This window comes from Marinobacter sp. PE14 (assembly GCF_053566155.1).
On sequence record NZ_JBQXNY010000003.1, the window covers coordinates 393,417 to 617,171 of the forward strand.

Consider the following 223,755-nt stretch of genomic DNA (forward strand, 5'->3'; position numbering starts at 1 on the left):
GTGCATGAGCTGCTGACGCTGCTGGATCTGGACCCGGCCACCCACGCCAACAAATATCCCCAGCAATTGTCCGGCGGGCAGGCTCAAAGGGTAGGGGTTGCCAGGGCGTTGGCCGCCAACCCCAATATTCTGCTGATGGATGAGCCCTTCGGTGCGCTGGATGCCATCACGCGGGAGAACCTGCAGCTGGAGATGCTGCGTATCCAGAGTCAGCTGCGGAAAACCACGGTGTTTGTGACCCACGATATCGACGAAGCCCTGAGGCTGGCGACCCGCATTGCCGTGATGGATCGGGGCAGAATCATCCAGCACGACACGCCAGAGAACATTCTCCGGCGGCCGGCTTCCGATTTTGTAGAGAATCTCGTGGGCAAGCAGGACCGGGGTCTGAAACTGATGAGCCTGCAGACCGTGCGGGATCTGATGGAGGCTTACCCTCAGCCCAGAGAGCCGGAACCCGGCGCCGATGGGCTCAAGGAAGACGACAGCCTGCGAGTGGCTCTTTCAATCATGCTCTGGCAGAACTGGAACCAGGTGCCGGTGTTCAATGCCGATGGCCAGGAAACCGGAACGATCACCCGTGAACGCATTATCCAGGAAGGTGCCTGATGCGGGTCTGGCTGCCGCCTGTACTGCTGACTGCGCTCCTGTGTGCCCTGAGCGCGGGCATGCCGGCTCTCGAACCGCTTTTCGAGTGGGTGCAGCCCGATAAACAGAATGTGATCTACGAGCGAGAGAGCTTTCTCTTTCTGCTCCAGAACCATCTGACGCTGGTGGTGATTTCCGCCCTGGTTGGAACCGTCGCTGCGGTTGCCGGGGGTATCTTCGCCACGCGTCCAGCTGGACGCGACTTTCTGCCGCTGGTTAGCCAGATTGCCTCCATCGGCCAGACCTTCCCGCCGGTGGCGGTTCTCGCCCTGGCGGTGCCGGTTCTCGGGTTTGGCGAGGCGCCGATTCTGGTGGCCCTGATTCTGTATGGCTTGCTGCCCATTCTGCGCAATACCCTGGCCGGTTTGGAGGGTGTCGATGCCACGGTGAGGCAGGCGGCGCTGGGCATGGGCATGTCGCCTTTTCAGGTGCTGTTGCAGGTGGAGCTGCCGTTGGCGGGCAGGGTGATCCTGGCCGGCATCCGGACCTCGGTGACCATCAATATTGCCACGGCCGCCATCGGCTCAACCATCGGCGCCCGAACCCTGGGTGATCCGGTCATCGCCGGCCTGGTCAACGGCAACACGGCCTATGTGTTGCAGGGGGCGATTCTGATTGGCATGCTCGCGCTGGCAGTGGACAGCCTGTTCGAGGCCGCTGAGCGGGTCTGGGACCGCCGGTTTCTGCCCCAGACTGCAGGCTGATCGCTGGCGCAGGCCATCCGCTGCTTTAAAAATCCTGCTTTGATGTCTAGTCTGACGAAGATGGACAGCGCACGGAGCACAGCGGAATGAAGTTTCCTTCGAGCACGTCATTTGCACTCCTCGGCGCAGCACTGATCGCGATCAGCTATGGTCTGGCGCGCTTTGCGTTCGGTCTGTTCGTTCCCCCGATAAGGGATGAGCTGGGGCTGGCGCCGGATGTGATCGGCGTGATCGGTGCGCTGCCGCTCATCAGTTTCGTATTTGCTACCCTCGTTGCGCCGCACTCGGCAGACCGTCTCGGCGCCCGCAATACCGCCATGGCCTCCGGCATTTTTGGTGTTGTTGGCCTGGCGTTGATCAGCCAGGCCGTAGGGGCCGTTTCCCTGGGTGTTGGTGTGGTTCTCTGTGGCATCTGCACGGGCCTCATGATGCCGGCGCTGACGGCAGCCATGCAGGCGTTGGTGAGACGCTCACTTCATGGCCGGGTAAGCTCGGTGATGAACGCGGGCACCAGTATCGGTGTCGTCGTTGCTGTGCCGACGATCCTCTTCCTCGCCGGGGCCTGGCGCTATGCCTACGCTTCCTTTGCCGTGTTGGCGGTAATTGGCGTGATTGCCACCTGGTTTTTCATTCCGTCTGTATCCCGCGTCGTGCCCGCCAACGCTGCGCCGGCGCAGCCAATCAGTGCGGATCAGTGGTGGCGGCTGCTCAGGCTCTCGCTGTTCGCGTTCATGATGGGCTTTGTGTCTGCCGCTTACTGGATTTTCGCACCCGATCTTGTGGTTAATCTGGGTTCCATGCCATCCGATGCCACGGCCTGGCTGTGGCTGGGAGTAGGTATTGCCGGCCTTGGCGGCGCAGTAGTGGCCGATCTGGCCGACCGGAACAACCCGCCGGTTACCCAGGCCCTGATGCTGATGACACTGGCCGCAAGCCTCGCGTTGCTGGCGGCCAGCCCCGACAACCTGATGATTTCGGCATTTTCAGCGCTGGTTTTTGGTCTGGCCTACATGAGTTTGACCGGGCTGTACCTGATGACCGGCATTCGTCTGTTGCCCGGCCGGCTGTCCATGGGGCCGGTGCTGCCCTTCATGGCGGTCTCCCTCGGCCAGGCGGCTGGCTCGCCGGTCGTGGGCTGGCTCGTCGGCGGCGTGGGTTACGCCGATGCTTTCGCCATGTTCTGTGCCATCGGGATTGTGGTGGCCATGCTGTCGCCGCTTTATCCGCGGTATCTGGAATACGAACCGGAGGAAGAGACCGAGGAAGATACCGGTCTGCAGGCCGCTTACGACTATCAGCTACAGGACGAAGAGGGCGAACCCTATTCGACCATCACGGGAAAGACCGAGAGCTACTGAATTGCCTTGCGGCAGTCTTTTTACTCTCCCGATTCTTCGGCAGGCGCTGCCCAGCTGGTGTAGCCAAGATCCATTACCCGGGCGACTTCCTCATCGGGTATGGCCGAGAGATCGCCCAGTTCCAGCGTGTCGTAGTGGAAGGCGTAAAGCCTGGAAGTGAATTCGGCCACGGGCAGTGAGGCTTCGCCACGAACTTCGCCATTGCCGTAGGTTGAGCAGGTAATGCCCTGGCCCCAGTTCTGGCCGCTGTCGTTGTTGGGGTTGAAAAAGTACACCCGCATCTCGTTCTTCGGGCTCAGAGCAACGCGCAGGATATTGATGGCGTGGCGGCCAACAAAGCGGGCGGCGCTGTCCGTTACGGCGATGCCCGCCGGCTGGGCATGAATGACCGGTATGTTGCCGTTGTAGAAGGGGTGATAGCTCGCGTAGAAATGCCGGATAAAGCCGTCGTAGTCCTTTACCTCGCCGGTGTTTACGTCGGCGACCACGCGGAAGCCGTGGCTCACCCACCAGCCGTAGAATTCCGGGTTGATCCAGCGATGGGCATCGTCGTCCCGGTTTTCACAGCGGCGCCACATCTCGCCGTAGATGCGATCCAAATGGGGGATGAGCACCAGCGATACCGGGTCTACATCCACCGGTGTGCCCTCCACCAGGCCGGGCTCCAGATCCCTGGAAGAAACCTCCTGGCCCTCGAACCGGCTGAGTACTTCGTTGTCCCTCGCGGCCCAGGTGAGCACCTGAAGCAGGTAGTCGGCCTCGTTCGACGCCCACATGGAAAGACCAATGGCAGACTGGCAGGTGGGGTTGTTGCCCTGGCCGACACCCAGGGGCTGGCCTAACAGATTGAGGACACCTGCGAGCAGGAACACCCGGGGCGGCCGGGCTTCGCCAAACGCCTCTCTGAGGGTTTGTTTGGTCTCCTCAGAAGGACGGAGCTTGATTTGCCGCCACAGTGCCTGGGCGACCGACGGTGTAAACAGCGATCCGCGCTCCAGCATCATGGTCAGGCCATAGACGGCCTGGCAGGTTTCCGGGTAGATGGCCTCGTCAATCAGTGCATGGACCAAGTCGGTGTAACAGTAGAGATCGTCCAGCCCGGTCATGGTCAGCCCCAGTGTGTTGGGGATGAGATCGTCCTGGCCGCTGGCGCGCAGGAACCGCAGCATCACCGCGTGGTAGGGAGAGGCTAGGCCGGTGTCGAACATGCTGCGGGCAAAGTAGGTGGCTTCGGAGGAGAGTGCCACGTCGTCCATGTCTTTCAGGCGCGCCTCATAGACCTCAAGGCCGGGGTCCTCTGCGCTGGCCGGTGTGGGGGCGTATAGGGCTTTCACCAGACGAGTGGCATCGGTGTTGCGCCGGGTTTTGATGTCGGGATCGTAGAGGCACTTGGCGATCTGCCCGATCATTTCGCGAATACTGTCGACCTGCACGGGCCCCTGGTCCAGCAATCGCCAGACTTCCGCTACCAGGCTGTCCAGAAGGCTCTCATAGCCCAGGTGGGAGATCAGGTACTGGTAGAGTTCCTGAACGATAATGCCGAGCTGCTTCGGGCGTTCCCGATCGGCTTCTGTAAGCTGGCCAGACAGCAGATCCAGGTTTAACGCCATCACCTGAGTGAGAAAGTGGCGTGCCTGCTCGGCTGAAATCCCCGGATGGAAATATTTGCCACGGGTGACGGCCAGCATACGCAGTTCGCTGATCGCCTCCACAATGGTGGTAACGGCACCCGCTTCCCTCAGCGAGTGTTTGGCGAGCGCCGGTTGCAGCAGGGCTGGTCGGGCCCAGTCGCTGGTGCCGAAAATGCCGGCGGATTCGAGCGACCTTACGCGCCGGTAGAGGGCGTCGAAGCCGCCCGGCAACGTCATCAGTATTCTGGTACGCTCCAGAAGGCTGAGACTGGAGGCTTTTGGGTCCGCTTTCCGGGCGCGGGCAAATTCTGCCAGCGCCATATCGAACTGCATCAATGCCGGCTTGAGCGCAGGATCTGCGTCTTGGCGCTCCATAGCGTTGACTCCCTTGAGGTGTTACCCGCCCTGGCGAAAGCGTTGAATAAAGGCTTCAGACTCCGCGATTGATTGTTCCATGTTGCGAATCAGGGAATCCACATCCTGACGGATGCTCACCAGTTCGTTTTCCAGCGAACCGATCGCCTGGGCATTCAGATTATGCTTAAGGTACAGCACCTGATCCTCAAATGCCTGCAACACCGGCTCCATCCTGTCCTCGGCATCGTGCATCCGGCTGATCAGTTGGCCGTACTGGACGCGGGTCTCTTTCAGCTGCTGTTCACTGTTGCGGCGCAGTGACGCGCTCTCATACAGGCTGAGTTCGTCTTCCCATTCATCGAACAGGTCCTCGGCGACTTCTTCTACCTTGTCGATCCGGTCCCGCACCTCTTCGGCACTCGACAGGCTGTCTTCGTAGGCATCGCTGATTTCAGCATATTGTTCCTTGAGCTCAGTATCTGGTGTGTCCACCACACTCTGGAAACGCTCAAGCGACGAACGGAAGGTTTCCTGGGCGTCGTTCTGGCTGTCCCGGGCATCTTCGACCCGATCCACCAGGATGTCCCGCTTTTCATACCCGAATTTTTCCATGGTTTTGTAGTACACCGTGGAGCACCCGCCGAGGAGCACCGTGCTTAGCAATAGCACCCAGAAACGTTGAAGGCTGGTTTTTGTTATCGAGTGGTCGGTTGCGGGGCTGGGCATCGGGGCGTCTCCGGTTGCATGCTAATCAGAGAAGTGAAGCATGGCGGTGGAGCGCTGACAAGCACGGATTCGGCCCTCTTTTGCTCGAGCGGAAAACGACAAACCCCGGCAAGAGCCGGGGTTTGTCAGTTCAACCAAAGCAGAGACCGTGGTTATTTCTTGAGTCCCATTTCCTCGATTGAAATTTCCCGCATCTTGAACTTCTGGATCTTCCCGGTGACGGTCATCGGGAATTCGTCCACGAACTTGTAGTTCTTCGGGATCTTGAAGTGGGCGATCTTGCCCTTGCAGAAGGCCTGCAGGTCTTCGGCAGTGACCGGCGCCGCTTCGGGGGCCAGTTTAACCCAGGCAATCAGTTCTTCGCCGTATTTGTCATCGGGGATACCGGTAACCTGCACTTCCTCAATAGCCGGATGGGTGTAGAGGAACTCTTCGATCTCTTTCGGGTAGATGTTCTCGCCGCCGCGGATGACCATATCCTTGATGCGGCCAACGATCTGAACGTAGCCGTCTTCGTCCATGGTGGCCAGGTCGCCTGTGTGCATCCAGCCGGCATTATCGATGGCTTCGCGGGTTTTCTCTTCGTTGTTCCAGTACTTCAGCATCACGCTGTAGCCGCGGGTGCACAGCTCGCCGATTTCGCCACGCGGGACCACGTTGCCGGTGCCTGGATCAACGATCTTGGTTTCCAGGTGCGGTTGGGTACGGCCCACGGTGGTGACCTGCTTTTCGAACGGGTCGAGAGAGCTGGTCTGGGTGGAAACCGGGCTGGTTTCGGTCATGCCGTAGGCAATCTGAACTTCTTTCATGTTCATTTTGCCGTTGACCTTCTTCATTACCTCCGCCGGGCAGATGGAGCCGGCCATGATGCCGGTGCGGAGGGTGGAGAGGTCGTAGGTTTCGAAATCCGGATCGGCCAGTTCGGCGATGAACATGGTCGGTACGCCGTACAGGGCGGTCGCTTTCTCCTGATGCACGGCCTGGAGCACGGATTTCGGCTCAAAGCCCTCATCCGGGTAGATCATCGTGGAGCCGTGGGTGATGCAGCCGAGGTTACCCATGACCATACCAAAGCAATGGTAAAGAGGGACCGGGATGACCAGGCGATCTTTCTCGGTGAAGAGCTGGCTCTCGGCCACAAAGTACCCGTTGTTGAGGATATTGTGGTGGGTAAGCGTAGCGCCTTTCGGGTTACCGGTGGTGCCGGAGGTGAACTGGATGTTGATGGGGTCGTCGAACTGCAGTTCACCCTGACGCTTTTCGAGGTCTGCTTCAGAGACATCGCTGGCAAAGCCGACGAACTCTTTCCAGGTCCACATGCCGTCGTGCTTGTCTTCGTGCACGTTGATCACGGCACGCAGCTCGGGCACGTGGTCGGCCTTCAGCTTGCCGGGTGCACTGCGCTTCAGTTCCGGGGCGAGCTCGTAGATCATCTCGCGGTAGTTGGAGGCCTTGAAGGAATCCGCGGTAACCAGAACCGTAATGCCAGCCAGGTTCAGTGCGTATTGCAGCTCATGCACTCCGTAAGCCGGGTTGATGTTCACCAGGATGGCGCCAACCTTTGCGGTGGCAAACTGGGTCACCGTCCACTCATAGCGGTTGGGTGACCAGATACCCACCCGGTCTCCGCGTTTCACGCCGATGGCCATGAAGGCCCGGGCCGCTTCATCCACCTTTTCAACAAATTCCTTGTAGGTCCAGCGAATGTCCTGGTGCAGGCACACCAGGGCTTCGGTGTCCGGGAACTTCTCTGCAGTGCGGTCGAGCATATCGCCGATGGTCATGCCCAATAGGGGCGCTTCGGCGGTTCCGCTGGTATAGCTTGGTAGAGTCTTGCTCATATCTCTGCCTCCATTGTTTTTGTATTCGAGGGCAAGCAGGGCAGGTTTCCTGCTAGCGACTCTGACTGTGATACTCGGGATTCGGTTGCATATCGCTGGCAATCGCCACGCGATTGGACATGTTGTAAAAACCAACGAGGTTGCTCAGGTCCCAGATGCCCCGGTCGCTGAGTCCGGCATCCCGCAGAGCCTGGGTGTCTTCTTCGGTGACAGTGGCCGGTGAGCGGGTGAGGTGGGATGCAAAATCCAGCATCGCCCGCTGGCGCTTGTCGAGTTTGGCGCTGCGGTAGTTCATCACCATGTGCTCACCCAGTTGGGGGTCGCCACTGAGTACCCGCACGGCGGCGCCGTGGGCTACCAGGCAGTAGAAGCATTTGTTCTCGGAGGAGACCACCACGGCCACCATTTCCCGCTCGAGTTTGCTCAGCTCGCTTTCGCCCATCATAAGTTCGTTGTACAGGCGGGTGAAGCCTTCCAGCTGTTTGAGGTTTTGGCTGTAGGCGGTGAGTACGTTCGGGATCATGCCCAGCTTTTCTTGGCAGATCTGGAAGTACTTCTGGGTGTCTTCCGGCATGTCGCTGATCTCGGGAATCGGCAGATCCAGCGCGACCACATTCTTGTTGCTCATAACTACTCCTGGTTTTAACAGTTACCGCCCATCGCCTGGCCGACTTTTGATCCGTTGTGGCGTTTCAGCTGGCTACATATCCAGTCGCCCGTGGCGACAAGCTTTTCAAGATCGACGCCGGTTTTTATCCCAAGGCCGTTAAGCAGGTATAGCACGTCCTCGGTTGCTACGTTGCCCGAGGCTCCCTTGGCATAGGGGCAACCGCCGAGTCCGGCAACTGAGGCATCAATGACGCTGACGCCTTCCTCCAATACCGCGTAAAGGTTGGCCAGTGCCTGGCCGTAGGTGTCGTGGAAGTGGGCAGCCAGCTTTTGCATGGGCACGTGGGCTGCGACGGCTTCGAGCATGCGTTTTGCTTTGATCGGGGTGCCGACGCCGATGGTATCGCCCAGTGAGATCTCGTGGCAGCCCATGTCGTACAGAGCCTTGGCTACGGTGGCCACTTGCTCCGGGGCAATGTCACCTTCGTAGGGGCAACCCATTACGGTGGAGACATAGCCGCGCACGGGGATGCCGTGTTTGCGGGCTTCCTCGACGACCGGCGCAAAGCGCTCGAGGCTCTCGGCGATGGTGCAGTTGATGTTCTTTTTGGTGAAGGATTCGGACGCGGCGCCGAAGACGGCCACTTCGCCGACCTTCGCAGCCAGTGCGCCCTCAAACCCTTTCAGATTCGGGGTGAGGGCGGAGTAGCAAACGCCAGCTTTGCGGTCGATGCCGGCCATAACTTCGGCGGCGTCACCCATCTGTGGCACCCATTTCGGGGACACAAAGCTGGCGGCCTCGATGTGGCTCAGGCCGCTGTCTGCCAGGCGGTCGATCAGTCCGGTCTTGATGGCGGTGGCGATCACCGGGCCGGGCTCATTCTGGAGTCCGTCCCGGGGGCTCATCTCAACCAGGCGAACCTGTTTGGGAAAGGCCATCAGCCTGCCTCCTCTTCGTTTACTTCAATGGCAATCAGCTCGGCACCTTCGGAAACCTGGTCGCCCTCGGCGAAGAAGATTTCGGTGACCACGCCGTCGGCCGGGGCCTTGATGGCGTGCTCCATCTTCATAGCTTCCATGATCACCAGGCTCTGGCCCGCGGTGACCTTGTCGCCAACCTTGGCCTGCACTGCGACGATGGCGCCGTTCATGGGCGCGGCCAGGCTGCCTTCGCCGGCCATTTCCTCGAAGCCGTAACTTTCCTTGTACACGGTGCAGTTGAAGGTGTCGCCCTCGTAAAACAGCACCAGCTGGTCGTTATGCAGGTTGCCGTGGATGCTGATGCGATGGCCGTTGATGACGGCCTGCAGGTAGTCGTCGTCGAGGCGTGCGGTAAGGTTGTAGACGCTGTCGCCAACGAAGACCTGATAGCGGTCGTCGCGCTCCAGCACCTTCAGGTCGTGAATCTCTTCACCCACCTGCAGTTGCAGTGGCTGGGCAAACTCCGAGTTCATACGCCAGCTGTTCTGGCGGCCAAACGGCGACCAGGGGTCGGTGCTGACCACTTCCCGGGATTTACGCTGCTCCAGTACAAATCCAGCGGCCAGTACCAGGGCTTTGTGGGTATCCAGCCTGGATTTCGGGAACAGCAGTTCCCGGTGATCCTCGATGAAGCCGGTAGTCAGGTCCGCTTCCCGGAACGGCTGGGCATCGGCCAGGGCGTGCAGGAACCGGATATTGGTCTTCACGCCGGCGATGCGGTAGTGCTCCAGGGCCTGGACCATGCGGTTGATGGCCTGGTCGCGGGTTTCGTCCCACACGATCAGTTTGGCGATCATCGGGTCGTAATGGATGCTGATGTCGTCGCCTTCGGTAACACCGGTGTCGACTCGCACATGGGCGCTTTCATCCGGGGTGCTCAGGTAGCGAAGGTTGCCGGTGGCCGGGAGGAAGTCCTGGTCCGGGTCTTCGGCGTAGATCCGCGCTTCCAGGGCGTGGCCGCGGGTTTTCACCTGGGATTGCTCCAGCGGCAGGGGCTCGCCCCAGGCCACTTTCAGCTGCCATTCCACCAGATCCTGGCCGGTGACCATCTCTGTGACCGGATGCTCTACCTGCAGCCGGGTGTTCATTTCCATGAAGAAGAAGGAACCGTCCACGTCGTACAGGAATTCGACGGTGCCGGCGCCCACGTAGTTGATGGCCTGGGCTGCTTTAACTGCCGCTTCGCCCATGGCTTTGCGGGTTTCTTCGCTCAGGCCCGGAGCCGGCGCTTCTTCCAGGACTTTCTGGTGGCGGCGCTGCACGGAGCAGTCCCGCTCGGCCAGGTACACGCCCTTGCCGTCTTTGTCGCAGAACACCTGGATTTCAACGTGCCTTGGCTGGGTCAGGTAGCGTTCGATGAGCATGTCCGGGTTGCCAAAGGCATTCTTTGATTCCCGTTTGGCAGCGGCCAGGGCGTCGTCAAAATCTTCCATACGCTCGACCACACGCATGCCCTTGCCACCACCGCCGGCAACGGCCTTGAGCAGAAGCGGGAAACCGCACTTTTCGGCCTCGGCGCGCAGCGTTTCTGCGGACTGGTCGTCGCCGTGGTAGCCGGGCACCAGGGGCACACCGGCTTCTTCCATGATGGCCTTGGCTGCGGACTTGGAGCCCATGGCAGCAATGGCCGAGGAGGGCGGACCAATAAAGACAATATTGTTGGCTTCACAGGCTTCGGCAAACCCGGTGTTTTCCGAGAGAAAACCGTAGCCCGGGTGAACGGCCTGAGCACCGCTCTTTTTGGCAATCTCGATGATCTTTTCAGCCCGCAGGTAGCTCTCGGAGCTGGGTGCAGGGCCGATGTGGAAGGCTTCGTCGGCCATGGCCACGTGCCGTGCATTGGCGTCGGCCTCTGAATAGACGGCGACGACGCGAATGCCCATGCGGTGGGCGGTTTGTATGATCCGGCAGGCGATTTCGCCCCGGTTGGCGATCAGTATCTTGCTGAACATTGTTATTCTTCCTCCGGAACCCAGTTGGCCTTGCGCTTGTTCAGGAAGGCGCTGAGCCCTTCCTGCCCCTCTTCACCCACCCGGATATCCGCGATGCGGTGAGCGGTGTCGTCAATCACGTCGTCGTTGATAGGCTTGTGGCTGACGGCGAATACCAGGTCCTTGGCGGCTTTCATGGCCTCGGGCCCGTTCATGGCCAGTTGCTGGAGCATGTCGTTGCAGCGGGCTTCCATCGCCTCGACATCGTCACAGACGATGTGTACAAGGCCGTATTCCTGAGCCTGCTTTGCGGTGAACACTTCGGCGGAGATGAAATACCGCCGGGCCTGGCGCTCGCCAATGGCACGCACCACGTAGGGGCTGATCACCGCCGGAATCAGGCCGAGCTTCACTTCGCTGAGGCAGAAGCTGGACTTCTCGGTGGCAATGACGATGTCGCAGCAGGCAGCAAGGCCCACTGCGCCGCCGAAAGCGGCGCCCTGTACCAGGCCGATCACGGGCTTGGACAGGTGGTTGAGTACGTTCATCAGCCGCGCCAGTTCCCGGGAATCATCCAGGTTTTCCTGGCGGCTGTTCTCGGCCATGCGGCGCATCCAGCCAAGGTCAGCCCCGGCGGAGAAGTGCTTGCCTTCGGAGCGCAGGATGACGACCTTCACGCTGTTGTCGGCATTCACCTCGGTGAGGGTGCTGATCAGCTGCTGGATGATCACGTCGTCAAAGGCGTTGCGTTTGTCAGGGCGGTTGAGAACCACCTCGGCAATGCCTTCGTCGCGACGTTTGAGCAGAACTGCGGATTCGTTGTCTGTCATGTCAGTCTCCCCGATCACATCCGGAACACGCCGAAGCGTGTTGGCTTGGCGGGTCGGTTAAGGGTGGCAGACAGGCTCAGGGCAACCACTTCGCGGGTCTGGGCCGGGTCGATGACGCCGTCGTCCCAGAGTCGGGCGCTGGCGTAGTAGGGATGGCCCTGATGTTCGTAGGTGTCGATGATCGGCTTCTTGAATTCAGCCTCTTCCTCGGCGCTCCATTCCTGGCCCTTGCGCTCCATACCTTCGCGGCGAACGGTGGCCATAACGCCGGCGGCCTGTTCGCCGCCCATCACCGAGATGCGGGCGTTCGGCCACATCCAGAGGAAATCCGGGCTGTAGGCACGGCCGCACATGCCGTAGTTGCCCGCGCCGAAGGAGCCACCGATCAGTACGGTGATCTTGGGCACGTTGGCACAGGCCACGGCCATAACCATCTTGGCGCCGTGCTTGGCGATGCCTTCGGATTCGTATTTCTGGCCAACCATGAACCCGGTGATGTTCTGCAGGAACAGCAGCGGGATGTTGCGCTGGCAGCATAATTCAACGAAGTGGGCGCCTTTCTGGGCGGCTTCGCTGAACAGGATGCCGTTGTTGGCGATGATGCCCACCGGGTAGCCGTGAATATGGGCAAATCCGGTCACCAGGGTCTGGCCGTAGTAGCGTTTGAATTCGTCGAACTCGGAACCGTCGACGGTGCGGGCGATGACGTCACGCACGTCAAACTGCTTGCGCAGGTCGGTGCCAACGATGCCGTAGATTTCCTCGGCGTCGTACAGCGGTGCCTTGGGCTTGCGGATTTCCACATCCGTTGGCTTGCGACGGTTCAGGTTGGAGACGCTGCGCCGGGCGATTTCGAGGGCGTGTGCGTCGTTCTCGGCGTAATGGTCGGCAACACCGGAGATTTTACAGTGCACGTCGGCGCCACCCAGGTCTTCGGCGGTGACGACTTCACCGGTGGCGGCTTTTACCAGCGGCGGGCCTGCCAGGAAGATGGTGCCCTGGTTGCGGACGATGATGGATTCGTCGGCCATGGCGGGCACATAGGCGCCACCGGCGGTGCACAGGCCCATGACGACGGCAATCTGTGGGATGTCGTCGGCAGACATGCGGGCCTGGTTGTAGAAGATGCGGCCGAAGTGGTCACGATCCGGGAAGACTTCGTCCTGGCGGGGCAGGTTGGCGCCGCCGGAGTCGACCAGGTAGATGCACGGCAGGCGGTTCTGCAGGGCGATTTCCTGGGCGCGCAGGTGTTTTTTCACCGTCAGGGGGTAGTAGCTGCCGCCTTTTACGGTGGCGTCGTTGGCGATGATCATGCATTCGGTGCCGGAGACGCGGCCCACGCCGGCGATCACGCCTGCAGCGGGGACTTCTTCATCGTAAACGTTGTAGGCGGCGAACTGGCCGATTTCCAGGAACGGGGAACCGTCGTCCAGGAGGCGGTTGATGCGCTCCCTGGGAAGCAGTTTGCCACGGGCGATGTGGCGCTCCTGGTAGGAGGGGCCGCCGCCTTGCTGGATGGTGGAAACTTTGTCTCGCAGGTCGGCTACGGCCTGGGCCATGGATTCCTGGTTGGCCTGGAACTCTTCGGACCTGGGGTTAATCTTGCTTTGAAGTATTGTCATTTTTTCGGGCCTCGAGGTTCGGGGCGGCGGGACTGGCAGGGAATCTTTCCGGGAACCGCTACGAGCACATCCATGTGCGCTTGACGTCGGCCATCCATGGCCGCCGACATTCCCGGAAAGACACCCTGCCAGTCCCTCGTTGTACTTTGGGTGCAAGCCGTCCCCGGCTTATCCGGCTGAGGACGGCTACTGGCTTGAAGCTGCGCGTTATTTGTTCAGGTACAGCTCACGACCGATCAGCATCCGACGGATCTCGGACGTTCCGGCACCGATCTCGTACAGCTTGGCGTCCCGCAGCAGCCGGCCTGTCGGGTATTCGTTGATGTAGCCGTTACCGCCGAGCAGCTGGATGGCGTCCAGGGCGATTTTGGTGGCCATTTCGGCGGAGTAGAGGATCGCGCCGGCGGCGTCTTTACGGGTGGTCTCCGCGCCACGGTCGGCAGACATGGCGACCATGTAGACGTAGGACTTGGCGGTGTTCATCCAGGTGTACATGTCGGCGACTTTGCCCTGTACCAGTTCGAATTCGCCGATGGCCTGGCCGAACTGTTTGCGCTCACGGATGTAGGGAACCGTCACGTCCATAGCTGCCTGCATGATGCCCAGGGGGCCGCCGGAAAGTACGAGGCGTTCGTAGTCGAGGCCGCTCATCAGGACTTTGGCGCCGTTGCCCACGCCGCCCAGGACGTTTTCCTTGGGTACTTTGCAGTCCTGGAACACCAGTTCGCAGGTGTTGGAGCCGCGCATCCCGAGTTTGTCGAGTTTCTGGTGGCGGCTGAAGCCCGGGGCGTCGCGCTCTACGATGAAGGCGGTCACGCCCTTGGAGCCGGCGGAGGTGTCGGTTTTGGCGTAGATGACGTAGGTGTTCGCATCCGGGCCGTTGGTGATCCACATTTTGTTGCCGTTGAGGAGGTAGTGGTCACCCGCGTCTTTGGCGCTGAGTTTCATGGAGATGACGTCGGAGCCGGCGTTGGGCTCGGACATGGCCAGGGCGCCAATGTGCTCGCCGCTGACGAGTTTCGGCAGGTATTTCTGTTTCTGCTCTTCGGTGCCGTTGCGGTGAATCTGGTTTACACACAGATTGGAGTGAGCACCGTAGGAGAGGCCAACGGAAGCGGAAGCACGACTGATTTCTTCCATGGCGATCACGTGCGCCAGGTAGCCCATGTCGGAGCCGCCGTATTCTTCGCTCACGGTGATACCCAGCAGGCCCATGTCGCCCATTTTCCGCCACAGGTCCATGGGGAACTCGTTGTTGCGGTCAATTTCCTCGGCGCGCGGTGCGATTTCGGAAGCAGCAAAGCCGTTGATTTGCTCGCGGAGCATATCGAGGGTTTCGCCGAGGCCGAAGTTGAGCTCTGAGTATTGTGATTTCATTGTTGGCTACCTTTGATTTCTGTCATTCATTAGTTTTCAGCGGTCTGCCTGGCTTCTTCGTTTGCCGGGGCCTGCTGTTTCTTTTTCTTCTGCAGCTCGGTCAGGGCTTCTCGGCACCGGGCTTCGGCTGTATCCATTTCCATTTCTGCCTGGGCAATGTCGTTTTTCTGCTGTTCGAGTTGCGCCCGTTTGTTGTCCAGAATGGTTAGCATCTTGAGCAGCTGTTTTTCGTTGCCGCTGAGGGTTTCGTCCCAAAGGTCGAACAGCTCTTTGGTTTCTGCCAGGGAAAAGCCCATACGCTTGCCCCGAAGAATAAGCTTCAGACGCACACGATCCTTTGAACTAAAGATCCGTGTCTGCCCGCGCCGAGTGGGCTTGAGCAGTTCCTGATCTTCGTAGAAACGGATGCTCCGGGTTGTCACGTCGAACTCTTTGGCGAGCTCGCTGATGCTGTATGTCTGTTTAATGTCCATTGGGATTTCCTTTTTAGACTTAGGTTAGATAAAGTTTACGTAAACGTAAAGTAGTTTTAGGGTCCGATTTTTAACAAACAGAATCCTGAAAAGGGGAGTGAACGATGGAATTCAAAAATGTGGCAGCCATTGTAACAGGCGGTGCTTCCGGGCTGGGCGAGGGTGCGGCCCGCGCACTGGCCGCTGCGGGCTGCAAGGTCGCTGTTCTTGATCTTCAGCAAGAGCAGGGTGAAAAGGTGGCCGCGGATATCGGCGGCATCTTCCTGAAATGCGATGTCAGTTCCCCGGACAGCGCCGAAGCGGCCATCAACGCCGCCCGTGAGGCCCATGGCCCCTGCGGTATTGCCGTGAACTGCGCCGGTATTGCCACGGCCTCGAAGATTCTGGGCCGTGAGGGTGTGATGCCCCTGGAGAACTTCATCAAGGTTATTCAGGTCAACCTGATTGGTACCTTTAACATCCTGCGCCTGGCGGCAGCGGATATGGCCCAGCGCGAACCCAACGCCGATGGTGAACGCGGTGTGATCATCAATACCGCTTCGGTGGCTGCCTACGAGGGCCAGATTGGCCAGGCGGCCTACAGTGCCTCCAAAGGCGGTGTGGTATCGCTGACCCTGCAGTCGGCCCGCGAGCTGGCTCGCGAAGGCATCCGTGTAAATACGATTGCACCGGGCCTGTTCATGACGCCCATGATGGCGGGTATGCCCGATGAAGTTCAGGAAAGCCTGGCGGCCACGCTGCCTTTCCCGAAGCGCCTCGGCAAGCCGGAAGAATTCGGCATGATGGTTGACCAGATGGTGCGCAACCCGATTCTTAACGGCGAAGTGGTTCGTCTGGACTGCGCGCTTCGCATGGCGCCCAAGTAAAGCACTCAGTTGCAGGAGACATACATGACCGTGTCTGTTGATAAAGAAGAACTGGCGATGTTCCGGGATTCCGTTATCAAGGTCCTGGAAAAAGAAGTGACGCCACACTACGAAGCCTGGGAAAAGTCTGGTCTTGTACCCCGGGAGCTCTGGAACACCCTGGGTAACGCCGGGATGCTGTGCGTGGATGTGCCCGAAGAGTGGGGCGGTATCGGTGCGCCCTTCCAGTTCTCCGTGGTAGTGGGTGAAGAACTCGCTCGCATGGGGTTCGGCGCGCTGTCCACCAACGTGATGGTGCACTCGGACATTGTGGCTCCCTATCTGAGCCACATGGGCAATGAAGAGCAGCGGCAGCAGTGGTTGCCAAAGCTGGTCTCCGGCGAAGCCGTCGGTGCCATCGCCATGACCGAACCCGGCGCCGGTAGTGACCTGCAGGCGATTCGCACCAGTGCGGTCAAGGATGGCGATGAGTACATCCTGAACGGTTCCAAGACCTTCATTACCAACGGTCAGCACGCGGACATGGTCATCGTTGCCGCGAAAACCGACCCAAAAGCCGGTGCCCGCGGCATTAGCCTGTTCCTGGTGGATACGTCATTGCCGGGCTATAGCAAAGGCCGCAATCTGGACAAGATCGGCCAGCATTCCGGGGATACCTCCGAGCTGTTCTTCTCCGACATGCGCATCCCGGCGTCCGCGCTTCTTGGCGAAGAGGGGCAGGGGTTTGTTTACCTGATGAAGGAACTGCCCCGGGAGCGACTGGTGATTGGCGCCCTTGGCGTGACCGCGGCCCGAGGTGCCCTGGACCTGACCATCGCCTACGCCCAGGAGCGGGAACTGTTCGGCCAGAAACTGGCCCAACTGCAGAACACCCGTTTCGAGATTGCGCGAATGGAAACCGACTACCGGGTGAACAAGGCGTTCGTGGACCAGTGCATCGACCAGTACGACCTCGGCGAACTGGATGCACCGACCGCATCCATGGCCAAGTACAGCGCCACCGAAATGCAGTGCCGTGTGGCCGATGGCTGCCTGCAGCTGTTTGGTGGGTACGGTTACACCACGGAATACCCGATTTCCCGGGCCTTTATCGACGCGCGGGTACAGCGCATTTATGGCGGCACCTCGGAAGTCATGAAAGAAATTATTGCCCGCTCTGTGCTGGGCAAAGCCTGATTAAGTGAGGAAAACCATGAGCAACAACGACGTAGTCATCGCAGGATCAGCCCGTACCCCGATGGGCGGCATGATGGGCGCCCTCAACTCCGTGCGCTCGCCGGACCTGGGCGCCATCTCCATCAAGGCCGCCATTGAACGCTCCGGCCTTCAGCCGGCGGATGTCCAGGAAGTGATCATGGGCTGTGTACTGCCCGCTGGCCTCGGCCAGGCTCCGGCCCGCCAGGCCTCGCGCGCCTCTGGAATTCCGGATAGCTCCGGCTGCACCACCATCAACAAGATGTGCGGCTCCGGCATGCAGGCCGTGATTATGGCCCACGACCAGATCAAGGCTGGCACCAACAACATCATGATCGCCGGCGGCATGGAAAACATGAGCCAGGCACCGTATCTCCTGCCCAAAGCCCGCGCCGGTATGCGCATGGGCCATGGCCAGGTAATGGACAGCATGTTCCTGGATGGCCTGGAAGACGCCTACGAAGGCGGCCTGATGGGCGTCTTCGCCCAGCGTACCGCTGACAAATACGACATCAGCCGCCAGGCCATGGACGAATTCGCCATCGGTTCCCTGCAGAAATCCCTGGCCGCCATCGAAAACGGCTGGTTCCGTGACGAGATTGTTCCGGTAACCGTATCTGGCCGTGGCGGCGACACTGAAGTCGACACCGACGAGCAGCCGGGCAATGCCAAACCGGAGAAAATCCCGCACCTGAAGCCGGCCTTCGCCAAAGACGGTTCCGTGACTGCGGCCAACTCCAGCTCCATCAGCGACGGCGCCTCCGCCCTTGTGCTGGCCTCCGCCGCCGAAGCCGACGCCCGTGGCCTGACACCCCAGGCCCGTATCGTGGCCCACGCCACCCACGCACGCCTGCCGGCCGAATTCACCCTGGCGCCCATTGGCTCCATCGAGAAGGTGCTCAAGAAAGCCGGCTGGACCGTGGACGACGTGGATCTCTTCGAGATCAACGAAGCCTTCGCCGTGGTTACCCTGGCGGCCATCAACGAGCTGAAATTGCCGGCTGACAAGGTCAACGTCCACGGCGGCGCCTGCGCCCTCGGTCACCCGATCGGCTCTTCCGGTTCGCGGATCATCGTTACCCTGATCAATGCCCTGAAGCAGCGTGGCCTGAAGCGTGGTGTGGCTTCGCTGTGCATTGGTGGTGGCGAGGGGACTGCCGTTGCCATCGAGTTGATTTGATCGGTTCTTGTTGTAGCCTGCCCGGCTAGGGGCGGGCTGCGGGGTGGCCGGTGAATTTTTCTTGGAAAAAGAACTCGCTTCGCTCAGACACCTTTTTCCGGCGAAAAATTCACCGGCCACCCCGCGCCGAGATACCTTGATGGGATCGCGAAGTTAATGATCTGCTGATGTGCCGTAGGTTGGATTAGCCGCAGGCTTAATCCGACCTACGAGCTTCAAAGTCTCTTTTTTCTTTTCAGAGAATCACATCCCTTAGCCCAAAGGACGGTGGTGGGGGTACCCTTTCTGGCGGAAAAAAATGTCTGAGCGAAGCGAGTTGTTTTTCCCAGAAGAAAAGGTACCCCCATCGCCGGCCACTCCCCCAAGGCTGAAGTCCTAAAACTCCCAGAGACCCCAAGTTGACATCAGTCATGCGGCCAACCCCATGATTTGCTAGCCTTCAATGCATTGAAATTCCCCGGCATTGGAGAAAGAATCCCCGTGCGAAAGCGCCACGAGTTTATTGAGGAATCCCGCAAACAATGGAGCTCCGAGCCTGCGTTTGTGGCTTCGATGGCCGCAGCGGCTGTGGGGCTTGGAAACCTATGGCGGTTTCCGTACATGGTGGGGGAGAACGGTGGTGGCGCTTTTGTGGTCGCCTATCTGCTGGCGCTGATTGTGGTGGTTCTACCCATCATGATTCTTGAAGTCTCTGCAGGGCGACTCTCGAAAGGCAGTACCGTTCATACCTACCGGCAGGTGAATCGCTTCGGGGTGGTGTACGGTTGGTTCGTGGTGCTGATTACCGTTGCCATTACCAGCTACTACCTCGTGATCACCGGCTGGACCCTTGGCTATGCGGTGGATGCGGCAACAAACAACCTTCAGGTTTTTGACGACTTTACCGCGGGTTACAACTCGCTTTGGTATTTCGTCGCAGTCACCGTGGTCGGTGCGTTCATCCTGGCCAAGGATGTAACAGCGATCGAGCTGTTGTCGAAGGTTCTGATGCCAGTTCTGATCGTTGTGATGGTCGGGCTGGTGATTCTGGCCAGCCGCACACCCGGCTGGGAGCAGACCAAGGATTTCTTTTTCCAGGTGGACTGGAGTCGTTTGACGGATGGCAAGCTCTGGGCGTTTGCCTTCGGCCAGGCGTTCTATTCTCTGGCGATTGGCCAGGGTTACCTGGTGACCTATGGCAGTTTCATTCCTCGACAAACTCACGTGCCCCGGGCCTGTCTGATTGTTGCAGGTACTGAAACCAGTGTGGCGCTGCTGGCGGGCTGGATGATCTTTCCGTTCGTGTTTAGCCTGGGTATGGAGCCGACGGAGGGCAGTCAGCTGGCGTTTGTGACCATGCCGCGGGTGTTTGAGGATATGGCTGGCGGCTATTGGGTCGGTACCCTGTTTTTCAGCCTTTTCTTCATGGCGGCGTTCAGTTCAAGCCTGGCCGGGCTGAAGGTGATGATTGCGGCGGTGGCGGAGGAGTTCCGGCTGAGCAATGGCAAGGCTGTGAGTCTTGTTACCCTGGTCATGCTGGTGCTGGGCACAGCCTCCGCACTGAGTTTCACGCCACTGGAATGGAACATTGCCGGGGAGCCGGTGCTGGATGTGATCGACCGGGTGGCCGGGGGTAATGTGATCATCTTCTCCGGGGTGTTGGGCGCCGCTTTGTTCTGCTGGTTTATTCCGCCCGAGAAAATCCGGACAGTGCTGGGTACCCAGAGCCGTTGGTGGGAGTGGCGGATCTACCTGATTGGCCGCTATCTGCCGCTGGTGATGCTGTTCTGGATTGTGGTGACCTACGCCCTGAGCCAGGTGGGCATCACTCCGGTCTGACCTGGAATTCTCTCGGTTCGATCTTCAGCTTTTTCAGGCGCGAGGTCAGGGTGGTCGGTTTGATGCCCAGCATGGCGGCCGCGCCGTCATCACCGAAGACCCGGCCACTGCTCATGGTCAGGGCCCGGGTGAGGTTCTGTTTCTCCAGCTCCCGCAGCTCCTGTTCTGTCATCAAGTCACCGCTGTAATGTCTTGCTGGGGCTACTTTTGCAGGGGTGGTTCGGGCTGCGGATTCCGGCCCCGGCAGGTCCAGATCCAGTCGGCCGTCTGACGTGATCACCTGTCGCTCGATCACGTTCTCCAACTCCCGCACGTTGCCGGGCCAGTGATAAGCTTTCAGGGTTTCGACGTCGCGCTCTTTCAATGCGAGCAGGGGCCGGTTGAACTTCTGGCAGGCCCGGTTCAGAAACTCCTGGGCGAGGATGGGAATATCCTCCAGACGCCGGCGCAAAGGCACGGATTCAATCGGGAAAACATTTAGTCGGAAGTAGAGGTCTTCCCGGAAGGTTTTCTCCTGAACTTCCGATTTCAAGTCGCGGTTGGTGGCGGCAATCACGCGAACATCCACCGCCCGGGTGTTGTTTTCGCCCACACGTTCGAATTGCTGATCCTGGAGTACCCGGAGCAGTTTGCCCTGAAGTTCCAGCGGGATTTCACCGACTTCGTCCAGGAAGAGCGTGCCGCCATGTGCGAGTTCGAATCGGCCCACACGGTCACTGACGGCACCGGTGAAAGCACCTTTGATATGGCCGAAGAACTCGCTTTCAAACAGGTCTTTGGGGATGGCTGCACAGTTCACCCGAATCAGGGGCCGGTCGCGCCGGCTGCTGGACTGATGGATGGCGCGGGCAATCAGCTCCTTGCCTGTCCCGGATTCACCGGTGATCAGTACGTTGGCATCCGTGGGCGCCACCATGCCGATACGCCGCACGATCGCTTTGATCGCCTCGCTCTGGCCGAAGATCTCGTGAAAATGATACTCGGCGCTGAGCTCCTCCTGCAGGTAGGCATTCTCCATTTCCAGCCGGTGTTTGAGGGTTTCCACCTCCTCCAGCGCTTCCTGCAATTCTTTCTGGGCTTCCTGGCGTGCCGAAATATCCCGGAACACGACAACGGCACCCACGGGATGTCCGTTATCCAGAATCGGTGTGCTGGTGTATTCCACGGGAAAGCCGCTGCCGTCCTTGCGCCAGAACCAGTCTTCGCCCACGCGCTTTACGCTGGCATCGCGGAAGGCGGCGTATATCGGGCAATCCTTGAGTGGATACAGGCTGCCATCTGCATGGGAGTGGTGGACCACGCGGTGCAGCACCCGCCCCATAAGCTCGTCAATTCGCCATCCCAGCATCCGCTCGGCGGCGGGGTTTGCGAAGGTGCCGCGCCCCTCGGCATCCACCCCGTAGATGCCTTCCCCGACAGCATGAAGAATCAGCTGGTTCTCCCGCTCCATGTCCTTGAACAGCTCTTCGACCCGCCGCCATTCAAGCAGGCCGCCCCGATGGTAGTGGTTGGCATCGTGGCGTTCCCGAAGGGTTCGCAGCTGGCGTCGGTCCCTCAATAACAGCAGCACGTTCTGGGTTTCCGCCTCGCCAACCCTGGATGAGGAGATCTCCAGTTCCACCGTGTGGCCGTCCCGGTGCTGGAGAAAGAAGTCGCGGCTCCAGCCGTGGCTGCGAAACAGGGTTTCCTCGGTGAAGGCAATCAGTTGGGGCCGCTGGTCTGTGAACAGATGGGTGCAGGGCGTGCCGACGAGGGATTGCCGGTCGGTGCCGATCATTCGGCCCATGGCACTGTTGGCGGACAGAATCAGATCCCTGCCTGCGTCTACCAACAGTGCAGCTTCTGGAAGGTGGTCGATCCAGTTTCCGGTAACGTCCGGGGTATTGATGGCTTCGGTAATCATGGCGATGTCCTGGGTCAGTCCGGGAAAACATAACAAACCCTGTGCCAACTACGAAAAATCGCAGTAAAGACTACGAGAATTCGTTAATTACGAAAGTTCGTAGTTGTTTTGTTTGCAGGCGTTTGAATTTTATTTAAATAAAAACAGGCAGTTAAAAAAATAACCGGACTTGGCACAAACCCTGCGATACCTATCTCAGAACGCGGAGCCGACCCGACCGTTTCCATCCTCGGGCCCGAGCCGCACCTTTGCTGCACCGTGAGAGTGCAGAAATAACCCGTTACTTAGGCCCCAAACCCAGGAGAGTGCGCCATGACCACGAAAAGCCTTGGAAATCCGTTTGACGGTGACAAGTCCCTGATTCATGCCAAGACCTGTGGCTGCCCCGAGTGCAAACCCGGCGACAGTACCCCGTCCATTTCCCTCGATCTCAAGCCCTCCGCCGGCCAGCAGGCAGTCGCTGACGAGCCTCTGGATTCCGAAGCGATGATGGATCGCGCCATCGAAGGCGCGGTGGTGCGCTCTGTGTTTGGTCACAACGAGCACGGCCGGCGGGCCTTCATGAAAATGATGGGCGCGGGCACCGCGGCTGCCGTTCTGGGCAGTGTGTTTCCGATGGAGAAGGCCAAGGCCGCAGTGAAGGAGTCGCTGGGCAAGCTTGAGAAGACCAAACTGAACGTTGGTTTCGTGCCGATTACCTGCGCCACGCCTATCATCATGGCCCATCCCATGGGTTTTTATGAGCGTTATGGCCTGGATGTCACTGTCACCAAGACCGCAGGTTGGGCGGTGGCCCGGGACAAGTCCCTGGCCGGCGAATACGACGCCTCACACATGCTCACCCCCATGCCTCTGGCCATGACCATGGGCGCGGGCTCCACACCGGAGCCGTTCATCATGCCGGCGGTTGAGAACATCAACGGCCAGGCCATCGTGCTGCACGTAGACCACAAGGACAAGCGCGACCCTAAACAGTGGAAAGGCTTCAAGTTTGGCGTGCCGTTCGAATACTCCATGCACAACTTCCTGTTGCGCTACTACCTGGCCGAGAACGGTATCGACCCGGACAAGGACGTGCAGATCCGTGTGGTTCCGCCACCCGAGATGGTTGCCAACCTGCGTGCCGGTAACCTCGATGGCTACCTGTCTCCGGACCCGTTCAACCAGCGTGCCGTGTGGGAGAAGGTCGGCTTCATCCACATGCTGACCAAAGACATCTGGGAAGGTCACCCTTGCTGCGCCTTTGCCTGCAGCAAGCAGTTTGCCACCCAGAACCCGAACACCTACGGCGCCCTGTTGCGCGCCATCATCGACGCGACGCAGTACTCGAACAATCCGGATAACCGTAAGGAAATCTCTGAGGCCATCGCGCCGAAGAACTATCTGAACCAGCCGGTACCGGTGATTCAGCAGGTGCTGACCGGCTACTACGCCGATGGCCTAGGCGAGGTGAAAGATGTACCGGACCGTATCGATTTCGACCCGTTCCCGTGGCACTCCATGGGCGTGTGGATCCTCACCCAGATGAAGCGCTGGGGTTATATCGAGGGTGATGTGGACTACAAGGGCATTGCCGAGCAGGTCTACCTGGCGAGCGAGACTGGCAAGATCATGGAAGAACTGGGTTATACCGCCCCGGACAAGACCTACAAGACTCACACCATCATGGGCAAGACGTTCGATTCTGACCGTGCTGAAGAGTACGCACGCAGCTTCGACATCGGGAGGGTGTAACCATGGCTTCCCTGAACGTCCGAGCAGCACTGCTGTCGGTGTCGTTCCTGATTCTGGCCCTGGGGCTCTGGGAAATGGCAACCCAGCCCCCGGAGGCCCAGACAGGACTGACCGAATACGAAATGCTGATGGGTGGTGTAGAGCAGGAATCCCGAGTGCCGCCACCCTCGGCGGTGATCAAGCTGGCCTGGGCGGAGTTGTCCGATCCGTTCTATGACGCCGGCGCCAACGACAAGGGTATCGGCATCCAGCTGGCCTATTCGGTGTACCGGGTATTGACCGGCTATCTGGCGGCCATGGCCATTGCGCTGCCCGTCGGGTTCCTGATCGGCATGTCGCCGCTGATGTACAAGGCCCTGAACCCGTACATCCAGTTGCTGCGGCCGATCTCGCCGCTGGCCTGGATGCCCCTGGCCCTGTTCATCATCCAGGACTCGGATGCCTCGGCGATCTTTGTGATCTTCATCTGCTCGATCTGGCCGATGTTGCTGAATACCGCCTTTGGCGTGGCCAACGTGAGGCAGGACTGGGTCAACGTGGCCCGCACCCACGAACTCGGGCCCCTGCGCACTGCTATTACCGTGATCCTGCCGGCCGCCGCACCCACGATTCTGACCGGTATGCGGATCTCGATCGGCATCGCCTGGCTGGTCATCGTGGCCGCGGAAATGCTCGTGGGCGGCACCGGCATTGGCTATTACGTGTGGAACGAATGGAACAACCTGGATCTGGCCAGTGTGATCTTCTCCATCCTGATGATTGGGGTGGTGGGCATGCTGCTCGACCTGGCTCTGGGCAAAGCCCAGAAACTGGTGGAATACAAAGAATGAGCGGTCCGGCACCGGTTTCCGGTGCCGGCCTCAACCCTCCGAATGGAGACCTGTTATGAGTAAATCATTCCTGGAAGTAGATGGCCTGTCCAAGGTGTATCCGGACGGCCAGGGCGGTGAACTGACCGTCTTCGAGGATATCCGCTTTGCCCTGGAGAAAGGTGAGTTTGTTTGCATCATCGGCCACTCCGGTTGCGGCAAATCCACCATCCTGAACGTTCTGGCAGGCCTGGATGAAGCCAGCGCCGGCAACGTGGTGATGAACGGCAAGGAAATTAAAGGGCCCGGTCTTGAGCGCGGCGTGGTATTTCAGAACTACAGCCTGCTGCCCTGGAAAACCACGCTGAACAACATCGTCTTCGCCGTACGCGCCCGCTGGCCGGAGTGGTCCAAGGAAAAGGTAAAAGAGCACAGCGAACGCTACCTGAAGATGGTAGGCCTGGACCACGCCCTGAACCGCAAGCCGTCCCAGCTATCTGGCGGCATGCGCCAGCGGGTAAGTATCGCCCGGGCCTTCGCCACCCAGCCGGAACTTCTGCTGCTGGATGAGCCGTTCGGTGCGCTGGATGCCCTGACGCGGGGCGTGATTCAGGACGAACTGGTGAAAATCTGGGAAGAAACCCGCCAGACCGTGTTCATGATCACCCACGATGTCGACGAAGCGATCCTGCTCTCCGACCGCATCTTCCTGATGTCCAACGGCCCCAATGCCCGCATCGCCGAAAGCGTGAAAGTGGACATTCCGCACCCGCGGGCCCGGGCCACCATTTTCCAGAACCCGGCCTACCACAAAACCCGGGACTACCTGGTGGACTTCCTGGTCAACCGCAGCGGCTCGGCCCTGCCGGAAAAAGACGGTACCCCGAAAATCGTGGAACCCGCCAAAGGCGTTGCCCAGTCAGCGTTGGCGTCTGACGAATCTGAAACCGAATCCGAAATTGCCGCCCGTGCGGTGAATGCCTGAAATCTAAAGCCAAGAGAGGAAACAGCCATGATGAACAAAGAACTGATGACCGCAAAAATCCTGGAAGCCAAAGTTTCCAAGGGCATAACCTGGGAAACCATCGCCGAAACCATCGGCATGTCCCCGGTGTTCACCACCTCAGCGGCCCTGGGTATGAACAGCCTGACCGAAGACAAGGCCTTCGCCCTGTGCGAAATCCTCGGTCTGGATAAGCCGGTGGCAGAGGCCCTGCAGGTATGCCCCAAAAAAGCCTGGGACGGTGCCGTTCCGCAGGATCCGCTGATCTACCGTTTGTACGAAGTGGTGGGTGTCTACGGCGATACCATGAAAGAACTGATCCATGAAAAATTCGGCGACGGCATCATGAGTGCCATCGATTTCACCATGGACATCGAGAAGGAAGAGAATCCGAAGGGCGACCGTGTCGTGGTTACCATGAACGGGAAGTTCCTGCCTTATAAAGCCTGGTAATCGCAGGTCCTGTAACCTCGGAGGTCCGGTCCTTGTAGCCTGTTGGTTGAGGGGCGGGCTTGCGGGGTGGCAGGTGGAGTTTTTCTTGGAAAAAGCAACTCGCTTCGCTCAGACATCTTTTTCCGGCGAAAAATCCACCTACCACCCCGCGCCGACGTACAACGCAGGTTCACCGGCTTAAAGACGTTGTGTTTTCTCTTTTCTCCAGAAATACCGTTTCTGCCCGTCGGTAGGGGGTGGGGGTATCTTTTCTGACAGGGAAAAGATGTCTGAGCGCAGCGAGTTGTTTTCCCCGAAGAAAAGATACCCCCACCCCCCGTACCTGCCCGCCAAACCTCAGGCTGCGGAGCGACGATACTCCCAAACCTCAGGCTAACGAAGACAACCTCGCAAGCTTAGGCCGAACGAGACCGGGCCACAGATCCAGCCGCGAGGGCAACCTCGGCAACGGTGTGAAGCTTCTCCAGTTGCGACTGCAACATGGCAATCGGCCGCGTGCCTTCGAGGGTGAGGGCGATGTTCAGATGATCGCCGGCGGTTTCGACCGCCATGGTGGCGATCCGGAACCCGCGAATGCGGACCACCTGGCACAGCCGCTCCAGGGCGGCGGCTTCGTGGGTCATGCGGCAGTTGATGGTATAGCTGGGTGTCGAAGGCTGGCTTTGCGGGTTCATGCAACTTGCTCCTTGCTGGTTTTGGCGGTGCGGGCGGTTTCGTCGATCATGTCTGTGTTGCTGGCGCCGGGTTTGACGATGGGCCAGACGTTTTCTTCACGGCTGATGGCAACGTGCAGCAGCATCGGGCCGTTGTAGGCCAGGATGGTTTCGATGCCGCGGCGGATCTGGTCGGTGCGTTCGATGTGGAGGGCCGGGATGTCGAAGGCCCGGGCCATGGCAACGAAGTCGGGGTTGTCGTCCAGGTTTATCTGGCTTTCCCGGTTGTTGTAGAACAGTTCCTGCTGCTGGCGGACCATGCCCAGGCACTGGTTGTCCATGACGATCAGTTTTACCGGGAGGTTGTAGCGGCGGATGGTGGCCAGTTCCTGGGCGTTCATCATGAACGAGCCATCACCGGTGACGTTGATGACGGTGCTGTTGCGATCCGCAAACTGGGCGCCGATGGCGGCGGGCAGGCCGAAGCCCATGGTTCCGAGGCCGCCACTGGTGAGGTGGTGGCGCGGGTGATCGAACTCATAGTGTTGCGCTACCCACATCTGGTGCTGGCCAACGTCGCAGGCGATCACGGTGTCGTCCGGGGCAATCCGTGAGAGCTGACGGATGAAGGCCGGGCCGGTGATCGGCGCCAGGGGCTCTTCGTTGTCAGCGGCGTGGAAGCCGCCGGTGGTGTACCGGGTGCGGCACTGTTTCTGCCAATCACTGATGGCCAGTGGGTCAGTCTGCAATGCATCCGCCAGTGATTTCAGGATGTTGTTCAGATCACCACGGATGGCCAGATCGGCGTCGCGCAGTTTATTGATTTCGGCGGCGTCGGCATCGATGTGGATCATCCTGGCGTTGGGGGCGAAGCCGTCCAGTTTGCCGGTGGCGCGATCGTCCAGGCGGGCGCCGATGACCAGCAGCAGGTCGCACTCGTCGACGGCCTTGTTGGCGGCTCGGGAGCCGTGCATACCCAGCATGCCGAGGTTGTAGGGGTTGTGTTTGCCCGGATTGCCGATGCCCTTCAACGTTACAACCGCAGGCAGGGCGGAGGATTCGGCAAAGGTCCTGAAACTGTGCTCGGCGTGGGCCAAACTGATACCACCACCACTGTAGAGCAGGGGCTTGCGGGCGGCGCGCAGCATTGCCAGGGCTTCCGTCAGGTCTGTCGAAGCTGGCTCACATGGGTGAGGCTTAGGGAAGGGCGCATCGGCCACTTCGGTCAGCAACAGGTCCTTGGGGATGTCAATCCAGACCGGTCCGGGGCGGCCGCTCTGGGCCAGTTCGATCGCCTCTTCCATGATGGTTGGCAGGCTGTCTGCATCATCAATCAGGTAGCTGTGTTTTACGATGCCCAGGGTCATGCCCAGTACGTCGGTTTCCTGGAAGGCGTCGGTGCCGATCAGGCCAGACGGCACCTGGCCGGTGATGACCAGCATGGGAATGGAGTCCCGGTGGGCATTGGCAACACCGGTGATCAGGTTAGTGGCGCCGGGGCCGGACGTGGCAATGCACACGCCCAGCTTGCCGCTGGCCCGGGCATAGCCGTCGGCCGACAGGGCGCAGCCCTGTTCGTGGCGGCACAGCACGTGCTCCACGCCCACATCGTCCACCAGCGCGTCGTATAGCGGCATAATGCAGCCGCCCGGATACCCGAAAACCGTGCTGATGTTGTGGCGGTGGAACGCTTCAAGAATGTGCTGTGCGCCGTTCATGGTCGTTTTTCCCTTTTCTTTTGCCGTAAAAAAAGAAACCCCCGGGACCTTTCGGTGCCGGGGGTTTCTGGTGTTTTGTCAGGTTTGTCGCTATCTCACCCGCTTGTCCACACAGAAGCCCCCGGACGGTACCACGACCACCAGGACGAGCTTCACAAGGACAATCACTGCGTTGAGATTCATAAAATCGACAGTCTGCTCTGAATTCGTAAAAAGATTCTGTGTAGAATCTACCCCACGTTTTTAGCCGGATGCAACCGTTAATTGCCGGTTTTTTATGTCACCCTTCGCTTCAGGAACAGTGAGCATTCAATGACGAAAGCAAAATGGGGTTCTCTTGGACTGTCACTTCTGATCGTGATCGCGCTGGTGGTCTGGATGGCGACTGGCGAGGTGAAGGTGGCCAGTGACGAGGCTCCGGAGCGCGAGGATAGCGTCGATGGTCAGCTCACAACGGTGCAGGTGGAAACCCTGACGGCACGGCTTCATGAGCCGGGTCTGATGCTGCAGGGCCAATTGGAACCCTGGAGTTCGGTGATGCTGAGTTCCCAGGTGCCCGGCCGGGTGGAATCCCTGGCTGTGAGTCTCGGTGAGCAGGTCCGGCAGGGACAGAAGCTGCTTACGATATCCGATGAAGGGCGGAGTGCTGCGGTTTTGCGCTGGCAGTCCCGGGTTCGGAAACTGGAAGCGGACCTGGTGGCTGCGCGTCGGCTCCGCGCCAATAACCTCGCCTCGGAATCCCAGATTCTGAGCCTGGAAAGTGAGCTTGCTGCCGCTGAAGCGGAGCTGACCGGTGTACGGCAGTCAGTCAGCCATCTCACCCCAGAGGCGCCTTTTGACGGCATCATCAACAGCAAATCGGTGGATACCGGCGATCTGGTGCAGGTGGGATCACCCCTGTTTCAGCTGGTGAGGGTGGATCGCCTTAAGGCCACCGCGCAGATTCCCCAGCAGTCGGTGGGTGATGTGGCAACCGGCCAGGCTGTTCGTGTGGATTTGCTGGATGGTAGCCGTCTTTCCGGCGTGGTGAACTTTGTCGCCAGCGCTGCATCGCCCGAAACCCGGAGTTTTGCCGTGGAAATCGCGGTGGAGAATCCGGATCGCAAACGAGTGGCTGGCGGCAGCGCCAGCCTGCGGGTGGCACTGCCCGAGGTTAAGGCCATGTTTATCTCACCTGCCTATTTGTCACTTGGTGACGACGGTCGTCCCGGAGTGAAGTACGTGAACGGCGAGAATCGGGTAGAGTTCGGCAGAGTGAAACTGCTGAGTGTGTCTACCGATGGTGCCTGGGTGACCGGCTTGCCGGATGAGATCCGCCTGATTACCCGGGGCGGTGGGTTCGTGAGCACCGGTGAGCAGGTCGTACCGGTCGACGCCGCTGAAGACAGGGGCTAGATCGCATGCGCGCACTGATCTTTGCCGCCATCGACCGCAGCCGGACTACCTTGCTGACGCTGCTGTTCCTGATTCTCGGTGGTATTGCCGCGTTTCAGACCATTCCCAAGGAAGCCAACCCCGACGTCACCATTCCGATGATCTATGTCTCCATGACCCTGGACGGCATCAGCCCGGAGGACGCCGAGCGCCTTTTGGTTCGTCCCATGGAGCAGGAGTTGCGTTCCCTGGAAGGCATCAAGGAAATGCGCGGTACGGCCTCGGAAGGGCATGCTTCGGTGATGCTGGAGTTCGATGCCGGGTTTGATCCGGACAAGGCGCTGCAGGATGTTCGCGAGAAAGTGGATACCGCTCGCACCAAGCTGCCCCAGGAGGCGGACGAACCCAGGGTGAACGAAATCAACGTGTCCCTGTTTCCGGTGCTGTCCGTCGGCTTGTCGGGGCCACTTTCGGAGCGGGAGCTGATCACCATCGCCCGCCGGTTCCAGGATGCCATCGAGTCCATTCCGGAAGTCCTTGAGGTGGAAATTGGCGGCGATCGGGAAGACCTTCTGGAAATCGTGGTCGACCCTCAGGTGCTGGAGAGCTACGGCATCGATTTTGACCAGCTGGCGTCCCTTGTAACCCGCAACAACCAGCTGGTTGCTGCAGGCTCCCTCGATACCGGCAACGGCCGCATGGCGCTGAAAGTGCCCGGGGTGATCGAGACCATCGAGGATGTGATGTCCATGCCGGTGAAGGTGGATGGCGACACGGTGGTCACGTTTGGCGACGTGGCTATGCTCCAGCGTACCTTCAAGGACCCCACCGGTTTTGCGCGCATTAATGGGGAACCAGCATTAGTGCTGGAAGTGTCCAAGCGCTCGGGTGCCAACATCATCGAGACCATAGCCCAGGTTCGTGAATTGATTGACCAGGCGAGGCCGCAGCTGCCGGATTCGCTGGAAATCCGCTACATAATGGATCAGTCCGAGGAAGTGCGCGATATCCTCAGTGATCTGCTGAACAATGTGCTTACCGCCATCGTGCTGGTTCTGATTGTGGTGATCGCCGCCATGGGACCGCGTTCTGCGGTGATGGTGGGGCTGACCATTCCGGGTGCCTTCCTCACCGGGATCCTGGTGATCTGGAGCATGGGGCTCACGCTCAACATCGTGGTGCTGTTCAGCCTGATTCTGGTAGCGGGCATGCTGGTGGATGGCGCCATCGTGGTCTCGGAGCTGGCGGACCGGAACCTGTCGGAAGGGCAGACGGTAAAGCACGCCTGGGCCGAGGCGGCCAGCCGTATGGCCTGGCCCATTATTGCCTCCACGGCAACCACGCTGGCGGTGTTCGTGCCGTTGCTGTTCTGGCCGGGTGTGGTGGGGGAATTCATGAAGTTCCTGCCGCTTACGGTGATCATCTGCCTGATTGCTTCCCTGGCCATGGCGCTGGTATTCCTGCCAGTACTGGGCAGCACCAGCGGGGGGCGCCGGGCGCGCCAGGGGCATTCTTCGGGCCGCCTGATGCAGGGCTACAGGCAGGTACTCGCGTTGCTACTTCGTTCACCGGGGCTGACGTTGATTGGTGTGCTCTGCGTGATCGCCGTGATCTACGCCGCGTACGCCCGCTTCAACCATGGGGTTGAGTTCTTCCCCAGTGTGGAGCCGGATTCCGCCCAGGTTCAGGTGAGGGCGAGGGGGGATCTGTCGGTGTGGGAGCGGGATGCCATTGTCCGCGAGGTAGAACAGCGGCTTCGTGGCATGCCCGAGGTGAAGGCGCTTTACGCCCGCTCGATGGTCCAGACCAGCTCGCAGCTGGCGCCGGATGTGATCGGCGTTCTGCAGTTCCAGTTCACTGACTGGTTCACGCGGCGTCCGGCCAGTGCGATTCTCGAGGATTTCAGGGAAATGACCTCCGATATTGCAGGCGTTGAGCTGGAATTCCGCAAACAGGAAGGTGGGCCTGCCGAAGGCAAGCCAATCGAGCTGCAGGTGAGCAGCCGGGAGGCGAACAGTCTCAATGGCTACGTGGACGAAATCAAAGATCGCATGCGTGAGCTCGGTGGCTTCGTGGACATCGAAGACGACCGGAGCCTGCCCGGTATCGAGTGGCGGTTGCAGGTTGACCGGGAAGCCGCCGCCCGCTTCGGTACCGATGTGCTGGGTATCGGCAGTGCCGTGCGTCTGGTGACCAACGGTTTGAGGCTGGCCACCTATCGCCCGGAAGATGTTCGGGATGAAGTGGACATCGTGGTGCGCGTGCCGAATAACTGGCGGGAACTGGATCATCTGCAGCGCCAGACCATTCATACCTCCCGGGGCCAGGTGCCGCTCTCTGAATTCGTCGATCTTCGCCCGGGTGACAAGACCAACAGTATTGTCCGGGTGGATGGCCAGCGCACGGTAACCATCAAGTCCGATCTGGCACAGGGCCGCCGGGTGGATGAGCTGCTGCGGGCCCTGCAGGCCAAAATGCCGGAGCCGCCAGAGGGAATTTCGGTGAAGTTTGCCGGCGAGAACGAGGATCAGCAGCAGGCATCCAACTTCCTTGCGACGGCCTTCCTGGTAGCCATCGGTCTCATGCTGTTGATACTGGTGACTCAGTTCAATTCGTTGTACCAGACCTTCCTGATTCTCTCGGCGATTGTGCTCTCCACCGCCGGGGTGCTGCTTGGCCTGCTGGTAAACGGGCAGTCGTTCGGCATTGTGATGGTGGGCATGGGTACGATTGCCCTGGCAGGCATCGTGGTAAACAACAACATCATTCTGATCGATACCTATAACCAGATGCGCAAGGACGGTATTGAGGCCTACGAGGCCGCGCTGGAAACCGGTTGTCTTCGTCTGAGACCGGTGCTGCTGACGGCCATCACCACGGTGCTGGGGTTGATGCCCATGGTTCTCGGTGTCAATGTTGACCTGCTGACGCCCTCCCTCGGGCTTGGTGCGCCATCAACCCAGTGGTGGACCCAGCTGTCCAGTGCCATCGCGGGAGGGTTGGCGTTTGCTACGGTGCTGACGCTGTTGCTCACACCCGCATTGCTGGTGCTGGGTAACCGGGCCGGTCAGGCTTTCGGGAGACTGACCGGCCGATTCCGAACCACCTAATGTTTGATCCGGCTCGCCAGTTCCTGCGCCCGGGCAGCCATGGCTTCCAGTTCGGGAACGGTGCGCAGGTTGTTTTCAGCAGCCTGGTGCATGGCTTCGGAGGTTTCTGCCACATCCGTGACATTGCGGTTGATGTCTTCACAGACACTGGTCTGTTCTTCGGCCGCTGTAGCAACCTGGGTTGTTGCGTCGTTGATGCTGCCCATGCGCCGGTTGATTTCGGCCAGGGTGGCGCGCACCTCTTCCACCGCTTCACTGCTCTCCTGAGCTACAACGCCTGAGGCCTGCATAAACTCGGTGGCGTCCCGCGAAGCCCCGCTGATGGCGCCGATGATCTGGTCGATTTCCACGGTGGCTTCCTGGGTCTTGGCTGCCAGATTCCGGACTTCATCGGCAACCACCGCGAATCCCCGGCCCGCGTCGCCCGCCCGGGCCGCCTCGATGGCGGCGTTCAGAGCCAGCAGGTTGGTCTGATCTGCAATTTCCCGGATAACCTGCATGACATCGCCGACTTTTTTGCCATCGCTGGCGAGCTGGTTAACGGTTTCGGCCGAGTTTCGGATCTGGTCGGTCAGCCGCCGCATGCTGTCTACCGCCTTGTTGATCTGCGAATCCGCTGTAGCCGTCTCGTCGGATGTCTGACTCACTTCAGTGGCTACCAAGGCAGCGTGACTGGCTACGTCTTCCGCAGTGGCGGACATTTCGTTCATGGCTGTGGCTATCTGCTCGATGCGCTGGTGGGCGAGGTCGGATTGGCTGACAACACTGTCGGCGTTCTGACGGATCAACTCGCCGGTTTCGTTGAGCTGTCTGGCGTTTTCACTCAACTGGGTGCCCGTATCGCTAAGGAAGCGGTGCAGACTTCGGGCGGCATCGGCGAGTTGTCCCAGCTCGTCGGCACGTTGCATCGTGACCGGATCGGACAGGTCCCCGTCCCCAAGACGGGAGATCTGTAGCGTAAGTTTCTGGGCAGGACGAACCACACCTGACAACAGAATCATGATCAGGGCGATGGTTCCGAGAACGATAGCTGCGATTAGAAGCCCGGCCACCATCCAGCTGCGCTCAGTGACAACCGTGTTGAGGGTTCCGGCCCTGGCAAGGCTGTCTTCTCGAACCGCGGTTGCCGCATCTACGATCAGTCTGGCGGGTTCACGGTCTATCCCCTGAACTGCCGCATCGCCTGCATTCGGATCAAATCCGGCGCGGGTGAAGGCCTCAAATCCATCTCGGTAGGCGCGCCCCATTGTCCGGTGTGCCTGTTTGAAATCAGACATCAGGGCCTTTGCCTGGGGCTCCTGAATGCGGGGAATGAGTTCCTCGAGTTGGCTCTGGATCGACGTTTCACGCTCCTGGAACCGGGTCCAGTATTTTTCGAGCTGTTCCGGGTCCGATCCGCGGATCAGGACGTTCTTCCATTCCTGAACCTGGGTCTTGAAGTCAGACAGCACGTCCTGGGCTTCCAGAGCATTGACCATTCTGGAACTGACGAGACTGTTGAAGTCATCTTTGACTTTGAGGGAGAAATTCAGGTAAATCACTGCCACCGCAGCGACGATCAGGTTGGCCGTAAGGACAACCAGGAGAACCCGATTGAGAATGCTCTTGGAATACCAGCTCATTGATACTACCCGGTTAGGTTGGAAGGTCCAGATCGCTTGTCGAGGCTTTTTTTAATAGTTACTCAACATTATGTCGGCACGGAAACAAAAAGCATTAGGCTTTAGATCGGTACGTTTGTGAACTTTTTATGACAGGATCCTGATGGGCAATCCACTAAGTATTCTTTATCGAGACGATTACCTTCTGATCGTCCACAAACCGGCCGGGCTGCTGGTGCATCGGAGTCCCATCGACAAACATGAGACCGAGTTTGCCCTGCAATATGCCCGGGCGCTTAATGGTGGTCAGCATGTGTACCCGGTGCACCGCCTGGACCGTCCGACCTCCGGCATCCTGATGTTTGCCAGGGACAGCGATACGGCCCGTTCGCTCGGCCTGGCGATGATGGCCGGTGAGGTGGCGAAGACCTATCTGGCGATGGTGCGTGGCTGGCCGCCGGAACACGGGGAGATTGATTACCCCCTGAGAGAGGAGCCGGAGGATCGGCGGCTGAAAGGGGAGGAGCAGCCGGTGCGGGACGCTCTCACCTGCTACCGCACGCTGGCGACGACCGAGATACCGGTAGAGATTGAAAAATACCCGAGCAGTCGCTACGCCGTTGTTGAGCTGGAGCCGAAAACCGGTCGAAAGCACCAATTGCGCAGGCACATGAAACACATCAACCACCCGATTATTGGCGACGCCAATCACGGCAGGGGCCGCCACAATCGCTATTTTGCGGAGCGTTTCGGCCAGGGGCGGTTGATGCTGGCGGCAACCCGGATGGCATTCCGACACCCGGTTTCAGGTAAACCAATGACCATTAGCGCCGCGCCGGAGGCGAGTTTTCTGGAGGTATTATCGCTATTCCCGGGATTTGACGTGCAGGATCATTTGAAAAAATAGCGGTTAATAAACTCTGAGTAAGGAAGCGGTTTGCTGTAACGGTAGCCCTGAAGGTAGTCGCAGCCTTTCTCGAACAGCCAGGTTTCATGGGCTTCTCTTTCTACGCCTTCCGCAACCACAGAAAGGCCGAGCCCCCGGGCCAGGCCAATGATCGACAGGGTGATTGCGCAATCGTTTTCGTCATCCGGGAGGTTGTTGATGAACGAGCGGTCGATCTTGATGCGGGAGAAGGGCAGGCTTTTGAGCCGGGACAGCGATGAGTACCCGGTGCCGAAATCATCGATAGCAAGCTCGGCACCAGCTTCTACCAGCTGCTCCAGAACACGGCCGATCACATTGAAATCGCCCTGTATCGAGTCCTCTGTCACTTCAAACTGCAGTGCACTGACCGGCATTCCCTGGTTCCGGCAGATCTCCTTGACCAGCTCAGGTAACTCGGGGACCAACACCTGTTCGGCTGAGAGGTTAACGGAGACCGTAGGCATCGGGATGTCCCGGTCTTGTGCGTCGCGCCAGTGCGCGCAGACGTTTTTCAGCACACAGGCGCCCAGCTCATACATCAGCCCGGCGCTGCGCGCCACGTCCAGAAATTCAATCGGTGATAGCCAGCCACGCTGCGGATGCTGCCAGCGAACCAGGGCCTCGGCGCTTTCCAGCTGTGTTCCCGTGCGGTCCATGATTGGCTGGTAGAAGACATCCAGGCCGCTGGTTCTGAGTGTTTCCCGCAGCTCGCTTTCGAGCGCAAACCGGGAGCGGGCTGTCATCTGGATTTCCGAATCGAACAGGGTAGAACGGTCCCCGCCCTGCCGTTTCGCATGGTACATCGCAGCCTCTGCACCTCTGAGCAGTTCTTCTGACTCGCGGCAATCGCCCGGGAAGTGGCAGATTCCCACACTGGCACTGACATTCAGATCCTGGTCGGACACCCGGATCGACTGGCGAATACGGCTGTGGATCTCCCGGATCACCTCGTCCAGAAAACTTGGCTGGGTGTAGTTCCGAATGACCAGGGCAAACTCATCCCCTCCGATGCGTGCCAGAAAGTCCTTACCCGCCAACTGGATTTCTTTCAGGCGCTGTCCGATATCGGCGATGACCTGATCCCCCGCCTGAGGGCCAAGGCCATCGTTGATGGTTTTCAGGCGGTCAACGTCAATCCAGAGCAGTGCAAGACTGCCGGTGCCCCGGCCTTTGATCTTGCGCACCAGGTGGTTCAGCCGGTCACGCAGTGAATCAATGTTGGCGAGTCCGGTGAGAGAATCGTAGCGACTGACGTATTCCAGCGCCCGCTTGGATCTCAGCCATGCCTCGTGAGTGTTCATCAGGCTTATGGTGTCTGCAATGGCAGCTGACAGAGAAATGTCCGGGACCGACCAGTCACGGCGCACACTTGACTCCAGGCAGACAACCCCGCTGAGTTGTTCGCCGTCGAAAATCGGCGCGTCTAACATGGAATGGATGTTCTGCACGGACAGATAATCGCGGTCGAAGGAACGGGTACGGATATCATTGCGGGCGTCCTCCACGGCAATGACTCGTTCTTCGGTGATGGCGCGGAAGTAGTCAGGGTGGTCTGAGCGAAACAGGTTGAACTCTGAGCCATTCTGCGCGATGCAGCTATTGCGGCCGGGCAGCTCTTTGTCGTGAAGCCACTCGCAGGTGATCCGGTCCCGTTCCGGGGGAAACAGCCAGACACTGGCCCGCTTTACGCCCAATAGCCGCGTACACAGCTCCATGAGGGCTGCCAGCTTCCGGGGGCGGGGCATCTCGATAAAGCTGGTATTGTGGCTCAGCTCCATCAGTGCCTTGTGGTGGGTCACGAGGACTTCGCTGTCACGCATGGCCGGGCTCAATAAATTGTCCTTCTTAGAATTACGAACGGCCTTGGCTCTCGGTTTGGGATACTTGATCAGGTTACGTTTAAGTTCTTTAAAGAATATGGCAGCTGTTTTTATAAGTGTCCAACTTCAAACGGGATTGGCCAGTGAGTCCCTGGTGTTTTGTTCCCCACTGCCAAGATTGTTCCGGCTGAAATCGCAAAGCAGCGGCCAGGGATGGTTGGCTTCCAGAGTGAAGGCGATATCCAACAGCGTGCGTTCGCCTCCGTGGCGCCCCATAAACTGAACCGATACTGGCAGTTGATCGGGCGTGTGGCCCATGGGCAGCGAGATTGCCGGTGCACCCGTGGCGTTTGCCAGAGGGGTGAAGCTTACATATGTGCGCAGCCGTTCGAACAGGGTGTCAAAAGGCACATCGGGGCTAAGGTGGCCAAGGGCGGGTGTGGTATGGCCAAGTACCGGCGTGAGTACGGCATCAAAGCCGGCCATGGCATGTGCATAGTCGTGCCAGGAACGCTTGAGCCGCCAGAGCGCGGTTGGCAGGCGCCAGAACTGTCGCCGGAACATCCTGTCGAGGCCGTTGGTCAGGCCGTCTGTTTTGTGTTTGTCGAAGGCCGGGTGAAGCAGTTTCCTGCCGTTGGCCCTGATGCCGAAGGCAAGCAGTGCCCAGTAAAGCGCAAAGTCATCAGGGAAGGTGCTGTGCACCGGAACGGGAACTGGCTCAATGCGGTGGCCCATTTTTTCCAGCCTGAGCGCCGTTTCTTCGACAGTCCGTCGGGTGATGTCATCGGTTTTGTGACCGTTGATGGAATCCAGCACCAGTCCGATTCTCAAAGGACGACCGGAGGGGCCCTCAATTCTCCCAATCGCCGGCAGGCCGGGATTGCGGAAATAGGTCTCGGCTTGCTCGAAGAAATTGGCGGTATCCCTTACCGAGCGCGTCACCACACCCTCGCTGATAATGTTGATCGGCAGGGAGGCGGCCGCTTCGTTGTCTATCAATCGTCCTCGTGTGGGCTTAAGGCCGACCAGCCCGCAGCAGGCGGCTGGGATCCGTATGGAACCTCCGCCGTCATTGGCATGGGCGATGGGTACCACGCCGGCGGCTACCAGGGCAGCTGAACCGCCTGAGGAGGCTCCGGAGGAATAGGCCAGGTTCCACGGGTTACGGGTTGCCGGCGCGTGTGCGGGCTCAGTTGTGGCGTTGAATCCGAATTCCGGCAGGGTGCTTTTACCCAGGCACAGAAAACCCTGCGCAAGCAACTGACGGGCAAATGGACTGGTATCGGATGCAGGAACGCTGGGCACGGCCAGGGAGCCGTGGCGTGTGGTCATGCCCGACACGTGGGTGTTGTCTTTGATAAACGTTGGAACGCCGCGGAACAAGGGAAAGGGACCGGTCTGGTCGGCTGCATCCCACTTTGAAGCAGTCCGGATCGCCTGGTCGTAATTCGCCGAGGCCAGACCGTGAATGAGCGGTTCGACCGCCTGTGCACGAGCGATAGCGGCTTGAGTGAGTTCGGTGATCGATATTTCCCGGCGGCGGACCCTTTCGGCAAGGGCAGTGGCGTCATCGCAACCTATCGCGTCGTTGCTGAAACTGTGGCAGGACTGCGGGGCGCTCATGACCAGACTCTCCTTGAAAGTGATTCAACGACTCTACTGCATTTAAAAACGTGATGACATGTCATTTTAGGTAGGGTGAGTGGTCGGCGGCCAGCACAGGGCCTTTTCACAGACCTCTTCAGATAATAAGCTGTTGGCCTGAAAACCTTGTAAGCGATCCTGATGGAATTTATTGAACCCCTCGTACGCCACTTTCTCGGCATTTTCTTTCTGATGATCGGTCTGCAGTTCGCTGGCCGAAGCCTCGGCCTGCACCAGAGAATGCGTTTTTCGCACATTAACTATGGTGAGCGCGGAAGTGCGCCCTGGTGGCACCGGCAAATCTTCAATGTGTTTCGGGCGTTCATTCTGGGCGTCTGCGTGGTGCGGATTTTTGCGGATATCGACCTCTGGCTGGGCGTGTTCGGCCCGCTCTATGTATGGCCGATTTTGCTGGTTGGCATGCTCCTCCTGATTGTCTCATTTACCACCGTGAACTATCTGCAGGCCTACATGCATGAGGACTGGCGCTCTGGTATCGATCCTCGGAAGGATGAGCGCAAACTGCTCACAAGCGGGCCATTTGGCCGTTCCCGTAATCCCCTGTTCCTGGCTGTGATGGCTGGGCAGCTCGGTTTTTTTCTGGCCTTGCCCAGTGTGTTTTCCCTGGTATGCCTGGTGGCTGGTGTGCTGGTGATCACCCGCCAGGCCCGGGAGGAGGAAAAGGCGCTGGCGGATAAATTCGGCGAGGATTACGAGCGTTATCGCGTGCGGGTGCCCCGCTGGTTCTGACCCGGTAACGGCAGAGGGCCTTACGCAGATTCTTTCCGTGCTTCCTTGATCACATCGTAAGCATGACTGATTTCGCGGGTGCGTTCCTCCGCCATCTCCCGCATGCTTTCTGGCAATCCCCGGCCCGCGAGTTTATCCGGATGGTTCTCGCTCATCAGCTTACGGTAGGCCTTTTTGAGCTCCTCATCACTGGCGGAAGACGATACCCCAAGAACCTTGTAGGCATCGCTGATCTGATCAGCGGAGGAGGGCTGGCCAGCACCGGCCCGGTTGGTTTGGGCACCACGGAGCATGGCTTCCAGCTGGTCCACCTGGCTCTCCGGCAGCCCCAGTCCACGGGCGATTTTCACCAGCATTTCGTGTTCGGCCGGGTGCACCTTGCCGTCCGCAGCCACGGCCGATACCTGGACTTGCAGGAACATCTGGAGAAACGCGGGTTGGCGTCCGCTGGCCTGGAGGAACCGGCTCAGCTCGGCATCCAGATCGAAATCCGGCTCTTTACCACGGTTGAAGGCGGTTTTGGCCTTGGCTTTCTGCTCTTCATTCAGGCGGAAGCGAACGAACATGGCTTCGGCCATCTGAATTTCATCCGTGGATACCACGCCGTCTGCCTTGCACAGGGCGCCCATCACCGCAAAAACCGAGTCAATAAAGCCGGACTGGATGCTCTGGAGCTTGCCAATCAGCCGGCGCTTGAGAAGGTTCAAGAGAAAGGCGCCAATCGCCGCACCAATCAGAAAGCCCGGGAATTTGCCAAAGGCGTAGCCAATCAGACCACCAATTATGATTGCAAACAGCATTAATAAGTCCTTAACAGGAATGAATCAGCCCATAGAATATACGTGTTTTTCAGCCCGGCTTCATGAACAGGCTTTCATCGACGTGATCGATCTGCCCGGGCTGCAGGTGCTGACGGGCATAGCGCTTGTAGGTCCCTGAGCGGATGAATAGCTCGAACACCTCCCGGTCGATATGCCCGTTCTCAACCATGCGAGCCATAATGGTGAGGGATTCTGTGAGGGTTTTGCCCTCTTTGTAAGGGCGGTCTACGGCGGTCAGTGCCTCGAACACATCTGCAACCGCCATGATCCGTTCAGGTATGCCCATTTGCGCTGCTGTCAGGCCGCAGGGATAGCCCTGGCCGTCCATGCGCTCGTGGTGTGTACCCGCCAGCTTCGGGACATTCGCCAGCCGGTCGGGCAGTGGCAGCGCGTCGAGCATGCAGATGGTCTGCACAATGTGTTCGTTGATCTTGAAGCGCTCCTCGTCCGTCAGCGTGCCCTTTGCCACTGTAAGGTTGTGCAGCTCGCCTTTGTTGTAGGCGTGTTCCGGCAATTTCATGTCGAAGCCCCAGCGGTTCCTCGGGTCTTCCTTTCTGACCGGGGGAATGTGCTCTCCCCAGGGTCGGAGGTGTTCCGGTTTGTCGGCAAGCAGCGTTTCCGTGCAGGGCAGTGGCCGTTCCGGACAACCCTCAAGGGCATTTTTCTCGTCCGGAGACAGGCCGAGACGGTCGCTGAAATGCCGCACCCAGCTTTGCTCGCCAATGGTGCGGATCTTCTCGATGTGTTCTTCGGCCATGAACTCACCGCCCTGGTTGGCCGTTGCTATAAAATCGAATTCTTCCTGCAATCGGGCCTGGGTAGCCTGGCGTTCCTGGTCGGCGGCTGCCTCCTCGTCGCCAGCAAGACTCCGTTTGAGAAAGCGGATTTCGGCATCCCGGTGCAGCACTTCGAAGCGCGTGCGGAGCTCGTGGATGCGGTTATGAATGGTCTCCAGTTTGACCGCCTTGTCGACCACATACTCCGGGCTGGTAATCTTGCCACAGTCATGGAGCCAGGCAGCGATATGGAATTCCTGCAGCTGCTCTTCAGTCATGGTGAACGAATCAAAGGCCTGGTTGTCGCTGGCGATGGCTTCATCCACCAGCATCTGGGCGAGCTTGGGTACCCGCTCGCAGTGGCCGCCGGTGTAGGGAGATTTTGCGTCAATGGCATTGGCCACCAGCCGGATAATGCCTTCGAGCAGCGCCTGCTGGCTTTCGATAAGTTCCCGTGTTTCGATGGCCACGGCGGCGGAACCGGCAATTTCATCCACGAAGACGATCAGATCGTCACTCAACTGGGTGTGGTCGCCCACCTCCATCTCGATCGCGAGGACGCCGATCAGCTGTTTCCGACGGTTGCGAAGTACGGCGAACACCGGGTGCCCCGGGATGTGCTGCCGAAGCAAACGGATGATTTCGTTATCATCGTGTTTCGCTTGCACATTCGAAATGGTGTCCGGCAGTTGCAGATCCTGTTTGACAGCAAGGGAGAGCTGGTTTTTCTGGCTCGTGAACAGGTAAATACCACCGCGCTCCTGTCCAACAATGTGGATAATCTGTTCAAGGATGTCCCGAAGCAGATGGTTCAGGTCCTGGCCCCGGTTCAGCACGGTGGCGATGCTCTGGAAACTGCGGATGGTTTTCGCCATGTCATCCAGCGCAACGCTCAGTTGGCGCGCTTCCCGGATGTTTGAGTCGGATTTGACCGGCGTGTCAAAGCGGAACCGCGACAACCGGCTCACCTGATCGGTCAGGTGCTCCAGTGGGCGACCCACTTGACGCCCGAGGAACCATCCGATCACCAGCAACACAAAAGCAATGAGTCCGGCGATTACCGTTTGTCTGGCCAATGCCGCCCAGACCTCGGCCAGCAGTTCATCCGAGGGTATTGCCACGGCTATGGTCAGCCCCTCCTGCTCCAGCGCACCGAGGGGCTCGGTCATTGCATACCAGTCTTTACCGTCAACGCCGAACCTTGTGACAGAGCTGCCCTCCATACGATCCCCGACTCGATCCAAAGCTTTGGAAATCGCCGGTCCGGGCTCTTTTGCGTCGCCCGAATCGGCCAGCACCTCCCGATCCTGGTTAACAATGGCTATCCGGGTGTTCGGTGTCTGGCGGAGTTCTGCCAACTGGGTGCTCAGGTCGGTCACGGTCACATCGATGCCGAAAATCGTACCCTGCTCGCCGGTTTCTTCCGATGCCCGACGGGAAAGCGTGATTCCGGTTTCCCGGGTGGTGAAGAACGCGTAGGGCGCGGAAAGCTCCGTGGTATCCGATGCTTTGGCAGCATTGAACCAGGGCCGGGTACGCGGATCGTAGTTGTATTCTGGTACCGGGCGTTCTTCAATCACTTGCATGTCGGCATTGAAGAAATACCATTGTCCCGATGTTTGACTACCCCCGTGGGTAATTGTCTGCAGCAGAAAGCGGGTTCCGTTGGGGGCGTCGGGAAACTGCAGTATTCCGGAACTGCGAACCTTGCGCAGGAGAACAAAGTCTCCGTTCTGGTAACCGGCATAAACGGCGCTGACAATGTCGCTGCTGGTGAGTATGTCGGCCAGAACCGGCAGCCGGTCAAGGCGCTGGGGCAGCGTATTGGCGCCTGCGAGGCTGTCGTGGCTAAGCACCGCAAGGGCGGTGGATGGTGGCGCGGTGATGGCCTGTATCCGGTCGTCAACACTGATCGCCAGTTGGCGGGCGGTGGCGCCAGCTGCGGACACCTTGGCTGCCTCCATGCCCCGGAAACTCTGACCGATCAGCACAATGGTAAGAACCAGCATGCCGAGAGTAATGGCTGATGCAATCAGAAGGGCCAGGGAAACCTGGGCGGCCTGGCGTTTTCGATGCATGGATGATCCTTTCCGGTGTGGATTGGCGTAAGACGGCAGGAGAAGACCTGCCTAGTGAAAGACTAGACGCTGCCCGGCACTTTTTCCGTTTTTTCAGGGGGAATCGGTAGTTATGACTCAGGACCTGTTTGGCGAACAGCCACCAGAACAGACAGTCGAGCCTCTGATGGATGGCGCGGTGGTGCTGCGACAGTTCGCACTCCCGAACGCCGAAGCGCTCATGGCCGGCATTGAAACGGTTGCCTCAGAAGCGCCTTTCAGGTACATGACGACCCCTGGTGGCCATGCCATGTCTGCCGCCATGAGCTGCTGCGGGGATCTTGGCTGGGTCACCGATAGCCGGGGATATCGGTATCAGGCGCAAGATCCGGAATCCGGCCGGCCATGGCCTGCCATGCCCGCCGCTTTTCGGGAACTGGCCAGAAGCGCTTCAGACACCGCCGGTTTTGACGGATTCGATCCGGACGCCTGCCTGATCAACCGATACCAGCCCGGGTCAAAAATGGGGCTGCACCAGGACAAGGACGAGCAGGATTTCACGCAGCCCATCGTGTCGGTTTCTCTGGGTCTGCCCATGGTGTTCCAGTTCGGCGGTCTCAAACGCAGCGAGCGCCCCATCCGCGTGCCACTTGCCCATGGTGATGTGGTGGTCTGGGGCGGTCCGGCCCGGATGCGTTATCACGGTGTGCTGACCCTCAAAGCCGGGGAGCACCCGCTAACGGGCGGGTACCGTTACAATCTGACGTTCCGTCGGGCCAGATAAGGGATTACTGCAGCCAGGCGACCAGAAGCCCCGCTGCCAGAGAGAGCACCATCGGAACGCCTACCATTAGCCCGGTCTGGCGATTGCCGACAAACCCGGCCAGTGCCGATTTCACGAGGTTGTTGGTGGCGGCGGCGATCACAATGCCGATGACTGCTGTTCCCATGGCCAGGCTGTTGTTGGACATGCGGGTCAGGGACAGGGTGATCGCGTCCACATCCGCGATACCGGAGGTGGCTGCCAGGAAATAGATGCCCGCATCACCCAGCCAGTTGCCGAGGAACTCGCCCATCAGCAGGATGGCTGTGAGCAATGCGCCAAAAACCAGGGCTGAGGTCAAATCCAGCGGGTTCTGGTTAAGGGGTGGTTGGCTTACCTGGAGCTCTCGGTCATTTTTTCGCCAGATAAAGAGCGCGGGCCCGTAGAGCAGGGCGGTCATAACAACCACAGGCCAGATCAGACTGGGCAACAGATCGGGATTGATTACCAGGCAATAGACCAGGATACGGGGGAACATGGTGCCGCAGGCGATCAGGATGCCGGTGGCGAACTGGGCGTTGAGCTGAGGAGTTTTCGAGGCCTGGCGGGCAAAGTGCAGTGTGAGGGCAGTGGACGAGCTCAACCCGGCGAACAGGCTGGTAAACAGAATGCCTTTGCGGGTACCGGCCACCCGTATGGCGAAATAGCCGACAAAGGAAATGGAGGCGATCATCACCACCATCCACCAGATTTCCCGGGGATTGAGAACGCCACCCGGGCCCATCTTTTCGTTCGGCAACAACGGCAGCATGACCACGGAAATCAGCAGCAGCTTGAGTGCGGCATCCAGTTCATGTTCCTTCAGCTTGTTCACCCAACCATGAATTTCTTGCTTGTTGTCCAGGATGATTGCGGTCACAACAGCGGCTGCTGTGGCGATAACCGGGTCCACAGCCACCGCCACTGCCCCGAAGCAGAAGGTCAGAACCATGCCGACTATGCCGGTAATGCTGAAGTTGCGGATATGCTCCAGTCGCTCGCTGTAGGCCACGATGGCCATGGCGACGACACTGACCAGAAGCACTGGGAACGCCCACTCCGTGATTTCCTGCGCCAGTACCGCCGAAATACCGCCAAGCAGGCCGACCAGAGCAAAGGTGCGGATACCGGCAATGCGCTCGCCGGATTTCTGCTCTCGCGCGTCCCAGCCCCGCTCAAGGCCGATGATGGCGCCAAGCAGAAGAGCAACGGCGAGATTCAGGGTGGTCTGGTTTCCAGCGAGAAACTGGGCGGCAACGTCGTCCATGGGGCGATGCAAGCTCCTGTAAATCAATAATGTTTAGATAATAGCAGTAGAGCGCGCCGGTCGTTAGACGTCTAAGAACTTACCGCTAGCGACCTTACTTTCCTGTAAGGGGGCTGATAAGCTTCGCGACCTTTGAATTCGTAGCAAGCTGGAACCCCGAAATCATGGTGAATTCCCTTAAAGCCAACTGGCTTTCGAACATTCGTGGCGATGTGCTCGCCGGTATCGTCGTGGCGCTGGCACTGATTCCCGAGGCCATTGCCTTCTCGATCATTGCCGGAGTCGACCCCAAGGTGGGGCTTTATGCCTCCTTCTGTATTGCCGTGATCATCGCCTTCGTGGGCGGGCGCCCCGGTATGATTTCCGCCGCCACAGCCGCCATGGCGGTACTCATGGTGACGCTCGTGAAAGAGCATGGCCTGCAGTATCTGCTGGCAGCGACCTTGATGACCGGTGTGCTGCAACTGGTTGCAGGCTACCTCAAGCTCGGCAGCCTGATGCGCTTCGTGTCACGCTCGGTGGTGACCGGTTTCGTGAACGCCCTCGCCATCCTCATTTTCATGGCCCAGTTGCCGGAGCTGACCAACGTCACCTGGCACGTTTACGCAATGACAGCCGCGGGCCTGGGTATTATCTATCTGTTTCCCTTGCTGCCCGTTGTGGGCAAGGTTCTGCCTTCGCCCCTGGTGTGCATAGTCGTTCTGACAGCCGTTGCCGTGGTTACCGGAATGGACATCCGGACGGTTGGGGACATGGGTGATCTGCCGGATACCCTGCCCGTATTCCTGTGGCCGGACGTGCCTCTGAACCTGGAAACCCTGATGATCATCCTGCCGTATTCCATTCCGCTGGCAATCGTGGGTCTTCTGGAATCCATGATGACAGCGACCATCGTGGACGACCTGACGGACACTACCAGTGACCGTAACCGTGAGTGTAAGGGGCAGGGCATTGCCAACATAGGCTCCGGCCTGATCGGTGGTATGGCCGGTTGTGCCATGATCGGTCAGTCCATTATCAACGTGAAGTCCGGCGGCCGGACCCGGCTTTCCACCCTCACGGCTGGTCTCTTCCTGCTGGTCATGGTGCTGCTATTGGACAGCGTGTTGGTCCAGATCCCCATGGCGGCCCTCGTAGCGGTGATGATCATGGTGTCGATTGGTACCTTCTCCTGGGATTCCATCCGCAATCTGCGTGAGCATCCGCTTTCCACCAACATCGTGATGCTGGTGACCGTTGTTGTTGTGGTTGCCACCCATAACCTCGCCTATGGCGTGCTGGCCGGCGTGCTGCTGGCGGCGTTGTTCTTTGCCAACAAGGTGGGCCACTACATGCTGGTGACCTCCGAGCTGGATGAAACCACCGACACCCGCACCTATCGCGTTGTGGGTCAGGTGTTCTTCAGTTCCTCGGAAAAATTCATGGAATCCTTTGATTTCAAGGAAGCAGTCGATAATGTGGTGATCGACCTGAGTCGCGCGCATTTCTGGGATATCACCGCCGTAGGCGCGTTGGACAAGGCGGTGATCAAATTCCGCCGGGAAGGCTCAGAGGTTGAGGTTATCGGGCTGAATGAAGCCAGTGCCACGATCGTTGACCGCTTCGGTGTACACGATAAGCCGGACGCCGTTGACCAGCTGATGGGGCACTGACATGACACAGACCAGGGAATCCAACAGCGATCGCAGTCAGAATAAAAATCACAAGGACCATGAAGGCGAGGTTGAAATGTTACGAGTAGTTGCCTGTATTGATGGCTCCCAGGCCGCTCCCGCAGTTTGCGATTACGCCGGCTGGGCCAGCAAGCACATGGAAACGCCCATGATGCTGTTGCACGTGCTTGATGAAGAGCGTTATCCGGCCGAGCCGGATCTGGCCGGAAGCATAGGCCTTGGCAGTCGTGAACAGCTGCTCGAGGACCTCGCAGAGCTGGATCGCAAACGCGCCAAACTGGCCCTCGAACACGGGCACCACATGCTGGATGAAGCCCAAAAACGGGTTGGCGAAGCGGGCATCTCAGACGTGGTGCAGAGACAGCGACATGGGGACCTGACGGAGTCCCTGATGGCGCTGGAGAATCAGACTCGCCTTCTGGTGATGGGTCTGCACGGCGAGAGCAGTTCCGAACGTGACACCCATATTGGCAGCCAGCTGGAGACGGTGATTCGCAGTATGCACCGTCCGATTCTCCTGGTGCCGGACGAATACACCCAGCCCCGCAGTGCAATGCTGGCCTTTGACGGCAGCGCCACGGCGTTCAAGGGTGTGGAATTGCTGGCCGGTAGCCCGGTCCTGAAAGGCATGCCACTGCATCTGGTGATGGTTGGACCGGATACCAATGACCGCTGGGAGCAGCTCAAGAAGGCCGAGAAGATGTTGGCAGGGCTGGAATCCGAGATCACACTCGCCATTCGGGCCGGCGATGTAGAGCCTGCGTTGCACGCCTACCAGGAAGAACACGACATCGACATCCTGGTGATGGGCGCCTATGGGCACTCCCGCATCCGTCAGTTCCTCGTCGGCAGTACAACCACCACGATGCTCAAAACCGCCCAAAAGCCCCTGGTGGTGCTTCGCTAGGTATCGCCTCCGAGATAGGCCATCGATGCGCGGTGGCCGCGTGGCAGATTATTCAGGCACTGTTGCCGGCGGCCACTCCCGATGCCCAGGCCCATTGGAAGTTGTGCCCGCCGAGGTGGCCGGTGACATCCACTACCTCACCGATAAAATACAGGTTTGGACGTTCCAGCACCGCCATGGTCTTGGATGAGAGCTGGCGCGTATCGACGCCACCCAGGGTGACCTCTGCGGTTCGGTAGCCTTCGGTTCCAGCTGGCTTGATCGACCATTGGCCCAGAACGTCGGCAACCTGTTCAATATCGCTGTTCTTGTAGCCTTGCAACGGGCCGGTCCAGCCGTGGAGTTCGTTGAAGGCCTGGGCAAATCGTTTCGGCAGGTGCTGGGCCAGGTAGTTTGCAATGGTGGATTGCGGACGGGTTTTCCGCAGGCTCAGAAGGTCGTCCCTGATGTGGCAGCCTGGCAGCAGGTCGATGGCCAGGCTGTCGCCCGGCTCCCAGAAACTGGAGATCTGGAGCATGGCCGGGCCACTGAGCCCGCGATGGGTGACCAGCATGGGTTCCCGGAAGTGCTGGTCGTGGCATTGCACATCGACAGGGCAACTGACACCGGACAATGGCGCGAGCTGTTCCTTCAACTCAGGCTGCAGGGTGAAGGGCACCAGGCCAGCGCGGGTAGGAAGTATTTTCAGGCCGAACTGCTCGGCTACCCGGTAGCCAAATGCGGTGGCGCCCATAGTAGGAATCGACAGTCCTCCGGTGGCGATCACCAGGGATTCACAGGTGAGGTCACCGGAGCCGACGCGCAAGCGGAAGCCGCTGTCGGTTTCGGAAATGCGATCGACCGCTGTCTTCATTCTCACTTCCGCACCGGCCCACTCACATTCGGTCAGCAGCATATTGAGGATGTCTTTGGCGCTGCCTTTGCAGAACAACTGACCAGGGGCTTTTTCCTCATGTTCAATGCCGTGGCGGTCTACCAGTTCCAGGAAATCCTGGGGGGTATAGCGCTTTAGCGCGGAAATGCAGTAGTGCGGGTTATCCGACAGGAAGTTGGCCGGCGTGCTGTTCAGGTTGGTGAAGTTACAGCGCCCGCCGCCGGACATCAGGATTTTCTTGCCGGGCTTGTTGGCGTGGTCCAACACCAGCACGCTACGGCCGCGATAGCCCGCAGTGGCCGCGCACATCAGGCCTGCTGCGCCAGCGCCGATAATAATGACATCGTAGTGTGAAGGCATGGGGTAACCACAAACCGGGTACGAACATTGAGTGGGCGAATTATACGGATATGGGGGGCTGGCGTCTGTGGTGCCGGGGTAACCACGTATTAAGTGGCGGGATGAGAAGGAGTCGGCGACCGGGCCCGTGGGGCCCGGTCGCCTGTGCAGTTACCCGTTTTTGAGGGATTGCATGTCGATCACGAACCGATACTTCACGTCGCCTTTTTTCATGCGCTCGTAGGCCTCGTTGAGATTGTGTATGTCGAGCATCTCGACGTCGCAGCTGATGTCGTGCTCTGCGCAGAAATCCAGAACTTCCTGGGTTTCCGGCATGCCACCGATCAGCGACCCGGCCAGAACGCGGCGCTTGAATACCAGGGCGCCAGCCTCTACCGGTGGCTCTACCGGCTCCAGCAGACCCACCAGAATGTGAGTACCATCGTGCTTCAGGCAGTTGAGGTAAGGGTTCAGATCGTGCTGGACCGGAACCGTGTCCAGCATGAAATCAAAGGTTTCAGCGGCTGCGGCCATCTGATCTTCATCGGTGGAGATCACTACATGATCGGCACCCTGCTTTTTCGCTTCCGGAACCTTGCTCTCGGAGCGGGTGAAAATAGTCACCTCCGCGCCAAGTGCCCTAGCGAATTTAACACCCATGTGACCGAGGCCGCCCATGCCGATGACACCGACCTTGTGGCCCGCTTTGACGCCATAATGGCGCAGCGGCGAGTAGGTGGTGATGCCGGCGCAAAGCAGAGGCGCAGCGGCCTTGATATCCAGCTTTTGCGGAATGCGAACGACAAACCGTTCGCTGACGGTAATGCGCTCGGAATAGCCGCCAAAGGTGATGGAGTGATCGTGTCGGTCCTGTCCGTTGTAGGTGGAGGTCATGCCTTCGCTGCAGTACTGCTCCAAACCTGCTTCACAAGCTGAGCAGGTGCGGCAGGAATCCACCATGCACCCGACGCCGACGACATCGCCTACGTTAAAGCTTTGGACCTCGGGGCCAACGGCCGTGACCCGGCCCACAATTTCATGGCCGGGGACAACCGGGTACTCGGTGATCCCCCAGTCGTTCTGTGCAAAATGAATGTCGGTATGGCAGACCCCGCAGTAGTCGATCTCGATCGCAACGTCATCGGGACGTGGCTCCCGGCGGTCTATGGTATGAGGTAGCATGCCGGACGTTGGTGACTGTGCTGCAAATGCTTTGGTCGCTGTCATCACTTCGCCTCTGTTTCAGAATTCAGACTAAATCTACGAAACTGACTGTCAGAGCTATCACCGGCGACCATGTCGATTTTTTCATTTGCACTCTGCAAGTGTGAGTCACAAATGAATGGTGCCTTCCATAAAGAACGCTGCCTGGCCGGCAATGTCGACGCGATCCCCCTTCAACTCGCAGCGAAGTACACCGCCCCGGGCAGAAATCTGCCGTGCATCCAGTTGGGCTTTACCCAGTTGCTCTGACCAGTAAGGCACCAGCACGCTGTGGATGGAACCGGTGACCGGGTCCTCATCAATGCCGGCGCCAGGCGCGAAATAGCGGCTGACGAAATCGCCGTCGTTGCCAGGTGCGGTGATGATCAGCCCCTGGTTGCACAGTTGCTTTAATTTGCGCAGATCCGGTTGTGCAGACCGCACAGCGTCTTCGTCCCTCAGGACCACCATGTAATTGGTGTCGTTTGGAACAAAAAACGCTCTATCAGGCGCGCTTTCCAGAGCTTCCCGAATCAGGGCCGGTGTGGGCTGTTCCTCATAGGCCAGATTCGGGAAATCGAGTACCAGCCAGCCGTCGTCGGATTGCCGGACGGATAGCGGGCCGCTTTTGGAGCGTAAACGGATTTGCTCTTTGTCCCAGCCGAGTTTGTTAAAGATGACCCAGGCGCTAGCCAGAGTCGCATGGCCGCACAGGGGCACTTCTGTGCCCGGCGTAAACCAGCGGATATGGAAATCGGCCTCCTCGTCGTTTGGAAGGCGCACGAAAAAGGCCGTTTCGGAGAGATTGTTCTCCGCGGCAAGCGAGAGCATGAGGTTGTCTGGCAGCCACTGGTCCAGCGGCATGACCGCTGCCGGGTTGCCACCGAACACCTCGTTGGTGAACGCATCAACCTGATAGATGGGTAACGTCACGATCTTTTCTCCTCTGAAAGAGCTGCTTGTCTCGATGAATTTTCTGATTTCGAGCTTATTGTAGGAAAAGGTCTGACTGCCATAACAGATTCAGATAATCTGTTTTTGAACCGGTACAGAATGCTTTTGATGAAATCTGTACTGGTCATATCGGAAGCGATCTGTACTGCACCGGACAGCTCGGGTTCTGGTGCAATAGATGATTATCATGATGAGGCGTCGCAGGCGAGGGCGGGCAATGGGCATTCTCTACAACCAGGTCGCGGATCAGCTTCAGGGGCTGATTCATGAAGGAGTTTACCGGGACGGCGAACGGCTACCGGGCGTGCGACAGTTGAGCCGGCAGTTCGGCGTTAGCATATCGACCATCCTTCAGGCACACCAGACGTTGGAGGCGCGAGGTTTTCTGCAGGCCCGGGAGCGAAGTGGCTACTTTGTGCGGTTGCCGACAGTGGACGCCCCCGAGCCTGTTATGCGCCGACACCGAAGCCGTCCGGTTCCAGTCAGCGCCAGGGAGATGACCCTGGACCTGTGCGCGGACGAACAGAAGCGTATGGTACCGCTGGCCACGGCGATCCCCCATCCGGATTACCTGCCGCTCCGTCAGATCCAGCACAGTACTCTCTGGGCTGCACGACGGGGCCTGGAAACGCTGGACTATGCGTTTCCGGGCAAGGAATCGTTCCGGCGGCAGATCGCCCAGCGGATGGCGACCCTCGGGGTGCCGGTAACACCGGATGATGTCCTTGCCACCAATGGTGCCCAGGAGGCGATCATTTTGGCGCTTCGTGCAGTGACCCAGCCCGGAGATATTGTGGCCGTGGAATCGCCGTCCTTCCCCGGTATTCTTCAGGCTCTGGAAGTGGTCGGGCTGAAGGTCATTGAAATTCCGACGCATCCTTCCGAGGGTCTGAGTCTTGAAGGCTTGCAACTGGCCCTGGAACAGTGGCCCCTCAAAGCCTGTGTGGTCGTGACCAATCACAGCAACCCCATGGGCGCGCAAATGTCCGACGAGCGCAAGAAGCAACTGGTCTCCATGCTGGCGGCAGCGGCTGTTCCGCTGATTGAGGACGACATCTACGGCGACCTTCATCACACCGGGGACCGGCCGAAACCGGCCAAGGCCTTTGATCGGGCGGACAATGTAATTTATTGCAGTTCGTTTTCGAAGACTATTTCACCGGGCCTCCGGCTGGGCTGGATGGTGCCGGGGCGGCATATGGCCAGTGCCAGGCAGCACAAGTATTTCGTCAATCTGGCCACGTCATCGATTCCACAGATGGCGGTAGCGCATTTTCTGGAGCAGGGTGGCTATGATCGCTACCTCCGTTCAGCCCGGCAGCACTATCGTGAAGCCACCGAACGGATGCGGACTGCTGTGGCCAGGGCCTTCCCGGAAGGCACGGCCGTGAGCCGTCCCCAGGGTGGGTTTGTGCTCTGGGTCCAGTTGCCCGACGGTGTTTCCGGCACCGAGGTTTACCACAGGGCCAGGGCGGAGGATATCAACGTGGCCCCGGGGCTGATGTTCTCCACCGCCGACAAATACGAAAATTGCCTGAGACTGAACAGCGCCAACCCCTGGAGTGAACGTATAGAGCAGGCTGTGGCCAGACTGGGAGTGTTGGCTCACGATGTCCAGGCTGCGGCGGGTTAGGGCCGTTCAGCTCTTTTCCCTACGCAGGTCCAGTGGGTCGAGCAGGCCGGCGGCAATGGCGGTGCCGGTCACATCCGGCAGGCGATCGGCCCCCAGGCGTTTCATGACTCGCGCCCGGTAGAGATCAATAGTCTTAACACTGACATCCAGCTGTTCGGCGATTTCCCGGCTCGTGTAGCCCTGGGCCAGTGGCAGGAACACGTCCCGTTCACGGCGGGTTAGAGTGGCCAGCAGGGCTTCGGTTGTCTCATCGCCCTGCAATTGTGGAGCGGACTGCTGGTGTTCCTGCAGCGCCTGTTGGACGCTGTCCAGAAGCAGTTGTTCATTGAAAGGCTTCTCGATGAAATCGAAGGCCCCGGATTTGAACGCCCTCACCACAATGGGTACGTCGGCGTGCCCGGAGACAAAGATTATAGGCAGGTCCAGCCCCCGCTTCTGAAGCTCCTCCTGAACGTTCAGGCCGCCGAGCCCGGGCATCCTCACATCCAGAACCACGCAGCCCGCTTTGTTGTTGCCAACCGCATCCAGGAATTTCCGGCCGTCGCTGTAGGCTTCCACGTTCAAACCGACCGATTCCAGCAACCACTGCGTGGATTCCAGCATGCCGGCGTCGTCGTCAACAACATAGACGGTGGTGGCTTCCGGTGTCGCTTGATCACTCATCTGGCTGCATCTCCGTGTTCGGGTTTCTGTTCTTGTAGCCCGGGCTGGCCGGGAAACGGCAGATCAGGGATAGCCCTCCCGTTGCTGCCGGCCTGGCGTCCAGGAAGCCACCAAAGCCTTCGATAATCGAACGGCTCATCGAAAGCCCCAGGCCAAGTCCCTGGGGCTTACTGGTATAGAACGGCTGGAACATCTGGCGAATGCCCTGCGCGTCGAGGCCCGGGCCTTCGTCGGTGACTTCAATCAGGGTTTCGTTCTGATCGTTGATGCAGGTCGTTATGACGATCTGCGAGTGTGAGCCCGGGGTATCCTCACCGCGGGCCTCGACAGTGGCTTCGATACCGTTACGGATCAGATTGATCAGAACCTGTTCCAGCAGCACAGGGTCGGCCGTGATGACTGGAGCACAACAGGCCAGATTCTCGCGGATCTGCACCTTGTTTTTCTCGGCTTCCCACTGACAAAGGCGGGCGACGTTGCTGACGACTTCGTTCAGGGCGAGTGGGGCGGTGCGCTTCTGGCCTTTGCGTAAAAAGGCTCGCAAACGTTTGATGACCTCCGAGGCCCGGTTGGCATGGTGAACAATCTTCTGGAGGCCGTCGTCCACTCGGTCGAGGCACTCGGGATTGGTTCGGGCGCTTTTAAGATAGCGCTGGCTGGCGCTGGCAAAGTTCACGATGGTGGCCAATGGCTGGTTCATCTCGTGGGCAATGCTTGAAGCAAGCTCCCCCAGAGTGGCAAGCCTGGCGGTGTGGGCGAGTTCGTCGGCCAGCCTCCGGTTGTTCTTCTCGGATTCTACCCGGGCGGTGATATCCCGGGATACGCTGATGACCTCAATCACGGCGCCAGTATAGGTTTCCCGAATGGCCCTGCTGGCAATCTCGAACCAGCGGCGGGAACCGTCCCGGTGAATGATCTCCAGGGTCATGGTGGCGTAGCCGTCGTCCCGTAGCTGGTTGCGGGTTTCAGCCAGCTTCTGAACCACCTGATCGCCCCGGAAAATTTCTTCCAGGGGCTTACCCCTCAGTTCTTCCGGCCAGTAGCCCAGCAGCCGCCAGGATGCGGGCGTGGCATCAATAAATCGTCCGTCCGGGGCATGGCGGGATATGAGGTCGGTGGTGTTCTCAGTAATCAGTCGGTAGAGACGGTTGGAACGGGTCGCTTCTTCCCGATTAATGATCTCGTCTGTAGCGTCTCTGGCCCGGGCCAGAACCGTCGAGCTCCCGATATCGGGCACGAACGTCCACATCAGGAAACGCTCGGTGGTGTTTGCCGGGATTCTGGCCTCTACATTCTCGATCGATCGTTCCTGCTGCAGGGACGACTTCACAAGTGCCTGAACGTTGATCGGCAGCAGATGGAACAGGGAGGTCAGGTTGGCGTTCTGGCAAAGATGAAGGCTGGCCAGGTTGCCCTCCAGAACGCTGCCCGTCGCATCCAGGATCAACCCGGGTTGCGGGTCGGCGTCATGCAAACTAAATACACTTGGAGTGGAAGAATCATTCATGGCTTATCGTTATAGTAAATTAACTATAATACGTTGGTATAGTTTCTAGTGCTTATGCTATCCAATACTATTCTGACCAGCCCGAAGTATAGCTAGTTTAGCGATATTCCTGAATACGCCATAAGAACAACAGTACTCAAGAGGACCACGCAATGACCTCGATATTTGATCAAGGCCTGGCGCCCGTCGACGCCAACTACGCCGTTCAATCCCCCGTCGATTTCATCGAACGTACCGCCACGGTTTACCCGGAGTATCCCGCCGTCATTCACGGCGCGATCCGTTACACCTGGGCGCAGACTTACGAGCGCTGCCGTCGCCTTGCCTCAGCCCTCAAAGGGCGCGGCATCGGACGTGGTGATACCGTTGCCGTCATGCTTCCGAACATTCCCGCGATGGTGGAAGCCCATTTCGGGGTGCCCATGATTGGTGCGGTGCTGAACACCCTGAACGTTCGCCTGGACGCTGAGGCCATCGCCTTCATGCTGGAGCACGGTGAGGCGAAGGTTGTGATTGCCGACCGGGAGTTCGGAGAGGTGATCAAGGACGCCGTCAGCCGGCTGGACACCAAGCCGCTGGTGATCGATGTGGACGACCCCGAGTATGGTGAGGGTATTCAGGTCAGCGATCTGGATTACGAAGCGTTCCTGCAGGAAGGGGATCCGGCATTCCAGTGGAGCTTCCCGGAGAACGAGTGGGATGCCATCTCGCTGAATTACACCTCCGGCACTACCGGCAATCCAAAGGGTGTGGTCTATCACCACCGTGGCGCCTACATCAATGCCATCGGCAACCAGACAGTCTGGTCCATGGACATGCACCCGGTCTACCTCTGGACCTTGCCGATGTTCCACTGCAACGGTTGGTGTTTCCCCTGGACTATCACCGCCATGGCCGGTACCCACGTCTGCCTGCGCCGCGTTGATCCGGAGAAGATTCTGCAGTTGATTCGGGATCATCAGGTTACCCACATGTGTGGCGCCCCGATTGTTCTCAACGCGTTGCTGAACGTGCCGGAATCTGCCAAGGCCGGCATCGATCACGACGTGAAGTCCATGACAGCCGGCGCGGCACCCCCCGCCCAGGTTATTGGTGCCATCGAGGAAATGGGCATCCAGGTGACTCACGTTTACGGTCTGACCGAAGTCTATGGTCCGGTGACCGTCTGTGCCTGGAAATCCGAGTGGGATGCGCTTCCGTTGCACGATCGAGCCCGCAAGAAGGCTCGCCAGGGCGTTCGCTATCACACCCTGGCAGGCACCATGGTCGGCGATCCGAACACCATGGAAGCGGTGCCGAAAGACGGCAAAACCATCGGTGAAATCTTCCTGCGCGGTAATACCGTGATGAAGGGTTACCTGAAAAATCCCAAGGCTACCGAAGAGGCTTTCCGGGGCGGGTGGTTCCACACCGGCGACCTGGCGGTATGGCACGAAGACGGCTACATGGAGATCAAGGACCGGCTGAAGGACATCATCATCTCCGGCGGTGAGAACATTTCCACCATTGAGGTTGAGGATACCCTTTACCGCCACCCGGCTGTGCTTGAGGCAGCTGTGGTTGCCCGGCCGGACGAGAAGTGGGGCGAAACCCCCTGCGCCTTTGTGACCCTGAAGCCGGAAGCCGGTGATGTCAGCGAAGAAGACATCATCAACTTCTGCCGCGAGCATCTGGCCCGGTTCAAGGTACCGAAGACCATCGTTTTCTCGGAACTGCCCAAAACCTCCACGGGTAAGATCCAGAAGTTCGTGCTGAGGGACCAGGCCAAAGAACTGGACTGATCCCCCGATCGGCTGCGCCGTCCTGGCGCAGCCGGCTTTAACCAGAAAAACAACGCTGTCAGGCACACGCGCCGCGTGAGCCCGGAGACCTTTTTATGCAAATGTTTCACCGAAAGAACGGGGAAGAGCAGCCGTTCTGGCCGGCCGGTCCCTTCAAGGTTCGTCTGCCGTTCGTTCATTACCGCTGGGAGTTCGCGGAGATGGTGCAGGCTCTGATCATGTTCGTGGTCAGCCTGGCCATGATTCCCCTTCTTGAGAAATACCTGGGTGTGCCCTACGACGTGGCTCTGGCTTACGTGGTGATCTGTGGCATCGGTTTCATGCTGCCGGCGTTGCTGGGTGTGCCCCTGGTGCCGGGCTGGATTACGCCGGGCATTCCTGTTGTTCTGCTGTTCCTGAGCGACTACGAACCGGGTCCCGAGGCGATTCAGGCGCTGTTCGCGCTGCAGTTCCTGGTGTTCATGATCTTCCTGGTTCTGGGTATTACCCGCCTGGGCAGCAAACTGGTGGAGCTGATTCCCCGTTCCATGAAAGGCGGGATTATCATCGGTGCCGGTATCGCCGCCCTGATGGGTGAGATTGAGGCAGGCGGCCGTCTCGCCAACACGCCGATCTCCCTGATCATCGGTGGCCTGGTGTGCCTCTACCTGATGTTCTCCGTATCGTTCAAAGGCTTTGTGGAAAGCAATTCAATCGCCCGCAAGATTGCCAACTACGGCATGGTGCCGGGTATGGTGGTTGCGATCCTGGTTGGCTTTGCCACCGGCGAATACGAGGTGCCCAATGTGGAGTGGGGCATCACCAAACCCGCGTTTGATGAGCTGTGGAACTACCTGCCGTTTGCAGTCGGTTTTCCGGATGCCAACGTCTTCCTCTACGCCATTCCCACGGCCGTGATCGCCTACGTGATTGCCTTCGGCGATATCGTGGTCGGCCAGTCACTGATGAACCGCGTTGACCATCTGCGCAAAGACGAAGACATCGACAACAGCATCGACCGGGTGCATCTGGTGACCGCCATCCGTAACGGTGGTCATGCATTCTTTGCGCCTTATCCAGGCCTGGCGGGCCCCATATGGACAGCTGTCACAGCGACCATGGCCGAGCGTTACAAGTACGGCCGAAATGCCATGGACTCCATCTATAGTGGCGGTGGTACCTTCTGGATTACCGGATTTATTGCCCTGTTTGTGCTGCCGCTGGTGAGTTTCTTCCAGCCGGTGCTGCCGATTGCACTGTCACTGACACTGCTGCTGACCGGCTATATCTGCCTGATGGTGGGGCTGGAGCAGCTGGAGAATAACACCGAGCGTGGCATTGCCGGCACCATGGGCGTTGTTCTGGCCGTCTATGGCGCTGGCTGGGGCCTGGCCACCGGCGCCGTCCTCTATTTCCTGATTGAACGTACCAAATTGCTTGGCTTTACCGCTGATCCGGAAGCGCCGGGCGTGAAAGCCGCGGAAGAGCACTAAACCTGCGTCTTCCGGCTCTGCACCGGAAGGCGTTGACCCCCTGTGTGTCCTTGGGAGGCCTCGTGCCTCCCTTTTTTATGCCTGAACTTTTCCCTGAACATGGTCGTTGACAGAATGTCATTTCGTGACAATTTGTCCAATTTTTCCTCCTGAAGTATTCCTTCCGCGCGGTTTCCGGGTTTAAACTGCCAGGATTGATGAATTTTTGTCCGCTGTTCATTACTGATAACAACACTACAAAAACAGGAGGCAGTCATGACCATCAGCTCCACGCCCGAGGGTGTGTCCGTCGAGCCGAGACATCTGCGGTTCGATGTCAGCGAGGATCTGAAAACGCTCTGGCATGGCAACGACGCTTTCCGGACCGCGTTCTTCAACGCCCTTTCCCTGCAGTTTCCTGATGGCGAGCAGCAGTTCATTAATGCCGTACGGCTCTATCGGGACAAGATCGAGGATCCAAAGCTTAAAGCGGAGATCCGCGGGTTTATCGGCCAGGAAGCCCTGCACAGCAGGGAGCACAAGGATTACAACGAGGCCCTGAAGGCCCGGGGCTACGATATCGATGCTCTGGACCAACGGTTCCGCAAGCATATGGAGTGGGTGGGTAAACTGCCACCAAGCCGCCAACTGGCAGGTACCTGTGGGGCCGAGCACTACACCGCCGTCCTGGCCAACGCCATCCTGAGCCACCCGGAGTGGATGGAAGGCGCTACGCCGGCCATGGCAAAGCTTTGGAGATGGCATGCGATCGAGGAAACCGAACACAAATCCGTCGCCTTTGATGTTTACCGGGAGTGTGTCGGCAATGAACGGCTGCGCCGGATCGTTTTCCTCTTTGTCACCTGGAATTTCTTCAAGTACACCTTTCTGAATACCTGTAGCCTGCTTAAGGCCGATGGCAAACTCTGGAGCCTGCGCACCTGGATTGGCGGGTTTAATTTTCTCTGGGGCAAGCCCGGAGTGCTCCGCAAGTGTCTGCCGGAATTCCTGGCCTATTTCCGCAAAGGCTTTCACCCCTGGCAGCAGGACAACCGCGAGCTGCTCAAGCAGAATCTTCGAGAGCTGGATATGACATCGGCAGCACGATAGCGCCGGGTTGCTGAAATTATGATCGTGGTGTGTAAAACTGTGCGGCACAAAGAATAACGACAATAAAGGGGGCTTCCGGTCGAGAAGCTACCCGGAGCTGGAGGCCCACCATGCGAGTTGGTTTGATCGTCGATTCTGCGTGCGACTTACCCTATGAGTTCAGCCGCAAACACGACCTGTTCGTCCTGCCAGTAACCGCTGTAATCGATGGCCAGACCTACATAGACAAGCATGATCCGGTTCGGACCCAGGAGTTCTATCAGAGCGGTCTGTTGCAGAAAGGACATCAGGCGGAAACCCGCGCCTTCACCGCGGAGCAGATCTACGACTTGTTCATGGAGAAGATCGTCACCCAGTTCGATGTTGCTATCTGCGAGACGGTCACGAAATCCCGAAGCCTGATTTTCCAGAATGCCACCGAGGCTATGAACAGTGTCCTGGCGAATTACGAAGGTGCCCGGGAGGCCGCCGGTCGTGATGGCCGGTTCTTTATGCGTGTGATCGACAGCAAACAGATCTTTGCCGGCCAGGGCCTGCTGGCAGCTCACACCCTCAAGCTGATTGACCAGAAGGTGTCCAAGAATGCCCTGCGCCATGAGGTGGAAACCTTTAGCGACAAGATCTATACCTGCGTGATTCCGAGGGATCTGCACTACATCCGTGAACGGGCGAGGCGTCGTGGTGACAAGAGTGTGTCGGCGCTGGTTGCCTTCCTGGGCAAAGCACTGAACATTACGCCGGTTATCTTCGGGCAGGGAGCTGAAGGCCAGCCTGCGGCCAAAACCCGCAGTTTCGATGTGGCCGTGGAAAAGGTGATGAATTATGCCACTGCACGCGTGGAAGCCGGACTCCTGACCCCCTATGTCAGTCTCTCCTGTGGCCTGACCTGGACCGAAATCGAGGATTTGCCCGGTCTCAACCGCCTGCGGGATGCCTGCGAACGTAACGGTGTGGAACTTCTGCTATCCCAGATGGGCATCACCAGCAGTATCTATGTCGGCCCCGGCAGTCTTTGCCTCGCACTTGCTGCGGAACCCCATACCTTCAACGATTTTCAGTAACTCTTTCTCAGAATGCGTCGCTGAACCATACTGGCCCTGCCGCGCCTCTCCACCTGTAGTTTTGGCAAACCTGCCAGCCTGTACTTCATGTTAGCCTCTGGTCATTGTGTTTCATTTCGACAACAGGACAACTGACGCCATGACCAAAGGCAAAACGGATCTCGCCAACCAGCTGCTGGAACAGCACGTGAAGCATGAGCTGGCCTCGCTGAAGGGCGCAAAGCTACGCAAGTTTCTGGAGCAGGAGCTGGATGAGCTTTGGAGTTATGCCGGTGAGATAACCCTGAACCGGATCACATCGGAAGAGCAGGTGATGGGCGTCATCCAGCGCATTGTTATGGATATGGAGTTGGATGCAGGTATTCCGGAGCTGGCTGCGGAAATGGCAACCGAGGTGCTCAATGCCAATGTGCAGTCACAGACCACCCTGGGCGAGATCATCACTCGCGAACAGGCCACCGGCTTTCTGGAGGAGGCTCTGGAACTCCGACAGCAGCGTGAACGGGTGATCAGCGAGATCATGGCGCACCCGGTTTATCAGGAACTGGTGTCTAATGTGGTTTACCATGGCCTGATGAACTACTTCTATGAGGACAATTTGATCGCCAAGTCTGTACCGGGCGTTGGTTCAATGATGAAGTTCGGCAAGCGCATGGCCAACAGGGCGGTGCCGGGGCTGGATGAAACCTTCGAGAGGCGTCTGAAGGCCTGGCTGTCCGACAGCCTGCCCGGTTTGATCAGCCGTAGTGAGCAGTTTCTGCATAGTGCCCTGTCTGACGACGAATTGCGGGACAGCGTGATGGCCGCCTGGGTGTCGCTGGAGGATCGCACCATTGCCGATTTACATGAAGGCCTGGGCGACGTGGAACTGCAGGAATTTGTTGTGCTCGGATATGAGTTCTGGCTGCAGTTCCGCAAGACCGGATACTTCGAGGAATGCGCCCGGGCAGTGGTTTCCCACCTGTTCGTAAAGTATGGCGAGTGCCCGCTCACGGATTTGCTGGGCGATATGGGGGTAAGCCGTGAGGTTGTCATGGCGGAGATTGATGCCTACGCAATTCCGGTTATAGACGTATTGCGTGAAGAGGGCTATGTTGAGGCCCTGATTCGCCGGCGGCTTGCACCATTTTACAAGTCCGCCGCTGCGCGTAAGATTCTCCAGCAGGAGGCCTGAGTCTGAGATCGTCGACAGGGCCGCGGAGAAGTTTTCGTTCAGGATTCTGAGAGGGCATGACGTTGATATCGGATCTGTTCTGGGCCTATCTGGTTGCCATTACATTGCTCACTATCACGCCCGGTGTGGATACCCTGCTGGTGATGCGTAATACCGGCCGGGGTGGTTTGTGGGATGGTTGCGTGACCAGCGTCGGTATCTGCAGCGGCCTGTTTATCCATGCCACGCTCTCGGCGCTGGGCATTTCCCTTCTTTTGGTGGAAACCGCCTGGGCATTCTCTGCCCTGAAGTGGGCCGGTGCCTGTTACCTGGTCTGGCTCGGCATCGGTTCCTTGCGCCAGGCTCTTCGCCAGGGTGACGCGCCTGCAGCAAAAGAAGTAACGGTTGCCCGCCGGAAGGTGGCCGTGGCGGTGTCCTTCCGTGAGGGGCTGCTGTCCAACGTTCTTAATCCCAAAACCGCCCTGTTCTATATGGCTTTGCTACCACAGTTTGTGGATCCGGCAGGTAACGCCTTTCAGCAGTCGCTGATGCTGGCCGGTGTGCATTTTCTGTTGGCAATGCTTTGGCAGTGTGGTCTGGCCTGGGTGGTGGTTACGTTTCGGAGTCTTGGTGTAAACGCCCGTGTGAAGCGAACGCTGAACGGCCTGACGGGTGGGTTTTTCGTGGCCATGGGCGCCAAGCTGGCCAGCACCTGACGCAATCACGGAAATTCAGACAAAGAAAAAGGGAAGCCTCGGCTTCCCTTTTTTGTTCCAGTTCCGGATGCTTACTTTTCCAGATACTGAAGCTTGTTCGGCTTGCCATCCCACTCTTCAGCGTCTGGCAGCGGATCTTTCTTTTCGGTGATGTTCGGCCATTTGGCGGCCAGATCGGCATTCAGCTCCACAAACTGGACCTGATCGGCCGGCAGCTCGTCTTCCGAGAAAATGGCTTCGGCCGGGCACTCTGGCTCGCACAGGGCGCAGTCGATACATTCGTCCGGGTCGATTACCAGAAAGTTCGGTCCCTCGTAGAAGCAGTCTACCGGACAGACTTCCACGCAGTCTGTGTACTTACACTTGATGCAGTTATCAGTAACGATAAACGCCATAGTCAGATCCCTGGTCCAGTGGTCGGTCAGTCTCATCAGGAGCGCCGTCAGGCGCTGCCGTTATATTTTGGTGCGCGATATTGTAGGGAGCGACCCGCACAGCCGCAAGCGTTCGACTGCTATAACCTTATTACACAGATCAATTCTTCGCTATTTCTTCATCAACGCCTTCAGCTCGTAGAGCTGATTGATGGCGTCCCGGGGGGTTAGTCCGTCCAGGTCGATCTCTTTCAGGGCTTCTTCCACGACACTGGGTTCCAGGCTAGCGAACATATCGCTCTGGTAAACGGATTCATTAACCTTGGTTGCCGGCTTGGCCCGGGGTGCGTTGTTGCCGTGTTCAACGGCCGAGGCTGCCGGCGCCGCCGGCGAAGCACTGCCCTCCAGGTGGGAGAGCTGGGTTTTGGCGTTACGGATCACATCCTGTGGCACGCCTGCCAGCTTTGCCACCTGCAGACCGTAGCTCTGGCTTGCCGGGCCATCATGCACATTATGCAGGAACACGATGCTGTCATCGTGTTCGGTGGCTGTGAGGTGCACGTTGACGGCATGCTGGAGTTCGTCGGCTAGCTGGGTGAGCTCGAAATAGTGGGTGGCAAACAGCGTGTAGCAGCGTATCTCCCGGGCAAGGTGTTCGGCAGTAGCCCAGGCCAGGGACAGGCCGTCAAAGGTGCTGGTGCCGCGACCAACCTCGTCCATCAACACCAGGCTGTGCTCGGTGGCGTTGTGCAGGATGTTGGCAGTTTCTGTCATTTCCACCATGAAAGTGGATCGGCCGCCGGCGATATCGTCCGAGGAGCCCATGCGGGTAAAAATCCGGTCCACGGGACCGATCACTGCACGGTTGGCGGGCACGAAACTGCCGGTGTAGGCGAGCAGGGCAATCAGCGCGGCCTGACGCATATAGGTGGATTTACCGCCCATGTTCGGGCCGGTTATCACCAGCATGCGCCGCTGGGTATCCATTAGCAGATCGTTCGGTACGAAGGGCTCGTCCAGCAACTGCTCTACCACCGGGTGGCGCCCTTCTTCAATGTCAAAACCCGGGGATTCGGTGAACTCCGGCGCGGAAAAGCGCAGGGAGGTGGCGCGCTCGGCAAAATTGCTCAGCACATCCAGTTCTGCCAGTGCCTGGGCGGCATCCTGAAGTGGCGCAAGCTGTCCGGCGACGGTTTCCAGGACTTCATCGTAAAGGCCTTTCTCACGGGCCAGAGCCCGGCTCTTGGCACTCAGGGCCTTGTCCTCAAACTCTTTGAGTTCCGGTGTGATGAATCGCTCGGCGTTTTTCAGGGTCTGCCGGCGAATGTAATCCACCGGTGCCTGGTCCGACTGGGCCCGGCTGATTTCGATGTAATAACCGTGGACCCGGTTGTAACCAACCTTCAGGGTGCTGATGCCGGTGCGGTCCCGCTCCCGGGTTTCCACATCCAGCAGATACTGGCCGGCGTTTTCGCTAATGTTGCGCAGCTCGTCCAGCTCCTCGTCGAAGCCTTCCCGGATGACCCCGCCTTCACGGATCACGACCGGGGGATTGTCGATGATGGCGCGCTCCAGCAGATCCGCCAGTTCAGGGTATTCACCAATGATGGTCGCCAGCTTGACGACGTGGTGGGAATTGACCGGTTTCAGAGTTTCCTGCAAGTCCGGCAGGGCCTGGAAGGCATCCCGAAGCCGTGCCAGGTCTCTTGGGCGGGCCGAACGAAGGGCAACCCGTGCGAGAACGCGCTCAATATCACCGACAGCTTTCAGCAGGTCATGCACAGGTTCGTAATGGAAGCCTTCCAGCAGTGCCGATACCGCCTGCTGACGCTGGCGGACGATCTCCACATCCCGAAGCGGCCGATTCAGCCAGCGCCGGAGTTCCCGTCCACCCATGGATGTGGCGGTGCGGTCCATGACCCAGGCCAGGGTGTACTGGTGGCCGCCCATGAGATTGGTGTCAATTTCCAGATTGCGACGGCTGGCGGCGTCCAGAATGACTGCTTCATCGCGCCGTTCACGGGTCAGCTTGCGAATATGGGGCAGGGCGGTACGCTGGGTTTCCTTGGCATACTGCAGCAGGCAGCCCGCGGCACAGACGGCGAGATTGAGTTCCTCGCAGCCAAAACCCGTCAGGTCCCTCACCTGAAGCTGATGGGTAATAACCCTGCGGGCCGTATCGGGTTCGAAGAGCCAGGGTCCCTGACGGCGTATTCCGGTGAAACCGTCCAGAACTTCCTCGTAGGGAAAATCCTCGCTGATCAGAATTTCCGCCGGACGCAGGCGTTGGAGTTCGCCTTGCAGGGCTTCCAGGTTTTCCAGCTCTGACACGGCAAAACGGCCGCTGGAAATATCGAGCGAGGCAAAACCGAACTGCTCCCGTTGGTTATAGATGGCCACCAGCAGATTGTCCCGGCGATCTTCCAGGTAGGCGTCGTCACTCAGCGTGCCCGGTGTGACAATACGGACCACCTGGCGATCAACCGGTCCCTTGCTGGTGGCGGGGTCTCCGATCTGCTCGCAGATGGCGATGGATTGACCTGCCCGAACCAGCCGGGCAATGTAGCCCTCAGAAGAGTGATAGGGGATGCCGGCCATGGGGATCGGGTTGCCGCCTGACTGGCCCCGGGCGGTGAGGGTGATATCCATCAGCTCGGCCGCTTTCTTGGCATCTTCGTAAAAAAGCTCGTAAAAATCCCCCATGCGGTAGAAAACCAGTTCATTGGGGTGCTGACCCTTGATCTTCAGGTATTGCTGCATCATTGGGGTGTGCTTGGAAAGATCGGTCTGAGCTGCTGACATGAACGGGTCCGGTAGCCTTGCTTTGGATGAAGGCGTGAATTGTAAGAAAATAACCGCCGTGATGAAACGAAGGAGGTCATTATGCTGGCCAGCGATCAGGAATTGGAAGAGGCAGGCAACCGCCTTGGTGAACGACTGCGGAGAACCGGCCGTACAGTTGCTACGGCGGAGAGTTGCACCGGCGGCTGGGTTGCCAAGGTACTGACCGATCGTGCCGGTTCTTCGGCTTACGTGCTGGGTGGCCTGGTCACTTACAGCAATGAGGCCAAGCAAGGGCTTCTGGGCGTAACCCGGAAATCGCTGGATGAACACGGTGCGGTCAGCGAACCGGTCGTGCGGGAAATGGTTGCAGGTGCACTGGTGGCAACCGACGCCGACGTTGCCGTGGCCATCAGTGGTGTAGCCGGACCCGGAGGCGGCAGCGACGACAAGCCTGTGGGCACGGTCTGGTTTGCCTGGGGAGACAGTCCGGCATCCACGGTGGCGGTGGTCAAGCGCTTCGACGGAGACCGCGACCAGGTTCGTCGGCAAGCCGTTCTCTATGCTCTTCAAGGGGTTAACGAGTTTGTGGGCGAAGTCTGATCGCTTTCACATCCGAAGGGGTTGGTCTCCTCAGCGGGTTATGTTTTAATACTGTTCAAATATACAGGGAATTGGCCGGTCGAGCTGTACGGATTCCCGATTCACTATTACGCTGCCAGCCTTTCCCTGAGGGTGGCAGCCCAGGCGACAGAGGGTTTGCACTGATGGAAGACAACCGCAAGAAAGCATTGAGCGCAGCACTTGGGCAGATCGAGCGCCAGTTTGGCAAGGGCGCTGTCATGAAAATGGGCGATCAGCCCCGCGAAGCCATTCCTGCGGTCTCCACCGGTTCCCTGGGCCTGGACGTTGCCCTGGGTATTGGCGGTCTTCCTTATGGTCGAATTTGCGAAATCTACGGTCCGGAAAGTTCCGGTAAGACGACGCTCACCCTGCAGGTAATTGCCGAAGCACAAAAAGCCGGCAAAACCTGCGCATTCGTGGATGCCGAGCACGCGCTTGATCCGGTTTACGCCGAGAAGCTGGGCGTCAATGTGGACGACCTTCTGGTGTCCCAGCCGGATACCGGTGAGCAGGCCCTGGAAATCTCCGACATGCTGGTTCGTTCCAATGCGGTAGACGTGATCATCGTGGACTCCGTGGCGGCCCTGACCCCGAAAGCGGAGATTGAAGGTGAAATGGGCGACAGCCACGTTGGTCTGCAGGCGCGACTGATGTCCCAGGCGCTTCGTAAGCTGACCGGTAACGTCAAACACGCCAACTGCCTGATGATTTTCATCAACCAGATACGTATGAAAATCGGCGTTATGTTTGGCTCGCCCGAAACCACCACCGGTGGTAACGCGCTGAAATTCTACTCCTCCGTTCGCCTTGATATCCGCCGCATTGGTGCCGTGAAAGACGGTGACGAAGTGGTCGGTAACGAGACCCGCGTGAAAGTGGTCAAGAACAAAGTATCGCCGCCGTTCAAGCAGGCCGAGTTCCAGATCATGTACGGTAAGGGCATTTACCACATGGCGGAAGTGCTGGATATGGGCGTTAAGGAAGGCTTTGTCGACAAGTCCGGGGCCTGGTACGCCTACAATGGCGACAAGATCGGTCAAGGCAAGGCCAACGCCTGCAAGTTCCTGGAAGAAAACATGGACATTGCCAACGAGATCGAAGCCAAGGTTCGGGACAAGTTGATGCCCAAGCCTGAACCTAAGAAAGACGCAAAAGAAGAGCCCGCAGAAGCCAACGGCGAGCTGCTCTAAACCTTCCCCGGCGAAGACGATAGGTGCGGCAGGCGTAAATTCAGGCCTGCCGCGCCTTCGCTACCTTCGGTTTTCTTTTCAGGTATTAATTTTTCTTCCAGCTCCCGCCGAAAGTGACCCGGCTCAGCGCCAATGTCGATTTCCAGCCGCTTCAGGTAATCTTCGCCGCCTGTCTGTTGCAACTGGCTTTTGATCCAGCTCCTGTATTTTATTCGACGATAGAGTTCCTTTAGTTTTCTACCGTTGAGATAACGCATCGACTTCTCCTCCTTTAGCGGTTCACCTTGTAATCCATGGTAAGCAGAAGTCTTTGCAAGGTATCGGTTCAGATCGCTTAAAAGTCCTCGTAACAGATCGACTATTTTTGCCTCTGTGCTGCTCAAAAAATGAGCATCTGTGCTTGCTGCGTCTTCCTCCGGTTTGAGCTGGCCTCAGAATGAATCCATACTCTCCAGATGCCCAAATTCTTTGCTCTTCAGCTACACAACAGGGTTGGTATGGAAGCAAGAAAGAGATTATTGATAGTCGCTCATGCACCTTCCCCTAATACTCTCAAGCTTCGGGAGGCGGCAGAGCAGGGGGCGCACCATGAAGACATCGATAGCGTAGAGGTAAAGGTGTTGGCGCCCCTGGACGCCGGTCCCGATGACGTTCTGGCCTGCGACGCCATTATTCTGGGCACCACTGAGAATCTCGGGTATATGAGTGGTGCTTTGAAGGACTTCTTCGATCGCAGCTACTATCCCTGCCTTGAGAAAACCCAGGGGTTGCCCTTTGCCTATTACATCCGCGCAGGCCATGATGGCACGGGCACCAATCGGGCTATTGAAAGCATTACCACCGGGCTACGCTGGAAGCTGATCCAGGAACCTCTTATCTGCCGGGGTGAATACCGGGATGAGTTTGAAGATCAGTGTCGGGAGCTGGGGATGTATGTTGCGGCAAGCCTTGACGCCGGACTGGTATGAACCTGAGAAGCCGGTTCAGCTGGCAAACCGGTTGTAGAAGCCTTCAATTCGGGACAGGGCGTTGTCGACAGTTCGTGAATAGCCCTTCTTGTCCAGACAATAGCTGAATTGGACACTGACGCGATAGCCGGTCTGGAAGGGCTGGCATTCGACCACCCGGGCACAAACCCGCGATTCGCTGATGTACTTGCCGTCAAAATCCATGAACAGACGGGCGCCCGGCTCTACTGGCCTGGGGCATAGCACTGCCATTCCGTACCGGTTGAGGTCCAGGCAGGTAACCGGCGTGGGGTGTTTGCCACGACCAAGGAAGCTACGCTCCCGGAGCTGGACCTTCAGACAGGAGGCGGGGTAACGATCCTTGATTCTGCGCTCTGCGGAATCATTGGTCATACGCTGGCGTCCGTTGCGTGCATTGTCTTTATGGTTGGGACATGAAGTGTAGTTCCGGAAAGGCTGGCTGAAAAATGAGCGGCGACGGAATTGTGAACTGTCTAACAAAATCCCGCGCACTGTGCGCAACTCCAGAAATCTTCGTGCTGAACGCGACAGAGCCGACCGCAGAATCTACAATGACCGGCCAATGTGTTAACCGTTACAGGACCAAACCTTGAAGTCACTGCCTCTGCACCAGCTTTACAAAGCCTGTGTTCTGAAAGATCTGCCGTTCAAAACCACCAAACAACTGGAGCCACTGGCTGAAATCGTTGGCCAGAACCGTGCCCAGGAGGCTGTGCGTTTTGCTCTGGCAATGCCCCATGGCGGTTACAACGTCTATGCCGTTGGCCGTAATGGCCTGGGTAAGCGCACCATGATGCTGCGTTACCTCGAGCATCATGTGGATACGGATCAGCAGAGCCATGACTGGTGCTACGTGGCCAACTTCGAGGAGCCGCGCATTCCGAAGCTGTTGCAGCTCCCGGCCGGTAAGGGTACCCAGCTCAAACAGGATATGGAAAAGCTGATGAGTCGCCTGGTCAAGGTTATTCCCCAGACCTTTGACAGCGACAGCTTTCTTGAGCGCTCGGAACAGTTGAAAAACGAATACGGCAAAAAGCAGGAAGACGAGCTGGAGAAGGTGGCCGCCCAGGCCAAGCGCAAAAAAGTCAGCCTTACTGTGACAACCCCGGGCGGTTATCGGTTGGTGGCCATGAATGGCGACGAACCCCACACTGCGGAATCTTTCCAGGCCCTGACCGATGAGCAACGCGACAAGTTCGAAGAGGCCATCAACAGGCTTGAGAAAAAGCTCCGGCAGGCGCTTCGCAAACTGGCGGACTGGGAGCAGGAATACGCTGATAAACAGCAAGCCCTGAACCAGGAGACCCTCGAGAGTATCTCGGGCCATCAGATTGATGAGCTGATCGAGAAATACAAGGATCTGCCGGACGTGGTCGCCTTCTTTGAAGCGGTTCGGGCGGACCTGGTTGAAAATCTCGAGATCTTCCTCGACGACAACGAGGAGCAGGCAGCGATTGCTTATGCGTCCCTCGACAAGAAGATGCCCCGCCGTTACCTCGTCAATGTTCTGGTGCATCAGAAAACCAACGAAGTGCCGATGGTGGTGGAGGATAACCCCACCTACCACAACCTGTTCGGTTACGTTGAGAACGTCACCTACAAGGGCACGGTGTTCACGGATTTCTCCCTGATTCGCCCGGGCAGTCTGCACAGGGCCAACGGTGGCTACCTGTTGATGGACGCCATCAAGGTTCTGGAGCAACCGTTTGTATGGGACGGCCTCAAGCGTGCCCTGCGTTCGAAGTCCATACAGATAAATTCCCTGGAACGGGAACTGACGTTATCCGGAACCATCTCAATTGAACCGGAATCGGTGCCCCTGGACGTCAAGATTGTTCTGTTCGGCGACCGTGAAACCTGGATGTTGCTGCAGGAATACGATTCCGAATTCGCCGAGCTGTTTCGAGTCACGGCGGATTTCGAGAACGAAATGTACCGTTCCGATGACAGTCAGCTGCTATATGCCAAGTTCATCGCCAGCCTGGTGAGTGAGAAGAAGCTGCTGCACTGTTCGAACAAGGCGGTTGCCCGGGTGATTGAACACAGTGCCCGTATGGCCGAGCATCAGGACCGACTGTCCCTGCATGCGGCAGATATCGCCAACCTGCTGCGCGAATCCGATTTCTGGGCCCGTCAGGCCGGTGCCAAGCTGATCCAGGATCTGCACGTTGAGCGCGCGCTGGAAAGCGCGAAATACCGCAGCAGCCGGATCCGGGATCAGTTCTATGATTCCATCCGTGACGGCACAACGCTCGTAACTACAGGTGGCAAGTGCGTTGGCCAGGTTAATGCACTCTCGGTGTTGTCCACGGGTGGGTTTGAGTTCGGTCTTTCCAACCGTGTCACCGCTACCTGCTATTATGGAGATGGCGCGGTCATGGATATTGAGCGAGATGTAAAGCTTGGTGGCAATCTACACTCCAAGGGCGTGATGATCCTGAGCTCCTGGCTCGCCTCCCACTTTGCGGTCAACGATCCGATGCACCTGTCGGCCAGTCTGACTTTCGAGCAGAACTACGGTGAAGTGGACGGAGACAGTGCCTCTCTGGCAGAGCTGTGCGCGCTGATTTCGTCCCTTTCCGGTATACCGGTTCGGCAGGATCTTGCGATTACGGGGTCGGTCAACCAGTTTGGTGAGGTTCAGCCCATTGGCGGCGTCAATGAAAAAGTGGAAGGCTTTTTCACCACCTGCCAGCTCAAGGGTGGGCTTTCAGGCAGCCAGGGTGTCATTGTGCCATCCACGAACGTGCAGAACCTGATGCTTGACAGTGAAGTGGTGCAGGCAGTGCGCGGGGGGCAGTTTGCGGTTTACGCGGTCGCCCGTGTTGAAGAGGCCATAACGCTGCTGCTGGGGAAACCTGCGGGCAAGGCCGATGACAAAGGCAGGTACCCGAAGCAGAGCGTTTTTGGCATTATCCAGCAACGGCTAGAAAAAATGCGGGAACACGAGCGCCAGGAACATGCCCGTGACGACCATAAAGACCCGTCAATTCACTGACCGGCGATCATAAGAAAACGGACAGGAGAGAACACACCCATGACTGATATCCAGCAAACCGTGTACGTTGTTGAGGACGATGAAGCAGTCCGCGATTCCCTGGAGCTGCTGCTGAAATCCGACGGCAAGCCGGTAAAGACCTATGAGAGTGCAACCGCTTTCCTGAAGGACTATTCCGACAAGATGGCAGGCTGCATTGTGCTGGATATTCGCATGCCGGGCATGGACGGTATGGAGCTCCAGAAAAAGCTCAATGAAAAACACTCCATATTGCCAATTATCTTTGTGACGGGTCACGGTGACGTGCCCATGGCCGTCGACGCCATGAAAGAGGGCGCCGTGGACTTCATACAGAAGCCCTACCGTGAGGAGGCACTGCTGGAGAAAATTGAGGCAGCACTCAAACAGGACCTGGAGCAGCGCAAGTCTCTGGACGAGAAGCAGGAGATCATTCGCCGCATCAAGAGCCTGACCCCCCGGGAACACGAAATCATGGACCGGATGATTGCCGGCCAGGCCAACAAGGTGATTGCCATTGAGCTGGAAATCAGCCAGCGCACGGTCGAGATCCACCGTTCCCGCGTTATGCACAAGATGGGAACCCATTCCCTGGCACATCTCGTTCGTATGGTCCTGTCCGTAAAGGACCTTATCGACGCAGGGTGATCCCGGCGGCATCATACGGTTACTTTTCTAACCGGCCCGACATTTATGACTGAAGCTGTCAGCGAGAACTCGGAGGTGACGGTTCTGCTCGTGGATGACAATCCGCAGAACCTCAAAGTCCTCTATGAGACCCTGAAAGACAAAGGTTACCGGCTACTCATTGCCAACGAGGGCGAAAAGGCCCTCGACCTTGCCCACCGGCATCAGCCCGAAGTGATTCTCCTGGATATCATGATGCCGGAGATGGACGGCTATGAAGTCTGCGAGCGCCTCAAGGCCGCCCCCCAGACGGCAGACTGTGCCGTCGTCTTCCTGTCTGCGCTGGACGACCTGCAGGCAAAGGTGAAGGGCTTTTCCCTCGGAGGTGCCGACTACATCTCAAAGCCGTTCCAGTCCCAGGAGGTGATCGCTCGCGTGAGAACCCACGCCAGCGTTATTCGCCTCGAAAGAGAGTTGCAGGCCCGAAACCGGGAGCTGCAAAGTGATCAGGCCCGTATTCTGAACTCCATCAGCGAAGGCATTTACGGCCTCGATGAGAACGGCATTATTGAATTTGCCAATCCCGCGGCGGCATCAATTGTTGGCTGCCCGGTGGAAGAGCTGATTGGCCGTGATTTCTTCGAAACCCATTTCGCGACTGCCGGTGACAATCCGGACGGACTGCCGGTGAAGGCGACCTGTCAGCAGGGTGTGGCCGAGAACCAGCGGGATATCCGAATGCTAAGGACCGACGGAACCGGCTTTCCGGCGGAGTACCGCTCAACCCCGAAACTGGACTCAGACGAGCTCCACGGTGCCGTTGTCGTGTTCCGGGATATCACCGCCGAACTGGACAATGAAAAGGCGCTGGAGGATGCCCGGCAACTGGTTCAGGAGCAGCGCGATCAGCTTGCCCATACCTCACGCCTGACCACCATGGGTGAAATGGCCGCCGGCGTTGCCCATGAGGTGAACCAGCCGCTGACCGCTATAACCAACTACGCTCGGGTCGCCAAGCGGATGATGGCAAAGGAAAGTCCCGATATGGGGTTGCTCCAGGAGACCCTCGACAAGATCGAGGCGCAGTCCCATCGCGCCAGTGAAATCATTCGACGGATTCGTCGATTCATGAAAAAGCCGGCGACGGGCAAGGAAGTACTCTCGGTGCCCGCGTTGCTGGAAGACACCCGGCAGTTTGCCGAGGTGGATATGCGTAATAACAAGGGCGCCATTGAGCTGTCCGTGCCTGAGAACATGCCGGAGGTTCTGGCCGATCCGGTCCAGGTACAGCAGGTAGCGCTCAACCTGATTCGCAATGCTCTGGAGGCTACCAGCAGTATTGATTCCAGTGCGCCGGTCGAAGTGAGTGCCAGTGTGCAGGGTGACACCTGTGTTCGAATCCAGGTGCGGGACCATGGCATCGGCCTGTCGGAAGATGCAGAAGAGAAGCTGTTCCTGCCGTTCTTCACGACCAAGGACGAAGGGATGGGGATTGGTCTTTCAACCTGCCGTTCCCTCATACAGGCGCAGGGCGGCGACATCGGTTTCGAGCGGCCGGAAGGCGGTGGTGCCTGTTTCTATTTCACGTTGCCCGTTGCCGGCGCCCAGGGTTCCCCCTGCGCACCGGATGGTAAGCCTTCCTAAAGCCAGTCGACGCGCCCGGTCAGATGGGGCGCATCGCCTCTGGTATTCAGCACCTGATAGTCCCACCCCGTTTCTCCGGTTTTCCAGTTAAGCTGGGCTGTACCGGGCAGAAACAGCGGTTTCTTGAACTGGCAGCTGATGCTGAGGGCGCTGGCTTGCCATCCTTCCTGCTGTTCCAGTAGCGCCAGTGCGTGGGCTTTGGTCCACATGCCGTGGGCGATGGCTCGTGGAAAGCCGAACGCTTTGGCGCTCAGCGCATGCATGTGGATCGGGTTGCTGTCGCCGGATACCCGGGCGTATTGCCGGCCAATCGATTCGGATGCCTTGAAATTTTCGGTATTCGGATAACGTTCCAGCTTTGGCGGTGCTTTTTTGCCGGACGACTTGCTCTCGCCATCCGGTTGTCGGAAAAGCGTCGTGCTCGCTTCTTCCCAGACCAGTTTGCCAGCCGAGCGAGCCTCGGTGATGAGATCAAACTCCACGCCCCGGTCACTCTTCACGGTATTCCCCAGTCGTACAGATAAATCCAGGTTCTCCCCGGTGCCGATCGGCCGGTGCTGGGTAATGGTGTTTCGCAGGTGCACCAGGCCCAGCAGCGGCAGGGGGAAGGCCTTCTCGGTAAGCAGTTTCAGGTGCAGTGGAAAAGCCAGCACATGGGGCCAGGTAACGGGCAGATGACTACCTGCCGCGAAGCCACAGACCTGCTGGTAGCGCTTGAGGTTCTTGCCGGCAGTGCTGACGCCAAGCAGGCTGGCGGACAACTCCGGGATGCTGACGTCACCGCCGGTCTGCTTTTGTTTCGGCAGCAGTGTTCTGCCATACATGGGCAATAAGGCGGGTGGTGTCGTGTGGTAAACGAGGGTCTCTGGCATGGATATTCTCCTTTATAGCCTCGACCGGAAATGCCGGCGCTGCCTGAGTAAAAACGTAGTAGCAAAGGATATGCTTTTTTTTACATTTTGGTACAACTCGGCGTTCGTGGCCTGATATGCTCTAATATAAGACGATTGTCTAACAGGGTGCCTTTTCTGGGACCTCTGGATCTGACAAACCTCTGGAGTGTGGCAAACCCTGCCAGATCAGGCATTGACCTGGCGAGCCCCGGCGACTGTCCGGCCGGCCAAAGTAGTAGTCAACAAATAAGAAAACGGGATCTTATGCAGGAACTTCGTGACGCGGGAGTGATGTTGCGCCTGATTTATGAGGCGATGAAAAAGAAGGGAATCGATACCAATGCGATTTTCAGCCGTCTGGGTGTGGATGAAAATTACGTTTATACCGAACAGCTTCGAACTCCCCACAGTGCGCAGATGTACTTCTGGCAGGCTGTTGAGGATGTTTCCGGCGACCCGGATGTGGGCCTGCATCTGGGACAGCTACTGCCAGCGTATAAGGGGCAGGTGCTGGAATACCTCTTTCTGAGCAGCCCAACCTTTGGCGAGGGCCTGCGTCGGGCCCAGAACTATCAGCGTCTGCTGAGTGATGCTGCAAACACCGATTTCTTCATTGAGGGCGACGATGCCTGCATGGTTCTGGATGCAGCGTCTGATGATGTGCGTCGTTTACGGCATTTCAATGAATGTTTCGTGCTGGGATTGATTACCTTTTTTCGCTCCATCACCGATGGCAATTTTTACCCGTCACGCATCGAGTTCGAGCATGAGCGTTCCGAGGGCCAGGATCATGTTCGAGAGGTGCTGGGGTGCGACGTCACCTTCGGTGCGCCGGAAAACCGGCTGTATTTCCCGGCCAAGCTGCTGTCACATGCCTCGCCGCATGCCGAGCCGGAGCTGCTGGATCTGCACGAGCGGTTTGCCAGCGAACAGGTTGCCCGGTTGGAGAAGAAAGACATTGTTGGTCAGGTGGAGCGGATTGTCGCAGAGCTCCTCGATAGTGGAGAGGTCACCCTCGATGCCGTGGCCGAGCGGCTTGGAATCAAGCCGAGGACCCTGCGTACCCGGCTGACAGAGGCCGAGACCAGTTTTAATCAGGTGCTCGCGGATTTTCGATATCGCCTGGCCCGCCAGTTGCTGGCAACCACCGATGAATCCATTGATGAGATCGTCTATCTAACTGGCTTTTCTGAGCCCAGCACTTTTTATCGCGCCTTTAAGCGCTGGTCCGGAATGACACCTATCGAATACCGCAAAACCGCCCAGGGCAAGGACGCCATGGTCGATGCCATGTAAGAGGACGCTTTTTCTGAAAATATTTAAGAAAAAGCGTTGACATAACAGGGCGCCTCTTTATAATGCGCCCTCGTTGTCACAGAGCAATCACACCCTTGATTGCCAAGCCTTTTCGAGGCGAGTTGTGATGACCCGCACGGAGCGGTAGTTCAGTTGGTTAGAATACCGGCCTGTCACGCCGGGGGTCGCGGGTTCGAGTCCCGTCCGCTCCGCCATTTTTCCTCTCGCTTTACCTTTCACCTTACCCGATCTCTCCAGTTAGCTTGCTGTCAACGCGAAGCTTCATTGTCATCGTTCTGTCATTGAGAACTTCTAGGCTATTTCTGAAAATTCAGGAATCAGGAAGGCTGTGATGCGGGATTACGAAGAAGAGTTGATTGAAAACCAATTCGAAGAATATGAAGACGATGATGGCTGGGACGACGCTATGGAGTTATAGGCAAGGGATGGAACCATCGTCGATGTCACCCATGCCTGATCTGCTTTCGGTGCTCCCCAGGGCTTAGATTAAACCAGCGGCGGTAGGCCTTGTGAAAGGCCGCAGGATTGGAAAAGCCCAGAAGCCAGGCAATCTCCGCCAGTGATGTCTCTGTCTCCCGAATATAATCCCGCGCCAACTGTTTTCGCGTCTCATCCATCAGCTCCCTGAATCCGGTTCCCTCGCCCGCCAGCTGCCTCTGGAGCGTCCAGGGTGCCACACCCAGTTTCATTGCAATGGTCTCCAGGCTCGGTGTTTCGCCACGGAACAGGGGGGTAAGCAGGTTCCTGACCCTGTCTCCCGTTGTCCATCCCCGTCGTATCTGCTGCAGTTCCCGTTCGCAGAGATCGGAAAGCTTTTCATGCATAGCCGGCTGAGCCTGCTGGCTGGTGCTTTCCCAAATATCCTGCCGCACGGTAAGGCTGTTGTTCGACGCCCCAAACTGCACCGGGCAGCGGAACCAGCTCTCGAATAAGTCATCCAGGCCGATTGATCGGTATTCGATGGTGACCTTTTCCAGAACGTCATAACGGCCTGTAACGGTCCGGAGAAACTGGGTCCACGCAGCAAGAACGGAATCCACCACGAAGTAGTTGAAGCCGTTATAGGGGCGAATCGAGTAGAACTTTGCTTGCCGTTTTTCCGGTTGGACAGTTGGAACGCCCCGGCTATTTCGGCTGGTTAGCAGAGCGTAGCGAATCAGCGTGTCGAGGGCCGCACCAGCAGTGCCGGCGGTTTCTCCGGCCAGCCCTGCAATACCCGCGTCGACGGGGCGTGATAGCGCTCCCATCCTCAGCCCGAGAGCCGGGTTGCCGGTCTCGCTGATCGCTGCATGCCCCAGGCGCATGAACCGGGGGATGCTGATGCGAGCTTCCGGTGATGTCAGGGTCTGATGGTCAAGCTGGAAACGGGATGTCAGTTCTGCGCTGATGGCGCCTTCGGCTTCGGCGGCCCGCAAAAGAGCCGACACATAGAGAACACTGATGTCCCCGAGTGAGTTTCGGTTTTTTGACGGGCTCGATAGGTGGCCGTTCATTAAAGCCTTTGTCTAGCATGTTATGCAAAGATAATAAAATGTTATCCCGGGATATTGTCGATGGCAAGATGCGCGGGTAGTTTAAGGCTCAACAATGAACGGAGCCCTGTCAGCCTCAGGCGTTCCGCAGAAGATCACCATGAGGAGACCGAACATGACCGCGAGCACGACGCCAGGCGTTGCCAAATACCCGAACCTGCTTGAGCCACTGGACCTTGGTTTTACCAAACTGCGTAACCGCACCCTGATGGGCTCCATGCACACCGGCCTGGAAGAGGCCAAACACGGCTTCGAACGCCTCGCGGCATTTTATGCAGAGCGTGCCCGTGGCGGTGCCGGCCTGATCGTGACTGGCGGTATTGCTCCGAATGTGGAAGGGGGCGTCTTCCAGCACGCCGCCAAGATGACCACCGAAGAGGAAGCCGAAAAGCACAGGATCATTACCGATGCGGTGCATGGAGCCGATGGCAAGATTTGTATGCAGATTCTCCACGCTGGCCGCTACGCCTACTCTCCGGAGCTGGTGGCACCCTCAGCCATTCAGGCGCCAATCAATCCGTTCAAGCCCCGGGAACTGGATGAGGACGGGATCGAGAAGCAGATTCAGGACTATGCGGAGTGTGCCGCACTGGCGCAATGTGCCGGTTATGACGGCGTTGAGGTGATGGGGTCAGAGGGTTACTTCATTAACCAGTTCATCGTGTCTCATACCAACCACCGGACTGACCGTTGGGGTGGCAGTTACGAAAACCGCATTCGTCTGCCCATCGAAATCGTTCGCCGGGTTCGTGAGCGAGTGGGTGAGAGCTTTATCCTGATTTACCGCCTGTCCATGCTGGATCTGATTGAAGACGGCAGTACCTGGGAAGAGGTGGTGCATCTGGCCAAGGAAATCGAAAAGGCGGGTGCAACCATCATCAACACCGGCATCGGCTGGCATGAGGCCCGCGTACCTACCATTGCAACCTCAGTTCCCCGGGGCGCATTTACCAAGGTGACCGCGCGCCTGAAAGGTGAAGTGAGCATTCCTCTGGTCACCACTAACCGGATTAACATGCCGGACGTGGCCGAGAAGATTCTGGCCGAGGGCGATGCCGATATGGTGTCCATGGCCCGGCCGTTCCTCGCAGACGCCGATCTGGTTCTGAAGGCTGCAGAGGACCGCGCGGATGAGATCAATACCTGCATCGGTTGCAATCAGGCCTGCCTTGATCACACCTTCAGTGGCAAGTTGACGTCTTGCCTGGTCAATCCCCGCGCCTGTCACGAGACCGAGCTGACCTACGTGAAGACCGCGAAGCCGAAATCCATTGCGGTGGTCGGTGCCGGCCCGGCCGGAATGGCTTTCGCTTCCGTGGCAGCAGAGCGTGGCCACAAGGTGACGCTGTTTGACGCAGGCAGCGAGATTGGTGGCCAGTTCAATGTTGCCAAGCTGATTCCGGGCAAGGAAGAGTTTTACGAGACTTTGCGTTATTTCCGGGTGATGCTCGACAAGCATCAGGTGGATGTACGCCTGAACACCCGGGTTAGCGCTGACGACCTTAAAGCCGGTGGCTTTGATGAAGTGATTCTGGCCACGGGCGTCAAGCCGCGTACGCCGGAAATCGAGGGGATCGATCATCCCAAAGTGATCGGTTATCTGGATGCGCTGTTGGAACGCAAACCGGTCGGCCAGAAAGTGGCCGTGATCGGCGCCGGCGGTATCGGTTTCGATGTCTCCGAGTTTATCGTCCACAAGGGCATGTCGGCCGCCATGGACACCGAGCACTTCATGCGTGAGTGGGGTGTGGATCTGAGCGTTGAGCATCGCGGTGGCATCCAGGGCGTTGAGCCCCAGGTTCCGGAGCCGGCCCGGGAAGTCTACCTGCTTCAGCGTAAGGCCTCGAAAGTGGGCAAGAACCTGGGCAAGACCACCGGCTGGATTCACCGGACTTCCTTGAAAAACCGGCAGGTTCAGATGGTGCCCGGTGTGACCTATCGCAAAATCGATGATGAGGGCCTGCATGTAACGGTCACGCCGAAAGGCGCAGAGCAGGGCGAAGATCGTGTGCTGCCCGTGGATACCATTATCGTCTGCGCGGGTCAGGAGCCGCTGCGTGAGCTGCAAAGCGATCTCGAGGCAGCGGGCCTGCCAGTTCACCTGATTGGTGGCTCGGATGTGGCGGCTGAACTCGATGCCAAGCGAGCGATCAACCAGGGCAGTCGGCTGGCGGCAGAGCTCTAAGCGCTAACACGATCACAAATCGTTGCAGTTTTTCCCTGTGCAGAAACGATTGTCTGGCTAGACTAATAGCTTTGAGTCTGTCGAGTCGTTGAACTTTGGAGAACGTGCAATGGTGTCTGCCGACCAGGCAACCGATGGTTATTCGGCGGTATTTTTTGTGGAAGGTAGTCAGGTGGCCCGCGAGATGCGGGCCAACGAATTTGGCGCCTTCCTGGATGGCTATGTTGGGCTGTCCGATCTTGCCGAAACCGATGTCAGGGCTGTTCTGGTTGAGCTGAGTGGCGATCTACGGGTTCAAGCACTTGTGTTCTTCCGAATCTGGTTTGATGAGGAGGGCAGGGCAGACAGTCACTGGAACCTGCCGATTGAAGAGCTTGCCAGGCAAGGCGCCAAGGGGCCGGACATGGGCGGTGGTCCTATCCGGCTGGTTTGCCGGAGCCAATGTCCGGATCCGAAGTTCAAGGAGGATCTGTGGGACCCGGACATGACCCCGGGGAACAATCATTTCCAGGCAATTCGCAAGGCAGTAGAGGCCAATAGCCTTAAATTCCGAAAAGTTGAGCCGGTACAGGAAGAGAATATTCCGGTTCTGAGTGAGCAGGCAGAAGATTCATCGGAGCGTGAAGAGGCTGCAGCCGCCGCCGATCGTTCCCGCCTGGCGCAGTTGATTCGTGAGCAACGACTGCGGATAAAGACCCTTCAGAGTGTTCACCGTGATGCGCTTTCGGATATCCAGCGAGAGCACCGGCTGGAGGTTCAGGCATTGCGCAGTGATATTGCGGATCTCGAGCAGAAATACGAACGCCAACGCCTCAGCAATGAGCAGCTCAAGAAGCGGCTTTCCGAAAGAAACGAGCAGTACCTCTCCATGCAGGAGCAGATGGCCGCTGTAGGTGAGGAGAAACAGCGGGAGGATTCGAACGCGGGTGCCGAGCTCCTGCTGCTCAGGGAGCAATTGGAGCGCCGTCAGCGGGAGCTCGAGCTGAGAGACGAGAAGATTGTCGCCCTCGAGGAAGAGAACCACGAGCTGAGAAACCGCGAACCTCCGGAAGACTCCATCATGGACCACCTGCAGCGCCAGGCGGTGTTCCTGGTGGCCTACCAGCCAGGCGTCGGTCACGTAACGCTGCCCTTCAAGGACATTGAGACCTACTTCAGTAACCCCACCGCCTATGCTGCGGAACGCTGCGGCATGAATGAGCCCGCCTATCGTGAATGGCTGGATCACTATGAAAATCCTGTGTGCACCCACAAGGGCAACGATGGAAAACCCTGTGGCGAGCCGATCCTGCGGGTAAGCCAGCCCGCGGAATTCCGCCCCGGCGTTGATGATCGGTGCGAGAAACACCAGGCCTGAGGTTCGAACTTTTTCAGTATCGGGGTGACTTTCGTTAAACTGTACGCCAGATTGTCACCGGGGTAACGGTTTCGTTTGTCCCCGCCGCATCCCGACACCACAGGAAACTTCATGGATCAGTTCAGGAACATTGGTGTGATTGGCCGTATGGGCAGCGTGAAAGTGGTTGAATCACTGCGCCAGCTCAAACAGTACCTGATCGCCAACAACTACCACGTCATTCTTGAGGAAGACACGGCCAGCATGCTGCCAGGGCATGGCCTGCAGGTGGCGAGCAAAAAGCTACTGGGCGAAATCTGTGATCTGGTCATCGTAGTCGGCGGTGATGGCAGTCTTCTGGGTGCCGCCCGTGAGTTGGCGAAGTCCAAGATTCCCCTGCTTGGGGTGAACCGGGGCCGTCTGGGCTTCCTGACGGACATTTCGCCGTCCGATCTTGAGGAACGCCTGGGCAAGGTCCTGGAAGGCGAGTACATGGAAGAGACGCGGTTCCTGCTGGATGGCAATGTTGAGCGCAACGGCCAGCCCCTGGGGTTTGGTACTGCCCTGAACGATGTCGTTCTGCACCCGGGCAAGTCCACCCGGATGATCGGCTTCGACCTGTTCATTGACGGCCATTTTGTTTACAGCCAGCGTTCGGATGGCCTGATTGTGTCCACGCCGACCGGGTCTACCGCCTACTCGCTGTCTGCTGGCGGTCCGATCATGCACCCGAAGCTCGACGCCATTGTTCTGGTGCCCATGTTTCCCCACACTCTCAGTAGCCGGCCGATCGTTGTCGATGGCAAGAGTGAGATCAAACTGGTGATCGGGGAGACCAATGAAACCTATCCGCAAATCAGCTTTGACGGCCAAATGAACATTGCCTGCGCGCCGGGCGATATCATTCGCATTACCAAAAAGCCGTTCAAGATCCGGTTGATTCACCCCACAGACCATAATTTCTACGCCACCTGCCGTGACAAGCTTGGCTGGGCTAGTGAAATATCAGCGAGTTGATCATGGCTGCTACAAAATCGACCGCAAACCGCGGTTACGACATCATTGGCGATATTCACGGCTGTGCCAATACCCTGACCAGATTGCTGGACCAGATGGGGTACCGCAAGATCAACGGGGTGTACCAGCATCCCCGTCGTCAGGCGATCTTCATCGGCGATATCATTGATCGTGGTCCACGCATCCGTGAAGCCCTGCACCTTGTGCGGGATATGGTGGAACATGGTTCGGCCCGAATTGTCATGGGCAACCATGAGTACAATGCTCTGGGTTACTGTACGCGGGCGCGCCCGGGCAGCGGCAAAACCTTCCTGCGTGAGCACAACGCGCGTCACGACCGCCTGATTCGCGAGACTCTCGAGCAGTTCGAAGCGCACCCCTACGAGTGGAATGAGTTTCTCGAGTGGTTCTACACCATACCGCTGTTTATCGACGACGAGGATTTCCGTGTTGTGCACGCGTGCTGGGATGGCGATCTGATCGAGAAATTCAAACAGTCGCAGGGTGGTGCGTGCATCGATGAGGATTTCCTGCACGCCTCTGCCGCCATTGAGTCCTTTGCCGGGCAGGTTATGGATACCCTCCTGAGGGGAACGGATCTGCGGCTCCCCCGGGGTATGACCATCACCGGTCGGGATGGCTATGTGCGCGAGTTTTTCCGAACCAAGTTCTGGGCCGACGACCCTCATACCTATGCCGATGTTGTCTTCCAGCCGGACCCGTTGCCGCCGGAAGTGGCAAGCCGGTTATTGACGGAAAACGAGCGAAAACAGCTGATCAGTTATCCTCTTGATGCGCCCCCGGTCTTTGTCGGGCATTACTGGATGGAAGGCGAACCGGCGCCACTCAAATCCAATGTCGCGTGCATCGATTACAGTGCCGTGAAGTACGGGCGGTTGGTCGCTTATCGAATGGATGGTGAGCGGGCACTTTCCCGGGACAAATTTGTCTGGGTTGATGTGGAAAGACCGGAGCAATCGGACTATCCCACCAGCGAGGACAGTCTTGCACGCTAGACCGAGCGTTGTGGCTGAATCATTTCCGGAGGCGGAGTAAGCGGTGTACCGAGTCAAGCAGTTGGATACCACGGTAAACCTGGCGGGCTTCAGCCGTTGGCTGAACGGTCAGGGTGTGACCCACCGCATCACGGAAGAGGGAGGGTTCCAGGTGCTCTGGCTGGAAGATCCTGCCCATGCGGAACCGGTGCTCTCGGCCCTGGATCGTTTTATGGCGGAACCGGAAATCAGGGAAGCGGTGGACCGTCAGAACCGCTCGCCGGTATTTGTTGGTGGCCGCTGGCAACCTTCTCCGCGTCATGCGCCGCTGGTGCTGGGGATTATCGTGTTTGCCGTCGCCATGGTCTGGCTCACGGCCATGGGTCAGAATGAGCTGGCGGCCAGCCTGATGGTGATCGACCCCCGGGATTACGACTGGAGCACCATGGCCGGCCGCATTGAAGCGCTGACAGCGACGCTGGCCAGCGGCCAGGTCTGGCGGCTGCTGACGCCGGATTTTCTGCACTTCAGCTGGACCCACATCATTTTTAATTCGGTCATGCTCTGGTTTCTGGGTAGCCAGATCGAGTGGTTTGATGGTCGCGCCCGGCTAATCACGCTGTTTGTGATCACGAGTCTGATTTCCAACGGCCTGCAGTATTTTGTTTCAGGCCCGCTGTTCGGTGGGCTATCGGGAGTGGTCTATGGGATTCTGGGCTATTGCTGGCTTAGCCAGCGGTCGGCACCGAGGTTTCAGTTTCCACCTGCGTTGGTAACCTTTGCCGTTGCGTGGATGGTCATTGGGTTCACCCCGCTGCCGGAAATGATCGGGCTCGGTCGAATGGCCAATGAGGCGCACCTGGGCGGGTTTGTTGCCGGACTGGCCCTTGCGGTGATTTTGCCCGTAAGAGGCAGAAGGGGAGCATAAAAAAGCCCCGCCAGAGGCGGGGCGTAAAAAGAGCTTTTAGCTCCTGATGAGAGAGACCAAATGATACGACCGTCGTCATTTGGTGAAGGAATGATAATCATTATCGTTTGATGCTGTCAAACGGTTCCGCCATATTTTTAATGAACGTTTTTTCAGGAGAGCGGGATGACTTACGAAGAACTGATCGAGCGACTGGATCCCAATGTCTACCGGAGCCTCCGGCAGTCAATTGAACTCGGTAAATGGCCTGATGGCCGCAAACTGACGCCCGAACAGCGTGAAATCAGCCTGGAGGCCGTGATCTACTACGAGAACCTTCACAACATTCCCGAAGAAGAGCGTACTGGCTACCTTGATCGGGGCAGCAAAGCCGGTACCGCCTGCGATCCTTCGGTGCAGCGCAAGCAGGATAAAGAGGCTATGGACCCCAGCCAGTTTGTCGAGGTCAAGTCTTGAACGAACTGATTGATGTAACCGGCCGGCTCCGGAAAATGCCGGCGGAGGCCGGAGACCCGGTGGCCTATTCCATTGCCGTTGGCGATACCCGTATTCCTCTGAATGATCTGATCGGCAGGCCTTTGCGCCTGGATTTTGATGGCGTGATTCGTTGTATTCATTGCGACAGGAAAACCAACAAAAGCTTTAATCAGGGCTTTTGTTACCCCTGTTTCCGCAAGCTTGCCGCTTGTGACAGTTGCATCATGAGTCCGGAGAAGTGCCACTATCATCTTGGCACCTGCCGTGAGCCGGAGTGGGGTGAAACCCATTGCATGGTGGAGCATGTGGTGTACCTGGCGAACTCGTCGGGCCTCAAGGTTGGTATTACCCGGGCATCCCAGGTGCCAACACGGTGGATTGACCAGGGGGCTGTTGACGCTATCCCAATGGCGCGAGTTGCAACGCGATACCTCGCAGGCCTTGTGGAAGTTGCCTGTAAGGCTCACGTCGCCGATCGGACCAACTGGCGGGCTATGCTCAAGGGCGATGTCCCGGAACTCGATCTGGTGGATGAGCGGCAGCGGATGCTTGGGCTGATTGCCGAAGACCTTGAGACGCTCAGGCAGACCCACGGTCAGGACTCCATTCGGGAAGTTGACGAACAGGGGCTTGGCCTGAGCTATCCTGTCCAGGTCTGGCCAGTCAAGATCAAAACCCATAACCTCGACAAATCGCCGGAAGTTGAGGGCGTTCTTGAGGGTATCAAGGGTCAGTACCTTATTCTGGATACCGGTGTGATCAATATTCGAAAGTTCACCGGTTATGAAGTCCGTTTCCGGGTCATGGAAGGCTGATAGCGCCTTTCCCGGCAAATCTTGTCATGCCTGCGGGTACTGTATGCCAGTGCCCGCTGGCCGCGAATTCTGGAGAGAACCCATGCGTACCAGCCAGCCACAGACCATTTATCTGAGCGATTACAAGGTACCTGCGTATCTGGTCGACACTGTAGACCTGCGATTCGAGCTTTTTGAGGATGGCGCAAGGGTGCACAGCACCCTCGAACTCCGCCGGAACCCGGAATCGGACGAGACGGCGGCGCCTCTGGAGCTCGATGGTGACAGCCTGACGCTCGAATCCGTTGCTCTGAACGGCGCTGAGCTGGCTGAGGGTGATTATGAGGATCGTGGCGACCAGTTGGTGGTTCGCTCGGTGTCGGAACAGTTCACTTTGACGGTCGTCACCTGGATTGAGCCGCAGAACAATACCCGTCTGGAAGGGCTTTACAAGTCCTCCGGCATGTTCTGCACCCAGTGCGAGGCTGAAGGGTTCCGCTGCATCACATTCTTCCCGGACCGCCCGGACGTGATGGCGCGTTTCCGCACTCGTATCGAAGCCAACAAAGACGCCTATCCGGTTCTCCTCTCCAATGGTAACGACGTGGAAAAAGGCGAGCTGGAAAACGGCCGCCATTTTGTTACCTGGGAAGATCCGTTCCCCAAGCCCTGTTACCTCTTCGCCCTGGTAGCCGGAGATCTGGTAGAGAAACGGGACACCTTTTCCACGTGTTCGGGCCGTGACATCGATCTGCGCATGTATGTGGAACCCCGCAACGCGGAGAAATGCGATCACGCCATGGACTCGCTGAAGCGCTCCATGCGCTGGGATGAGGAAGTCTATGGTCGTGAATACGACCTCGATATTTTCATGATTGTGGCGGTAGACGACTTCAACATGGGCGCCATGGAGAACAAGGGGCTCAACATCTTCAACTCGTCCTGTGTGCTGGCCAGCCAGGAAACCGCTACGGACATGGCGTTCCAGCGCATTGAAGCCATCGTCGCCCACGAATATTTCCACAACTGGTCAGGTAACCGGGTTACCTGCCGTGACTGGTTTCAGCTCAGCCTGAAAGAAGGCTTTACCGTTTTCCGGGATTCCCAGTTCTCGGCAGATATGGGTTCGCCGACTGTGAAGCGGATTGAGGATGTCACGCTGCTGCGTACCGCCCAGTTCGCTGAAGACGGAGGCCCCATGTCGCATCCGGTGCGGCCGGCTTCCTACATGGAAATCTCCAACTTCTACACCCTGACCATTTATGAGAAAGGCGCAGAAGTCGTACGCATGATCCATACCCTGCTGGGGCCGGACATGTTCCGCAAGGGCAGTGACCTGTATTTTGAGCGTCACGATGGCCAGGCCGTCACAACCGATGATTTTGTCAAAGCCATGGAGGATGCCTCCGGTAGGGATCTGGGCCAGTTCCGTCTGTGGTATGCACAGGCCGGCACGCCGGTGTTGGCCATTTCGGACGACTTTGACGCGGGGACAGGCGTGTACCGCCTGACCATTGAGCAAAGCATTCCGGATACCCCGGGCCAGACCAACAAAAAGCCCCAGCACATCCCGTTTGCGCTGGGTCTGCTCGGACAGGATGGCCAACCCCTGCCGTTGCAGCTTGAATCCGGAGATTCGGGTGCGCCGACTGAGCGGGTGCTTGAGCTAACCGAAGCCGTTCACACTTTCGAATTCCATGGCGTCGAGTCCAGACCCGTGCCATCACTTTTGCGGCACTTCTCCGCGCCGGTTCGGGTTCGCTACAACTGGACCCGCGAACAGCTGCTCTTTCTGATGAGTCATGATCCGGACGGGTTCAATCGCTGGGATGCGGGCCAGAGACTGGCGGTCGATGTTATTCAATCGCTGGTCAATGCGTCCGATGATGCCGAAATCGACCCGAGACTGGTTGAGGCCTATCGCAAACTGATTTCTGACGCCGATCTTGATCAGGCACTGGTTGCGAAAATGCTGCAGTTGCCATCTGAAGCCTACCTGATTGAACTGACAGACAAGGCCGATGTGCCGGCTATCCATCGTGCACGCGAGGCCGTGCTACGGCATCTGGCGAGTGCCCTGAAAGGCGAGTTGCTGGGCTGTTACCAGCGGCATCAGGGCAGTGGTCCTTACGAGGTGACACCGGATGCTATTGCCCGCCGTAGCCTGCGCAACACCGCGCTGGCCTGGCTGCTGATGATTGATGATGAGGAAGGTCGGAGTCTGGCTGTCAGCCAGTTGAACGCTGCTGACAATATGACCGATCGCATGGGTGCCTTGAGAGCACTGGTCAATTCAGGCTTTGAGTCTGATCGCCAAGAGGCGTTGGACGACTTTTATAATCGGTTCCACGATGATCCCCAGGTTGTTGAGCAATGGTTCTCGGTCCAGGCGGCCAGTGATCAGGCCGGACAGCTCCCGGATATCCACAAGCTTCTGGAGCATCCGGCGTTCGACTGGAAAAACCCCAACAAGATCCGGTCTGTGGTTGGTGCGTTTGCGGGCCAGAATCTGGCCGATTTCCATAACCCGGACGGATCCGGCTACGAATTCCTGGCAGATCAGGTCTGCCGCCTGGACGACAGCAATCCGCAGATTGCCGCGCGTCTGGTAACGCCGCTGACCCGGTGGAGAAAGTTTGCGCCCTCGTACAGCGCCCGGATGAAATCGGCCCTGGAGCGTATCCGGGACAAAGCCGGATTGTCCCGGGATGTCTACGAGGTAGTGCACAAGAGCCTTGCCGATTGAAGTCAGATACAAAATCGCACTTTCGGTCGATAGACTTTAGTCTGGGATCGGTTAATCTGGAATAAGGTCTGTAATTCCATCAGACGACAATAAAAAAGCCTCCAAAGAGGCTTCCAGACGCACTTAAGGTTTCACAATGATGTATAACAAAAATGCGATTCTCGGCGGCCTCTTGGCTCTCTCCGTGGCGTCATCGCCTGCGTGGGCGGCTGTTTCCGCCAGTGAAGCGGCCCGTCTGGGCCAGGAGTTGACACCCTTTGGCTCGCCCAAGGCGGGCAACAGCGCCGGAACCATTCCGGCCTGGACCGGAGGCCTGACAGAGCCGCCTCCCGGCTATGAGGGAAGCGGCCAGCACCACATCAATCCTTTTCCGGATGATGAAGTCCTGTTTACCATCACGCCTGCCAACATGGATCAGTACGGGGAGTACCTTACTGATGGCGTGAAGGCGTTGCTGGAAACCTACCCGACAACGTTCCGGGTGCCCGTTTATCAGTCCCGTCGTACCCATGCGGTTCCCGATTGGGTGGCTGAGAATACTCGCGAAAACGCCGTGAACGCAGAAATTGTTGGTCAGGGCGAAGGCCTGGATGGTGCGTTTGGCGGCTATCCGTTCCCGATCCTGCACGGCAGTGACGAGCAGAAAGCCTGGCAGGCGGTTTGGAACCATCTGACGCGCTGGCGCGGTGTGTCTGTAACCCGGCGCTCCAGTGAGGTGGCAGTCCAGACCAACGGTGACTATTCGCTGGTTACCTCCCAGCAGGAAGCCTTCTTCAATTACTACAACCCGGAAGGCGGTCAAGAAGATCTGGATAACGTGATCTTCTACTACCTGTCGTTTACCCAGTCACCACCCCGCCTGGCCGGTGGTGCCATCCTGATCCACGAGACCCTGAACCAGATCATCAATCCGCGGAACGGATGGGGTTATAACGCCGGGCAACGTCGCGTGCGACGGGCGCCAAACCTTGGGTACGATTCGCCGATTGCAGCGGCCGACAACCTGCGTACTGCAGACGATACCGATATCTTCAACGGGGCCCTGGACCGCTATAACTGGAACTACGAGGGCAAGCGGGAGATCTACATCCCCTACAACAACTACCGGATTGGTGAAAAAGGTCTTCCTTACGAGGAAATCCTGGGTATCTCACACCTGAATCCGGACCTCACCCGCTGGGAGCTTCACCGCGTTCATGTGGTTGAAGCTACGCTGAAAGACGGGGAGCGCCATATCTACGGCAAACGTCGGTTCTATATTGACGAGGATAGCTGGAACACCGTTCTGCTGGATCAGTACGACGGTCGCGGCGAACTTTGGCGTGTAACCATGGGTCTGCCTAAAAATTATTATGAACTTCCGGGTGTGTGGACGGTTCTTGACGTCTATCATGACCTGCAGGCCCGTCGTTATCATGTGCTCGGTCTGGATACGGAAGAGCCAAATACCCGCGTGTTCACCGACGAGGTCCCGAACAAGCGCTATTTCTCGCCGGCCTCCCTGCGCCGCAGGAGTGTTCGCTAACGCGCTGTTGGCCGAGGGATGCGTCCCCCCGCCCACAGGAAGTGGCGACTCGACATACCGGCAATCGTAAGGTTGCCGGTATGTTCACAGTTATTCCCGGCTTTGCCGGTCAGAGACACAGTTCAATACAACATAATAGGCAATCTGAATGGCTAAAAGGTTGATGTGCAAGACTCTGGGCGCTGCCTGCCTTGGACTTTCCATGGTCTGGTCTGCCCCTGCAGCGTTTGCGCTTGCAGATATCATCGAAACCCCGGCCCGGTCGACGGATCTGGCCCCGGACAATCTTCTCACCGACGCGACCCGGGTTGGGGATCGCATTGTGGCTGTGGGAGAGCGCGGCCATATCATCTATTCGGACGATGAGGGGAAAAGCTGGGTTCAGGGTGAAGTTCCTGTTTCTGTGACCCTGACAGCGATCGATTTTGGCTCCGACACCCATGGCTGGGCAGTTGGCCACAGTGGCGTTGTGTTGCACACCAGTGATGCCGGGGCAACCTGGAGCCTTCAGATTGACGGTATCCGGGCCATGAAACTGGCCATTGAGAGCCGGGAAGAGCAGATTGCGGCCATGGAGGAGCGCATCGAAGAAGCGCCCGAAGAGGAAAAAGAAGATCTCGAGTGGGCGCTGGACGACCTCTACTTCGCCCTTGAGAACATTCAGGCGGATATGGATATTGGTCCGGTCAACCCGCTGCTGGATGTCTGGTTTGAAAACGAGAACCGCGGTTTTGTTGTTGGCGCCTACGGCATGTTCCTGCGCACGATGGACGGCGGTGAGACCTGGAAAGACTGGGCGCCAAGAATTGATAACCGGCAGAACTTTCACCTTAACGGCATCACCCGTATCACGGGTGGCGCCCTCGTTGTTGTCGGTGAGGCCGGTCAGATACATGTTTCCGTTGACGGTGGAGAGGCTTTTGAACGCCGTGAGGCACCCTATGAAGGCTCCTTGTTTGGTGTGATCGGTACAGGTCAGGTGAACGAGATTCTCGCCTTTGGCCTGCGGGGCAACATGCTCTTTTCCTCGGATCTGGGCAAGAGCTGGCGGATGGTTCCAAATTCAGCGGGCGCGACACTCAACGATGGCGTGGTTGCCGATGATGGTCGCATCACCCTGGTGGGTAACGGCGGTGCCGTGCTGATGAGTACCAATGGCGCCGAAACCTTCCGAGAGCATTTCCGTAGTGATCGAGAAGGCGTCATGAGTGCGGTGCCTATCTCAGGAACAGACCTGCTGATTGTCGGCGAAGGTGGCGTAAAAATTACAGACGCCCGTGGCAGAAACCTTCAATAACGCCCTGATGTGGCAACAACCGAACGAACAATAGAGGGGCTTTTGAATGTCCAACCCTAAGCATGACAAGGGCGAGCACTACCTGACGACGCCCAAGGCGGAACCCTTTCTCGAGAGGCTGATTTTCAACAATCGGGCAGTTATTCTCATTGCCTTTGCCATTTTGACGATGTTTCTCGGGTACAACGCCGTCAAGATTCAGCCCGATGCCAGTTTCGAGCGCATGATTCCGCTCGAGCACCCGTACATCGTAAATATGCTTGATCACCGGGACGACCTGGAGAATCTCGGTAACTTCGTTCGTATCGCCGTTGAGTCGAAAGAGGGCGATATTTTTACCCAGGAGTACATGGAAACCCTGAAGCAGATCACTGACGAGGTTTTCTATCTCAATGGTGTGGATCGCTCCGGCCTGAAATCTCTCTGGACGTCGAACGTCCGCTGGGTTGAGGTTACCGAACAGGGTTTCCAGGGTGGCACAGTCATACCGGACGGCTATGACGGCTCCCGGGAAAGCCTTGAGCAACTCCGCCAGAACGTTCTGCGTTCGAACGAAGTCGGGCGCCTGATCTCTGATAACTTTAATTCGACGATCGTTTACGCGCCGCTCTACGAGAAGAATCCGGAAACCGGTGAGGCTCTGGATTACGGTGACTTTTCGCGCCAGCTTGAAGAAAAAATCCGGGAGAAATACGAAGAGCAGAATCCGAACATCAAGATTCACATCGTCGGCTTCGCCAAGAAGGTGGGCGATCTGATTGAGGGGATTGGCTCCATCGCATGGTTTGCGGGGATCACCATTCTCCTGACCACGCTGTTGCTGTTCTGGTACTCCCGTTCCATTACGGGAACCCTGGTTCCCGTATTCACGTCGATCATCGCCGTGTTCCTGCAGCTGGGTACGCTTCGGCTTCTGGGCTATGGCCTGGATCCTTACTCGGTTCTGGTGCCATTCCTGGTGTTCGCCATCGGCATCAGTCACGGTGTGCAGATCGTAAATGCCATGGCTGTGGAAGCGGCCAAGGGCTTTGACGCAGTGACCGCAGCCCGTCTGGCGTTCCGGGCACTCTACATACCTGGCATGCTGGCGCTGATCTCTGACGCCTTCGGCTTCCTGACTCTGTTCTTTATCGAAATCGATGTAATCCGCGATCTGGCGGTTGCTGCGGGTATTGGTGTGGCGTTTGTTATCCTCACCAACCTCGTTCTGCATGTGCTGATCATGTCTTACATCGGGATTTCCAAAGGTGGCATCCGCCATGTCCAGAACCACGGTGAGAAGCAGGACCGGAAGTGGCGAGTGCTGTCCTACTTCTCCCATCCCGGTGTGGCACCGATCTCGTTGCTGATCGCTGTGATTGGCCTCGGGCTTGGTCTCTACTACAAGCAAAACCTCAAGATTGGCGACCTCGACCAGGGCGCGCCTGAGCTGCGAGCGGATTCCCGTTACAATAAAGACAACGCCTATATCATCGACAACTACTCAACCAGTGCTGATGTATTGGTGGTGATGGTTAAAACACCGGAAGAGCAGTGCACCCAGTACAACGTGCTGCGTGCCATGGACTCCCTGCAGTGGGAGCTTCAGAACACGCCGGGCGTTCAGTCATCTGTTTCTCTGGCCGATGTTTCCAAGATGGTCACCAAGGCGTTGAACGAGGGTAACTGGAAGTGGTTCGAGATCTCCCGTAACCAGACCATCATCAATGCGTCCATTCGTGAGGCTCCTGCAGGGCTGATTAATACCGACTGCAGTCTGACGCCGGTTCTGGTCTTCCTCGAGGATCACAAGGCGGAGACGCTGGAGACCGTTGTTGAGCGGGTGGAAGAATTCGCCCAGAACAACAGCACCGAAGAACACAGGTTCCTTTTGGCGGCGGGTAACGCGGGTGTAGAGTCAGCGACGAACGAAGTTATCTCTGCCGCCAAGGACAAGATGCTGATCCTTGTCTACGGCGTGGTGAGTTTGCTGTGCTTCGTGACCTTCCGTTCGATCCGTGCGGTGCTCTGTATCGTGATACCTCTGGGGCTGACCTCGATCCTGTGTGAGGCAATCATGGCGGTATCCGGCATTGGTATCAAAGTAGCGACGCTGCCGGTGATTGCACTCGGGGTTGGTATCGGTGTCGACTACGGCATCTATATCTACAGCAAGCTGGAGAAATACCTGCTGGAAGGCAAGACGCTTCAGGACGCGTACTATGAAACCCTGCGCTCGACGGGCAAGGCCGTTATGTTTACTGGCGTGACCCTGGGTCTGGGCGTCGTTACCTGGATATTCTCGCCGATCAAGTTCCAGGCTGACATGGGCTTCCTGCTGTTCTTCATGTTCCTCTGGAATATGGTGGGATCTATCTGGCTGTTGCCGGCTTTGGCCCGGTTCCTGCTGCGGCCGGATCAGATGCTTGCCAAGGCCCGAGCTGCGAAATAACATTCGCACCGACCTGCAAAAAAGCCCGCGCTGCGGGCTTTTTTGTTGTCTGGTCAACCGGTTAGCGAGCTAATCCGTGCTTTATTTATGACGTGAAGTGGTCTATGTTTTACCGTGACCGTATGTCTTGCCCGCACTACGGGCTGTCATCTAATTACAACGAGCAGAAAAAGGAAGAACTCACATGACACTGAAACTGAAAGCCTCCGCATTTGCTGTCGCTGCCGCAGTCAGCCTGGGTGCTGCTTCAACCTCTGTTTCCGCGCAGGAGCAGCGCTTCGTGACCATCGGTACCGGCGGTGTAACCGGTGTTTATTATCCGGCCGGCGGTGCGATCTGTCGTCTGGTGAACATGGACCGCAAAGAGCATGGAATCCGCTGTTCCGTTGAGAGTACCGGTGGTTCCGTATACAACTTGAATGCGATTCGCCAGGGTGAACTCGATCTGGCCGTAGCCCAGTCCGACTGGCAGTACCATGCCTACAACGGCACCAGCCAGTTCAAGGACGATGGCGCCAACAAGGACCTTCGCGCGGTGTTCTCCCTGCATCCGGAACCGTTTACCGTTGTTGCCAGCAAGGGCTCGGGCATCAAGACCTTTGAAGACCTGGAAGGCAAGCGGGTATCCATTGGTAACCCGGGCTCTGGCCAGCGCGCCACTGCCGAGGTTCTGATGGACGAGATGGGCTGGACCGCGGATAAATTCTCACTGGCCGCCGAAATCAAGGCGGCGGAGCAGTCCCAGGCGCTGTGTGACGGTAACATTGATGCCTTCTTCTACACGGTTGGCCACCCCTCCGGCGCCATCAAGGAAGCGACCACTTCCTGTGACAGTGTCCTGGTTAACGTTGATAACGCTGCCACACAGAAGCTGATAGACGATAACCCGTACTATCGTAAGGCGGTCATTCCTGGTGGTATGTACCGCGGCAGTGACGATGACGTTACTACCTTTGGCGTTGCGGCAACCTTCGTGTCATCCACTGATGTGCCCGATGATGTTGTCTACGCGGTTGTGAAGGCTGTTTTCGAGAACTTCGACAGCTTCAAGCGCCTGCATCCTGCGTTTGCCAACCTGAACAAGGAAGAGATGGTCTCTGATGCCCTGAGTGCGCCTCTGCACCCGGGTGCTGCCAAGTACTACAAGGAAGCGGGTCTGATCGACTGATCTGCCTGCACTCCGTCACAGCGGGATCAGGCCCGCTGTGACGTCCTTTCAGAGATTTATCTTTTACGTACGGGACTAATTTATGGCGACGAGCGATCCGGCTAACGGAGCTGGTGCTGGTGGTGGTAGTAATGTAGACCAGATCCTGCAGACTGAAACCGGGGGCAGGGCGACCAGTGGATACGCCGCGGTTATTCTCTTTATCGTTCCCCTGGTGTGGTCTCTGTTTCAGCTCTGGATTGCGTCACCGCTCCCCTATATCTTCAATTTCGCAATCTTTAATTCCACGGAAGCGCGTTCAATCCATCTTGCGTTTGCCGTTTTCCTGGCGTTTTCCGCCTTCCCGATGATCAAGGGGCGGCATGTAAATATCGTCCCCATCTATGACTGGATTCTGGCGCTTGTTGCTGCTTTCTGCGCCTCATACCTCTACGTTTTTTACGAAGAGCTTTCAACTCGGCCAGGCGCGCCGATCACCCAGGATTTGTGGGTTGCGCTTATCGGTCTCGTGCTTTTGCTGGAAGCCACGCGTAGGTCGCTCGGGCTCCCGCTAACTATCGTCGCTGCAGTCTTTATCACTTACTCGATCGCCGGCCCCTACATGCCGGATGTGATTGCCCATAAGGGCGTGAGCCTGAGTAAACTGGCGTCTCACCAGTGGCTGGGCACCGAGGGTGTGTTTGGGGTTGCACTTGGTGTTTCCACCAGCTTCGTTTTCCTGTTTGTGCTTTTTGGTGCGTTGCTTGAACGAGCGGGTGCCGGTAACTATTTTATAAAAGTCGCCTACGCCATGTTGGGACATATGCGTGGTGGCCCAGCCAAAGCCGCAGTGGTCTCTAGCGGTTTGAGCGGCGTTATTTCCGGTTCGTCCATCGCGAACGTTGTCACTACCGGCACGTTCACTATTCCGCTGATGAAGCGAGTCGGCTTTCCGGCCACCAAGGCCGGCGCGGTAGAAGTTGCCGCATCCACCAATGGCCAGCTGACACCACCCATCATGGGCGCAGCCGCCTTCCTGATGGTCGAATACGTTGGTATCTCCTATCTGGAGGTGATCAAGCACGCCATTCTGCCGGCGATGATTTCCTATGTGGCGTTGATCTATATCGTTCATCTGGAAGCCTGCAAACTCAACATGCAGGGTATTGAACGTCTCAACAAGCCAACCCTTGCCCAGCGTATGTTGAACTGGGTCGTTATCCTGATTGGCCTGAGTGTCCTGACCCTGGCGGTCTATTACGGGGTCGGCTGGACGAAGACGCTTTTCGGCGAGGCGGCGATTTGGGTATTGGCACCACTGCTCGTGCTGATCTATGTTGGCCTGGTCGGCTACGCCACCCGGTTCCCTGAGCTTGAGGAAGACGATCCTGAAAAGGACATGGGCGAATTGCCGCCCGTTGGCCCGACGGTAAAGACAGGTCTGTATTTCCTGCTCCCTGTTGTGGTGCTCGTGTGGTGCCTGACGGTCGAGCGTTTTTCACCGCAGTTGTCAGCGTTCTGGGCTACGCTGTTCATGATTTTCATCGTCGTGACACAGCGCCCGTTGAAGGCCTTCTTCTACAAGCACGGTAATTTCCTGGGCGAATTCAAGGACGGTGTGTTCGATCTTGCGCATTCGCTCGCCACCGGCGCCCGCAACATGGTGGGTATTGGCGTGGCAACCGCCACCGCTGGCATTGTGGTGGGTACGGTTACCTTGACCGGTATCGGCCTGGTGATGACCGAGTTTGTCGAGTTCCTGTCTGGCGGCAACCTGTTGTTGATGCTGATCTTCACGGCCATCATCAGTCTAATCCTCGGCATGGGGTTGCCGACCACTGCCAACTACATCGTTGTGTCCACCCTGATGGCGCCGGTAATCGTTACTCTGGGGGCTCAGAATGGGCTGATCGTTCCCCTGATTGCCGTGCACCTGTTTGTGTTCTACTTCGGTATTCTGGCGGACGACACGCCGCCCGTGGGGCTGGCGGCTTATGCCGCCGCTGCCATATCCGGAGCTGACCCCATACGAACGGGTATTCAGGGCTTCACCTACGATATCCGGACAGCGATACTTCCGTTCATGTTCATCTTCAACACGCAGTTGTTGTTGATTGGTCTGACGGGCTGGTTCGATCTTCTGGTAACGATCTTCAGCGCTGTAACCGCCATGTTGGTCTTTTCAGCGGCCACTCAGGGCTTCTGGTTTACCAAGAGCTATAAGTGGGAATCACTGCTGTTGCTGTTGATTACCTTCACCATGTTCCGGCCGGGTTTTTGGTGGGACATGGTCTACCCGCCTACGGCAGACCGGCCAGGTTCAGAGATCATGGAGTATGTTCAGGACGTGCCAGCTGACAAACCGATTGTGTTGAAGGCCTCCGGGATGACCATCGACGGCGACGAGGTGACGACTTATGTAAGGCTGGAGATTCCGGCTGGCGATTCGCCTGAGCAGCGTCTGATGGACGCAGGGCTGGAGCTTAGCCCGGATGGCGAAAAGATGGCGGTGGATTTCGTCGGTTTCGGCAGCCCGGCGGAGGATGCGGGAATCCAGTTTGGCTGGACCATCGATGCGGTGCAGGTTGACCTCGAACGCCCGCCCAAGGAGCTGATGTTTATTCCCGCACTGGTTCTTCTCGGGCTTCTGGCGTTTGGTCAGTTGCGTCGACGGGCCCGGGAGGAGGCCGCCGTCCAGCCGGCCTGATGCCCCGCATGTCCGTAAAAACCCGGCATTAACCTGCCGGGTTTTTTTCTGTTAAACTTCGGCTCGAATCGGCCCGCGGTTTGTATCGCGCCGTGCCGTCACCATGTGGTCTCTGGTATAGATCACCGCTGAGCAACTAACAGGAGCTTTCCATGCCCGTCGTAACCCTGCCCGATGGCAGCCATCGTAGTTTTGCCGAACCCGTAACCGTCCATGACGTTGCCGCCGATATTGGCGCTGGTCTTGCCAAGGCCGCCCTTGCTGGCAAGGTGGATGGTCAACTCGTCGACACCAGCTATCGCATCGAGAACGATGCCGAGCTGGCAATTGTCACTGAGCGTGACGAAGACGGCGTTGATATTATCCGCCATTCCACGGCTCACCTGATGGCTATGGCTGTCCAGGAACTGTTTCCCGGTGCCCAGGTTACCATTGGCCCGGTCATCGACAACGGCTTCTACTACGACTTCAAGTACGACCGCCCGTTTACCAACGAGGATCTGGCGCGGATCGAGAAGCGCATGGAAGAGCTCTCCAAGCAGGACCTTTCGGTGTCACGCTCCATCATGTCCCGCGATGAGGCGATCAAGCTTTTTAAAGACATGGGTGAGGAATACAAGGTCCGAATCATCCAGGACATTCCCGGCGATGAAGATCTGTCCTTCTACAGCCAGGGTGATTTCATTGACCTCTGTCGCGGCCCGCACGTCCCAAGCACGGGCAAGCTGAAAGCGTTCAAGTTGACCAAGGTGGCCGGTGCCTATTGGCGGGGCGATACCAGCAATGAGCAGCTCCAGCGGGTGTACGGCACCGCATGGGGCAATAAAAAGGATCTCAAGGCTTACCTGCACCGTCTGGAGGAGGCTGAAAAGCGCGACCACCGCAAGCTTGGCAAGAAGCTTGGTCTGTTCCATATGCAGGAAGAAGCGCCGGGCATGGTGTTCTGGCACCCGGATGGCTGGTCTCTGTATCAGGAAATTGAACAATACATGCGCCGCAAGCAGCAGGAGCACGGCTACAAGGAAATCAAGACGCCACAGGTGGTGTCGCGGAACCTGTGGGAGAAATCAGGGCACTGGGACAAGTTCAAGGACGACATGTTCACCACCGAGTCGGAAAAACACGACTACGCCATCAAGCCCATGAACTGCCCGTGCCACGTGCAGGTGTTCAACCAGGGGCTGAAAAGCTACAAGGACCTGCCTCTGAGACTGGCGGAATTCGGTTCCTGCCACCGGAATGAGGCCTCCGGGGCGCTGCACGGACTGATGCGGGTTCGTGGCTTTACCCAGGATGATGCCCATATCTTCTGCGAAGAAGACGCCATCCAGCAGGAAGTGTCGGCATTTATCGAAATGCTGCACGAGATCTACACAGACTTCGGGTTCACTGAAATCCTGTATAAGCTGTCAACGCGCCCCGAAAAGCGGGTTGGCTCGGATGAAGTCTGGGACAAGGCCGAAGCCGCCCTGGAAGAAGCGCTGAATCGTGAAGGTGTCGACTGGGAGCTGCTGCCGGGTGAGGGCGCCTTCTATGGTCCCAAGATCGAGTTCTCTCTGAAGGACTGTATCGGACGGGTGTGGCAATGTGGCACTATTCAGGTGGACTTTTCCATGCCGGGTCGTCTGGGTGCGCAGTATGTTGCCGATAATTCCGAGCGGAAGACGCCGGTTATGCTGCATCGGGCCGTATTGGGATCCTTTGAGCGTTTTATTGGTATTCTGATCGAAGAATACGAAGGGGCTTTCCCGACCTGGCTGGCGCCGACTCAGGTAGCAATCCTCAATATTACCGATAATCAGCGTGATTATTGTCAGAATCTGGCGAAAAAGTGGGATTCTTTGGGCTATAGGGTTAATGCTGACTTGAGAAACGAGAAGATCGGCTTTAAAATCCGCGAGCATACTCTTAACAAGGTTCCCTACCTTGTCGTTGTCGGTGACAAAGAAGTCGACAACAACGCCGTTGCGGTGAGAACCCGCAAAGGCGAAGATTTGGGAACTTTATCGCTTGAAGCGTTCGAGCAGCTTTTAAATGAAGATGTTGAGCGCAAGGGCAAAACAAAGACGGAGATCTAATTATTAAACAGCGAGCGAATCGGGGTGGGCGTACACCAAAGGCGCCGATCAATGAGAATATTGACGCAACCGAAGTCCGACTGATCGATGCCGAAGGTAATCAGGTCGGTGTAGTACCAATTGAGGATGCTCTCAAGCAAGCTGAAGAGGCATCTCTTGACCTGGTCCAGGTTACGGATTCCGATCCGATCGTCTGTAAGATAATGGACTACGGCAAGAAAATCTTCGACGAGAAGAAGGCCAAGGCGGCTGCGAAGAAAAAGCAGAAGCAGACGCAGGTCAAAGAGCTTAAGTTCCGTCCAGGAACTGAAGAAGGGGATTATCAGGTCAAACTACGCAACCTGGTACGTTTCCTTGAAAACGGGGACCGCGGCAAAATCACCATCCGCTTCCGTGGCCGTGAGATGGCACACCAGGAAATTGGTATGCAGCTCATGCAGCGTATTGAAACGGATATTGAAGAGCTTGCCCAGGTTGAGATGCGGCCGAAAATGGAAGGCCGGCAGATGACCATGGTTGTGGCGCCCCGCAAGAAGAAGTGAACCTGATCGGGTGCTTGTCCCCCGCGCATGCGGGGGATTTGTCGTTCAGGGGCACATTATTGTTTATTTAAAAATAGAATGCGGAGTTTTAAAAAATGCCTAAGATGAAAACCAAAAGCGGAGCTACCAAGCGGTTCAAGAAAACCGCCACTGGCTTCAAGCACAAGCAGTCCTTCACCAGTCACATCCTGACCAAGAAGAGCCCAAAGCGTAAGCGTCAGCTGCGCGGCACCAAGCTCATCGCCAAGTCGGATGTTGCATCTATCAAGCGTATGACCGCGAGCTGATCCAGTCGCGCGATTCATTCCTTAGAAAGTAAAGGTAGAAGGATTAAAGTATGGCTCGTGTAAAACGTGGTGTGGTCGCACGCCGTCGTCACAAAAAGATTCTCAATCAGGCCAAAGGTTACTACGGCGCTCGTAGCCGGGTATTCCGTGTAGCCAAGCAAGCGGTTATCAAGGCCGGTCAGTACGCTTACCGCGACCGTCGTAACCGCAAGCGCGCTTTCCGCGCTCTGTGGATAGCCCGTATCAATGCTGGTGCCCGCGCTAACGGTCTGTCTTACAGCCGTCTGATCGCTGGTCTGAAAAAGGCTAACGTAGAAATCGATCGTAAGGTTCTGGCCGATCTGGCCATGAACGAGCAGCAGGCGTTTGCCGCTGTTGTTGAGAAGGCCAAAGCGTCCCTGTGATTGCTTAGCTCTTTCATCGATTGCTGATCGATATGGGCGCCCCATGACTTCATGACGGCGCCTCCTGATAGGGGAAGGGCACGCTCTTCCCCTATTTTTGTTTTTGAAGTTACGTTTTAAGCACTTCCATTTCTGGTTTGGAGCAGGGTCAATGGAAAACCTGGAGCAACTGGTTCAGGACGGTTTGTCGGCAGTTGAAAGCGCTGACAGCCTGCAGGCACTCGATCAAATTCGTGTTGAGTATCTTGGCAAGAAGGGTGTTATTACCCAGCAGGCGAAAACACTGGGCAAGCTGTCTGCTGAGGAGCGCCCTGCCGCCGGCCAGAAGATCAATGAAGCCAAAGGGCAGGTAGAGCAGGCCATCAATGCCCGGCGAAATGATCTGGAACGTGCCGCCATCGAACAGAAGCTTGCCAGCGAATCCGTTGATGTGACTTTGCCGGGTCGAGGCCAGGACCTGGGTGGTTTGCACCCGGTTACCCGCACCCTGCAGCGAATCGAACATTTCTTTGCGCGCGCCGGGTACACCGTGGAGCAGGGGCCCGAGATCGAAGATGACTATCACAACTTCGAGGCCCTGAATATTCCTGGCCACCATCCCGCCCGCGCGATGCACGACACGTTTTATTTCAACCCGGGCACACTGCTGAGAACCCACACCTCACCAGTACAGATTCGCACCATGGAGGCAGGCAAGCCGCCCTTCCGAATGATCTGCCCTGGTCGCGTGTATCGATGTGATTCGGATATGACCCACACCCCCATGTTCCATCAGGTGGAAGGGCTTCTGGTCGAGAAAAATGTCAGTTTTGCCGACCTTAAAAGCACCGTTGAGGAATTCCTGCGGGTGTTTTTCGAGCGGGACCTTCAGGTCCGTTTCCGGCCATCGTATTTCCCCTTCACCGAGCCCTCTGCCGAAGTGGATATCGAATGGGGACGGGAAGCTGATGGCAGCATCAAGTGGCTCGAGGTTATGGGCTGCGGAATGGTGCATCCGAAAGTGTTTGAATACTGCGGAATCGATGCCGAGGAATACCGTGGCTTTGCATTCGGTCTTGGTGTAGAGCGCCTGGCCATGCTTCGTTATGGCGTGAACGATCTGCGTATGTTCTTCGAGAACGATCTGCGCTTCCTGCGACAGTTTCGTTAACACGCAAGATCAAGGCATCCAACCACACAGGCAAAACCGCATCAGGACAAGGCAATAACCATGAAATTCAGTGAACAGTGGCTTCGCGAGTGGGTCAATCCACAAATCGATACCCAACAATTGATGGACCAGATCACCATGGCGGGTCTGGAAGTGGACGGTTTCGAACCGGTGGCCGGTCAATTCAGTGGCGTGGTCGTCGGTGAAGTCCAGTCGGTGCAGCCCCATCCGGACGCAGACAAGCTCCGGGTATGCCAGGTAAGTGATGGTTCCTCAGAGGTTCAGGTGGTCTGCGGTGCTCCGAATGTCCGCGAGGGTATGAAAGTGCCTTTTGCGGTGGTTGGCGCTGTCCTGCCGGGTGATTTCAAGATCAAGAAGGCCAAGCTTCGCGGTCAGCCTTCCGAAGGAATGCTTTGCTCCGAGTCCGAGCTCGGACTTTCTGACAACCACGATGGCCTGATGGAGCTCCCTGCGGACGCACCGGTGGGTAAGGACGTGGCGGATTATCTGAAGCTGAACGATGTCACCATTGATGTGGACCTGACTCCGAATCGCGCCGACTGCCTGTCTATCAAAGGCATTGCCCGGGAGGTGGGTGTTCTGAACAGCATGTTGTTCAACAGCCCCACGATTGAGCCCGTGGAGTCTGTGCACTCTGAAGTCCCTGATATCCGGGTGGAAGCCCCGGCAGGGTGCCCGAAGTATCTTGGCCGTATTCTCCGGAATGTGAACCTGCAGGCGGAATCGCCATTGTGGATGCAGGAAAAACTGCGTCGCTCGGGTATCCGTTCCATCGATGCCGCCGTGGACGTCACCAACTACGTCATGCTGGAACTTGGCCAGCCCATGCACGCCTTTGACCGTGATGAAATCCAGGGCGGGATCGTCGTTCGCATGGCGCGGATCGGGGAAAAGCTTGTTCTGCTGGATGGCCAGGAAGTTGAGCTCACTCAGGGCACGCTGGTGATTGCGGATCACGAAAAGCCGATCGCTATTGCCGGTGTCATGGGCGGCGAGCATTCCGGTGTCAGCCCGAAAACCCGGGATCTGGTACTGGAGTCTGCCTACTTTGATCCAATTACCCTGGCGGGCAAGGCCCGTCACTATGGCCTGCACACTGACGCTTCGCACCGGTTCGAACGAGGTGTCGACTATAAACTGGCGCGCGAGGCCATGGAGCGGGCCACAAGCTTGCTGATGGATATCGTGGGCGGTGAGCCTGGCGAGATTGTCGAGGTTGCCAGCGATGAAGATATGCCCGCGGATCGGGTTGTCGACCTGCGTGCCGGCCGGCTAAACGATGTTCTGGGCATGGAAATCGACCGGACGACGGTCGAGGAAATCCTGACCCGGCTTGGGCTGCGGGTGGAGAAACTCCTGAAAGACGGTTGGCGGGTCAGTGTGCCCAGCTTCCGCCCGGACATCTCCATTGAAGAAGATCTGATCGAAGAAGTGGGGCGGATCTATGGGTACAACAATCTGCCCGTCACCGAGCCCAACGGTTCACTCGGTCTCCGCCCAGAGCAGGAAGCGGTTCGGCCAGTCTCGGCCATTCGCAACTTCTTTGTGGATCATGGCTACCAGGAAGCGGTGACCTACAGCTTTGTTGATCCGAAAGTCCAGCAGTTGGTTGATCCCGACCGTCAGGGCATTGCCCTGGCCAATCCGATTTCCTCGGATCTGTCGGTGATGCGAACCAGTCTCTGGAGTGGCCTGCTGAAGACCGTCGCCTACAACCAGAATCGTCAGCAGCCGCGTATCCGTCTGTTTGAAACCGGCCTGCGGTTCCTTCAGGAAGGCGAGCGGATTGATCAGCAACCGATGCTTGCCGGCGTAGTGGTAGGCAGTCAGTTTCCTGAAAACTGGGCGAACGGTCGCAGAACAGCGGATTTCTTTGATGTAAAAGGGGATTTGGAAAGTCTGTTCCGTTTGCTGGGTATCGAAATACATTTTGTTGGCAGCCAGCATCCGGCGCTGCACCCGGGACAGACCGCAGAACTCATGCGTGAAGGCGAGCACGTGGGCTGGCTGGGGACTCTGCATCCACAAGTTCAGAAAAATCTTGAACTTAATGGCACGATCCTGATGTTTGAGCTATTCTTGAATTCAATCGTTACCGGATATGTGCCTAATTTCAAAGAAATTTCGAAATTCCCGGAAGTTCGTCGGGATTTGGCTATTATTATCGGGAGTGAGGTGGCGTTCGCCGATGTGGAGCGTGTAGCGAGAAAGCATGCCGGTGAGCAGCTGACAGCGTTGCGTGCGTTCGATGTCTATGAGGGTGAGAGCTTGGGCGAAGGTAACCGGAGCCTGGCTCTGAGCCTGTTCTGGCAGCACCCCGAACGTACATTGAACGAGGATGAAGTGCATTCGCTCTTTAACGGTGTGATCGACGCATTGAAAGAAGAGCTGGGGGCAACACTGAGGAGTTGAGAAATGGCGGCTTTGACGAAAGCGGAAATGGCAGAGCGGTTGTACGAGGAATTGGGCCTTAACAAGCGCGAAGCCAAGGAAATGGTGGAAGCTTTTTTCGACGAGATCAGAGGCGCACTCAGCCACAACGAGCAGGTGAAGCTTTCGGGTTTCGGTAACTTCGATCTGCGGGACAAGAAGCAGCGACCGGGACGGAACCCGAAAACCGGCGAAGAGATTCCGATCAGTGCACGGCGAGTTGTTACGTTTCGCCCGGGACAAAAACTAAAGCAAAAAGTAGAAGCGTATGCTGGAACCCAGTCATAACAACGAACTTCCCACGATTCCCGGGAAGCGTTACTTCACCATCGGTGAGGTGGCGGAGCTGTGTGCGGTCAAGGCACACGTCCTGCGGTATTGGGAGCAGGAATTTCCACAGCTGTCGCCCGTAAAGCGTCGGGGAAACCGGCGCTATTATCAGCGTGCAGACGTTATCACGATCCGCCAGATTCGCAGTTTGCTTTATGATCAGGGCTATACCATCGGTGGTGCCAAGCAAAAGCTGAGCAGTCACGAGGTAAAGGACGATACCTCCCAGTATAAGCAGCTGATTCGCCAGATGATTACGGAGCTTGAGGAAGTACTTGAGGTGCTGAACGCGCCGGTCAAATAGGGCTTCCGAAAGTCATAAGAAAAACCGGGGCAGCGAGGCTGCCCCGGTTTTTTTATGCATGCAGGTTTACTGCTTCTTGCAGGTCTTGATGCCCAGAATTGAGTAGGCGGGGCAATTGCCCACTGCGGCAGTGGCCAGAGGAACGATGCCAATCCAACCCCAAGCGGTTTGTGGGCCCACAAATACGAGCGCCAGAAGTACAATGCCAACAATGGCGCGAATGATACGGTCCGCAGATCCCATATTGATGCCCATGATCCATTCTCCTTGGTTGATTTGAGGCAGTAAGGCCACTCTAACGCCTGCTCCCGGGCTGTTCAGTGATAAAGTCACACAAGGAAGGACACTGGATAAGCTAGTCTCGTTAACTATGGAAAAACTGACGTTGCAACACAGCATTCTTGGAACATTGCCGGAATCCGTTCGGCGAGACGCTCTGAACGGACTGCAGGCGATTCAATTTGAGCATGGAAAGGTGCTTTTTAGAGCGGGAGATCCGTGTCAGGGCCTGCCACTGGTGCTCCATGGCAGTGTAAAGGTTCAAATGACAGGGCTGTCGGGGAATAGCATCGTCCTATACCGGATGGGCGCAGATGACATTTGCACGCTCTCGATCGGGTGCCTGATGACCGGTGACGGCTTTCGCGCAGAGGCCGTGGTTGAGGAGGATGCCAAAGTGTTAATGGTGCCCAGGGGGTTGTTCGATCGGCTCATGGACCAGTCCGCCGATTTCCGGCTGGGCATAATGGAGTCTTACGGTCGTCGCCTGAATGATCTGATGCTGCTGGTGGAGGAGGTTGCTTTCAGGCGAATGGACGAGCGCCTTCTTCACTGGCTCGAGGCCAGGGCAGGGCGGGGAGAGATCACGATTACGCACCAGGAGCTCGCTGTGGAGCTGGGGACCGCCAGGGAGGTGGTTAGCCGGTTGCTGAAAGAGCTTGAGCGCAAAGGTAGGCTGCGTCTAGCCCGGGGAAAGATCGAATTCACTGGTTCGTTTGCTGGATAAACGCCGGAAAACAAAAAGCCCGGACCTTTCGGCCCGGGCTTTTGTCAGAATCTGGTCGGGACGGTAGGATTTGAACCTACGACCCCTTGCACCCCATGCAAGTGCGCTACCAAGCTGCGCTACGCCCCGATTCGCTCTTCGCCACATCGAAACTTGAGAGTATTCTCAGTGGCTTAGCGGGAGCGAAGTCTACACGAGCCCATGGGAAAAATAAACATCCGATGGCGATTTTGATGGCCATTTTTTAGCGTAGCTTGGTCTCCCGCAGTTTGAGGATGAATTCCGGTGGTTCGAAGGTATCCGCACGGGCTGATTCCCAGTACTTATCGAACACGGTCAGGTCTGTTTTCCCCTCCAACAGGGCGCCCGGCTCAAGGAACGGGAAAAGGTCCATGTACGAGTGAACTTCGGTTTTCGACACCCGCCGGACAACGTGTTCTGGACCAAGCTCGGATGGGTGCTTGAGACCGGAAGCCTCGAGCAGGTTTTGCAGGGCGTCCAGGGTATTCTTATGGTAGTTGTACACCCGCTGGCTCTTGAGCTCCACGTCGAGCTTGTTGCCGCGCCTGGGGTCCTGGGTGGCCACGCCGCTCGGGCAGCGCCCTGTGTGGCAACTGAGCGCTTGTATGCAGCCCAGGGAGAACATATAGCCACGGGCCGCGTTGCACCAGTCCGCACCAAGGGCCAGGGTTCGGGCTATGTTGAAGGCCGAGGTGATCTTGCCTGCTGCGCCAATGGCGATGTCTTCCCGCAAATGGGTGCCGACCAGTGTGTTGTGAACCAGCAGAAGCGCTTCAGTCATGGGCATGCCGAGGCGGTTGATAAACTCCAGTGGAGCCGCTCCCGTTCCGCCTTCGCCGCCGTCGACGACGATAAAATCAGGTTTTCGACCGGTTTCCAGCATGGCTTTGACGATGGCGAACCATTCCCAGGGGTGGCCAATGGCCAGCTTGAAGCCGACGGGTTTGCCGCCAGACAGTTCTCGCAGCCGGTCAATGAACTCCAGCATCTCGATGGGGTTTGAGAACGCCGAATGGCTGGCTGGAGAAACGCAGTCCTCACCCACAGAAACGCCCCGAGCTTCAGCGATCTCGGGGGTAACCTTGGCACCCGGCAAAATTCCGCCGTGGCCGGGTTTCGCGCCCTGAGATAGTTTGAGTTCTATCATTTTGACCTGTTCAATAGTGGCGTTCTGCCGAAACATATCTTCGTTGAACGAACCATCTTTGTGGCGGCAGCCGAAGTACCCTGAGCCGATCTCCCAGACCAGATCGCCACCTGGCTGTCTGTGGTATCGGGAAATGGAGCCTTCTCCGGTGTCATGATAGAAATCGCCCATTTTGGCACCGGTATTCAGGCTCAGGATGGCGTTGGCGGAGAGCGAGCCGAAGCTCATTGCGGAAATATTGAACACGCTGGCGTTGTAGGGTTTATCACAGTTCCTGCCGATCAGAATCCGGAAGTCACTGCTGTCGAGGCGGGTGGGAGAGAGTGAATGGTTCATCCACTCGAACCCCTCGTCATACATGCCGAGTTGGGAGCCAAAAGGGCGTTTGTCGAGGACATTCTTGGCTCGCTGATAGACGATCGTGCGTTGTTCCCGGGAGAAAGGGCGCTCCTCGGTGTCTGACTGGATAAAGTATTGGCGGATTTCTGGCCCAACGGATTCGAGCAGGTACCGGAAGTTGGCCATGATCGGGTAATTCCGGCTGACCGTGTGTCGCCGTTGTAACAGATCGTAGGTGCCAAGGGCGGCGAACGCACCAAAGATCAGCGGAAACACGTAACCTGCGCCTAAAAATATGACCAGCCCGAGGGAGACGAAAAAGCCGACAATGCTGAGTACATAGGCCGAATAGCGAAGCGGAAAGGTCTTGGTTTTTTCCATGGAATCCTCTGGTTGTTGCGCAGAACCGGCACGACCGGCGCACGAGATAAGGAAGAGTTTAGTCCTACGATGCGGGATTGTGCCTCGATTGGTCCTGACTTTCGCTGGTCCGATATCGATCATGGTCTATGATCAATATCAAGGCGGCTAAAATAATCGTAGTTTTGATGTTTTGAACTCAAAACATTATGATAACGCGCTTGTAATGTTTGAACTCCGATTCTGAATAAACGACTTACCAACTCAGGAGGCGCCATAACGTGGGCGAGGTAGTTAAAGACGAATATTCGACGGACTACGTGGCCGGCCAGGACAATATCACACCGTTCGGGCTGGATCTCCACGCACCGGTATTTCCGATTACGGCGATACTGGTTGTTGCGTTCGTGATAGGGACCCTGATGTTCCCCGGGCAGGCCAAAGAGCTGCTCGATGGAGCGAAATGGGACATTATCGCGACGTTTGACTGGTTTTTCCTGATCAGTGCCAACATCTTTGTTGTTGTGTGTTTGGCGTTGATCTTTCTGCCGATGGGTAAGATCCGTATTGGCGGCCAAGACTGCAAGCCTGAATTCTCTACGATTTCCTGGTTCTGCATGCTGTTTGCGGCTGGCATGGGTATTGGTCTCATGTTCTGGGCCGTTGCCGAGCCCGTGGCTTACTACACAGGATGGTATGAGACGCCACTCAACGTAGAGGCCGGAACAAATGAAGCCCGCAATCTTGCCATGGGCGCGACTATGTACCACTGGGGTCTGCACCCCTGGGGCATCTATGCGATTGTTGCTCTTTCCCTGGCGTTTTTTGCCTTCAATAAAAACATGCCGCTGACCATCCGCTCGGCTTTTTTCCCTTTGCTTAAAGACAAAGTGTGGGGTTGGCCTGGCCACATTATTGATGTTCTGGCGGTTGTCGCCACCATTTTTGGTCTTGCGACATCCCTCGGTTTTGGCGCCCAGCAGGCGGCTTCTGGCCTCAACTATCTGTTTGATGTTGGCGCTGGAACGAACATTCAGATGGCAATTATCGTGGGTGTTACAGCGCTTGCCTTGATCTCAGTGCTCAGGGGCCTCGATGGAGGCGTCAAGATCTTGAGTAACATCAACATGGCCGTCGCCGCCGTTTTGCTGCTGTTCGTTATTTTCGCTGGTCCAACCATGACCATTCTAGAAACCCTGTGGGTGACTTCTTCCAACTATGTTGGCAATGCTTTGCAGCTCAGTAATCCGTTTGGTCGTGAAGATGAAGCCTGGTTCCAGGGCTGGACTGTCTTCTATTGGGCATGGTGGATTTCCTGGTCACCGTTCGTCGGTATGTTTATTGCCCGTGTTTCCAAGGGACGTACCGTTCGTGAGTTTGTGACTGCAGTGTTGATCGTTCCGACCGTTATCACGGTTGTATGGATGAGTGCTTTCGGTGGTGCTGCTATCGAACAGATCCAGCAGGGCGTTGGTGAACTGGCTGAGAACGGCCTGACTGAAGTTTCACTTGCGACCTTCCAGATGTTTGCAAATCTGCCGCTGACCGGGATCTTGTCGTTCGTTGGCATTATTCTGGTGCTGGTGTTCTTCGTAACTTCGTCGGATTCCGGTTCGCTGGTCATCGACAGCATCACTGCCGGCGGCAAGACCGACGCCCCGACCGCTCAGCGCGTGTTCTGGGTAGTTGCAGAGGGTGCCATTGCTGCAGCCTTGATCTTTGGTGGTGGTGAGGATGCGCTCGGCGCAATCCAGGCGACTGCGATCAGTGCTGGTCTGCCGTTTACGGTCGTTCTCCTGGTCATGACGTGGGGACTTTTGAAGGGCCTCAGTCACGAGCGTAAACTTCTGATTGCCAGAGGTGAGCTCGCCTAAGAGTGCTTTGAAATGAAAAAACCGGGGCCTTGGCCCCGGTTTTTTTATGTTTGATTAGCGCTCAGAAACTGGCGAACGTGTCCATGGCGAAACGAGAGCGTTCCAGTGGCGTGAAGTGTGGCCGCTTGAGAGCCTCAATAGCCCTCAGGCGAGGCAGAAGCCCTCGACCGTTTGCCATCTGGATTGCCAGCCCGGGTCTGGCGTTAAGTTCCAGCAGCAGTGGCCCTTCGTTGGCATCTACCACCAGATCAACCCCCATGTAACCGAGCCCGGTTGCCTCGTAGCAACGAGAGGCCATTTCCAGCATCTCGTCCCAGGCTTCAATCTGGATATTTTCCAGCGCAAGACCGGTATCCGGGTGAAGGGTAATGGGACGGTTGAACTGAACCGCGTTCAGGCTTCGCCCAGAACCGATATCCAGTCCAACTCCCACAGCCCCTTGGTGAAGATTGGCTTTACCGTCCGATGCGGTTGTAGCCAGTCTCAGCATAGCCATCACTGGGTAACCCTGGAACACCACAATCCGGATGTCGGGCACACCCTGATGCGAATACTTTGCCAGTGAAGGGGCGGATTCCACCAGGTTCTCGACAATCGCAACGTCCGGAGTGCCTGCAAGAGAGTAGAGGCCGGCCAGAATATTGGTCAGATGACGTTCGAGAAATGGCGAATCTACACGCGAACCGGAAGCCTTGATGTAATCATCGCCATCGCGCCCGGTAATCACCGTAATGCCTTTGCCGCCAGACCCCTTCGCCGGTTTGATCGCAAAGCCCTCAAGGTCTTCAGCCATCTCCCGGAAGTGAGATATTTCATGCTGTTGGCGGACAATCTGAAGCAGCTTGGGCGTTTTTACCCCGTATTCGGCAACCACTAGCTTGGTCTTCAGTTTGTTGTCCACCAAGGGGTAAGACGAACGCTCATTGTACCGGGAAATGTAGTCGACATTTCTCCGGTTCATATTGAGCATCCCGAGCCTCTTGAGAGATCGCGGTGAAATCCAGTCCATATCAGTCGTACGCCTTCATTGGCGTGAACCGTCGCAGCTCGCTGAGCTTGTAGCCGGTGTATTGACCCATCAGCAGTATCAGCCCGAGGATCACGAGGTGCAGCTCCGGGAAGTTGAAGGTCAGATGGCCAGCCAGAGGCGCGCTCATGAGCAGATAGGCGCAGATAGCCACGAACAGGCTGCCGGCACCCTGAACCATGACCTCGTGGGCGCCTTCCTCCTCCCAGAGGATGGACATGCGCTCAATCGTCCAGGCAATGATAACCATTGGGAAAAAAGTGACCGTCATGCCAGTGTTGAATCCCATCTGGTAGCCGATAATGCTCAAGCCCGCGGTTATGAAAATAACCAGAATGATCAGAGCGGATATTCGAGACACCAGCAACAGGTTGAGACTGGACAGATAGCCCCGCATGAGCAGACCTATGGCGACAACCGAGAGGAAAGCGATCAGCCCGGGCACCAGAGTGGTCTGGACGAACGCCACGGCAATGAGTACGGGCATGAAGGTGCCAGAGGTACGGATGCCGATGACAATCCGCATGAAGGCCACCATGAGTGCGCCGAGTGGCAACAACAGCAGCATCCGGAACATGCTTTGCTCTTCAATGGGTAGTTCATAGAAGCTCAGGAAACCGAGGCCGTTGGAGGCGGATTCCATGGTCGCCAGTTGCAGGGCCGGAACAGTTTGCCGGAGCATGGAGAAGCTCACTTCGGAGTTTTCCCCGCCCACGACATCCAGCAATGAAGCAGAGCCCTGACGCCAGAGCAACAGATCGTCAGGTACGCCCTGTTCAGCGGTTTTCGGGTTGAAGGTGAGCCACTGTTTGCCATTGTAGATTTGCAGATAGGGCATCAGCTGTTGCCGCCGGCGCGCATCCTCAAGCCTGAGGCCGTCGGCTATCCTGGCAGCGATACCGCTATGGTTGAGCATATCGACCAGAAGGTCCAGGTAGTTCTCTTCCGAGACCAGCAGGGTGGTGTTCTGGGTGCGGGTGTCTGGCTGCATCAGCCGGATCAGCTCTCGGGTCATGCTTTCTGGAGTACTCGAACGGGCCCTGGCCTGGTCCAGTATTTCCTGAACGGCGGTGGCTTCGGGTTCTTCCCAAAAGGTCCTTGGTGTTTTCGGTTCCCGCACGGGAATTTCCGGTTGAGCGTTAGCGTCCGGAATAAACTGGGCTTTGAAATACAGTGTCTGCGGTCCGGAGACCTCCCGCTTGCTCCATTCCGCCCGGCGGCTTCCAGAGCTGTCGATGATCGAGAAGCCGTAGCCAGGTGATGCAGCCTGTTCCGTAAGGATACGGAATCCGGGGGGCTGCTCGGGTATGTTGAGGCTGGCAAGCACTGATCCGTCGCCGGCGTCAAAATCGATTCGGGCCTCTACCATCCAGACAGGACGCTGCTCGCCTGTCAGCCAGGGGATGCCAAGCTCAATGTGTCTCCAGACAGCGAGCGAAATGCCCGCTGCGATGAGGAGAAAAACGGCAATATAAAACGGCAGGCGCGAGCGGGTGGTCACGATTCGTTCCCGTTGCTTTTGCGGATGGATTCAGGCAATTCGGTGGCGTACTCCTTGCCGACATCGACCAGCATTACGTCACGCAAAATATTGCGGCCGATCAGAACTTCGTAGGTCAGGTTTGTTCTGTCGGCAAGTGTGAACTCGGCTACCTGTCGATGGTCGCCAATAAAGAACTGGAGTTCGACAACAACACGACGCTCAGCCTCGTCCGCGCTGGCCTGGATAACCCGGACACGACGGGAGATTTCTTTCTCAAGGGTCACGAACTTGTCGGTGCCGGGAACGGGTACATCAAAACGCACCCAGTTGCTGCCATCCCGCTCAAACCGGGTGATGTTGCGTGCGTCGATGGAGGAAGTTTCGGCGCCGCTGTCGATTCGAGCTTTGTAGATCAAGCCGGGACCCGCGAGGTAGAAATTCTCTACCTCGCCGACAATGACTTTCCCCTTCAGGCGATCTGCGCGGCCTTTTGAGTTGTCTGTTGCGGGGCACTGCTTCTGGACCTGAACGGGCGGACATTCGGGCTTTTCTACCTGGGTGGCGATCGCGTCCAGGATAGTTTGAGTCGACGAGCGGGTCTGGGCAACGGCTTGCTCGTGTCGAGTCGCTGCATTTTCCTCCATGGTAACGAGAGTCGCACGCTGGCTCTTGACGGATCCCTGAATCTCATTGAGGTCTGTCTTGGGAACCATGAAATAGCGATCTGCCGAACATCCCGTAAGCGTAAGAATGCCCGCGAGTGCGATGAAGGAAGGTTTAGGCAGTCCAGCCCGAAAACATTTCAAACCCATGAATAACCCCTGAGCTGGCAGCCTGTCACAACCGAGTAGGAATGGTGATGACGGTCTGTGCGTGTGAAACCGGATACAAACGGAAGGGAAGTATACAACATCCAACCTGTGTGGTTGATTTACAGATGGTTAAGGGGCAGTAGTGTTTACCGTGACAGAAAATGTCCCTCACCCAGCACGGTTTCAGCACGCAGGTATTCCTGGATCACGGGCGAGCAATTGAGGTAGAAAAGCAGCAGTTCGCGCTGCACATCCTGATCCTGAATTCGGGCGGCGAAACTGATCAGCTCCCGGATGTCCTCGTCGCTTTCGGCATTGCTGGGAGGCATCCCGAAACTCTTTCCGTACCGGGTTTTAAGCAGGCTAGTGAGTCGCTCGAGGTGAAATTCGCCAGTGTGGGTAATGTGCGGCAGGATTCTGAATGCGTCCTTGTTGCCGGACGCGCCTGTGCCGAACAATCCTGATTGGCTGTCCCGACTGGAACCGTCATCGTGGAGAAACTCCGCCCCCAGCTTTCGCCACAATTCTTTCAGCATGATCTGTTATCCATTTCTGATCCCGTTCGTGCCCGTCATACGGTTACCAAAGGGTAATAACCACTCGGCGGGTGAACATTTTACCCTTTTAGACGATATTACGTGGGGCGTCCAGAGGTAGATGTCCGGGCTTCAAATTATTGCCAAACAGTCGTGGTCCTTACCAGCAGCATCAGGCAGATTGACGGTGCGCCGGGCAAAAGGTTCCCCGCGTGCGTTAGACTGTGTTCTAACAGAACCGTACCGATCATTCATCTGAATAAAGAGTTTTAACAGGAGTATTGCCAGGTGCCTGAAGCCATCACGGAACTGATGTTGTCCCGTCCTGATTTGATGGCGGGATTGATGGTCGTATTTATTCTTCTGGTAATTCTGAGAGGGCTTTGGGGCAGAAATAGTCGACTTGAGCAAGACGTCGAACATTGGAGGCAGCATGCCGCAAGTCTCGAGAACAGACTGGCCGGGCTTGAGTCGGAGCTGGAGAGCCGGAAAGAGCGCTTTGCGCAGGTGGATAATGAGCGTCAGAACTTGAGGGCAAAGGCGGATGAGCTTTCCGATGCGCTGGGTGAGGCTCGTATGTCGCTGCGGGAGCAGGAAGTGACGATTGATAAGGAACGCCGTTCAGCCAATGAGAAGCTGGAGCTGCTTGAGCGTAACCGTGACGCCCTGAAGCAGGAGTTTGAAAACCTTGCCAACAAGATTTTCGAGCAGAAGAGCGAGCGTTTCAGCCAGCAGACCCGAACCAGCCTCGATACCCTGCTCAATCCGTTCAGGGACCAGCTGCAGGATTTTCGAAAGCGCGTTGAGGATGTGTACACCAATGAAACCCGTGACCGTCAGGCCCTGCGCAGTGAGATCAAATCACTGCAGGACCTGAACCGACAGATCACCGAAGAAGCTGCCAACCTGACCAGGGCACTGAAGGGCGACAAAAAAATCCAGGGCAACTGGGGTGAGCTGATTCTCGAGCGTGTACTGGAAAAGTCCGGCCTCCGTAAGGGAGTGGAGTACGACACCCAGGGCAGTTATCGGGACAGTGATAATCAGCTGTATCGGCCGGATGTCATCGTGCATTTGCCAGACAACCGTAACCTGATCATTGATTCCAAGGTGTCGTTGGTGGCTTACCAGCAGTGGGTCACGGAAGACGAGGATTCCGTGGTCAGGGAAGAGGCTTTGAAGCAGCATGTTGAGGCCGTTCGAAATCACATCCGTACGTTGAGTGAAAAAGATTATAGCCAACTGCACGGCCTCCATTCGCCGGATTTCGTACTTTTGTTCATGCCAATCGAGCCTGCCTTTGTGGCGGCGTTTCAACAGGACGAGAACCTTTTCGCAGAAGCCTTTGAGCGAAAGATTATTGTGGTAACTCCAACAACCTTGTTGGCAACATTGAGAACGATCGAAAACATCTGGCGCTATGAGCGCCAGAGCCAGAATGCCCGACGAATCGCCGAGCGGGCCGGCGCGGTTTATGACAAACTCAGGGTGTTCGTGGAAGCGATGGAGCGCCTCGGCACCCAGTTGCATACCGCCCAGGGAACCTATGACTCGGCCATGAACACCCTGACCCGCGGGCGGGGGAACCTGATCTCTCAGGCCAATCGCTTTGTTGAGCTGGGTGTTCGGGTCAAGAAAGAATTGCCCAAGGGAATCATGGATCAGGCTGAAGTGGACGATTACGACGAATTTCCTCATTCCGGGGACAACGACCGGCCTGATTCTGAGGAGCAGGCGATTGGTGCAGATAACGAGCAGGAGTAGATGCCATGGCAGTATTATTTGGAACAGGTCGCTGTTTAGTTCTGGGGGCCGCCCTGGCTTCCTTGCTCCTGTCGGGGTCGGCGCTGGCGCTTGCGCCCGAACATGAAACCCGTAGGCTGATGCTGGCCACGGAAGAGGCCGTTGTTGCAGAGAACTGGGGTGAGGCTGCGGAATATCTCAACCGGTTGCAGCAACTGGAGGGTGAAAAACCCGAAGACTATTTTTTCTACCGGGGCCGCGTGATGCTCCAGTCCTCCCATTTGAACGAGGCCCAGTCGGCCCTTGAGACCTATGTAAGCCGGGCGGGTGCGGAGGGTGCCCACTATCAGGAGTCTCTTCAGCTAATCACCTCGATCGAGAAGACCAGGCGGCAGAACGCCGTTGCACCGCAGGCCGCTGGCGAAAGCGAACCGGTCGCGGTTATTGAGGCAGCGGGTGAGGGCAGAGTCGAGTCCTTGCGCAAGCTCTATCTGGCAGATTCAGACCGGGAAGCCTTGACCCTCCATATCAACAGCCTTCTTGAACTCGCTGGCTGGCGCCGTGATCAGGCAGTGGTGCGACTGGACCGGCCGGCAGATGTGGAATATCGCCTGGGAACCCAGGGAGACGAGATTCAGGTGCAGGAAATCAGACGAGCCGAAGATGGCCGTATACTGAGGAGCACCGAGCCGATGTCGGTGTTTGGCATTAACCCCCAGGTTGAGTGGCGTTGTGAAGCCGCTGTTTCGACCTGCTGGGTTTACGATCCAAGGGATGGCTCCCGCCTGCTTCAACTGGCCGCGAACCGTGAGCGAGTTCAGGAGATTGCTGAGACGCTGGGGCAGTTGATCCGGACACTTCAGCTACCGTCCGGATCCTGATTCAATCAGGGAGGTTGCCTCGTTCGCCCTCCCGGTATGCGCCGGGCGTCACCCCTGTCCACTTCTTGAAAGCCCTGTGGAAGGTTGAGGGCTCGGTGAAGCCAACCTTGGCCGCGATGTCGTTGATGGGCAGGTCCTGCCGGCTCAGGTAGTAAATCGCCATATCCCGCCGTAGCAGGTCCTTGATTTCCTGAAACGAGGTATTTTCCTGCTTCAGCCGGCGACGCAGCGTTTGCGGGCTGGTATGTAGCTCTGCGGCAATCCATTCGAAATCCGGTAACGGCTTTGAGAAATCTCGCCCGATCAGCGCACGAATCCGCCCCGTAAAGGTGTTGCTCTCGTCAGGCCGGGACAGCAGGTCTGCGGGCGACGTCTTCAGGAATTGCCGCATCTCCGGCTTGTCGCGGATAACTGGCGCAGACAGGAAGCGTTTGTCGAAGGTAAGGGCAATTCTGTCGGATTCGAATGCCAGGGGGCAGTGGAAAATGTGCCGATATTCGTCGCCGTGGGGCGGCCGGGGGTAATCGAACTCGGCCTTTTCCAGTTCTATGGGTTGCCCGATGAGCCAGCTGCCCAAACGATGCCAGATTACGAGGATGCTTTCCCTCAAGAAGAAACTGGGATCGTTAATTTCGCCTTCCATCCGGGCCACCAGTCGGGCTTTGTCCTCGCCAATTTCGAGCTCCATCGACACCATGGGCTCGAAGAGACGGGAAAACTGGAAGGCTTGCCGGTACACCGATTCCAGGTTGGGGCAGTCAATCACCAGCGCGCACATGGTGGCGAAAGTGCCTGTCCGGGCCCGCCTGGGCCCAAGCCCCATAAACTCGTCCCCCATCCGGTTCCATAGCACCTGCATAAGATGGCTGAACTGGTCGCTGCTAACCCGGGCCATCTCGATACGCAGGAGATCGGGCGAGATTCCTGCCTCCCGGAGCATTTCGCGGGTATCAAAACCAAGTCTTTCAGCACCCCCCAGGGCAGCCTGAACAAAGTGCTTCGAAACCGTCAGATCGGACATCACGCTCGCCATTCCATAAAAACGAAACCCATCATAAAACCCCGGGAGAACAATGCAACCGAAGCCGTCCGGACAGGCTGGTAGAAACGGCCAATCGGAATGACGGAACCGGCAGTTGGCCCCGTTGGCAAAACCGGGCAGCATGAAGGAAACGAATGCTATTCGGACAACTCTCACAATAAAAAGGAGATCATCATGGCGGGTCCTCTGACTTCGCTGAAAGTTCTGGACTTCAGTACCTTGTTGCCCGGTCCCTACGCCACCATGCTGCTGGCCGACATGGGGGCAGATGTATTGCGTGTGGAAGCACCGGACCGGGTGGATCTGACCCGGGTAATGCCGCCTCATGATGCCGGCGTGAGCACCGCTCACGGTTTTCTGAATCGAGGCAAGAAGTCGCTCGGTCTCAACCTCAAAGAGCCGGGGAGCCGGGAGAAAGTGCTGGAGCTGGTCAAAGACCACGATATTGTTGTCGAGCAGTTTCGCCCGGGAGTGATGGACCGGCTTGGCATTGGCTACGAGGCCCTCAAGGCAGTCAATCCTCGTCTCATCTATTGCTCCATTACCGGTTACGGCCAGACCGGCCCCTACAAGGACCGCGCGGGCCATGACATCAATTATCTCTCCCTGGCGGGCGTCAGTAGTCACTGCGGCCGAGCCGACAGCGGCCCGCCACCCATGGGTATACAGATTGCGGATGTGGCTGGTGGTTCTCACCATGCCGTGATGGGCATCCTGGCTGCGGTAATTCACCGGCAAAAAACTGGAGAAGGGCAGTTTGTTGATATCAGCATGACCGATGCCGCGTTCGCGCTGAACGCCATGGCCGGGGCGGCCTGCCTCGCCGGTGGGCAAGAACAGAAGCCGGAACGCGCGTTGCTGAACGGTGGCTCCTTTTACGACTACTACCAGACGCGCGACGGTCGCTGGCTTTCGGTTGGCAGTCTCGAGCCCCAGTTCGCTTCCCGCTTGTTCCACACCCTGGGGATCTCTGATGTAACCAGTCTCGCCATGAGCCAGAATCCCGAGCATCAGCAACACCTGAAAGCTGTTCTGAAAGAAAAGATTGCGGAGAAACCCCTCGCGGAATGGCAGGAGATTTTTGCCGACGAGGATGCCTGCGTGGAGCCGGTTCTGACCATTTCGGAGGCCGCCGAGCACCCACAGCTGAAGGCCAGGGACATGGTGATTGGTGTTGATAGGGGGGATGGCACTCAACAACCGCAGATCGGATTCCCGATCAAGTTCGAGAAAACGCCATCGGAAACGTCCCGGATCGGGAAAATGCTCGGAGCTGATAACGATCAGTTTCTTTAGAAGAAAATAACGTGAATAAGTGTTCAGTTTTGTCTGGCTGAAAAGGAGGGCTCTGCTAGTTTTATAAATGTCACCGGAAATGGTGAAAACGTAGTGAACAAATACAAGGAAAACACTATGAAACTCAGGAAAACCCCGAGTGGCAGGCATGCCCTCAGTCTCACTGTCGCTCTGCTTGGCAGTACTCTGCTGGCAGGCTGTTTTGATAGCGACAACGACTCTTCCGGCCCCTCACAGGCTGAGGTGGATCCCAATCTTTTTCCGGCGGATGGTCAGCTAGAGGCGACCATTCGTCGAACTACCGGCGGTGTTCCCCACATCGTTGCTGACGACCTGAAATCGGCCGCTTTCGGGCATGGCTATGCGCAGGCGCAGGACAATGTTTGTATGCTGGCCGAGGCGGTTGTGAAGGCTCGAAGCGAAAGGGCCAAGTATTTTGGGCCCGGGCCGGATGTCGAGTTTGCGCCCGGAGCTAGCGTAGGGCTAAACATCATCAATGACTTCAGCTATAAGGCACAACAAATATACGCTGGCGCTGAAGCCGAGTTCCCTAATCTGAGCCCTGAGAGTCGAGCGCTGATTGAAGGCTTTACAGAGGGGTACAACCGGTACGTCAACGAAACCGATGCCTCTCAGTTCCCTGCAGAATGTGCAGATCAGGACTGGGTTAAACCGATAACGCCGGTGGATCTGCTGGCTCATTATCGCATTGTTGGTCAGTACGCCAGCGGAGCGCTGTTCGCCACAGGGGCGGTTTTCCTCGCAGTTCCTCCTGGAGAGAGCCCGGCACCGACACCGGTAAGCTCGGTGACCAATGCCGAGGAGGTCAATAAGCTTCTCAAGAACGTTGTGGCAACTGCAGAGGCTGGCGCGAAATCACAGACCAATTTCGCGGATATGGGCCTTGCCAGCAACGCGTGGGGTATTGGCAGTGAGTTGACCGAGCAGGGCCGTGGCGCACTCTTGGCAAACCCACACTTTCCTTACACAGGGCATCGTCGGCTTTATGAAGTTCAGATGACCGTGCCGGGTTACCTGAATGTTCATGGCGCTGGCCTGCTGGGAACAGCGATTCCTTTGATCAACTTCAACGAGAATCTTGCCTGGTCTCATACAGTAACGACCAGTCGTCGCTTTACCTGGTATGAGCTGGTGCTGAAGGATGGAGATAACCTGACCTACGTGAAAGACGGGGTAGAGAAGCCGATCACCACAGAGACTTATCAAATCGAGGTCGACTTGGGACCTCAGACAGTTGTCCTAGAGAGAACTTTCTACTTCTCCGAGTACGGACCGATGATTGCTGCGAATGCTGTGAGCGGTCAGCTACCAGCCTGGGGCGACAACGGTGCGCTGAACACCTCCTCAATGGTGGCCCACACCTATCGTGACGCCAACGCCAACACAGGCGGGCTGCTGGACACCTGGCTGGGAATGAGCAGAGCTAGCAACCTTGAAGAGTTCCAGAGTGTCTTCCAGAGCTGTGGCTCAACCCTCTGGACCAACACCACCTACGCGGATGACCAAGGTAACGCGTTCTACATCGACAGCAGTTCGGTACCGAACCTCTCCGAGAAAGCCATCGCGCTTGTGAACTTCAGAAGGGCAGGCAGCGCAGCCTATGCCGGCCTCTTTGATCAGGGCGTAACCTTGCTTGATGGCAGACTATCCCAGGAAGACTGGGTTGAAACCGCGTGTGGTCCTCTGGTTCCGTATGACCAGAAGCCGAAGCTCGTGAGATCGGATTGGGTGCAAAACTCGAACAGTAGTTACTGGTCAACCAACCCAGACGAGTTTCTGACAGGCTTCTCACCTCTGTTTGGTGATGAAAAAGCGCCCATTAATGCTCGCACGCGTCTCGGTATCAAGATGCTTCAGAACCTGATGGATCCTGGTTTCCCGGATGCGCCGCTGCCAGCGGGGCAGGACGGAAAGTTTAGCGCGGAAGAGCTGATTGGTGTGATCTGGAACAATCGGGCCTGGTATGCAGAGCAGTTCCTGCCGGAGCTTCTGCAGCGCTGCGATGCCATTGGCACTACGGCAGTGAATGGAGTCGATCTGTCTTCCTGGTGCCAATCTCTGAGCACTTGGGATGGCCTCTATAATCGGGATAGCGTAGGTGCTCATATCTTCCGAGTGTTCATGGCTAACTATCTGGAGGATGTGGAAACTGATTTAACAACGCCGTTCAGTCCTGCTGATCCCGTTGGCACGCCTGCGAGTCCATCCGACGAGAATGCAGGCACAGCGAGCGACACGATGCTTCTGGCGCTTGCCGATGGTGTGACTGCTCTGCAGTCTCAGGGAATTTTGCCGACTGATGCATTGGGCGACCTGCAATATTATCGCGCCTCCGGCGGTGTGGTTCCCGGTTCCGGTGGGACTCCCGTTTTCCAGACCCAGCCAATTCCCTGGCACGGCGGTGACGGCAGCATTGACGGGGCTTTCAATGCGATCGGTGTTGTAACGGACCCGTTCCTTGAAGATACCCGTTTCCCGAGGATTGCACCGTCAACTATCGATAATACTGCAGGCCTATCAGACGGCTCTGATGGCATCGACGGTTGGCTCATGGCCAGAGGTACCAGCTGGCACTTCGGGCTGGAATTCACGGCCAATGGCCCGGAGGCTTATGGTCTTGTGAGTTATTCCCAGTCTACGGACGCCATGTCACCATTCTTCAGTGATCAGAGTGAGCAGTATTCCAACAAGGACTACCGCCAGTTGTTCTTTACTGAAGAAGATATTCAGGCAAATCTGTTGCCGCAGGGCGAGACTGTTATTTCTTCAGATTAAGACTCGAACCAGTATGAAAACGCCGCGCTCTAACGAGTGCGGCGTTTTTGGTTGCTATTAGTTATGCCGTTGAACTCAAGTAAGAACGCCATCTAGCCACTCTTAAAGCGGGCAAATCCCTGCTTTTTATCTACCCTTCCTTTGCTGCACGACTGCCCCCTTTGGCTATCTGAGCGCCGTCAACCATCCTCATAATTTATGTTTGTCTCGATAATGAGAGCCTCTGCATCGCTGCAAGAGTCTTGGGGTGTGGGGCTCTTCGATATGTTGATTGTTAGTCTCTGACCCATGTCGGGCATCCAAAAAAAAGCCCCGGCGATGCCGGGGCTTGGTTGGTAGGCAGCAGCTAATCCTTACGGAGCAGCTTGCTCATCCTGATCGAGTGCGTTGGCCAGAGTCGGACTGGTTCCCAGTGCATCGATGTTGTTGGGAGAAGCTGGCACGCTGCCGCCGCTGAGCACTTGGGCTGTTTGAGTGACCATTACCGTAAAGGCATCACTGGTAACGGCAAACCCACCCGGGCAAGCATCATTTGGCGCTTGAGGCGCTACAAAAGTGCCATGATTTGCGGTAGAGCATGGGTCACTGCCATCAAAGAATACAGCGACCGGTGTGGCGGCAGAGCCTGAGATGTCTTCGCCCTGAAGCAGGTTCAGGTCGGCATCATCTGCAAGGTTGGTGCCGCCTGCTCCCAGATCCACCAGTGCCATCAGTGGCTCTGTGCCAGCCAGCGGTGCCGAGAATGCCGGGCTAAGCGGATTGACGTTGGCTTCGTTTGGTACGGTGCTGTCGCCCACCACTTCCGTGATTAGCAGATTGCTTGTAGAGGCGCCAAGCCCCTTGGCAAAGTTCACCGGATCACCAGCATCAGAGATCGACTGGAACACGTAGAAGAAGCTCTCGAAGGCAGAGGTTCCCTGGGTTACACCTGCGTTAGCCAGTCCACCAAGAACTTGGCCGGAGAAGGCCGGCGAGTTCTCAATCAGGCGAGTTACTTGGCCGCTCGTGTTGTGGAGAACGACTGAGCCAAGGGTCGGGAACGTAAAGTTATCAAGAGGAGCCCCAGCATCCTGATAGGTCTGATTCAGCACTCCGTTCAGGCTGCTGTTGGCCAACGCTGAGAAAACGGTTCCAGAAATGCCGCCGAGAGAGTGGCCGATGAAGTTAACATTGATTCCCGGACCAACGAGATCAAAGGGTTGAAAGTCGCCATTAACGTCAAAGGTTTGGATTGATGCTGCAACGTTGAGGAGATCAACGACACCCTGGCGCAGGTTATCGCGGCTGTTCATCATGTTGAGCGGATTGATAAACAGGCTACCTGATGAGATGTCAGCCAGAGGGGCTTGTACCGGCTGCAGAGATGCATTTGCGGTGTACCCAAAGTGCCGCTCACCGATGTAGTCAGCAGAAATCAGCGCATTGAGTTGTGCGATGACGGGTGCGAGGGCTGGATTGTTCTGGGCCTCAAGCCCCTGAATCGTAGCCTGTACGGTTGTTGTCAAAGTCGCTTCGTCAAGCTCTGATAGGCCCGCAACCCTGCCTACGCTAGCTCCAGCAAGCCCGTGCAGAGGCTGATCGATTGCTACAACCGCTTGGCAGGCACTTTGTGCCAACAGAATGGCCGGCAGCATTGAGACACTCCGATCTACGGTAATGCCATGCTGGAAAATAGTTACGCCATTGGGCTTAAATCCTCCCGTTGGGTCTTGATCGACGCAAGAAGCTGGGCGCGAATCCGTTGAAGGATTAAACACCACGACCGGTACGGTGGTATCGGCTTTTTTCTGCGGGAATGGGAAGTAGCCATTCACATTCAGTGTGCCGTCGATATCACGAAGGAAGGAGAAAATTGTGTCGCCCGGAGTCAGATTCTCATTCAGGCCGGCTTCCATGCTTGTGTTGCCTGTCCAGCTGCCTGTGACAATTCCGGCTCCGGTTTCGCCCGGAAGACTCTGGTAGTAGGGCAGGGTGATCGCGCCCTGATGGACCTGAACCTGGGCTGCCGCCTGAGCAATTGGGTTTGTAGGGTCCTGTGCGGCCAGACCCTGTATGGTTGCCAGATCTGCCGCCTCAGTTTTCGGATAGAAGAAAGAAGGGCGCGGTACTGGCAGGTGAATCGTGTCCCCGATTTCCGGAACAATTGCCTGCGTCAGCGTCGTTTGCGGAGTTTGGGTTCCGTCAGCCGTTAAAACATCTTGCACGTTGGACAATGCCGTAACGGCGGCCAGCTCCTGCGCAGTCAGTGTTGACGGGTCAAGTTGGCCAGCGCCGAGTTGGCCGGCAATCTCGGTGATTTCACCAAGCTTTGTTGTAAGTTGAGAGAAGTTGAGAGTGGGGTAGTTGTCTCTGATGGCTTTCAATTGGGCAGTGAAGCCAATCTTTTGCCCCAGTCCTGATGCAACTGCCGCCGGCGCCATCATCGCCCGCAGGACGTCGGTGTCAGAGTTGGTTGTGAATGTGTAAGCCAGCGCAGACTCAGAGCCTGTCTGCATTTGCGCAAGGAATCCGTTCGCCAGTTGATCAGCAGTCTGCAAAATGGTTTTCACATTGGCAAGTGCCGGGTTACCGAGCACGCCATCCGCGAGCGCGACATCCTGCACTGAGCGCTCAATGGGTTTACCGTTTGCGCCCTGAACATCATCAGTGACAACAACCAGATATTTCTGACCGTCCGTAAGTGGCTCAAGCGGTACAACACGTACAGCGTTGTTCACTCCACCATCTACGCTAACAACGTCTGCACGGAAATTCGGCTGTTCAAGTCCCAGTCCCTGACCAAAAGGATTACTTGCAACGATGCTGGTTGGGTTGGTGTTCGGAAGAGCCTCAGGAGCCGACTCAATTGCAGGACCAACGTTAAGCGGGAGCAAAAATACTGTTGCGTTTGCCATCACGGTTGCTGGATTCAGCTCACCGTCAAACTTCAGTGTGAAAGCACCGGAGGTAGAGAAGCCGGAAAGATCGTTGACCGCATCATCGGCCGGAGAAGTGCCGCCAGAGAGCCCTGTAAAGTCATAGTTAGCGCTCTGAGTCGCGCCCAACAACAGAATCAGGTCGGCATTGATCGGAAATTTCGGATCGGAAGCAATCGGGTTGGGATCATAAATCGGACGAACAATCGACTTATCAATCGTCGTATCTTCTATCTGGTAGTCCGGATTGGCATTCGCCCCCGTCTCGCCACTATCAAAGCAGCCTGTAAGTCCAACGGAAGACGCCACGGCAAGACTTATTAGAGTTTTCTTGAACATGGGTGGAACCTTTTCCTGTTGTTGTGTCGTTATGTTCGGCAGCTGACGGGGCCGGTCTGATCCGGTAAGCCCGTTGTCAGTGGCCTGTTCTGCTTAAACTGTTGTCTGAAATTGTAGCCAGCGCTGTAAGCCAATTTCTGTATCTCTGACTATAGCGACAGTATGGCAAGTGTTGATCAGCCAAAAGTGTGATTCTTCTGGATTGAATCCTCCCCGCACAGTTGGAGTTCGGCCTTTGAGAAAAATAGTTGCCGGATACCGGTTTGTCGAGGTCCGGCAACGGGGAAATTGAGGCGCAGTCGAGGTTTACTCGAAGCGCGAGAAATCCGGTGCGCGTTTTTCCATGAAGGCCCGGAAGGCTTCGGCGGCTTCCGGGGATTTCAGCCGCTGCGCAAACAGCTGTCCCTCCTCCAGCATGGTATCCCGGAGCGCTTCCAGGGTTGGCTTGTTAAGAAGCGCTTTGGTGGCTCGAATCGCTGCCGGGGCTTTTTCAGTGAGCCGTTGGCAGGCGTCGAAGGCATTGGCTTCGGTCTGCTCAGGTTCGCAAACGCGGTTGATCAGGCCAAGTTGAAGCGCCTCTTCCGCGGAGAAGGCACCACCAAGCATCAGTAGCTCCGCGGTGCGCACCCGGCCAATCCAGGTGGGAAGTAGCAGGCTGGAGCCACCTTCGGGGCACAGGCCGAGGCTGGCAAACGGCATCTGGAATGCCGTGTTGTTGCCGGCGAATACCAGATCGCAGTGCAGCAACATGGTGGTTCCAATGCCGACTGCCGCGCCATTGACCGACGCCACCACGGGTTTGGTTGCGCTGGCCAGTAACAAAAGAAAGCGGCCTACGGGCGTTTGTTCGAAATCACCGGGCAAGCCGGCGGCAAATTCGCCCAGGTCGTTGCCGGCGGTGAAGCACTCGCTGCTGCCGGTAAAGAGTACGCACCGGATGTTGGCATCATCCCTGGCTTGTTCCAGAGCATCGCCCATGGCGGTGTACATGGCGTGGGTGAGGGCGTTCTTGCGCTCTGGCCGGTTCAGCCGAACGATGAGAGTTCTGGCTTTGATTTCGGTAAGGACGAGGTCAGTCAAGTTGGCTCCTGCGGTGTTATTCTAGTTTGGTTAGGATGGTACCTTTTTCTTGTGCCGTTTTTCACGGCTTTTTATGACTGCTTCGTCATCTGTCGAATCACTCGCCAAAGCGATTTTCTGGTAAACTTTCGCATCCCGATTTTTGATGACACGACATAACGATATCAAGCTGATGAGGCGCCTATGACCACCGTAATCCGCCAGGACGATCTGATTGAAAGCGTAGCGGACGCGCTGCAGTTCATTTCCTACTACCATCCGAAAGATTTCATTGATGGTGTGTATGAGGCTTACCAAAAGGAAGAGTCCCAGGCGGCGAAGGACGCCATGGCCCAGATCCTGATCAACTCGCGCATGTGTGCGGAAGGTCATCGGCCCTTGTGTCAGGACACTGGTATTGTGACGGTATTCGTCAACATTGGTATGAACGTTCAGTGGGACTGCGAGCTACCCCTGGATGATGTGATCAACGAAGGGGTGCGTCGCGCCTACACCCATCCGGACAACGTGCTGCGCGCTTCTATTCTGGATGACCCGGACGGCAAGCGTAAGAACACCGGTGATAACACGCCGGCCATCATCCACTACAAGATGGTTCCGGGCGACACGGTTGAAGTGCACGTGGCTGCCAAAGGTGGTGGTTCAGAGGCCAAGTCCAAGTTCGCGATGCTGAACCCGTCCGATTCGGTTGTAGATTGGGTTCTTAAAATGGTTCCGCAGATGGGGGCTGGCTGGTGCCCGCCTGGCATGCTGGGTATTGGTATTGGCGGTACCGCCGAAAAGGCGATGGAAATGGCCAAGGAATCCCTGCTGGATCCGATCGATATCCACGACCTGAAAGCGCGCGGTGCGTCGAACAGAGCCGAGGAACTGCGTCTTGAGCTGTTCGATAAGGTGAATGATCTCGGTATCGGTGCCCAGGGGCTGGGTGGCCTGACCACCGTTCTGGACGTTAAGGTCAAGGATTACCCGACGCACGCTGCCAATAAGCCGGTGGCCATCATCCCGAACTGTGCTGCGACTCGCCACGCGCATTTCACTCTGGATGGCACCGGACCGTCCTTGCAGACGCCGCCGCGCCTGGAAGACTGGCCGGAAATCACCTGGGAAGTGGGCGACAACGTGCGTCGCGTGAACCTCGATACGGTGACCCCGGAAGACGTGAAGGACTGGCAGCCGGGCGAAACTGTCCTGCTCTCCGGTAAGATGCTGACCGGCCGGGATGCTGCCCACAAGAAGATGGTCGACATGATCGAGAAAGGCGAGGAACTGCCAGTCGATCTGAAAGGTCGCTTCATTTATTACGTGGGCCCTGTTGATCCGGTGCGCGAAGAGGTCGTTGGTCCTGCAGGCCCGACGACTGCGACCCGAATGGACAAGTTTACCCACACCATGCTCGAGAAGACCGGCCTTACCGGCATGATCGGTAAAGCCGAGCGTGGCCAGGTAGCCATCGACGCTATCAAGGAATTCGGTGCGGTCTACCTGATGGCCGTGGGCGGCTCCGCCTACCTGGTGTCCAAGGCGATCAAGCACGCGGAAGTGGTCGCCTTCCCGGAACTGGGTATGGAAGCCATTTACGAGTTCGAGGTCGAAGACATGCCGGTCACAGTCGCCGTTGATTCACGCGGCTCGTCTGTGCACCAGACAGGTCCTGCCGAATGGCACGAGAAGATCATTGCTGCCAAGGCGGTCTGATCTCGGTAGGTTGCCGAAAAAAACAAAAGGGCCGGACGAGTACATCGTCCGGCCCTTTTTCGTTGGCTGGTGCAGCTACCTCAGCTTGAACAGCTGATATTCAGGTGCTTGCCCCAATCAGGCGGCAATGCCGCGTAAGCCTCGCTCTCCGGTTGCTCGTCATAGGGCCGCTCAAGAACCTTCAGTAGTGCCTTCATCGGTTCGTAGTCCCCGTTCTGGGCTTCCTGGATGACCTGCTGGGCCAGGTAATTCCTCAGCACATACTTTGGATTCACGCGGCGCATGGCGTATTCCCGCTCATCGTGAGCGCGGCTTTCGTTCAGGAGTCTCTCCTCATAACGCTCCAGCCACTGGTCTGCCACGCTGCGATCTACAAACAGATCCCGCACCGGCCCATGGCCATGGCTGTGAAGATTGGACAGCGCCCGGAAGAAGGCCGTGTAGTCGACATGGTGCTCGTGCATCATGCTGAAGGTATCCATGATCAGGCTCAGGTCCGCTTCATCCTCGATGACGAGGCCAAGCTTGTCTCGCATGTTCTGGAGGAAGCGCTCGTTGTAGGCCACTTCATAGCGGCGAAGCCCCCGGCGCACGTCGTCTTCCTCCATTACCGGGAGCAGGGCTGTGGCCAGGTAGCGGCAATTCTCAAACCCGACTTGAGGCTGACGGTTGTACGCGTAGCGCCCGCCCTGGTCGGTATGGTTGCTTATATAGCGGGCATCGAAATCATCGAGGAATGCGAAAGGGCCATAGTCAAAGGTGTCGCCGATGATGGACATGTTGTCGCTGTTCATCACGCCATGGCAGAAGCCGACTGCCTGCCAGTCCGCAATCGTTCTTGCCGTGCGTTCCACCACTTCCTCGAACCAGCGGGCGTATCGATCGTCATCCGGCAGGTTGATCAGATGAGGGAAGTGCAGCGAGATCACATGCTCAAGCAGAGTCTTTACGCTTTCAGGCCCTTCGTGGTGAGCGGCGAACTCGAAGTGTCCGAAGCGAATATGGCTTTGAGCCACGCGCACCAGTGCAGCCGCCGTCTCGATGGATTCCCTGCGCACCGGGTCTTTGGCGCTCACCATGAACAGTGCCCGTGTGGTCGGGATACCAAGTCCCTGCATGGCCTCGCTGCACAGGTATTCGCGAATGGTGGAGCGAAGCACGGCCCGGCCATCCCCGAAACGGGAGTAGGGAGTCATACCGGCGCCTTTGAGGTGCCAGTCCCAGCGTCGTCCATCGGGGCCAACGGTTTCCCACAATAGCAGGCCACGGCCGTCGCCCAGGTCGGGATTGTAGGCACCGAACTGGTGGCCCGTGTATTTCATGGCCACAGGGTCCATACCCTCAAGTAACTCCGATCCCGCACCCACGCCGGTCCACTCCGATTCGGAATCGGCGCGAAAGCCCATCTGTTCCGCGAGCTTGTGGTTGAAGCACACCATCTTTGCGTCTTTTAGTGGTGAGGGCTGAACCCGGGTATAAAAACTGTCCGGGAGCTCTAGGTAGCGATGCTCTATTCGAAAATCGTTGCCACTCATAAAACGCCTATACTCCCATTGGTATGAATTCTGCTGCCGTCTCTCTTAAGTCATCCATTGAACTGGAAACCCAACGTGTCTGATCGCTCGCTAGAACAAACCATCAGTGCCCTGATTCAGCAGGAAGGCCTGCCCGAGGCCTATGCCAAAACGGTAGAAAAGACCATTCTGCCGCTCGCAGACCGAATCTGTGCGCTCCATGATACGGAAAAGCAACCCATTGTGGTTGGTATTCACGGAGCCCAGGGTACGGGCAAGTCTACGTTGACGCTCTTTTTACGAGAAATTCTGCTCCGGCACCGCAACCGGTCTGCGGCCAATTTTTCTCTGGATGACATTTACCTTACCAGAGCCGAGCGTCAGGACCTCGCCGAACGGGTACACCCGTTGTTTAAAACCCGTGGTGTGCCTGGAACCCACGGCGTGGCGCTTGGGCAACAGGTCTTGAACCGCTTGCGCAGTGCAGCGCCTGAAGATGTCACCCCGATTCCTGCCTTCGACAAGTCCAGGGACGACCGGGTTCCTCGGGATCAGTGGCCTGTCTTCGGGGGAAGGGCCGAGGTCATTCTTCTGGAGGGCTGGTGCCTGGATGCGCGACCGGAGAAAGACAGTGCGCTCGCCCGGCCGATGAATCCTCTGGAGGAGAACGAGGACCTGGACGGTGTCTGGCGCAGCTATGTTAACGATCAGTTGAAAGGGGAATACCGGAAGTTTTTTGATGAAATCGATTTTCTGGTCATGTTGAAGGCTCCCTCTATGGAGTGTGTTCTTGAATGGCGTCGACTCCAGGAGCAAAAGCTGGCGAATAAAATCCGCAACGCACCAGAAAGTGGCAAGCCCTATGGAGGCGCACAGGATTTGCGCATTATGACCGACGAAGAAGTCGGCCGCTTCGTTATGCACTATGAACGGGTTACCCGTGCCTGCCTCACTGAAATGCCTGTTAGGGCTGATGTTCTAATCAACGTGGCCGAGGACCATTCCCTCGGCCTTTCGCAGTTTCGCGAGGCCTAACGGAGACCGGCCATGGCCAGACCCCATTTGATCCTCTTCTCAGATCTCGACGGCACCCTGCTAGACCACGACGAATACCGCTGGCACGCGGCGGGCCCCGCCCTGGAAAGGCTGAAGGCAGCCAATATTCCCCTGGTGCTTAACTCCAGCAAAACCATGCCGGAGATCCGGGCTTTGAGGGAAGAACTTGGGAATAACGATCCGTTCATTGTCGAAAACGGTGCAGCCGTAGTTATTCCGCCCCACGCCCTAGCCAATGAGGAAGAAGAAGTGGTGAATTTTGGTGCAAGCCGGGAACGCGTCCTTGAGGTGCTGGACGCGCAGCGGGGGAAGGGCGCGCGGTTCAGGGGCTTTGCCGACATGTCTACCGATGAACTGGCAGCGGAGACCGGCCTGGATCCGGCAGCGGCCGGGCGGGCCAAAGAGCGGCTGGGTACCGAACCATTGATCTGGCAGGGCTCCGAGCAGGAGTTGGTGGAGTTTGAAGCGGCTCTGAGTGCCGAGGATCTCCGTCTGGTAGCGGGCGGACGTTTCCTCCATGCCATGGGTATTTTTGATAAAGCCGATGGGGCCCGGTTCTTGCTAAACAAATACAAAGAGCAATACCGGGAGCAGTATGGCGATGGGCCAGTGTTGGCCATTGCCCTGGGTGATAGCCCCAACGACCAGCAGATGCTGGAATCGGCGGATATACCGGTGGTGATCCGGGGTGTAAAAAGCGAAGAGGTTCGGTTGCCTTCGGCAAAGCACGCCATTCGCTCCCTCAAGCCCGGCCCCGAAGGCTGGAATGAGTGCGTACTCAATCTCCTGTTTGAGTACGGGTACTGACCCGTTCGAGTGCGGGTATAAAAAAGGAGAGCCGCCATGGGCGACTTTTACCAGAATGGCATTATCACAACCCTTCATAACCTGGTTCGGCGTCCGGTAGAGGAGCTCGAAGCGGAGCTGATGGGTTTTCGCAAGACCCGGCCCATGTCGCTGGTGCTGCCCTCCCTGTACTCGGAGCTGGAAGGGCCGGCCCTGAAAAATATTGTGCACGAGCTGGGAAAGTTGCCTTATCTGGACCAGGTGGTGATTGGCCTGGATCGCGCCAACGAGGAACAATATCGCCACGCTCTGGAGTACTTCTCGGACCTGCCCCAGAACTTCAAGGTGCTCTGGAACGACGGGCCCCGACTCAGGAACATTGACCTGAAACTTCGGGAGCAGAACCTGGCACCGACGGAAATGGGCAAAGGGCGAAACGTCTGGTATTGCTTTGGCTATGTACTGGCATCCGGTGTCAGCAAATCCGTTGCCTTGCACGACTGCGACATTCTTACTTATTCCCGGGACCTTGTGGCCCGCCTTATCTATCCTGTGGCCAACCCCGGCTTCAACTACATGTTCTGCAAAGGCTACTACGCCCGCGTAGCAGACGGAACAATGAACGGAAGGGTCAGCCGCCTGCTGGTGACACCGCTGATCCGATCGCTGAAGAAGGTCTGCGGCCCCAACGATTTCCTGGATTACCTGGACAGTTACCGGTACCCACTGGCCGGGGAGTTCTCCTTTCGTACGGATGTGATCAATGATCTGCGCATTCCCAGCGACTGGGGGCTGGAGATCGGCGTGCTGTCGGAGATGAAGCGCAACTACGCCACCAACCGCCTGTGCCAGGTGGATATTGCCGATGTCTATGATCACAAGCATCGGGAGTTGTCGCCAGAGGATGCCAGCAAAGGGCTTTCGAAGATGAGCATGGACATCGCCAAGGCCCTGTTCCGCAAGCTGGCGACTAACGGTGAGATTTTCTCCAGCGAGAAATTCCGGACCATCAAGGCCACCTATTTCCGGATTGCCCTTGATTTCGTGGAGACCTACCAGAACGACGCCATCATTAACGGTCTGAACTTTGATCGGCATAAGGAAGAGAAGGCGGTAGAGCTGTTTGCCCAGAATGTGATGCGGGCTGGCGCCTATTTCCTGGATAATCCGATGGATACGCCCTTCATTCCCAGCTGGAACCGGGTCACAAGTGCTATTCCGGACATCAAGGAGCAGTTGCTGGAGGCCGTGGAGCTGGATAATGAGGAATTCCGGCCATGACCCAGCCTCTGAAAGCGAAGCTGGTTTCCATGCTGGATGTCGTCTATCCGGAGCTGGACTGTGACTTTCTGGCCGAGCAGTTGCTGACCACCATGGCGCTGGAGCCCAACCAGGCTCCGCCGCCTGCGCACCAGAATAATTGGGACGAGTCGGATGTGGTGCTGATTACTTATGCCGACACGGTTCAGCGGGCGGACGAAAAGCCACTGCAGACATTGCATCGTTTCCTCGGGGATTGCCTGTCAGATTCTATTTCGTCAGTGCACATTCTGCCGTTTTTCCCCTACAGCTCCGACGACGGTTTCTCGGTCATGGACTATCTGGCCGTCAACGAGTCCCACGGAAACTGGGAGGATATCGAGGGCATTGCCCGGGATTACAAACTGATGGCGGACCTGGTGATCAACCATATGTCAGCCCGCAGCCGCTGGTTCGAGAATTTCCGCAAACGGGTAGACCCGGGAAAGGACTATTTCTTTGAAGGTAATCCCAAAGATGATCTGAGTGCCGTCGTGCGGCCCCGAACTTCGCCACTGCTGAATCCGGTTCAGACCGATGACGGCGAGCGTTATGTCTGGTGCACGTTCAGTGAGGATCAGGTTGATCTGAATTTTGCCAACCCCAACGTGCTCATCGAGTTCGCGGCCATCATCAGGCGCTATCTGGAGCGTGGCATTATCATCTTCCGGCTCGATGCCGTCGCCTTTCTCTGGAAGGAGCCGGGCACGCCCTGCATCCATCTGCAGCAAACCCATGAGCTGATCAAGATCCTGCGCCTGCTGATTGAGCACCACAGCCCGGATGCGGTGGTGATTACCGAGACCAACGTACCCAACCGGGAAAATCTCACCTATTTCGGCAACGCCAACGAAGCCCATGTGATCTATAACTTTTCCCTGCCGCCCCTGCTTATCAATACCCTGGTTACCGGTGACTGCAAGCACCTGAAAACCTGGCTGATGAGTATGCCGCCAGCGCAGATGGGCACTACGTACCTGAACTTCATTGCGTCCCACGATGGCGTCGGTATGCGGCCGACGGATGGTCTGCTGACTGAGGAAGAGAAGCAGCGCCTGATCAACACCATGGATTCCTTCGGCGGCAAGGTCTCGTACCGGCGCACTCCGGATGGCCGCGACCAGCCCTACGAAATCAATATAGCCCTGTACGACGCACTCCAGGGCACGGCGGAGTCGGGCCGGGATCACTGGCAATTGCAGCGCTTCGTCTGCGCTCATACTGTGATGCTGGCGCTGGAGGGGATTCCGGCCTTCTACATTCACAGTCTACTGGCGACTGAGAACGATCTGGAGCGGGTCGAGCACACCGGTCGGCTTCGATCCATTAACCGCAGCCAGTGGCAACTGGATACTCTGGAGCAGAAGCTCGCAGATCCCCTGAGCCATCACAGCAAGGCGTTCCGGGAGCTGAAACGGCTGATCGCCATTCGGCGTAAACAACCTGCGTTTCACCCGAACGCCACCCAGTTCACCCTGCATCTCGGGCTTCAGCTGTTCGGTTTCTGGCGCCAGAGTATGCGCCGGGACCAGTCCATCTTCTGCATTCACAACATCAGTAACGAGGTGCAGCAGGTAGCCCTGAGCGACATCAATCTCATCGGCACCGATCATTGGCTGGATCTGATTTCCGGGATGACGATTGATGATCTGTCCGGCTCGATCACCCTGAAACCTTATCAGAGTGTGTGGCTGTCCAACCTGGAAGTTACCGACTGATCATGTCATCGCGTCATTTGTGCAATGCTCGGAAAACTTGGGGTATCCTGTGCCCATATGAGCAAGGCCGAGACGTCATACATGATCAAAGCAATCAAGGTAACCGGGGGCAATCTAGGCTGGGAGCCCTGGGAAGGGCCGGGCGAGCCGCCCGCAGACCACGTCGAAATCGAGGTTGTCTGGACAGCCATCAATCGTGCGGATCTCATGCAGCGGGCTGGCGTCTATCCTCCTCCCCCGGGAGCATCCGATATTCTCGGGCTAGAGGTCAGTGGTCGCATCGCTTCGGTCGGATCCGGTGTTATCCACTTCAAGCCCGGCGATGAAGTCTGCGCCCTGCTGACCGGCGGCGGTTACGCCACCCGCGTGGTGGTGCCCGCGGTGCAGGTACTGCCAGTCCCCAAAGGATTATCTCTGGAGAAAGCCGCGGCCATACCGGAAGTATTCGCGACGGCCTGGCTGAATCTCTATCACGAAGCGGCCTTGAAGCCGGGCGAGCGGGTGCTTCTGCATGCAGGTGGCAGTGGTCTTGGAACCGCGGTCATCCAATTGGCGACCGCCTTTGGAAACCCGGTTTTTGCCACTGCCGGTGATAGCGCCAAACTGGAAATCTGCCGCAATCTGGGAGCCAGCGGTGTCTGGAACCGGAATGAAGGTTCCTTTGTCGATGCCGTTACGGCCTGGGGTGGCGTCGACATGGTTCTGGACCCGGTTGGCGGCAGTTACATTGCTGAAGATCAGCGAATTCTGAACGTAGATGGCCGAATTGTGCTCATCGGACTAATGGGCGGCCGGATGGCCGAGGTGGATCTGGGCCTTATGCTGATCAAACGCCAGCGCCTGATCGGTTCCACCCTTCGCTCACGCACGGTCGAGGATAAGGGCGAGGTGATGCAGGCGCTCTTCCGGCATGTCTGGCCGTTGCTCGCAGCTGGTCAGATTGAGCCTCTGATTGATAGCACCTGGCCGATAGAAGAGGTGGAAGACGCGATGGCCTATGTGGCCGAAAACAGGAACACCGGGAAGGTGCTCCTGAAGATCGCCGACTGATTCACACAGCCCACTCGCGTCTCAGGTATTGCAGTCAGTCTGCGATGTGAACCAGCTGCTTGCCGAAGTTCTGTCCCTTGAGCATGCCCTTGAAGGCATCAACGGCATTGTCCAGGCCTTCGGCCACGGTCTCCCGGTACTTCAGTTCACCAGAGGCAATCCGTGAGGCCAGGATGTTTGTGATTTCCTGATGCTGATCCTGCCACTCGGTCACGAGGAAAAAACGATGCTCGGGAGCCGGATCAAGCGCGCCAAGCACGTGGAAGGGAGTCTCCACGCTGGCCATATCTTTTGCATTGTAGGCAGAGACAAAACCGCAGATAGGCACCCGGGCACCGTCGTTCAACAATGGGGCAACGGCGCGCGTAACGGCGCCACCCACGTTTTCAAAGTAGATGTCGATGCCGTCGGGGCAGGCTGCTTTAAGATCCGCTTCCAGGTTGCCCGCCTTGTAGTCAACGCAGGCGTCGAAGCCCAGCTCATTGACCACGAAATCACACTTTTCAGGCCCGCCGGCAACGCCAACCACCCGACAACCCTCTGTTTTTGCGGTCTGGCCAACGACAGTGCCCACGGGGCCGGAGGCTGCCGAGACAACCACGGTTTCGCCGGCTTTTGGTTTGCCGACGTACATCAGGCCGCAATAACCGGTGCGCCCTGGCATGCCTGCAACGCCAAGGTAGGTTTGCAGGGGTACGTTGTCCCGTTGCTGAATCTTGTAAACCATCGGCGCATCGGCCGGAAAGGTGACGTATTCCTGCCAGCCGGAGTAGCAGGTAACCAGGTCGCCGACCTTCAGGTCGTCTGAACGTGATTCCACTACACGTGCAACGCTCTCGCCGACAATAGGCTCATCGATGCCAATGGGGTCCATGTAACCCTTGGCATCGTTCATGCGTGGACGCATGTAGGGGTCCAGTGAAAGCCAGAGCACTTGAGCAACAACTTCTCCCTCGTTGGGGGAGCGGGCAGGGCGTTCTTCCAAAACGAGATCGCCTTGTTGGATTTCGCCCTGTGGGCGTTTTTTGAGCACGACGGCTCGGTTCTTGTATTCGCTCACTTGTTCTCTCCGGTTGCATAATGAAACCAGATTAGGGTGCAGCAGAATGATGGGCGGGTCAACTTTTTAGCCGGCGCCTGGTTATCTGCAACGTTTCGCCCCAGTTGTAGCGAAATGCAACAAGTGCCATAATTTGCAGTGTAAAACAGATATCTTCCCTGGAGGTAACCATGACCACCGCCGTCCGTCTCGACGATTCGCTCGTTCGTCACGCCGCCGCCGAGGGCGCAGTCAATCGGCGCTCAACACCCAAGCAGATCGAGTATTGGGCCGAAATCGGGCGTGCTGTTGCCGGCGATGTGAGTGCCGAGGATTTGATTGCCATTGTGCAGGGTATTCGCCAGGTTCGGGTCGAGCCGGTGGTAGCTGACTCTGTTTCCAGCGATGAACTCTGGGCCGAGGTGGATCAGTCCAGAGAAAGCGGTGATCTGGGGCGTTTTATCGGCCGGGGGCGAACGGTGTACCAGGCCTCTGGCGAGAAATCCGGCTATCTGGAAGCGATCTATCCGGACGGCAGCCGAGAAGTCGGCCAGTTTCGCAATGGGCGTTTTGAGGCACTGAGTGACCGTGACAACGCAGCCTGAACTCTGGCTGTTAGTTGGCGGCAATGGGGCGGGGAAAACAACTTTCTATGAGCGGTTTCTGGCTCGTCGCAAAATCCCGCTGGTGAATGCCGATAACATCGCCAGAAGTGTCTGGCCCGATGCTCCTGAAAAGCACAGTTACGAAGCGGCGCTTGTTGCCGAAAGAGAACGGTTCCGCCTGATTGAGGAGCGTCAGACATTCTGTTTTGAAACGGTCTTTTCCCATCCTTCCAAGGTGGATTTTGTCGGGGCTGCAAAGGCGGCAGGGTTTCGTATTCGGCTGTTCTATTTTCACCTGGAGTTGGCAGAGCTTAACAAGGCGCGGGTTGCCTCGCGGGTGAAGTCCGGCGGCCATAGTGTCCCCGAGGCCAAGATCCAGTCCCGGATTCCGAGAACTCTTGAGAATCTCCGCCAGTGCATTGGTCTTGTCGACGAATTGCATCTTGTGGATAACTCCAGTCTCGATCACCCCTATGTGCGTGTTGCGGTTTGGGAAGAGGGGCGTTGGCGTTCTCTACAGGAAAGACTGCCCGACTGGGCAACAGCCTTGATGGATGCCTGATTGTTGATTACGGCCAGCTATCCGGCACAACAAACATCCGATCGGTCTCCTGCCATAGCCTGCTACTGGCGTTTTTTTCGAGTTTAGCGAATAACTGGGGGATGCTGTGCCGCTCAATGGTGTTCAGTGCGGTCGTCACGGCATCCGTTGCGGGTGGCTCGCTCTGGCGCCACGGTCCAATCCAGTGGGGTTTGTTCAACACCACCCAGCCGTGGATGTCCCGCGACTCGATTTGTGAGATGTAGCACCAGTGTCCGCGAAGGTGATTGGCAGGCACTGACTCGGGCGCTATTGCCCGGGTCTCTTTCGGGTAAAACAGATAGCCCGGCATGAAAATGCGGGGCGTCACGGGTTCGTCGATTCCAGCTTCGGCGAGCAGTTCCCTGGCTTCGGGCAATCTGGTTCGCTGGCTTTGCAGGTTCAGCATGCGGTCTGCTTTCAGGTCCAGCCGATCTTTTGCGTTAGGGCCGTACCAGAGTGTTCTTCCGGTTTGCTCCGGAACCCCCAGATAGTATTTGATGGCAATTTCATGGTGTTCGATGCGATCCTCCGAACGATTGTGCACCACGAAATCCAGCTCGCCGATGGTTCGATTGTTGGACTGGATTTGCCGGTTCTGAAGCAGAATGTCCCAGCCCAGAAGATCTTCAAGTAATACCCGGTAAAGCTGTTCAAAGTAAAATCCGAGCCGCTTTGGTGGCGTCTCGCTCAGCAGCGGAGGTGCCATTTCCGGATTGCGATCCCACGCCTGGAGTCGCTCGTCAACATCTCCGCTGAGGGAACGGCTTGGCTCAAATGTTAGTGGTGACTGCAGCAGCTGGGGCGCCCGGCATAGCCAGGCAAGGTGCCTGACGGCGGGCATGGTCAGCTCTGAAGTCGCGTAGTGGGCTGTTTTTGCATCCATACGGCCAGAATACCGTAAACTGTCCCCAAGACACGATGATCCATACAGTTCTGAAGGAGGCTTCATGCAATATCTTCACACGATGATCCGGGTAAGCAACCTGGATGAGACCCTCCATTTTTTTTGCGACCTGCTGGGAATGGTCGAGATCAGTCGTAAAAGCAGCGACAAAGGTCGATTCACCCTGGTGTTTCTGGCTGCACCCAACGACGAGGCGCGCGCCCGTGAAGACAGGGCACCGATGATCGAGCTCACCTACAACTGGGATCCGGAGGAATATACGGGCGGTCGGAATTTTGGCCATCTTGCCTACCGCGTGGATGATATTTATGCACTATGTGAGCACCTTAAAGCCAATGGTGTAACGATTAATCGTCCTCCCCGTGATGGACATATGGCTTTTATCCGCACCCCGGATAATGTTTCTATCGAGCTTCTGCAGAAAGGCGACGCGCTGCCACCGAAAGAGCCCTGGGCCAGCATGGAAAACACCGGGACCTGGTAAGTGTTGAGGCGGGCCGCTGCGAAGCGTCGAAAATGCTATAATGGCGGCCCGCAATATAGCGTTCGCATCAGGATGATGCATTCAGAACATGGAGAAGTTTGATGGACGATTGGCAAGGATGCCTGGATCCCCAGTGCCAGACCGCATTATTACGAGCCCGGGAGAGCGTTGAGCGCAGGGGCGGCTCGGTGATTACCGTTGAAGACTACCTGCTTGCTCTGCTGGACTCCGCGCCTGCTATTGCCCGCTTTCTGCGCGGCTGCGGCATGGATATGGATGAACTTACCCGCACCATTCAGTGCGAACAACCGATCGTGACGGAAGTTGGTGGCGAAGGGCAATTATCTTCCCAACTGGTGTATTGGTTTGCGGCGGCCCGGGAAACCAGCGATTCGCCATGGCTTGGTTGGTCGCACCTGCTGGAGGCGCTCGTTCGGAACGCGGACCGGTTGCAGCAAAAAGCCTATGTGGCGGTTTTTGAGCTGGTTGCTCGCTGGCCAGATCCTTCCGATGAGCGGGAGCCGGCGCCGATTGATGAATTCCAGAGAGCGCCCGTGGTAGTGGCTGACTCGGCATGGGTTGAACTGGCTGAAGATGTCGCGATCAGTCTCGCGGCGTCTTCGTCAGCCATGATCTGGGTGCGTGGCGAGCGTGGGTCGGGCAAGACGGCCTGGCTGCAATCGTTGCTTCCGGCACTGGAGCAGGATTACGTCGAGTTGGATCTCAGGCGTGAAGCGGAGATTATGGCCAGTGATCTTCCGGTGCTGCCCGAGCGCATTTTGGAAAGTGCTCCAGGAGATAGCGGCTCGCGCTGGCCAGTTCTTGTGCTGGACAATGTCTCGCCTGCTGACCTGGTTGCGCTGATGGATCTCCCTGATGGGCTTGCGTCAGCGCTCGTACTGCACTGGTCGGGCCCAATACTTTTGCTGGGTCCTGGCGAGCCCACAGAAAGCCGTTCAGCTACCTCACTTCAGCACCGCCTGGGCCGGAGCCTCGACATCTTTGACATGCCTGTTACGAGCGTGGTCCAGCGACAGGCCATTTTAACGGCACATCAGGCCGCCATGGAGAAGCAATGGAATATCCAGATTCCCCGCTCGGTGATCCGGTTTGCTGCTTCTCGCCAAAGCCGTTGCGTCAGCACGCCGGGGGGAATGCTTCAGTGGCTGGAACGGGCGGCTGCAAGGCTCAATCTTTTTGCCCGCAGAGGCCCAACTGACGCGGTCGCCCTGGCAGGACAGGCAGACACACTGAGGCGCCAGTCCCTGGTGGCGCTTGCGCGCAAGGAGCCGCTCGAAGATATTGAAACGTCGCTGGGAGAGATACAGCTCCACCGGGTGGCAGCGGAAGTGGCCTGGCACGAGCGACAAGCGGCAGGCACGTTGCGTCAGCTTTGCAATGAAGATTTGCGCCGGGAACTGGAGCGCCAGGTTGCAGCGCGACCCGGGCCGGTTCACTATGTGCTGCATTGTAATCAGCAGGATGGAGATTCAGCGGGTGCAGGATCTGGAAATATACATTCGTGATCTGGAGCCGGGGGCGGTTTCCGGGTGGCTTGAAAACCATGTGGGCCAACTGGAACTGAATGATAGTGACGTGGCGAGCGTGATCAAGGGTTTTGCGCGTTATGAAGGCGACAGGGTTCGAATATCGCTCTATCCCGGCGCTTTCGGCAAGCGTTTTACCTCTCTGGTGATTGAGGGGCCGAGGGTGCCCTGGAACAGTGATCTGGACTGCGCCCGCAGCGCCTGGCGTGCCATGGATACCGAAATTCGCTGCAGTCCGGGAGACTGGAAAGAGGGCGAGCCGGTAGAGGATGAGAAATGGTGGCGTCTGGACCACCGGGGCGAGCAACAGGTCGCCTGGAACTGAAAGAGGCAGCCCTTGGGCTGCCTCTTTGTTTTCAGTGGGCGATTCAATCGCTCAGTATGGATACGTTGTCGGCCTGAAGGCCCTTGTCTGCCTCCACAACATTGAAGCGAACCAATTGACCCTGTCGCAGCACCCGGCGTCCGCGGCCACGAATCGCACGGAAGTGAACAAATACCTCGTCACCGCTGTCGCGCACGATAAAGCCGAAGCCTTTCTTCACGTTGAACCACTTTACGGTGCCTTCTTCATCACCCTCAGGGCTGCTTTCGTCATAGCCATCATCATCGTCGTTGTGGTTCTGGCTGGGGGCACGGTTGCTCGGCCGGGATGGGCTTTGCTGTTCGGCCGGTTTCTTGACTGAAAGCGCAATGGCCAGGAAGCCCGCAATGCCGAAAACGATCAGCGTGATAATGTAGGCGGCGATGCCACGAGTGCTACCGAGGGCCTCAATAAGCTGACCTGCAGCGATCAGGCGAAGTGGCTCTGGTGTAAAAGACAGCAGCAGGGCGAGCACCAGCGGTGCGGGGATGGCGATCAGGAGAGAAAAAAGGATCGCTTTGGATGGATTACGCATTGACTGAAATTTCTCCATTCTTGTAACGCTAACGATAAAAACCGGATATCGGGTAACATCGCACATCCGGCCGGTGAAAACCGACAGTACCCCGAAAAACGGGAGTGCTGGCGGGCAAAAGCGGCATGATACCAGATTATCCCGAGCGCTGACCAAGCAACGGGATAAGCAGTGTCATCGATCACATTCTAGAGAGAACTATCCAGGGGAGTACCAATACCCGATGAGCCAGAACGATCTGGAAACCCGACTGGACGAGCTGGAAACACGGCTGGCCTTTCAGGACGACGTTATCAATACCCTGAGCGAACAGGTCGCCAAACAGGAAATGGATATCCGTGAGTTGTGGGAGGCCAAGCGATTGCTGAACAAGCAGTTGAAAGATGTTTCACCGTCCAACATCAAGTCGGAGCAGGAAGAAACACCCCCGCCTCACTACTGAAAATGGGGTCAGATGAAAACGGGGTCAGATGAAAGTTTCATCTGACCCCGTTTTCATCTGACCCCGACTCCCGCCGCTTACGCCAGCAGTTCGATCAGAATCTGTTCGTAGATGTCGGACAGGGTATTCAAATCTTCGGCCTTTACGCACTCATCCACTTTGTGAATTGTTGCGTTGATGGGGCCAAGTTCGACCACCTGTGCGCCGGTAGGCGCAATGAAGCGGCCATCCGATGTGCCGCCGGAGGTTGAAAGTTCGGTTTCCCGGCCGGTCACCGTGCGAATGGCGCTCTGGCTGGCAGACACGAGTGCGCCCTTGTCCGTAAGGAACGGACGGCCACTGAGGTGCCACTGCAGATCGTATTTCAGGTTGTGGCGGTCCAGGATGGCTACCACCCGTTCCTCCAGACTTTCTGCGGTGTTTTCCGTGCAGTAGCGGAAGTTGAAGTGCACCAGGCATTCACCGGGAATAATGTTGCTGCCCGTACCGGCCTCCAGTTTGGTGATCTGGAACGTGGTTGGCGGGAAGAAGTCGTTGCCGTTATCCCAGAATTCCTTTGCCAGCGCATCCATAGCAGGCGCAACCAGGTGAACCGGGTTCTCGGCCAGATGCGGATAGGCTACGTGGCCCTGAACGCCATGCACTGTCAGATAACCATGCAGGGAGCCCCGTCGACCATTCTTGATCACATCACCCACTTCTCGGGTGCTGGACGGCTCGCCAATCAGGCACCAGTCGATCTTTTCGTTCCTGGCCTCAAGAGTTTCCACCACTTTGACCGTGCCGTGTTGGGCTGGCCCCTCTTCGTCACTGGTGATCAGCAGGGCAATGGAGCCCCGATGGTCCGGGTAGCTGGCAACGAAGCGTTCGCACGCGGTTATGAAGGCAGCCAGGCTGCCCTTCATGTCCGCAGCGCCACGGCCGAGGAGATAGCCGTCCCTGATCACAGGATCAAAGGGCGGATGCGACCAGTTCTTCTCCGGTCCGGTCGGAACAACGTCGGTATGGCCGGCAAAGGCCAGCACCGGCCCCTCGGAGCCTTTTCGGGCCCAGAGGTTATCGGTATCGGCAAAGCGCAGGTTCTCGCCGGTGAAGCCCAGAGGCGCCAGGCGCGACATCATCAGTTCCTGACAGCCGGCATCGTCTGGAGTGACAGACGGCCGGCGGATCAGGTCAACGGCAAGTTCGAGGGTCGGGGAATCAGTTGTTTGCATGCAGCTCTTCATTCAGCTCGATGGCGGACTTGTTGGTTTTGCACTCCACTGCGCCAGTCTGGCTGTTACGGCGGAAAAGCAGGTCTGTCTGGTTGGCCAGATCGCGGGCTTTGATCACTTCAACCAGCTCGTTGTTGTCGTCGAGCAGGGCAACCTTGGTGCCAGCGGTAATGTACAGCCCGGCCTCAACCTTGCAACGGTCGCCCAGCGGGATGCCGATACCGGCGTTGGCGCCGATCAGGCAGTTCTCTCCGACGGCAATGATGATGTTGCCACCACCGGAAAGGGTGCCCATGGTGGAGCAGCCACCGCCCAGGTCAGACCCCTTGCCAACCATGACGCCGGCGGAAATACGGCCCTCGATCATGCTGGTGCCTTCGGTGCCGGCGTTGAAGTTGATAAAGCCCTCGTGCATGACCGTGGTGCCTTCGCCCACATAGGCGCCAAGGCGAACCCGGGCGGTATCGGCAATGCGGACACCTTTCGGTACCACGTAATCGGTCATCTGCGGGAATTTATCCACCGATTTGACTTCCAGTGTGCGGCCTTCCAGGCGAGCCTGAAGCTGGCGGTCGGAAAGTTCGTTCAGGTCGATCGCGCCTTCGCTGGTCCATGCCAGATTTGGCAGCAGGCCAAAAATGCCGTCCAGCTTCAATCCGTGGGGTTTCGCCATGCGATGGGAAATCAGATGAAGCTTGAGGTAAACCTCGGGCGTGCTGGACGCGGTGTCATCTGTTTCGAGCACGGTGACGACTACCGGACGCTTGCTGGCGGCGGCTTTGTCCGCCAGTGACGCCTGGCCTGTCTGGCCGATCTGACGCAGGGCGTTGGCGAGTTGGCTGAGCTGCTCGGCGGTCGCGCTGATCGCCTGGTTGCCACCCTTGTAGTCAAGAGCGTTGGAGATGACGTCCATCAGGGTGTTATCGGGTGTCATGACCGGCTGCTGGTAAAACACTTCCAGCCACTCGCCCTGGTTGTTCTGGGTGCCGATACCGATACCGAATGCAAAGCTCATCTGATGGTTGCTCCTGTTATGAATGTGGGGTCAGGGCAATGCCTCAAGACCCCGAAATTAAAGTTTGGATCTGGTTTGCCCGAGATTCAGGCCAGCCATGCGGACCATTCGTCTGCACTGAAACCCACGCGCACATCATCGCCGTTTTCTACAACGGGGCGCTTAATAATGGATGGGTTCTCCAGCATGATCTCGTGAGCGCTTTGGGCGTCAATGGTATCACGAACGTCCTCGGGAAGTTTGCGCCAGGTGGTGCCACGGCGGTTCAGCAGGGTTTCCCATCCGACCGCCTGTTCCCAGCGGAACAGCAACTCGCTCTGCAGGCCATCCTTCTTGAAGTCGTGGAATTCGTAGTCGATACCTTGTTCGTCCAGCCACTTCCGGGCCTTCTTTACGGTGTCGCAGTTTTTGATGCCGTACAGTTTCATGGCTTGTTCGCCTTAACAAATTCAACAATGCGTTCCGCTGCCTCAACGCATTCTTCCAGCGGCGCAACCAGGGCCATCCGGACACGGTTTTCTCCGGGGTTATGGCCATCCACGGTTCGGGAAAGATATCGGCCGGGCAACACGTGCACGTTCTGTTGTGCCGAGAGCTCCCGGGCAAACGTTTCATCGTCCATCGGAGTTATCGGCCACAGGTAAAAACCGGCATCCGGAAAATCAACATCCATAACTTCCCCGAGGATCGGGACCACGGCCTCAAATTTGGCGCGGTACGCTGCACGATTCTCCCGAACGTGGTCCTCGTCGCTCCAGGCGGCCATGCTCGCCAGCTGATTGTGGATAGGCATGGCGCAGCCGTGATAGGTGCGGTACTTCAGGTAGCCATCAAGAATGCTTGCATCCCCGGCTACGAAACCCGATCGCAGGCCGGGCAGGTTGCTGCGTTTGGACAGGCTGTGGAACACCACGCAGCGGGCGTAGTCATCCCGGCCAATGGCGGCGCAGGTTTGCAGAAGACCTTCCGGCGCGTTGCCTTCCTCCGGATACAGTTCGGAGTAGCATTCGTCGGAAGCAACAATAAAGTCGTGTTTGTCGGCCAGGGCTATCACCCTGGTCAGCGTCTCCCTGGAGATAACAGCACCACTGGGATTGCCCGGGGAGCACAGGAACAGTACCTGGCATTCCTGCCAGATGGATTCGGGCACAGAATCGAAATCGGGAATGAAACCGTTTGAGCCATCGCAGGGGAGGTATACGGGCGTCGCGCCAGCAAGGAAGGCGGCTCCCTCGTAGACCTGATAAAACGGGTTGGGGCTGACCACGGTGGCAGGTCTGGTGGCATCTACGACAGCCTGAACCAGGGAAAAGATGGCTTCGCGTGTGCCGTTTACCGGTACGATGTTGTTTGCCGCGCTGAGGCTGCCGGCTTTCAGATTGAATCGGCGGGTTGCCCAGCCACTGATGGCCTCGCGGAGTTCCTCCGTGCCCCGGGTGGTGGGGTAATTGGCAAGCTTGTCCAGATTGTTCGCAATGACCTGTTTGACGAAATCGGGCGAAGGGTGCTTCGGCTCACCAATCCCCAGGGAAATCGGACGGAGATGATCGGGCACGCTGATGCCTGCCTTCAGTTTGGCAAGCTTTTCAAAAGGGTAGGGGTGAAGTCTGTCCAGGTTCGGATTCATTGAATGTCGTCCAGCATTTTACAGAGATCTTGCTGCAGGGCCTGGCATACCGCCGGCTCCCGGATGGGCTCGCCCTGTTCGTCCGTTACGAAGAAAACGTCCTCTACGCGCTCGCCGAGAGTGGCAATCTTGGCGTTGCTCAGGCGTACCCGGTGCTCCAGCAGCACCTGGCCGATGGGGGCCAGAAGACCCGGGCGGTCGGGTGTGATCACTTCCATCACGGTGCGCTGGTTGATGGTGTCATTGGAGAACGTCACTTCCGTCGGGAAGGCGAAATGCTTGAGCTGACGTGGAGTGCGCCGGTGGATGATGTCCGGGTAGTCATCCGGGTCGTCCAGTTCTTCGATCAGGCGCAAACGCACCCGTTCTTTTCTCGCAGGGTCGATGCCCAGGGGCTGTCCCTTTTCATCAAGCACCACGTAGGAACTGATCGAGTAGGGCCCCTCGCTTGAGCTGATGCGCGCGTCCACGATGTTCAGGTTCAGCTGTTCAAGGACCGCCGTTGTCGCAGCGAACAGGGCAACACGGTCCTTCATGTAGATAATGATCTGGGAGTAGCCGTCCGTAGGGCCGCCCCTTGTGTCTCGAATCAGAACCAGCGGGTCCGTATTGTCGCCGTGTCGGATAATGGCAGCAGTCTGCCAGGCGATGTCCACGGTCGAGTCCTGGAGGAAATAGTCTTCGTCCACGGTGTCCCAGATTGCGTCGATCTGTTCATCGGTCATGTTCTGGGCATGCAGGATTTCACGAGCTTCCGACTGAGTAGCGCGAACCCATTCCTGGCGGTCAATGGGGGTTTCCGTGCCCCGACGCAAAGCCCGTTTGGCCTCGATGTAGAGTTGGCGCAATAGCGACGCCCGCCACGTGTTCCACAGCTTGGGATTCGTAGCGCTGATGTCGCACACGGTTAGCACGTACAGGTAATCCAGGTGAGCCTGGCTCGGCACTGCCCTGGCAAACCCGTGAATGATGTCCGGATCGGAGATGTCTTTGCGCTGGGCCGTCATGGACATCAGTAGGTGGTTTTCCACCAGCCAGGAAATCAGCTGGGTGTCCCGTTCGCTCAGGTGATGCCGCTGGCAGAAAGCTTCGGCATCGATGGCACCCAGTTCCGAATGATCGCCACCCCGGCCTTTGGCCACATCATGGTAAATGCCAGCAATATAGAGGGTTTCCAGTTTCGGCAGCCTGTGAATCAGGCGCGATGCCAGCGGATACTCGGTTCGGGCTTCCGCGCCGCCAAGCCTTACCATGTTGCGGATGACTCGCATGGTATGGGCATCCACGGTGTAAATGTGGAAAAGGTCGTGCTGCATCTGACCAATGATCTGGCCAAACTCCGGGAGATACCGCCCGAGCACGTTGTACTTCTTCATGGCAGACAGCGTCTGATCCAGGGCATGGGGTGTTCTGAGCAGCTCCATGAACAGGGTGGTCACGGCCAGATCAGACCGGAACGCATCATCAATCAAATGCCGGTGGGCCCGAAGCGACCGGATCGTCGTGGCCCGGATGCCCTTGATCTCTGGATGCTGAGCCATCAGAACGAAGATTTCCATGATGGCATAGGGCGCGTAGGCGAAGACCTGGTTGTTGACCGCCTCAATATAATAGTTGCGAATCTGGAAACGCTTGTTGATAGGCTGGATGGCGTCTTCTGATGCGCTGCCGAGAATCGCTTCGTCGTAATACTGCAGAATCACGTCCGCCAATTCGGCGAGAGCCAGGACGGTGCGATAGTAGGCCTGCATCATCAATTCGACGCCGAGCCGTTTACCTTCGTCTCTATAGCCGAGCATCTGGGCCAGAGCCCGCTGATGATCGAACAGCATCCGGTTTTCATTCCGGTCAGCGAGCAACTGCAAGCCGTATCGCAGTTGCCAGAGGAAGGTTTCACCCTGGAACAGAATCTGATGTTCTTCCTCGGTAAGAATGCTGAAGCGGGTCAGATCGGCGATGTTCTGCAGTCCGAAATGTCGCTTTGTAATCCAGCCAATCGTCTGTATGTCCCGCAAGGCGCCCGGGGAGCCTTTCACGTTTGGCTCGAGGTTGTATTCGGTATCGCCGTATTTCTGATGCCGTTGCTGCTGCTCCTCACGCTTCGCAATGAAGTAGTCGCGGTCGGTGCTGACATGATCGGAATAGACTTGCTCGCTCAGATCTGATCGGAGTTCATCCGGGCCGGCAATCGTGCGGGTTTCCAGCAGGTTGGTCAGTATGGTGATGTCTTCGCGGGCGGCCGTCTTGCTTTCCTCGATGCTGCGAACACTGTGGCCGATATCCAGCCTGAGATCCCACAGCAGGGTAACAAAGGCGCCAAGGTCTTCGTGCCAGCTGTCTTCGATACCGTTACGGGTGAGAATAAGCAGGTCGATGTCCGAGTGCGGGTGCAGCTCACCCCGTCCATAGCCGCCGACGGCGATCAGGGCAATGTCCGGTGAATCGGAAAAGGGATAGCGGTTCCAGATCAATCTGAGAACCGTATCGACCGTGTCAGCCCGGGAGCGGACGAGGGAGCGCACATCGGCGCCCTGTCGAAAGGCCTCGGCATCGGCGTTATACCTGCCCTTTAGCAGCTCCCGGGCCGCCGTAACCGGAGAAGGGTCATTACTGATGCGGGATTCCAGCTCGCTTTGGTCCACTTAGAAGGACTCTTCCTTTCGCTTGGTCAAGACCTCGTGGCCGTCCGCCGTCACAAGGATAGTGTGCTCCCATTGTGCAGAGAGTTTGTGGTCCTTGGTAACGACGGTCCAGCCATCCGGCAGAAGCTTGGTCTGGTACTTGCCCTGGTTGATCATCGGCTCAATGGTAAACGTCATACCTTCCTGCAGCTCCAGACCTGTGCCGGGTTTGCCGTAATGCATTACCTGAGGCTCCTCGTGGAATACCGCGCCGATGCCATGGCCACAATAATCGCGAACCACGGAATAACGGTGTTTCTCGGCGTGCTGCTGAATCACATGCCCGATATCGCCCAGGCGGGTCCCCGGCTTGACCAGCTCAATGCCCTTATAGAGGCACTCCTGTGTAATCTGGATCAGCCGCTCGGTGCCAGGTTTCGGCTTGCCGACAATCCACATCTTGCTGGTGTCGCCGTGGTAGCCATCCTTAATTACGGTGACATCGATGTTAAGGATGTCTCCCTCTTTGAGGATTTTCTTCTCAGACGGGATTCCATGGCAGATAACGTGGTTCACCGACGTGCAGATGGACTTCGGAAACCCCTTGTAATTGAGCGGTGCCGGAATGCACTTTTGCTCGTTGACAATGTAGTCGTGGCAAATCCGGTCGAGCTCTTCGGTGGAAACGCCGGGCTTGACGTGATCGCCGATCATCTCGAGAACTTCGGCCGCCAGGCGGCCAGCGACGCGCATCTTTTCAATTTCTTCCGGTGTCTTGATCGATACCTGCATTGGGCTTCCCGTTGTTTGTGCCAAACCGGCATTTTAAGGGGCCTGCTGCCCGGGTACAAGGAAGCTCGCCGTCAAAAATAATGGCGTTTGTCGGGCCGAATATGGTATAAACGCGCCCGCTGGAAACGAATCCAGCAAATTCACACACGTGTCGGCACGTTATCCCAGGGTGCCTGTTCCTGCTTTCAAGGGAGCCAGGTTGGGATAATCGGACACGTGGAGGACTAACCCGAAGCTAAAAAGGTAACTATCATGGCTCAGGTAAATATGCGTGACCTGCTGAAGGCAGGTGCTCACTTCGGTCACCAGACCCGCTACTGGAACCCGAAAATGTCGAAGTTCATCTTCGGCGCCCGTAACAAGATTCATATCATCAACCTTGAGCAGACTGTTCCTGCCATGAACGATGCGCTGAAATTTGTTCAGCAGCTGGCAGAGAACAAGAACAAGATCCTGTTCGTTGGTACCAAGCGTGCCGCGGCCAAGATCATCAAGGAAGAAGCCGAGCGTGCCGGTCAGCCGTTCGTTAACCACCGCTGGCTCGGTGGCATGCTGACCAACTACAAGACCATTCGTCAGTCTATTCGTCGCTACCGTGACCTGGAAGCTCAGAGCCAGGACGGTACTTTTGACAAGCTGACCAAGAAAGAAGCACTGGATCGTACCCGTGAAATGGACCGCCTCGAGCGCTCCATTGGTGGTATCAAGGATATGGGCGGCCTGCCGGACGCGATGTTCGTGATTGACGTTGACCATGAGCGTATCGCCATCAAGGAAGCCAACAAGCTGGGCATTCCTGTCATCGGTGTTGTGGATACCAACAGTGATCCGGACGGTGTTGATTACGTGATCCCGGGCAACGATGACGCCATTCGCGCGATCCAGATTTACGTGAAAGCCGTTGCTGACACCTGCATGGAAGCAGCCCAGTCTGCTGGTGCCGGTGCTGACGAGTTTGTTGAAGTCAGCGAAGACGCTGAAGGCGCTGCTCCAGCCGCTGAGTAACGTTTTACCTTCACGTTTTAGATGTAAGGTGTGCCCGGTGTTTTCCGAGGCACACCGCCCCACCGAATTCGGAACAGTTGAGAGGATTGAACATGGCTGCAATTACCGCTGCAATGGTCAAAGAGCTGCGTGAGCGTACCGGCCTTGGCATGATGGAATGCAAGAAGGCACTTGTTGAAGCCGAAGGCAGCGTTGACGCTGCGATCGAAGAGCTGCGCAAGTCGTCCGGTCTGAAAGCTGCCAAGAAAGCCGGCCGTACCGCCGCTGAAGGCGCTTCACTGATCAAGATCTCCGACGACAACACCGTTGCCTTTATTCTGGAAGTGAACTCCGAGACTGACTTTGTTGCTCGCGATGACAACTTCCTGAACTTTGCCAACGACGTGCTGAACGTTGCGTTTGAAAATGGCGAAACCGACGTAGCCAAGCTGATGGAAGGCGATCTGGAATCCAAGCGTGAAGCGCTGGTTCAGAAGATCGGCGAGAACATTACTGTTCGTCGCATCGTCAAGGTTGAAGGCCCGGTTGTTGGTGGATACGTCCACAGCAACAACAAGATCGCTTCGGTTGTCGCCCTGACTGCCGGTGATTCTGAGGTTGCCCGTGACATCGCCATGCACGCAGCTGCCGTTAACCCGCGTGTCGGCAAGCCGGAAGACATGCCGGCAGAAGAGCTCGAGAGAGAGAAAGATGTGATCAAGGCCCAGCCGGATATGGAAGGCAAGCCTGCCGAGATCGTCGAAAAGATGATGGGTGGCCGCATCAAGAAGTTCCTCAAAGAGAACAGCCTTGTTGAGCAGCCTTTCGTCAAGAACCCGGACCAGACCGTGGGCGAGCTGATCAAGTCCAACGGCGGCGAGCTGGTCGGCTTCGTTCGTCTGGAAGTGGGTGAAGGCATTGAGAAGGAAGAAGTGGACTTTGCTGCCGAAGTTGCTGCTGCAGCCGGCACAGGCAAGGCCTGATCCTTCGTTCGATGCAGCGGGCTTACAGCCACTGCATCACCTGAGTCTGCCACGTTAGCCGGGAATTCCCGGCTCTCGTGGCGGGCTTGTATCTGAGATACCCCTTTTTTGAGGAGTATGTCAGATACAAGCCTGCAACGGGTACTACGCCGGATAGCAGCCAACAGACGACAAGGGGATCATCATGCCGACATCATCGAAAACCCAGCCCAGATACAAGCGTGTTCTGCTCAAACTCAGTGGCGAGGCCCTGATGGGAGAGCACGATTTCGGTATTGATCCCAAAGTTCTTGACCGCATGGCACTGGAAATCGGTGCGCTGATTGGCATCGGCGTGCAGGTTGGTCTGGTTATTGGCGGCGGCAACCTGTTCCGTGGCGCAGCCCTGAATGCGGCCGGCATGGATCGGGTGACCGGTGATCATATGGGCATGCTGGCCACCGTCATGAACGGTCTGGCCATGCGTGATGCTCTGGAACGTTCGAATATCCGGACCCGTGTGATGTCCGCGATCCCGATGAGCGGCATCGTGGAGCACTACGACCGCCGTCGTGCGGTACGGGATCTGAAAGATGGCGATGTCGTGATCTTCTGCGCCGGTACCGGTAACCCTTTCTTTACGACGGATTCCGCTGCTTGTCTGCGTGGCATTGAGATTGAGGCCGACGCGGTGCTCAAGGCTACGAAGGTAGATGGCGTATACTCAGCGGATCCGCACCTGGACAGCAGTGCAGAGAAATACGACCACCTCACCTATGATGAGGTTCTGGACAAGAAGCTGGGCGTGATGGATTTGACAGCCATCTGTCTCGCTCGTGATCACGGTATGCCACTGCGGGTCTTCGATATGAACCGTGCCGGCGCCCTGACTCGCATCGTAACTGGCGAGAAAGAAGGTACACTGATCGAATGAATCGCTGTCCCGGCGCCACAGGATCGTGGTGCCAGATTACAGAATGACATGACGAACGAATTGAGGATGCTGAAGTGATCAACGACATCAAAGCAGAAGCCGAAAAGAAAATGAAAAAGAGCCTGGAGTCCTTGAACTCCGCGTTCAACAAGATTCGCACCGGCCGTGCGCACCCCTCTATCCTGGATAGTGTCATGGTGAACTACTACGGCCAGGAGACACCGCTGAAGCAGGTGGCAAGCGTCAACGTTGAGGATAACCGCACGCTGACAGTCTCTCCCTGGGAGAAAAACCTGATGCCGACCATCGAGAAGGCTATCATGTCGTCAGACCTTGGCCTGAACCCGGCGACCAGCGGCGATATCATCCGTATCCCGATGCCCATGCTGACGGAAGAAACCCGTAAGGAAATGGTCAAGCAGGCAAAAGCAGACGCCGAGCACGGTCGTGTTTCCATCCGCAATGCGCGTCGCGATGCTAACAGCATGATCAAGGATCTGCTCAAGGAAAAAGAAATCACCGAAGACGACGAGCGCAAGGGCGAGGACGATATTCAGAAGCTGACCGACCGCCACATTGCGGAAGTCGAGAAGATGCTCAAGGCCAAAGAAGAGGACCTGATGGCGGTTTAACCGTCCGGACCTACTTGCAAGCGAATTGAAAGGCCGAAGCACCAAGGCGCTCCGGCCGCACAGGGGATTTCATGACGGGAACTGTATCCGCAGAGATTCCGGTGTCGGCAGACAGTCGGCCCCGGCATGTGGCCATCATCATGGACGGGAACAATCGATGGGCCAAGGCCCGTCGTCTCAAGGGAGTGGCTGGGCACAAGGCCGGTGTCGATGCGGTCAGAGCAGTGGTGGAGACTTGTGCTCGTGAAGGCGTGGAAGTGCTCACGTTGTTTGCCTTTTCCAGCGAGAACTGGCGTCGACCCAAGGACGAAGTGTCCGCGCTCATGAAACTGTTCCTGTTCGCTCTTGAGCGCGAGGTTCGCAAACTTCACCGGAACGATATCCGCCTGCGCATTATCGGTGATCGGTCCGCGTTCAGCGCTGCACTGCGTGAACATATGGAAGCGGCTGAAGAGTTGACCCGCAACAACTCCCGGATGACGCTGGTAATTGCAGCCAACTATGGTGGTCACTGGGATATCACGCAGGCCACTCGCAAGGTGGCTGAGCAGGTCCGCTCCGGGCAGCTGGCACCCTCTGACATTACCGATGACCTGATTCAGCAGCACCTCTGCATCGGTGACCTGCCGATGCCGGACCTGATGATTCGTACCGCTGGTGAGCAAAGAATAAGCAATTTCATGCTCTGGCACCTGGCTTACACAGAGCTCTACTTTTCACCGGTGTATTGGCCTGACTTCCAGCAGGAAGAAATGCTCAAGGCCCTTCACGTCTATGCCGGTCGACAGCGTCGTTTTGGCCAGACGGATGATCAGATAGCGGCCAAGGCTGTACAACAATAACGAACGATAGCGACGTTAACTGTGTTAAAAACCCGAATTATCACCGCACTGATCCTCGCTCCTATCGCCATTGGCGGGATCTTTTTTCTCCCGCCCCTGGGCTTTGCGCTCTTTACCGGCGCCATCATTACCCTGGGCGCCTGGGAGTGGGCGAATATGTCCGGTATTGAGAGCCCTGCCGGCCGGGTTGGCTACGCACTGGCCACAGCTATCATTCTCTACGGGCTGCTGAACGTTCCGTTTGTGGCGGTCCTCTGGCTGGCGCTGCTCTGGTGGGGCGTGTGCTTTCTTCTGGTTCGCAGTTATCCCGCCGGCTCCGACAAATGGGGCAGCCTCCCGGCAAGAGCCGTGATGGGGCTGTTCGTTCTGGTGCCGGCGTGGGTGGGCCTGAATCACCTGCGAACCGGCGGCTTCCAGTTTGGTGACAGTACCAACAACCTCCTGCTCATTCTCTACGTATTCTGTGTGGTCTGGGTTGCCGATATCGGTGCTTACTTCGCCGGTCGGGCTTTTGGTAAGGCAAAGTTGGCGCCCCGTGTCAGTCCGGGCAAATCATGGGCGGGCGTCTGGGGTGGCCAGGTGGCAGTCGGAGTTTTTGCCCTGGTTGTCAGCGCGCTGGCTTCGGCGGGAACGGTTCAGACCTTGCTGCTAATTGTTGCCAGCCTTGCCACCGGTCTTGTTTCAGTGTTGGGCGATCTGCTGGAAAGCATGCTTAAAAGGCACCGTGGTATCAAGGACAGCAGCCAGCTGTTACCCGGTCACGGTGGCATCATGGACCGGATCGACAGCCTGACGGCGGCCATTCCGGTATTTGCGTTGATTATTACCCAACTTGGTTGGCTGACAACCGGGCACTGGTGACTATGGTAACCCGTTCTATCAGTGTTCTCGGGGCGACCGGCTCCATCGGTCTCAGCACCCTGGATGTTGTTCGGCGCCACCCTGATCGCTTCTCGGTCTACGCGCTAACGGCCAGTACTCGTGCTGAAGAGCTCGCGGTACTCTGCCGTGAATTCCGTCCGAAAGTTGCTGTCATGGCTGATCCTGAAGCAGCCACGGTCCTCTCAAGATTGTTGACAGACCTGCCCGAAACCCGCGTGCTTGCTGGCCTGGGCGGATTATGCGAGGTGGCCTCCACCCCCGATGTGGACACCGTGATGGCGGCTATCGTCGGGGCGGCGGGTCTTTCGCCGACATTGTCGGCGGTGCGGGCGGGAAAGCGGGTATTGCTTGCCAATAAAGAAGCCCTGGTGATGTCCGGCAAACTGTTTATGGATGCCGTGGCCGCAGCGGGGGCCGAACTGTTGCCGATCGACTCCGAGCACAACGCGATTTTCCAGTGTATGCCGGCAGACAAGGTCCGGGATCCTGCCGGTGCTGGCATCACTCGTATACTACTGACAGCGTCCGGAGGTCCGTTCAGGGAACACTCCGTCGAGGATCTTCGTTCGGTAACGCCCGCCCAGGCCTGTGCCCATCCGAATTGGTCTATGGGGCAGAAGATTTCCGTGGACTCGGCGACCCTGATGAACAAGGGTCTGGAGCTCATTGAAGCCTGCTGGCTGTTCAACACTACGCCCCAGAAAGTTGAGGTGCATGTGCACCCTGAGAGCATCATCCACTCGATGGTTGAATATGCCGATGGCTCTGTTCTGGCCCAGCTTGGCAGTCCCGATATGAGAACGCCGATTGCCAACGGTCTGGCCTGGCCAGAGCGCATTGCTGCCGGTGTTGCTCCCCTCGACCTGTTCGCGATCGGCCGCTTTCACTTCGAGCGTCCGGATCTGGGGCGTTTCCCGTGTCTGCGCCTCGCGGCGGAAGCGTTTGAGGCAGGTGGCACTGCGCCGGCGGTTCTTAATGCTGCTAATGAGGTGGCTGTTGCTGCTTTTCTCGAGGGCAGCCTGTGTTTTTCGGATATCCCCGTTATCATAGAGCGAACGCTGGTTGCGACGGCTGTTGAGCCAGCAGACAGCTTTGACATTATCTTTGCAAAGGACAAAGAAGCACGGGCTCGTGCGCGGGAACAGATAGGTCTGTTAACTGTCTGATAGTCGCAGCGGAATGCTGCTCGGCTGAAGCCATTCAATCAGGAACGCTATGCAGATTATTGAAACCGTCCTCGCACTCGCACTTACCCTGGGTATCCTCGTGACCTTGCACGAATACGGTCATTTCTGGGTTGCCCGGCGTTGCGGCGTGAAAGTGCTCCGTTTCTCGGTGGGTTTCGGGAAACCGATGTTTTCATGGTACGACAGGCATGGAACCGAGTTTGCGGTTGCCGCCATTCCATTGGGTGGCTACGTGAAAATGCTGGATGAGCGCGAAGGGCCGGTGCCAGAAGAACTGAGGGACCAGGCCTTTACGTCCAAGCCGCCAGGGCAGCGCATCGCCATCGCCGCGGCCGGTCCCGTGGCCAACTTCATTTTTGCTATTTTCGCATACTGGCTGTTGAGCGTGGTGGGCGTTACCCATGTCGCGCCCATTGTCGGGCAGATTGCCGATGAGAGCGTGGCCGAGCGGGTGGGTCTGCAGGAAGGTATGGAGATCCACGCGGTGGATGGCCACCGGGTCAGCTCCTGGCGCGACGTGAATATGCGTATTCTGGAGCGGACCGGGGAGCACGGCCTGATTTCCATGGAGGTTTCGGAGGACGGCGCGCGAGGGAGCATCAGCGGCGAGCTTTCCGGCTGGGGCCTGAGTGATGACACCCCCAATCCTTTGGCCGAGTTCGGTATTACACCATGGCGCCCGGCTGTTCCCCCGGTATTGGGACAGATTTCCGAGGGTGGCCGGGCTCAGGCGGCAGGGCTTCAGCCCGGTGACCGCATAGTGGCCGTCAACGGGGAATCGATCAACAGCTGGTTCGAGCTGGTTGAATTTATTCGCAATGCCCCGGAGCAGACGCTGCAGGTAACCATCGAACGCAATGGTACGGAACAAGCTGTCAGTGTAACGCCGGAAGCGAGGGCCGAAGAAAGCGGGGAGTCGATTGGTTTTGTCGGTGCCGGTGTGGAAGCCATTTCCTGGCCGGAAGAGGTTTTGCGGGATGTCAGCTACGGCCCGTTTGCTGCGGTTCCGGTTGCCCTCAGCGAAACCTGGGCAGATACCCGTCTGACGCTGGTGGCCATCAAGAAGATGTTTACCGGCTTGCTGTCGCCCACCAATCTCAGTGGGCCCATCACTATTGCCCGGGTGGCTGAAGCCAGTGTCAGCTCCGGGTTTGAAGACTTCGTGCGTTTTCTTGCCTATCTCAGCGTGAGTCTGGGCATTCTGAATCTTTTACCTGTGCCGGTTCTTGATGGTGGTCATATCGTTTACTACACCATCGAAGCCCTCCGTGGAAAGCCGCTTTCTGAGCAGGCTCAGGCGTTTGGATTACGAATTGGTATGGCAATGATCCTCACATTAATGGTGTTTGCTCTTTACAACGACCTGATGCGGTTGTGAGAATTGCGAGCTCCTTACGCGCATTAACCAGGCGAAATATTTGAATGAGACGTTCTCTTCTAGGTGTAGCCGTTGGCCTCGCTGTGGCCATGTCCGGCCTGAAGCCAGCACTTGCTGATCAGTTCACTGTTGCGGATATTGAAGTGGAAGGCTTGCAAAGGGTATCTGCGGGTACCGTGTTTTCTGCGTTCCCTGTCAACATTGGCGAACAGGTGGATGAGACCGAGCTGGCTGATGCGATCAAATCGCTGTTCCGGACCGGTCTTTTTACCGACATTGAGGCCAGCCGGGATGCCGGCGTACTCATCCTGACGGTGCGCGAACGGCCCTCCATCAGTGACATCGAGATCGAGGGTAACAAGAACATTGAAACCGAGATGTTGATGGACGCGCTGGCGGGTGCCGGGCTTCAGGAAGGCCAGGTGTTCCGGCGCGCAACCCTTGAACGTCTTGAGCTGGAAATCCTGCGCTCCTACATTGCCCAGGGGCGCTACAACGCCAGGGTAAAGGCAACGGCCGAGGAACTGCCGAGAAACCGCGTTGCGATTCGCCTGGATATCAATGAGGGCTCGGTCGCTGCGATTCACCATATCAACCTGATCGGCAACAAGGATTTCAGTGACGAGGAACTGCAGGAGCTGTTCGAGCTGCAGACCACGAGCTGGTGGAACTCCCTGACCAACTCGGACAAGTACGCCAGAGAGCGGTTAAGCGGGGATCTGGAATCGCTAAGGTCGTTCTATCTTGACCGTGGGTATCTCGATTTCAACGTGGAATCCAGTCAGGTCTCCATTTCCCCGGACAAACAAAAAGTCTTCATAGCAATTGCCCTGAATGAGGGGCCCCAATACACCATTTCCGAGATCAATCTTCGCGGTGATCTAATCGTCGGGGAAGAGGAGTTGCGTGCGTTGATTCCGGTTGAGGAAGGCGACGTGTTCTCCCGCTCCCGTATGACGGCCATTTCCGAGTCTCTGGCATTCCGGCTCGGGCGTGAGGGCTATGCCTTTGCCAACGTCAATGCTGTTCCGGAGCCCGGTGAGAACAACACGGCAGCCGTCACCTTCTTTGTGGAGCCCGGCAAACGAGCCTATGTGCGCAGGATCAATTTCGACGGCAACGTGTCGACCCGTGATGATGTGCTTCGTCAGGAAATGACCCAGATGGAAGGCGGCGTGGCGTCCTCCGACCGCATCGAATTCTCCAAGACCAAGCTCGAACGTCTTGGCTTCTTCCAGACCGTGAACGTTGAAACCGTGCCGGTGCCCGGCACTGACGATCTGGTTGATGTGAACTACGCCGTCGAGGAGCAGCCCACAGGTAGCCTGTCCGCCTCTGTCGGCTTCTCCCAGGACTCCGGGGTTATCCTTGGTGCCAATGTCTCAGAGAACAACTTCTTCGGCACGGGTAAACGGGTATCCTTCGGTGTGAACGTCAGTGATGCCATCAAGAGTGCAAACATTTCCTACCTGGACCCTTACTACACCGTCGACGGAGTGAGTAGAGGCTTCAGCGTATTCGCCCGCGAGACCGACTACGAAGAGGAAGATATCTCCTCTTTCCTTCTGGATGAGTACGGTGGCCGAGTCACCTTCGGCTATCCTACCGACAGTATCACCCGTCTGAACTTCGGCGCTGGTGTGACCCAGTCAAACCTGAAGGAAGGCCTTTTCACCTCGCAGGAGGTGAGTGAGTTTATTGATGAAGAGGGCGATTCGTTCACCAACTTCTTCCTGTTCGGAAGCTGGCGTCGCAGTACCCTGAACCGTGGTGTTTTGCCGACTGATGGTTACAGTCACTCGCTGTCATTGGATGTGGCGGTTCCGGGTAGTGACCTGACCTTCTACAAAGCCACCCATAAAACCGATTTCTACTACCCTGTGACTGATGACAATCGCTGGGTCTTCCGGGCGCGATCTGAGATCGGTTATGGGGATGGCTACGGCGATTTCACCCAGATGCCGTTTTACGAGCACTTTTACACGGGGGGCTATGGTTCGGTTCGTGGTTATGAGGCGAACTCGCTTGGCCTGAGGGCAACGAATAACGTAAACGACCTGTCGGATCCTGATCCTTTTGGGGGCAACCTGCTGACCGAGGGTGGCCTGGAGCTGATTTTCCCGACGCCGTTTGCCGGCGATACCCGCTCGATGAGAACTTCATTTTTCCTGGATGCCGGCCAGGTCTTTGACACGGCAAGAGGCTATGATCCGGAACTGAGCGAAATCAGGATGGCAGCGGGTGTGGGCTTCCAATGGATCACTGCAGTTGGTCCTTTGGCATTCAGTCTCGCCTACCCTCTGAACGACAAGGCTGGTGACGACACCCAAGTGTTCCAGTTCTCACTGGGCCAGACCTTCTAAAGCATGGATAATAACAATCTACGGATGAAAACCAGGAGAAAACCAATGTCCCGATTTGTGTTGATGTTCGCTGCTGTGATGCTGGCGTTTTCATTCCCAGCGATGGCCGAAACCCGCATTGGTGTGGTCGATCTGCGTCAGGCACTGTTCTCGTCTGACGATGCCAAGACCTTCAGCGAGTCGCTTCAGAAGGATTTTGCCGGGGACGAAGCCCGGGTCCGCGAAGCACAGGAAGACGCTCGCAAGCTTCAGGAGCGCCTGGAAAAAGACGGTGCCATGATGAACGAGAGCGAGCGTAACAAACTGGCCGGCGAGTTCCAGGAAAAGGTAAAAGAGTTCAACTTTCTGAAGCAGCGGCTGGATTCAACAGTGAATCAGCGCAAGCAGGCGTTTCTCGAGCAGGCCCGCCCTGAGGTAGACGCAGCGGTCAAGGAGCTTCTTGAGGAAAATAACCTCGATCTGATCCTGCCAAGCGAAGCGGTTGTCTATGTGAAGCCGGAAATGAATCTGACCTCTCAGCTTCTTGAAAAACTGAACCGTTAACCTGTGATGGGCACCCCGGTGCCCTGATCGTTGCTTGGGAGCTCGCAATGACAGAAAGGTCCTATCGCCTTGGGGATATTGCCAATGCCCTTGGTGCGGAGCTACGGGGTGATCCTGATGTGAAGGTATCGGGCCTTGCGACCTTGCAGGCGGCTGGTCCCGACCAGATCAGTTTCCTTGCCAATCCGTCCTACGGTAAATACCTGGCAGATACGCGCGCCTCGGCCGTTATTGTCTCGCCGGCTTCGGTCAAAGATGCTCCGACCAACGTCCTGTTACTGGACAACCCTTATCTCGGATATGCTCAACTGAGCCACTGGTTTGATCCCGCCCCTGTTGCTACTCCCGGTGTTCACGCAACTGCAGTGGTGGATCCGTCTGCTTCCATTGCTGACGACGCCTGTATTGGTCCCAACGTGGTAGTGGAAGCGGAAGCAGAGATCGGCGAGAAAGTCGTTGTTGGAGCAGGCTCGGTTATAGGTGCCCGCGCCAGCATCGGATCCCGCACGCTGATTCGGCCGAGGGTAACGCTGGCCCACGATGTGGTCATTGGTGAGCGCTGTCACATCCTCAGTGGCGCCGTTATTGGCTCCGACGGTTTTGGCTTCGCCAATGAGAAGGGTGTATGGCATCGTATCGCGCAGCTCGGTCGGGTTGTGCTCGGAAATGATGTGGAAGTGGGTGCAAACACCACCATTGATCGCGGGGCACTGGACGACACAGTGATTGGCAACGGTGTAAAGCTGGATAACCTGATCCAGATTGCCCATAACGTTCGCATCGGCGATCACAGCGCCATGGCGGCAATGGTCGGTATTGCCGGCAGTACTCGCATTGGTCGGCACTGCGTGTTTGGTGGCGCCTCCGGCGTGGCCGGCCATCTCGAGATTGCGGATCAGGTCCATCTGACAGGTATGACTCTGGTGACCGGTGATATTCGTGAGCCCGGAGTCTATTCATCTGGCACCAGCGCTGATACCAACCGTCAGTGGCGCAAGAATGCTGTGCGTTTCCGGCAACTGGACGCGCTGGCGCGACGGGTCAAAGAACTGGAAAAGAAATTAGAGGGCTGAGGCCGATCAACATGATGAACATCGACGAAATTCTGGAATACCTGCCGCACCGATACCCGTTTTTGCTGGTGGATCGGGTAACGGAGGTCGAAAAAGGAAAATCGATCAAGGGCTACAAGAATATTTCGTTCAACGAGTCATTCTTTCAGGGCCACTTCCCGAACAACCCGATCATGCCGGGAGTCCTGATTATCGAAGCCATGGCCCAGCTCTCGGGCATTCTCGGTTTTGTGACTGTGGGCCGGAAACCTTCTGATGGCGTGGTACAATACCTCGCCGGCTCGAGCAAGGCCCGGTTCAAGCGCCCGGTTTTGCCGGGGGATCAACTGTGCATGGAGTCGGAGCTCATCTCCGGTAAACGGGGTATTTACAAATTCGAGTGTCGCGCCCTGGTCGACGGTGAAGTCGTCTGCGTGGCAGAGATTCTGACCGCTGAGAGAGAAGTTTGATGGCGACAAATGACTGGTCGGGTGTCCATCCTCAGGCGATTGTAGACCCGTCAGCCAGGCTCGGGGACAACGTCACTGTTGGGCCGTGGAGCTACATTGGCCCCGATGTGGAAATCGGCGCGGGTACCGAGATCCTGTCCCACGTGGTGGTCAAGGGGCCAACGGTTATCGGCCGGAATAACCGTATTTTCCAGTTCTGCAGTATCGGCGAGGAATGCCAGGACAAGAAATACGCGGGCGAGCCAACCACACTGGTGATTGGTGACAACAATGTGATCCGCGAGAATTGTACCGTCCACCGAGGCACGGTTCAGGACCGTGGTGAAACCCGTATCGGCAGCGGCAACCTTTTGATGGCATACGTGCATGTCGCTCATGACTGCATCGTCGGAGACAACACTATTCTGGCTAACTGTGCCACCCTGGCGGGCCATGTATCCGTCGGCGATTTCGCGATTCTGGGCGGTGGCACCATGGTGCACCAGTTCTGTCATATTGGTCCCCACAGCATGGCGGCCGGTGGCAGTATCGTACTCAAGGACATCCCGGCCTATGTGATGGCGAGCGGTCAGTCCGCCGAGCCGCACGGCATGAACGTGGAAGGTCTCAAGCGTCGTGGTTTCAGCAAGGATGTCTTGCTGGCTTTGCGCCGCGCTTACAAGGTGATCTATCGCCAGGGGCTGACGACGGAACAGGCTGTCGAAGAGCTTGAGAAGTCTTACTCCGATGTTGCAGAAATTCGTCCCCTCATTGACTCCCTGCGTGGAGCTCACCGCGGCATCATCCGCTAACCCGGCGGGAGCCTGTCGGTGACAGATCTTTCTCACGCGGCCATCAGCGAGCGTAAAATCACATTCGGAATCATTGCCGGTGAGGCATCGGGGGATATCCTCGGTGCCGGCCTGATCCGTTCGCTGCGCCAACGCTATCCCCAGGCCCGGTTCGTTGGCATTGGCGGGGAGGAAATGGTTGCGGAGGGGTTTCATTCCCTGGTGCCGATGGAACGTCTTTCGGTCATGGGGCTGGTGGAGGTTCTCGGGCGAATTCGTGAACTGTTCAGCATCCGGGCCCGGCTCCTGGACTATTTCTTCGCCACTCCACCTGATGTTGTTATCGGTATCGATTCTCCGGATTTCACCCTGGCGATCGAGCGGCGCTGCCGCGAGGCCGGCATTCTTTCCGTGCATTATGTCAGCCCATCGGTCTGGGCCTGGCGGCAGAAGCGGATCTTCAAAATTGCCAAATCGGTAAACCTGATGCTTACCCTGTTCCCGTTCGAAGCGAGGTTTTACGAGGAGCATCAGGTGCCTGTGGCTTTCGTAGGCCATCCCCTGGCGGATCGAATTCCCATGGTGCCGGATACCCTCAAAATGCGGGAGTCGCTGGGAATAGATGCGGACGCCCCCGTACTGGCGGTTCTTCCCGGTAGTCGTGCAGGAGAAGTGGAGAGGCTTGGTACCTTGTTCCTTGAGGCCTCTCGCTGGATCCAGGAAAGAAGACCTGATCTGCAACTGGTCATCCCCTGCGTAAACCGGGACCGAGAGAAGCAGGTGCGCGATCTGGTCGATGCCTTGGAGGTGAAGCTTCCGGTTACCATCGTGCGTGGGCGTTCCAGAGATGTGATGGCCGCCTCCGACGTTGTGCTACTGGCCTCTGGAACGGCAACACTCGAAGCGATGCTTCTTAAAAAGCCGATGGTTGTAGGGTACCGCCTGAGCGGGTTCAGCTATGCTCTCCTGTCGAAGTTGGTGAAGGTGCCTCATGTCGCATTGCCCAATCTCCTCGCCAAGCGCCAGCTTGTGCCGGAGCTGCTCCAGGACGACGCCACGGCCGAGAGTCTGGGCGCAGCAGTGCTTGAGCGACTGGAGAACACAGAAGAGAGAGCGCGGCTTAAAGAAGCCTTTACCGACTTGCACCATTCGCTGAAGCAGGGGGCCGATGAAAAAGCCGCTCAGGCGATCTCAGACCTGATAGAGCAGGGTGCCCACTGATGCCCAAGAGTTCTTTGCCACCCTTCGAATGTTGCTACACCGGTTCTTTGCTTGCCGGTGTGGACGAAGTCGGTCGGGGGCCGCTTATCGGGGCCGTCGTGACTGCCGCGGTCATTCTGGATCCGGATCGGCCGATCGCAGGCCTGGCTGACTCAAAGAAGCTGACCGAGAAGCGTCGCAATGCCCTCTACGATCAGATTCTCGAGCAGGCCAAAGCCTGGAGCATTGGCCGGTGCGAGTCCCACGAAATTGACCGGCTGAATATCTACCAGGCCACAATGCAGGCTATGGAGCGTGCAGTGTCGGGGCTGGCCGTGGTGCCTGAGTACGTTCTGGTGGATGGCAATCGCTGTCCCAAGTGGCGCTGGCCGTCGGAACCGGTTGTCAAAGGCGATAGTCGGGTGGCGGCGATCAGCGCCGCTTCTATTATTGCCAAAGTAACCCGTGACCGGGAAATGGAAGCGCTGGAAGCGCGTTTCCCCGGTTTCGGTCTGGCGCAGCACAAAGGTTATCCGACGCCGGTCCACCTGGAAGCCCTGCGCCGCCTCGGAGCAACCCCTGAACACCGCCGCTCCTTTCGACCTGTTCAGGAAGTGATTGAGACAGTGGGATTTTATCAAGATCACGTTGCCCCAGAGCCCGAAGAGCTCCAGTACCGGGCCGACCTTTTCGAAGATATCGATTGACAGTTTCGCATCCAATCCTTAATATACGCGCACGTTGATCGGGGTAGCCCGGTAAACAACCAGTTTTGATGCGGGGTGGAGCAGTCTGGTAGCTCGTCGGGCTCATAACCCGAAGGTCGTTGGTTCGAATCCAGCCCCCGCTACCACTATTGAAATAAAGCCCGCATCTTTGCGGGCTTTATTGTTTGTATTCGACCTTTTTTGAGCCTACCCACCACAATTAAAAGGCCCGTATTTGCGGACCTTTTTTCGCACTCCAGCACACCCATTTTGTTCTCCACTGCCTCTGCCCGGACTTTTTTGTAACGTTGTGTATGGCGCTTGATTTCGCTAGGCAAAAATTTGCCCGCCTGATCAATTACTTCCCCGCTTTATTACAAATCCCTGACGGGAAATTGACATTTTCGTAATTAGGAAAATGATCACCGTCACACCGATAATCGTCCGCGTTTTATACAATTTAACAAAGTCGACGATATATTGGTGCCTAATGCATATGAAACGCGTCATCAAAGTGTCACGGGCATGGATTGCCGCGTTTATTTTTGGAGCACTCCTCACAGGCTGTGGGGGTGGTTCATCGAGTAGTGCTAGCGTCGGGTCGCCAGGCGATTCTGGAGGTTCCGCCGGTTCAGGCAGTCAAGTTGATTCCGGGGGCACAGGCGGACAAGAGCCGTCTGCCGAGCGTTCCGCAGTATTGAGCTGGAGTGCTCCCCTGACTCGCGTTAACGGCGAGAGTATCCCGATGGGTGAGCTCGACCGATATGTGATCCGTTACGGCCAGGATGCTGGCGAGCTGAGCGAAGAGGTCGTCGTTACCAATGCTCAGGCCGAAGCGGAAATGTCTTACGAAGTAAGTGGTCTGGATGCAGGGACCTGGTATTTCACCATCCAGGTTCAGGATACCAACGGGCTGATCAGTGAGCCTTCCGATGTTGTAAGCAAATCCATCCGTTCCTGAGACTAGAACCCCGGGCCTGGAGTATGAAGTCTCAGGCCATCGGGTCGACAATCGGTAGTTTGAGGGTGAACGCAGAACCTTCGCCTGGTTGCGACGACACCGAAATTTCCCCTCTATGCTTTTCAACAACGGTCTTGACGAAGGATAGTCCGAGCCCCGTTCCGTGTACTCCGGCCAGCTCAGTGCTTTTTTGACGCCGGTAACGGTCAAACAGGTGCGGCAGCTCCTCCGGATCGATACCGGTACCTTCATCGGCAATCGTCAAACAGGCCTGATGGCCAGCGCGGAAGACCTGAATGCTGATGTCCGATCCACTCGGGCTGTATTGAACAGCATTGGTCAGCAGGTTGATGACGGCGCGCTCCAGGAGCTCTGCATTGCCTTTCAGCCACAAATCCTCGGTACCCTGTAACTGGAGTTGTATCTGTTTCTCTACAGCCTGCTCGCTGACGCTGTCACGGGCGTTTTCTACGATGGCCAGGAATTCGCATTCGTAGAACCGGGTTTCTGTTAACTGTTCCGCCCGGGCCAGCTGCACGAATTCCTCGGCCAGGTGATAGCTTCTCCGGGCCAGTCGCCCCAGTTGTTCTAGCTGTTCCTGTTCAATATGGCTGGGATCCCGTTTCAACTGTTCGATCAGGGCAAGCTGTGAAACCAGAGGCGAACGCACGTCATGGGAAATAAAGTCGATAGCCTCGCGGTGCTGGCGCTGCTGCTCCCGCAATTCCGAAATATCCGAAATATTGGCAATGATGCCTTGCTGGTCGCTGTCCGGCAGAGAAAACGGTGCAAAATGAATCAGGAAATCCTTGTCGCGAATCCTGAGGTCTACGGTGCGGCTCTGTAATAGGGTCAGGGTGTCGGAAACGGTTTCATGCCAGGGTGGCGTCTCCCGCGGATCATGTCCTTCCAGCAGTCTTACTAGGGGAAGTCCGGCCAGACTCGGCATGGGCTCGCGGAACCACTCCTCTATGTGACCGTTGGCAAAACGGATAACCCCCAGTTCGTCAGTCACGATGATGCCGTCGGGCATGCGCTCAAAACTTCTTCGGATGAACTGCTGCATATGGTTCAACCGATCCGTGGCAATGCGGACCCGCTCGATTCGTGCAGAAATGTTTTCACTGGGTCTGGCAACGGAATCCGCCGGTAGGGCTTGCTCAAGATGCAGCCTGCGCAGATAGCGTTGGATGGCCTCGCGCCCGAGATCATTGGGCAACAGCAGGCCCAGCTGATAGCGGGTGCCGGCTCGCAATAGCTGAATCCAGCTGCGATTGCTGTCGTGAAACCAGTGCCCCGGAGTCAGGTCATCCGGAATATCGCTTCGCGAGAGTCCACGGGCGGAGAGGATGTCGTTCTCCTCCATCAGAAGCCATCCTGTGGGACGAAACAGGGCCTGGAAGTGTTCCAGAAGTTGGGTCGGGTTCCTCCCCGAGGGCGCGGGCAGGGCGACCTGGGGGCTTCTGGCCAGTTCGTCCAGTTGCCGGTTCAAAAAACGGTTGGTCATGGCCAGTCGAAGGCCACTTGATACCGGAAAGGCCAATAGTGGGATCAGCAATGCGTTTGCGAGAGGTACCCACCATCGCATCGTCAGCAGCATGAACAGATAGATTCCGACCAGCCCGACCAGAGCCGTCGCACAGGCAAGAAGGGTTCGTGCCGGGCGCATGGGTGGCAGTGCGAGGGCGAGTATCAGGATGGTTGTCATAGCCAACAGGGCAGACGCCCACTCCGGCGCCGGTCTAATCAACAATCCCTTCATGTATGCCGACAACACGTTGGCGTGGAACTCAACGCCAGACATCGGACGGCTCAGCCCCGAGAAGGGCGTGGGTAGTATGTCGCCGAAACCGGCGGCTGTGGCGCCCACAAAGACCGTTTTGCCACTGAAGTGTTCAGGTGCGGCCGGCTGACTGAGTACTTGCGAGAAAGAATACGACTGCAGAGAGCCGGCTCCACCGATCAGGGGCACGGCACGATATTGATCCCGAATATTGACATAGGAAGGCGTATCCCCGACCTCTGGATCTTGTGGCCCAACACCGCTTGCGGCCAGCGCAAGGCTTGGCCAGAGCTGGTTCCCCAGGCCATTAAATAGGTAAAGACCTCGGGCAACGCCGTCGCTGTCCAGCTCCACGTGAGCATGGCCCAGACCGGCGGCCGCTGAAGCCAGCTCGCCAACCGGCAATTGTTCGCTTAACAGGTACTGGGAGGTGGGAGGCGACAGATAGACTGGCAGGATGACGTTGCCATGGCTGCGCATCTGTTCCGCCAGTTGCTGGTCTTCCGGCGACGGTTCGGCGAACAGGATATCGAAAACAACGGTTTTTGCGCCTGCCTCATTGAGCTTGGCAATGAGCTCTGCGTGCAGGTTACGGGGCCAGGGCCACCGGCCCAGGCGATTCAGACTGAGCTCGTCGATAGTCACCAGAACCACCTCGTCTGAGGCTTCCAGAGGATTCGAGGTGATGATCTGGTCGTATAGCCAGTAATCCAGGCGTTGAGGCAGTTCGGTTGTCTGGATAAGCAGGAGCAGTGCCAGCAGTATCAGGCCCAGAGTCCAGGGGGTCGTTTTAATTGGCAGCCAATCCCGGTTCATGAGCCCTGCTGTGTGTTTCGGTCGATCAACGGATTATTCCAGGTACAATTCCCTCCCTGGTCCCCAACGGCTTTGCAGTGGACCATCAGAAAGAGCTTTCAGGCGCACAAAATACCGCCTTCCGGGAATAAGACGCAAGGCTGCTGTGGTATCAGGCAGTGTTGCTTCCTTGATGATATTGTTGAAGCTCGGCTCCTCCGAGAGTTGCAATCGGTATTCTGCCGCCGTGTCTACCTTCTGCCAGAACACCCTTACCTGGCTGTCGATGTAGTTCACGCTGATAATCCGAACCGGAGGCAGGCTACCATTGACCACCAGCTCCCGCGGCTGCGTTGTAGCGACTGAATTGCCGCCTGCTTCGGTCACCACGCGCCAGTAATACTTGCCAGGCCCAAGCGGGCGTGAGGGCAGGGCAGCCGTTTCGGGTGCCCACTCGCTGGTGGCGATCAGGTTCCGGAAGTCTTGGTCCTCGGCTATTTCTACGCGAGCCACTTCATTGTCGCCGTTAAGCTGCCAGCGAAACTCGGGCATATCGTCGTTGACGGTGCCACCATCTTCCGGAGAAACAAGACTGGCAGTCCTGGCCTGAAGATCGACTTCCAGCGGGACGACTCGGGGCATTCCCGCAGTGCCGCGAGTATCTAGTGCCGCCAGGTGAACCTCATAGCTGCCATTATCCAGTCGCCCGATATCAAAGCTGTTGCCTGTCAGTTTTCGGCTTTCCACCCAGCGACCGGTGTCGCTTTCGAAGATGTCCACCCGGTGCATGGGAGCGCGACTTTCCTGCCAGGTCATGGTGGTGGGCAGTTGGGTCAGTCTCGGTGGCATTGGATTGAGCGCCGGCGCTGGCGGCAGGCGACGAATGCTCAGGCCGTCATTGTCGGTGGTGGACAGACTGGCTCCGAAACCCGCAGGAATGCGGCGGGTCTTGCCGGGAGCTCCGAAGTCAACGTCACCCTCTGTTACCTGCAGGCGAGTGCCCTCTGCGGATGTCTGGAGTGCAAATGCGGTACCCCTGACAGCGGCGACGGCTGAAGGCGTTTCAATCTCGAATCGGGCGCCTCCCTCCATGACTGGCTTGACCCGGGTGTGGATCTCCCCCCTGTCGAGTCGGAGTCTGGTATCGACCATGCCGGCTTTGCCGTATTGGGTCAGGCGATTGAAGATGAGCCGCGAATTCGGAGAAATCCTTACTTCCGACCCGTCCGCCAGTTCAATAGTGGCGGTTCCGGACGCCGACAGAATTTCATCACCGACGCGAATCAGGGCATCTTCACTCAGGGCCGTTTTCCGACCGGTATTTCCAGAAATCAGCTGAACGGTTCCGGTTACCGAAGTCGCCCGTGCCGGCTGAGGTTGGCGCTTTAGCCAGGCAAGGGGAATTCGCACGCTGTCGCCGGCACCCAGAATGGCGCCGTTGCCAATCTTGTTGTACTGCAGAAGGCGACTCGCGGGATAATTGGGGGCGAGCAGGTCGCTGGCCACTTCCGAAAAACTTTCTCCCGGCCGCAAGGTGTAGATCCACTCGGGCACCGAGTTGGCCGACGAAACGTCGGAATGCCCGGCTGAACCGCGCGTTACCGACAGTTCTGCCGCTGCGGGCGCTGCCCAGACAAGCAGTGAAAGAATCAGCAGCAGTGCCGGTAATCGCGGAGCCGGGCTGTCAGTCATTGGCTGCCCTGGCGGGTTCGTCGACGTCAAAGGCCTGGTCCTGCGCCTTCATGGCCTCCAGGCGGTAGCCCCGCTGGTAAATCGTCTTGATGCGGAAGCCGTTTTCCGGGTTCAGGCCGAGACGACGGCGCAGTCGGCTCATATGCGTATCCACGGTACGGGTATTGATATCCCGCGCCAGACCCCAAACGCGCTCAAGCAGCATTTCCCGAGTCAGCAGCCGGCCCTGGTTCTGGAACAGGAACAGGGTCAGATCGAAATCCTTGTCGGTCAGGGTCAGTTCTTCACCATGGAGTGCAATGACCCTTTGCTGCGTGTTGATTTCGAACGGACCATAGCGAAGCACTTCCTTTTCGCTGTCAGGATTGGAGCGTCTTGCCAAGGCATTGATGCGGGCAACCAATTCCGCTGCACGGGCCGGCTTGGCGAGATAGTCGTCGGCACCGGCATCCAGAGCCCGAACTATGTCTGCCTCGCTGTCCCGCTGGGTGAGAAACACCACTGGAATCGGCCAGTTCAGCTGGGCGCGAACGCTCTCGAGGACGTCTATGCCGGTCATGTCCGGAATCTGCCAGTCCAGAATAAGCAGGTCGTAGCTGCGATGCAGCACCGCGCTCAGGAAATTTTGGCCGGTAGGGAAGCTGTCGCAGTGATGCCCGCGTTCAGACAGAATCGACTGGATGTGCTGTGCCTGTTCGGTTTCATCTTCAAGCAAAGCAATACGCATTAAGCCTCTCCCGGAGTGTCGCTCTCTTGCCTGGTATCGAGCAGAGCTTTCGATGGACTACTCTGCTATATCAACCAATTATCACAAAATGTGGATCTGCGTTCAGTATCGTTATGTAGACTTGCGTAAACGGACTGCAGGCTTTCCGTTGTCGTCGTCCAGTGTTTGTCGGCAGCCGGGGAAATTACTGCAGCCCCAGAACCAGCCTTTTTTGCCTTTTCGTCGCACCAGGGGCGAGAAACAGTGGGGGCATGGAATGGGTTTCTGGCCAGTACCATCCTGAGGCGTGGCTTCTTCCAGCGGTCGAGTGCCCCGGCAATCCGGATAGCGGGTGCAGGCAAAAAATCGGCCGAATTTGCCATCTCGCTCCAGCATCGGGGCGCGACATTTGGGGCAGTGGGGCTGTGCCTCTGTCGAGGTCGTGCCGGCACGCTCCGAGTCGACGGTCGGGCGGCCCTGGGGCTTGTCCAGAAAGCCGCGGATCTCTTCTTTGAGGGTGTCCAGAAACTTCCTCGGATCGCCCTCGCCACGGCGAATGCTCTCCAGATTGGCTTCCCAGACGGCCGTGCGATCCGGCTTGCTCACCGATTCGGGCAGAGCACTGATCAACGCCTTGGCTTTGTCGGTGGCGCGGATATGTCGGCTGTCGCGGTACAGATAATCCCGCTTGAACAGGGTGTCGATGATGGCCGCGCGGGTCGCCTCGGTGCCCAGGCCATCGGTTTCGCGCAGGGTTTTTCGAAGTTCGGTATCGGTTACAAAGCGGGCAATATTGGTCATCGCCGAGAGCAGGGTCGCATCGGTGAAATGCTGGGGCGGCTGGGTTTTCCGCTCGGTAAGGCTGCTCTCTTCGCAGAATACCGGTTCACCTTTTTCCAGCCTCGGCAGAGGTGTCTTGTCCGGCTCGTTGCGTCCTTCCCGGAGTTTAAGTTCCAGCGTTTTCCAGCCAGGCACCAGGATGGCGGTTTCCGTCGCGCGGAACTGGTGCTCTGACACTCGTACCGTCAGTTTGCCTTCCCGGTGGACGGCATCTGGTGCGAACTGCATCAGGTAGTAGCGGCTGATCAGGCCGTAGATCTTTTCTTCCGCTGCGCTGAGTTTGCCGTTGGGCGTGGGGCGGCTGGTTGGGATAATGGCGTGGTGAGCGTCGACTTGTTTGTCGTTCCACGCGGCAGTCCTGCGGTCGAGGTCTGCACCGTTGCAGGCTTCCTCCAGATCCGGTACCACTCGTGCAATGGCCCTTATCACCTGCTCCCGCTGGCTATAGTGGCCTTCCGGTAAGTACCGGCAATCGGACCGCGGGTAGGTGATGAGCTGGTGCCGCTCGTAAAGGCTCTGGGCGGTATCCAATACTTCTTTGGCGCCCATCCTGAACAGCCGGCCTGCTTCAATCTGGAGGGCCGACAGGGAAAACGGCAGCGGCGGAGCTTCCGATCGATCCCGAAAGCGGGACTCGGTGATGGTGCCGGGTCGGTTTCGAACGCTGTCGGCAATCTGTTCAGCGATTTCCCGGTTCAGCAGGCGGTTCTCTTCATCCAGGTAATCCTGGAACTGCTCGTTGGGCTGCCACCGGGCGGTGAAGGTTTGCTGGTCAGCCTCTTCCTCCTGGGCCCTGAACCTTGCTTCAATGCGGTAATAGGGCTTGGGCTGGAAGTGTTCGATGGTGTTGTCACGTTCGACGACAAGGCCAAGCACCGGGGTTTGTACCCGGCCAACGGAATAGACCCCCTGTTCACCCTGCTTCTGATAGCTGAGTGTATAAAATCTGCTCAGGTTGATGCCATAGAGCCAGTCAGCCCTTTGCCGGGCGAGGGCGGAATGGGACAAGCGGCGAAATTCCCGATTGTCCTTCGGGCTCTGGATGGCCCGGGCCACGGCTGCTGGGGTCAAATCGTTGATCAGTATCCGTTGCACCGGTGCGCTGGCGTCGAAATAGCGGATAACTTCGTCCACCAGCAACTGGCCTTCCCGATCCGGGTCGCCGGCATGAATAATGGTCTGGGCCTGGCGAATCAGGGATTCCAGCACCTTTAATTGCTGCTGCACGCTGTCCTTGGGCATGACTTCCCATTTGTCGGGAAAGATCGGCAGGTCTTCCAGGCGCCATTTCTTCCACGCGGGGTTATAGCGTGCGGGTTCTGCAGGTTCGAGAAGGTGGCCGATGCACCAGCTTACGGTGGCAGCGTTTTCGCCATTGCCACAGCGTATCCAGCCCTGGCCTTTCTGGTGAGGGCCGGGTAGGGCGGCAGCGATGGCGCGGCCGAGGCTTGGTTTTTCGGCGATGTACAGGTGCATGGGGTTTCGGGTGTTTTGGAATCGGGATGGGAATGTGGCGCTTTGGCTTTATGGTGTCAAGGCTCTCGGGTGTGTCCTGTATGTGTAGTAGACTGGGGGTGTTGGTGGAGGCGGCTGTGAAGATGGCTTTCCCAAAAGACGCCGTGAACCCATCCCTGGGGGCTTGGTGTTGCCATCCATGGCAACACACACTTTTGGGAAAGCCATCTCCACACCCGCTTTCGACCGTTTGCCATTCGCCCTTTTCTATCACGGGTTGAGCAGTAGGAGTCTCGAAACATGAAAATCCAGAATACAATTGAAACCAAACTGAACGACGCCTTCGAGGCGCGTGTGCTTCAGGTGGAGAACGAGAGCCACAAGCACAGTGTGCCGCCTAATTCTGAAACTCATTTCAAGGTGACCCTGGTGTCGCCGGAGTTTGAGGGGCAGATGAGGGTGCGGAGGCATCAGGCGATCTACAAGGTGCTTGCCGAGGAACTGGCGGGCCCGGTTCATGCGCTGGCGTTGCATCTATATTCACCGGAAGAGTGGGAGGCGACCGGTCAGTCGGCGCCGGAGTCTCCGAATTGTATGGGCGGGTCGAAGAAAGATCCGGCGATGGCGACGCGGACCGCACAGGGAGAGGGTTAATGAGTCAGTTTTTCCAGATTCATCCGGAGACGCCGCAGAAGCGTCTGATCAATCAGGCGGTGGACATCCTGCGTCGTGGCGGGGTAATCGTGTATCCCACGGATTCAGCCTATGCCATTGGCTGTCACCTGGGTGACAAGCAGGCGGCGGATCGGATCAAGCGGATTCGCCGTCTGGATGACAAGCATAATTTTACGCTGGTGTGCCGGGATCTTTCGGACATCGGGGTCTATGCCAAGGTGGATAACACCCAGTACCGGTTGCTGAAGAATTTCACTCCCGGGCCCTACACCTTCATTCTGGATGCCACCAGTGAAGTGCCCCGGCGACTGCTTCATCCCAAGCGCCGGTCAGTGGGCGTCCGTGTGCCTGATAATGCCATTGTCCAGGAGCTGTTGGGCGAGCTTGGTGAGCCAATCATGAGTAGCACCCTGATTCTGCCGGGCGAGACCGATCCAATGACAGACCCCTATGAAATCCGGGAAACCCTGGAGCATGAGCTGGATCTGATTATCGACGGGGGATTCTGCGGTATGGAGGCTACCACGGTCGTGGACTTTACCGGCGAGGCTCCGATAGTTACCCGTGTCGGCAAAGGAGATCCGGCACCGTTCGAGGTCTGATTATCCTGATCCGTCCTTTCGTTACGCCCGGGCGTTCAGATTGAAGGCGTACGCCCGGCTGTTTCCCGCAGCTTCCAATTGCTCGGCACTGACCGAGCGGCGCATGGTGTCGTAACGGTGCACCAGGTCCTGCAGGCCATTGAATTGCTGGTTCTCGCTGATCAGTGTGTCCAGTAGCGGGTTATTCACCCCGTACGCCTGGTTCAGCTTGAGCGCATTGTCCATAAAGTGCAGCGTTGGCTCGTTAACGCTGAGGCGATTGAACGCTTCCTTGAAGTTTTTGTTTACGTTCAGGTCTTTTTCAATCTGGATGCGTGTGTTGTCGGCGATTTTCCCTTCTACCGCAACGCTGCCATTTTCAGTTTTGCTCACATTTAATGCGGTTGCCGGGTGCAGGTTGTATTCGGCAAGTTTGTGCCGCAGTGTTTCTCGAACGAAGGCAAGATCCTGCCCCACAGTTTGTTTGTAGTCGGTCATGGCCAGTCGGCGGGCTTTCAGCCGTGAGAGGTCAGACTGGTTGTTCTCCGAGGGTGTAAAGCGGTCATCGCCAGGTGTCGGCTCGGTTTCCATGGCCTTTGCCTGTGCTTTGCCAGGCGCGGCTTCCGGCCCTGTTGAGGGCGTCTGGCGCCTTTCCATGGCCTGCTGGAACTGGGTGCTCGCCCGGATCAGAGAGGTCAGTAGGGACATGGATGGGTTTCCTCCTTCGGTCAACCGGAGTGCGGTTTCCGAACAGTCAGCGTTGGGAATCACGAATGCTTGTCATCATGCTGTGCAGCTTTCAGGCCAACTCCATAGAGTCCCAGGCTGAGGGCTCCCTCCATCCTTTGTGTGCAAACGACTTTTCCCGGATCTGATCTGGGTCAGGAAATAATTGACGCATATCTATAAAGTTTGGCGACAGTTAGTTGTCATCACGAAACGTCAAAACAACGTCCTGGCCGCATGCCGCGCGGCCTCTGTGTCGGGTTTCCATGAAAAAACAGTATTCCATCCGCTTTCTCTTACTTGCCGCTTTGGCGGCTGCCTTCTCCCTGGTGCTCGTGTTTACCGTAATCTACAGTGCGGACTCGCAGCGTGATCATCTCGAAGAGTTCAGTCACAAATACGTGGACGGACTGGCGAAATCCTATTTTGATGGGCTGAACACCATGATGGTCACCGGCACCATCGGTAACCGGGACGTGCTCCGGAAAAAGGTGATGGCGTCTGAAGACGTGCTGGACGTGCGGGTGATTCGCAGTGACCATTTGAACCGGATCTTCGGCAGCGGCAACGAGTCGGAACAGAAGCGAGAACCATTGGACAAGAAAGCGCTTGCCGGTGAGCGGGTGGAATCCTATTCCAGCAATGAGGACGGGCGAGTCTACACACTGATCGAGCCCGTGATCGCGATGGAAAACTATCAGGGCGTCAACTGTCTTGGCTGTCATCAGGCTAATGAGGGTGACGTTCTTGGTGCCATTCGGGTGGACTATTCCATGGCTGACAGCGATGCCCGTTTGCAGCAGCTGCTGACCAGTGGCGGCATTCAGGTAGCCATCTTTGCTGCAGTGTTTTTCCTGACCGCCGCCGCTTTGAGTCGACTGGTGTTTTCCCGTTTGCGGCGACTCCACGACCGTATGGACGAGATTTCCAGCAATTCTGACCTGACCATTGAGCTTGAGGTTACCCGCAACGACGAGATCGGTTCGGTCTCCCGGGCTTTCAACCGGATGATGGCGAAGATACGGGAGAGCATGAATACCGTCATGGACAATGCCGAACAGGTTGAACGAGCGGCCAGGAGCATTGCGGGGAAAGCTGACACTACAGAGAGGGAAGTGCTTGCCCAGAGGGATAATACCGATCAGGTGGCCAGCGCCACTACCGAGATGGCCGCATCTGCGGTTCAGGTCCGGGAAAACGCCATTCATACCACCCGCAAATCCGCAGATACTGCGGAATCCGCCAGCAAGGGTGAGAGTCTTGCCCGGAATGCGGTAAAAGGCATCGAGGCATTGAACACCGAGGTCCAGAGTGGCGCAAAACGCATTGAGCAGCTTGATCAACGTACCAGCCAGATGACGGATATGCTGGAGGTAATCTCCAATATCGCTGACCAGACCAACCTGCTTGCGCTCAACGCCGCCATCGAGGCGGCCCGTGCCGGAGAGCAGGGGCGCGGTTTTTCTGTGGTGGCCGATGAGGTACGTGCGCTGGCGTCGAGAACCCAGGATTCAACGGAGGAAATCCGGAACACCATCAACGGACTGAAGGGAGAGGTTGTCGATTGTGTGGCTACCATGCGTCACGCCTCTGAGATGGCAGAGCATCAGGTTTCAGCCATTCTGACCGTAGAGTCTGAGCTGCAAACCATTGCCTCTGCTGTGCGGGAGATCACCAACCTCAATCAGGAAATGGAGAGCGCTGCCAACGAGCAGAGCGATGTCTCCGAATCCATTAATCACAACGTGATTGAAATCAGTCGCTCGGCCGAGCAGACCTCCGGGGATGCCAAGGAGACAGCGAGAATCGCCGGCGACCTGCTGGCCATGGCCGAGAATCTCAGGAAAACCATCGAACAGTTTCGGCTGAATCAGGAAAGCCGCCTTTAAAAGGGCGGCGCGGGGCTGGCAATAGGCTCAGCCCCGGTGTGTGGTCGAGGCAGTGAAGCACTTTCTGGGTCTGATCGCCTACGGTGGCCTGCTGCTCTGGTCAGTTTACTGGAACTTGCCGCGTAACAACGAACGCGCCCCGCAAATCGCCCTCAGAGAAGCCGGTCGCCTTGTCTTCAGGATAGAGTTCAGTCAGTTTTGCCTTCACCTCCGGGGCAATGGACTTACCGTGACAGCCGAGGCAAAGCTTCTGTGTTGGGATGGCGCTCATATACTGGAATGCCGGCTGCCCGGACGCTTCGGAGACCTGCCAGACCTCTACCGGTTTTCCGTCCCTGACCGGCTGTTTGTCCATGGCCAGCAGTTGGATCTCCTGCCAGTCGGTTGGGGTGTTTTCCGGGTTCCGGACTTTCAGACTGGTCCGACTGATGGCCCAGCCGCCGCTGCTGTTGTTCCTGGCGATTTCCGGTGCCACAGTCTTGCAAACACCAATACCGTTGGTGAGGCCGCCTTCTTTGATGGCCGCCTGGAGCGCCTGCTTCAGTGAGCCGCCGAAGCTTTTTACCAGGGAACGTGCTTCGGCAACCATTGCTTCCGGGCTATCTGCTTGGGGTTGCGCTAGCAGTGGCATGGAAAGCAAGGAGCATAGCAAGGCTGTTGTGATGATCGGTTTGGTCATTGAATCTCTCCCGGGCTTCTTGGCTTTGGAATAAGTATATAACAAACAAATAGTCCCAAATTGAGCCAGGACAGATTCCGGTAGAGCCGATTAATGATTACCACGCCAGCCAGATAACGTGGCGGGCACCCTTGCCGGGTCGCAAGGCCCTCACCGTGACGGGCTCAACAGAAAATCCTGCCCGTCGCAGCCTCTCGGTGAAGGAATGCTCCTGGCCGGCAGACCAGTAGGCGAGGATCCCGTCAGGTCGCAGGGCTTTCTGGGCGGCCGCAATGCCATCCGGTGAGTAGATCCAGTTGTTTTCTTTGCGAGTTAGTCCTTCCGGACCGTTGTCGACATCGAGAAGAATGGCATCCCATTCGCCCTCGCCGTTTCTGAGTAATTCGGCCACATCACCAATGTGAACCCGAGCTCTCGGGTCGTTCAGCGGGTTGCCCGCCGCAGCGCCCAGCGGCCCGCGATTCCAGGCTTCTACTTCGGGAACCAGCTCGGCTACCGTCACCTGCGCATCGTCGCCCAGAGCGGCCAGCGCTGCTGCCAGCGTGAACCCCATGCCCAGGCCGCCGATAAGAACTCGGGGAGCAGGCTGATCGGCAATCCGTTCGCACGCGAGGGTGGCAAGAGCGTCCTCCGAGCCGTGGATCCGGCTGTTCATCAATTCTCCGGTGGTGCCGGCAATTTTGATGGAAAACTCATCATTTCGCTGCAAAAGACGTAATCGGGTTCCCTTGCCTGGGATCGTTGCGGTTCCGATTTCGGTAAAACGGGCCATTGAAAAGTCCTGATGTCGGTAAGGAGGGGCAGTTTAGCCCGCCTGAAGCCCGGTGAATATCAGAGACAAAGGGTGGGGATTGAGAGAGGGGCACCATCAGCATCATTTCTTTAGTGCGAGCGTTTCGGAAACTCGTTCGCGCAGATTTCAAGCCAGGCTCCTGCCTGGCCTGTTCCGGGATGAACCGCTGGCTTCTGATTGCCCAATCCGCCCCAGCTTAGCGAAAGCCGAGGAAAGAAAGAATGGCCAGAACGATAACGACTGCACCGACGATATAAACAATGTTGTTCATGATTGATCACCTTTCTGAGAAACCGCAACTCTGGTTGCGCCGCGTTCCCTGCGGCGGATGATGCAACTACCTTGTATTGGCTGGTCCATCGCCACATCAAGGTTTAGATTAGGATGAGAGGCGTTGCCTGGTCTGTACGCTGGCCCGCAGAGCGCAGAAAAATAACGAAGCGTTGGGCTTTACTTTAGTTTTTCTGTCGACCGATTCTGCGCCTTCGATGTAAAGAGGTTGATAGCTCAAACACTGCCTGCGAAAACGCCAGCAGGCAGCTCAGTCAAGGCACTACGGGTCATATCAGCGTTTGGAGATTTTTTCGAAGTCTTTGATTTGCTTGTCCGCTTCGTCTCTGGTGACGCCATAAGCTTGCTGAATTTCGCCGGCCAGTTGTTCGCGCCTGCCAGCAATCTCGTCAAGGCGGTCATCCGTCAGCTTGCCCCACTGCTCTTTCACTTTACCTTTCAGTTCTTTCCAGTTGCCTTCAATGGTGTCCTTGTTCATTTCAGCTCCTTCGGCCCTGTGGCCAGATAATGCGTTCATCGAACGGAGGCCCGCGTTGAATCAGAAGCTTCGCCTACGTCGCACCATCTTCCCTTCAAGCAGGGGCAGTGTCTGTGCGTTAACAAACAGAGTGCTGCTGAGGTGGGTTAGCGCACAGAAGCCGCTCTGCTCTCTCGATAACTTGAGGAACACGAACAGGCATCTGCCAGCTTCATGAATCTGGGGAGATAACTTTGACCAACGCCGTCTGGTTTGTCGTGATCGGAACCTTATTGATCCTGATGGGGGTTCGCTCGCCGGTGCTTAAGCGTTTGAATCTGACATCGTCCATGGTTTATTTGAGTGTAGGTGTGCTCCTGGGCCCCTCGGTTTTCGGTGTATTTCACTTTAACCCGCTGAAACAGGCACATTTGCTGGAAGTGCTTGCAGAGCTTGCGGTGTTGTTGTCGTTGTTTGTCGCCGGTACGAAGATGCCGGTGCCGTTCAGATGGAGTGCATGGCATGTACCTCTGCGTCTGGCTTTTGTCTCTATGACCGTCAGTGTCGCGTTTACGGCAGCCTTTGGTTACTACCTGCTTGGACTTCCCCTTGGGGCGGCGATTCTGCTGGGAGGCATACTGGCGCCTACCGACCCGGTGTTGGCAACGGATGTCCAGGTACGGCACATGGGGGATACCGATCCCCTGCGATTTACTCTGACGAGTGAAGCGGGCATGAACGATGGCAGTGCGTTTCCGTTTGTAATGTTGGGGCTCTTGTTGCTCGGCGCTCCGATCAGTGACGAATTGCTTGGAAGCTGGGTTCTTAAGGACGTCTTTTGGTCAACGGTATCGGCCATCGTGGTCGGGCTTGTGACAGGGCGGCTGCTGGCTCAACTTGTACGAGGGCAGCGATCCCACGAGAGAACGGCCCCGTTGTTGGACGATTTCCTCGGCCTTGGCCTTATCGGCCTGACCTATGGCGTATGCCTGCTGATCGATGCCTGGGGGTTTCTGGGTGTGTTTGTTACGGCCATTTCGCTGCGGCAATCCGAAATAACGCTGGCCCGGGATGAAAAATCTTACCAGCGCCAGGATGCGTCTTCAGCCTCTTTCCATCAGCCGCACGAAAATAGCCCCCATCTTGCCAGCCAGGTGTCTCAAGGTTCGTTGATGTTCAAGGAGCCCCTTGAACGCTTGTCCGAACTGGTACTGGTGGTGCTGTTGGGCGGTATGTTGTTTGCCGACTCCTGGAGCCTCCGTGCTGTTGGTCTGGGGTTATTCCTTTTTCTGGTTGTTCGACCGGTAAGCGTATTTCTTGGTTTGCTTGGCTCTGGCGCATCTTGGCGGCTGCAGATGCTGGTGGGCTGGTTTGGAGTTCGGGGAATCGGTTCTCTCTACTATCTGATGTTCGCCGTTGTTTTCGGCCTGCCGGAAGAGCTGGCGTTGGAGCTTATCCATATCACGCTGGTGGTAGTCGTACTTTCGATAATCATTCACGGACTGACCGTCAAACCGATGATGACCCGGTGGTGGGATCCCTGAAATTCTTTCTTCGCCCTGTGTGTGCTTACGAACAGACAGCGCAGTTGTCCAAACCTGACTCTGGGAAGCTGTGGTTGCAGCGAATCGACGTTTCACCATTCGCTGCGCCACAACCCGCGTCCGATTTTCATTGGCGCATTATGGAAATGCAATCTGAGTAATGTAAGCAAGGAGCTTCTCATGATCAGAATCAAGACTGCTGCGATCACTTTATGTCTTCTGGGTGCCTTGCCTCTGGGGGTATCTGCACAATCCGCCGAGTTTGGCCCGCGCGAGGGCGACCGTGAATTCTCCCTCTCCGGAACAGGCAGTAACGACCGGGACTTTAACAGCGGGAGCTTCGGTGTAACCGGTGACCTGGGCTGGTATCTGCGTAAGAATCTCGTGGCCGGTATTCGCCAGAGTCTCAATTACGCCGATATTGAAGGCGAGGGCGTCAATGATGATTTCTGGAACGGCTCAACCCGGGGTTACCTTGACTATCAGTTCCTTGACGATCGAGCGCGACCCTTTGTTGGTGCGAGTCTGGGCGGCATTTACGGTGATGGTGTCAAGGACAGCGCCTTTGCCGGCCTTGAAGCTGGGTTAAAGTACTATGTGCAGACCAAGACCTATTTCCTGGCGCGCGCCGAGTACCAGTTCCTGTTCAGCGACACCAACGATGCCACGGATGCGTTTCAGGATGACGGCATCTGGGCCTATACCGTGGGTCTGGGTTATAACTTCTGAACCCAATTACAACGCTGATTTGGTAAGACCTGGGTCAGTGTCGTCGGCCAGTTAATGGTCGCTGGCCCGAATTTGTTACCGAACCGAGCGAGGCTTAGTGCTGACCTTAATCGGTGGGAAGGATTTTCTTATTAAGAAATTAGCTGGCATCCTTACGATTGCGGCGGCAGTTGGCGTCTCCGGACTTGCCAACGCGACCTTTATAGACGTTGTAGCCAGCCCGAGAGGGGCGTAAGTGCCCATCCCGGATGACAATAGTCATGCTATTCGCGCTAGAGCAGCTCATGTCTCGCTCGCGGCGATGCGGTGTTAGCAACAGATACCGGGGCGAATAACCTATATGAAAACGGCGGCTGAGATCCTGACCGGCTTCAGCCGCAAGGAAGCGTAGGGCCGTCCATTGGAAACGGTTTTCCGGGTAATTGACGTAACCACCCGACTCAAGAGGGCCAATCTGGCGCATCATGTCATGGAAACCCGCACACCCGTCGGGCTGCACAACAGAGCCCTGCTGAAAGCACGGGGCGGCGGTGGACTGGCTATCGAAGATGCCGCCGATTTGTATTACAGCTATGCGGGAATAGGACAGGTAAGGTTCTGAAGTTAGAGATTATATGTTCGGGTATGGTACCCCCGGCAGGACTCGAACCTGCTACCTTCCCCTTAGGAGGGGGACGCTCTATCCAGATGAGCTACGGGGGCATTATCGCGAGAAGGGCGGTATGATAGCGGGCTAAGCCCTGAGGCTCAAGGTTCGGCCCGGTTTCAGAGAATGCCACGGAGTGTGTTTTGCCAGATCCTTTCTCGCTAAGCGTGATTGTTCCTGTTTGGATGGAAGCGGCGGGTGTAACCGACACCCTGCGCACCCTGCAACCGATTCGAAACCGGGGGCATGAGGTGGTTGTCGTTGATGGCGGCAGCACCGATCGAACTGTTGAGCTGGCCCGGCCGCTTTGCGACAGAGTGGTTGAGTCAGAGAGGGGCCGGGCGCTTCAGATGAACGCCGGCGCGGCAATGGCAAAGGGCGATCTACTGTTGTTTCTGCACGCAGATACGCGCCTGCCGGAAGAAGCTCTGGAGCATCTCGCAAGTTTCGTCCATTCCCGCCGCGCCTGGGGGCGGTTCGATGTGCGGCTGAGTGGTGAGCGGCCGCTGTTCCGGGTTATTGCCTGGTTCATGAATCAGCGCTCGCGTCTGTCAGGCATCTGCACCGGTGATCAGGCTATCTTCGTGCGGCGAGGCGCTTTCGAGGCCCTGGGTGGCTTTCACCCGATGCCGCTCATGGAAGATGTCGAATTTTCACGCCGTCTTTGCCTGGTGTCCCGTCCTTTCTGTATAAAAGAGCCAGTTGTTACCGATAGCCGCCGTTGGCAGAAACACGGTGCCTGGCGAACAATTTTTCTGATGTGGCAGCTGCGCTGGCGGTATTGGCGTGGTGAATCGCCGGAGTCTCTGGCCCAAATTTACCGATCGGATGTGCGCAATGCCTCAAAGTAATCCTCCTTCGGCGGTTTTTCTCCAGTTTGCCAAATGGCCGGAAGCCGGACGGGTTAAAACCCGGTTGATGCCCGAGTTGGGCGCGGTGGGGGCTCTCGAAGCCCATGTTCGGCTCACGCTGGCCGTGCTGGATAACCTGTGTGCGACCGGCTATCCGGTGGAATTCTGGTGGGATCGACCAGTGGACGACCGGCCTGGCGAGGCGGCCTCTATCATTGAAGAGCTTGATGCCGCCGGCCTGGTCCAAGGCGTTCAGGAGGGCAGCGCACTGGGGCAGCGGATGTATCGTGCGTTGAGCCAGTCCCTTATGGACTATGACCGGGCATTGGTGGTGGGCAGTGATTGCCCCTCGGTCGATCCGGATTATGCCCGTAACGCCGTCGCACGCTTGAAGGACTATGACGTTGTACTCGGGCCCTCAGACGATGGCGGTTATGTCCTGATTGGAGTCTCCCGAGTGGCTGAGGGAATGCTGGATGACATTGCCTGGGGCACGCCGGAGGTTCTGGCCCAGACCTGTGATCGCCTGAAAGCATCGGGGCTCAGCTATTGTTTGCTGGAGCCCCGCTGGGATGTCGACGAGCCCGAGGACTGGGCCCGCTTTCTGCGCTCTGTTTGATACTTCTAGCTGGCGGGTACCGGCGGCAGCTCGGTGAGCCTGCCTAGCGCCCGGTTTGCCTCCAGACCATCTCCACCTGTGACCACCTCTAGTGCCTGCTTTCGCTCCAGGACGGCCTTTCTGAAGGTTTCCAGCAATTGCGGTTTCCCGACCTGTTTGATGGCGCTGGCCAGCTGCTGGCGGGAGTCAAACGTGTCCATGCTCCGATCAATCTCACGCCAGTAGCGGCTGGAAATCTCGCCCAGTTGCCGGTCCCGCTCGAGTAGTTTGCTGATAACGGCCTGCTTCTCCCGATCAAGGCGTTCCGCTGTCAAAGCGGAGAGGGTTTCCTCAAAGCTGTTGGAGAATTCCTGAACCGCCTGGTCAATCTCTGCTTGGGAAGCGGAAGGTGACTGCACAACAAACCCCAGGGCCGGTGTTTCAAGCATTTCAAAAGGCGTCGCGTAAACGATGTAGCCCATCTGGCGGTTGGTTCGGATCTCCTCGTAGAACGGGCTGCTGATAATCTGTGCTAGCAGCCGGAAACGGGCCCGTTCCTCAAAGCTGGTGTTGTCTCCCTGCATGTAGAGGGTATAGCCCGTGTCCGGATGGTCGACGTCGATGGAGACGAGGGTTTCATTATCCGGCAGCTGGCGCACCTGGCTGCGTGCTACCCGGACCAGCTCGCTGTTGCCCAGAACAATGGCGTCAATTTGCCGCGCGAGGTTAAGAGCCGAGGCCTCGGTGAGGTTTCCGTGCGCCAGCATAACCGGGTCAACCTGTGACAGCAGGGCTTCAGAAAAGGATTGCAGCTCTTCGAAGCTAACTTCCCGGGCGGCTCTCAGCTTGGCGTCGGTGGGCCAGGCGCCTTCGATGAGGGACGTCTGGATAAATTCAGAGGTCTGTTCGACGGGGCGATCCTTGGCCTTATTCTGCAGGCCGTCAATCAGCTGCTGCCGGGCGATCTCGAAACGTTGCTCGGTCAGCTCCGGTGCAGCCACCTGGAGCAGAATCCGGTTCATCAGGGTATGGAGTTTGTCGTTGTAACCGCCGACCCGGACCGTGATACCCCTGAGATGCGGGTAGACGCTGTAATCCAGGCCCGCAAGACTGGCGGAGTAAGCCCAGGCGTTCAGATTGGTATTGATGGCGTCCACCAGCAGCTGAGTGAGCACGTAGCTGCGTGCCGAGGCTCGGGCGGCAGGCGTACGAAGGCCCACAAACACGTTGGCTTTCGGGGTATCAAACCGGGTATCCCGGGCAAACCAGACATCCATTCCCTCGATGGTTGCCAGTTGTGTCGGCTGCGCCATGGTTTTTCCGGGCACCATCGCCAGATCTTCCGGCACAAATGGATTCTCCGGCGGCAGACGCAACTGGGCAGCGAGTTCTGGCAGGCTCTGGGTCTTCAGCGTTGCCGGGTCGAGTGCTTCCCGGGTCCAGGCCGCTTCGTACCAGTCGGTTCGGTTCGGATTTTCAAGTTCAGGCTGCGGTGCCAGAACAAAAGCAAGGAGGTCGTCCGGCGTCAGCCTGTCCAGAATGTCGCGGTACTGTTCCGGCGCGAAGCGCTCAACCAGCCAGGGCGCCCGCAAAACGTCTTCGGCGGGATAGTCCTGGAGGTAACGAGAAAGGCGCATGGCCTCGTGCAGGGGGTTACCCTGTTCGCGGAATCGAAAATCGATGCGAGCCAGGTTCTGCATTTCCAGGAAACGTTGCTCGCTGATACCTTTCTGGCGAATTTTTTCGATGTAATCGAATACCAGCGGCAGGATGTCCTCATGGCGAGCCAGTCCTTCCGGTGTCAGGGAAATGCTGATTTCGAGGGTGGCGTTCTCTCCGGTGTCCATGCCCAGGCCTGCGGACAGGCTTTCCGCAAGCCCCGCCCGTTTCAGAACATCGAACAGGCTGCCCGGGCCCTCGTGGCCGAGCAGGTTGGCCACGTAGCTGGCGGGCTTGGTGCGGTAGTTCTCTTCCTGGGACGGAATGGGGAAGGTGAGTGAAAGGCTTCGAACGTCCTTGAGTGCTTCTGCTGTTACCTTGGCTGGCAGCTCATCTGAGCGGTACAGGCTGGCCACGTGACGCTTGGTCTCAAGGTTGCGGTTTTCAATGGTATCGAACCGCCCTCGCACCATGGATTCCAGCTCGTCCAGGGTTTGGGGCCCGTAAACCGCTAGGCTCATGATGTTGGAGGAGTAATGCTGCTGCCAGAACTCGATCAGGTCCGGTCGAAGGGGATTTGCTTCCGTATTCTCAAGGGTGGTCAGGTTTCCGACGGCAAAGTGACTGAAGGCGTGATCCGGATTGCTGACGGCCTTCTGGACGGAATAGAAGCGTCGACCATCGTCTTTCTGTTTGGCGCTGAACTCCGAGTGCACAGCGTTGCGCTCACGATCCACCAGTTCTGCGGTGAACAGTGGTGCAGAAAATTGCTGGGCGAACCGATCCAGTGCCGGTTCCAGGAATTCGGCCTGAACGTCGAAGAAATAATTCGTGTCCTGGAACGCGGTGAAAGCATTGTGCTGGCCGCCGTGGCTCTTGATGAACTGCTGGTACTCGCCCGGATCGGGGTATTTCTCGGTCCCGAGGAACAGCATGTGCTCGAGGAAGTGGGAGAGGCCTTCCCGCTCCGCCGGATCATCTCCGCTACCAACAGCAACGTTCATTGAGGCCGCCGCTTTGTCAGCATCCTCATCAGACACCAGAATGACCTTCAGGCCGTTGTCCAGTTCGATGAACCGGTACTGGTTGTCGTCATTGGGGCTCTTCTCCGGAATCTGCGCTGCAAGAGCAAGGGTGCTGAACAGCAAAAGTATGAGCAGGGAAAACAGGCGTGAGATCGGGTTCTGCATGGAGTTCTTCCTGACGGTACGTGTGTTCATAGGCCCTCTGGGATCCGGAGAAGAGGTTTGCGAATCAGTGCATCAGCGCGTTGCGGGTGCTTTCAGGCTGCTGGTCAAGTGTTTTACGTGCCAGGTCGGCGGCTTTCTCACTGTCCAGCTGGCCCGAGGCAATACGCTCGAGAACCGTGGCCATGATGGCGACGGACTGGCGATAATCTGCGAACTCGGCCTGGAAGGCCTTGTCGATGGCCTCGTAGACCGCCTGAATTTTCTCTTCCCGTGAACCAGCGTTATCGGCTGTGTCGTTGATGGCCTTCAGGCAGGCCCGGGCAATCGAAATGTAGCGTTCCGCGTTGGGATTGTCTTTCTGCATAGTAGGGGTTCCGGAGGTCGGTGTTCCTGTGAAAACAAGAGATGCCAAAAGGCTCGATAAGTTCCCGATTATGTCATTGCTGGCGGGCGCTTTCATTGCATTGTGGTAATCCGGAAATTGAGCATGCACGGGGCAATTCCTGTGCTAGTCTCAAAAACATTGTGTCGACGAACCGGACAGGCATGTCCCGCTTGTCGGGTCAGAAATTTAGAGTAATAGCTCTATACAAAACAAAGGCTTACAGAGTAAAAGCTCTAAAAAAGTTCGATACATGAAGGTTGCAATTAAGTACAATGCCGGCGTTTCCGGAAAACTCTAAGACTTTAGTCGTATGGGTGCCGGCATGGATAGACAACAACAGAGCAACAGGCAGGGTGGAAGATTGATGAATTATTTCCTGACGGGTGGCACCGGATTTATTGGCCGTTTCCTGGTGGAGAAGCTTCTGGCACGTGGTGGCACTGTCCACGTACTGGTGCGTGAACAATCCCAGGACAAGCTGGACAAATTGCGTGAGCGCTGGGGCGCGGATGAAACCCAGGTGAAGGCCGTCATAGGCGACCTGACCAGCAAGAATCTGGGCATCGACGCCAAGACGATGAAAGCCCTGAAAGGGAAAATCGACCACTTCTTTCACCTCGCCGCCGTGTACGATATGGGCGCAGATGAAGAAGCCCAGCAGGCGACCAATATCGAGGGCACCCGCGCTGCGGTGAATGCTGCGGAAGCGATGGGCGCCAAGCACTTCCATCACGTTTCCTCCATTGCGGCTGCCGGTCTGTTCAAGGGAATCTTCCGCGAGGACATGTTCGAGGAAGCCGAGAAGCTGGATCATCCGTACCTGCGGACCAAGCACGAATCTGAAAAGGTCGTTCGTGAGGAATGCAAGGTTCCCTTCCGCATCTACCGACCGGGCATGGTGATTGGGCATACCGCTACCGGTGAAATGGACAAGGTGGATGGCCCCTACTATTTCTTCAAAATGATTCAGAAAATCCGCCACGCGCTGCCCCAGTGGGTTCCGACCATTGGTGTCGAGGGCGGGCGTCTGAACATTGTGCCGGTGGATTTCGTGGTTAACGCCATGGATCACATTGCCCACCTCGAGGGTGAAGACGGCAAGTGCTTCCACCTGGTGGATACCGATCCGTACAAGGTTGGCGAAATTCTCAACATCTTCAGCGAGGCGGGTCACGCACCCCGGATGGGGATGCGGATCGATTCCCGCATGTTCGGCTTTATTCCGCCATTCATTCGCCAGAGTTTGAAGAACCTGCCACCGGTGAAGCGTCTGACGTCGGCAATTCTTGATGACATGGGCATTCCGCCGTCCGTGATGTCGTTCATCAATTACCCGACCCGTTTTGACGCCCGCGAAACCGAACGCGTTCTTAAAGGCACCGGCATTGAAGTGCCCCGCCTGCCGGACTACGCGCCGGTGATCTGGGACTACTGGGAGCGCAATCTGGATCCCGACCTCTTCAAGGACCGCACGCTCAAGGGCACGGTTGAAGGTCGCGTCTGCGTGGTGACCGGTGCTACGTCTGGTATTGGCCTAGCAACCGCCCAGAAACTGGCAGACGCCGGCGCGATCCTTGTGATCGGCGCCCGCAAGCTCGAGCGCCTGAAAGAAGTAACCGCGGAGCTGGAGTCCCGGGGCGCAAGCGTGCATGCCTATCCCTGCGATTTTTCCGATATGGAGGCCTGCGACGAGTTCGTGAAGACCGTGCTGGATAACCATGGCCAGGTCGATGTGCTGGTCAACAACGCTGGGCGCTCGATTCGCCGCTCACTGGATCTGTCGTTCGATCGCTTCCACGATTTCGAGCGCACCATGCAGCTGAACTATTTTGGTTCCGTTCGTCTGATCATGGGCTTTGCGCCCAAGATGCTGGAGAACCGCCGCGGTCACGTCGTCAACATCTCGTCCATCGGCGTGTTGACCAATGCGCCCCGATTCTCGGCTTACGTGGCCTCCAAGTCCGCATTGGATGCCTTCAGCCGCTGCGCCGCTTCGGAATGGTCGGACCGCAATGTCACTTTCACCACCATTAACATGCCGCTGGTGAAAACACCGATGATTGCGCCAACCAAGATCTACGATTCTGTTCCGACGCTGACGCCAGACGAGGCTGCGACCATGGTTGCTGATGCCATCGTCTACCGGCCGAAGCGAATCGCTACCCGTTTGGGTATCTTTGCTCAGGTGCTTCATGCCCTGGCGCCCAAGATGGCCGAGATTGTCATGAACACCGGTTACCGGATGTTCCCGGATTCACCGTCCGCCGCCGGTAGCCGTTCCGGGGAGAAGCCGAAGGTGTCCAGCGAGCAGGTAGCTTTCGCCGCCATCATGCGGGGCATCTACTGGTAACGCAGTAGCCCCTGAAGCTGGTGGGAGGGGGAGTTACTCCCCCTCCCATATTTATTGATTGAACGAGATTCGCCTCTTTTATGAGTTTTTCTAGGCTAAAGTAAACGTGCCGATGGCCGATGGTTAGCGTAAGAACAATACTAAATGAGGCCATTGATGACTCTGAAAAAACGTCTTTTGCTGACTTTGCTGCTGGTTGGCCTGCTTCCCGTCATTGCCATCTCGTTTTTTAACGCCGAAATTGCCCGACAGAGCCTGACGGAACAGGCGTTGCAACAACTCTCTATTGCGGCTACCAATAAGCAGCATAGTGTAGAAGATTATCTCAGCACTATTGCCCGGCAGCTGAAAGCCATGGCCAATAATCGCGGGACCCGAACTGCGGCCCAGGGGTTTGGTTTGGCATTTCAAAATTATGAAAAACTGGTAAAAGCGGAGCAATCGACCTTACGAGACAACGTCGAGGCTTATTATCAGCAGAATTTTTTGCCACCCTTGCAGCAAAATGGTGGTGCTAACGGACGTTCAGCCTCGGACTTCGTTGCATCCCTCAGCAAAAACAGCCTGGCTCTGCAGATGGGTTACATCGTGGACAACCCGAATCCTGTGGGGCAGAAAGACGAATTGGTATCGGCTGACGTTCATATCGCGCAGTTTTATAACACGCTTCACAAACAGTGGCATACCTCCTTCAAGGAGTTTCAGGAGGCGTTCGGCTACTACGATATTTATCTGATTGATGCCGATACAGGCCATGTTATCTATTCCGTAGCCAAAGAGGTGGATTTTGCTACCTCCCTGAAAGACGGTCCCTACGCGGATTCTGGCCTGGCGGAAGCTTATCGTCAGGCGATGTCTGACGGACAGGATACTGCTCCGACTTTTGTTGATTTTACTCGGTATGTACCGTCCTACGGTGCGCCCGCCGGATTTGTGGCAACCCCCATATATTCCGAAAAAGATGAGCGGCTGGCCGTGCTGGCCTTCCAGTTCCCCATCGACAGCCTGAACAACATCATGATGGAACGAGATGGCATGGGCGAAACCGGGGATGCCTATCTGGTGGGGCCGGATAACCTGATGCGGTCAGACTCCTACCTGGATCCGGAAAACCGCAGTGTTGTCGCTTCCTTTGCCGACCCGGAGAATGGACGCATTAGTTCGACATCGGTGGATGAGGCCCTGGCCGGAAATTCCGGTGAAGGCGTGGTTACGTCCTACCGTGGCGAGCCAGTGTTTTCCGCCCACAGGCCAGTTACCGTAGGCGGGCTGAACTGGGCGCTGGTGGCGGAGATCAGCGAAGACGAGGCCTTGGCGCCGGTGCGTGAAATGTGGACTCTGGCGGCGATAGCCATTGCTATTGTGATCTTGGCTGTGGTGGCCGTGGCAGTCTGGACCGCGGCGCGGGTCATGAAACCCCTCGGCAAAGACCCGGCCGAATTGCAGGCACTGGCGGAACAGGTGGCTGCGGGTAACCTGGTCATTGATTCGTCCGACAGTGACAGGGCCACGGGCGTATATGGCTCCATGCTCAAGATGGTGTCGGACCTGAAAGAAGTGATCTTCAAGGTTGAAGAAGCGTCCCAGCGCCAGGCCAGTGCATCTGAACAGTTGTCCGGCACTATCTCGCAGACTCTGGACAATGTGAACCAGCAGGCAGAGCAGACTGAGCAGGTGGCGTCGGCCATTGAAGAAATGTCCTCCGCCATCAGCGAGGTGTCCCAGAATACCTCGGAATCGGCAGCCGGTGCCCGGCGCACGGATGAGGCGGTCAGCCGCAGCGCCACGGAGGTGGAATCCTCCGCTGCTGACACCAGTGCTATGGCGAGGGAACTGGAGGAAGCAGAGGCCGGCATAGAGGACTTGCGAAAGAATATGGAATCCATCACCAGGGTTCTTGATTCGATAAAGTCCATCGCCGACCAGACTAACTTGCTGGCTCTGAATGCCGCCATTGAAGCTGCCCGGGCCGGTGAACAGGGCCGAGGCTTCGCGGTGGTTGCGGATGAGGTGCGTAGCCTGGCCCAGAATAGCCAGAAGGCGACCGAGGAGATAAGTAGTTCCATTGAAACTCTGGTCAATTCGTCGGAGCGCGCTTCAAAGGTGGTTACCCGCTGCAGCACCCAGGCCAGAGGTATTTCCGAGCGGGCAGGAGCCGTTGTATTGCAGCTTCGCGAGGCAGTGGACGAGGTCACCCGGATGTCCGGTATGGCCGAGCAGATTGCTACGGCATCCGAAGAGCAATCAGCCACGGCCGAAGAAGTAACGCGCAACGTATCTACAATTTCTGAAAAGTCCTTTGAGACCAAACAGGCCATGGCCCAGATATCCGAAGCCAGTGGTGACTTGGCGGAGTTGTCTCATCAGCTCAAAGATTCGCTGTCCCGGTTTAAAGTCAGCTGAGGACGAGGCGTGACTTTCACGCTTATGCCTGGCGCACAACTAAAAAAACCCGCTGCGGCGGGTTTTTTTATGGTGGTTACTCGGTCTCTTCGGGGATCACCGGAGGCGGAAAGCCGCCCAGCTCCTTCCACCGATTCACAATGCCGCAGAAGAGGTCCGCGGTTTTTTCCGCGTCATAGGCTGCGGAGTGTGCTTCCTTGTTGTTGAACGGAATGCCTGCGAGCTTGCAGGCCTGGGCCAGAACGGTATGGCCATAGGCCAGGCCGGCCAGAGTCGCCGTATCGAAGGTCGAGAAAGGGTGGAACGGGTTGCGCCGGATGTCGGCCCGAAGCGCCGCTGCAAAGATAAAATTGTGGTCAAAGGTGGCGTTGTGGCCCACCAGAACGGCCCGCTTGCAGTCGTGGTTTTTCACCGCTTTACGGATGGGGCTGAAAATTTCGCTGAGTCCTTCCAGCTCGGGTACCGCCTCTCGCTCCGGATTCCACGGGTCGATGCCGGTGAAATCAAGGGCGGATTGCTCCAGATTGGCGCCTTCGAAGGGATCAATCTGCTGTACATGGGTCTCCGCTCGCCGCACCCAGCCGTCGTCGTCCATGGTCAGTATCACTGCCGCCACTTCCAGCAGGGCGTCCCGCTCCGGGTTGAAGCCAGCGGTTTCAACGTCGACTACAACAGGCAGAAACCCACGAAAGCGGCGGGACATTGGATGCGGTGGTTTGTTTTCGTCAGTCACTCAAGCTCCGGTCTTGGCCGTGTGTGAGAAGGAATAAGTCAGGTTTACGCCAGTTTCCAGTTAACGGTTTCACCGGCCTTGAGGGGCACGATGGTTCCGCCAGCCAGTGGCAGATCTGCCGGCATGGTCCAGGGGGCACGAATCAGGGTGATGGTATCGGTATTCCGCGGTAAGCCATAGAAATCAGGCCCGTTGAAACTGGCAAATGCTTCAAGTTTATCCAGGATGCCCAGCTCTTCGAAAATGTCCGCATAAAGGCCGATTGCGCCGTAGGCTGAGTAACAGCCAGCACAGCCGCAGGCCGCCTCCTTGCGATCCTTCGAATGAGGGGCGGAATCCGTGCCCAGGAAAAAGCGTTTGTCGCCGCTGGCCACCGCGTCCCTGAGCGCCTGTTGATGGCGGTTACGCTTCAGGATTGGCAGGCAATAGAGATGCGGTCGAATGCCGCCTACCAGCATGTGGTTGCGGTTATACATCAGGTGCTGGGGCGTTAGAGTCGCACCGAGGTTGTCTCCGGCGTGCTGCCGGACAAACTCTGCGGAATCGGCCGTGGTGATATGTTCCAGTACAACCTTGAGGTTCGGGAAAGCCTCGAGAGTGGGTGCCAGGACACGCTCCAGAAACACCTTTTCCCGGTCAAAAATGTCGATATCGGCATCTGTTACCTCGCCGTGTACCAGCAGCAGCATGCCACAATCGGCCATGGCCTCCAGAACCGGGTAGATGTTGCGGATATCCTTCACGCCGGAGTCGGAATTGGTCGTTGCACCGGCCGGGTAAAGCTTGGCGGCCACAACGCCGGCTGCCTTGGCATCCCGGATGGTCTGCGCCGTCATGCTCTCGGTCAAATACAACGTCATCAACGGCTCGAATCCAGCGCCATTGGCAGCCGCCAGAATGCGTTCCCTGTAGGCTTTGGCATCGGCTGCGGTTGTCACCGGCGGTACCAGGTTAGGCATGATGATGGCGCGACCGAAGCAAGCGGCCGTAGCCGGTACCACGTCCTTGAGAATGTCGCCGTCCCGTACGTGAAGGTGCCAGTCGTCGGGGCGTGTGAGCGTGAGCTTTTCTGTCATGGCAGTTGTCCGAAATACCTTTGGCGAGGCGAGCTTGGGCCCGGTTCTCTGGGAGCCGAAAAAATTTCGCGAATTATACCAGAAGGCGCGGGTGATTGTTTTGCGGTTGGTGGCTAAAGAACTTCCGACTCAGGCCGTTAAACAGTCTGACTCTGCTAACTCCGGACACTGATGGCTAGCTCTATGGGATTTCGCCCCGGACAACTCCTGAATACTCTGCTGTTTGCCACGTTGCCCGTGGTGCTTCTGCCGGTAACCGCGCAGGCTGCCAGCTATGGCGCCGGAATCGAGAACAGCCAGTGGTATCTCGCCGAGTCGGTATTTGAATGCCGCCTGGTGCACGAAGTTCCCGGCTACGGTCGGGCAGTGTTCAATCATCGCGCCGGTGAAAGTCTCAGCTTTTTCCTGGAGTCTGATTCTGCATTGATGCGACCGGGGCGCGGCAGCCTTGTGGTCGAGGCACCGGCCTGGCGTCCGGGTGTGGCGCCGAAGCCCCTGGGAACGGTCAACGTATCGGATGATCGCCGTCAGGTCTCGCTGGATACCCGTCAGGCGTTCGTGGTCGCCCATGGACTTCTGGATGGGATGCGCCCGACGGTAACCAGGGATTCGTGGTTTGATGGCCGCCCGGTGCGGGTTCAGGTCTCCAACATCAACTTTGCCGGCGAGTACCAGCGCTATCAGCGCTGTACGTCCAATCTTCTGCCGGTAAACTTTGATCAGATCCAGCGCTCAAGGGTGCCCTTTGCCAGCGGCAGCACGCAATTGTCCGATGCCGACAGGCAACTACTGGATAACATCGTGGCTTATGTGAATGCCGATTCCACGGTTGAGCGGATTTTCGTGGATGGCCATAGTGACAGTATTGGAAGCCGGATCGACAACCGCGCCCTTTCCGAAGATCGCGCCAATGTGGTGGCTGACTACCTCAAGGCGAGCGGTATTGATGAAAACCTGATTACTGTTCGGGCTCACGGCGACCAGTACCCGGTATCCAACCGGCCCGCAGATAACCGCCGCACCAATATCCGCCTGCAACGGGCCGGTGACCGCCCGGAACTGCAACAGGCCAACGGCTATGGCGGCGAACCCAGGGGCTGATTGGCGTCAGTAAACCGAATCCAGAACTTCCAGGTGGGCATTCACGCTTTCCGCCAGGGCCCTCAGGTGGTACCCGCCTTCCAGGGTTGAAATGATCCGATCATTGCTGTGCTCACTGGCGACACCCACAATCATTTCCGTCAGCCAGCGATAATCTTCCGTATCCAGATTCAGTTCTGCCATCGGATCCAGCCGGTGGGCATCAAAACCCGCGGAAATCAGGATTAACTGCGGTTTGAATTCATTCAGGCGCTTCAGCCATCCTGCCTCCACCTGTTTCCGGTACTCTTCCGACGAACAGTTTGCCTCAATCGGAATATTCACGATGTTGTCGGCCTGCCGGTGCACGTGGGAGTGCGGGTAGAAAGGGTGCTGGAAGCTTGAGCACATCAGGATACGCTCGTCGCCACCGACAATGTCCACGGTGCCATTGCCCTGGTGCACATCGAAATCGATGATCGCGACCCGCTCCAGATGATGAAAGGTGAGGGCGCGCATGGCGGCGAGGGCAACGTTGTTGTAAAAACAGAAGCCCATGGATTTCGCCCGCTCGGCATGATGCCCAGGCGGCCGGGCGCAAACAAACGCGTTGGTAACCTGGCTGCTCATGACCATATCCACGGCCTGGACATTGGCACCGGCTGCCAGACGGGCGGCGCGCAGTGTGTCCGGCATCATGGCGGTGTCCGGGTCGGTAAACACGCGGCCGCGGGTTGGTTGCATCAGGTCCAGTTGATGGAGGTATTTTTCCGGATGCACCATCAGAAGCTGATCACGGGTGATTTCTTCGGGCCGGACCCAGTCCAGCTTCTGGTCCAGGCCAGTATCAGCAAGGTAGCTGATGATGGCCGCCAGCCGCTCTGGGCTCTCCGGGTGTTCCGGCCCCATGTTGTGTTTCATGAAGTCATCGTGGGAAAAGAATGCCGTGGTCATACGTCTCGGACTGCCTTCGATATGCTTATATTTTCTTCAAGCTTATCAGGGAAAACTGCACGATGCCGTGTTTCTTTGGTCTTATAAGGGCGATAGTCATTTCACATCGGGGTATCAAGGCCTAAGATAAGAGTTACACTCATAAGTAACCTGTTTTATTACATTTATTTCCCCAATGGCCTGCCGGCCGCATACAAAGGAGAGTCAGCTTGAGCACCCGGTATCTGGAGAGCCTGTTCAATCCCGCATCCATTGCGGTGATCGGTGCGTCGGAGCGGGCAGACAACCTTGGCGGTATGGTGTTGCGGAACCTGATGGGGGGCGGTTATCCCGGCCGGTTACTGGTTGTGAACCAGAACGATTACGACAACGTGCACGGGGTTCCCTGCGTCAAGAAAGTCTCGAAAATGGAATTTTCCCCGGACCTGGCAATCATCTGTACGCCGCCTGATACCGTGGCCAAGACCATCAAGCGGCTGGGGGAGGCCGGGGTGCGCACCGCGATCGTTATGACCGGTGGCATGTCACGTACTCATAGTAAAACCGGCCAGCCCCTGATGTATTCCGTTCGTGAAGCGGCCCGGGAAACCGGAATCCGCGTACTGGGCCCCAACACCATTGGCCTGATGGTTCCCGCCCGCAGCCTGAACGCCACCTACGCCCATATGGGCGCCATCCCTGGCCGGGTTGCCTTCGTTGGCCAGTCCGGCACCATCGCCAGTTCGGTCATAGACTGGGCATTCGCCCGTGGTGTGGGGTTTTCCTACTTCCTGACCCTGGGCGATGGCATGGATATCGATCACGACGACCTGATCGACTACCTGGCGCAGGATACCCAGACCCGTGCGATTCTCCTGCACATCGAAAACATTCCCAATGCCCGGCGTTTCATGTCGGCGGTTCGGGTGGCGTCCCGCACCAAGCCGGTGATTGCGGTGAAGTCCGGTCGGGTACCGGAGTCGGAGTGGTTTCCCCACAGCCTGCCCGACGGTTTGAAGCGCAGCGATCCGATCTACGATGCCATGCTTCAGAGGGCAGGTGTGCTCCGGGTGGATGGCCTTGGCCAGATGTTTGATGCGCTCGAGACATTGACGCGGATGCGCCCTTTGCGCCGCGAAACCCTGGCGATCATGGCCAATGGGGTCGGCCCCGGGGTGTTGGCCGTGGACCGGTTGGCGGATCTTGGCGGAGAGCTGGCTGAATTATCGAAGGCGAGTATTGAAGGCCTGGCTGAGCTGCTACCACCTTACTGGACTCGCAAGAACCCGATCGATCTGAACTACGATGCGTCCCCGGAGCTCTATGGTCAGGCCATCAAGATCCTGGCCAAAGACCCGGAGGTGGCCAATGTGCTGGTGATGTATGCGCCCAGTCTGACCGAGGACAGCCTTCGGATCGCAGACGCGGTTGTTCAGGCATCCAAGGGCACCCGTTTGAATGTGTTCACCTGTTGGTTGGGCCAGAGCACGGTCATGGATGCCCGGGAAGAGTTCTACCGGGCCGGGCTGCCTTCGTTCTTCAATCCGGAGAAAGCGGTGATGGCGTTCATGCAGCATGTGCGGCATCAGCGGGTTCAGCGTCTGCTCACGGAAACGCCGGAGTCCTTTACCGATCATTTCGCTGATCGCACGCACACACGTCATGTCGTTAGCCGGGCCTTGCGTTCGGGGCGTTACCATCTGTCGAATCGCGAGGCTAGGGATCTGGTGCGGGATTATGGCATCAGCACCATCGACACCATGTACTGCGACGACATGGAAGAGGTTCTGGAGGTGTTTGCGGTTGAGCGGCGCCCCATCGATATCACCATCATTCATGAGCAGGCATGCCATCCTTTTCTGGATCTGTCTCCGACCCAGCGTCGGTACAAGGGTACGGTACAGAAGCTCAACAGCGAAGCGGCTATCATGGATTCCTGCCGCTACCTGATGGAGGAATACAAGAGCCACTTCCCGGACAGTGGATTTCTCGGGTTTGCGGTTCAGCGCTCCTATCAACACGTCGGCGGTATTGAATTCAGCGTCGGCATCACCCGGGATTCGCTGTTCGGCCCCCTGGTGGTTTGCGGTGCCGCCGGTGCCCAGATCAACGTGATGACCGATCGGCAGATCGCACTGCCGCCCCTGAATATGGTGCTGGCCCGTGAGCTTCTGCGCCGTACCTACATGTACAAGCTGCTGAAAGAACACAGCCTGAAGCCGGAAGAGGATATCCGCGCGGTGTCCGAGACCCTGGTCACCCTCTCACAGATTGTTATCGACATTCCGGAAATCAAGGGTCTTGAAATCTCGCCCTTGCTGTTCAACGAGCAGGGCGCCGTGGCGGTGAATATCGCCATCAATCTGGCCGACAAGCCGGGACGGCCGATTATTCAGCCTTACCCGCGGGAACTGGAGGAATGGATTGTTTTGCCCAAATCCGGGCGCCGGGTCATCATTCGCCCGGTACTGGCGGAAGATGAGCCTGCCCACAGGGCTTTCCATGAGTTGCAGTCGCCGGAATCCATTCGTTACCGATTCTTCCAGTATCGCAAGCATTTCTCCCGGGAAGACGTTGCCCAGATGGTGCAAATCGATTACGACCGGGAGATGGTTTTTATTGCCAACGCGCCCAGGGAAGACGGGGAAGGCGAGGAAACCCTGGGAACCGTTCGAACCTGGACCGATGCCGATAACCTGCAATGCGAGTTCGCGGTCATGGTGCACGATAAAATGAAGGGCGAAGGCCTCGGCGTTGCCCTCATGCAGAAGATGATCGATTACTGCCGGGCCAGGGGCACCGTGGAAATGGTGGGCAATGTGCTGCCGGATAATCGTCCCATGCTGCAGCTGGCGGAACATCTGGGTTTTGAAATCAAGTTCAACACCGAAGAGGAAGTGATGGATCTGCGGCTGGTCCTGAACGAACCGGAAAAAGACTGGCAGCGAGAGCGGCTGGGAAAGAGCGCCCACTGAGCAGTGCAAGGGAGGCCGGGTCAGATAAGAAAGGCATCTGACCCGGTTTTACGGCTTTACTCTTCGACAATCGCAGAGCGATCTTCGCCACCGAGCGCTTCCAGGAGCCCTGGAATCAGCCGGGACAGTTCAAGGGTCATCAGGGTGAAGGCCGCGTCAAACTTGGCAACGTGGTCGTCCACGTCGACATCGTCCAATTGGTCCTGAAGTGTTTCGCCGAATTTCAGGCGACGGATGCCCAGTTCTTCATCCAGTACGAAGGAGACGTTGTCGTCCCATGTCAGGGACAGCTTGGTCACCTGCATGCCCGCATCCAGATGGTTGCGGATTTCATCGGCTTTCAGGTCCAGGCCTTTGCAACGCACCACCCCGCCATCTTCAGACGGATCCTTGAGTTCGCATTCAGTGCCCAGAACCACCTTGCCGGGCAGGTCGATGGATTCGTTCAGCCAACCGGTAAAGGTGAAAGCCGGCGCCTGTTCCACCGCGGGTGGACGAACCGGCAGCGATCCGAGGCTCTTGCGCAGAGTCGAGGCCAGATCTTCCGCCTGCTTGGCGGAACCCGCGTCTACCACCAGAACGCCGTCCTGAGGGGCGAGGTAGGCAAAGGAGCGGCGGTTCTTGGAGAAGGCCTGGGGCAGCATCTCCAGCATTACCTGTTCCTTGATTTCGTCCTTTTCTTTGCGCCGGACTTTCCGGCCCTGCTCGAACTCTATGGCTTCGGCCTTCTCCTCAACGGCTTCTTTCACCACCGGGCCGGGAAGAATTTTTTCCTCCTTGCGCAGGGCAATCAGGTGATAGCCGTTGGCACTGTGAACCAGCTGTTCGCCATGCTTGCCCAGCGGCGGTACCCAGCCCTGGCGGCTGGTTTCCTGAGGTCCGCAGGGCTTGAAGGCGTCGGCCTGGAGCTTTTCTTCCAGCTCTTCGGCAGAGATATCAAAGGGTTTGGTAAATCGGAATACGCGGGCGTTGCGAAACCACATCAGGGCTGGTCCTTGTCTTTCATATTTGCATGATCTCTACGATTACGGTTTTAACGATAAAGCCCACAACGCCGGCGCCCAGCACCGTAAACAGTGCGATGGTGCCGAACTTGCCGGCCTGGGATTTCTTGGCCAGATCCCAGACGATGAAACCCATCCAGACAATAAGGCCGGTCAGAAACACCAGCATGGCGATCTGGGAAAACATTGCTTCGTTCATTGCTGACTCCGATTTCAACGTGGATTACTGTTCATCCCGCAGGAAAACCCAGTTGTTCTTATCGGATTGGTCTTCGCTGAAGTAATAGCCTTCGAGGTTGAATCCCTTGAGGTCGTCGGCTTGGGTAATGCGGTTCTGAATGGCAAACCGACACATCAGCCCCCGGGCTTTTTTGGCATAAAAGCTGATCATTTTGTACTGACCGTTCTTCCAGTCTTTGAATTGGGGGGTAATCAGCCGGCCTTCAAGGTCTTTCTTCTTTACGCTTTTGAAATACTCGTTGGAGGCGAGGTTGACCAGCACGCCGTCGTCATCCGCAAGCAGCCGGTTAATCTCCTGGGTGATCTTGTTGCCCCAGAAGGCATAAAGATCCTTGCCACGGTTATTCTCGAACCGGGTACCCATTTCCAGGCGGTAGGGTTGCATCAGGTCCAGCGGTTTCAGGATGCCATACAGACCGGAAAGCATGCGCAGATGCTGTTGGGCAATGTCGAAGTCCTGCTCGCTGAAGCTCTCGGCGTCCAGGCCGGTGTACACGTCACCCTTGAAAGCCAGTACAGCCTGCCGGGCATTCTCGGGGGTAAAAGGTGTGTGCCAGTTCTGGAAGCGCTCGGCGTTCAGCTGTCCAAGCTTGTCGCTGATGCTCATCAGATTGCTGATCTGGTGCGGCTCCAGCGTTTTAAGCTGGTCGACCAGCTCGCAGGCATCCTCGAGGAATTCCGGCTGAGTATAGGTACTGGTCGCCAGCGGGCTCTCGTAATCCAGCGTTTTGGCAGGGGAAATAACCATCAACATGTCAGGCAATCCTCATTGCAGGAATGTAAGTAAGTCATCCCTGGTAAAAGGCCAGTCCAGTTCCGCACCGGTATCGTTGCGTCGGAGCACCGGTATCCGGGTACCGTAGCGTTCTACCAGTTCTTCGGACTGGGCAATGTCTACCACGTCTACCGGGATCGGCTCCGGCATGGGCGTGCTTACAAGCAGGGCTTCGGCCAGTTCGCACAGGTGGCACTGGGAGGTTGTGTAAAAAAGCAGTTCCATTATTTCGGCTGTGCGTCGAGTTTCTGGCCGTTGACGCCCTGGCTGTCCTTGCCCATGAGGTACAGGTAAATCGGCATCAGGTCCTCTGGTGCCGGATTTTGCTGTGGGTTCTCCGCCGGATAGGCGTGGGCTCTCATATTGGTACGGGTCGCGCCGGGGTTCAGACTGTTCACCCGGACATTGTGACGTTCGTCGTCCAGTTCTTCGGACAGCAACTGGCTCAGGCCCTCTACGGCAAACTTGGAGACGGCGTAGGCGCCCCAGTAGGCTTTCGCCTTGCGGCCGACACCAGAGGAGGTGAAGATCACCGAGGCGTCGTCGGATTTGCGAAGCAGGGGGATCATTGCGCGGCTTAGCAGGAACGGCGCCGTTGCGTTCACGTGCATGACCTTGTTCCAGGTTTCCGGGTCATACAGCTCCACAGGACTGCGGTCGCCCAGAATCGCTGCGTTGTGCAGCAAACCGTCAAGCTGCCCAAAGTTATCTTCCAGGGTCATGGCCAGTTCTTCGTAGTCTTTCACCGCGGCGCCCTCGAAGTTCATGGGCACGATGGCGGGCTTGGGATGGCCGGCTGCCTCGATTTCATCGTAAACCGTTTCGAGTTTGCTGACCGTGCGGCCTACCAGTACCACGGTGGCGCCATGGGCGGCGTAGGCCTTGGCTGCAGCCCGGCCAATGCCGCTGCCGGCACCCGTCACCATCACGATGCGGTCTTTCAGAAGATCGGCGGGTGCTTGGTAATCATGCATAACCTGTCTCCGTGTCAGGCTGTTACCGGCTGAACACCGGATCCTAAATTTGAGGCGCTATTGTAACAGCTTTGCCAGGTCCGTGACGGTGTCGGCGATGAGGTCCGCTTGCCACAGGTCAATGGCTTCCGGCTCCTCGATGTAACCGTAGCGGACGGCAATGGTTTTCATGCCCGCGTTACGCCCGGCTTCGATGTCCCGTTCGTGGTCGCCCACATAAATGCCGGTGGCCGGATCGGTGCCCATCTGCTGACAGGCCAGAAAGAGGGCCTCCGGATGAGGCTTGCGCTGGGCAACGTGATCGGGGCAAACCAGTGCCGCGCACCGGTCAGCCAGGTTAAGGGCCTCGATCAGTGGAACCGCGAACCTTGCAGGCTTATTGGTCACAATGCCCCAGGGAATACCTTGCTCCTCGAGGGCTTTGAGAAGATCGTCCATGCCCTCAAACAGGCTGGTCTCCACTGCCACGCCAGCCTCGTAGAGGTCGAGGAACGCGGTGTGTTTTTCCAGGTATTCCGGATGTTCCGGTTCCAGGCCGAAGCCTACCCGGATCATGGCGCGTGCGCCGTTAGAGACCGAGCGTCTGATATGCTCGTGGGGAAGGGCGGGCAGTCCGTGCTGTTCCCGTAACTGATTCAGGCACCGGATAAAGTCCGGTGCCGTGTCGATCAGCGTTCCATCCAGATCAAACAGGACCGTGGAGGCTCGATGAGTGGTTTCAGGCTTCACGAATATCCCTGGCATGCATCAGATAGTTGACGTCCACGTCCCGTCCGAGTTTGTAGACCTTGGTGACAGGGTTATAGGTCATGCCCGTAAGCTCACGGACCTCCAGCCCTGCGTGGCGAAGATGGTCGGACATCTCTGATGGCCGGATAAACTTCTTCCATTCGTGGGTGCCCTTTGGCAGCAACCTGAGCACGTATTCCGCCCCGACAATCGCAAACAGAAACGATTTCGGGTTCCGGTTGATGGTTGATACAAACAGATGGCCGCCCGGTTTCAGCATGGCGGCACAGGCACTCACCACCGATGCAGGATCCGGCACATGCTCAAGCATTTCCAGGCAGGTAACCAGGTCGTACTGGCCCGCATGTTCGCTGTCCTGGGCCAGCTCTTCGATGGTGATCTGGCGATAATCCACGTTCACGCCGCTCTCCATGCCATGCAGGCGCGCGACGGCCAGCGGAGCCTCGCCCATGTCGATACCGGTAACGTGGGCGCCGCGCTGAGCCATGCCCTCCGACAGCAGGCCACCACCGCAGCCGACATCCAGAGCCCGCTTTCCGGCCAGGGAAACCCGCTCGTCGATGTAGTTCAGCCGCAGGGGATTAATATCATGCAGTGGCTTGAATTCGCTCGAGGGATCCCACCAGCGGCTGGCCAGGGCCTCGAATTTGGCGATCTCGTTCCGGTCTACGTTCTGGTTTGTCATGGTTGGTTCTGCCTGGTGAATCAATAGGAAATCGGTTAGTCAGCCTTTGTGCGGATTCGCCCGGCCCAGTCCTCAACTCGAAGCATGAGATCGGCAACGTCAATGCGGGTAAGCCGGCCATCCTGTACTTGTGGTACGCCGTTAATCCAGCTGTGGCTTACTGATCGACCATGGTTGCTGTATACGAGGTGTGAAGCCGGGTCGTAGACCGGCTGCAAAAACGGGTCGCTCAGGTCAACGGCAATGATGTCCGCCAGCTTGCCCTCGGCCAGAGAACCCAGGTCATGGTCCCGCCCCAGAGCCCTTGCCCCGTTGATGGTGGCCATCTGCAGGGCCTTGTGCGCCGATAGCGCCGAGGCATCATTGGCCACAACTTTGGCCATCATGGCGGCAGTCCGGAGTTCCCCGAACAGATCGAGGTCGTTGTTGCTGGCGGCGCCGTCGGTGCCTATGGCGACGTTAACCCCGCTATCGAGGAGTTCCTGCACCGGACAAAGACCACTGGCCAGTTTCAGATTCGATTCCGGGCAGTGGATGACATGGGCGCCCGTTTTTTTAAGCAAGCTGATATCGCTGGCATCAATCTGGGTCATATGTACGCACTGGGTCTCTGGGCGGAGCAGGCCGAGATCCGCCAGTCGGGCTGTCGGCCGTTGACCCAGCTTTTCAGTAGCCTCGGCCACTTCGAATGCCGTTTCGTGCAGGTGGATCTGGATGGCTGCGCCGGTTTTCTCCGAGAGCCGGACGGCTTCAATCATCGGGCCGTCGGACACGGTGTAGGGTGCATGGGGGCCAATGGCAGGCATGATATAGCCATCGTTTTTCCAGCTGTCGATGAAGTCGGCGCCCTTGCTCAGGTATTCCTCGGGGCCGGCACCCCAGGGCGTCGGGAAGTCGAGCAGCGGAAAACAGACTTGCGCACGAATGCCCGTATCGTGCGCCATCTGAGCGGCAATTTCCGGGAAGAAATACATGTCAGAAAACGTGGTGGTTCCCGTACGCAGCATCTCGGCCATGGCCAGTTGGGTGCCATCGGCAATGAACTGCTCGCTGATAAAGCGACCTTCGGCCGGCCAGATATGGTCATTCAGCCAGGTCATCAGCGGAAGATCGTCTGCCATGCCCCTGAACAGGCTCATGGCCGCGTGGCCGTGCATATTGATCAGGCCGGGCATCACGACGTGGTTTGGAAGATCGACGGTTTCCCGGGTTCTGAACGACCTGTCCGCCTGTTCCTGGGGGATGACAGCGGCAAGGCGGTCACCCTGGATAATGACTGCATAATGCTCAAGCACCGTGCCTGCCGGCTCAATTGGTATCAGCCAGCGTGCGTTGATGCGAATATCGGCTGCGGTGATAGTGTCTGCCGTCATTTATCCTGCCTTACAGCGCATGGCGCGGAGCTTCCACACCTTGAAAATGTAGCCCGGAAGTATAACCGTTATACTGGCAGTTTTCAGCGCTGAAAAACCGGAGCAGTTTTCTATGACAACAACCCCGAAACCCTCCCACGAACGGGCCATTGGCACCGTTGCAATACGCTGGCATGGCAGCAGTCTTGAGCTGCTGGATCAACGCCTGCTGCCGGGAGAGGAGCACTGGATAACGCTGGAAGGCGCTGCCGGTGTATCGCAGAGTATCCGGGATATGGTGGTTCGGGGCGCTCCTGCAATCGGCATTAGTGCAGCCTATGGGGTGGCCCTTGCGGCCAGGCATGCCGGTGGCGGGGACTGGAAGGCGGAAATCAAACAGGCCATTCGTGAGCTTGCAGCTTCACGTCCGACCGCAGTAAACCTGTTTTGGGCGCTGCAGCGCATGGAAAGGATTTTCCATGCGTGCCATTCGCTGGACGAAGCGGTAAAACGCTTGGCCTCGGAGGCCCAGGCCATACATGAGGAAGACCTGGCCGCCAATTTTGCCATGGCGGACCATGCCCTTGAGTTCATCGGAGCAGAGGCACCGTTTTCGGTGCTGACTCATTGCAATACCGGTGCATTGGCCACCGGGGGCTACGGTACGGCACTGGGCGTTGTTCGTCGTCTCCATGAGGAAAAGCTGCTGGCAGACGTCTATGCCGACGAGACTCGCCCCTGGCTTCAGGGTGGCCGGTTGACGGCCTGGGAACTGTCACGCGACGGCATTCCCGTCACACTGAATGCCGATGGTGCCGCTGCCGCCATCATGGCCCGGAAAGACGTACGCTGGGTGATCGTCGGCGCGGATCGAATAACCGCCAATGGCGATGTGGTGAACAAGATCGGCACCTACAGCCTGGCGGTTCTGGCCCGTCATCACAAGGTGGGTTTCATGGTGGTCGCGCCTTCAAGCACGGTGGACATGGCCACGGCTTCAGGGGCAGATGTGGCCATTGAGGAGCGCGACGGCATTGAGATCCGGGAGATACGCGGTATTGGGCTGGCGCCGGAAGGCGTCAACGTGTTCAACCCGGTCTTTGACGTGACACCGGCAAGCCTGATCGACGCCATCGTTACTGAAAGGGGTGTGGTTCATAACCCGAATATCACCGGTATGCAGGCGTTATTTGGTTGACGGCGGGGTGCGCTCCGGCTGTTTCTTTTTGGGGGCGGGCTTGTCAGGTGACCCTTTCACTTCTGGGTGCTTTTCCTCGTAGGTGGCCCGAAGTTCGGCCACCTGCCGTTCCTGCTCCTCGATAAAGTGCAGGGACATTTCAAAGCTTTGACGGGTGAACTCCAGCACTTTCTGGAAACCTTCATCCGAGAGCGTGCGAGCGTCGTCATGCCGGCGGAAGATGTTGATAAACTCCCGCTCCCGCTCAAATTGCAGGGGGAGTCTCGCCACGCCCCAATCGTTCAGAATCTGCCAGACTTCAGGGTTGTAGTTGCGCGTGGTGCGCATGATGAACGGGATTGGGTCGTTTCTGGCAATGAGGGCAGCCAGACGTAGTATCAGTTCGAAGGACAGGGTGGTGGTGCCGTTCTCGATGGCCTCCAGGACGGACTTGTCCCGCAAGTTAAGGGCCTCGCTCATTTCCGACACGGTGAGGCCGGCCACTTCGCGAATGTCTTTGAGAGACTGGCCTGCTGTGAGCATTGCCCGCAGCTGATCCTGGGAATTGATCAGCGCCCGGCCCACCCGCAGAGACGTATCCGTGGCCTTGACCCCGAACCGGAGCGCAGACCCGGTAAGGCTGGCCAGGCGGTCGATCAAGCCTTCCGGCGTTCGTTCCTGAGCCGCCGGTTTCTGCAACCCTTCCACTTCCTCCAGAGAGCGCATGGCATGGAGCGCGTCCAGCAGCATGTCTTGCAGCATCCGCGCTTTCTGTTGGCTATCCTGTCCGCCTGCGTCCTTCTCAGTCATGAGACCCGGAGCTGCCTGTTCAACGTGTCACGGCGGCGGCCGGGGACTGTGCCGCAAATTGCTGGGGATCCAGGATCGATGCCATGCGGTTATCAAGGTCCAGCATGTCCGCCATGATATGTCCGCCTTCCCGTATCACGAAATCCAGCTCCTCGTCGGTGGAATTCAGGTCCGCCGCCTGCTGGTCTTGCCAGTCTTCAAGGTCTTCCAGCGACTCGAAAGGTGTCTGGCCTTTCAGTTCACGACGGGCATTTGCGATGGTGAGCCGTGTGCGTTCAATCTGTTCGTGTTCGGCGCGGCGTTCTTCCAGGTTGAGGCTGACGCTGTCGGTGGCGCGCTGTTTGGTCAGGAAGTCGATCTCCTGCTGTAGCAGGCTGAATTCAGGGTTGGTTGAGAACCGCTCTTCGTGCCGCTTGCGAAGCTCATCGATAATGCCGCTGAAATCGAAGTAGCGGGTGTGCGGCACAGCCTCGATCTGGTCCCAGGGCAGGGCATGATCCAGCGCGTCCTCACCGATGCGGGTCTTGTCGATACGAGAAGGAATCTCGATGTCCGGGATGACCCCTTTATGTTGGGTAGAGCCGCCGGATACCCGGTAGAATTTGGACTGGGTGATCTTGAGTTGCCCATGGTTCAGAGGACGTACAGCCTGAACGGTGCCCTTGCCAAAAGTCTGGGAACCGACAACCAGTCCGCGGCCATAGTCCTGGATGGCGCCGGCGAAAATTTCGGACGCTGACGCACTCATACGGTTAGTAAGCACCACCAGAGGCCCGTCGTAGGCCACCGACGGATCCTCGTCATTCAGTACCTGGACATCGTTGTTGGCGTTGCGAATCTGCACGGTGGGGCCTTTGTCGATAAACAGGCCAACCAGATCATTGGCTTCGTGCAGTGCACCCCCACCATTGTTTCGCAAATCCATCACCAGGCCGTCGACGCCGTTGGCTTCGAGCTCCGCAATCAGGTTGCGGACATCACGAGTCGTGCTCTTGTAGTTCGGATCACCAGCCTGCATGGCCTGGAAATCCGCATAGAACGTGGGAATGGTAATAACGCCAATCGTATATTCCTTGCCGCCACGTTCAAGGCGTATGGTGTCCTTGCTGGCGCTCTGCTCTTCCAGCTTTACTTCATCGCGTTTGATGGCAATGGTCGCGGTAATAGTCTCATCGGAGGCGTTGGCCGGAATCACTTCCAGGGTGACGGTTGAATTGCGTGGCCCACGAATCAGATCCACCACTTCGTCCAGGCGCCAGCCGATCACATTCACCGGTTTTTCGCCTTCCTGTGCCACCGAGACAATGCGATCTGCGGGCTCAAGCTGACCCTGCTTGGACGCGGGACCGCCGGGTACCAGTCTCACCACCTTGGTGTATTCGTTGTCTGACTGAAGCACGGCACCGATGCCTTCCAGCGAAAGGCTCATGTTGATGTTGAAGTTTTCGGAGGTGCGCGGTGAAAAGTAGGACGTGTGCGGGTCCCACATGCCGGTAAAGGCATTCATATAGGCCTGGAAGGCGTCTTCACTGCGGGCCTGGTACGCGCGTTTCAACTGGCCTTCGTAGCGGCGGCGCAGGGTTTCAACGATGGCCTCGTCTTCTGCTCCGTTCAGGCGCTGAGCCAGCACCGCATTTTTGATTCGCTTGACCCAGAGATCGTCCAAAGCCTTGGCGTTCGATTCCCAGTCCGCTTTCGAGCGGTCGACCAGAATGCTTTCGCTGGCCGAGAAATCCAGCGTGCCGATGCCCTGGTCGATTGTTTCCAAGGCAAACTGGAGGCGCTCGATAATCCGCTGTTGAACCAGATTGTAAATATCGAACCCGGGCTGAAGCTGACCGGTTTTCAGGGCAGAGCCAAGTTGAGTGCGGATTTTGTCGAACTTCGCAATGTCGTCCTGCGACAGATAGATTCTCTGCCCGTCGAGGTAATTCAGGTAGGCATCAAACACATCTCCGGAGAGTTCATCGCTGATTCCAAGGTCCCGGAAGTGGGTGAACTGCAGCTGACGGGCGATCAGGATATTGGCTCGCGCCTGATCAATCGTCGGTGCAACTGGCTCGTACACGTCTGGCGTTTCAACGTTGGCATGAAGCCCCAGTGGCGCAGACAGCAGTAATGCTACAGTCATTGCCTTGCACACCCCGAACCGAACAGATCCGGCCGAAGAGCGACGAGCCATAATTCTTTCCGCGATGGTCATAAATGCTTACCTGACGGTGTTGGGAGCCCCTCGGTTTGTGAGGGAATGTCTACCCGTGACTTATTAAATTTATTGTAGGCAAGCACTACACCCGATGCCATAGGCACGGCGTATCGGATCGTGACAATCTGTCCATGAAGACGCCACGTTCGTAACCGAGGGGTCATTGGGGTTGAGGAGTTTTGCGCGCGAGGACACTGCCGGGAGAATTGGTAAATACTCCCGGCAGTAGACGTGCAGAGGCTGAATCAGGCGAGCGGCGTGTTTGTTTCCGCCTTTTCCTGCAACAGCCTGGGCGGCGCAAAGCGTTCACCATAGGTCTCGGCGAGCGCGGATGCCCTCTCCGTGAATGCCCTCACGCCATACTGATTGATGAATTGAATCGCGCCACCGGTCCACGGCGCATAGCCGATGCCAAAGATACTGCCGATATTCGCATCCTCTACCGTACGCAATACGCCTTCCTCCAGACAGCGAACCGTTTCGATGGCCTGAATAAAGAGGATCCGGTCTTTCAGCTCCTGCAGTTTGACCGTTCTTGCCTTCTCCGCATTCACGAACAGAGTTTCCAGCTCCGGCCAGAGGTGTTTCTTCCCGTTGGCAGGGTACTCATAGAAGCCCGCGCCCGCAGCCTTGCCCTTGCGGCCATGCTCGTTGACCATCGCATCGATGACGGCCTCCGCGGGGTGGGGATTCCAGGTGCCGCCGGCGGCTTCCGTATCCTTTTTACTCTGGTCCCGGATGTGTTGCATCAGGGTCATGCTGACTTCGTCGGAAATAGCCAGTGGCCCGACGGGCATACCGGCCAGTACTCCCGCGTTATCAATGCTTGCTGGATGAATACCTTCACCAAGCATGCAGATGCCCTCGTTGACGAAGGTCCCAAAGACCCGCGAGGTGAAGAACCCTCGACTGTCGTTGACCACCACCGGAATCTTTCCGATCTGCTGAACGTAGTCAAACGAGCGCGCCAGAGTTTCATCCGAGGTTTTTTCGCCAACGATGATTTCCACCAGCTGCATCTTGTCTACCGGTGAAAAGAAATGCAGGCCAATGAAGTTTTCGGCGTTCGAAGAGGCTCCGGCGAGCTGGGTAATGGGGATGGTTGAGGTGTTGGACGCAAAAATCCCGTTTGCCACCAGTTTGGGCTCCGCTTCCTGGGTCACTTTTGCCTTCAGTCCACTGTCCTCGAAGACCGCCTCGATCACCAGATCACAGCCTTCCAGATCGTCTGCCGAATCGGTGGCCTTGATGCGGCTCAGGATGTCTGCTTTCTGTTCTTCGGTCATTCGGCCACGGCTGACCTTCTTGGCGAGCAGGTTCTCCGAGTAGCTTTTGCCTTTTTCGGCATTTTCAATGGAGACGTCTTTAAGTACCACATCGATACCCCGTGTGGCCGTGGAATAGGCGATACCTGCGCCCATCATGCCCGCTCCGAGAACACCCACCTTGCGGAAGGTTTCTTTCTCAACGCCCTCGGGGCGGCTGCCGCCGGCCTTGATGGCGTTCAACTGGAACCAGAAGGTCCCGGTCATATTCTTGGCGACCTGGCCGATCACCAGTTCCGCAAAATACCGGGTTTCGATCAGGCTGCCGTTATCGAAATCGACCTGAGCGCCTTCAACGGCAGCAGAAAGGATGCGCTCCGGGGCCGGGTAGCAGCCTTTGGTCTTCTGCTTCAGCATAGCCGGAGCGATGGCCAGCTTCTGCGCCATGGCAGGGTGGTGGGGCGCGCCACCCGGGAACCTGAAGCCTTTCTGGTCCCACGGCTGCTGACATTTCGGGTTGGCCTCAATAAACGTCCGGGCTTTGGTGATCATATCGTCGGCAGAATCTGCCAGTTCGTTGATAATGCCGGCCTTGAGCGCAGCTTTCGGATTTACCTTTTTGCCTTCCATCAGGAACGGGAAGGCTGCCTCCAGGCCAATCATTCGAGGCAGTCGCTGGGTGCCGCCGCCACCTGGAAGCAGGCCCAGAGTCACTTCCGGCAGTCCAAGTTGAATGCTGTCGTCATTGATGGCGACACGGTAATGACAGGCGAGGGCAATCTCGAGGCCGCCACCCAGGGCGGAGCCGTTGATGGCTGCCACCACGGGTTTTCCGGTGGTTTCCAGAAACCGCATGTGGGATTTCAGGCCGTTGACCATATCCTCGAAAGTCCTGGCGTCTTCGCGGGTGACCTTATGCAGTTCTTTCAGGTCGCCGCCGGCAAAAAACGTCTTTTTGGCCGACGCAATGATGATGCCGCGAATGTTATCCAGGTTTTCCTTCACTTTTGCGGCGGTTTCCGAGAGGGCGTCCCGGAAAGTAGCGTTCATGGTGTTGGCGGACTGGCCGGGCATATCGATGGTGAGGGTCAGGATCTGGTCTGAACCCAGTTCATAACGAATAGCACTCATAATTGGTTCTCCTGGAAAAGTGGACGGGTTCAGACGCGCTCAATGATGGTGGCAATGCCCATGCCGCCACCGACGCACAATGTGGCCAGGCCGTAGCGCAGCTCCCGCCGCTCCAGCTCATCCAGCAGGGTGCCAAGAATCATGGCGCCGGTGGCACCCAGCGGGTGGCCCATGGCGATAGCTCCGCCGTTCACGTTCACTTTTTCGTCGGGAACCGAGAGTTCCCGCTGGAAGCGCATAACCACAGAGGCGAAGGCCTCGTTCACTTCAAACAGATCGATCTGATCGGCGGTCATGCCCGCTTTTTCCAGTGCCTTGCGTGCGGCCGGGGCAGGACCGGTCAGCATGATGGTCGGATCGGTGCTGGTGACTGCTGTGGCAATAATGCGGGCACGGGGTGTCAGGCCCATGGCCTTGCCCTTGGCCTCGCTGCCGATCAGCATGGCGGTGGCGCCGTCGACGATGCCGGAGGAGTTACCGGCATGATGAACGTGGTTAATCTTCTCCACGTAATGGTATTTCTCCCGGGCGACACCGTCGAAGCCCATCTCGCCCATCATCTGGAAGGAGGGTTTCAGGCCGGAAAGGCTTTCCAGGGAAGTGTTGCCACGCACATGCTCATCGCGATCAAGGATCACCACGCCATTCTGGTCAGTGATCGGAATGATGGACTTCGCAAAGTAGCCGTTCTGCCAGGCATTGGCCGCTTTCTGCTGGGATTTCACGGCAAAGCCATCAACGTCTTCACGGCTGAAGCCCTCAAGGGTGGCAATCAGGTCTGCGCCGATGCCCTGGGGCATGAAACCGGTATGCAGATTGGTTTCCGGATCTGTGGCCCAGGCTCCGCCGTCGGCGCCCATGGGCACACGGGACATGGCCTCCACACCGCCGGCAACCACCATGTCTTCCCAGCCAGAGCGAACTTTCATGGCCGCCAGATTCACGGCTTCCAATCCGGAGGCGCAGAAACGGTTCAGGGTAACGCCCGCCACTTTTTCATCCCAGTCAGCGGCCAGCGCTGCCGTCTTGGCGATATCCGCACCCTGGTCACCCACGGCGGTCACGCAGCCCATCACAATGTCGTCCACCTGGGCGGTATCCAGGCTGTTCCTCTCCTGCAGCGCATGGAGCACCGTGGTCAACAGCGAGATGGGTTTGACGCTGTGAAGTGATCCGTCTTTTTTCCCGCGCCCCCTGGGGGTGCGGACTGCATCGAAGATATAAGCCTCGGTGGTCATTGCTTGTCCTCTGGTCATATTGTTTTCGGGTTTGATTTACCGATGACACAACCATAGCCGGTTGCGGTTGCAGGGGGTAATGACGCCGGCTGCCAATCGCATTGGCGAAATTGCTCATGAACCATGACAAGGAGGGGGCTGGCTTCTATGGTGTTAGAAACCGCAGACGAATTCGGGAGGCGCAAGCCATGTCTCTGCGAGATGCAATCGACAATTTCTACGAGCGGCTGGTGGTGGATGCCATCGAGGCAACACGGGAGGAGTCTGACACAGCGGACTATCTGACCGATGTTATGTGCGTGGCTCTCAACCGGCTGCCCACACGGTATTACCGGCATTCAATCGATATGATGTTTTATCTGGCGGACGAGGAGCTCAAGGGGATGAAACAGAAATCCCTGGCCGCCGTAAAGGAAGCCAGGGAATTCGTCAGGGAACATCAGCGGGAGTAGAGCGCTGGGCGCCTCAGGCCTCATTCAGATTGGCGATGGCCTTGTTCAGTCGATCAGCGAGCTCCGTGTCCGCGTTTTTGCTGGTGCCACCCAGGCACCAGGCTGCCAGCAGTTTTTCTACATCCTGCATTTGATCCGTGCTGTTGTCGGCGGAACCCATGCCATTGGCAAGGCGCTGAACCTGGATTTCCATGCGGCGCTGCTGATCCGCTTCGGGCGAGGGCACACCGCAAAGGATTTCTGCGCGAATCACCAGTTCGACCGGATCGCTGGCATCTGACGTTTCGGCCAGCGCAGCCCAGTGCTGAGGCGCTGATTCACTGACGGATTCGCCCGCTGTGGCCGCCATCACCAGAGACTGCCACGAAGCCATTTTTGCCTGCAGTCTCAGGGCGGAGAGAATCTTGCTCAGCCGCTGCTTTTCTTTCTGGACCTTTTCTCTGGCGCCTTTTGAGAGCGCAGCGGCATCAATTTCCTTGAGCGTCGCCAGGGCCGCAGTGACTGCCTGCTCATCACTTTCAGAGGATATTCCCGAAACCTGATTCAGGCCTGCTTGCGCTGTCTCGTCGGCGGCCAGTGATACCTGCTGCTGTTCCGAGCGCTCGGCATCACGGCGGGCAAAGATCTGGTCACAGGCCTTTCGGAACGCTTGCCATAGTTTGCGGTCTTCGCGATGGCGGGTGATTCCGATGGCTTGCCAGTCTCCCTGGAGGGCCTTGGCCTGATTCATGGCCTCCTGAAGCGGCTCGTGTTCGACCAGGGCCTGGGCCTTGTCCACGATCGCCTGTTTCAGAGCTTCGTTTTTGCGCCGTTCCTCGTCCAGAGGTGCTTCCAGCCTCTTGAGCAGTTCGTCGAAGCGCTTTTGAACGGCCCGATTGTCGCGGAACTCCACTGGCCAGGCCTCTTTCCACTCCTGGCGAGCAGTCTGGTGGATTCGTTCTGCGGCTTTCCACTCGATTGAAGACCAGTCGGCATTGTCCAGGAAGCTTTCGAGCTGCTCGCAAATGGCGGACCGTTTTTCCAGATTCGCCTGTTTGAGGCCTGACTTGGCAGAGAAGTAGGCCTTGCAGGGCTCGTAAGCCTTATCCGAGGCAGCTTTGAACCGGGACCACAGCGAGCGATCTGACGATCCGCCAAGATCGCGCCACTCATTCTGCAACTCCTTGATTCGCTCAGCCTTTGCTTCCGGGTCCATTGGCTGCTCTGCCAGGTATTCCATTTGCTCGCACAGGGCAATCTGCTTGGGTTCTGTGGCGAAGCCCTGCCAGTCCGAGAGTTCACGCAATTGCCCGGTAAGCAGCTGCATACGCGCTTGGTAAGGTTTTGCGTGGCGCTGGTCCAGATCCCGGAAGTGCTGTTGTGCCGTTTTGAAGAGCTGTTTGGATTCTTTCAGCTGCTTGGCCTCTAGTGCTTCCTCCAGTTGCCTGATTTCGGCTTCGAGACGAGCGGCCAGAGCTTTCTGCTGCTCCTGATCAACGCGGGGCTCTGCCGGTTTCTTGCGTTTGCCGGCCAGCTTCCGCAATGGCTCGAGCATTGCCGGGATGGGGTAGCCTTCCGGCCAGTTGATCTCGGCAACCAGTGTTTTTGCCTGGGCACGTTGCTCTTCCGTGGCATCGTCTGCACCCTCGAGCAGAGCGCCAAGTTGGACGATGGTTTCCCGTTCCTGGGTAATCCGACGGACAGAATTCAGGTAATTGCGCAGTGAGAGCATGGCGGTTTCGTAGGCTTTCTGTTCCTGCTTTTCCACTGCCGTGTCCCGGGTTGCTTCCAGCCAGCGGTTTTCCTGGGTCTTCTGGAGTGCATCCAGAGACGCCAGTGAGGGCAGTGTCTCAGGCGGTTGAGACTTGAGCTCGTCCAGTGTGCGGGTCAGCAGATCCAGGGTTTCCTGACGTTGTAGCTTCTGCTCGCGCTGGCGCTTTTCATCTTCCGCCGCAGATTGCAGGGCCGCAATGCGCTCTTTGCACAGGTGAACCGCTTCGAGAAATGCCTGGGCCTGTTCCGCTGTGGCGTGTGTTTCCACCTCTGTCCATTGCTTCAGCAGGGCATCGAGCCGGGCCTCATAAAGCTTGGTATCGTCACTTTTCGCCTGGTCCTGCGCGTGGCGGGTAAGGGTAGCGATGGTCTGGCTGATGCTGTCCAGCCGGGCCTGTTCTTCGCGCCGTTGCTGAAGTGCCAGTTTAACGATCTGGTAGACGCCTTTATCACGGCCTTTGGCCTGTTTCTGCACTTCCTGCAGGCTGGCTTCGTCGGTCAGTCTGCCTGCAGCGGACTGCCGGATATCCGCCGTAACGCCCTCTATGGCAAGCTTGGCCAGAACATCCCGGGATGGTGCGCTCTCCAGTGTTTTGAGCTGTTCTTCCCTCCGGTCAGTCCGGGTATCTTCCTGTTCGACAGGCTCTGGCTGGGTGGCTTTCCGCTGTTTGGTCGTTGCCTCGGTTGTCTTGCGGGATTTGAACAGTTTCTGGATGAACGCGGCCATAAGAGTATCCTTGGGTGTTGAAACCAGTTCACGGTGTCGGGCAAAGTTGGGCCGCCACCGGCCGTCGGCATCCGATCAGGGATGCCGGGTAGTTTGACTGCTCAGCCTGAGGTGCTGGCCAGTAGGAAAAATTCGCGGCTAGTCTAGCGTTTTGTATGCGTGTGCGGAAAGGGTCTGTATGGCAAAACAGGAAAATGACAACGATCAGGAATACAAGGCCCGGGCAACGGCACTCAGGTTGCTTGCCAGACGCGAGCACAGTCGCCTCGAATTAAGCCTGAAACTCCGTCAACGAAAGGTGGCGGGCGACATTATTAACGCCGTTCTGGATGATTACGAGAAAGAGGGGTGGCTTGACGATGACCGGTTTGCTGACGTCTACGCCCGCCAGAGAATGGACCTTGGTTACGGACCGCTACGGATTCTTGGCGAACTTCAGCAGCGCGGGGTTCATAAGACTCCGGAGTGTGTTGACGAGATGACGGAGGAGGATTGGTGTCAGCGAGCTATCGGTATCCGCGATAAGCGGTTTGGCCTGGCGGATCTGAGTGAAGACTGGGACGAAAAAGTGCGTCAGGCGCGTTTCCTGAATCGTAGGGGCTTTTCCGGCAGTCAGGTAGAGCGCGCGCTCGAGGCTCGTAGCGAATAGGCTGCGGAAGTCCGCTGCTTCACAGGGTCGGCGGTATCATGCCTAGTTCTGCGGGCAGGCCGGCCCTGAGCTTTCCATCCGTTTGCAGCTCGCCTGATGGGCCTTCCGGCCCCCGGCTTTCCTCCATCTGTACGATCTGTTCCTCTGCTTCGGTCGCCGGGATGCCCGGCTGGTTAAGCCGGGCGAGGACATCGTAATAGCGCCGGATATTCTGGACGTAGATCACCGGTTCGTGGCCCCGGGCATAGCCAAAGCGGGTCTTGGTATACCATTCCTTCTCGGCCAGTAACGGCAGGAATTCTTTAACATCCATCCACCGGTCAGGGTCCCGTCCCGCGCCTTCTGTAAGCCGACGGGCGTCCTCCAGATGCCCGAAACCCACGTTGTAGGAGGCGAGGGCGAACCAGGTGCGGTCCGGCTCCGGGATCCGTTCCGGGATTTTCTCGTGCACGATCCGGAAATACTTTGCGCCGCCCTGGATGCTTTCTTCGGCGTCCAGGCGGTTGTTGATGCCGATATGGCTGGCAGTGTTTCGGGTCAGCATCATCAGTCCACGGACCCCGGTGGGGGATACGGCATTGGGGCGCCAGTGGGACTCCTGGTAACCAATGGCCGCGAGCAGTCGCCAGTCCATATTGAAGTCCGTGGCATAGTCGCGAAACAGCGACTCGTATTTGGGCAGCCGGTTCTCCACATGATGCATGAAGGTTCGGGCGCCCACGTAATTGAGTCGATCAAGGTGGCCATAGAAGCGCTCGGCAATCTGGGCCAGAGTTCCGTTGGTCTCTAGGGTTTCCAGGAACTGACGGGCCGCTTTTGCCAGGGAATCATCCTGCGCTGACGGGAAAAACCAGGCCAGTTCACCGGGCTCTCCAACCGTAAAGGCCTCTTTCACCATTGGGTAGAATACGTGGTTAAGGTCGAGCTCGTTGGAGGCAACCATCGCGTAGGGGAATTCGCCGCTTTCAACGCGGGACAGAACACCCGCAGCGTCCAGGCCGGAATGTACCTGCCACTGAAGCTCTGCGTTTTCCTTGCGGGCTTCATTGAGGCGGTGCTCGTGGTTGCTGTCGGATACCACGTGCACCGTTTTCCCGATCAGGTCTTGCAATGATTCAGGCCGCTCTAAATCGCGGTTATAAACCAGAATCGACTGGGCGGTGATGCCGGTCGCTACGGTGCGATACTGATTGGCGGTATGGGGTTGCCTGGAAAGCCCAAGCATCCCGAAGTGGGCGTAGTTCTTTTCCAGAACAGACAGGATTTCTGTGTTGTTTTCGGCGACGCGGACGCGGAGTTTTACCCCAAGTTCATCGGCGAACAGTTTTGCCAGTTCGTAGTCATAGCCGGTGGGGCCGTCCTCACTTTCCACATAGATAGACGGCGCCGTCCGGGTAATCACATGCAGCACTCCCTCGTCCCGGATTTCCTGGAGAGTACTGGGCTGTGAGCATCCGGTCAGTATCAGGGCGGTGCCGAGGAAGAAAATTATCCCGGCGGATGCGCTTTTGAAGGCAGCAAGTGTCTTTGGCAAGTCCATGGACTCCGTCACGGCTGGATCATCTGGTTGTAGCGTCGCTCGAAGCCACGCAACCTTATTTATCCTTAGCGTGGAATTCCTTTCCACGCAGTCAATGATCCTTTGTGTCGGAGGCCTGGTCAATAAAGCTGGTTAATTAATATGCAAAACAATGTCAATTGTACGGCTCGGGATTAACGCCTCAAGCGCTGTATCCTGACCCCGCTTTCGAGTATCATGTCGGCCTTTCAAATTGCACCCAGACTTCCCCGTTTCGCGCGATACAGGTTGATATCATGCTTGAACTTCGCGGCGCTCCCGCGCTCTCGCCATTCCGCTCCCGCAAATTGCATTCCCGAATTCAGGATATCGTGCCTGAAATCGAGCATGTTTACGCTGAGTTCATGCACTTTGTTGACCTGGAGGCAGACCTCTCGGACTCTGAGCAAGCTATTCTGGACCGGCTCCTGACCTACGGCCCGAGTGTGCCGGTGGAAGAGCCTGACGGCGTGCTTTTCCTGGTGGTACCTCGCCCCGGCACGCTCTCGCCCTGGTCCAGCAAGGCAACGGACATCGCCCGAAACTGTGGCCTGCGGCAGATACACCGCATTGAGCGGGGCACGGCCTACTACATTCGTTCGGGGCGCAAGCTTGGCCTGGAACAGCGCGAGAAGATCGCAGCGCTGCTGCATGACCGCATGACCCAGAAGGTATTTCATGAGATGGGCGGCGCAGAGCTGTTGTTCAGCCATGAAGAGCCGCGGCTCCTGGGAAGGGTGCCTGTTCTCGCCGGTGGCCGCGATGCCCTGGTTGAAGCCAACTCGCGCCTGGGTCTGGCGCTTGCCGAAGATGAAATCGACTACCTGGTGAAGTCCTTCACGGATCTTGAGCGGGATCCGACTGACGTGGAACTCATGATGTTCGCCCAGGCGAACTCCGAGCATTGTCGACACAAGATATTCAACGCGTCCTGGGATATTGACGGCGAGGGTCAGGAAAAATCCCTGTTCGCCATGATCCGGAATACCTTCGAGATGAACAGCGAGGGCGTGCTATCGGCATACAAGGACAACGCCTCGGTTATTCGGGGCAGTCGTGGTGGCCGCTTCTTCCCGGATCCCGAGACGGGTGTCTACGGATATAACGAAGAAGACATCCATATTCTGATGAAGGTGGAAACGCACAACCACCCGACGGCGATTGCCCCTGCAGCCGGCGCCGCCACGGGCTCCGGCGGCGAAATTCGCGACGAAGGTGCAACCGGTCGGGGCTCCAAGCCCAAGGCAGGTCTGACCGGTTTCACAGTGTCCAACCTGAATCTGCCGGACGATCCCCAGCCATGGGAAATCAATTACGGCAAACCTGAACGCATCGCTTCACCGCTAGACATTATGATTGAAGGGCCTATCGGCGGCGCGGCATTCAATAACGAATTCGGACGTCCCAACCTGGCCGGCTACTTCCGGACTTTTGAAGAAAAAGTGCCCGGAGCCGCCGGCGAGGAAGTCCGCGGTTACCACAAGCCGATCATGATTGCCGGTGGTCTTGGCAACATTAGTGAAGAGCATGTTGAGAAGGGCAACATCCCGGTGGGCGCGAAACTCATCGTGTTGGGTGGGCCCTCCATGCTGATCGGTCTTGGCGGTGGCGCGGCTTCGTCCATGGATTCGGGCTCCAGTAACGAAAATCTCGACTTTGCGTCAGTACAGCGGGACAACCCCGAGATGGAGCGCCGGTGCCAGGAAGTGATCGACCGCTGCTGGCAGATGGGCGACAAGAACCCTATCGCTTTCATCCATGACGTGGGCGCCGGTGGTCTGTCCAACGCTATGCCTGAGCTTGTCAAAGATGGCGGTCGCGGCGGCAAATTCGAGCTTCGCGATATTCCCAGTGACGAGCCGGGAATGTCTCCGCTGGAAATCTGGTGTAACGAATCCCAGGAACGGTATGTGATGGCAGTGGCTCCGGAAAACCTGGAGCAATTTGATGCCCTTTGCCGCCGCGAGCGCTGCCCCTATGCAGTGATTGGTGAGGCGACAGAGGCTCACCACCTGGAACTGGGCGATTCCTACTTTGACGACAAGCCGGTTGACCTGCCGATGGAAGTGCTGTTCGGCAAGCCGCCACGCATGCACCGGAGTGTCAGCCGCGCTTCCTTCACGAAGCCCATTTTCGACTCCACCAAAATCGATCTGGATGACGCCATTCGCCGCGTTCTGCGTCTGCCGTCCGTTGGCTCCAAGAGCTTTTTAATCACCATCGGTGACCGGACCATTACCGGCCTGGTTGCGCGGGATCAGATGGTTGGGCCCTGGCAGGTTCCGGTTGCTGATGTGGCTGTGACTTCCACCTCCTTCGATGTTCGCACTGGTGAAGCGATGGCCATGGGCGAGCGCACGCCGGTCGCGACGATTGATGCGCCCGCGTCCGGTCGTATGGCTGTGGGTGAAGTGATTACCAATATGGCCGCGGCGCCGATCGGCAAATTGTCTGATATCCGCCTCTCTGCAAACTGGATGGCCGCTGCTGGCCACCCGGGCGAAGATGAAAATCTCTATGAGACCGTTCGCGCCGTAGGCATGGAATTGTGCCCGGAGCTTGGAATCACGATCCCCGTGGGCAAGGATTCCATGTCCATGAAGACCATGTGGGAAGAAGACAGTGGCGAACAGAAAAGCGTAACTGCTCCGCTTTCATTGATTGTCAGTGGCTTTGCACCCGTGATTGATGTTGCCAGAACGCTGACTCCCCAGCTGGTCAAAGATGCTGGCGAGACAGACCTGATCCTTGTGGATCTTGCTGCCGGCCAGAACCGTCTCGGGGGCTCTGCTCTGGCTCAGGTTTACCGTCAGGTCGGCGCAGTTGCGCCGGATCTGGATGACCCGGAGGATATCAAGGCTTTCTTTGCCGTTATTCAGGGTCTGAACAGCGACGGTAAGCTCCTGGCCTATCACGATCGTTCGGATGGCGGCCTGTTCGTCACTCTGGCCGAAATGTGTTTCGCCGGCCGCTGTGGGGTTGATATCAAGCTGGATGGCCTCGCCGAGGATCGCAGTCAGTTCGCCCGGGAACTGTTTAATGAAGAGCTGGGTGCCGTCATTCAGGTGCGCAGGGAAGACACCGGTTTTGTCCTGCAGCAATTCTCTGCCGCAGGTCTTGGGGACTACATCAGTGTTGTCGGTAGCCCGAATGATACTGACAACCTTCGCCTGACATTCGAAGGTAGCACTGTGGTGGATGAATCCCGGGTGGAGCTTCAGCGCCTGTGGTCCGAAACCAGTTACCGTGTTCAGTCGCTCCGGGATAACGCCGATTGCGCCCGCGAAGAATTCGATAACCTGCTTGACGCAGAGGATCCCGGTCTCCACGCCGAACTCTCCTACGATATCAACGACGACGTGGCTGCACCGTATATCAGCAAGGGAGCCCGTCCAAAGGTTGCGGTTCTGCGGGAGCAGGGCGTGAATGGTCAGGTTGAGATGGCGGCCGCATTTGATCGTGCCGGTTTCGATTCGGTAGATGTGCACATGAGTGATCTGCTCTCTGGGCGGGTTGCGCTGGATGGCTTTAACAGCCTGGTTGCCTGTGGCGGTTTCTCCTACGGTGACGTTTTGGGCGCTGGCGAGGGCTGGGCCAAATCGATTCTGTTCAGCGATCGGGTCAGGGACCAGTTTGCGGCGTTCTTCAATCGCCAGGACACGCTGGCTCTGGGTGTGTGCAATGGCTGTCAGATGCTCTCCAATCTTCACGAGCTTATTCCGGGAAGTGAGGGATGGCCACGTTTCGTGCGCAACCAGTCCGAGCAGTTTGAGGCGCGCCTGGTTATGGCTGAGGTGATGCCGTCACCGTCGGCGTTCATGGATGGCATGGCCGGTTCCCGTATGCCGATTGCTGTTGCCCACGGCGAAGGCAGGGTTGAGTTTGCCAGCGGCACCTCGGCAGAAGCTCTCTCCGAGAACGAGTTGGTGGCGCTGCGCTATGTGGATAATCGAGGGCAGGCGACCGTACGCTATCCCTATAACCCGAATGGGTCCGAAGCCGGGATTACTGGTGTGACGACGCGCGACGGCAGGGTCACCATCATGATGCCGCATCCCGAGCGAGTGTTCCGGGCTGTTCAGCATTCCTGGCGTCCGTCAGAGTGGCAGGAAGATGGTTCCTGGATTCGCATGTTCCGAAATGCGAGACGCTGGTTCGGCTAATTTTCCGTTCCAGTAACAAGCCGGTTTTGGGTGCGCTCAACATGAGTGTTTATTCCAAAGCCGGCTTTTTTATTGGGCGCCCTGTTTTTGGGCATTTTTCAAGGGAAAAAAACGGCAAAAATGGCAAAAATTCCCTTGACTCAGTTTTTTTATGCACATTGCGGGTGCCTTCCTGTTTGTTCTGTGCACAAAGAGCGGGAATTTGGTTCAACTTTTGCCCAAAAGCCATAACTATTTGAAAAATATAGAATAAATGAATCAGGTGATTTTGTCGCCAATTTAACGGAAGTGCAGTGATTACGGGGTTTGGAGGCGTGTTCCCAAAAACTTTCCCCAGAGTTATCCACAGATTCTGTGGGTAAGTATCTAAGCTATTAATCTGTACAAAAAATATCCGATCTGAAGGAGGGTTTTCGATGTACAAGATGTGTTATTTCGTTCCGGAAACTCACGTTGAGAAAACCAAACAGGCATTGTTCGATGCCGGCGCCGGTCGTATCGGTGATTACGATTCCTGTGCCTGGCAATGTCTTGGAAGAGGGCAGTTTCGTCCGCTTGAAGGAAGCGATCCGTTTCTCGGCAATGTCGGGGAGATTGAAGTAGTGGATGAGTACAAAGTCGAACTGGTTTGTGCCGACGAGCTGATAAAGGATGCCCTCGCGGCGCTCAAGCAGGCTCACCCTTACGAGGAGCCCGCTTACGAGATCTATCGAATGGAAGACTTGTAGTCGCCCGCGCTACTTGCGGTCTTTCGCCATGGGGTGGCGGATATCGCTCACGTGAACCCCGAAAGATTCACGCCTGTAGTCAGACAGGAAAAGTTCCAGGGTTCGTTTTACGGTTGGGAACGAGATTTCCTCCCAGGGAATCTCGTCCAGGCCGAACAGTCTGGATTCGAGGGACTCTTCGCCTGCGCCAAACTGACCGTCTTTCAGCGTGGCCCGGTAGAACATGTGTACCTGATTGATGTGCGGGACGTCGATGATGGAATAGAGGCCTTCAATGTTTACCTCCGCAAGCGCTTCTTCCATTGTTTCCCGCTCGGCGGCCTCAATAGTGGTTTCCGCGTTTTCCATGAAACCGGCAGGCAGGGTCCAGTAACCATAGCGAGGTTCGATAGCCCGGCGACAGAGCAGTATCTGACCTTCCCAGACGGGCACCGTGCCGGCGACAATCCGTGGGTTCTGGTAATGTATGGTATCGCAGCTTACACAGACATAGCGGTGACGGTTATCGCCTTCGGGGATGCGTTGTTCAACCGGATGGCCGCATGTGCTGCAGTACTTCATGATTTTCCCCGTATACTGAAATTGGTTTGGTAGTCAGTTTAACGATCCCGGCTGCCTCTGTCTCATCCAACCTCCGGATGTACCGTGGAGATGAACATTGCGTGATTTACTTGCCGAGCGCCTGGCCGGCTATGCCCCGCGCCAGCTGGCTCTGGATTATCCTGAGGCGGGCATATTGGTTCCGGTAACCGACGATCTGCGAAACCCCGAGATGATCTTTACGCTCAGGTCTGAGAATTTGAGCACCCATCGCGGGCAGGTGGCATACCCCGGCGGCAAAAGGGATCCGGAAGACCCATCTCTGGCAGCAACGGCGTTACGTGAAACCCATGAAGAGATCGGTTTGCCGCCGGATCAAGTACAAATAGTTGCACCGCTCAGTCAGGTGATGTCCCGCTACGGAATTCTTGTTACTCCTTACGTTGGTGTGATTCCCGGAGATCATCCTCTGGAGCCAAACCCCCATGAAATCGAAAGTGTATTCCGCGTGCCGCTATCGTTTTTTCTGGAAGATAGACGGGAACGCACAGATGCTCTGGATTTCCTGAACCATACGTTTTACGTGCCCTGCTATCGGTGGGAGCGCTACGAAATTTGGGGGTTGTCGGCAGTGGTTCTGGTTGACTTCCTGAACGCTGTGTACGATGCCGGAATCGATCTGCTTGAACCGCCTGAAGGAGGGTGAAAAATGTTTTACCAGTTGAATGACCGAACGCCGGAACTGGAAGGTGAGGGTCACTTTGTGGCCGAGAACGCGTCGGTGATAGGCCGGGTCCGGCTGATGGATAAGGCCAGCGTCTGGTTCAATGCCGTTCTACGTGGTGATAACGAGTGGATCACCATAGGGCCTGAAACAAATGTTCAGGACGGTTCTGTGCTGCATACAGACCCGGGTATGCCTCTTACTCTGGGTAAGGGTGTAACGGTTGGACACAAGGTAATGCTCCATGGGTGCGAGATTGGTGATTACTCTTTAATTGGCATAAATGCTGTGGTTCTGAACGGCGCCAAGATTGGTAAGCACTGCCTGATTGGCGCTAATGCCCTCATTCCCGAGGGAATGGAGGTGCCGGACGGTTCCATGGTTGTCGGTTCGCCAGGCAAGATCAAGCGGGAGCTCAACGATAGCCAGAAGAAGATGCTGGAAATGAGTGCGCAGCATTATGTGCAGAATGCTGCTCGTTATGCCGATGAGCTCAAGCCCTGCGAGCCGAAAAAATGAGTGTTGCTGACAAAGTTCGCTCGCCCTGCGTGAGCATCTGTGCACTTGATGAAAATGACATCTGTGTGGGCTGTCATCGGAGCGGGGATGAGATCACCCTCTGGAGCAGGATGGATGACGACGAACGGCGCGAGGTGCTCCGGAAAGTGGCGGAGCGCGAAAAAGGTTCCCTGATTCACGGCTAACATAGGTGTTGGTAAATCATGACTGACTCAGTTCGAATTGGTACTCCCCTTAAAGGTAACGCCTTCAGGGTGTTGTTTTGTGGATCCGGTGAGCTTGGCAAGGAAGTTGTCATTGAGCTTCAGCGTTATGGCGTCGAAGTGATTGCTGTGGATAGATATGCAGGTGCGCCTGCGATGCAGGTGGCTCACCGGAACCACGTCATCGACATGCTCGATGGCGTCAGCCTGCGCCGCGTTATCGAGCAGGAAAAGCCGGATCTGATTGTTCCGGAGATTGAAGCCATTGCCACGCCGGAGCTGGTTAAGCTGGAAGAAGAGGGTTATCACGTTATCCCAACGGCCAGAGCGGTGAATCTTACAATGAACCGTGAGGGAATCCGTCGGCTTGCGGCTGAAGAGCTCGGGCTGCCCACCTCACCCTACCGCTTTGCGGGTACCCGGGAAGAATACCTCGCCGCTGTGAACGAAATAGGCCTGCCGCTCGTGGTAAAGCCGGTGATGAGCTCATCGGGCAAGGGGCAGAGTACCGTCAAGACCGAGGCTGATATTGAAGCGGCCTGGGAATATGCTCAGTCTGGCGGGCGTGCCGGTAAGGGAAGGGTTATTGTCGAAGGTTTTGTGGACTTTGACTACGAGATTACCCTGCTCACCGTCAAGCACCGTGATGGCGTGTCTTTTTGTGAGCCCATCGGGCACAGGCAGGAAGACGGAGACTATCGGGAGTCCTGGCAACCACAGCCAATGGCTCCTTTGGCCTACGAGCGTTCGGCCGAAGTTGCTCGTGCTGTGGTCGAAAACCTTGGTGGCTACGGCATTTACGGCGTAGAGCTTTTTGTTAAGGAAGACAATGTCTGGTTTTCCGAGGTTTCGCCGCGTCCTCACGATACCGGCCTGGTAACGTTGGTCTCACAGGATCTGTCCGAATTTGCTCTGCATGCCCGAGCCATTCTGGGCTTGCCCATTCCCGCGATACGGCAGACCGGTCCCTCGGCATCAGCTGTGATTCTTCCTGAGGGGGATTCGGCATCCGTTTCCTATTCGGGTCTTGAGTCAGCGCTTTCCGAGCCGGATACCCAGTTGCGGTTGTTCGGCAAGCCCGAGTTGAAGGGTCGCCGTCGAATGGGCGTTGCCCTGGCGAAGGGCGCCACGGTGGATGAAGCGCGCAAAAGAGCTCGCGACTCGGCAAATTCGATTACCGTTGAGCTGTGAGGGTCATCCAGGCCTCGCTCTGATCGGCGAGGCTTATGAAGGTTTGATGACGATTTGCGAAAAAATTCTGGGCCAACCGTTGACACCCTCGGGCAGGTCTGTAGAATGCGCATCTCTTTCGAGGGGAGCACCGCTGAGGCGGCTCAGAAATCGAAAGATAACTGTTTGAAAGCGCTGAAGAAAATGAGTTTTAAAATTCTTCAGAAAGCAGTTGACAGGCAGGCGATTCACTGTAGAATGCGCGCCTCGAAACAAGCAGTAAGCCGGGTCATTTTTCGGCGCTTTCCGGAGACGGAAAACATCGAAAAATAAACGGTTGACAAGGCGGCGCTACGATGTAGAATACGCCACCTTGATTGAGCAACAGCTCAAACGCTCTTTAAAAAGTTGACCAAGTAATTCGTGTGGGCGCTGGCCGAGGTGTTTCGGGTATGAAATATCAGGACAGTGACTCGTCGA

Annotated in this window: 187 protein-coding genes and 4 tRNA genes (1 of these 191 cut by a window edge); 111 read left to right on the plus strand and 80 right to left on the minus strand. The window is 57.3% G+C overall.

Going from position 1 to position 223,755, the window contains the following annotated elements:
* The 3 genes from ACWJ62_RS12560 to ACWJ62_RS12570 form a co-directional block, all read left to right on the plus strand.
* Positions 1 to 609, plus strand: partial view of an ABC transporter ATP-binding protein gene (locus ACWJ62_RS12560; RefSeq protein WP_449286486.1) — the 3' portion only. The gene continues 339 nt to the left of window position 1, outside the view; 609 of the gene's 948 nt are visible here — the last part of the coding sequence; its start codon lies beyond the left edge, outside the window; its stop codon occupies positions 607 to 609.
* Complete coding sequence (locus tag ACWJ62_RS12565; RefSeq protein ID WP_449286487.1) at positions 609 to 1,352, plus strand: ABC transporter permease; 744 nt, start codon at positions 609 to 611, stop codon at positions 1,350 to 1,352. Before ACWJ62_RS12560 ends, ACWJ62_RS12565 begins: the two co-directional genes overlap by 1 nt.
* An 86-nt stretch (positions 1,353 to 1,438) precedes the next feature.
* Positions 1,439 to 2,710: an MFS transporter gene (locus ACWJ62_RS12570; protein WP_449286488.1), complete on the plus strand. Its 1,272-nt coding sequence runs from the start codon at positions 1,439 to 1,441 to the stop codon at positions 2,708 to 2,710.
* Between the two features lie 20 nt (positions 2,711 to 2,730).
* Here the strand turns inward: ACWJ62_RS12570 and ACWJ62_RS12575 are convergent, their stop codons facing one another.
* The 10 genes from ACWJ62_RS12575 to ACWJ62_RS12620 all read right to left on the minus strand — a co-directional run bounded on the left by ACWJ62_RS12575 (position 2,731) and on the right by ACWJ62_RS12620 (position 15,088).
* Positions 2,731 to 4,716, minus strand: a complete 1,986-nt coding sequence (locus ACWJ62_RS12575; protein WP_449286489.1) for a hypothetical protein — start codon at positions 4,714 to 4,716, stop codon at positions 2,731 to 2,733.
* Between the two features lie 21 nt (positions 4,717 to 4,737).
* Complete coding sequence (locus tag ACWJ62_RS12580) at positions 4,738 to 5,424, minus strand: DUF2959 domain-containing protein (protein ID WP_449286490.1); 687 nt, start codon at positions 5,422 to 5,424, stop codon at positions 4,738 to 4,740.
* Positions 5,425 to 5,576: 152 nt separating this feature from the next.
* Positions 5,577 to 7,265: an AMP-binding protein gene (locus ACWJ62_RS12585; RefSeq protein WP_449286491.1), complete on the minus strand. Its 1,689-nt coding sequence runs from the start codon at positions 7,263 to 7,265 to the stop codon at positions 5,577 to 5,579.
* Positions 7,266 to 7,317: 52 nt separating this feature from the next.
* Positions 7,318 to 7,893 carry a peroxidase-related enzyme gene (locus ACWJ62_RS12590; protein ID WP_449286492.1) on the minus strand — a complete coding sequence of 192 codons (576 nt, stop codon included), beginning with the start codon at positions 7,891 to 7,893 and terminating at the stop codon, positions 7,318 to 7,320.
* Between the two features lie 14 nt (positions 7,894 to 7,907).
* The gene (locus ACWJ62_RS12595) at positions 7,908 to 8,813 is read right to left on the minus strand and encodes a hydroxymethylglutaryl-CoA lyase (protein WP_449286493.1); all 906 of its coding nucleotides are present in this window, start codon (positions 8,811 to 8,813) and stop codon (positions 7,908 to 7,910) included.
* Entirely contained in the window at positions 8,813 to 10,807 is a 1,995-nt protein-coding gene (locus tag ACWJ62_RS12600) for an acetyl/propionyl/methylcrotonyl-CoA carboxylase subunit alpha (RefSeq protein WP_449286494.1), read from the minus strand. The genes ACWJ62_RS12595 and ACWJ62_RS12600 overlap by 1 nt, the downstream gene beginning before the upstream one ends.
* Before the next feature lie 2 nt (positions 10,808 to 10,809).
* Positions 10,810 to 11,616: an enoyl-CoA hydratase-related protein gene (locus ACWJ62_RS12605; protein ID WP_449286495.1), complete on the minus strand. Its 807-nt coding sequence runs from the start codon at positions 11,614 to 11,616 to the stop codon at positions 10,810 to 10,812.
* A 14-nt stretch (positions 11,617 to 11,630) separates the two neighbouring features.
* Positions 11,631 to 13,238: a carboxyl transferase domain-containing protein gene (locus tag ACWJ62_RS12610; RefSeq protein ID WP_008170608.1), complete on the minus strand. Its 1,608-nt coding sequence runs from the start codon at positions 13,236 to 13,238 to the stop codon at positions 11,631 to 11,633.
* 207 nt (positions 13,239 to 13,445) lie between these two features.
* On the minus strand, positions 13,446 to 14,615 hold the full coding sequence (locus tag ACWJ62_RS12615) for an isovaleryl-CoA dehydrogenase (protein ID WP_449286496.1): 1,170 nt from the start codon (positions 14,613 to 14,615) through the stop codon (positions 13,446 to 13,448).
* 29 nt (positions 14,616 to 14,644) lie between these two features.
* Positions 14,645 to 15,088, minus strand: a complete 444-nt coding sequence (locus tag ACWJ62_RS12620; protein ID WP_449286497.1) for a MerR family transcriptional regulator — start codon at positions 15,086 to 15,088, stop codon at positions 14,645 to 14,647.
* Between the two features lie 104 nt (positions 15,089 to 15,192).
* On the opposite strand from ACWJ62_RS12620, the gene ACWJ62_RS12625 reads away from it, so the two are divergent.
* The 4 genes from ACWJ62_RS12625 (at position 15,193) to ACWJ62_RS12640 (ending at position 20,146) form a co-directional block, all read left to right on the plus strand.
* Positions 15,193 to 15,954 carry an SDR family NAD(P)-dependent oxidoreductase gene (locus tag ACWJ62_RS12625; protein WP_449286498.1) on the plus strand — a complete coding sequence of 254 codons (762 nt, stop codon included), beginning with the start codon at positions 15,193 to 15,195 and terminating at the stop codon, positions 15,952 to 15,954.
* Positions 15,955 to 15,978: 24 nt separating this feature from the next.
* Complete coding sequence (locus ACWJ62_RS12630) at positions 15,979 to 17,130, plus strand: acyl-CoA dehydrogenase family protein (protein ID WP_449286499.1); 1,152 nt, start codon at positions 15,979 to 15,981, stop codon at positions 17,128 to 17,130.
* 16 nt (positions 17,131 to 17,146) lie between these two features.
* Positions 17,147 to 18,328, plus strand: coding sequence for a thiolase family protein (locus ACWJ62_RS12635; RefSeq protein WP_449286500.1), 1,182 nt, complete (start codon positions 17,147 to 17,149; stop codon positions 18,326 to 18,328).
* A gap of 480 nt (positions 18,329 to 18,808) precedes the next feature.
* On the plus strand, positions 18,809 to 20,146 hold the full coding sequence (locus tag ACWJ62_RS12640) for a sodium-dependent transporter (RefSeq protein WP_449286501.1): 1,338 nt from the start codon (positions 18,809 to 18,811) through the stop codon (positions 20,144 to 20,146).
* Here the strand turns inward: ACWJ62_RS12640 and ACWJ62_RS12645 are convergent.
* On the minus strand, positions 20,133 to 22,049 hold the full coding sequence (locus tag ACWJ62_RS12645) for a sigma 54-interacting transcriptional regulator (protein WP_449286502.1): 1,917 nt from the start codon (positions 22,047 to 22,049) through the stop codon (positions 20,133 to 20,135). The genes ACWJ62_RS12640 and ACWJ62_RS12645 overlap by 14 nt on opposite strands.
* 312 nt (positions 22,050 to 22,361) lie before the next feature.
* Between ACWJ62_RS12645 and ACWJ62_RS12650 the strand changes: the two genes are divergently transcribed.
* The 4 genes from ACWJ62_RS12650 to cynS are packed head-to-tail and all read left to right on the plus strand — an operon-like array spanning position 22,362 to position 26,048.
* Positions 22,362 to 23,783 carry a CmpA/NrtA family ABC transporter substrate-binding protein gene (locus ACWJ62_RS12650; RefSeq protein WP_148607879.1) on the plus strand — a complete coding sequence of 474 codons (1,422 nt, stop codon included), beginning with the start codon at positions 22,362 to 22,364 and terminating at the stop codon, positions 23,781 to 23,783.
* A 2-nt stretch (positions 23,784 to 23,785) separates the two neighbouring features.
* Positions 23,786 to 24,613 carry a nitrate ABC transporter permease gene (gene ntrB / locus ACWJ62_RS12655; RefSeq protein WP_449286503.1) on the plus strand — a complete coding sequence of 276 codons (828 nt, stop codon included), beginning with the start codon at positions 23,786 to 23,788 and terminating at the stop codon, positions 24,611 to 24,613.
* Between the two features lie 55 nt (positions 24,614 to 24,668).
* Positions 24,669 to 25,577 carry an ABC transporter ATP-binding protein gene (locus tag ACWJ62_RS12660; RefSeq protein WP_449286504.1) on the plus strand — a complete coding sequence of 303 codons (909 nt, stop codon included), beginning with the start codon at positions 24,669 to 24,671 and terminating at the stop codon, positions 25,575 to 25,577.
* 27 nt (positions 25,578 to 25,604) lie between these two features.
* Positions 25,605 to 26,048 (plus strand): cyanase, encoded by a 444-nt coding sequence (cynS, locus tag ACWJ62_RS12665; RefSeq protein ID WP_449286505.1) that lies wholly within the window; start codon positions 25,605 to 25,607, stop codon positions 26,046 to 26,048.
* 395 nt (positions 26,049 to 26,443) lie between these two features.
* Here the strand turns inward: cynS and ACWJ62_RS12670 are convergent, their stop codons facing one another.
* The gene (locus tag ACWJ62_RS12670) at positions 26,444 to 26,722 is read right to left on the minus strand and encodes an ACT domain-containing protein (protein ID WP_449286506.1); all 279 of its coding nucleotides are present in this window, start codon (positions 26,720 to 26,722) and stop codon (positions 26,444 to 26,446) included.
* A complete protein-coding gene (ilvG, locus tag ACWJ62_RS12675; RefSeq protein WP_449286507.1) occupies positions 26,719 to 28,419 on the minus strand; it encodes an acetolactate synthase 2 catalytic subunit in 1,701 nt (566 codons plus the stop codon). The genes ACWJ62_RS12670 and ilvG overlap by 4 nt, the downstream gene beginning before the upstream one ends.
* Before the next feature lie 312 nt (positions 28,420 to 28,731).
* Here ilvG and ACWJ62_RS12680 point away from each other — a divergent pair, with 312 nt between their 5' ends.
* Positions 28,732 to 29,814: an efflux RND transporter periplasmic adaptor subunit gene (locus tag ACWJ62_RS12680; RefSeq protein WP_449286508.1), complete on the plus strand. Its 1,083-nt coding sequence runs from the start codon at positions 28,732 to 28,734 to the stop codon at positions 29,812 to 29,814.
* A gap of 5 nt (positions 29,815 to 29,819) precedes the next feature.
* Positions 29,820 to 32,903 carry an efflux RND transporter permease subunit gene (locus ACWJ62_RS12685; RefSeq protein ID WP_449286509.1) on the plus strand — a complete coding sequence of 1,028 codons (3,084 nt, stop codon included), beginning with the start codon at positions 29,820 to 29,822 and terminating at the stop codon, positions 32,901 to 32,903.
* Here the strand turns inward: ACWJ62_RS12685 and ACWJ62_RS12690 are convergent.
* Positions 32,900 to 34,525, minus strand: coding sequence for a methyl-accepting chemotaxis protein (locus ACWJ62_RS12690; protein ID WP_449286510.1), 1,626 nt, complete (start codon positions 34,523 to 34,525; stop codon positions 32,900 to 32,902). The two genes, ACWJ62_RS12685 and ACWJ62_RS12690, sit on opposite strands and share 4 nt — an antisense overlap.
* Positions 34,526 to 34,667: 142 nt before the next feature.
* Between ACWJ62_RS12690 and ACWJ62_RS12695 the strand changes: the two genes are divergently transcribed.
* On the plus strand, positions 34,668 to 35,411 hold the full coding sequence (locus ACWJ62_RS12695; protein WP_449286511.1) for a pseudouridine synthase: 744 nt from the start codon (positions 34,668 to 34,670) through the stop codon (positions 35,409 to 35,411).
* Here the strand turns inward: ACWJ62_RS12695 and ACWJ62_RS12700 are convergent.
* On the minus strand, positions 35,396 to 37,252 hold the full coding sequence (locus ACWJ62_RS12700) for a putative bifunctional diguanylate cyclase/phosphodiesterase (RefSeq protein WP_449286512.1): 1,857 nt from the start codon (positions 37,250 to 37,252) through the stop codon (positions 35,396 to 35,398). The genes ACWJ62_RS12695 and ACWJ62_RS12700 overlap by 16 nt on opposite strands.
* A 126-nt stretch (positions 37,253 to 37,378) precedes the next feature.
* A complete protein-coding gene (locus tag ACWJ62_RS12705; protein WP_449286513.1) occupies positions 37,379 to 38,875 on the minus strand; it encodes an amidase in 1,497 nt (498 codons plus the stop codon).
* Between the two features lie 162 nt (positions 38,876 to 39,037).
* Between ACWJ62_RS12705 and ACWJ62_RS12710 the strand changes: the two genes are divergently transcribed.
* The gene (locus ACWJ62_RS12710; RefSeq protein ID WP_449286514.1) at positions 39,038 to 39,646 is read left to right on the plus strand and encodes a methyltransferase family protein; all 609 of its coding nucleotides are present in this window, start codon (positions 39,038 to 39,040) and stop codon (positions 39,644 to 39,646) included.
* Between the two features lie 20 nt (positions 39,647 to 39,666).
* Here ACWJ62_RS12710 and djlA read toward each other — a convergent pair whose 3' ends face one another.
* Together djlA and ACWJ62_RS12720 are read right to left on the minus strand one after the other, a co-directional pair.
* A complete protein-coding gene (djlA, locus tag ACWJ62_RS12715) occupies positions 39,667 to 40,446 on the minus strand; it encodes a co-chaperone DjlA (RefSeq protein ID WP_449286515.1) in 780 nt (259 codons plus the stop codon).
* A gap of 49 nt (positions 40,447 to 40,495) precedes the next feature.
* The gene (locus ACWJ62_RS12720; protein WP_449286516.1) at positions 40,496 to 43,321 is read right to left on the minus strand and encodes an HD domain-containing phosphohydrolase; all 2,826 of its coding nucleotides are present in this window, start codon (positions 43,319 to 43,321) and stop codon (positions 40,496 to 40,498) included.
* A 112-nt stretch (positions 43,322 to 43,433) separates the two neighbouring features.
* Here ACWJ62_RS12720 and alkB point away from each other — a divergent pair, with 112 nt between their 5' ends.
* Positions 43,434 to 44,084, plus strand: coding sequence for a DNA oxidative demethylase AlkB (gene alkB / locus ACWJ62_RS12725; protein ID WP_449286517.1), 651 nt, complete (start codon positions 43,434 to 43,436; stop codon positions 44,082 to 44,084).
* A gap of 4 nt (positions 44,085 to 44,088) precedes the next feature.
* On the opposite strand, the gene ACWJ62_RS12730 is transcribed toward alkB, so the two are convergent.
* Positions 44,089 to 45,369: an MgtC/SapB family protein gene (locus tag ACWJ62_RS12730; protein WP_449286518.1), complete on the minus strand. Its 1,281-nt coding sequence runs from the start codon at positions 45,367 to 45,369 to the stop codon at positions 44,089 to 44,091.
* Between the two features lie 164 nt (positions 45,370 to 45,533).
* Between ACWJ62_RS12730 and ACWJ62_RS12735 the strand changes: the two genes are divergently transcribed.
* Together ACWJ62_RS12735 and ACWJ62_RS12740 are read left to right on the plus strand one after the other, a co-directional pair.
* Complete coding sequence (locus tag ACWJ62_RS12735) at positions 45,534 to 47,021, plus strand: SulP family inorganic anion transporter (protein WP_449286519.1); 1,488 nt, start codon at positions 45,534 to 45,536, stop codon at positions 47,019 to 47,021.
* 1 nt (position 47,022) lies between these two features.
* A complete protein-coding gene (locus tag ACWJ62_RS12740; protein WP_449286520.1) occupies positions 47,023 to 47,949 on the plus strand; it encodes a universal stress protein in 927 nt (308 codons plus the stop codon).
* A 52-nt stretch (positions 47,950 to 48,001) separates the two neighbouring features.
* Here ACWJ62_RS12740 and ACWJ62_RS12745 read toward each other — a convergent pair whose 3' ends face one another.
* From ACWJ62_RS12745 to ACWJ62_RS12755, 3 genes are all read right to left on the minus strand, one after another.
* Positions 48,002 to 49,183 carry an NAD(P)/FAD-dependent oxidoreductase gene (locus tag ACWJ62_RS12745; RefSeq protein ID WP_449286521.1) on the minus strand — a complete coding sequence of 394 codons (1,182 nt, stop codon included), beginning with the start codon at positions 49,181 to 49,183 and terminating at the stop codon, positions 48,002 to 48,004.
* 150 nt (positions 49,184 to 49,333) lie between these two features.
* Complete coding sequence (locus tag ACWJ62_RS12750) at positions 49,334 to 50,389, minus strand: NAD(P)-dependent alcohol dehydrogenase (RefSeq protein WP_449286522.1); 1,056 nt, start codon at positions 50,387 to 50,389, stop codon at positions 49,334 to 49,336.
* A gap of 105 nt (positions 50,390 to 50,494) precedes the next feature.
* On the minus strand, positions 50,495 to 51,301 hold the full coding sequence (locus tag ACWJ62_RS12755) for a PhzF family phenazine biosynthesis protein (protein WP_449286659.1): 807 nt from the start codon (positions 51,299 to 51,301) through the stop codon (positions 50,495 to 50,497).
* 196 nt (positions 51,302 to 51,497) lie between these two features.
* On the opposite strand from ACWJ62_RS12755, the gene ACWJ62_RS12760 reads away from it, so the two are divergent.
* Entirely contained in the window at positions 51,498 to 52,952 is a 1,455-nt protein-coding gene (locus tag ACWJ62_RS12760) for an aminotransferase-like domain-containing protein (protein ID WP_449286523.1), read from the plus strand.
* A 6-nt stretch (positions 52,953 to 52,958) separates the two neighbouring features.
* Here ACWJ62_RS12760 and ACWJ62_RS12765 read toward each other — a convergent pair whose 3' ends face one another.
* Positions 52,959 to 53,615, minus strand: coding sequence for a response regulator transcription factor (locus ACWJ62_RS12765; RefSeq protein ID WP_449286524.1), 657 nt, complete (start codon positions 53,613 to 53,615; stop codon positions 52,959 to 52,961).
* Entirely contained in the window at positions 53,608 to 55,122 is a 1,515-nt protein-coding gene (locus ACWJ62_RS12770; protein WP_449286525.1) for a PAS domain-containing sensor histidine kinase, read from the minus strand. Before ACWJ62_RS12770 ends, ACWJ62_RS12765 begins: the two co-directional genes overlap by 8 nt.
* Positions 55,123 to 55,274: 152 nt before the next feature.
* Between ACWJ62_RS12770 and ACWJ62_RS12775 the strand changes: the two genes are divergently transcribed.
* From ACWJ62_RS12775 to ACWJ62_RS12800, 6 genes are all read left to right on the plus strand, one after another.
* Positions 55,275 to 56,903 (plus strand): acyl-CoA synthetase, encoded by a 1,629-nt coding sequence (locus ACWJ62_RS12775; protein WP_449286526.1) that lies wholly within the window; start codon positions 55,275 to 55,277, stop codon positions 56,901 to 56,903.
* Positions 56,904 to 56,998: 95 nt separating this feature from the next.
* Positions 56,999 to 58,375, plus strand: coding sequence for a solute carrier family 23 protein (locus ACWJ62_RS12780; RefSeq protein WP_449286527.1), 1,377 nt, complete (start codon positions 56,999 to 57,001; stop codon positions 58,373 to 58,375).
* A gap of 255 nt (positions 58,376 to 58,630) precedes the next feature.
* Entirely contained in the window at positions 58,631 to 59,464 is an 834-nt protein-coding gene (locus ACWJ62_RS12785) for a metal-dependent hydrolase (RefSeq protein ID WP_449286528.1), read from the plus strand.
* 110 nt (positions 59,465 to 59,574) lie between these two features.
* Positions 59,575 to 60,525, plus strand: a complete 951-nt coding sequence (locus ACWJ62_RS12790) for a DegV family protein (protein WP_449286529.1) — start codon at positions 59,575 to 59,577, stop codon at positions 60,523 to 60,525.
* Positions 60,526 to 60,664: 139 nt separating this feature from the next.
* Positions 60,665 to 61,699, plus strand: a complete 1,035-nt coding sequence (locus ACWJ62_RS12795; RefSeq protein ID WP_449286530.1) for a hypothetical protein — start codon at positions 60,665 to 60,667, stop codon at positions 61,697 to 61,699.
* 56 nt (positions 61,700 to 61,755) lie between these two features.
* The gene (locus ACWJ62_RS12800; RefSeq protein WP_449286531.1) at positions 61,756 to 62,394 is read left to right on the plus strand and encodes a LysE family translocator; all 639 of its coding nucleotides are present in this window, start codon (positions 61,756 to 61,758) and stop codon (positions 62,392 to 62,394) included.
* A 71-nt stretch (positions 62,395 to 62,465) separates the two neighbouring features.
* Here the strand turns inward: ACWJ62_RS12800 and fdxA are convergent, their stop codons facing one another.
* Both fdxA and mutS read right to left on the minus strand, forming a co-directional pair.
* On the minus strand, positions 62,466 to 62,789 hold the full coding sequence (gene fdxA / locus ACWJ62_RS12805; protein WP_008170541.1) for a ferredoxin FdxA: 324 nt from the start codon (positions 62,787 to 62,789) through the stop codon (positions 62,466 to 62,468).
* Positions 62,790 to 62,939: 150 nt separating this feature from the next.
* Positions 62,940 to 65,570, minus strand: a complete 2,631-nt coding sequence (gene mutS, locus ACWJ62_RS12810) for a DNA mismatch repair protein MutS (RefSeq protein WP_449286532.1) — start codon at positions 65,568 to 65,570, stop codon at positions 62,940 to 62,942.
* A gap of 81 nt (positions 65,571 to 65,651) precedes the next feature.
* On the opposite strand from mutS, the gene pncC reads away from it, so the two are divergent.
* Positions 65,652 to 66,152 (plus strand): nicotinamide-nucleotide amidase, encoded by a 501-nt coding sequence (pncC, locus tag ACWJ62_RS12815; RefSeq protein WP_449286533.1) that lies wholly within the window; start codon positions 65,652 to 65,654, stop codon positions 66,150 to 66,152.
* Positions 66,153 to 66,316: 164 nt separating this feature from the next.
* Positions 66,317 to 67,363 (plus strand): recombinase RecA, encoded by a 1,047-nt coding sequence (gene recA / locus ACWJ62_RS12820; RefSeq protein ID WP_148607848.1) that lies wholly within the window; start codon positions 66,317 to 66,319, stop codon positions 67,361 to 67,363.
* Here the strand turns inward: recA and ACWJ62_RS12825 are convergent.
* Entirely contained in the window at positions 67,360 to 67,620 is a 261-nt protein-coding gene (locus ACWJ62_RS12825) for a hypothetical protein (protein WP_449286534.1), read from the minus strand. The two genes, recA and ACWJ62_RS12825, sit on opposite strands and share 4 nt — an antisense overlap.
* A 240-nt stretch (positions 67,621 to 67,860) precedes the next feature.
* Here ACWJ62_RS12825 and ACWJ62_RS12830 point away from each other — a divergent pair, with 240 nt between their 5' ends.
* Entirely contained in the window at positions 67,861 to 68,331 is a 471-nt protein-coding gene (locus ACWJ62_RS12830) for a flavodoxin family protein (RefSeq protein WP_449286535.1), read from the plus strand.
* A 15-nt stretch (positions 68,332 to 68,346) separates the two neighbouring features.
* Here ACWJ62_RS12830 and ACWJ62_RS12835 read toward each other — a convergent pair whose 3' ends face one another.
* Entirely contained in the window at positions 68,347 to 68,724 is a 378-nt protein-coding gene (locus ACWJ62_RS12835) for a PilZ domain-containing protein (RefSeq protein WP_008170530.1), read from the minus strand.
* Positions 68,725 to 68,941: 217 nt separating this feature from the next.
* Between ACWJ62_RS12835 and ACWJ62_RS12840 the strand changes: the two genes are divergently transcribed.
* The 3 genes from ACWJ62_RS12840 to ACWJ62_RS12850 are packed head-to-tail and all read left to right on the plus strand — an operon-like array spanning position 68,942 to position 73,639.
* Positions 68,942 to 71,350 (plus strand): AAA family ATPase, encoded by a 2,409-nt coding sequence (locus ACWJ62_RS12840; RefSeq protein ID WP_449286536.1) that lies wholly within the window; start codon positions 68,942 to 68,944, stop codon positions 71,348 to 71,350.
* Positions 71,351 to 71,389: 39 nt separating this feature from the next.
* Positions 71,390 to 72,016 carry a response regulator FixJ gene (fixJ, locus tag ACWJ62_RS12845; RefSeq protein ID WP_008170525.1) on the plus strand — a complete coding sequence of 209 codons (627 nt, stop codon included), beginning with the start codon at positions 71,390 to 71,392 and terminating at the stop codon, positions 72,014 to 72,016.
* 45 nt (positions 72,017 to 72,061) lie between these two features.
* Positions 72,062 to 73,639, plus strand: coding sequence for an ATP-binding response regulator (locus ACWJ62_RS12850; protein WP_449286537.1), 1,578 nt, complete (start codon positions 72,062 to 72,064; stop codon positions 73,637 to 73,639).
* On the opposite strand, the gene ACWJ62_RS12855 is transcribed toward ACWJ62_RS12850, so the two are convergent.
* Positions 73,636 to 74,511, minus strand: coding sequence for a MaoC family dehydratase (locus tag ACWJ62_RS12855; RefSeq protein ID WP_449286538.1), 876 nt, complete (start codon positions 74,509 to 74,511; stop codon positions 73,636 to 73,638). The genes ACWJ62_RS12850 and ACWJ62_RS12855 overlap by 4 nt on opposite strands.
* 285 nt (positions 74,512 to 74,796) lie before the next feature.
* Here ACWJ62_RS12855 and ACWJ62_RS12860 point away from each other — a divergent pair, with 285 nt between their 5' ends.
* Entirely contained in the window at positions 74,797 to 75,828 is a 1,032-nt protein-coding gene (locus ACWJ62_RS12860; RefSeq protein WP_449286539.1) for an AraC family transcriptional regulator, read from the plus strand.
* Between the two features lie 138 nt (positions 75,829 to 75,966).
* Positions 75,967 to 76,043, plus strand: a tRNA-Asp gene (locus ACWJ62_RS12865).
* Between the two features lie 249 nt (positions 76,044 to 76,292).
* Here the strand turns inward: ACWJ62_RS12865 and ACWJ62_RS12870 are convergent.
* Positions 76,293 to 77,342 (minus strand): AraC family transcriptional regulator, encoded by a 1,050-nt coding sequence (locus ACWJ62_RS12870; RefSeq protein ID WP_449286540.1) that lies wholly within the window; start codon positions 77,340 to 77,342, stop codon positions 76,293 to 76,295.
* Between the two features lie 154 nt (positions 77,343 to 77,496).
* Here ACWJ62_RS12870 and ACWJ62_RS12875 point away from each other — a divergent pair, with 154 nt between their 5' ends.
* From ACWJ62_RS12875 to ACWJ62_RS12975, 21 genes are all read left to right on the plus strand, one after another.
* Entirely contained in the window at positions 77,497 to 79,566 is a 2,070-nt protein-coding gene (locus tag ACWJ62_RS12875; protein ID WP_449286541.1) for an oxidoreductase, read from the plus strand.
* A 109-nt stretch (positions 79,567 to 79,675) separates the two neighbouring features.
* Entirely contained in the window at positions 79,676 to 80,923 is a 1,248-nt protein-coding gene (locus ACWJ62_RS12880; RefSeq protein WP_449286542.1) for a DNA repair protein, read from the plus strand.
* 111 nt (positions 80,924 to 81,034) lie between these two features.
* Positions 81,035 to 81,919 carry an NAD(+) kinase gene (locus ACWJ62_RS12885; protein WP_064227361.1) on the plus strand — a complete coding sequence of 295 codons (885 nt, stop codon included), beginning with the start codon at positions 81,035 to 81,037 and terminating at the stop codon, positions 81,917 to 81,919.
* Positions 81,920 to 81,921: 2 nt separating this feature from the next.
* Positions 81,922 to 82,935, plus strand: coding sequence for a metallophosphoesterase (locus ACWJ62_RS12890; protein ID WP_449286543.1), 1,014 nt, complete (start codon positions 81,922 to 81,924; stop codon positions 82,933 to 82,935).
* Positions 82,936 to 82,978: 43 nt separating this feature from the next.
* Complete coding sequence (locus ACWJ62_RS12895) at positions 82,979 to 83,842, plus strand: rhomboid family intramembrane serine protease (RefSeq protein ID WP_449286544.1); 864 nt, start codon at positions 82,979 to 82,981, stop codon at positions 83,840 to 83,842.
* 165 nt (positions 83,843 to 84,007) lie between these two features.
* The gene (locus tag ACWJ62_RS12900) at positions 84,008 to 84,298 is read left to right on the plus strand and encodes a YeaC family protein (RefSeq protein WP_449286545.1); all 291 of its coding nucleotides are present in this window, start codon (positions 84,008 to 84,010) and stop codon (positions 84,296 to 84,298) included.
* Positions 84,295 to 85,134, plus strand: coding sequence for a DUF2797 domain-containing protein (locus tag ACWJ62_RS12905; protein ID WP_449286546.1), 840 nt, complete (start codon positions 84,295 to 84,297; stop codon positions 85,132 to 85,134). Before ACWJ62_RS12900 ends, ACWJ62_RS12905 begins: the two co-directional genes overlap by 4 nt.
* 82 nt (positions 85,135 to 85,216) lie before the next feature.
* Entirely contained in the window at positions 85,217 to 87,859 is a 2,643-nt protein-coding gene (gene pepN / locus ACWJ62_RS12910) for an aminopeptidase N (RefSeq protein ID WP_449286547.1), read from the plus strand.
* A gap of 139 nt (positions 87,860 to 87,998) precedes the next feature.
* Positions 87,999 to 89,384: a DUF1329 domain-containing protein gene (locus tag ACWJ62_RS12915; protein ID WP_449286660.1), complete on the plus strand. Its 1,386-nt coding sequence runs from the start codon at positions 87,999 to 88,001 to the stop codon at positions 89,382 to 89,384.
* 148 nt (positions 89,385 to 89,532) lie between these two features.
* A complete protein-coding gene (locus ACWJ62_RS12920; protein WP_449286548.1) occupies positions 89,533 to 90,681 on the plus strand; it encodes a WD40/YVTN/BNR-like repeat-containing protein in 1,149 nt (382 codons plus the stop codon).
* 46 nt (positions 90,682 to 90,727) lie between these two features.
* Positions 90,728 to 93,112, plus strand: coding sequence for an efflux RND transporter permease subunit (locus ACWJ62_RS12925; protein WP_449286549.1), 2,385 nt, complete (start codon positions 90,728 to 90,730; stop codon positions 93,110 to 93,112).
* 184 nt (positions 93,113 to 93,296) lie between these two features.
* Complete coding sequence (locus tag ACWJ62_RS12930) at positions 93,297 to 94,280, plus strand: TAXI family TRAP transporter solute-binding subunit (protein WP_449286550.1); 984 nt, start codon at positions 93,297 to 93,299, stop codon at positions 94,278 to 94,280.
* Between the two features lie 82 nt (positions 94,281 to 94,362).
* Positions 94,363 to 96,966, plus strand: a complete 2,604-nt coding sequence (locus ACWJ62_RS12935) for a TRAP transporter permease (RefSeq protein WP_449286551.1) — start codon at positions 94,363 to 94,365, stop codon at positions 96,964 to 96,966.
* Between the two features lie 152 nt (positions 96,967 to 97,118).
* Positions 97,119 to 99,044, plus strand: a complete 1,926-nt coding sequence (gene thrS / locus ACWJ62_RS12940) for a threonine--tRNA ligase (RefSeq protein ID WP_449286552.1) — start codon at positions 97,119 to 97,121, stop codon at positions 99,042 to 99,044.
* 2 nt (positions 99,045 to 99,046) lie between these two features.
* On the plus strand, positions 99,047 to 99,586 hold the full coding sequence (gene infC / locus ACWJ62_RS12945; RefSeq protein WP_197694046.1) for a translation initiation factor IF-3: 540 nt from the start codon (positions 99,047 to 99,049) through the stop codon (positions 99,584 to 99,586).
* Positions 99,587 to 99,681: 95 nt separating this feature from the next.
* Entirely contained in the window at positions 99,682 to 99,873 is a 192-nt protein-coding gene (gene rpmI / locus ACWJ62_RS12950; RefSeq protein ID WP_138440561.1) for a 50S ribosomal protein L35, read from the plus strand.
* 50 nt (positions 99,874 to 99,923) lie between these two features.
* Positions 99,924 to 100,277 (plus strand): 50S ribosomal protein L20, encoded by a 354-nt coding sequence (rplT, locus tag ACWJ62_RS12955; RefSeq protein WP_008170485.1) that lies wholly within the window; start codon positions 99,924 to 99,926, stop codon positions 100,275 to 100,277.
* Between the two features lie 151 nt (positions 100,278 to 100,428).
* On the plus strand, positions 100,429 to 101,427 hold the full coding sequence (gene pheS, locus ACWJ62_RS12960) for a phenylalanine--tRNA ligase subunit alpha (RefSeq protein ID WP_449286553.1): 999 nt from the start codon (positions 100,429 to 100,431) through the stop codon (positions 101,425 to 101,427).
* Positions 101,428 to 101,487: 60 nt separating this feature from the next.
* Positions 101,488 to 103,860: a phenylalanine--tRNA ligase subunit beta gene (pheT, locus tag ACWJ62_RS12965; RefSeq protein ID WP_449286554.1), complete on the plus strand. Its 2,373-nt coding sequence runs from the start codon at positions 101,488 to 101,490 to the stop codon at positions 103,858 to 103,860.
* Positions 103,861 to 103,863: 3 nt separating this feature from the next.
* Entirely contained in the window at positions 103,864 to 104,166 is a 303-nt protein-coding gene (gene ihfA, locus ACWJ62_RS12970; protein ID WP_007151838.1) for an integration host factor subunit alpha, read from the plus strand.
* Positions 104,147 to 104,512, plus strand: coding sequence for a MerR family transcriptional regulator (locus ACWJ62_RS12975; RefSeq protein ID WP_008170477.1), 366 nt, complete (start codon positions 104,147 to 104,149; stop codon positions 104,510 to 104,512). The genes ihfA and ACWJ62_RS12975 overlap by 20 nt, the downstream gene beginning before the upstream one ends.
* 66 nt (positions 104,513 to 104,578) lie before the next feature.
* Here ACWJ62_RS12975 and ACWJ62_RS12980 read toward each other — a convergent pair whose 3' ends face one another.
* Positions 104,579 to 104,767, minus strand: coding sequence for a YgaP family membrane protein (locus ACWJ62_RS12980; protein ID WP_449286555.1), 189 nt, complete (start codon positions 104,765 to 104,767; stop codon positions 104,579 to 104,581).
* A gap of 115 nt (positions 104,768 to 104,882) precedes the next feature.
* Between ACWJ62_RS12980 and ACWJ62_RS12985 the strand changes: the two genes are divergently transcribed.
* On the plus strand, positions 104,883 to 105,518 hold the full coding sequence (locus ACWJ62_RS12985) for a Crp/Fnr family transcriptional regulator (protein ID WP_449286556.1): 636 nt from the start codon (positions 104,883 to 104,885) through the stop codon (positions 105,516 to 105,518).
* Positions 105,519 to 105,570: 52 nt separating this feature from the next.
* On the opposite strand, the gene ACWJ62_RS12990 is transcribed toward ACWJ62_RS12985, so the two are convergent.
* Together ACWJ62_RS12990 and ACWJ62_RS12995 are read right to left on the minus strand one after the other, a co-directional pair.
* Positions 105,571 to 105,647, minus strand: a tRNA-Pro gene (locus tag ACWJ62_RS12990).
* A gap of 115 nt (positions 105,648 to 105,762) precedes the next feature.
* Entirely contained in the window at positions 105,763 to 107,406 is a 1,644-nt protein-coding gene (locus ACWJ62_RS12995; protein ID WP_449286557.1) for an FMN-binding glutamate synthase family protein, read from the minus strand.
* A gap of 260 nt (positions 107,407 to 107,666) precedes the next feature.
* On the opposite strand from ACWJ62_RS12995, the gene ACWJ62_RS13000 reads away from it, so the two are divergent.
* The gene (locus ACWJ62_RS13000) at positions 107,667 to 109,259 is read left to right on the plus strand and encodes a BCCT family transporter (protein ID WP_449286558.1); all 1,593 of its coding nucleotides are present in this window, start codon (positions 107,667 to 107,669) and stop codon (positions 109,257 to 109,259) included.
* A 61-nt stretch (positions 109,260 to 109,320) separates the two neighbouring features.
* Here ACWJ62_RS13000 and ACWJ62_RS13005 read toward each other — a convergent pair whose 3' ends face one another.
* From ACWJ62_RS13005 to ACWJ62_RS13020, 4 genes are all read right to left on the minus strand, one after another.
* On the minus strand, positions 109,321 to 110,268 hold the full coding sequence (locus ACWJ62_RS13005; RefSeq protein ID WP_092031564.1) for an alpha-L-glutamate ligase-like protein: 948 nt from the start codon (positions 110,266 to 110,268) through the stop codon (positions 109,321 to 109,323).
* A gap of 1 nt (position 110,269) precedes the next feature.
* On the minus strand, positions 110,270 to 111,787 hold the full coding sequence (locus ACWJ62_RS13010) for an inactive transglutaminase family protein (RefSeq protein WP_104270304.1): 1,518 nt from the start codon (positions 111,785 to 111,787) through the stop codon (positions 110,270 to 110,272).
* A complete protein-coding gene (locus ACWJ62_RS13015; protein ID WP_449286559.1) occupies positions 111,784 to 112,482 on the minus strand; it encodes an ATP-dependent zinc protease family protein in 699 nt (232 codons plus the stop codon). Before ACWJ62_RS13015 ends, ACWJ62_RS13010 begins: the two co-directional genes overlap by 4 nt.
* A 245-nt stretch (positions 112,483 to 112,727) precedes the next feature.
* A complete protein-coding gene (locus ACWJ62_RS13020) occupies positions 112,728 to 113,117 on the minus strand; it encodes a hypothetical protein (protein ID WP_449286560.1) in 390 nt (129 codons plus the stop codon).
* 288 nt (positions 113,118 to 113,405) lie between these two features.
* Here ACWJ62_RS13020 and rmuC point away from each other — a divergent pair, with 288 nt between their 5' ends.
* A complete protein-coding gene (gene rmuC / locus ACWJ62_RS13025; protein WP_449286561.1) occupies positions 113,406 to 114,881 on the plus strand; it encodes a DNA recombination protein RmuC in 1,476 nt (491 codons plus the stop codon).
* Positions 114,882 to 114,886: 5 nt separating this feature from the next.
* Positions 114,887 to 115,741 carry a hypothetical protein gene (locus ACWJ62_RS13030; RefSeq protein ID WP_449286562.1) on the plus strand — a complete coding sequence of 285 codons (855 nt, stop codon included), beginning with the start codon at positions 114,887 to 114,889 and terminating at the stop codon, positions 115,739 to 115,741.
* Between the two features lies 1 nt (position 115,742).
* On the opposite strand, the gene ACWJ62_RS13035 is transcribed toward ACWJ62_RS13030, so the two are convergent.
* On the minus strand, positions 115,743 to 116,762 hold the full coding sequence (locus ACWJ62_RS13035) for an AraC family transcriptional regulator (protein WP_041645126.1): 1,020 nt from the start codon (positions 116,760 to 116,762) through the stop codon (positions 115,743 to 115,745).
* Positions 116,763 to 116,957: 195 nt separating this feature from the next.
* Between ACWJ62_RS13035 and ACWJ62_RS13040 the strand changes: the two genes are divergently transcribed.
* Entirely contained in the window at positions 116,958 to 118,079 is a 1,122-nt protein-coding gene (locus ACWJ62_RS13040) for a CaiB/BaiF CoA transferase family protein (protein ID WP_449286563.1), read from the plus strand.
* 117 nt (positions 118,080 to 118,196) lie between these two features.
* Positions 118,197 to 120,875, plus strand: coding sequence for a penicillin acylase family protein (locus ACWJ62_RS13045; RefSeq protein ID WP_449286564.1), 2,679 nt, complete (start codon positions 118,197 to 118,199; stop codon positions 120,873 to 120,875).
* 353 nt (positions 120,876 to 121,228) lie between these two features.
* Here ACWJ62_RS13045 and ACWJ62_RS13050 read toward each other — a convergent pair whose 3' ends face one another.
* Both ACWJ62_RS13050 and ACWJ62_RS13055 read right to left on the minus strand, forming a co-directional pair.
* Positions 121,229 to 124,129, minus strand: a complete 2,901-nt coding sequence (locus ACWJ62_RS13050) for an MECDP-synthase (protein ID WP_449286565.1) — start codon at positions 124,127 to 124,129, stop codon at positions 121,229 to 121,231.
* A gap of 306 nt (positions 124,130 to 124,435) precedes the next feature.
* The gene (locus ACWJ62_RS13055; protein WP_449286566.1) at positions 124,436 to 125,209 is read right to left on the minus strand and encodes an enoyl-CoA hydratase; all 774 of its coding nucleotides are present in this window, start codon (positions 125,207 to 125,209) and stop codon (positions 124,436 to 124,438) included.
* 183 nt (positions 125,210 to 125,392) lie between these two features.
* Between ACWJ62_RS13055 and ACWJ62_RS13060 the strand changes: the two genes are divergently transcribed.
* On the plus strand, positions 125,393 to 126,907 hold the full coding sequence (locus tag ACWJ62_RS13060) for a fumarate hydratase (RefSeq protein ID WP_449286567.1): 1,515 nt from the start codon (positions 125,393 to 125,395) through the stop codon (positions 126,905 to 126,907).
* 80 nt (positions 126,908 to 126,987) lie between these two features.
* Here the strand turns inward: ACWJ62_RS13060 and ACWJ62_RS13065 are convergent, their stop codons facing one another.
* Positions 126,988 to 128,442 (minus strand): protein adenylyltransferase SelO, encoded by a 1,455-nt coding sequence (locus ACWJ62_RS13065; RefSeq protein ID WP_449286568.1) that lies wholly within the window; start codon positions 128,440 to 128,442, stop codon positions 126,988 to 126,990.
* Positions 128,443 to 128,517: 75 nt separating this feature from the next.
* Between ACWJ62_RS13065 and ACWJ62_RS13070 the strand changes: the two genes are divergently transcribed.
* The 5 genes from ACWJ62_RS13070 to ACWJ62_RS13090 all read left to right on the plus strand — a co-directional run bounded on the left by ACWJ62_RS13070 (position 128,518) and on the right by ACWJ62_RS13090 (position 134,330).
* Complete coding sequence (locus ACWJ62_RS13070; protein ID WP_449286569.1) at positions 128,518 to 129,456, plus strand: hypothetical protein; 939 nt, start codon at positions 128,518 to 128,520, stop codon at positions 129,454 to 129,456.
* Positions 129,457 to 129,468: 12 nt separating this feature from the next.
* Positions 129,469 to 130,284, plus strand: coding sequence for an HAD-IIB family hydrolase (locus tag ACWJ62_RS13075; RefSeq protein ID WP_449286570.1), 816 nt, complete (start codon positions 129,469 to 129,471; stop codon positions 130,282 to 130,284).
* Positions 130,285 to 130,320: 36 nt separating this feature from the next.
* Positions 130,321 to 131,544 (plus strand): glycosyl transferase, encoded by a 1,224-nt coding sequence (locus tag ACWJ62_RS13080; protein WP_449286571.1) that lies wholly within the window; start codon positions 130,321 to 130,323, stop codon positions 131,542 to 131,544.
* Positions 131,541 to 133,280: a sugar phosphorylase gene (locus tag ACWJ62_RS13085; RefSeq protein WP_449286572.1), complete on the plus strand. Its 1,740-nt coding sequence runs from the start codon at positions 131,541 to 131,543 to the stop codon at positions 133,278 to 133,280. Before ACWJ62_RS13080 ends, ACWJ62_RS13085 begins: the two co-directional genes overlap by 4 nt.
* Positions 133,281 to 133,361: 81 nt before the next feature.
* On the plus strand, positions 133,362 to 134,330 hold the full coding sequence (locus ACWJ62_RS13090) for an NAD(P)H-quinone oxidoreductase (protein WP_449286573.1): 969 nt from the start codon (positions 133,362 to 133,364) through the stop codon (positions 134,328 to 134,330).
* Between the two features lie 34 nt (positions 134,331 to 134,364).
* On the opposite strand, the gene ACWJ62_RS13095 is transcribed toward ACWJ62_RS13090, so the two are convergent.
* Positions 134,365 to 135,390, minus strand: a complete 1,026-nt coding sequence (locus ACWJ62_RS13095) for an NADP-dependent oxidoreductase (protein ID WP_449286574.1) — start codon at positions 135,388 to 135,390, stop codon at positions 134,365 to 134,367.
* A 170-nt stretch (positions 135,391 to 135,560) separates the two neighbouring features.
* Here ACWJ62_RS13095 and ACWJ62_RS13100 point away from each other — a divergent pair, with 170 nt between their 5' ends.
* Together ACWJ62_RS13100 and ACWJ62_RS13105 are read left to right on the plus strand one after the other, a co-directional pair.
* On the plus strand, positions 135,561 to 135,974 hold the full coding sequence (locus tag ACWJ62_RS13100; RefSeq protein ID WP_449286575.1) for a TA system antitoxin ParD family protein: 414 nt from the start codon (positions 135,561 to 135,563) through the stop codon (positions 135,972 to 135,974).
* On the plus strand, positions 135,958 to 136,536 hold the full coding sequence (locus ACWJ62_RS13105; RefSeq protein ID WP_449286576.1) for an AAA family ATPase: 579 nt from the start codon (positions 135,958 to 135,960) through the stop codon (positions 136,534 to 136,536). Before ACWJ62_RS13100 ends, ACWJ62_RS13105 begins: the two co-directional genes overlap by 17 nt.
* Before the next feature lie 7 nt (positions 136,537 to 136,543).
* On the opposite strand, the gene ACWJ62_RS13110 is transcribed toward ACWJ62_RS13105, so the two are convergent.
* Entirely contained in the window at positions 136,544 to 137,440 is an 897-nt protein-coding gene (locus ACWJ62_RS13110; protein ID WP_449286577.1) for a DUF1853 family protein, read from the minus strand.
* Between the two features lie 64 nt (positions 137,441 to 137,504).
* Between ACWJ62_RS13110 and ACWJ62_RS13115 the strand changes: the two genes are divergently transcribed.
* The 3 genes from ACWJ62_RS13115 (at position 137,505) to ACWJ62_RS13125 (ending at position 139,817) form a co-directional block, all read left to right on the plus strand.
* Positions 137,505 to 137,945 carry a VOC family protein gene (locus tag ACWJ62_RS13115; protein ID WP_449286578.1) on the plus strand — a complete coding sequence of 147 codons (441 nt, stop codon included), beginning with the start codon at positions 137,505 to 137,507 and terminating at the stop codon, positions 137,943 to 137,945.
* A gap of 101 nt (positions 137,946 to 138,046) precedes the next feature.
* Positions 138,047 to 139,471 (plus strand): hypothetical protein, encoded by a 1,425-nt coding sequence (locus tag ACWJ62_RS13120; RefSeq protein WP_449286579.1) that lies wholly within the window; start codon positions 138,047 to 138,049, stop codon positions 139,469 to 139,471.
* On the plus strand, positions 139,443 to 139,817 hold the full coding sequence (locus tag ACWJ62_RS13125) for a hypothetical protein (protein ID WP_449286580.1): 375 nt from the start codon (positions 139,443 to 139,445) through the stop codon (positions 139,815 to 139,817). Before ACWJ62_RS13120 ends, ACWJ62_RS13125 begins: the two co-directional genes overlap by 29 nt.
* Positions 139,818 to 139,860: 43 nt before the next feature.
* On the opposite strand, the gene ACWJ62_RS13130 is transcribed toward ACWJ62_RS13125, so the two are convergent.
* Positions 139,861 to 140,391: a cold-shock protein gene (locus tag ACWJ62_RS13130; RefSeq protein WP_449286581.1), complete on the minus strand. Its 531-nt coding sequence runs from the start codon at positions 140,389 to 140,391 to the stop codon at positions 139,861 to 139,863.
* A 223-nt stretch (positions 140,392 to 140,614) separates the two neighbouring features.
* Here ACWJ62_RS13130 and ACWJ62_RS13135 point away from each other — a divergent pair, with 223 nt between their 5' ends.
* Positions 140,615 to 140,833 carry a SlyX family protein gene (locus ACWJ62_RS13135; protein ID WP_449286582.1) on the plus strand — a complete coding sequence of 73 codons (219 nt, stop codon included), beginning with the start codon at positions 140,615 to 140,617 and terminating at the stop codon, positions 140,831 to 140,833.
* Positions 140,834 to 140,910: 77 nt separating this feature from the next.
* On the opposite strand, the gene dapE is transcribed toward ACWJ62_RS13135, so the two are convergent.
* The 6 genes from dapE to map form a co-directional block, all read right to left on the minus strand.
* Complete coding sequence (gene dapE, locus ACWJ62_RS13140) at positions 140,911 to 142,047, minus strand: succinyl-diaminopimelate desuccinylase (protein WP_449286583.1); 1,137 nt, start codon at positions 142,045 to 142,047, stop codon at positions 140,911 to 140,913.
* Positions 142,034 to 143,062, minus strand: a complete 1,029-nt coding sequence (dapD, locus tag ACWJ62_RS13145) for a 2,3,4,5-tetrahydropyridine-2,6-dicarboxylate N-succinyltransferase (RefSeq protein WP_008170392.1) — start codon at positions 143,060 to 143,062, stop codon at positions 142,034 to 142,036. The genes dapE and dapD overlap by 14 nt, the downstream gene beginning before the upstream one ends.
* An 86-nt stretch (positions 143,063 to 143,148) precedes the next feature.
* Positions 143,149 to 143,490, minus strand: a complete 342-nt coding sequence (locus tag ACWJ62_RS13150) for an ArsC family reductase (RefSeq protein ID WP_449286584.1) — start codon at positions 143,488 to 143,490, stop codon at positions 143,149 to 143,151.
* Positions 143,487 to 144,689, minus strand: a complete 1,203-nt coding sequence (gene dapC / locus ACWJ62_RS13155) for a succinyldiaminopimelate transaminase (protein WP_449286585.1) — start codon at positions 144,687 to 144,689, stop codon at positions 143,487 to 143,489. Before dapC ends, ACWJ62_RS13150 begins: the two co-directional genes overlap by 4 nt.
* Positions 144,686 to 147,331, minus strand: a complete 2,646-nt coding sequence (locus tag ACWJ62_RS13160) for a [protein-PII] uridylyltransferase (protein ID WP_449286586.1) — start codon at positions 147,329 to 147,331, stop codon at positions 144,686 to 144,688. The genes dapC and ACWJ62_RS13160 overlap by 4 nt, the downstream gene beginning before the upstream one ends.
* Entirely contained in the window at positions 147,332 to 148,102 is a 771-nt protein-coding gene (gene map, locus ACWJ62_RS13165; RefSeq protein WP_449286587.1) for a type I methionyl aminopeptidase, read from the minus strand. It abuts the gene before it with no gap.
* A 252-nt stretch (positions 148,103 to 148,354) separates the two neighbouring features.
* On the opposite strand from map, the gene rpsB reads away from it, so the two are divergent.
* The 17 genes from rpsB to ACWJ62_RS13250 all read left to right on the plus strand — a co-directional run bounded on the left by rpsB (position 148,355) and on the right by ACWJ62_RS13250 (position 163,969).
* Positions 148,355 to 149,107 carry a 30S ribosomal protein S2 gene (gene rpsB / locus ACWJ62_RS13170; protein WP_449286588.1) on the plus strand — a complete coding sequence of 251 codons (753 nt, stop codon included), beginning with the start codon at positions 148,355 to 148,357 and terminating at the stop codon, positions 149,105 to 149,107.
* Between the two features lie 92 nt (positions 149,108 to 149,199).
* Positions 149,200 to 150,069 carry a translation elongation factor Ts gene (tsf, locus tag ACWJ62_RS13175; protein WP_349521069.1) on the plus strand — a complete coding sequence of 290 codons (870 nt, stop codon included), beginning with the start codon at positions 149,200 to 149,202 and terminating at the stop codon, positions 150,067 to 150,069.
* A 184-nt stretch (positions 150,070 to 150,253) separates the two neighbouring features.
* Entirely contained in the window at positions 150,254 to 150,982 is a 729-nt protein-coding gene (gene pyrH / locus ACWJ62_RS13180; RefSeq protein WP_088828826.1) for a UMP kinase, read from the plus strand.
* A 74-nt stretch (positions 150,983 to 151,056) separates the two neighbouring features.
* Positions 151,057 to 151,614, plus strand: a complete 558-nt coding sequence (gene frr, locus ACWJ62_RS13185; protein ID WP_449286589.1) for a ribosome recycling factor — start codon at positions 151,057 to 151,059, stop codon at positions 151,612 to 151,614.
* 71 nt (positions 151,615 to 151,685) lie between these two features.
* The gene (gene uppS / locus ACWJ62_RS13190) at positions 151,686 to 152,456 is read left to right on the plus strand and encodes a polyprenyl diphosphate synthase (RefSeq protein WP_449286590.1); all 771 of its coding nucleotides are present in this window, start codon (positions 151,686 to 151,688) and stop codon (positions 152,454 to 152,456) included.
* A 21-nt stretch (positions 152,457 to 152,477) separates the two neighbouring features.
* Positions 152,478 to 153,317 (plus strand): phosphatidate cytidylyltransferase, encoded by an 840-nt coding sequence (locus ACWJ62_RS13195; protein WP_449286591.1) that lies wholly within the window; start codon positions 152,478 to 152,480, stop codon positions 153,315 to 153,317.
* Between the two features lie 2 nt (positions 153,318 to 153,319).
* Entirely contained in the window at positions 153,320 to 154,504 is a 1,185-nt protein-coding gene (gene ispC / locus ACWJ62_RS13200; protein ID WP_449286592.1) for a 1-deoxy-D-xylulose-5-phosphate reductoisomerase, read from the plus strand.
* A gap of 49 nt (positions 154,505 to 154,553) precedes the next feature.
* The gene (gene rseP / locus ACWJ62_RS13205; protein ID WP_449286593.1) at positions 154,554 to 155,903 is read left to right on the plus strand and encodes an RIP metalloprotease RseP; all 1,350 of its coding nucleotides are present in this window, start codon (positions 154,554 to 154,556) and stop codon (positions 155,901 to 155,903) included.
* A gap of 44 nt (positions 155,904 to 155,947) precedes the next feature.
* Complete coding sequence (gene bamA, locus ACWJ62_RS13210) at positions 155,948 to 158,266, plus strand: outer membrane protein assembly factor BamA (protein ID WP_449286594.1); 2,319 nt, start codon at positions 155,948 to 155,950, stop codon at positions 158,264 to 158,266.
* Positions 158,267 to 158,311: 45 nt separating this feature from the next.
* Positions 158,312 to 158,809 carry an OmpH family outer membrane protein gene (locus tag ACWJ62_RS13215; protein ID WP_449286595.1) on the plus strand — a complete coding sequence of 166 codons (498 nt, stop codon included), beginning with the start codon at positions 158,312 to 158,314 and terminating at the stop codon, positions 158,807 to 158,809.
* Positions 158,810 to 158,856: 47 nt separating this feature from the next.
* Positions 158,857 to 159,882: a UDP-3-O-(3-hydroxymyristoyl)glucosamine N-acyltransferase gene (gene lpxD, locus ACWJ62_RS13220; protein WP_449286596.1), complete on the plus strand. Its 1,026-nt coding sequence runs from the start codon at positions 158,857 to 158,859 to the stop codon at positions 159,880 to 159,882.
* Positions 159,883 to 159,893: 11 nt separating this feature from the next.
* A complete protein-coding gene (gene fabZ, locus ACWJ62_RS13225; RefSeq protein ID WP_008170365.1) occupies positions 159,894 to 160,331 on the plus strand; it encodes a 3-hydroxyacyl-ACP dehydratase FabZ in 438 nt (145 codons plus the stop codon).
* Positions 160,331 to 161,122: an acyl-ACP--UDP-N-acetylglucosamine O-acyltransferase gene (gene lpxA, locus ACWJ62_RS13230; RefSeq protein WP_449286597.1), complete on the plus strand. Its 792-nt coding sequence runs from the start codon at positions 160,331 to 160,333 to the stop codon at positions 161,120 to 161,122. Before fabZ ends, lpxA begins: the two co-directional genes overlap by 1 nt.
* Before the next feature lie 18 nt (positions 161,123 to 161,140).
* Complete coding sequence (lpxB, locus tag ACWJ62_RS13235; protein WP_449286598.1) at positions 161,141 to 162,322, plus strand: lipid-A-disaccharide synthase; 1,182 nt, start codon at positions 161,141 to 161,143, stop codon at positions 162,320 to 162,322.
* Positions 162,322 to 163,008: a ribonuclease HII gene (rnhB, locus tag ACWJ62_RS13240; protein WP_449286599.1), complete on the plus strand. Its 687-nt coding sequence runs from the start codon at positions 162,322 to 162,324 to the stop codon at positions 163,006 to 163,008. Before lpxB ends, rnhB begins: the two co-directional genes overlap by 1 nt.
* Positions 163,009 to 163,077: 69 nt before the next feature.
* Positions 163,078 to 163,154: transfer RNA gene (locus tag ACWJ62_RS13245), tRNA-Met, on the plus strand.
* 350 nt (positions 163,155 to 163,504) lie between these two features.
* Complete coding sequence (locus tag ACWJ62_RS13250) at positions 163,505 to 163,969, plus strand: fibronectin type III domain-containing protein (RefSeq protein WP_449286600.1); 465 nt, start codon at positions 163,505 to 163,507, stop codon at positions 163,967 to 163,969.
* Positions 163,970 to 164,000: 31 nt separating this feature from the next.
* Here the strand turns inward: ACWJ62_RS13250 and ACWJ62_RS13255 are convergent, their stop codons facing one another.
* The 4 genes from ACWJ62_RS13255 to ACWJ62_RS13270 all read right to left on the minus strand — a co-directional run bounded on the left by ACWJ62_RS13255 (position 164,001) and on the right by ACWJ62_RS13270 (position 171,261).
* On the minus strand, positions 164,001 to 166,568 hold the full coding sequence (locus ACWJ62_RS13255) for a CHASE2 domain-containing protein (protein WP_449286601.1): 2,568 nt from the start codon (positions 166,566 to 166,568) through the stop codon (positions 164,001 to 164,003).
* 33 nt (positions 166,569 to 166,601) lie between these two features.
* Positions 166,602 to 168,239 (minus strand): FecR domain-containing protein, encoded by a 1,638-nt coding sequence (locus tag ACWJ62_RS13260; protein WP_449286602.1) that lies wholly within the window; start codon positions 168,237 to 168,239, stop codon positions 166,602 to 166,604.
* Positions 168,232 to 168,966: a response regulator transcription factor gene (locus tag ACWJ62_RS13265; RefSeq protein ID WP_449286603.1), complete on the minus strand. Its 735-nt coding sequence runs from the start codon at positions 168,964 to 168,966 to the stop codon at positions 168,232 to 168,234. The genes ACWJ62_RS13260 and ACWJ62_RS13265 overlap by 8 nt, the downstream gene beginning before the upstream one ends.
* Before the next feature lie 111 nt (positions 168,967 to 169,077).
* Positions 169,078 to 171,261 (minus strand): DNA topoisomerase III, encoded by a 2,184-nt coding sequence (locus ACWJ62_RS13270; protein WP_449286604.1) that lies wholly within the window; start codon positions 171,259 to 171,261, stop codon positions 169,078 to 169,080.
* Positions 171,262 to 171,540: 279 nt separating this feature from the next.
* Between ACWJ62_RS13270 and ACWJ62_RS13275 the strand changes: the two genes are divergently transcribed.
* Together ACWJ62_RS13275 and ACWJ62_RS13280 are read left to right on the plus strand one after the other, a co-directional pair.
* Entirely contained in the window at positions 171,541 to 171,894 is a 354-nt protein-coding gene (locus ACWJ62_RS13275; RefSeq protein WP_449286605.1) for a BolA family protein, read from the plus strand.
* The gene (locus tag ACWJ62_RS13280) at positions 171,894 to 172,517 is read left to right on the plus strand and encodes an L-threonylcarbamoyladenylate synthase (RefSeq protein ID WP_449286606.1); all 624 of its coding nucleotides are present in this window, start codon (positions 171,894 to 171,896) and stop codon (positions 172,515 to 172,517) included. The genes ACWJ62_RS13275 and ACWJ62_RS13280 overlap by 1 nt, the downstream gene beginning before the upstream one ends.
* A 21-nt stretch (positions 172,518 to 172,538) precedes the next feature.
* On the opposite strand, the gene ACWJ62_RS13285 is transcribed toward ACWJ62_RS13280, so the two are convergent.
* The gene (locus ACWJ62_RS13285) at positions 172,539 to 173,204 is read right to left on the minus strand and encodes a hypothetical protein (protein WP_449286607.1); all 666 of its coding nucleotides are present in this window, start codon (positions 173,202 to 173,204) and stop codon (positions 172,539 to 172,541) included.
* 284 nt (positions 173,205 to 173,488) lie between these two features.
* Between ACWJ62_RS13285 and ACWJ62_RS13290 the strand changes: the two genes are divergently transcribed.
* Positions 173,489 to 175,111 carry a methyl-accepting chemotaxis protein gene (locus ACWJ62_RS13290; RefSeq protein WP_449286608.1) on the plus strand — a complete coding sequence of 541 codons (1,623 nt, stop codon included), beginning with the start codon at positions 173,489 to 173,491 and terminating at the stop codon, positions 175,109 to 175,111.
* Positions 175,112 to 175,211: 100 nt separating this feature from the next.
* Here the strand turns inward: ACWJ62_RS13290 and ACWJ62_RS13295 are convergent, their stop codons facing one another.
* From ACWJ62_RS13295 to ACWJ62_RS13305, 3 genes are all read right to left on the minus strand, one after another.
* A complete protein-coding gene (locus ACWJ62_RS13295) occupies positions 175,212 to 175,790 on the minus strand; it encodes a Tll0287-like domain-containing protein (RefSeq protein WP_449286609.1) in 579 nt (192 codons plus the stop codon).
* A gap of 97 nt (positions 175,791 to 175,887) precedes the next feature.
* Complete coding sequence (locus ACWJ62_RS13300) at positions 175,888 to 176,562, minus strand: spermine/spermidine synthase domain-containing protein (RefSeq protein ID WP_449286610.1); 675 nt, start codon at positions 176,560 to 176,562, stop codon at positions 175,888 to 175,890.
* Positions 176,563 to 177,148: 586 nt separating this feature from the next.
* Positions 177,149 to 177,352 carry a CsbD family protein gene (locus ACWJ62_RS13305; protein WP_449286611.1) on the minus strand — a complete coding sequence of 68 codons (204 nt, stop codon included), beginning with the start codon at positions 177,350 to 177,352 and terminating at the stop codon, positions 177,149 to 177,151.
* Positions 177,353 to 177,585: 233 nt separating this feature from the next.
* Here ACWJ62_RS13305 and ACWJ62_RS13310 point away from each other — a divergent pair, with 233 nt between their 5' ends.
* The gene (locus tag ACWJ62_RS13310) at positions 177,586 to 178,875 is read left to right on the plus strand and encodes a cation:proton antiporter (protein WP_449286612.1); all 1,290 of its coding nucleotides are present in this window, start codon (positions 177,586 to 177,588) and stop codon (positions 178,873 to 178,875) included.
* Between the two features lie 180 nt (positions 178,876 to 179,055).
* On the plus strand, positions 179,056 to 179,604 hold the full coding sequence (locus tag ACWJ62_RS13315) for a hypothetical protein (protein ID WP_449286613.1): 549 nt from the start codon (positions 179,056 to 179,058) through the stop codon (positions 179,602 to 179,604).
* Between the two features lie 139 nt (positions 179,605 to 179,743).
* Here ACWJ62_RS13315 and ACWJ62_RS13320 read toward each other — a convergent pair whose 3' ends face one another.
* Positions 179,744 to 180,070, minus strand: a complete 327-nt coding sequence (locus tag ACWJ62_RS13320) for a hypothetical protein (protein ID WP_449286614.1) — start codon at positions 180,068 to 180,070, stop codon at positions 179,744 to 179,746.
* Between the two features lie 3 nt (positions 180,071 to 180,073).
* Here ACWJ62_RS13320 and ACWJ62_RS13325 point away from each other — a divergent pair, with 3 nt between their 5' ends.
* Positions 180,074 to 180,205: a hypothetical protein gene (locus tag ACWJ62_RS13325; protein WP_449286615.1), complete on the plus strand. Its 132-nt coding sequence runs from the start codon at positions 180,074 to 180,076 to the stop codon at positions 180,203 to 180,205.
* A 24-nt stretch (positions 180,206 to 180,229) separates the two neighbouring features.
* Here the strand turns inward: ACWJ62_RS13325 and ACWJ62_RS13330 are convergent.
* A tRNA-Arg gene (locus ACWJ62_RS13330) sits at positions 180,230 to 180,306 on the minus strand.
* 87 nt (positions 180,307 to 180,393) lie between these two features.
* On the opposite strand from ACWJ62_RS13330, the gene ACWJ62_RS13335 reads away from it, so the two are divergent.
* Together ACWJ62_RS13335 and ACWJ62_RS13340 are read left to right on the plus strand one after the other, a co-directional pair.
* Entirely contained in the window at positions 180,394 to 181,101 is a 708-nt protein-coding gene (locus tag ACWJ62_RS13335; protein ID WP_449286616.1) for a TIGR04283 family arsenosugar biosynthesis glycosyltransferase, read from the plus strand.
* A complete protein-coding gene (locus ACWJ62_RS13340) occupies positions 181,088 to 181,720 on the plus strand; it encodes a TIGR04282 family arsenosugar biosynthesis glycosyltransferase (protein ID WP_449286617.1) in 633 nt (210 codons plus the stop codon). The genes ACWJ62_RS13335 and ACWJ62_RS13340 overlap by 14 nt, the downstream gene beginning before the upstream one ends.
* A gap of 5 nt (positions 181,721 to 181,725) precedes the next feature.
* Here ACWJ62_RS13340 and ACWJ62_RS13345 read toward each other — a convergent pair whose 3' ends face one another.
* Both ACWJ62_RS13345 and ACWJ62_RS13350 read right to left on the minus strand, forming a co-directional pair.
* Positions 181,726 to 184,548, minus strand: coding sequence for an insulinase family protein (locus ACWJ62_RS13345; RefSeq protein ID WP_449286661.1), 2,823 nt, complete (start codon positions 184,546 to 184,548; stop codon positions 181,726 to 181,728).
* A gap of 64 nt (positions 184,549 to 184,612) precedes the next feature.
* Positions 184,613 to 184,912, minus strand: coding sequence for a hypothetical protein (locus ACWJ62_RS13350; RefSeq protein WP_008171428.1), 300 nt, complete (start codon positions 184,910 to 184,912; stop codon positions 184,613 to 184,615).
* A 385-nt stretch (positions 184,913 to 185,297) separates the two neighbouring features.
* Here ACWJ62_RS13350 and ACWJ62_RS13355 point away from each other — a divergent pair, with 385 nt between their 5' ends.
* Positions 185,298 to 187,283, plus strand: coding sequence for an SDR family oxidoreductase (locus ACWJ62_RS13355; protein ID WP_449286618.1), 1,986 nt, complete (start codon positions 185,298 to 185,300; stop codon positions 187,281 to 187,283).
* Positions 187,284 to 187,439: 156 nt separating this feature from the next.
* On the plus strand, positions 187,440 to 189,686 hold the full coding sequence (locus ACWJ62_RS13360) for a methyl-accepting chemotaxis protein (RefSeq protein WP_449286619.1): 2,247 nt from the start codon (positions 187,440 to 187,442) through the stop codon (positions 189,684 to 189,686).
* 76 nt (positions 189,687 to 189,762) lie between these two features.
* On the opposite strand, the gene rnt is transcribed toward ACWJ62_RS13360, so the two are convergent.
* Both rnt and pyrC read right to left on the minus strand, forming a co-directional pair.
* On the minus strand, positions 189,763 to 190,419 hold the full coding sequence (rnt, locus tag ACWJ62_RS13365) for a ribonuclease T (RefSeq protein WP_148607714.1): 657 nt from the start codon (positions 190,417 to 190,419) through the stop codon (positions 189,763 to 189,765).
* Positions 190,420 to 190,463: 44 nt separating this feature from the next.
* Positions 190,464 to 191,495, minus strand: a complete 1,032-nt coding sequence (pyrC, locus tag ACWJ62_RS13370) for a dihydroorotase (RefSeq protein ID WP_449286620.1) — start codon at positions 191,493 to 191,495, stop codon at positions 190,464 to 190,466.
* Between the two features lie 183 nt (positions 191,496 to 191,678).
* Here pyrC and ACWJ62_RS13375 point away from each other — a divergent pair, with 183 nt between their 5' ends.
* The gene (locus ACWJ62_RS13375) at positions 191,679 to 192,596 is read left to right on the plus strand and encodes a flagellar protein MotY (protein WP_449286662.1); all 918 of its coding nucleotides are present in this window, start codon (positions 191,679 to 191,681) and stop codon (positions 192,594 to 192,596) included.
* 6 nt (positions 192,597 to 192,602) lie between these two features.
* On the opposite strand, the gene ACWJ62_RS13380 is transcribed toward ACWJ62_RS13375, so the two are convergent.
* Positions 192,603 to 193,529: a histone deacetylase family protein gene (locus ACWJ62_RS13380; RefSeq protein ID WP_449286621.1), complete on the minus strand. Its 927-nt coding sequence runs from the start codon at positions 193,527 to 193,529 to the stop codon at positions 192,603 to 192,605.
* A 209-nt stretch (positions 193,530 to 193,738) separates the two neighbouring features.
* Here ACWJ62_RS13380 and ACWJ62_RS13385 point away from each other — a divergent pair, with 209 nt between their 5' ends.
* On the plus strand, positions 193,739 to 196,483 hold the full coding sequence (locus ACWJ62_RS13385; RefSeq protein WP_449286622.1) for a bifunctional acetate--CoA ligase family protein/GNAT family N-acetyltransferase: 2,745 nt from the start codon (positions 193,739 to 193,741) through the stop codon (positions 196,481 to 196,483).
* Positions 196,484 to 196,539: 56 nt separating this feature from the next.
* On the opposite strand, the gene rdgC is transcribed toward ACWJ62_RS13385, so the two are convergent.
* The 8 genes from rdgC to ACWJ62_RS13425 are packed head-to-tail and all read right to left on the minus strand — an operon-like array spanning position 196,540 to position 202,284.
* Positions 196,540 to 197,466: a recombination-associated protein RdgC gene (gene rdgC, locus ACWJ62_RS13390; RefSeq protein WP_449286623.1), complete on the minus strand. Its 927-nt coding sequence runs from the start codon at positions 197,464 to 197,466 to the stop codon at positions 196,540 to 196,542.
* Between the two features lie 19 nt (positions 197,467 to 197,485).
* Entirely contained in the window at positions 197,486 to 197,686 is a 201-nt protein-coding gene (locus tag ACWJ62_RS13395) for a DUF2788 domain-containing protein (RefSeq protein WP_449286624.1), read from the minus strand.
* Between the two features lie 24 nt (positions 197,687 to 197,710).
* Positions 197,711 to 198,481, minus strand: coding sequence for a peroxide stress protein YaaA (gene yaaA, locus ACWJ62_RS13400; protein WP_449286625.1), 771 nt, complete (start codon positions 198,479 to 198,481; stop codon positions 197,711 to 197,713).
* A 12-nt stretch (positions 198,482 to 198,493) separates the two neighbouring features.
* A complete protein-coding gene (locus tag ACWJ62_RS13405; protein WP_449286626.1) occupies positions 198,494 to 198,727 on the minus strand; it encodes a glutaredoxin family protein in 234 nt (77 codons plus the stop codon).
* Entirely contained in the window at positions 198,727 to 199,476 is a 750-nt protein-coding gene (locus ACWJ62_RS13410; protein ID WP_008171450.1) for a YciK family oxidoreductase, read from the minus strand. The genes ACWJ62_RS13405 and ACWJ62_RS13410 overlap by 1 nt, the downstream gene beginning before the upstream one ends.
* A gap of 57 nt (positions 199,477 to 199,533) precedes the next feature.
* Positions 199,534 to 200,205 (minus strand): phosphoglycolate phosphatase, encoded by a 672-nt coding sequence (gene gph, locus ACWJ62_RS13415; protein ID WP_449286627.1) that lies wholly within the window; start codon positions 200,203 to 200,205, stop codon positions 199,534 to 199,536.
* Positions 200,195 to 200,911 (minus strand): bifunctional 2-polyprenyl-6-hydroxyphenol methylase/3-demethylubiquinol 3-O-methyltransferase UbiG, encoded by a 717-nt coding sequence (gene ubiG, locus ACWJ62_RS13420; protein ID WP_449286628.1) that lies wholly within the window; start codon positions 200,909 to 200,911, stop codon positions 200,195 to 200,197. The genes gph and ubiG overlap by 11 nt, the downstream gene beginning before the upstream one ends.
* A 35-nt stretch (positions 200,912 to 200,946) precedes the next feature.
* The gene (locus ACWJ62_RS13425; RefSeq protein WP_449286629.1) at positions 200,947 to 202,284 is read right to left on the minus strand and encodes a TRZ/ATZ family hydrolase; all 1,338 of its coding nucleotides are present in this window, start codon (positions 202,282 to 202,284) and stop codon (positions 200,947 to 200,949) included.
* A gap of 112 nt (positions 202,285 to 202,396) precedes the next feature.
* On the opposite strand from ACWJ62_RS13425, the gene mtnA reads away from it, so the two are divergent.
* Positions 202,397 to 203,461, plus strand: coding sequence for an S-methyl-5-thioribose-1-phosphate isomerase (mtnA, locus tag ACWJ62_RS13430; RefSeq protein WP_449286630.1), 1,065 nt, complete (start codon positions 202,397 to 202,399; stop codon positions 203,459 to 203,461).
* On the opposite strand, the gene ACWJ62_RS13435 is transcribed toward mtnA, so the two are convergent.
* The 4 genes from ACWJ62_RS13435 to ACWJ62_RS13450 all read right to left on the minus strand — a co-directional run bounded on the left by ACWJ62_RS13435 (position 203,450) and on the right by ACWJ62_RS13450 (position 210,090).
* Positions 203,450 to 204,250 (minus strand): helix-turn-helix domain-containing protein, encoded by an 801-nt coding sequence (locus ACWJ62_RS13435; RefSeq protein WP_449286631.1) that lies wholly within the window; start codon positions 204,248 to 204,250, stop codon positions 203,450 to 203,452. The genes mtnA and ACWJ62_RS13435 overlap by 12 nt on opposite strands.
* 19 nt (positions 204,251 to 204,269) lie before the next feature.
* Positions 204,270 to 206,453 (minus strand): carboxy terminal-processing peptidase, encoded by a 2,184-nt coding sequence (locus ACWJ62_RS13440; RefSeq protein WP_449286632.1) that lies wholly within the window; start codon positions 206,451 to 206,453, stop codon positions 204,270 to 204,272.
* Between the two features lie 248 nt (positions 206,454 to 206,701).
* Positions 206,702 to 208,852: a 3-hydroxyacyl-CoA dehydrogenase NAD-binding domain-containing protein gene (locus ACWJ62_RS13445; RefSeq protein WP_449286633.1), complete on the minus strand. Its 2,151-nt coding sequence runs from the start codon at positions 208,850 to 208,852 to the stop codon at positions 206,702 to 206,704.
* Between the two features lie 29 nt (positions 208,853 to 208,881).
* Positions 208,882 to 210,090, minus strand: a complete 1,209-nt coding sequence (locus tag ACWJ62_RS13450; RefSeq protein WP_449286634.1) for an acetyl-CoA C-acetyltransferase — start codon at positions 210,088 to 210,090, stop codon at positions 208,882 to 208,884.
* Positions 210,091 to 210,278: 188 nt separating this feature from the next.
* Here ACWJ62_RS13450 and ACWJ62_RS13455 point away from each other — a divergent pair, with 188 nt between their 5' ends.
* Positions 210,279 to 210,542 carry a late competence development ComFB family protein gene (locus tag ACWJ62_RS13455; RefSeq protein WP_014576682.1) on the plus strand — a complete coding sequence of 88 codons (264 nt, stop codon included), beginning with the start codon at positions 210,279 to 210,281 and terminating at the stop codon, positions 210,540 to 210,542.
* 13 nt (positions 210,543 to 210,555) lie between these two features.
* Here the strand turns inward: ACWJ62_RS13455 and ACWJ62_RS13460 are convergent, their stop codons facing one another.
* The gene (locus ACWJ62_RS13460) at positions 210,556 to 213,021 is read right to left on the minus strand and encodes a DUF349 domain-containing protein (RefSeq protein WP_449286635.1); all 2,466 of its coding nucleotides are present in this window, start codon (positions 213,019 to 213,021) and stop codon (positions 210,556 to 210,558) included.
* Positions 213,022 to 213,199: 178 nt separating this feature from the next.
* Between ACWJ62_RS13460 and ACWJ62_RS13465 the strand changes: the two genes are divergently transcribed.
* On the plus strand, positions 213,200 to 213,670 hold the full coding sequence (locus tag ACWJ62_RS13465) for a regulatory protein RecX (RefSeq protein WP_449286636.1): 471 nt from the start codon (positions 213,200 to 213,202) through the stop codon (positions 213,668 to 213,670).
* Positions 213,671 to 213,689: 19 nt separating this feature from the next.
* Here the strand turns inward: ACWJ62_RS13465 and mltF are convergent, their stop codons facing one another.
* A complete protein-coding gene (mltF, locus tag ACWJ62_RS13470) occupies positions 213,690 to 215,210 on the minus strand; it encodes a membrane-bound lytic murein transglycosylase MltF (RefSeq protein ID WP_449286637.1) in 1,521 nt (506 codons plus the stop codon).
* 275 nt (positions 215,211 to 215,485) lie between these two features.
* On the opposite strand from mltF, the gene purL reads away from it, so the two are divergent.
* Positions 215,486 to 219,391 carry a phosphoribosylformylglycinamidine synthase gene (purL, locus tag ACWJ62_RS13475; protein WP_449286638.1) on the plus strand — a complete coding sequence of 1,302 codons (3,906 nt, stop codon included), beginning with the start codon at positions 215,486 to 215,488 and terminating at the stop codon, positions 219,389 to 219,391.
* A gap of 416 nt (positions 219,392 to 219,807) precedes the next feature.
* On the plus strand, positions 219,808 to 220,119 hold the full coding sequence (locus ACWJ62_RS13480; protein ID WP_449286639.1) for an NGG1p interacting factor NIF3: 312 nt from the start codon (positions 219,808 to 219,810) through the stop codon (positions 220,117 to 220,119).
* Positions 220,120 to 220,128: 9 nt separating this feature from the next.
* On the opposite strand, the gene ACWJ62_RS13485 is transcribed toward ACWJ62_RS13480, so the two are convergent.
* Positions 220,129 to 220,680: an NUDIX hydrolase gene (locus ACWJ62_RS13485; RefSeq protein ID WP_449286640.1), complete on the minus strand. Its 552-nt coding sequence runs from the start codon at positions 220,678 to 220,680 to the stop codon at positions 220,129 to 220,131.
* A gap of 97 nt (positions 220,681 to 220,777) precedes the next feature.
* Here ACWJ62_RS13485 and ACWJ62_RS13490 point away from each other — a divergent pair, with 97 nt between their 5' ends.
* From ACWJ62_RS13490 to ACWJ62_RS13510, 5 genes are all read left to right on the plus strand, one after another.
* Positions 220,778 to 221,365, plus strand: coding sequence for an NUDIX hydrolase (locus tag ACWJ62_RS13490; protein WP_449286641.1), 588 nt, complete (start codon positions 220,778 to 220,780; stop codon positions 221,363 to 221,365).
* Between the two features lie 3 nt (positions 221,366 to 221,368).
* Positions 221,369 to 221,902: a gamma carbonic anhydrase family protein gene (locus ACWJ62_RS13495; protein ID WP_008171478.1), complete on the plus strand. Its 534-nt coding sequence runs from the start codon at positions 221,369 to 221,371 to the stop codon at positions 221,900 to 221,902.
* On the plus strand, positions 221,899 to 222,087 hold the full coding sequence (locus ACWJ62_RS13500) for a DUF1289 domain-containing protein (protein WP_088828775.1): 189 nt from the start codon (positions 221,899 to 221,901) through the stop codon (positions 222,085 to 222,087). Before ACWJ62_RS13495 ends, ACWJ62_RS13500 begins: the two co-directional genes overlap by 4 nt.
* Before the next feature lie 18 nt (positions 222,088 to 222,105).
* Complete coding sequence (gene purT, locus ACWJ62_RS13505) at positions 222,106 to 223,296, plus strand: formate-dependent phosphoribosylglycinamide formyltransferase (protein ID WP_449286642.1); 1,191 nt, start codon at positions 222,106 to 222,108, stop codon at positions 223,294 to 223,296.
* 105 nt (positions 223,297 to 223,401) lie between these two features.
* Entirely contained in the window at positions 223,402 to 223,608 is a 207-nt protein-coding gene (locus ACWJ62_RS13510) for a hypothetical protein (RefSeq protein ID WP_008171484.1), read from the plus strand.
* Positions 223,609 to 223,755: the final 147 nt, after the last annotated feature.

Bases quoted from the DNA above. Each gene is read 5' to 3' on its own strand.
- yaaA (WP_449286625.1), bottom strand. From the start codon at position 198,481: ATGTTGATGGTTATTTCCCCTGCCAAAACGCTGGATTACGAGAGCCCG.
- rseP (WP_449286593.1), top strand. From the start codon at position 154,554: ATGCAGATTATTGAAACCGTCCTCGCACTCGCACTTACCCTGGGTATC.
- ACWJ62_RS12765 (WP_449286524.1), bottom strand. From the start codon at position 53,615: ATGAGTGATCAAGCGACACCGGAAGCCACCACCGTCTATGTTGTTGAC.
- tsf (WP_349521069.1), top strand. From the start codon at position 149,200: ATGGCTGCAATTACCGCTGCAATGGTCAAAGAGCTGCGTGAGCGTACC.
- ACWJ62_RS13060 (WP_449286567.1), top strand. From the start codon at position 125,393: ATGACCACCGTAATCCGCCAGGACGATCTGATTGAAAGCGTAGCGGAC.
- ACWJ62_RS13100 (WP_449286575.1), top strand. From the start codon at position 135,561: ATGACCACCGCCGTCCGTCTCGACGATTCGCTCGTTCGTCACGCCGCC.
- ACWJ62_RS13320 (WP_449286614.1), bottom strand. From the start codon at position 180,070: ATGATGCGCCAGATTGGCCCTCTTGAGTCGGGTGGTTACGTCAATTAC.
- ACWJ62_RS13345 (WP_449286661.1), bottom strand. From the start codon at position 184,548: ATGCAGAACCCGATCTCACGCCTGTTTTCCCTGCTCATACTTTTGCTG.
- ACWJ62_RS13090 (WP_449286573.1), top strand. From the start codon at position 133,362: ATGATCAAAGCAATCAAGGTAACCGGGGGCAATCTAGGCTGGGAGCCC.
- ACWJ62_RS13065 (WP_449286568.1), bottom strand. From the start codon at position 128,442: ATGAGTGGCAACGATTTTCGAATAGAGCATCGCTACCTAGAGCTCCCG.
- thrS (WP_449286552.1), top strand. From the start codon at position 97,119: ATGCCCGTCGTAACCCTGCCCGATGGCAGCCATCGTAGTTTTGCCGAA.
- ACWJ62_RS13020 (WP_449286560.1), bottom strand. From the start codon at position 113,117: ATGCTGAAAGAATTGTGGCGAAAGCTGGGGGCGGAGTTTCTCCACGAT.
- mutS (WP_449286532.1), bottom strand. From the start codon at position 65,570: ATGTCAGCAGCTCAGACCGATCTTTCCAAGCACACCCCAATGATGCAG.
- ACWJ62_RS12720 (WP_449286516.1), bottom strand. From the start codon at position 43,321: ATGCATCGAAAACGCCAGGCCGCCCAGGTTTCCCTGGCCCTTCTGATT.
- ACWJ62_RS13405 (WP_449286626.1), bottom strand. From the start codon at position 198,727: ATGGAACTGCTTTTTTACACAACCTCCCAGTGCCACCTGTGCGAACTG.
- ACWJ62_RS13130 (WP_449286581.1), bottom strand. From the start codon at position 140,391: ATGCGTAATCCATCCAAAGCGATCCTTTTTTCTCTCCTGATCGCCATC.
- ACWJ62_RS13305 (WP_449286611.1), bottom strand. From the start codon at position 177,352: ATGAACAAGGACACCATTGAAGGCAACTGGAAAGAACTGAAAGGTAAA.
- ACWJ62_RS12730 (WP_449286518.1), bottom strand. From the start codon at position 45,369: ATGGACGACGTTGCCGCCCAGTTTCTCGCTGGAAACCAGACCACCCTG.
- ACWJ62_RS13080 (WP_449286571.1), top strand. From the start codon at position 130,321: ATGGGCGACTTTTACCAGAATGGCATTATCACAACCCTTCATAACCTG.
- ACWJ62_RS13485 (WP_449286640.1), bottom strand. From the start codon at position 220,680: ATGAAGTACTGCAGCACATGCGGCCATCCGGTTGAACAACGCATCCCC.
- ACWJ62_RS12635 (WP_449286500.1), top strand. From the start codon at position 17,147: ATGAGCAACAACGACGTAGTCATCGCAGGATCAGCCCGTACCCCGATG.
- alkB (WP_449286517.1), top strand. From the start codon at position 43,434: ATGACTCAGGACCTGTTTGGCGAACAGCCACCAGAACAGACAGTCGAG.
- ACWJ62_RS13410 (WP_008171450.1), bottom strand. From the start codon at position 199,476: ATGCATGATTACCAAGCACCCGCCGATCTTCTGAAAGACCGCATCGTG.
- ACWJ62_RS12880 (WP_449286542.1), top strand. From the start codon at position 79,676: ATGGTGTCTGCCGACCAGGCAACCGATGGTTATTCGGCGGTATTTTTT.
- ACWJ62_RS12710 (WP_449286514.1), top strand. From the start codon at position 39,038: ATGGAATTTATTGAACCCCTCGTACGCCACTTTCTCGGCATTTTCTTT.
- ACWJ62_RS12855 (WP_449286538.1), bottom strand. From the start codon at position 74,511: ATGCCAGAGACCCTCGTTTACCACACGACACCACCCGCCTTATTGCCC.
- pheS (WP_449286553.1), top strand. From the start codon at position 100,429: ATGGAAAACCTGGAGCAACTGGTTCAGGACGGTTTGTCGGCAGTTGAA.
- ACWJ62_RS12800 (WP_449286531.1), top strand. From the start codon at position 61,756: ATGACGTTGATATCGGATCTGTTCTGGGCCTATCTGGTTGCCATTACA.
- ACWJ62_RS12915 (WP_449286660.1), top strand. From the start codon at position 87,999: ATGTATAACAAAAATGCGATTCTCGGCGGCCTCTTGGCTCTCTCCGTG.
- ACWJ62_RS13075 (WP_449286570.1), top strand. From the start codon at position 129,469: ATGGCCAGACCCCATTTGATCCTCTTCTCAGATCTCGACGGCACCCTG.
- ACWJ62_RS12645 (WP_449286502.1), bottom strand. From the start codon at position 22,049: ATGATTACCGAAGCCATCAATACCCCGGACGTTACCGGAAACTGGATC.
- ACWJ62_RS13480 (WP_449286639.1), top strand. From the start codon at position 219,808: ATGTACAAGATGTGTTATTTCGTTCCGGAAACTCACGTTGAGAAAACC.
- bamA (WP_449286594.1), top strand. From the start codon at position 155,948: ATGAGACGTTCTCTTCTAGGTGTAGCCGTTGGCCTCGCTGTGGCCATG.
- ACWJ62_RS13275 (WP_449286605.1), top strand. From the start codon at position 171,541: ATGAAAATCCAGAATACAATTGAAACCAAACTGAACGACGCCTTCGAG.
- ACWJ62_RS12600 (WP_449286494.1), bottom strand. From the start codon at position 10,807: ATGTTCAGCAAGATACTGATCGCCAACCGGGGCGAAATCGCCTGCCGG.
- purT (WP_449286642.1), top strand. From the start codon at position 222,106: ATGACTGACTCAGTTCGAATTGGTACTCCCCTTAAAGGTAACGCCTTC.
- rpsB (WP_449286588.1), top strand. From the start codon at position 148,355: ATGGCTCAGGTAAATATGCGTGACCTGCTGAAGGCAGGTGCTCACTTC.
- ACWJ62_RS12875 (WP_449286541.1), top strand. From the start codon at position 77,497: ATGACCGCGAGCACGACGCCAGGCGTTGCCAAATACCCGAACCTGCTT.
- ACWJ62_RS13265 (WP_449286603.1), bottom strand. From the start codon at position 168,966: ATGCGTATTGCTTTGCTTGAAGATGAAACCGAACAGGCACAGCACATC.
- ACWJ62_RS12785 (WP_449286528.1), top strand. From the start codon at position 58,631: ATGACCATCAGCTCCACGCCCGAGGGTGTGTCCGTCGAGCCGAGACAT.
- ACWJ62_RS12825 (WP_449286534.1), bottom strand. From the start codon at position 67,620: ATGCGTTATCTCAACGGTAGAAAACTAAAGGAACTCTATCGTCGAATA.
- ACWJ62_RS13270 (WP_449286604.1), bottom strand. From the start codon at position 171,261: ATGCACCTGTACATCGCCGAAAAACCAAGCCTCGGCCGCGCCATCGCT.
- ACWJ62_RS12885 (WP_064227361.1), top strand. From the start codon at position 81,035: ATGGATCAGTTCAGGAACATTGGTGTGATTGGCCGTATGGGCAGCGTG.
- ACWJ62_RS13455 (WP_014576682.1), top strand. From the start codon at position 210,279: ATGTCTCTGCGAGATGCAATCGACAATTTCTACGAGCGGCTGGTGGTG.
- ACWJ62_RS13255 (WP_449286601.1), bottom strand. From the start codon at position 166,568: ATGAACCGGGATTGGCTGCCAATTAAAACGACCCCCTGGACTCTGGGC.
- ACWJ62_RS13085 (WP_449286572.1), top strand. From the start codon at position 131,541: ATGACCCAGCCTCTGAAAGCGAAGCTGGTTTCCATGCTGGATGTCGTC.
- ACWJ62_RS13045 (WP_449286564.1), top strand. From the start codon at position 118,197: ATGAAACTCAGGAAAACCCCGAGTGGCAGGCATGCCCTCAGTCTCACT.
- ACWJ62_RS12595 (WP_449286493.1), bottom strand. From the start codon at position 8,813: ATGGCCTTTCCCAAACAGGTTCGCCTGGTTGAGATGAGCCCCCGGGAC.
- map (WP_449286587.1), bottom strand. From the start codon at position 148,102: ATGCAGGTATCGATCAAGACACCGGAAGAAATTGAAAAGATGCGCGTC.
- ACWJ62_RS13290 (WP_449286608.1), top strand. From the start codon at position 173,489: ATGAAAAAACAGTATTCCATCCGCTTTCTCTTACTTGCCGCTTTGGCG.
- pheT (WP_449286554.1), top strand. From the start codon at position 101,488: ATGAAATTCAGTGAACAGTGGCTTCGCGAGTGGGTCAATCCACAAATC.
- djlA (WP_449286515.1), bottom strand. From the start codon at position 40,446: ATGCTGTTTGCAATCATAATTGGTGGTCTGATTGGCTACGCCTTTGGC.
- uppS (WP_449286590.1), top strand. From the start codon at position 151,686: ATGACGGGAACTGTATCCGCAGAGATTCCGGTGTCGGCAGACAGTCGG.
- ACWJ62_RS13115 (WP_449286578.1), top strand. From the start codon at position 137,505: ATGCAATATCTTCACACGATGATCCGGGTAAGCAACCTGGATGAGACC.
- ACWJ62_RS12575 (WP_449286489.1), bottom strand. From the start codon at position 4,716: ATGGAGCGCCAAGACGCAGATCCTGCGCTCAAGCCGGCATTGATGCAG.
- ACWJ62_RS13215 (WP_449286595.1), top strand. From the start codon at position 158,312: ATGTCCCGATTTGTGTTGATGTTCGCTGCTGTGATGCTGGCGTTTTCA.
- ACWJ62_RS12985 (WP_449286556.1), top strand. From the start codon at position 104,883: ATGGAAAAACTGACGTTGCAACACAGCATTCTTGGAACATTGCCGGAA.
- pyrC (WP_449286620.1), bottom strand. From the start codon at position 191,495: ATGACAGAAAAGCTCACGCTCACACGCCCCGACGACTGGCACCTTCAC.
- rnhB (WP_449286599.1), top strand. From the start codon at position 162,322: ATGCCCAAGAGTTCTTTGCCACCCTTCGAATGTTGCTACACCGGTTCT.
- ACWJ62_RS12605 (WP_449286495.1), bottom strand. From the start codon at position 11,616: ATGACAGACAACGAATCCGCAGTTCTGCTCAAACGTCGCGACGAAGGC.
- ubiG (WP_449286628.1), bottom strand. From the start codon at position 200,911: ATGACAAACCAGAACGTAGACCGGAACGAGATCGCCAAATTCGAGGCC.
- ihfA (WP_007151838.1), top strand. From the start codon at position 103,864: ATGGCGGCTTTGACGAAAGCGGAAATGGCAGAGCGGTTGTACGAGGAA.
- ACWJ62_RS13325 (WP_449286615.1), top strand. From the start codon at position 180,074: ATGGAAACCCGCACACCCGTCGGGCTGCACAACAGAGCCCTGCTGAAA.
- ACWJ62_RS12835 (WP_008170530.1), bottom strand. From the start codon at position 68,724: ATGACCAATGATTCCGCAGAGCGCAGAATCAAGGATCGTTACCCCGCC.
- pepN (WP_449286547.1), top strand. From the start codon at position 85,217: ATGCGTACCAGCCAGCCACAGACCATTTATCTGAGCGATTACAAGGTA.
- ACWJ62_RS13465 (WP_449286636.1), top strand. From the start codon at position 213,200: ATGGCAAAACAGGAAAATGACAACGATCAGGAATACAAGGCCCGGGCA.
- ACWJ62_RS12925 (WP_449286549.1), top strand. From the start codon at position 90,728: ATGTCCAACCCTAAGCATGACAAGGGCGAGCACTACCTGACGACGCCC.
- ACWJ62_RS12620 (WP_449286497.1), bottom strand. From the start codon at position 15,088: ATGGACATTAAACAGACATACAGCATCAGCGAGCTCGCCAAAGAGTTC.
- ilvG (WP_449286507.1), bottom strand. From the start codon at position 28,419: ATGAACGGCGCACAGCACATTCTTGAAGCGTTCCACCGCCACAACATC.
- ACWJ62_RS12630 (WP_449286499.1), top strand. From the start codon at position 15,979: ATGACCGTGTCTGTTGATAAAGAAGAACTGGCGATGTTCCGGGATTCC.
- dapE (WP_449286583.1), bottom strand. From the start codon at position 142,047: ATGCAAACAACTGATTCCCCGACCCTCGAACTTGCCGTTGACCTGATC.
- ACWJ62_RS13295 (WP_449286609.1), bottom strand. From the start codon at position 175,790: ATGACCAAACCGATCATCACAACAGCCTTGCTATGCTCCTTGCTTTCC.
- ACWJ62_RS13150 (WP_449286584.1), bottom strand. From the start codon at position 143,490: ATGAAACTGTACGGCATCAAAAACTGCGACACCGTAAAGAAGGCCCGG.
- ACWJ62_RS13315 (WP_449286613.1), top strand. From the start codon at position 179,056: ATGATCAGAATCAAGACTGCTGCGATCACTTTATGTCTTCTGGGTGCC.
- ACWJ62_RS13500 (WP_088828775.1), top strand. From the start codon at position 221,899: ATGAGTGTTGCTGACAAAGTTCGCTCGCCCTGCGTGAGCATCTGTGCA.
- ACWJ62_RS13050 (WP_449286565.1), bottom strand. From the start codon at position 124,129: ATGTTCAAGAAAACTCTAATAAGTCTTGCCGTGGCGTCTTCCGTTGGA.
- ACWJ62_RS13425 (WP_449286629.1), bottom strand. From the start codon at position 202,284: ATGACGGCAGACACTATCACCGCAGCCGATATTCGCATCAACGCACGC.
- ACWJ62_RS12750 (WP_449286522.1), bottom strand. From the start codon at position 50,389: ATGACAGCGACCAAAGCATTTGCAGCACAGTCACCAACGTCCGGCATG.
- ACWJ62_RS12980 (WP_449286555.1), bottom strand. From the start codon at position 104,767: ATGGGCATCAATATGGGATCTGCGGACCGTATCATTCGCGCCATTGTT.
- ACWJ62_RS13300 (WP_449286610.1), bottom strand. From the start codon at position 176,562: ATGGCCCGTTTTACCGAAATCGGAACCGCAACGATCCCAGGCAAGGGA.
- ACWJ62_RS12900 (WP_449286545.1), top strand. From the start codon at position 84,008: ATGACTTACGAAGAACTGATCGAGCGACTGGATCCCAATGTCTACCGG.
- ACWJ62_RS12735 (WP_449286519.1), top strand. From the start codon at position 45,534: ATGGTGAATTCCCTTAAAGCCAACTGGCTTTCGAACATTCGTGGCGAT.
- ACWJ62_RS12770 (WP_449286525.1), bottom strand. From the start codon at position 55,122: ATGAATGATTCTTCCACTCCAAGTGTATTTAGTTTGCATGACGCCGAC.
- ACWJ62_RS12700 (WP_449286512.1), bottom strand. From the start codon at position 37,252: ATGCGTGACAGCGAAGTCCTCGTGACCCACCACAAGGCACTGATGGAG.
- lpxD (WP_449286596.1), top strand. From the start codon at position 158,857: ATGACAGAAAGGTCCTATCGCCTTGGGGATATTGCCAATGCCCTTGGT.
- ACWJ62_RS12795 (WP_449286530.1), top strand. From the start codon at position 60,665: ATGACCAAAGGCAAAACGGATCTCGCCAACCAGCTGCTGGAACAGCAC.
- pncC (WP_449286533.1), top strand. From the start codon at position 65,652: ATGCTGGCCAGCGATCAGGAATTGGAAGAGGCAGGCAACCGCCTTGGT.
- ACWJ62_RS13120 (WP_449286579.1), top strand. From the start codon at position 138,047: ATGGACGATTGGCAAGGATGCCTGGATCCCCAGTGCCAGACCGCATTA.
- ACWJ62_RS13380 (WP_449286621.1), bottom strand. From the start codon at position 193,529: ATGACCACGGCATTCTTTTCCCACGATGACTTCATGAAACACAACATG.
- ACWJ62_RS13450 (WP_449286634.1), bottom strand. From the start codon at position 210,090: ATGACCACCGAGGCTTATATCTTCGATGCAGTCCGCACCCCCAGGGGG.
- ACWJ62_RS13510 (WP_008171484.1), top strand. From the start codon at position 223,402: ATGCGCATCTCTTTCGAGGGGAGCACCGCTGAGGCGGCTCAGAAATCG.
- ACWJ62_RS12580 (WP_449286490.1), bottom strand. From the start codon at position 5,424: ATGCCCAGCCCCGCAACCGACCACTCGATAACAAAAACCAGCCTTCAA.
- rdgC (WP_449286623.1), bottom strand. From the start codon at position 197,466: ATGTGGTTTCGCAACGCCCGCGTATTCCGATTTACCAAACCCTTTGAT.
- ACWJ62_RS12610 (WP_008170608.1), bottom strand. From the start codon at position 13,238: ATGACAATACTTCAAAGCAAGATTAACCCCAGGTCCGAAGAGTTCCAG.
- ACWJ62_RS12680 (WP_449286508.1), top strand. From the start codon at position 28,732: ATGACGAAAGCAAAATGGGGTTCTCTTGGACTGTCACTTCTGATCGTG.
- ACWJ62_RS12860 (WP_449286539.1), top strand. From the start codon at position 74,797: ATGCAGGAACTTCGTGACGCGGGAGTGATGTTGCGCCTGATTTATGAG.
- ACWJ62_RS12890 (WP_449286543.1), top strand. From the start codon at position 81,922: ATGGCTGCTACAAAATCGACCGCAAACCGCGGTTACGACATCATTGGC.
- ACWJ62_RS12780 (WP_449286527.1), top strand. From the start codon at position 56,999: ATGCAAATGTTTCACCGAAAGAACGGGGAAGAGCAGCCGTTCTGGCCG.
- fabZ (WP_008170365.1), top strand. From the start codon at position 159,894: ATGATGAACATCGACGAAATTCTGGAATACCTGCCGCACCGATACCCG.
- ACWJ62_RS13445 (WP_449286633.1), bottom strand. From the start codon at position 208,852: ATGAGTGCTATTCGTTATGAACTGGGTTCAGACCAGATCCTGACCCTC.
- mltF (WP_449286637.1), bottom strand. From the start codon at position 215,210: ATGGACTTGCCAAAGACACTTGCTGCCTTCAAAAGCGCATCCGCCGGG.
- mtnA (WP_449286630.1), top strand. From the start codon at position 202,397: ATGACAACAACCCCGAAACCCTCCCACGAACGGGCCATTGGCACCGTT.
- ACWJ62_RS12740 (WP_449286520.1), top strand. From the start codon at position 47,023: ATGACACAGACCAGGGAATCCAACAGCGATCGCAGTCAGAATAAAAAT.
- ACWJ62_RS12565 (WP_449286487.1), top strand. From the start codon at position 609: ATGCGGGTCTGGCTGCCGCCTGTACTGCTGACTGCGCTCCTGTGTGCC.
- ACWJ62_RS12930 (WP_449286550.1), top strand. From the start codon at position 93,297: ATGACACTGAAACTGAAAGCCTCCGCATTTGCTGTCGCTGCCGCAGTC.
- ACWJ62_RS13440 (WP_449286632.1), bottom strand. From the start codon at position 206,453: ATGACCATCGCGGAAAGAATTATGGCTCGTCGCTCTTCGGCCGGATCT.
- lpxA (WP_449286597.1), top strand. From the start codon at position 160,331: ATGGCGACAAATGACTGGTCGGGTGTCCATCCTCAGGCGATTGTAGAC.
- ACWJ62_RS12615 (WP_449286496.1), bottom strand. From the start codon at position 14,615: ATGAAATCACAATACTCAGAGCTCAACTTCGGCCTCGGCGAAACCCTC.
- ACWJ62_RS12935 (WP_449286551.1), top strand. From the start codon at position 94,363: ATGGCGACGAGCGATCCGGCTAACGGAGCTGGTGCTGGTGGTGGTAGT.
- ACWJ62_RS12830 (WP_449286535.1), top strand. From the start codon at position 67,861: ATGGAAGCAAGAAAGAGATTATTGATAGTCGCTCATGCACCTTCCCCT.
- ACWJ62_RS13375 (WP_449286662.1), top strand. From the start codon at position 191,679: ATGGGATTTCGCCCCGGACAACTCCTGAATACTCTGCTGTTTGCCACG.
- ACWJ62_RS12650 (WP_148607879.1), top strand. From the start codon at position 22,362: ATGACCACGAAAAGCCTTGGAAATCCGTTTGACGGTGACAAGTCCCTG.
- ACWJ62_RS13280 (WP_449286606.1), top strand. From the start codon at position 171,894: ATGAGTCAGTTTTTCCAGATTCATCCGGAGACGCCGCAGAAGCGTCTG.
- ACWJ62_RS12590 (WP_449286492.1), bottom strand. From the start codon at position 7,893: ATGAGCAACAAGAATGTGGTCGCGCTGGATCTGCCGATTCCCGAGATC.
- purL (WP_449286638.1), top strand. From the start codon at position 215,486: ATGCTTGAACTTCGCGGCGCTCCCGCGCTCTCGCCATTCCGCTCCCGC.
- ACWJ62_RS12660 (WP_449286504.1), top strand. From the start codon at position 24,669: ATGAGTAAATCATTCCTGGAAGTAGATGGCCTGTCCAAGGTGTATCCG.
- ACWJ62_RS12690 (WP_449286510.1), bottom strand. From the start codon at position 34,525: ATGAGCTGGTATTCCAAGAGCATTCTCAATCGGGTTCTCCTGGTTGTC.
- ACWJ62_RS12850 (WP_449286537.1), top strand. From the start codon at position 72,062: ATGACTGAAGCTGTCAGCGAGAACTCGGAGGTGACGGTTCTGCTCGTG.
- rplT (WP_008170485.1), top strand. From the start codon at position 99,924: ATGGCTCGTGTAAAACGTGGTGTGGTCGCACGCCGTCGTCACAAAAAG.
- ACWJ62_RS13030 (WP_449286562.1), top strand. From the start codon at position 114,887: ATGGCAGTATTATTTGGAACAGGTCGCTGTTTAGTTCTGGGGGCCGCC.
- ACWJ62_RS13360 (WP_449286619.1), top strand. From the start codon at position 187,440: ATGACTCTGAAAAAACGTCTTTTGCTGACTTTGCTGCTGGTTGGCCTG.
- ACWJ62_RS12570 (WP_449286488.1), top strand. From the start codon at position 1,439: ATGAAGTTTCCTTCGAGCACGTCATTTGCACTCCTCGGCGCAGCACTG.
- ACWJ62_RS12760 (WP_449286523.1), top strand. From the start codon at position 51,498: ATGATTATCATGATGAGGCGTCGCAGGCGAGGGCGGGCAATGGGCATT.
- fixJ (WP_008170525.1), top strand. From the start codon at position 71,390: ATGACTGATATCCAGCAAACCGTGTACGTTGTTGAGGACGATGAAGCA.
- fdxA (WP_008170541.1), bottom strand. From the start codon at position 62,789: ATGGCGTTTATCGTTACTGATAACTGCATCAAGTGTAAGTACACAGAC.
- ACWJ62_RS13285 (WP_449286607.1), bottom strand. From the start codon at position 173,204: ATGTCCCTACTGACCTCTCTGATCCGGGCGAGCACCCAGTTCCAGCAG.
- ACWJ62_RS13350 (WP_008171428.1), bottom strand. From the start codon at position 184,912: ATGCAGAAAGACAATCCCAACGCGGAACGCTACATTTCGATTGCCCGG.
- ACWJ62_RS13495 (WP_008171478.1), top strand. From the start codon at position 221,369: ATGTTTTACCAGTTGAATGACCGAACGCCGGAACTGGAAGGTGAGGGT.
- ntrB (WP_449286503.1), top strand. From the start codon at position 23,786: ATGGCTTCCCTGAACGTCCGAGCAGCACTGCTGTCGGTGTCGTTCCTG.
- ACWJ62_RS12870 (WP_449286540.1), bottom strand. From the start codon at position 77,342: ATGAACGGCCACCTATCGAGCCCGTCAAAAAACCGAAACTCACTCGGG.
- ACWJ62_RS13250 (WP_449286600.1), top strand. From the start codon at position 163,505: ATGAAACGCGTCATCAAAGTGTCACGGGCATGGATTGCCGCGTTTATT.
- ACWJ62_RS13340 (WP_449286617.1), top strand. From the start codon at position 181,088: ATGCCTCAAAGTAATCCTCCTTCGGCGGTTTTTCTCCAGTTTGCCAAA.
- ACWJ62_RS13015 (WP_449286559.1), bottom strand. From the start codon at position 112,482: ATGGTTCCCAAGACAGACCTCAATGAGATTCAGGGATCCGTCAAGAGC.
- ACWJ62_RS13460 (WP_449286635.1), bottom strand. From the start codon at position 213,021: ATGGCCGCGTTCATCCAGAAACTGTTCAAATCCCGCAAGACAACCGAG.
- ACWJ62_RS13435 (WP_449286631.1), bottom strand. From the start codon at position 204,250: ATGACTGAGAAGGACGCAGGCGGACAGGATAGCCAACAGAAAGCGCGG.
- ispC (WP_449286592.1), top strand. From the start codon at position 153,320: ATGGTAACCCGTTCTATCAGTGTTCTCGGGGCGACCGGCTCCATCGGT.
- ACWJ62_RS12745 (WP_449286521.1), bottom strand. From the start codon at position 49,183: ATGCCTTCACACTACGATGTCATTATTATCGGCGCTGGCGCAGCAGGC.
- dapC (WP_449286585.1), bottom strand. From the start codon at position 144,689: ATGAATCCGAACCTGGACAGACTTCACCCCTACCCTTTTGAAAAGCTT.
- ACWJ62_RS12920 (WP_449286548.1), top strand. From the start codon at position 89,533: ATGGCTAAAAGGTTGATGTGCAAGACTCTGGGCGCTGCCTGCCTTGGA.
- ACWJ62_RS13110 (WP_449286577.1), bottom strand. From the start codon at position 137,440: ATGGATGCAAAAACAGCCCACTACGCGACTTCAGAGCTGACCATGCCC.
- ACWJ62_RS12685 (WP_449286509.1), top strand. From the start codon at position 29,820: ATGCGCGCACTGATCTTTGCCGCCATCGACCGCAGCCGGACTACCTTG.
- ACWJ62_RS13355 (WP_449286618.1), top strand. From the start codon at position 185,298: ATGAATTATTTCCTGACGGGTGGCACCGGATTTATTGGCCGTTTCCTG.
- ACWJ62_RS12705 (WP_449286513.1), bottom strand. From the start codon at position 38,875: ATGAGCGCCCCGCAGTCCTGCCACAGTTTCAGCAACGACGCGATAGGT.
- ACWJ62_RS13040 (WP_449286563.1), top strand. From the start codon at position 116,958: ATGGCGGGTCCTCTGACTTCGCTGAAAGTTCTGGACTTCAGTACCTTG.
- pyrH (WP_088828826.1), top strand. From the start codon at position 150,254: ATGCCGACATCATCGAAAACCCAGCCCAGATACAAGCGTGTTCTGCTC.
- rpmI (WP_138440561.1), top strand. From the start codon at position 99,682: ATGCCTAAGATGAAAACCAAAAGCGGAGCTACCAAGCGGTTCAAGAAA.
- recA (WP_148607848.1), top strand. From the start codon at position 66,317: ATGGAAGACAACCGCAAGAAAGCATTGAGCGCAGCACTTGGGCAGATC.
- ACWJ62_RS12585 (WP_449286491.1), bottom strand. From the start codon at position 7,265: ATGAGCAAGACTCTACCAAGCTATACCAGCGGAACCGCCGAAGCGCCC.
- ACWJ62_RS12775 (WP_449286526.1), top strand. From the start codon at position 55,275: ATGACCTCGATATTTGATCAAGGCCTGGCGCCCGTCGACGCCAACTAC.
- dapD (WP_008170392.1), bottom strand. From the start codon at position 143,062: ATGAGCTTTGCATTCGGTATCGGTATCGGCACCCAGAACAACCAGGGC.
- ACWJ62_RS12695 (WP_449286511.1), top strand. From the start codon at position 34,668: ATGGGCAATCCACTAAGTATTCTTTATCGAGACGATTACCTTCTGATC.
- cynS (WP_449286505.1), top strand. From the start codon at position 25,605: ATGATGAACAAAGAACTGATGACCGCAAAAATCCTGGAAGCCAAAGTT.
- ACWJ62_RS12995 (WP_449286557.1), bottom strand. From the start codon at position 107,406: ATGGAAAAAACCAAGACCTTTCCGCTTCGCTATTCGGCCTATGTACTC.
- ACWJ62_RS13035 (WP_041645126.1), bottom strand. From the start codon at position 116,762: ATGTCCGATCTGACGGTTTCGAAGCACTTTGTTCAGGCTGCCCTGGGG.
- ACWJ62_RS13395 (WP_449286624.1), bottom strand. From the start codon at position 197,686: ATGAACGAAGCAATGTTTTCCCAGATCGCCATGCTGGTGTTTCTGACC.
- ACWJ62_RS12670 (WP_449286506.1), bottom strand. From the start codon at position 26,722: ATGAACCCGCAAAGCCAGCCTTCGACACCCAGCTATACCATCAACTGC.
- ACWJ62_RS13005 (WP_092031564.1), bottom strand. From the start codon at position 110,268: ATGGACTGGATTTCACCGCGATCTCTCAAGAGGCTCGGGATGCTCAAT.
- ACWJ62_RS13260 (WP_449286602.1), bottom strand. From the start codon at position 168,239: ATGACTGACAGCCCGGCTCCGCGATTACCGGCACTGCTGCTGATTCTT.
- ACWJ62_RS12625 (WP_449286498.1), top strand. From the start codon at position 15,193: ATGGAATTCAAAAATGTGGCAGCCATTGTAACAGGCGGTGCTTCCGGG.
- ACWJ62_RS12790 (WP_449286529.1), top strand. From the start codon at position 59,575: ATGCGAGTTGGTTTGATCGTCGATTCTGCGTGCGACTTACCCTATGAG.
- ACWJ62_RS12975 (WP_008170477.1), top strand. From the start codon at position 104,147: ATGCTGGAACCCAGTCATAACAACGAACTTCCCACGATTCCCGGGAAG.
- ACWJ62_RS13135 (WP_449286582.1), top strand. From the start codon at position 140,615: ATGAGCCAGAACGATCTGGAAACCCGACTGGACGAGCTGGAAACACGG.